We start from the raw sequence: 230686 nt of genomic DNA on the forward strand, positions 1-230686 counted from the left end.
TTCGCGAGAAGCCCCTCATACGAACCCGAGTGCACCACCATCCCGCCGTGCTCGCCCGCACCAGGGCCGATGTCGACGATCCAGTCGGCCGTCCTGATCGTGTCTTCGTCATGTTCGACGACGATCAGGGTATTACCGAGGTTCTTCAGCTTCACAAGTGTCTCAATAAGCCTGCGGTTATCGCGCTGGTGCAGGCCGATGCTCGGCTCATCCAGCACATAGAGCACGCCGGTCAGGCCGGAACCGATCTGGGTCGCGAGGCGGATGCGCTGTGCTTCGCCACCGCTCAGAGTGGCTGCGGCGCGCATCAGGTTGAGATAGCTAAGACCCACTTCGATGAGGAACTCGAGCCTCAGTCGGATCTCACGAAGCACCTGCGCTGCGATCTTCGCATCCCGTGCAGACAACTGCAGGTTCTTCATAAACTCGTATGCATTCAGCAGGCTGAGCTCGCAGATGTCCGAGATACTCACGCCATCGACGGTCACGGCCAGCACTTCGGGTTTCAGTCGCTTGCCATCGCAGACCGGGCAAGGGATCTCTCGAAGGTAGTCAGCCACCCGCTGGCGCTGGCTGTCGGTCTCAGCCTCGATGTACTTGCGCTCCATGTACGGGATGACGCCCTCAAAGCCCGTCGAGTACTTCATCTCGCGACCAAAGCGGTTCTTCCACCTCACCGTCACCTCGAAGTTGTTGCCACGGAGGATCGCCTCGCGGGTCTCCTCAGGCAACTGGCCCCACGGGGTATTCAGGGAGAAGTCGAGATCCTGCGAGAGACCCACGAGCAGCTTCTCGAAATAGTTGAAGAGCCCCTTGCCGGCGCTGGTCCAGGGCAGGATGGCGCCCTCCGCCAGGCTCACGCTGTCACCGGCGATCAGCAGGTCGGCGTCGACGGACATACGAGTGCCGAGCCCCGAACACTCAGGGCAGGCGCCGAACGGGGCGTTGAACGAAAACGTCCGAGGCTCGATCTCGGTGAGTTGCAGCGCGTGGTTGTTCGGGCATGACAACTTCTCGGAGAATGTGCGCCACGCGGCGTCGCCTTCGAGATCGACGTAGTTGATCATGACGAGACCGTCGGTGAGTCGAAGGGCGGTTTCGAGCGAGTCGGTGAGCCTCGTGAGGATGTCGTCTGCCGCGACCAGCCGGTCGACCACGACGGAGATATCGTGCTTGTACTGCTTCTTGAGCTTCGGTGGATCGCTGAGCTGGATCTGCTCGCCATCGACGAGAGCACGTGAGTATCCGGTCGAGGCGAGCTCGGTGAACAGGTCGACGAACTCCCCCTTTTTCTGGGAGATGATCGGGCTCACGATCTGGTAACGCGTGCCGGTCTCCAGCGTCATCAACTGGTCGGCAATCTGCTGGACGCTCTGTCGCGAGATCAGCTCCCCACACTCGGGGCAGTGGGGAACGCCTATCCTGGCCCACAGCAGCCGCATGTAGTCGTAGATCTCGGTGATGGTCCCGACCGTCGACCGAGGGTTTCGGTTCGTGGATTTCTGGTCGATGGATACCGCGGGGCTGAGGCCCTCGATGAAGTCGACATCCGGGCGATCGACCTGGCCGAGAAACTGCCGCGCGTATGCAGACAGGGATTCCACGTAGCGGCGCTGACCCTCGGCGAAGATCGTGTCGAAGGCGAGGCTCGACTTGCCAGAACCCGACAGGCCCGTGAAGACGACGAGGGAATCCCGCGGGATCTCGAGGTCGACGTTCTTCAGGTTGTGGACGCGGGCTCCACGGACGCTCAGTTTGCCGTTGGTCGCGCCTTTTGTCTCGATTGCATCGAGCATCGCGCTCTCATCAAGCTCTTCGATTTCAGTAATTGACACTCTTTATATCCTACCGATGCCACCGACATTGGACCCGGACGGCGAAAGGGATTGACGTCCCGGGGTTGACGGTTGTCGAATTGTGCGCACTAGGTGAGATGACCCGCCTGCTCCATTTGGCGCAATTCTTTCTTCAGGTCCTGGATCTCGTCACGTAACCGACCTGCCAACTCGAACTTCAGTTCACCGGCTGCCTGGAGCATCTGCTCGTTGAGTTCGAAGATGATCTTCTCGAGGTCGTTGCCACCGGCAGCGGCCCGACCCTCACGTTTGAGGTTCGGAGTGGGTGCGCGCTTGCGGCTCGAGTCGGATTTGCCGGCCAGGATTGCAGCGGTATCGCTGGCTTCGCGCATGATCTGATCGGTGATATCAGCGATCTTCTTACGCAAAGGCTGAGGGTCGATGCCCCGCTCGAGGTTGTACGCGATCTGCTTGTCGCGCCGGCGGGTGGTTTCGTCGATGGCCTTCGCCATCGAATCGGTGATGCGATCCGCATACATGTGCACCTCGCCAGACACGTTTCGAGCCGCCCGACCGATCGTCTGGATGAGGGAGGTTCCCGACCGCAGGAATCCTTCCTTGTCGGCATCGAGGATGGCGACAAGGGACACCTCGGGCAGGTCGAGACCCTCTCGCAGCAGGTTGATACCGACGAGCACGTCGTAGACGCCCTGCCTGAGCTCGGTGAGCAACTCGACTCGTCGGAGAGTGTCGACGTCGGAGTGCAGGTATCTTACCCGAACACCATGTTCCCCGAGGAACTCGGTGAGCTCTTCGGCCATCTTCTTCGTGAGAGTGGTGACGAGGACGCGTTCGTTCCTGTCGACCCTCAGTCGGATCTGCTCAAGCAGGTCGTCGATCTGCCCCTTCGAGGGCTTGACGAGAATCTGGGGGTCGACAAGCCCGGTCGGGCGGATGACTTGTTCGACCACCGAATCCGTGATGCCGAGCTCGTACTTACCCGGCGTCGCGGAGAGGTAGACCTTCTGGCCCACGCGGTTCAGGAATTCTTCCCACTTGAGCGGGCGGTTGTCCATCGCACTCGGAAGCCTGAAACCGTGCTCTACGAGGGTGCGCTTGCGCGAAGCATCCCCCTCGTACATGGCTCCGATCTGTGGCACCGTCACGTGCGATTCGTCGATGACAACGAGGAAGTCTTCGGCGAAATAGTCGAGAAGGCAGTGCGGCGCTTCGCCGGGCTGCCGGCCATCCATATGCCTCGAATAGTTCTCGATGCCGTTGCAGAAACCGATCTGCTCCATCATTTCGATGTCGAAAGTGGTTCTCATGCGCAGCCGCTGGGCCTCGAGCAGCTTGCCCTGGCGTTCGAACTCCTGCAGTCGCTCGGCAAGCTCGTCCTGGATAGTGACAATGGCACGCTGGATCGTGGCAGGGCTGGCCGCGTAGTGGGTGCCGGGAAAGACCGATACGGCATCCATCGTCCTGACGACATCGCCGGTCAAGGGATGCAACGCGTAGATCGCCTCGATTTCGTTGCCGAACATCTCGATGCGGATCGCGAGCTCTTCGTAGACCGGGATGATCTCGATGGTGTCGCCGCGCACCCTGAAGGTACCCCGGGAGAAGTCGTAGTCGTTGCGCTGGTACTGCATCGAGACGAACCGCCGGATCAGCGTCTCCCTGTCGATCTTCTGGCCCACCTGCAACGCGACCATAGCCTCGAGATAAGACTCCGCAGCACCCAGTCCGTAGATGCAGGAGACCGTGGACACCACGATGACGTCACGACGGCTGAGCAGGGAGTTCGTCGTCGAGTGCCGCAGCCTCTCGACTTCCGCATTGATCGACGAGTCCTTCTCGATGAAGGTGTCTGTCTGCGGGATGTACGCCTCGGGCTGGTAGTAGTCGTAGTACGACACGAAGTACTCGACGGCATTGTTGGGCATCAGGTCCCGGAACTCGTTGGCGAGCTGGGCCGCAAGGGTCTTGTTGTGCGAGAGCACGAGCGTAGGACGCTGTACCTGCTCGATCAGCCATGCCGTCGTCGCGGACTTGCCTGTGCCGGTGGCACCGAGCAGGACGACATCGGTCTCACCCGCGTTGATTCTCTGCGCGAGTTCTGCGATCGCCTGGGGCTGGTCGCCGCTGGGGATGTACTCGCTGATGACCTCGAACGGTCGCACCGAGCGTGTGGGTTCCATAATTCAAGCTTAGGCACCCGCACCGACATCGCTACCGATGTTTGCTCTCGGCGGAAGCGGTCACGGTAGCCCACAACTTATCTGCCTGGGCCATCGTCTCTTCGAGCGTTCCATCGCTGTCGATGACGACATCGGCGATGGCGAGCCGGTCGGCGTCCGACGCTTGCGAACCAATGCGCCTGAGTGCGTCGTCGCGGGAGTATCCACGCAGTTCGACCATCCGTTGGACGCGGGTATCGGTGCTCGCGTGAACCACCACGACGAGATCGAACTCATCGGCCCGCGTGCCTTCGGCGAGCAGCGGGACGTCGTAGACGACAACCGCGGCGGGGTCTGCAGTGCCGGCAGCAGCGAACTGTTTCTGCGATGCGGCATATACCGCCGGGTGGGTGATGCCGTTGAGCACCGCTCGCTTCGCGGGATTGCTGAAGATGAGCGCACCCAATGCCGCGCGATCGAGTGACCCGTCGGCAAGGATCACATCGTCACCGAACTCGGCGGCGATGGCAGCCAGGGCCGGCGTGCCCGGCTCGACCACCTCGCGGGCGACCTGATCGGCATCCACGACAACCGCGCCGAGGTCACCCAGCCGACGGGCGACAACAGATTTGCCGGACGCGATTCCGCCTGTGAGCCCCATCAAATACACGCCTCCATGTTATCTGCGGCCGACTGATAACGTCTGACTGTGGAGGGGTGGTGTTGATGTTCGAGATCCTGACGGGAACCGGATTAGCCGTTGCGGCTGGGCTGAACGCCTACATCCCGCTGCTCATCCTCGGGCTGGCCGGGCGCTTCATCGAGGTCGTCCAACTGCCAGCAGCATGGTCCTGGCTCTCCAACGACTGGGTGCTCGCCATCCTCGGGGTCCTGCTGGTCATCGAGATCATCGCAGACAAGATTCCCGTCGTCGATTCGATCAACGACTGGATCCAGACCATCGTGCGTCCTGCGGCCGGCGGCATCGCCTTCGGCACCGGGTCGACGTCCCAAACATCCGTCGTCACAGACCCGGCGACATTCTTCAGCTCGAACGCATGGGTGCCCATCGCTATTGGGGTTCTGCTTGCTCTCGCGATACACGCGACGAAAACGATCGTCAGGCCGGCGATAAATATTGCGACGGCAGGGGCCGCTGCTCCCGTGGTGAGCGCTCTCGAAGACGTCAGCAGCGTCATCCTGAGCGTGCTCGCGCTGCTGCTGCCAGTGTTGGTTGTCGCCGCTCTCGGAGGACTAATCGTGGGCTTCGTTGCGCTGTTCAGGCGATCACGACGACGACGGGCCGAGTCCCGCGCTATTCACGTTTAGTCACAGAGTTCGATCGGTCCAGTGAACCGAGCCCCCATGCGTCCGAAAACACGAATGGCCGGCCTCCGAAGAGACCGGCCATTCATGCGCCCTCATGGGCTACTCGATTAGGAGTTGTTGCTCAGCTTCTCGCGGAGAGCAGCAAGCGCCTCGTCGTCGGCCAGCGTGCCGGAACCAGATGGCGTCTCGTCGCTTCCGAACGATGATGCACCGGCGGGAACGCCCGTGTTGGGCATGTCCTCCTGGAGGGCAGCAGCAGCAACCTGCTTCTTGTGCTGTTCCCAACGCTCCTGGGCTGCAGCATAATCCTGCTCCCACTTCTCGCGCTGGGTCTCGAAGCCCTCTTTCCACTCGTTGGTCTCCGGGTCGAAACCATCCGGGTACTTGTAGTTGCCCTGGTCGTCGTACTCGGTGAGCATTCCGTAGAGTGCCGGATCGAACTCAGTGCCTTCGGGGTCGACGCCATCGTTCGCCTGCTTCAGCGAGAGCGAGATGCGGCGGCGCTCGAGGTCGATATCGATGACCTTGACGAAGACCTCGTCGTTGACCGACACGACCTGCTCAGCGAGCTCGACGTGCTTGCCGGACAGCTCGGAGATGTGCACGAGGCCCTCGATGCCCTCTGCGACGCGAACGAATGCGCCGAAGGGGACGAGCTTCGTGACCTTTCCGGGTGCGACCTGGCCGATCGCGTGCGTGCGTGCGAATACCTGCCACGGGTCTTCCTGCGTTGCCTTGAGCGACAGCGACACGCGCTCGCGCTCGAGGTCGACCTCGAGGATCTCGACGGTGACCTCCTGGCCAACCTCGACGACCTCTGAGGCGTGCTCGATGTGCTTCCACGACAGCTCGGAAACGTGAACGAGTCCGTCCACGCCGCCGAGATCGACGAATGCACCGAAGTTGACGATCGAGGAGACGACGCCCTTGCGAACCTGGCCCTTGGCGAGGTTGTTGAGGAAGGTCGTGCGGCTCTCGCTCTGGGTCTGCTCGAGGAGAGCACGACGGGAAAGCACCACGTTGTTGCGGTTCTTGTCGAGCTCGAGGATCTTGGCTTCGATCTCCTGGCCGAGGTACGGCGTGAGGTCTCGGACGCGGCGCAGCTCAATGAGAGATGCCGGCAGGAATCCACGAAGACCGATGTCGACGATGAGTCCACCCTTAACGACCTCGATGACCGAACCGGTCACGACGCCATCGGCTTCCTTGATCTTCTCAACATCGCCCCATGCACGCTCGTACTGAGCGCGCTTCTTGGACAGGATGAGGCGACCCTCTTTATCCTCCTTCTGGAGAACGAGAGCCTCGACAGTGTCGCCGACCTGGACGACCTCGGTGGGGTCTACATCGTGCTTGATGGAGAGTTCGCGGGAGGGGATGACACCCTCGGTCTTGTAACCGACGTCGAGGAGAACCTCGTCACGGTCGATCTTGACGACGGTGCCCTCGATGAGGTCTCCGTCGTTGAAAAACTTCAGCGTCTTTTCGACCGCGGCGAGAAAGTCTTCAGCAGATCCGATGTCATTGATGGCGACCTGCTTGGGTGCCTTGTCGGTCGTTACGATTGTCATGTAGTAGTTGCTCCGGTATGGACATGTTGAGGCCATCGGCAGGACGGGCTGGTGTCTGCATGGTTGCAGGGACCGATGGCATACGAATGCAGCATCCAATGGATGCTGCGTCACGATTGCGACTCCTTAGTTTAGCTGTTGACTGGCTGGATAGCCACTGCAGCGCCGGACCGGCTCAAAAACCCCCGGCCAGGATTGCCCGAGGCGCCCGTTCAAGAGTCGGACGCACGAACATGCAGCCGGTGTCGAGAACATTCTGCGGCATGACCCATCGGCTCTTCAGCGCGAACTCGGCCAACGTCCTGATTGGTGCGGTGCCGCTGGCGCGATCGACCCTCGCGGGAGGAGTCGCGCCGAGGTAACGCCCGAGAGCCCGAGAGCCGGATACAGGTCGGCGACTTCGCCACCGAGCACCCGCTCCCACGGTGGGAGACCGCTCAATGCTCCCTAGCGGGCTTCTGCAGTGCCGCACGAAGCGTATCGAGCCCCACTCCTCCGATATCGAGGGCTTTGCGGTGGAATTCCTTGATATCGAAAGAGTCGCCCTCGGCGGCCCGGTACTGGTCCCGGATCTGCTCCCAGATGCGCTGGCCCACTTTGTAGGCGGGAGCCTGACCCGGCCATCCGAAGTAACGGTTGACCTCGAACCGCACAAACTGCTCGTTCATGTTCACGTTCCTGCTCATGAAATCGAGCGCATAGTCCCAGTCCCACACTCCGGTTCCGTCGAGTCTCGGCTTGCCGAGATGCACACCGATGTCGAGCACGACCCTGGCCGCACGCATCCGCTGGCCGTCGAGCATCCCGAGCCTGTCGCCGGGGTCGTCGAGATAACCGAGATCCTGCATGAGTCGTTCCGCATAGAGCGCCCAGCCTTCGGCGTGACCGGAGGTGCCGGCAAGCTGGCGGCGCCACGTGTTGAGCTTCGCTCGGTTATAGACGGCCTGGCCCAGCTGCAGATGATGGCCGGGAACGCCTTCGTGGTAGACGGTGGTCGTCTCTCGCCAGGTATCGAACTCCGTCACGCCCTCCGGAACCGACCACCACATCCGACCGGCGCGCGAGAAGTCGTCACTCGGGCTGGTGTAGTAGATGCCGCCCTCATGGGTGGGGGCGATCATGCACTCGAGTCGCTTGACAGGGTCAGGGATGTCGAAGTGGCTGCGTGACAGCTCCTCCACGGCCTTATCGCTGAGTTGCTGCATCCATCCCTGGAGCGCTTTCGCGCCGTGCAGCTTGCGAGAGGTGTCGGCGTCGAGAATCTCGATAGCTTCGAGAACTGAGGCGCCCGGCTTGATCTCGTGGGCGATGGATTCCTGCTCATCGACCATGCGGGCGAGTTCTTCGATGCCCCATTCATAGGTCTCATCGAGGTCGATTGTCGCGCCGAGAAAACGCCGGGACTGCAGCGCGTAGATCTCATGGCCAACTCCGTCGCGCTCTTGAGCAGCGGGCAGTAGTTCGTCGGTCAGGAAGTCAGCCAGCGCGTCGTAGGCGGCAGCGGAGACAACCGCTCCGCGCCCAAGATCGGCCGACAGGGAGTCTGGCAGTCGACCAGAGCCGCCGAGTGTCGCCCCCGCGGTGAAGCCATGGAAGAAGCCATCGGCGGCGGCATGCTTGCGAGCCTGATCGATGACCTCCCGCACCTGGCGCTTGGCCGGCGTAACGCCGCTCTCAATCCCGAGTCGGAGCGTCTCGATATAGCCTTCGATGGCCATCGGCAGGTTCGCGAGGCGACCCGCGATATCTGCCCAATTCTGCTCGGTGTCGGTGGGCATGAGGTCGAGGATGGTCCGGATGCTCTGGGCGGGGCTCTCGATGACGTTGACGTCGCGCATCCACAGCCCCGCCTCGCTCGACTCGATGTCGAGCCGGATCGAGCTACTGAGGTCGGTCCTGGTCACCCAGTCGACGTCATCAACCTCGGTCGCAGAATCCAACAGGGCGAGCAGCTTCTTCGCCTCGTCGATGTACATGCCATGTCCAGCTGGAGACAGGTCCTCGTACTCGTCGAGCTTGCCGGGTATACCGATCCACGTCGCAATCGACGGATCGAGTTCCGCCATCGTGACCACCCACTGCTCCGCGATTCGGTCGATCTCGGTCTGTGGGCGCGTATCGGGGGTGGTCGGACGTGAGTCTGCTGGAGAATCTGTCATGATTCGAGACTACTCACGACCAGCCCCGGCATTAGCTACTGCTTGTCGAGGTCGGTGTTCAGGAGCTCTGCAAGCGTGTCGAGTGCGGCCTCTGCCCCATCACCCTCTGCGGTGAGCGTGACCTCTTCGCCGTGGCCGATGCCGAGCGACAACACACCGAGGATGCTCGCGGCATTGACACTCTTGCCAGCGGCCGACGACAACTGCACCGAGACGCCCACCCTGGCTGCGGCCTGCGCGAAAAGCGATGCCGGGCGGGCGTGAAGTCCGACGCTCGACGCTACTGTGACTTTTTTCTCTGCCATGACTGCTCCTACGATTCGATGATTACTTTGATGGCTTCGCCTCTCGCCACGATATCGATCGCGTCAAGAAGCCTGTCAAGGGGGAAAAGCGTGGGTGAGGAGGTCGCTCGCAACGACATCGCCGGAAGCGATGAGTTGGCGTGCCTGCTTGTTTTGATCCGGGCTCGATCCGTTTACACCGACAACGGGTAATTCACGGTCGAGCACGAGATTCGAGCCGACTGTGATGGTGGGGTGATCCTTCGGGGGCCGCCGAACAGGCTCAGCCTCCCCATCTTGCGAGCATCCGGAGCCCCCTTCTGTCCCCGGAGAGGAGGATGAGGTCGAGCTCCACCCCTGCTGCGGCCCCAGCCAGTCGTGCCCCATTGATATCGACGAGGATGACACGACTGGCGTCGCGCGACCTGGCGAGTCGAACGTGTCGGCAGTCGCTCGAGCAGGTTCCTGGCCGCGGAGAATACAGGCCAGCGGCTCGCGGCGTCCTCAAGACGAGTATCACCGGAGGCGTAGAACCCCGCTACCTTCACGATGTTTTAGTCATCCATATTCTCGGACTCCAGGAGCACGTAGACCTGCTCGGTCGTTGTGGCAGCGCGGAGTGCTGCTGCTTTCTCCGGATGCATCAGCACCGTCGCCAACTTCGAGAGCAGGGCGATGTGGCCATTGCCCTTTGCGGCGATACCGAATGCCAGCCGGACATCGTTGCCATCCCAGTCCACGCCTTCGGGGAAGCGCACAAGGGACAGGGCATCGGACCTCACCGAATCCTTCGAAGCAAGAGTTCCGTGAGGAATCGCAACACCCTCGCCTACGAACGTCGAGACAGAGTTCTCGCGGTCGATCATCGCGTTCACATACGATTCATCGATCGCGCCTACTGCCAGGAGACCTGCCCCGGCCTGGCGGATCGCATCATCGCGACTGGTCGCGGAGGCGTCGAGGTTGATCGACGCTTCGGCTAGCAGTTCTGCCAGCGGAATGCTCTCGGCTGCCATCAGAGTTCCACCGTCTCGCCGTTTTCGATCGCCTTCACGAGCCTGGCAATCTTCGGGACCCCCGGGAAGAGCTGGACTGGCACGACCGGGATTCCAGGGAGGTCGCCACGAACCCGATCAGCCAGTCCGGTCTGGGTGGCAACCACATCGGCGTCGCGCGGAATAGTGGCCACCGGCGGGTGCTCGACAGCGATCCCACTCTTGGCGAGTTGCTTCCTGAGTGTGGAGTCGAGCATCACGCTGCTACCCATCCCCGCGTTACATGCAACGATCAGCTTCTTCACGCTTGACCCCTCGATTGTTGCCATCAGTTGCTCCCGATATCTGTTTGATTGGTCCGGTTCTGGCGTCTGTCTGTGCCGGCTTGTCCAGCTTGTTGCTCGCCCTCTGCGCCCTGGCTTCTTTCAGGACGAGTTCGACCTTCTCGTTTCGTCCGAAGCCCAGCAGAACCGAGCCGACGACCGCTGCAACAGCCGCCGACAACACGATGGCCAGTATGTCTAGCCACAGGTTGTCAGTGGGTGACACCAGGATCCACGCGAGATGCTTCCCCGCGACGCAGCGCCGACGAGCCTGAGATTGAAGATCACATCCCAGATTACGCCGGTCGCTTCGCCGAAGATCGCGGCGATAACCAGGACCGGCCTCATGAGCGCGTAAGCGGAAAAAGATCTCGTGGATTCCACCAGGGAAATGCACGACCATAACGGTCGAACTTCGTGTGATCGGCGAGCACGACTGCGCGGCGCGACGCGACGCGACGCGACGATGAGAGACTGGCCTCGATCGGGTCGGAAGTGGTGGGTCCATGCTCGACGCTGAGTCGCTTGGTGCCCATGACTGCAACATCGGCAAAGACGACCGCGGTCTATGCGCGGGCCCAGTCTCCCACCACCATGCAGGCCCCTGGCATTGCACGGCGCTCGGGCGCTGTGAGATCCGAACGCACGGTTTTTGTTGTGACCGCAAGGTTTCGAGCCAGCACGGCGATATCCGGCCGACCCCGGGCATGCGCGGTGCCCATGATCTGCCGGTGGCGTTCCAGTGCGTGAACCCTGGCCTAACTCAGACCCCATTGTGGATCACATTGTCGAAATATGCGGACCAACCACATGTGGCTTTGCGCTGACACAGGTCCGCTTGTGTCTCGACGTCGACTACGAGCTACGGCGGGTTGCCGGTGTGGAATTGTTCGGTCAGTGCGCGGCCGCATCCCAGTTGGGGCCTGTACCGATTTGCACATCCAGAGGCACCCGGAGGTCTGCTGCGCCCGCCATCCGGGAACTCACGATGTCGGTGACGGTATCGAGTTCGCCGGCAGCGACCTCGAAGACGAGCTCATCGTGCACCTGGAGCAGCATCCTCGATTGCAGGTTCTGTTGCGTCAGGTCGGCATCGATACGAATCATCGCCAGCTTGAGGATGTCGGCAGCCGTGCCCTGGATCGGAGAGTTGAGAGCCTGGCGTGCCGCATTCTCGCGCAGCACCCGATTCGACGACGACAAGTCACCGAAGGGCCGGCGACGACCATAGATCGTCGTGGTGTACCCGTCTGCCCGCGCCTGCACGACCACGTTTTGAAGGTATTCACGCACGGCACCGAACCTCGCGAAGTAGTCGGTCATGAGCTCCTTCGCCTCCGAGGTCTCGATGCGAAGCTGCTTGCTCAGCCCGAACGCACTGAGACCGTACGCCAGCCCGTACGACATCGCCTTCACCTTGGTGCGCATGACCGGGGTGACCTCGGCGGGATCGACACCGAAAATACGTGAGCCCACAAAACGATGGAGATCCTCGCCCTCGTTGAAGGAAAGTATCAGCCCCTCGTCACCGGAGAGATGAGCCATGATCCGCATCTCGATCTGCGAATAGTCGGCGGTGAGCAGGGTCTCGAATTCCGAGCCGGACTCGAACGCCGAACGGATGCGCCGACCCACCTCGGTCTTGACCGGCACGTTCTGAAGGTTCGGCTCGTTCGAGGCGATGCGACCGGTGCTTGAACCGGCCTGCTCGTAGGTCGTGTGCACACGACCTCCCGGATCCACCGCCTTATCGATACCGGTGATGATCTGCATGAGCTTCGTCGCATCGCGGTGCTGGAGCAGCAGGTCGAGGAAGGGATGCGGCGCCTGCTCCTGGAGGTCGGCGAGGCTCGCGGCATCAGTCGAGAACCCGGTCTTGTTGGACCGGGTCTTAGGCATACCCAACTGGTCGAACAGCACCTCCTGCAACTGCTTCGGGCTGCCGAGGTTGATCTCACGGCCGATCTCGGCATACGCCTTTGCGGCGGCATCGGCGGCTTTCGCTCCCAGCTCGGCAGTCAGTTCGCCGAGAATCCCGCGATTAATCGTGATGCCGGTGCGCTCCATCGTCGCCAGCACGGGCACGAGGGGGAGTTCGATGGTGTCCAGCACTGACTGCGACCCCGTCTCCAGCTTGCCGGCGAGGTACTCCGCCACCCTCAGCACGTACCAGGCCTCGGTTGCCGGGCTGGCCGCCTCCGTCTCGGGAACCAGCTGGTTGGGATCCGACTGCTGGAGCGTCTCGCCCAGGTGGTCGTACACCTGCAATTCCAGCGACTCCGGCTTGCTGCCCGGCTTGATCAACCAGGCAGCCAGCATCGTGTCGAAGGCGATCCCCTCGAGCTCGAGCCCTGAGTTTCTCAGGATCTTCAGCTGAGCCTTCGACCCGTGCATGTGCTTCGGAGCATCGCTGGCAAGCCACGACTCGAGTGCTGTGTAGTCAGGCCGACCTGGTGCCCAGGGCACGAACACCGTCTCGTTCCGCGAGGCGAGCCCGAAGCCCGTCACGGTGCCGCCCACACTCTCGACCTGGAAACCGAGCGGCAGGGTGCCCGCTTTCGACACGGTGGCGATCCACTTCCCCAGCTCCTCGTCGACCATGGTGTGGATGACCGGGATCGAGTTGGCCGGCGCGCTGGCCGTGAGCTCCTCCGCTGTCCCGTCGGCGTTGTCGGCGCCGGCGATCTTCAGGACGCGATCGAGCAGGGTTTTGAACTGGAGTTTGTCGAAGACCTCCCGCACCGCAGGTACGTTGATGGGCGCTCGAAGCAGTTGCTTCGGGCCGACCGGCAGGTCGACGTCGGTCAGCAGGTGGTTGAGCTTGCGGTTACGTACAGCCCTGTCTTTCTGCTCGCGCAACTTCTCGCCGACGACGCCCTTGATCTCATCGGCATGGGCGAGTACCCCTTCGAGGCTGCCGTACGCGGTGATCCATTTGACCGCCGTCTTCTCCCCCACCTTGTCGATGCCGATCAGGTTGTCTGAGGTCTCCCCCACGAGCGCAGCCACATCCGGGTACTGCTCGGGCTCGATTCCGTAGCGCTCGACCACGGCGTCGCGATCGTAGCGCTTCAACTCGGAGACCCCGCGGGCATTCGGATAGAGCAGCGTGACATTCGGCGTGACCATCTGGATCGCATCACGGTCGCCCGAGACCACGAGCACCCGATAACCCTCCGCGGCTCCCTGGCTCGCCAGGGTCGCCAGGATGTCGTCCGCCTCGAAGTCCTCCTTCGAGATCGTCACGATGCCCATGGCCTTGAGCGCCTCTTCCAGCAGTGGGATCTGTCCCACGAATTCCGATGGCGTCTCGCCCCTGGTTCCCTTGTATTCCGGATATTCGCGAGTGCGGAATGAGTAGCGGGAGATGTCGAACGCCACGGCCAGATGCGTGGGTTTTTCGTTCTGCAACAGCACGATCAGCATCGAGAGGAAGCCGTGGATCGCGTTCGTGTGCTGGCCCTCCCTGTTCTGGAAACTGTCGACTGGCAACGCGTAGAACGCCCTGAACGCGAGCGAATGACCGTCGATTATGAGGAGGGTAGGCTTTTCGATGTCCGACACGTGCCCAGCCTAGCCGCGGGATCCGACAGCTCGAATTGACTGGATGACCTACATGACCAAGCTCCCCGACGACATCGACCCGGTCTTGCTGGAGATCATCGAGCGCACCAACGGTGGCGAGTTGTCGGTGAAGATGGGCGTCGAGTTCCTCGAGCTGTCTGCGACCTCCTCCGTCGCCCGGATGCCCGTGGAAGGCAACACGCAGGTGCTCGGCCTGCTGCACGGTGGGGCCCATGTCGTGCTCGCCGAATCACTCGGGTCGATCTCATCCGCGATCCACGCGGGCCCCGGGCGCTACGCGGTGGGAATCGAGATCAATGCAACCCATAGTCGTTCCATCACCTCCGGTTGGGTGACCGGCACGTGCACGGCGATCTCGCTCGGGCGCAATCTCGCCACGCACGAGATCGTCATGACCGACGACGAGGGCAGGCGGCTGTCTACCGTGCGCATGACCAACTTCCTGAGGGATCGCTGACGCGTGTGACCATGGAGGTCGGCTGGGCTGGTATCCACAACGCAGGCGACCTCGGAGGATTACCGGGCCGCTTAGGTTCGACGCAATTCGGGCGGATACTCCGGATGCCGCGACCAGACACACTCACCGAGCGCGGCTGGGCGGAACTGGTGTGCTCCGGAGTGCGCACGCTCATCGATCTGCGCGATACCGATGAGATCGCTGAACTTCCCCTGCGACTGGCTTCAGTCAGCTCGATTCATCGGCCGATAGGGGATCAGAGCGATGTCGAGTTCATGGAGCTGATGGCTCCATTCCTAGACTGACGACGCCCGATGCTCCCCCGCCGATCTCGATAACGTCACCGCGAGACTGCTCGACTAATCCGACCGCGGATCTCGCCCGCGATCATGCACGGCAGACCGTTTCGTGTGCGGGGACCCCGAATCCGGGCGTAGCCGAATGCTCCGAGCCGCGCGCTATTTCTTCGCAGAGAGCTGCTCGATGATGGCCTGGGCCACATCGTGCATGGTGAGTCGGCGATCCATCGAGGCCTTCTGGATCCAGCGGAACGCCTCGGGCTCCGACAGCCCCATCTTCTCGTTGAGAAGCCCCTTGGCCCGGTCGACGAGTTTGCGCGTCTCGAAGCGTTCGACGAGGTCAGCTACCTCGGCCTCGAGAGTGAGGATCTGCGTGTAGCGGCTCAGGGCGATCTCGATCGCCGGCAGCAGGTCGCTGGGGGTGAACGGCTTGACCACGTAGGCGAGGGCACCAGCCTCTGATGCCCGCTCGACGAGCTCTTTTTGGCTGAATGCCGTCAGGAGTACGACGGGAGCGATGTGGTTCTTGCTCAGCCGCTCGGCAGCGGAGATCCCGTCGAGTTGCGGCATCTTGACGTCCATGATGACGAGATCGGGCCGCAACTCGGTGGCCAGGGCCACCGCGGTCTCGCCGTCGGCTGCCTCGCCGACCACTTCGAAACCGTTATCTCGGAGGATCTCGACGATGTCCATGCGGATGAGGGACTCGTCTTCAGCGACGACCACCCTCCTGGGAGTTGAGGTTACGGCGTCCTGGTCAGTCACGGATATCACCCTACGGTATTCTTTTGAGCGTTGTTGTGCGCCGGATTGGCGGAATGGCAGACGCGGAGCACTCAAAATGCTTTGTTCGTAAGGACGTGCGGGTTCAAGTCCCGCATCCGGCACAACGGAGATCGACCCACACGCTCGTCACGCCCGCTCGCCTCGCGGCCCAGGCTGGCGCTTCTGGCGGGCTAGCTCACCTCCGACACGCCCGCCGTACGGGCGGCCGTGGTCTGCGAATTCCTCGCGGAAGAAGCCCATCCGCCACGGTCCGAGTTCGATCCGCGCGCCGGTGCGCAGGATGCGTCCACGAGGAGCCAGTCCCCGGGTGTCACTCCCCAGCTGCCCCTGTGGTGGCGCCGTCAGAAGGTGGAAGACATAGTCGTCATTCTCGTCGTGTCGGATTTCGGCATGCCGAAGCTCAAGTCCGTCCAGCTGCAGGTCGGCCTCCGCGCCGGACCCGATCACGGTCGTACCATCGAGCAGCACAAATTCCCGAGGAGGCGTGCCGTCCCACACCTTTGACCCCACGACGAAGATGAGCCGAGGGCGCCCACTGCCGCGGAGGTAATGGGTGGTGGTCACACGTCGTCTCACGCGGCGACTGACCGTGGGCACAATCGGGAACATTGTTGACGGAGGCATGGATATCTGCGGCGATCCCGGTGATCGCCGCAGGGCGTTCAGCAGAGCGCGGATGCCGCCTAGGCGAACGTAAGTCGAGCCCGAGGCGAGCCTAGACAGCAGTGACGGGCGCACGGCACCTACCGACACCAAGACACCCTTCGGCCCCTCGACCGTCACTGTGAGTCCCTCATCGGCGAGACTGCCGACGAGACCGCTGGCGATGTCGGGGATGCCTCCCCTGAGGCTGGCGCGGCCAGCCAGGAACGCTGCGGGATTGTCGACGAATACCGTGACAGCACTGCCTGACGCCGAAACCGTTCCCGAGATCAACTCAGAATCGATGCTGACCGAGAAACTAAGGTCGATGTCCAGCGTGATTCTGGACGGCCGAGTGGATGTCATCGCCCGCTCGAGGGTGCAGCCCCGCCACCTTCGGCGTCATTGGTGGTCACACGCAGGGTGCCGTTGAACTTCCAGGTGGCCCGGGGAGCGTCCGGGCCGATGTCACGTGGAACCTCCACTGTCATGTCGACAAGCTCGTAGTTCACTGCCGCCCCACGACCGGTCAGGTACGACCACATCTCGCGGCCCAGATCCGTCCAGTCCTGGATAGAACGGCCTTCAGGCCCATTCGGATTAGACGTAGATGATGTCGATCCTGTTTCGGACACGATGGATTCCCTCCGGTTGTGAGAGACACGAACTGCAAAACGAAGAACGCTCTTCCCTCTTGACATCATTCTGTAGAGGAAAGAGCGCCTGCGCAAAGCTATTTGCACCGCCACGACGATGTCTTCAGGAAACTATCAGGCGTCGTCGTCGTTTTCCCACACCGGTGCTGCCGCATTGACGGCATCCCCGATGATGTGAACCCGGAGGTCGTTGGTCGAGCCGGAGATTCCGGGAGGGGAACCCGAGATGACGACGACCTTGTCACCGACCTCCGCAAGCCCTTCACCCAGAAGCACTTCGTCGACCTGTCTGTACATCGCATCCGTGTGGGTCACGCGTTCGACCACGAACGATTCGATGCCCCAGATCAGCGACATTCGGCGGCGGATGGCCGGGTCGGGCGTGAACGCCTTCATCGGAACGCGGAACCGCAGCCGAGACATCCGGCGCGCTGAATCACCTGACTCGGTGAACACGCAGACATACCTGGCATCGACGAAGTCGGCCACCTCGGCGGCAGCGAGAGTGATCGCGCCACCCTGTGTGCGTGGCTTCGTACCCAGCGCAGGGATGCGCTCGAGGCCGTGTTCCTCGGTGGACTCCACGATGCGCGCCATGGTCTGGACGGTGATGACCGGGTATTCCCCGACACTCGTCTCGCCAGACAACATGACAGCATCGGCGCCATCCAGGATGGCATTTGCGACGTCCGATGTCTCGGCGCGGGTCGGAACCGGTGAGGAGATCATCGACTCGAGCATCTGGGTAGCCACGATCACTGGCTTGGCCATGCGACGGGCGAGCTCGACCGTGCGCTTCTGCACGATCGGGACGGCCTCGAGGGGCAGCTCGACACCGAGGTCACCGCGGGCGACCATGATGGCATCGAACGCGTCGATGATGGCCTCGAGGTGGTCGACAGCCTGCGGCTTCTCGATCTTCGCGATGACGGGGACCTTGCGACCCTCCTCTGCCATGATCTCGTGCACGCGGATGATGTCGTCGGCATTGCGTACGAACGAGAGAGCGATGAGGTCTGCGCCGAGCTTGAGGCCCCAGCGGAGGTCATCTTCGTCTTTCTCAGACAGGGCAGGTACGTTGACGGCAACCCCGGGGAGGTTGATTCCCTTGTTGTTCGACACGAACCCACCGACAATCACCTCGGTCGTGACGACTGGTCCATTGACCTCTGTGACCCTGACCTTGACCTTACCGTCGTCGATCAGCAGGAAGTCACCCGGTGAGACGTCATTGGGCAGCCCCTTGAAGGTGGTGCCGGAGAGTTCCCTGGTTCCCACGACGTCGTCCGTCGTGATCTTGAAGATATCGCCCACCGCGAGGTCGTATGGGCCTGCCTCGAACTTGCCCAGCCGGATCTTGGGACCCTGCAGGTCTACCATCACGGCAACGGCGCGCCCGGAGTCTTCAGCGGCCTTCCGGACATTGGCGTAAACCTCTTCGTGCACGGCATAGGAGCCATGACTGAGGTTCATACGGGCTACATCGACACCTGCATCGATGATCGCCCTGATGTTCTCGTAGCTCGACGTGGCTGGGCCGAGCGTCGCGACGATTTTGGCGCGTCTCATATCTTCCTTCTGTGGGTACTGCAGTGGTGGTGGTGGTGGTGGTGGTCAGATTGCGAGTGCGTGATCGGTCGGTTTGACCGGGAACGGCAACAGTGTGTCACCTTCAAGATATTGATCGACAGCGGATGCCGCCGCGCGGCCCTCGGCGATCGCCCAGACGATGAGTGACTGGCCGCGGCCAGCGTCGCCTGCAACGAACACGCCTGCTTCGCTGGTCTCGTACATTCCGTCACGCTCGATGTTGCCCCTGGCGTCGAACGGCACGGGCAACTGGGCGTCGATGGAACCAGATTCCGGACCCGTGAAGCCGAGTGCCAGAAGCACGAGGTCTGCCGGGATCTCGCGTTCGGTGCCCGACTTGGGCACGCGTCGCCCGTCGATGTACTCGGTCTCGGCAATCCGGATCGCCCGCACTTCGCCGGCGTCGTTCGACAGGAACTCCACGGTCGAGGCGAGATAGACACGTTCGCCGCCCTCCTCGTGGGCGCTGGACACCTCGAACAGAGCCGGTGCCATCGGCCATGGCTGGTGTTCGGGCCGTTCCGCGGGAGGCTGGAGGCCGATGGCGAGGTTGGTCACGGAGAGTGCCTGCTGGCGGTGCGACGTTCCGATGCAGTCCGATCCGGTGTCTCCTCCTCCGAGCACCACGACATGCTTTCCCTCTGCCGTGATCTGTTCTGCGACGGTGTCACCGGCGCCGGCCCTATTCGCCTGCACGAGATATTCCATGGCGAAATGCACACCCATGAGGTCCCGTCCGGGGACCGGGAGATCACGCGGAACTGTTGCACCGGTCGCGACGATGACAGCGTCGTACCTGGACTTGAGGTCGCTCCAGCTGATGTCGACACCGATTTCGACGCCCGCGCGGAATCGGGTTCCCTCGGCCTGCATCTGGGAGATCCGAAGCTCGATGTGCTTCTTCTCCATCTTGAAATCAGGGATGCCATACCGCAGCAGTCCGCCGATGCGGTCGTCCCGCTCGTACACCGCGACGGTGTGACCGGCCCTGGTCAGCTGCTGCGCGGCAGCGAGACCGGCCGGACCGGAGCCGACGATAGCGACGGTCTTACCCGTGAGTCGTTCCGGTGGACGCGGGGTGACGAGACCGTTCGCGAACGCCTGGTCGATGATGGACGCCTCGACCTGTTTGATGGTGACCGCCGGCTGGTTGATACCCAGCACGCAGGAGCTTTCGCAGGGAGCGGGACACAATCTCCCCGTGAACTCCGGGAAATTGTTCGTGGCATGGAGGCGTTCGATCGCCTGCGCGCCCTCGCCCCGCCAGGTGAGGTCGTTCCATTCGGGGATCAGGTTGCCGAGCGGGCACCCCTGATGACAGAACGGGATGCCGCAATCCATGCAGCGCCCAGCCTGCCGCTTGAGCTCCGAGGCATCCTGCTGTTCATAGACCTCTTTCCAGTCCATGAGGCGCAGGGCCACTGGTCGACGTTTGGCGGTTTCCCGCTCCTGTACCTTGAGGAATCCCTTGGGATCAGCCACCGGTAACCTCCATGATTCGAGCCCAGGTCACGTCGCCGTCGGGGTCGAGCCCCTCGTCGATTGCGGCCTGGCGGGTCTGCAGCACCGCGGCGTAGTCGCGCGGCAGCACCTTGGTGAAACGCAGGACTGCCTCATCCATGTTCGCCAGCATTGCGGCAGCAACCACTGAGCCCGTCTCGTCGACGTGCCGCTGGAGCAGGTCACCCAGGATCTCGACATCGGCACTGCCGAGTGCCGCGAGGATCAGCTCACCGGTACGCAGCGAATCGGCATTCACACGCTCGGTCGCCAGGTCGTAGATGTACGCCGTTCCTCCGGACATTCCGGCACCGAGGTTGCGCCCGGTCTCGCCCAGGATGACGGCGAGTCCGCCGGTCATGTATTCCAGGGCGTGGTCACCCACACCCTCAACGACAGCGGTCGCGCCCGAGTTGCGGACCAGGAAGCGCTCGCCCACGATGCCACGCAGGAACATGCTGCCCTGGGTGGCGCCGTAGCCGATCACGTTGCCCGCGATGACATTCTGTTCTGCGGGGAAAGTGCTCGACGCGCTCGGTCGGATGACGATCTGCCCTCCGCACAGCCCCTTGCCCACGTAGTCGTTGCTGTCGCCCTCAAGCCGGAGCAGGATACCCGCGGGCATGAACGCCCCGAGAGACTGGCCAGCGGTGCCGGTGAGGCGCACCTCGATGGTGCCGTTGGGCAGGCCGTTCTCGCCATGGCGCACCGTCACCTCATGACCCAGCATCGTTCCCACGGCTCGCTCGGTGTTGCGGATGGGCAACTCGATGACCACGGGGGTGCCGTGATCGAGCGCATCGGCACTCAGTCTGATCAGTTGACGATCGAAGTGCTTCTCGAGCTCGTGATCCTGACTGACCCGGTTGATCCGCGGCTCGTCCTCGCCAAAGTCCGATCCGGCGAAGACCGGGCTCAGGTCGAGCCCGTCGGCCTTCCAGTGCTCGACGGCGCGAGCGGCATCCAGCAGTTCGCTACGGCCGATGGCCTCATCAAGACTGCGGAATCCCAGCATCGACAGGTACTCGCGTACCTCCTGCGCCAGGAATTCGAAGAAGTTGACAATGAACTCCGGCTTGCCCGTGAAGCGAGCGCGAAGTTCGGGATTCTGGCTGGCCACGCCGACGGGACACGTGTCGAGGTGACAGACGCGCATCAGGATGCAGCCCGACACCACGAGCGGCGCTGTGGCGAATCCATATTCCTCGGCACCGAGAAGCGCACCGATGATGACGTCGCGACCGGTCTTCATCTGGCCGTCGACCTGCACGACCACGCGGTCACGCATACCGTTGAGCATCAGCGTCTGCTGCGTCTCGGCAAGCCCGAGCTCCCACGGTGTTCCCGCATGCTTGAGGGAGTTGAGCGGGCTTGCGCCCGTGCCACCATCGTGACCCGATACCAGCACGACGTCAGCGAGAGCCTTGGTGACGCCGGCAGCTACCGCGCCGATACCGGACTGGCTCACGAGCTTGACGTGCACTCGAGCGGCGGGGTTGGCGCGCTTGAGGTCGAAGATTAGCTGCTTGAGGTCTTCGATCGAGTAGATGTCGTGGTGCGGGGGCGGCGAGATGAGGCCGACTCCGGCAGTGCCGTGGCGCGTACGCGCGATCCACGGGTACACCTTATTGGCAGGCAGTTGACCACCCTCACCCGGCTTTGCTCCCTGGGCCATCTTGATCTGGATGTCGGTCGCGTGCGTGAGGTACATGCTCGTGACGCCGAACCGACCAGAGGCAACCTGCTTGATCGCACTGCGACGTTTCGGGTCGAGCAGCCGCTCGACATCCTCGCCGCCCTCACCGGTGTTAGACCTGCCGCCGAGCTGGTTCATGGCGATCGCCATCGTCTCGTGCGCTTCCTGGCTGATCGATCCGTAGCTCATCGCCCCGGTGCTGAAGCGTTTGACGATCGACGCAACAGGCTCAACCTCATCGAGCGGCACCACCGGCCGGACACCCTCTTTGATCGAGAAGAGACCGCGCAGCGTCATCAGGTTCGCGGCCTGGTCGTCGACCAGCTTCGTGTATTCGCGGAAGATGTCGTACCGGCGGGACCGCGTAGCGTGCTGGAGCCGGAACACGGTCTCGGGGTTGAACAGATGCGGCGGCCCCTCGCGACGCCACTGGTACTCCCCGCCTGTGATGAGTCGCTCGTGTGGGCTGGTGACGCCGTCCTCGGGGTAGGCCGAAAGGTGTCGGGCTGCGCTCTCCGCAGCGATCACATCGATGCCCACGCCACCCAACAGCGTGGAGGTTCCGGTGAAGTACTGGTCGACGAACGACTGGCCGAGACCCACCGCTTCGAAAGCCTGTGCGCCGGCGTAGGAGCCGACGACGGAAATCCCCATCTTCGACATGATCTTCAGCACACCCTTGCCGAGACCCTTGATCAGGTTGCCGACCGCTTTCTCGCCGGTAAGCCCCTGGATCATGCCGCTGCGTACGAGTTCTTCGGCAGTCTCCATGGCCAGGTAGGGGTTGATCGCCGATGCTCCGTAGCCGATGAGGAGAGCGACATGGTGCACCTCACGCACATCGCCGGCCTCCGCGATAAGCCCCACCTTCATGCGGTTCTCTTCACGAATGAGGTGATGGTGCACTGCCGCAAGTGACAACAGCGATGGGATCGGCGCGAGGTCTTTGTTCGAGTCGCGGTCGGAGATCACGATGAACTGGGCTCCGCTGTGGATGGCCTCATCCACTTCGGAACACAGCTCGGCGAGCCGCTTCTCCATCGCCTTCTCGCCCCTGTCGACGCGGTACAGCGCGCGAAGTGTCACTGTCGGCCGCCGACCGCTCGAGGTCTCGAAGTGCTGGATCTTGGCCAACTCGTCGTTGTCGATCACCGGGAAGTCGAGCGAGATCTGCCTCGCGTGCTCCGGTGTTGCGGTTAGCAGGTTGAGCTCGGGACCCAGGCCCGACTTCATCGAGGTCACGACCTCTTCGCGAATCGAGTCGAGCGGCGGGTTCGTCACCTGAGCGAACTGCTGCGTGAAGTAGTCGAACAGCAACCGCGGTCGATTCGACAACACAGCGATCGGGGTGTCTGAGCCCATGGCGCCCAGCGGCTCGGCCGCGTTCTGCGCCATCGGGGTGATGAGCATGCGCAGTTCTTCTTCGGTGTATCCGAAGGTGCGCTGGCGCCGGATCACCGACGCCGGCGTGTGGACGATGTGCTCACGCTGTGGCAGATCCTTCAACGCGATCCGGCCCGCTTCGAGCCATTCGGCCCACGGCTCTGCGGCAGCGAGCTCGGCCTTGATCTCGTCGTCCTCGATGATGCGACCCTGCTCGGTGTCGACGACGAACATCTTGCCCGGTCGAAGACGACCCTTACGCACCACACGACTCGGCTCGATGTCGAGCACACCGATCTCACTCGCGAGCACCACGAGCCCCTCATCGGTGACGAGGTAGCGGCCGGGACGCAGGCCGTTGCGGTCGAGGGTGGCTCCCACGAGGGATCCGTCGGTGAAGACTAGGGCGGCAGGACCGTCCCACGGCTCCATGAGCATGGAGTGGTATTCGTAGAAGGCGCGACGATCCGGATCGACATCAGCCTGGTTCTCATATGCCTCAGGCACCATCATCATCATCGCGTGCGGAAGCGACCGGCCAGCAAGGTTCAGAAGCTCGACCACCTCGTCGAACGATGCAGAGTCGCTGGCACCATCCGTGTTGATCGGGAGGATCGAACGGATATCGCCGAGTACATCACTTTCGAGCTGCGACTGGCGCGCGCGCATCCAGTTGCGGTTGCCCTGCACGGTGTTGATCTCGCCGTTATGGGCGATCATCCTGAACGGCTGGGCGAGCGGCCATGACGGGAACGTGTTGGTCGAGTACCGCGAGTGCACCAGGGCAAGCTTCGACGTGAACCGCTCGTCGGAGAGGTCGGGGTAAAACGGCTCCAGCTGGAGCGTCGTCACCATCCCCTTATAAACAAGGGTGCGCGACGACAGCGAAGGGAAGTACGCGTGCAACTCGTGCTCGGCACGCTTGCGCAGCCGGAAGGCCTGGCGTTCAAGATCCATGCCGCCGACAGGCCCGGCATCGTCTGTGCGCGTTGACTGCAGGAATACCTGCTCGAACGACGGCATCGCGCCCCGAGCGAGGTTGCCCAGGTTGTCAGGCTCGACAGGAACGTCACGCCAGCCCAGAACGCGCAGGTTCTCTTCTTCTGCCAGTGCGCCGATACCGGATTTGATCGACTCTCGCTCGTCATCGTCGGTGGGCAGGAATGCCATGCCCACGATGTAGCGGCCGACCTCAGGAAGCTCGAATCCGGCCACGGCCCGAAGGAACTCGTCAGGAATCTGGGTGACGATTCCAGCGCCGTCGCCGGTACCTGCATCAGAACCCACGGCGCCTCGGTGCTCGAGGTTTCGAAGCGCGCTGAGAGCCGTGTCGATGATGTCGTGACCCGCGGTACCGCGCAGGGTCGCGACCATCGCGAGCCCGCAGGCATCGCGTTCACGCCGGGGGTCATAGAGACCCCTGGCGCGTGGTACTGAACTGAAACGCTCGAAAGCTGGCGTGAGCGCCATGGCAACCGTCCTCACGAGTGTGCCTGAGCACAACTTGAACTTGCGGTGGGGGACGTCGGCGGCCCGAAGATAAACGCCCTGGGATGTTAGGGGCGAGTTGTACCAGTGCCGCTTGTGGCGAGCGAACCGGACGCGACCGTCCCAGACTCTGCGAGGGCTTCATCGCCGGGTTCGTCAGTGTCTGAATAGGTCTCCGAAGAGTCTACAGCACCTGCTCCGCTGCCCTCGTGACCCGGCACGTATGGGCTCGGCTCGACGCCGGGATGACGACGCGACTGATACAGGAACAACGCGATTCCGAGGGCGACGGCGATGATCGCGCCCCACACATTTGTTCGGATACCGAAGAAGACTTCGCTGGGATCGACCCGGATCGACTCAAACCAGGCGCGACCGATGCCGTACCAGATCATGTAGAGCGCCCAGACCTTGCCCCACTGCAGTCGGGCGATGGGATCACCGACCGGAACGGGAAGCGTCAGGCCACCGACAGGCCTGGCCACGAGACTGAATCGGCGTTCCATCGTCAGCAGGAACACGATGCCGACGACGTTCCAGATCATCTCGTACAGGAAAGTGGGATGGAAGAGGGTGCCGTCAGCAAGTCCAACGGGGAATGCCGCGTTCGTCGACTCGACCTCGAGACCCCAGGGCAGGCCAGTGGGCTGGCCGAACAACTCGTGATTGAAATAATTGCCGAGGCGACCGAGAGCCTGCGCGAGCAACATCGCAGGGGCGAGGGCGTCGGCGAAAGTCCAGAGACGTATTCCGGCAAACCGGCATCCGATCCATGCTCCGACAGCACCACCGATCAGCGAGCCGAAGAGGGCGTTCCCGCCGTTCCAGATGCGAACTACTTCCCAGGGGTCGGCGCCGTCATAGAAATAATCGGCCGGATGGGTCAGCACGTGGTAGGCGCGCGCCCCGACGAGACCGAGGGGGACGGCCCAGATGATCACATCGAGAACGACTCCGGACTCGACGCCGCGCCTGGTGAGCCTGCTGTTGACCAGCAGGGTTGCGGCGATGATGCCGACGAGGATGCACAAGGCGTACGTGTGGATGGCGATGACCTGGTTCTCACCGATAGCCGGAATCAGGCCGTGCAGCCAACCGATCGGGATCTTGATCGGGATCTGCCACTCTTCTGGCGGGCTGGGAATACTGAGCGGCATAAGTGGCATACCGGTCGCCTTTCTGAGATGGGACTGACTGTGGAGCTGGAGCAAACGAGCGCTACTGGAGCCTTCCCGAGCTACGCAATCGTACCTGTTGCCAGCGCCGCAGCGGTTCGCGCGACCGCCGGCACTCCTCCGTCTGCGAGTGCCTTGACCAGCACTGACCCGACGATGGCGCCGTCGGCATATCCGAGCACTTCACGCACCTGGTCGGAAGATGATATTCCGACGCCAACACAAGCGTTCGTGGACCCCGCGTCGCGAAGGCGCGAGACGAGACTACGCGCGGCGCTGTCGACATCCGCCCTCGCACCAGTGATGCCCATGGTGGATACGGCATAGACGAATCCGCGACTTTTCTCCACCGCAAGCCTGAGCCTCGCGTCAGAGGACGAGGGCGCCGCAAGAAACACGTGATCGAGATCGGTGCGTTCCGCTGCCGTGAGCCATGACCGGGCATTGTCGGCCGTGAGGTCTGGCGTGATCAGCCCGGCGCCACCCGCCGCGACGAGATCATCGGCGAATCGTTCGATGCCGTACTGCAGCACGGGGTTGAAGTACGTCATGACCAGAACCGGCGCAGAGACCCGCGCCGTAATCGCCGACACGGCCTCAAAAGCGTGCTCCAGTTTGAAGCCGTTCTCGAGAGCCCGCTGCGTCGCCTCCTGGATGACCAGGCCATCCATCACCGGATCGGTATACGGGATACCGAGCTCGATGATGTCGACGCCGTTCTCGACGAGCGCGACCGCAGCGTCGATGCTCGACTGCAGGTTCGGAAAACCCGCGGGGAGGTAACCGATGAGGGCGCCGGATCCTGCGGCCTTGCGAGCAGCGATCGTCGATTCGACAGTGCTCACCGTTCGACCGCCGGAGATGCCGATTCGAGGGACTCCGCGTCTTCGGCGACGAGCGCTGCGGTGTCGAGGATGTCGAAGTACTTCGCCGCGGTTTCCATGTCTTTATCCCCTCGACCGCTGAGGTTCACGAGGATGACGGAGTCCGGTCCAAGCTGCTTGCCCAGTTCCAGGGTGCCCGCCAGGGCGTGCGCTGACTCGATCGCCGGGATGATGCCCTCGGTCCTGCTGAGGAGCCGCAGCGCCTGCATGGCCTCGTCGTCGGTCACCGGAAGGTAGGTAGCCCTGCCGATATCGTGTAGCCACGAGTGCTCCGGGCCGATGCCGGGGTAGTCGAGTCCGGCCGAGATTGAATGGGACTCCACGGTCTGGCCGTCCGCATCTTGCAGCATGTAGCTGTGCGCCCCGTGCAGCACGCCGGGTCGACCGCGAGAGATCGTCGCAGCGTGGCGCTCGGTGAGGTGGCCGTCGCCCGCCGCCTCATAACCGTAGAGCGCGACATCCGGGTCGTCGAGGAAAGCGTGGAAGATGCCCATCGCGTTACTGCCGCCGCCGACACAGGCCGTCACGGCGTCGGGAAGCCGTCCGGTCAGTTCGAGCACCTGGCGCCGCGCCTCTTCGCCGATGATCTTCTGGAAGTCCCTGACCATGGTGGGGAACGGATGCGGCCCGGCCACCGTGCCGAAGATGTAGTTGGTCGTCTCGACGCTCGTGACCCACTCGCGGTAGGCCTCGTTGATGGCGTCTTTCAGCGTGCGTGAGCCGCTGGTCACGGGGATGACCTCGGCGCCCAGTAACCGCATCCGGGCCACGTTGAGGGCCTGGCGCTCGGTGTCGACCTCGCCCATGTAGACCACGCACTCAAGCCCGAACAGGGCCGCAGCCGTGGCGGTCGCGACGCCGTGCTGGCCCGCACCGGTCTCGGCGATCACTCGCGTCTTGCCGATGCGCTTGGTGAGCAGGGCCTGGCCGAGCACATTGTTGATCTTGTGCGAACCAGTGTGGTTGAGATCTTCACGCTTCAGGATGATGCGAGCGCCGCCAGCATGCTCAGCGAACCTCGGCACCTCCGTGATGATCGACGGTCGACCGCTGTACGTCTTGTGCAGTTCGGTGAGCTCGGCCGCGAACGACGGATCCGATTTCGCGGCCGTGTATGCGGCATCTAGTTCATCGAGTGCCCCAATGAGTGATTCGGGAACGAATCGTCCGCCGAATTCTCCGAAATACGGGCCTAGTTCATCGCGCAGGTTCATGATGCCAAAAACTCCCTAAGGGTCTGGACGGGGTCACCGTGGGTGACGAGGGCTTCCCCGACGAGCACGACGTCGGCGCCAGCCCTGCGGTAGTGGGCGACATCCGCAGGATGCTTCACAGCCGATTCGGCGACCCGGATCACGCCGCTCGGGATCATGTCTGCGAGGGAACCGAAGAGGTTCTGGTCGAGCTCGAAAGTGCTCAGGTCGCGCGCATTCACGCCCACGATGTCTGCACCAAGATCGAGGGCTCGATCGACCTCGTCCGCAGAGTGGGCTTCCACGAGCGGCGTCATCCCCAGCTCGTTGATGAGCCGGATCAGGCTCGACAATGTCGGCTGGTCGAGCGCTGCCACGATCAACAGCACGAGGTCGGCTCCAGCGGCACGAGCCTCCAGCACCTGGTACGGCTCGGCGATGAAATCTTTGCGCAACACGGGAAGGGACGTGGCAGCACGAACCGCTTCGAGGTCTTCGAGTGATCCCCCGAACTTGCGGCCCTCGGTGAGAACGCTGATCGCGCTCGCTCCGCCGAGATGGTACGCCTCAGCCAGCGATGCCGGATCCGCAATCTCGGCAAGAGCACCGCGAGACGGGCTGGCACGCTTGATCTCGGCGATGATATGCACGGTGTCTCGGGGAGCAAGAGCCCCGAGTACGTCGAGCGCGGGTGCGCGGTTGGTAGCTTCGGCTTCCAGGTCGGCAAGGCTGCGTAACGAGCGGCGGACCGCAGCGTCGGCGAGAGCTCCTGCAACCAGATCGGCGAGCACTATGCGTGGGTGGTCGGAGTGAGTTTATCCCCGCCGACCCCATAGCCGAGTCGTGCAAGGACGACGCCGGTGAGCGCACCGACGATCAGAAGCCCGACTGACGCGAACACGAGCCATGAGATGTTGAGCCAGAAGGCGAGAGTTCCGATCGCGAAAGCTAGGAGCATTATCATGACGGCCGTCCAGGCCGCCGGGGAGTTTCCGTGGCCAGGCTCAGACTCGATGCTCATCATGCTCCATTTCCTTGGGGTACATCCCTAATTCTAGCCGGATGCCCGGGTCTTCGCGGTCGCGGACCCGGTCAGCGGGTCGTGGGATCCGAGCCGCCACTCAGGGTGTCCCAGGCACCGAGCGGGGTTGTCGTGTCGTCAGCCGCAACGACCTCGGCGGCCTCGTATTTGCGGGTCGGACCGGCCCAGCGCGGCGACAACACGACCACGGCGACCCCCACCACAACGATGAGCAGCCCTGCCAGTACTGCCAGCCAGGGCCATGCTGCAGTGGAGACCGTTGTAACGATCGCGGCGATCGATTCAGGGCCGCTGACGGCGGTTGCCGCGGTGATTGTGGGAGCAGATGCATCGACCGGCGCCGCGATCGCAGAGATAGCGGTGACCAGGACGACGACACCGATGAGTGATTCGACGGCGCCCAACACGATCCTGAGCACTTTGCCTGCAATCGCCAGCGCTCCGGCAAGTGCGAGACACGCCAGCCCGAGTGCCGACAGCCCTGGAGCAGCAGCCTGGCCCGGAACATCGAGCGGTTGCCCGCCCTCGAGAACGAGGGAGAACCAGGACTGCGTCCAGCTGAGCAGGAGCAGGCCCCCCAACGCCGCGCCGGCAACGACGAGCAGCAGTTTGGCTCGGGCGGAGGTCACGGGATGCGCCGCATGGCATTGGCCACGGCGACGGCCCGAAGCGGGGCGGCTGCTTTATTGTGCGCCTCCTGGTCTTCCGCGGCAGGGTCTGAGTCAGCAACCAGCCCTGCGCCAGCCTGGACGTGTGCGACACCTCCTACGAGAGTCGCGGTGCGGATGGCGATGGCGAGATCCGCATCTCCGGCGAAGTCGAAGTAGCCGACGACTCCCCCGTAGACCCCGCGCTGGGCGGGCTCCAGCTCGTCGATGATCTCGAGCGCCCTCGGCTTCGGCGCACCGGAGAGCGTTCCTGCCGGGAAGGTCGCCCGGAACACATCGATCGAATTCGCGTCACCGGTCAGGTCGCCTTCGACCGACGATACGAGATGCATGATGTGACTGAAACGCTCGACCTGCATGAACTCGGTGACCTCGACGGTGCCCGGGGTGCACACCTTCTGGAGGTCGTTCCTGGCCAGGTCGACGAGCATGAGATGTTCGGCCTGCTCCTTGCGGTCGGCGAGCAGCTCGTCGGCGAGTTCGCTGTCGCGCTCGGGGGTGTCTCCGCGCGGCCGGGATCCTGCAATCGGATGCATGTAGACCCGGTCGCCCGACACCTTGACGAGAGCTTCCGGACTCGCCCCCACGATCGAGTACGGTTCGCCGTCGGTTCCGACCAGGGTGAGCAGATACATGTACGGAGACGGGTTGAGCGTACGAAGGACCCGGTACACGTCGATGGGCTCAGCCGTCACCTCGAGATCGAACCGCTGCGAGATGACCACCTGGAAGACGTCGCCGTCCCTGATGAACGTCTTCGACCTTTCGATTGCCGCAAGGTAGTCAGCCGGATCGGTGCGCGGAGTCGGTTCCGGCACGATCGACAGGTCGACATCGGCAAGCCACGCGCTGGTCGGCTGCGAGATGGCATCCTGCATCGCGTCGAGTCGATGTTGCGCATCACCCCACAGCACGTCGCGCTCCACGGTGCCATCGTTGAGAGCGGCGGCGATGAGCATGACCGTGCCGAAGCGATGGTCGAGCACCACGAGTTCTGAGACGAAGCTCAGCGCCTGGCCCGGAACCGAGAACTCGGCCGGAGGGATGTTCGGCAGGTGTTCGAGCTGGCGCACGGCCTCCCAGCCGATGAATCCGACCAGTCCGCCGGTCAGCGGTGGGTGCCCGTCGACCTTCGGGGTGTTCCAGCGTTCATAGAGGTGCCCGAGCGCTGCGAGCGGCTCGGTGGGGTGCGCGGCGCCGAGCGCGCGCTCGACAGGCAGGCCGTAGTCGAGCCACGTCGCCGAATCGCCATCCTGAGTCAGCACGCCGAAACTCGAGACACCAACGAAGGAGAATCTCGACCAGATGCCTCCCTGCTCGGCGGATTCGAGCAGGAACGTACCGGGCTTGCCCTCGGCCAGCTTGCGATACACGCCCACCGGCGTCTCACCGTCGGCGAAGATCTCGCGGATGACGGGGACGACGCGGTGGCCCGCCTCCAGCCTCAGCGTGAAATCGTCAGCCGTCGTGGAGTTATGCATCGGGGGCTCCTACTGCAGGTTCGAGCGGGTCGACGTCGAAGCAGGCATGAGCGCCGGTGTGGCAGGCTGGGCCGTGCTGGTCGACGGTCACGAGAAGGCTGTCTGCGTCACAGTCGAGAGCGGCTCCTCGCACGTATTGTGCGTTACCGCTCGTGTCTCCCTTGCGCCAGAATTCGCTGCGGCTGCGGCTCCAAAACGTCACCCGGCCTTCGGTCAGTGTGCGACGCAGGGCCTCGACGTTCATGTAGCCGAGCATGAGCACCTCTTTACTGTCCCACTGCTGGATGATTGCGGGCAGCAGGCCGTCGCGATCGAACTTCGCACGCTCGATCACGGTGCCGACCGTCTCTGCCGTCAATTCGCTCATCGCACTATCATCCCGGACTCGTGAAGGGCGTGCTTGATCTCGCCCACTGTCAATTCTCCATTGTGGAACACGGATGCCGCGAGCACAGCGTCAGCCCCGGCAGCGATCGCGGGCGCGAAGTGGCCGAGTGCGCCAGCACCACCGCTCGCGATGACGGGGACGCTGCTGATCTCGCGCATCGCGGTGATCAATTCGAGGTCGAATCCGCGTTTAGTGCCGTCGGCGTCGATCGAGTTCACGAGCAGCTCACCCGCGCCGCGCTCGATTGCTTCGCGCGCCCACTCGAGAGCGTCGAGGTCGGTCTCGGTGCGACCGCCGTGGGTGGTGACGACGAACCGTCCACCACTGCGCTTCACGTCGAGGGAAAGCACGAGGGCCTGCGCGCCGAATCGGTCAGCGATCTCGCTCAACAGCTCGGGGCGGGCGATCGCGGCGCTGTTCACGCCGATCTTGTCTGCACCGTGGGCCTGCAGCCGGGCGACATCGTCGGCCGTGCGGACTCCCCCGCCGACCGTCAAGGGGATGAAAACCTGCTCGGCCGTGGCACGCACCACGTCGTACATGGTGGCGCGCTCGTCGACGGTAGCTGTCACATCGAGGAACGTGATCTCGTCTGCCCCCTGCTCGTAGTACTTGCGAGCGAGCTCGACGGGGTCACCGGCATCCCGCAGATCGAGGAAGTTGACACCCTTGACGACCCGCCCGGCAGAGACGTCGAGGCAGGCGATGACCCTTACGGCGATGGTCACGGCGCCACCACTGCGATCGTCATATGCGTGCGGCGTGGATCGAGCTCACGAGGATGGCGCGCGCTCCGACCTCGTAGAGCGCATCCATCACCTGGTTGGTGTCGACGCGGGGAACCATCGCTCGCACCGCCACCCACTCGGGATCCTGCATCGGCGAGATCGTCGGGCTCTCGAGCCCCGGAGTCACGGCGGTAGCCTGCTCCAGGTGCTCGAGCCTGACGTCATAGTCCATGAGAACGTACTGCCTCGCGACGAGCACACCCTGCAACCGGCGCTGCAGCGTCGTGATCCCGGGAAGCTGATCGTGTGCGCTGATGAGCACGGCCGTCGAATCGAGGATGACCGGCCCGAAGATCTCAAGGCCCTGGGCCCTCAGCGTCGAGCCGGTCGAGACCACATCGGCGACAGCATCCGCTACACCGAGCTTGACTGCGGATTCGACGGCACCATCCAGCGACACGATGGTGACCTGCACGCCCTGGCGAGCCAGGAAGTCACCGACAAGAGCCGGGTAGCTCGTCGCCACCCGCATGCCATCGAGACCCGCCAGCTCGGAGAAACGGCCGGGTGCCCCGGCGAACCTGAAGGTGGATGCGCCGAAGTCGAGCGTGGTGATCTCGCGCGCCGGGCTGCGGGAATCAAGCAGCAGGTCGCGGCCCGTGATTCCGACATCGAGCGCGCCAGAGCCGACGTAGGTTGCGATGTCGCGGGGCCGCAGGTAGAAAAACTCGACGTCATTGCGCTCGTCGCGCACACTCAGTGCCCTCGGGTCGCGGCGACCCGTGTATCCGGCTTCGGCGAGCATGTCGGCGGCGGTCTCACTAAGCGATCCCTTATTCGGGATAGCAATTCTCAGCATGGTGGTCTTTCGATCGATGTGGATGTGGGGGCGACTTCACCGATGCCGATAGGCATCAGTGGTTCACCGATGCCTTGCGCGCCAGTGATTTACCGATGCCGACAGGCGTCAGTTGTTCACCGATGCCGACAGGCGTCAGTTGTTCACAGATGTCGCCAGACATCCGCCGGGGTGATGCCCTTCGCGACCATCAGTACCTGCAGGTGATAGAGCAGTTGCGATATCTCTTCGGCCGTCTCGACGTCACTCTGGTACTCGGCAGCCATCCATACCTCGGCAGCCTCCTCGACGATCTTCTTGCCGATGGCGTGCACGCCAGCGTCGAGTTCGGCGACCGTGCCGGAGCCTTCGGGGCGCGACACGGCCTTCTCACTCAGCTCAGCGAACAGTTGATCGAAAGTCTTCACCGTTCAAGGGTACTAGCGGCGGGCGCTACACCCTGACGGCCACAGGTTCCAACCTCACGATGATCGCCTTCGAGACAGGCGTCATGCTCTCGTCAGCCGCACTCGCAAGGGGAACCAGCACATTGGCTTCGGGATAATATGCCGCCGCGCATCCTCTCGCCGTCGGGTAGGACACCACGCGATAGTTGAGCAACTCGCGATCGGGCTCCCCCGGCCACTCGCTGATGATGTCGACGCGCTGCCCGTCGCTGAGCCCGAGCTCAGTGAGGTCATCCGGATTCACGAAGATGACATCGCGACCGTTTTTCACCCCGCGATAGCGGTCGTTGAGACTGTAGATCGTGGTGTTGAACTGGTCGTGCGATCGCATGGACTGCAGGATCAGCCTGCCGGCGGGCCGCTCAAGGTGCTCCAGCTCGTTGACCGTGATTATGGCCTTGCCAGCAGCTGTGTCGAACCGTCGCTCGTCCCGGGGACCGTTCGGGAGTATAAAGCCGCCCTTGCGGCGAACATCCTCGTTGAACGACTCGAAACCGGGAACCACTCTCGAGATGTGATCGCGGATGAGATCGTAATCCCGTTCGAATCCCACCCAGTCGATGCCGTACCTGTCTCCGATCGTGGCCTGTGCAAGCCTGGCCACGATCGCGACCTCCGACAGGATGCCTGGAGCCACCGGAGCCACCCGACCGTGCGTCGCGTGCACCGCGCAGACGCTGTCTTCGACCGAGAGGAACTGCGGACCGGTCGCCTGCAGGTCGATCTCGGTGCGACCGAGAGTCGGCAGGATCAGCGCCTCGTCGCCGATCACGGCGTGGGAGCGGTTAAGCTTCGTCGACACCTGCACCGTCATCTCGGCGCCGCGCATGGCCGCCTCGGCCACCGTGGTATCAGAGATGGCGCTGACGAAATTGCCGCCAAGGGCGAAGAACACTTTGATGGCACCGTCGCGCAGCCCTTCGACTGTCGCCACCGAGTCGGCTCCGTGTTCGCGCGGGGGCTCGAACGAGAATTCTCGACCGAGGGCGTCGATGAACTCCTCGCTCATCTGCTCCCAGATGCCCATCGTGCGGTCACCCTGCACATTGCTGTGCCCGCGGATGGGGGATGCCCCGGCCCCGGGCTTGCCGATGTTGCCCCTCAACAGCAGCAGGTTGATGAGCTCCTTGAGCGTTTCCACAGATTTCTTCTGCTGTGTGAGACCCATCGCCCACGTGATGATGACGCGGTCGGCTGCGAGATAGCGGGTCGCGAACTCGTCCAGTTCGTCGGTGCTGAGCCCAGTGGCCGCCAGGACGGCAGCCTCGTCCAGATTCGCGATGTGCGCCCTGAATTCGTCGAGCCCCACGCTGTGGTCGGCCAAGAACGTGTGATCGAGCACAGTGCCAGGCGCCGCGGCCTCCGCATCGAGAACCCGCTTCGACGTCGCCTGCAACAGCGCCATGTCTCCGCCAGAGCGGATCTGCAGGTACTGGTCGGCCAGCGCGGTACCCTGCCCGATGATTCCGCGCACCTTCTGCGGATTCTTATATCGGATGAGCCCGGCCTCCGGCAGCGGATTCACCCCGATGATCGTGGCGCCGTTGCGCTTCGCCTGCTCCAGTGCCGTCAGCATCCTGGGATGATTCGTGCCCGGATTCTGCCCCATCACGATGATGAGGTCGCTTTTGCCGAAGTCTTCGTAGGCGATGGTCGATTTGCCGACGCCGATGACCTCGTTCAAGGCAAGACTCGTTGACTCGTGACACATGTTGGAGCAGTCGGGCAGGTTGTTGGTGCCGAACGCCCGCACGAAGAGCTGGTAGGCGAAGGCCGTCTCGTTGGCTGTGCGCCCGCTGGTGTAAAAGGTGGCTTCATCCGGCGACGCAAGGCTGTTTAGCTTGTCGGCGACGATCGAGATCGCGTCGGTCCAGCTGACGGGCACGTAGTGCGTGGCGCCCTTCGCCCGGTACATCGGCTCGGTCAGTCGGCCGAGCAGCCCAAGCTCGTATTCTGAGATGCCGAGCATGTCGTCGATGGAGTTTTGAGCGAAGAAGCTCCTGGGCACCGTGACCGGGGTCGCTTCCCAGGTGACGGCCTTCGCGCCGTTCTCGCAGAACTCGGCCGGGGTGCGATGATCTGGATCCGGCCAGGCGCAACTCATGCAGTCGAACCCGCCCTTCTGGTTCATGGATGTCATCAACTGGGCCGTGCGCAGTGGCCCCATGTCCCTGAGGGCTGGGCCCATGGAATTCAGGATGGCGGGGATGCCGACAGCCCAGGTCTCCCGATGGCCAATCTCCAGGTCTGGGTAGGCGCCGGTCTCGCCGGTTTCGCGAATGCTCATCGTGCTGCCACGTTCTCTCTGCTTGGTGCTTCACTGGATGCTGCTGCTGCAATTCGTTCCTCGCCCGAGTACACGACCATGGAGTCGCCCCGCAGGAAGCCGACCACGGTCATCCCGAGCTCTGAGGCGAGTTCAATGGCGAGCGACGATGGGGCAGACACGGCGGCCATCATCGGGATACCCGCCATCGACGCCTTCTGGGTCAGCTCGAAACTCGCCCGGCCCGAGACCATCAGCACCGTACTGCGCAGCGGCAGACGGTCTTCTTTCACGGCCCAGCCGATGACCTTATCGACCGCGTTGTGCCTGCCCACGTCTTCGCGCAAAACCAGCAGCTCACCGGTGACTCCGTCGAAGAGCGCAGCGGCGTGGAGCCCTCCGGTCTTCTCGAACACGTCCTGGCCAGCGCGGAGTCGCTCCGGCAGCGCGACAAGGAACTCGGGACTGATGGACAGATGGTCGTGGGCGACCGGATAGGCGGACAGTGTTCGAACGGCATCGATGCTCGCCTTGCCGCACAGCCCGCACGAACTCGTCATATAGAAGTTGCGCTCGAGACTGGGATCCGGTTTCGGAACGCCCGGCGAGAGGCTCACATCGAGGATGTTGTAGGTGTTCTGCCCGTCCACCGTCGCTCCTGCGCAGTAGCGGATGGCTCCGAGCTGGTCACCACGCGAGATCACCCCTTCCGACACCAGGAAGCCCGCTGCGAGGTCGAAGTCGTGCCCAGGTGTGCGCATCGTGATGCTGAGCGCGGTGCCCGCCACCCTGATCTCGAGCGGCTCCTCGACGGCAAGAACATCGTCGCGCATCACCGGCTCCCGGCCGACTGTGATCCTCGTTACCCTGCGGCGTGCGGTGATTCTACCCATGGTCTATGCCTAGCACTGTCCGCACCTGGTCGTGACCGAATCCCCGCATTCCGACCGCATCACCAGAAAACTCCTAGAGTGGAAGCATGCTTTTCGATGCCCTGATTCTCTCCGGCGGCAGGTCAAGCAGGCTGGGCGGGCATCCCAAATCCGAGCTCGTCTTCGAGGGCGCAACACTGCTGCAGCGCACCCTCGACGCGGTCCAGGATGCCCGGCAGATCGTGCTCGTGGGTGAACCCGGCGGGGCAGAACTCTCCCCCACCACCGTCGTCACGCGCGAGACCCCTGCCTTCGACGGCCCCGCTGCCGCAATTGCAGCCGGGCTGGAGGCGGCCACCGGGCGCCCCGCCGAGTGGATCGTGGTGCTCGCCTGCGACATGCCGTTCGCGGCCAGAGCGGTGCCGGTGTTGCTGGCCAACGCCGCCGGTGACGGCGTGCTCGCGGTGGATGATTCCGGACGGCGGCAGTACCTGCTCGCCTGTTACCGCCGGGGCGCGCTGCTCAAGGCGAGGGCTCGCTCGGTCGGGGGCATGTCGGTGCGAACACTCATCTCAGGACTCAGCACCAGCGACGTCCCGATTCCTACGGGATCGTCTATCGATATCGACACCTGGGCGGATGCCGCGTTACTCGACATCGCGTTCCCGCAGATCCCTCACGAACAGATCCGTCACGAAACCGGAGTGAACCATGACTGAGCATGACGAAGCAGAGACCCGCCGCGTTCTGGCCGAATGGGCCGACGAACTCGCGGGGCAACTCGGGGCCGCCGAAGCACCGATCGACATCGACGAGATCCTGGCGATCGCCGGCACAGCCGCACACACGGTGCTGCGCCCGGCCGCGCCACTCACGACCTACCTCCTCGGCTACGTCGCGGGTCGGGCCGGGAATGACTCCACGACCGCACTCGCGGATGCGGTCGAGACCGTGCGCCGCCTTGCGGCCGAGCGCGGCTCGAACCCGCGCGAATGAGCAGCGGAAAGGGCGGACCCGGCATCGAATGGCATGAGGCTCGGCGACTCGCTGCCGCAGCAGCATCCGGACCCGAGATAGCCGTCGTGAACCTCGCCGAATCCATCGGCCTCATGCTGGCGGGCGACGTCGTGGCACAACAGTCGATCCCGCATTTCGCGTCGTCGGCGATGGATGGTTGGGCTGTCGTCGGCGAGGAGCCGTGGATGCTCGGATCCCCCGACAGCCTCACACCGGGTTCAGCGTGGCCGGTCGTCACGGGCCAGCAGCTCCCCATCGGAATCCGAGGTGTGCTGAGAAGTGAGCACGGAGCTGTGGACGGCCGTGAACTGCGCCCCAACGAGCGCGCCACGAGCGACGAACCGCGCCCCGGCCAACATGTGCGCCTACCCGCAACCGAAGCGACCCGCGGCGAGATCGTGGTCACAGCGGGCTGCATCGTCAACCCGGCACACGTCGCGCTCGCGGCCGCCTGCGGTCTGGACGAGCTCACGGTGCATCCGCGACCCACTGTCGCGATCCTCACGACCGGGGATGAGGTGACCGCAGCGGGTCTGCCGTCAGCGGGGTCGGTACGGGATAGTTTCGGCCCGCAGCTGCCATCAGTGATCGCCATGCTGGGCGGCTCCGTCCACTCGACGACACGTGTCGGCGACGATGAGGATGCCACGGTCGCAGCCCTCACGACGGCCGCCGCCGTGGCGCGCCTCGTGGTCACCACCGGGGGCACCGGACATTCCAGCGCCGATCACCTCCGGTCGTCCCTCGCGCGATTGGGGGCCACCATCGTGATCCCAGCGCTGGCCATGCGACCAGGCGCTCCGACGATGCTCGCGCAACTGCCGGGTGGCCAGTTGGTGCTCTGCCTTCCGGGCAACCCCCTGGCAGCACTGATGGGGCTGTTCACTGCCGGAGGGCCGGTGCTTGCCGCGCTCTCGGGCAGGTCCGAGATATCCACGCACCGCATTCGGCTGGCGACCGACGTCGCAGGCAGCCCGACGGCAACCAGGCTTCTGCCGTACTCCCTGGGCGAAAAACTCGCGTCACCGACGCCATGGACCGGTTCGGCGATGATGCGAGGACTCGCCTCGGCCGACGGGGTGCTGGTTGTGCCGCCAGAGGGCGCTGCTGCCGGTAGCGAGCTCGACGCGCTGCCGCTTCCGTGGTTGCGTTAGCGAAGAAACGCGAGAGTCACTGGAGCAGGTGCCAGCGACTCTCGCGTTGACGATCGAACTACTTCACGCCGAGCAGGTCGATCACGAATGTGAGCGTGCGGCCCGAAAGCCGGTGTCCGCCGCCAGCCGGCCCGTAAGCAAGGTGCGGTGGCGCAATGAGCTGCCGGCGTCCGCCGACCTTCATGCCGGGGATACCCTCCTGCCAGCCCTTGATGAGTGAGGCGAGGGGGAAGTTGATCGACTGGCCGCGGCTCCAGCTGGAGTCGAACTCCTCGCCGCTCTCGAAGTCGACGCCCAGGTAGTGCACATCGACGGTCGATCCGGCCTGCGCCTCGGCGCCGGTGCCCTCCTCGATGTCGATGATCACAAGGTCGCTGGGCTCGGGGCCCTCATAGAACTCGACTTCTGGCTTGGTTCTCGGTGAATCTGTCATGTGACTAGCTAAGCAGATGCCGGATGCCGCCGCGCCCGTCCGCTAGTGGGAGTGCTGCGCCGCGAGCGAACGTAACAGGTCGATGCGGGCGGCCGGGTCATCCGACCTGAAGACCGCCGAACCCGCGACAAACGTGTCTGCGCCGGCGTGCGCTGCAATCGAGATGGTCTCTTCGTCGATCCCGCCGTCGACCTGCAGCCACACATCCAGCCCGGCCTTACCCACGGCGTCACGCAGGAGCCCGAGCTTCGGCATCACGGACTCCATGAAACTCTGGCCGCCGAATCCGGGTTCGACCGTCATGACGAGCACCTGGTCGAATTCGGGGAGCAGGTCGAGGTAAGGCTCGACCCGCGTGCCGGGCTTCAGCGCGATGCCAGCGCGGGCTCCGATGTGACGCAACTTCCTCGCGAGGGCGACGGCATCCTGTGCTGCCTCCGCGTGGAAGGTCACCGAGAACGCACCGGTCTCGGCATAGCCCGGCGCCCAGCGATCGGGATCGTCGATCATGAGGTGAACGTCGAGCGGGCGCGCCGAGACCTCCTGCAGCCGCCCAACCATCTGCAGCCCGAAGGTCAGGTTCGGCACGAAATGGTTGTCCATCACATCGACGTGAATCAGGTCGGCGTTGGAGATGCTCGCGACATCGCGCTCGAGGTTGGCGAAGTCTGCGGCGAGAATGCTGGGGTTGATGCGAACCATGGTGAGAGCCTAGCCAGTGACCCACTCGACCTGCGCCTTCGACAACAGCTGGATGAACATGCCGTCGGTACCGTGCCGGTGCGGCCACAACTGCACGTGGGTGGCGTCAGGCAGGTCGAGCGGCTCCTTGACGATCGACTGCAGCACCGCGGGCGTATCCATGCGCTCGATGTCGACCGCCCTGCGCAGCACCGAGGTCACGATCGCCTTCGTCTCGGCCGCATGCGGCGAACACGTCACGTAGGCGAGCAGTCCGCCTGGCTTCAGCGCGGCGATGGCCGACGCCAGCAGCTTCGCCTGCAGGTTGCCGAGCCCTGCGACATCGCTCGGCTGCTTGCGCCAGCGGGCTTCGGGGCGGCGACGGAGCGCCCCGAGACCTGTGCACGGGGCATCCACCAGGATGCGGTCGAACGATGCCGGGTACAGCGCGCCCACCTCGGTGCCGTCGAGCTCCCACACCTCAGGCGGAGATGGGAACACCGCGAGAGCCTTCCGCACCAGCTCAGCGCGGGCCGGCACGAGCTCGTTGGCTGTCAGGATGGCGCCACCGGCGCGAGCCTCGGCCGCGAGCAGCGCGGCTTTCCCGCCCGGCCCCGCACACAGGTCGAGCCACTGCTCGCCCGCGCGGATCGGCCGTGCCCTGCTGAGCGAGAGCGCGGCGAGCTGGGATCCTTCGTCCTGCACCCGCGCCCGCCCCTCGCGTATTGCCGCGAGGTTCAGCGGGTCACCGTGGTCGAGAATCACTCCCACCGGCGAGAAGGCCGCGGGATAGGCATCCAGCTCGTCCACCGTCGATTCGTGGGGCAGGGCAGCGATCGAGACCCGTGGCGCGACATTATCGGCCGCCAGGGCGCTCTCCAGCTCGGCCTCGCGACCCTCGGCGACCAGCACCTGCCTGAACGCACGCGTGACCCAGAGAGGATGCGAATACTCGAACGCGAGCGCTTCCTCACCCGATCCCGCCTCGGCCATCACCCTCTCGCGCCAGGTGTCGGTGTCGGTACGGGTGATGGTGCGCAGTACCCCGTTGACGAACCCGACCGCGGAGTTGGAGCCGACGGTCTTGGCAAGCTCGACCGACTCATCGACGGCGGCGTGCTGTGCCACCCGCATCGACAGCAACTGGTGGCAGGCGAGTCGCAACACATCGAGCACGGCGGGGTCTATCTTGTCCGTGCTCCGGTTGGCGGCCATCGCGATGACGCGGTCGTAGTAGCCCTGCATGCGCAGGGTGCCGTAGGTAAGTTCGGTGGCGAGCCCGGCATCCGCTTCAGACAGCTTCGCGCGGCCCAGCCGCACGGGAAGCAGCAGGTTGGCGTAGGCGTCAGAGTCACGCACAGCCATGATCACGTCGAGCGCGATGCGGCGGGCGGGCTGGGGCTGGCTCACGATGATGCCTCCGTTGATGTGAGGGCGAGAGCGGGCGCGCCGTCGCGACCTCTCCACCACGATGCGGCATCCATCGCCTTCCGGCCTGCGGGATGAACGGTCACGAGCTGGAGGGGATCTGTCGCTGTGCCGACGAGCACAATGGAACCGACCAGGTCGATCACGCCCGGTTCCTGTCGAGCCGCATCCCTCGCGATAGCAACGTCGAGCAGCTTGAGCCGCACCCCGTCGATCGTCGTGAAAGCACCGGGCTCGGGTGTGACACCCCTGATGACGGCATCCACGGCAGAAGCGGGCTGGGTCCAGTCGATGTCACCGTCAGCGAGAGCGAGCTTGGGGGCAAGGGTGACATCGCCACGCTGCACCTCGCCACGAGCCGAACCGTCGGCAAGGGCGTCTACGACCCCCAGCAACAGCTCAGCGCCAGTACCGGAGAGCGACTCGAGGAGGTGCCCGGCGGTCTGGTTCGCGCCGATGGTGGCGGTCATCCTGCCGTATATGTCGCCGGCATCGAGCTCGGGAACGAGCTGGAACACCGTGGCGCCCGTGACGTCGTCGCCAGCCATGATCGCGCGCTGCACGGGAGCCGCCCCCCGCCACCGCGGTAGCAGGGAGAAGTGCAGGTTGATCCAGCCGAGTCGTGGTGCTGACAGCAATGGCTCCCTGACGAGCCCGCCGTACGCGACGATGACACCGAGATCAGGCTGGAGCTGCTGCACCAGTTCTGTTGCCGAGCCCGCAAGACGGTTCGACCTGATGACGGGAATACCCAGCTTCTCGGCCTCGACCGCAACCGGAGTCGCGGTCAGCACACCGCGACGACCCTGCGGAGAATCTGCGCGGGTGACGACGGAGACGACGTGGTGGTGTGAGGCGGCCAGGAGCGACAGGCTCGGAACGGCCGCGGCCGGACTGCCGGCGAAGACAAGCCGCAGGGAGGGTGACGGGGAGTCTGACAGTGAAGATGACATCCCCGCAATTCTCTCGCGAATCGCGAGCGGGCGTCGCCACGGCTCAGGAGTCGAGGAACGGCTCAACGTCGTCCAGCCTGATGCGGAGGTTGGGCGTGGCGGGAGCGTAACCCTGGCGAGAGCCCGCGCGCTTGCGGCGGGAGGTCGCCGAACGGATCAACTCCGAACGCAGGGCGGCCGCGACATCCGTCCCATTCGCGTAGTCGAACCGGAGGATGGTACGCACAAGCGGGGGTTCGAGATCGACGGGGCCGAGCACGTCGATTCCCGAGACACCGGATGCCGCGACAGCCGCTTCCACAGCCTCCACGGAGCCCGTGACAGTGGCGACCCTGATCGCGGGCGGGAAGCGCAGGCTGCGCCGGTCGGCAAGCTCGGAGCGCGCGTAGTCGGCATGGCGCCACGTGACGAGAGTGGACGCCAGTGCGCCCCCCACCCCGACGAGCACCGATGGCGCTCCCCCGGCCGCCAGTGCCACCGCGTTCGACCACCAGCGCAGGCAGTCTTCGCCGACTCTCAGGCTCTCTCGTGCAACCATGCGCTCGCCGTCGAGCAGCAATACCGCGCGGTAGCCGCCCGCCGCGATCGGTTCGGCGCCGCGCGTCGCGATCACGAGCGCTGGGCCCGATCCCACTGCCTGCACCTGGTGTTCACCGTCGGCGACGATGATGCGGATTCCCGGAAAGGCCCGGCCGAGATCCTCCGCAGTGCGGATCGTGCCGACACCGACGAACCTGAGCTTCTCACCCTCGCAGTGCTGGCACTTCCAGGCCGCGGCCAGCGCCCCACACCACGCGCAGGCCGGCACGGATCGGGCAGTCTTCTGCAGTAACGGACCCTCGCAACGCATGCACCGGGCAGTCTGCTGGCAGTCTGCGCAGGTGAGCCGAGGCGCGTAGCCGGGTCGTGCGACCTGCACCAGCACAGGGCCGGTCTCCAGGGCTGTGCGTGCGATCTTCCACGCGGTCGACGGAATCCGAGCCTGGGCCGCCAGCCGGTCCTCCGAGGATTGCTGGGCCGTGGGGATGACCTTGGGCAGCTGCAGCGGCCGGGGCGAGACCGACCTCAGCCATCCGATCTCTACGAGCCTCTCGACCTCGGTGCTGCGAGAGTGACCGAAGAACATGAGCGCGCACGACTGCTGTTCCTGGCGCACCAGTGCGGCATCCCTGGCGTGGACGTAGGGGCTCAGCGGTTCGCTGTGAAGCGGATCGCCATCGTCCCAGAGCGCGATGAGCCCGAGCGTACGCGCCGGGGCGTAGACCACCGAGCGGTTTCCGATGATGACAATCGGCTCATCTCCGAGGCACCGCAGGAACGCGCGATACCGATCGGGGTTCGATTGCCGCGCGTCGAGTCTCACAACCTGCGAGCCCGGCAGCACATCGAGCAGTGCCGAATGCAATTGCTCCTGGTCGCGATAATCAGGGACCGCGAGGATGGCACTTCTCCGGCCGGCGATCGTTGCTGCGGCGGCCGCGGCCATCGTGACCGCCCAACCCCCAACCCAGGTGGATTCAGCATCGGCGGGATGCACCTCGCGCACCAGCGGGACGGCGTCGACCGCGAGCCGCTCGTTGCCCGCGATAGCCGACTCCAACACCCCGACCCCGTATGACTCGATGGGGGCGGGAGGGCTGGTGACTACTGCCGGAGCCTGCTCGGCCGCGAGCAAGGCTGCCTCCACGCGCACCTGCCGTTTCGGCACGGCGAGCCGGACGATGTCGGTGGCTGAGCCTGCCGCGCGATCGGCGGCCCTTCGGGCGAGCGCCCATACCTCCGGTGCGAGAACCCGGATCGGCGAGACCACCGAATCCAGTTCACTGAGCGTTCCCACGTACTCGCCGCGCGATGCGATCTCGACGATGATGCCGTCGGCGACCCGGCCTGCAGACCGCAACGGAACCCGCACCCGCACTCCCGGAACTGCCGCATCCACCCACTGGTCCGGAATGCCGTAGTCGAAGAGCCGGTCAAGCTGCGGCACGGATGAATCGATCAACACCTTCGCGACGGATCGCACCGGCCCGCTGGCTGGCGTGCTGCCTGGCGCCTCAATCACTGCAGCACAACCGCACTACAGTCTGATCGCACTGCAGTCTGGTCGCACTACAGTCCGCAGGCGGCGCGCAATGCGTCGACCCGATCCGTGCGCTCCCAGGTGAACTCGGGCAGCTCTCGACCGAAGTGGCCGTATGTCGCTGTCGCCGCGTAGATAGGGCGAAGCAGATCGAGATCCCGGATGATCGCACCGGGCCTGAGGTCGAAGACACTGTTGATCGCCTCGATGATCAGATCTTCGTCGACGTGCGCGGTGCCGAAGGTCTCGACGTACAGCCCAACCGGCGATGCCTTGCCGATAGCGTAGGCGACCTGCACCTCGAGGCGGTCGGCAAGACCCGCAGCGACAGCATTCTTGGCTACCCAACGCATGGCGTATGCGGCGGACCTGTCGACCTTCGACGGGTCTTTTCCGCTGAACGCCCCGCCACCGTGGCGAGCTGCTCCACCGTAGGTATCGACGATGATCTTGCGGCCGGTGAGCCCGGCGTCGCCCTGGGGTCCACCGATCTCGAACCGCCCCGTGGGGTTGATCAGCACGCGGAGGTTCGATGAATCCAGATTCGACGTGGCGAGCACCGGGCGTACGACGAGCTCTTCGATCTCGCGACGCAGCCGCTCCGTCGTGACATCGGGAGAATGCTGGGTAGACAGCACGACAGTGTCGACAGTTCGCGGCACCACCCCGTCGTAACCGACGGTGACCTGGGTCTTGCCGTCTGGCCGCAGATAGTCGACGGCGCTCTCGTGACGCACCGCCGCGAGCTTCTCAGCCATGCGGTGAGCGAGCCAGATCGGAATCGGCATCAACTCCGGCGTCTCGGTGGTCGCGTAGCCGAACATGAGCCCCTGGTCCCCGGCGCCCTGCACGTCGCCATCGTCTTCGCTCGACTGCTCGCGGCTCTCGATCGCGTTATCGACGCCCTGTGCGATATCGGGAGACTGCCCTCCGATCGACACTGACACGCCGCACGATCGGCCGTCGAACCACACGTCGGACGAGATGTAGCCGATATCCGAGATGCGCTTGCGCACGATGGATGGGATGTCGACGTATCCGACGGTGGTGACCTCACCGGCCACATGCACGAGACCAGTAGTGACGAGCGTCTCGACTGCGACGCGCGCATTCTTATCGACAGCGAGAAGGGCGTCGAGGATACTGTCGCTGATCTGGTCGCAGATCTTGTCAGGGTGACCCTCGGTCACGGACTCAGAGGTGAACAGGCGCAACGGTGAACTCATACTGTCAAACTCCAGAGGTGATTAGCGTGCTGATACGAGGTCAAGAATACGGTCGGCGACAGACAGTTTGGTGCCGGTAGCTTCGGCGGCGACCACACCTGACGAATCAACCACGGAAATCGTGTTGTGGGCCGTTGCGAATCCTTCGGTCCAGCCAACCCTGTTGATCACGAGCAGGTCTGAGCCCTTGCGCGCAATCTTCTCCCGGCCGAGCGAGAGCAGCTTCGCGTCATCAAGTTCGGTCTCAGCCGCGAATCCGACGATGAGCTGCCCTTGCACCCTGTGATCGGCCAGCGACCTGAGGATGTCGGGATTGCGGATAAGCCGAAGCTCCAGCACGTCGCCCTCGCGGTCTTTCTTGATCTTCGACTCTGCCACTCGCTCTGGTCGGTAGTCGGCAACGGCGGCCGCCATGATGACGACCCCGTGGGACGGTGCCTCTGCCGCCACAACTTCGGCGAGCTCTGCCGTCGTGCCGACCGTGATGACGCGGATTGATGCAGGATGCTCGACCTCGAGATTCGCGACGACCAGCGTGACCTCGGCTCCCCTGGCGGCAGCTGCGGTGGCCAACGCCACACCCTGCCGACCGCTCGAACGGTTACCGATAAAGCGCACGGGATCCAGCGGCTCCCTGGTGCCACCGGCGGTGATCAGGATGCGACGACCCGCCAGATCCTGCGGAGCGACGGCCGATAACCCCGCGGCAACGATCTCGTCGACCTCTGACATGCGGCCTGGGCCGGAATCCGTGCCAGTCAGTTGCCCGACCGCCGGGCCGACGATGGTGATTCCGCGATTCCGCAGCAGCTGGACGTTCGCTACGGTCGCCGGATTTTGCCACATCTCGGTATGCATGGCGGGGGCGATGATGACGGGCGCGGTGCTGGCCAGGATGGTGTTGCCCAGCAGGTCGTCGGCAAATCCTCCAGCGAGCTTGGCGATCGAGTTAGCGGTGGCGGGAGCCACCACGACCAGGTCTGCTGCCTGCCCGATGGCGACGTGCCTGACCTCAGCCACCCCCTCGTATAGATCCGAGTGGACGAGATTCCTGCTGATCGCTTCAAGCGTGGGCCTGCCGACGAACCGCAAAGCACCCTCTGTGGCGACGACATGAACGTCGTGGCCAGCGAGCACGAAGGCCCGAACAACTCCCACAGCCTTGTACGCAGCGATACCGCCTGTGATACCGACGACCACGTTAAGCCGACGTGCCATCACGTGAGCGGGCAGGGCGCCTACAGGCATGGTGCCAGCAGGCGTGGCGCCGACAGGCGTAGCTTCAACAGGCATCGACCCGGTCTCCGAAACCGACAACGGAAAAGCGGCGGTAGTTACTCTGAACTCAGGCGCTTGAGCTCGAGCCTGTCTTCGTTAATCTCGCGAAGCGCAACCGAGAGCGGCTTGTCTTCGATGGTCGAGTCGACGAGGGGTCCGACATTGTCAAAGAGGCTTCCCTCGTGCAGGTCGGCGTAGTAGTCGTTGATCTGGCGGGCGCGCTTTGACGCGAAGATGACCAGCTGGTACTTCGAGTCGACCTTCGAGAGCAGTTCGTCGATCGGCGGGTCGATGATGCCGGAGTGCTTGTCAACCATGGGGGCTCCTTGCCTGGTGGGGACTGGTTAGTGCTGCACGGCCATGTGCCACGCACGATGCTCTGTGCATGACGACAGCGAAAGTCAGCGGGAAATCGGGGCGCCGATGGGCGCATCCATCAATTCTACGACTTCCTGGGCTGCCTGGCTGACTTCCCGGTTCACGACCTTCGCGTCGAACTCATCCTGGGCCGCTAATTCCATCCTTGCCGTATCGAGTCGACGCTGTTGTTCCTCAGGTTTTTCGGTGCCCCGACCGATCAGTCTGCGCACCAGTTCTTCCCACGTCGGGGGGAGCAGGAACACGAGAAGTGCCTCGGGCATCACTGCCCTGACCTGTCGGGCACCCTGCAGATCGATCTCGAGCATGACCCGTTTTCCGGCGGCGAGAGCATCATCGATGGGAGGTCTCGGCGTGCCGTAGCGGTAGGAGTTGTGAACGACGGCCCACTCGAGCAACTCGTCGTCGGCGATCTTACGATCGAATTCCTCGTCACTCACGAAGTAGTAGTGCACACCGTCGATCTCGCCGGGACGCGGGGTGCGAGTGGTTGCCGACACACTGAGCATCACGTTCGGAAAGTTCTCACGGATGTGCGCAGAAACCGTCCCCTTGCCCACCGCCGTCGGCCCGGCGAGCACGATGAGCCGGCTGGGCTCGGCGCCCTGACGGGTCACGAGATAGTCACGAAGCCTGATGCGCTGGCGAATACCGAGGCCCCCGACCCGCTTCTTGTCTGAGATGCCCAGCTCGGCCATGACCCGTCCCACGCGAGCGGGGCCCAGGGTCGGAACACTCGTCAGGAGCTCGGTCACCCGAAGTGTTGCCCCGGCACTCGCGGGATCAGACCACGCGGACTGCGCCACAGCCAGCGCGGTCTTCTGCTTCGACGCGATTGACTGCTTGACGGCGGCTCGAGCCCGCCTCGCGGCGATTGCTGCCCGACCCGCCGCCGCCCGGTCCACCTCGGGTGGTGCCGGCCTCGGGCTCATCGTGCAACTCCCGAGGCGAGGATGGCGGCCTGACTGCTGAGCTCGGTGCGCGCGCCATCGGGGCCAGCGCGAAGCACACTGCGGCCGAGGTTGGCGATGACGTTGCCCGACACGAGGCCGAACAGGGCGGGAAGTTCGGTGATCAGCGCACCCTGTTCGCCGAATCCCGGGGCGAGCACCGGTGTCTTCGAGAGACTGGATGCGTCAATGCCGTAGTCGGCCGACCGCACTGTGGCCCCGATCACCACACCGATCGAGCCGAGGCCCGGCGTTGAAGAATTGAGAGACTGCACCTCCTCGACGATACTCGCGGCCACCGTTCGCCCGCGGTATTCACCCCGGCCGAGCACGGCGGTCTGCGTATCGACCGACTCGGGGTTCGACGTCGCCGCAAGCACGAACAAACCCTTACCGCCAGCGTTGGCAAGATCGATCACATCCGTGAGAGAACCCACGCCCTGGTACGCAGCGAGGGTCATCGCATCGGCTTCGAGCGCAGAACCCGGTGTGAGCCAGGCTGCGCCGTATGCCGCAACGGTCGAGCCAACATCGCCACGCTTCGCATCGGCGATCACGAGCAGCCCGGCTCCGCGAGCCGCAGCGAGTACGGCCTCCAGCGCCACAAAACCCTTGGAGCCGAAACGTTCGAAGAAGGCAACCTGCGGCTTGACGATTCCGACGACCCCGGCCGCGACATCCACGCACCGAAGGCCGAATTCACGAGCACCCGCGGCCGAATCCGGCAGGCTCCACTCGTCGAGCAGGAACGCATGGGGGTCGATGCCGAGGCACAGACGACCGCTCGTGGTGAAGACAGCGTCCAGTCGCTCGCCGAAACTAAGCATGTGCTACTTGCGACCGTGCCAATCGTTCCGCGCGGTCGATCGCATAATCCTGCAGCGAACGCACCTCGAATCCGTCACGGATCGCCTCAAATGACGCCACGGCCGCACCGAGCTGGGCGATCGTGGTGAAGAGTGGCTTATCGGCGGCGACCGTGGCCGTGCGGATCTCGTATCCATCTGCCCTGGCGCTTCGACCGCTCGGCGTGTTGATGACCACGTCGACCTCGCCCCGGTTGATGAGCTCGACAATCGAGGGCTCGCCCTCGACGACCTCCTGGCCCATGAAGTACTTGCGAACCACCCTGGCTTCGATGCCGTTGCGAGCCAACACCTCTGCTGTGCCCTCGGTTGCGAGAATTTTGAATCCGAGCTGGCTCAGCCGGAGCACTGGCAGCACGATGGCACGCTTATCACGGTCGGCGACAGACACGAAGACAGCTCCGCTCGACGGGAGGCCCCCATACGCGGCCTCCTGGCTCTTCGCGAACGCCTTGGGGAAATTCGAGTCGATGCCCATGACCTCGCCGGTCGAACGCATCTCCGGGCCGAGAACCGAGTCGACGACGTGGCCTTCGACGGTGCGGAAACGTTTGAACGGCAACACGGCCTCTTTGACCGAGACCGGTGCATCCATCGGGACAATGGAGCCGTCCTGTGCGGGCAGCATGCCATCGGCAACGAGCGAGCGGATGTCGCGGCCGACCATGACCAGCGCAGCTGCCTTCGCCAGCGGAATGCCCAGCGCCTTCGAGACGAAGGGGACGGTTCTGGATGCCCGGGGATTCGCCTCGAGCACGTAGAGGATTCCCTGGCCGATGGCGAACTGCACGTTGATGAGCCCACGCACGCCGATTCCGGCCGCGATCCCCCGTGTTGCTTCGCGCACGCGGTCGATGACGTCACGCCCGAGGGTGACGGGGGGCAGGGTGCAGGCGGAGTCGCCGGAGTGGATACCGGCCTCCTCGATGTGCTCCATGATGCCGCCGATGTACAGCTCGGTGCCGTCGTAGAGCGCATCGATATCGATCTCGACGGCGTCATCGAGGAACCTGTCGACCAGCAGTGGGGAGCCCGGCGCGATGATGGCCTGATCCTTGACCCGCTCGAAGTAGTCGGCCATCGACTCGGAGTCGTAGACGATCTCCATGCCGCGACCGCCGAGAACGTGCGACGGGCGCACGAGCACCGGGTACCCGATGTCTTCGGCGATCGTGATCGCCTCGTCGCGGTCGGTCGCGGTTCCGTTCTTCGGGGCGATGAGTCCGGCCTCCGCCAGGATCTTCGAGAACAGCCCACGCTCTTCTGCGAGGTCGATCGCCTCAGGGGTCGTGCCGAGGATCGGCACGCCCGCATCCTTCAGTCCCTGTGCGAGACCCAGCGCGGTCTGGCCGCCGAGCTGCACGACGACACCGACGAGCTCGCCGGACTGCGACTCGGCGTGGATGATCTCGAGCACGTCCTCGAGCGTCAGCGGCTCGAAGTAGAGCCTGTCGCTCGTGTCGTAGTCAGTTGACACGGTCTCGGGATTGCAGTTGATCATGATGGTCTCGAAACCCGCATCCGACAGGGCGAAAGACGCATGCACGCAGGAGTAGTCGAACTCGATTCCCTGGCCGATCCGGTTCGGACCGGAGCCGAGGATGATGACCTTGCGTCGATCGCTCGGCGTGACCTCGGTCTCGAGGTCGTAGCTCGAGTAGTGGTACGGCGTGAGCGCAGGGAATTCACCGGCGCAGGTGTCGACGGTCTTGAAGACGGGGCGCACGCCGAGCTGCCAGCGCAGCGCCCGCACCTCGGCCTCGGCGATTCCGCGAAGCTGTGCGATCTGTACGTCGCTGAAACCGTGGTCTTTGGAAAGCCTGAGGAGATTCGCGTCGAGGGCTCCTGCGGAGGCGATGTCGTCCGCAACCTCGTTGATCAGCGCGATCTGGTCGATAAACCACGGGTCGATCGCCGTGGCCTCGAAGACCTCGGCTGTCGTCGCACCGGCACGCATGGCCTGCTGGACAGTGACGATTCGACCGTCGGTGGGAATGGATGACACGGCCAGAAGCTCGGCCTTGTCGCCGGGTTCGCCCTCCCAGTGGAAGCTGCTGCCCCGCTTCTCGAGCGAGCGCAGCGCCTTCTGGAGAGCGGTCGAATAGTTGCGGCCGATCGCCATCGCCTCGCCGACCGACTTCATGGTCGTGGTCAGCCGCACATCGGCTGCGGGGAACTTCTCGAACGCGAAGCGCGGGACCTTGACCACGACATAGTCGAGGGTCGGCTCGAACGAGGCTGGTGTCACCTTCGTGATGTCGTTCGGAATCTCATCGAGCCGGTAGCCGATGGCCAGTTTCGCGGCAATCTTGGCGATCGGGAATCCGGTGGCCTTGGATGCGAGGGCACTCGATCGCGAGACACGGGGGTTCATCTCGATGACGATCACGCGACCGGTGGCCGGGTCGATGGCGAACTGGATGTTGCATCCACCCGTATCGACGCCCACGGCGCGGATGATCTCGATGCCGATGTCACGGAGGTTCTGGTATTCGCGGTCGGTGAGGGTCAGTGCAGGAGCGACCGTGATGGAGTCGCCCGTGTGCACGCCGACGGGGTCGACATTCTCGATGGAGCAGACGACCACGGTGTTGTCTGCCGTGTCGCGCATGAGTTCGAGCTCGTATTCCTTCCAGCCGAGGATCGACTCCTCCAGCAGCACCTCCGTGGTCGGGCTCTGGTGCAGTCCGTCGGTGACCATGCGAATGAGTTCTGCTCGGTCGTAAGCGAATCCCGAGCCCAGCCCGCCCATAGTGAAGCTCGGACGGATCACCAGTGGGAAGCCGAGATCCTCAGCGAACTCGACAGCCTCAGCGACAGTGTGCGCGATGTAGCTCTTCGCGACGTCAGCGCCGACATCCAGCACGAGCTGCTTGAAAATCTGTCGATCTTCGCCCTTGTTGATCGCCTCGAAGTTGGCGCCGATGAGCTCGACGTCGTACTTCTCGAGAATGCCGTGCTTGTGGAGGTCGATCGCAGCGTTCAGGGCGGTCTGGCCACCCAGGGTCGGCAGGATCGCGTCCGGCTTCTCTTTCGCGATGATCGTCTCGATGACCTCCCACGTGATCGGCTCGATATATGTCGCGTCTGCGAAATCAGGATCGGTCATGATCGTGGCCGGATTCGAGTTGACCAGGATGACCCGCACGCCCTCCTCGCGCAGCACACGGCAGGCCTGGGTGCCGGAGTAGTCGAACTCTGCAGCCTGGCCGATGACGATCGGGCCTGAGCCGATCACCAGGACGGAGTTGATGTCTGGGCGCTTAGGCATTGGTTTCTTTCCGGGCGCTCAGCACCATGTCGCGGAATCGGTCGAAGAGATAATTGGCATCGTGCGGCCCGGCGGCGGCCTCGGGGTGGTACTGCACCGAGAAGGCCGGGATGTCGAGGGCGTTGAGACCCTCCACCACGTTGTCGTTGAGGTTCACGTGGCTCACTACGACACGCCCGAAGCCTGCCGGGCTCTCCGAGATCGCCCCGATCGGGGCATCCACGGCAAAGCCATGATTATGGCTGGTGATCTCGGTGCGACCCGTGGCGACGTCGACGACGGGCTGGTTGATGCCGCGGTGCCCGAACGGCAGCTTGTACGTGCCGAAGCCGAGGGCGCGACCGAGCAACTGGTTGCCGAAGCAAATCCCGAAGAACGGCAAACCCTCTCTCAGCACGTCCTGCAGCAATTCGACATGGCCGTCGGATGCCGCGGGGTCGCCGGGCCCGTTCGAGTAGAACACCGCGACCGGGTCGATCGCGAGCAGCTCATCGATCGAGATCGACTGGGGAAGCACATGCACCTCAAAGCCGCGAGCGACGAGGTGGTTGATCGTCGAGGTCTTGACTCCGAGGTCGAGGACGGCGAGGCGACCGATGCTCCCGGCGTCAGGCGCGACGACATAGCCGACCTCCGTCGAGACCTCGGCAGACAGGTTCTGGCCAGACATCAGCCCGGCATCGCGCACGATGGATAGCTGGGCTTCAGGATCGAGAGCCGCATCCGCGCCGGAGAAGACACCGCCGCGCATCGACCCGGCATCCCGCAGCCGTCGGGTGACGGCCCGAGTGTCGATACCGCTGATGCCGACGACCCGCTCGGAGACCAACAGGTCACCAAGTGATCCGTTCGCCCTGTAGTTGGAGACGACACGACTGGGATCGCGGACGACGTATCCGGACACCCAGATCCGCGATGACTCCATGTCTTCATCGTTGACACCGGTGTTACCGACGTGCGGTGCGGTCATCACGACGATCTGGCCGGCATAGCTCGGGTCGGTCAGGGTCTCCTGATAGCCGGTCATGCCGGTGGCGAAGACCACCTCCCCCAGGGTGCGACCGATTGCGCCATAGGCGCGACCCGGATAGCGAGTGCCATCCTCGAGCACAAGTACTGCTGGTTCGAAACTCACGCCGCCTGCTTTCTCATGGGAGATCTTTTCTATCCGCGAGCACTGACCTGGCGGCCCGCTCGAATTCTGTGGGCTCTGCCATACGGAGATAACTGTCGACGACCCGGTCGCCGAGCATCCACTCGATGAGGTGCAGGCCGTCTTTTTCGACGACCCGGTCGATGGTCCAGGTGGCCCTGCGGATGTCGCGGAGGTCGCCCCGCGGGATGAACAGGTCCTTGCCCGGCAGCTGCAACAGGATGCCGGTCTCGGCGACCACCGCTGTCACATTGCTGCGGAACCCGAGCCCATGCACAGCAATGCGATCGAGTGGATCACCACTCCCTGTCGTCGCGACGTACTTACCGTTGAGCGTCGTGAGGACAGCGCCGAGGTCGACCGGAGCCGCCTGGAGCGGCACGATGTCGCGCTGGCGGCGGCGGCGGCCCATCCAGCCGAGCACCATGAGGAGCAGCAACACTGCCAGGAAGACCACGACGATGGCCTGCAGGATCGTCCTATCCATGAGCGCCACCATTGCCGGCAACGGCATCCTTCGCGACGGTATCGGCATCGACGAGTTCGCCGTCGCTTACCGTCAGGTAGCCGTTATGGATCGTCGTGATGACCCGACCGGGCAGCTGGCGCCCCAGGTACGGGGAGTTGACTCCCTTGCCGCGCAGGTCATTCACGGAGAATGTACGAGACGCCGCGGGATCGTACAGCGTGAGATTCGCCGGGCTCCCGATGGCAAATGCCGAGTCGTAGCCGGACAGCCGACCGATCTCGGCGGGCTTCGATGACAGAACCCTCGCGACGTCCGACCAATCGAGCATTCCGCTCTCCACGACGGCGGCATGCACGACGCTCAGCGCCGACTCCAGCCCGACCATGCCGTTGGCTGCTTCACCCCAGGCGCAGTCCTTGGCCTCGACAGGATGCGGAGCGTGATCGGTGGCGACGATGTCGATGGTGCCGTCAGCGAGAGCCTCCCTGAGGGCCAGCACGTCTTCGTCGCGCCTCAGCGGCGGGTTCACCTTGAATCGTGAATCGTAGCTGCGCGCCAGTTCTTCGGTCAGCAACAGGTGGTGCGGTGTGACCTCGGCCGTGACATCCACTCCCCTGGCTTTGGCCCATCGGATGACGTCGGCCGATCCCGCGGTCGAGACGTGGCAGACGTGCAGGCGCGCGCCGACGTGCTGGGCGAGCAGCACGTCGCGGGCGATGATCGACTCCTCGGCGACGGCGGGCCAGCCTGCCAGGCCCAGCTCGTTGGAGAGTGCGCCCTCGTTCATCTGGGCGCCGAGGGTCAGTCGCGGATCCTGGGCGTGCTGGGCGACGACTCCGCCGAAGGTGGTGACGTATTCGAGGGCGCGGCGCATGAGCAGCGCGTCGTGAACGCAGTGACCATCGTCGGAGAACACCCTGACGTGGGCTCGAGACTGTGCCATCGCACCGATCTCGGAGAGCTGCTGCCCCGCGAGCCCGGCCGTGACGGCTCCGATCGGGCGAACCGTCACATAGCCGTGCTGCTGGCCGAATGCCTGCACCTGCTCGACGACGCTTGCAGTGTCCTGCACCGGCAGGGTGTTGGCCATCGCGAAGACCGCGGTGAATCCACCAATCGCCGCCGCGCGGGAACCGGTGAGCACTGTTTCGCTCTGCTCGAACCCCGGCTCCCTGAGGTGGGTGTGCAGATCGACGAGCCCCGGCAGGGCGATGAGCCCGGCCGCGTCGATCGACTGCGACCCCGACGACTGCGACCCCGACAACTGGTCGACGAAGCGGCCGTTCTCGATGAACAGATCTCTTGAGGTTCCATCGGGCAACCGTGCTCCGATAATCCTGATGCTCATGCGCGGGCCTCCCCGGTTCCAGAAAGCAGGTGGTACAGCACAGCCATCCTTATCGATACCCCGTTGGCGACCTGCTCGAGCACGGTCGATCGCTCAGAGTCGGCGGCGCCCGAGGATATCTCGAGCCCGCGATTCATGGGCCCCGGATGCATCACCATGCTAGCCGCAGGAAGACGGGCGACCCGTTCGTCGTCGAGCCCCCACTGGCGGCTGTACTCCCTCGCGTTCGGAAAGAATGCCGCTGTCATGCGTTCGGCCTGGATGCGCAGCATCATCACCACGTCCGGTCCGGCATCGACGGCGGCATCGAGATCGAGGGTGACCGTGGCGGGCCAGCCCTCGGTGCTGACGGGCAGAAGGGTCGCCGGGCCGACAAGCTGCACGCTGGCGCCGAGCGTCGAGAGCAGCCAGAGATTGGATCGCGCGACCCGCGAGTGCAGGATGTCGCCCACGATGGCCACCGTCACCCCGTCGAGCGCCCGGCCGCGCGAGGCACTCCCGTGCAGTCGCTTACGGATCGTGAACGCATCGAGCAGCGCCTGCGTCGGATGCTCGTGGGTGCCGTCCCCCGCGTTGACGATGCCGGCATCGATCCAGCCGCTGTCTGCCAGGACCCTGGGAGCCCCGGATGCCCCGTGGCGGATGACCACGGCATCCGCCCCCATCGCGGCGAGCGTCTGTGCGGTGTCTTTCAGGCTCTCGCCCTTCGACACGCTCGACCCCTTCGCGCTGAAGTTGATCACATCCGCACTGAGGCGCTTGGCAGCGACCTCGAACGATACCCGCGTGCGCGTGGAGTCTTCGAAAAAGAGATTGACGACGGTTTTGCCACGGAGGGTCGGGAGTTTCTTCACCTCACGGTTCGCGACATCCGCCATGTCCTCTGCGATGTCGAGGATGGCGACGGCCTCGTCCCTGGACAGGTCTTTCGTTGAGAGCAGGTGCCTCATTCGATCGTCACCTCGTCTACGCCATCGATCTCCGCCAGCCGAACCATGATTCGTTCCGACGTGGAGGTGGGGAGGTTCTTACCGACGAAATCCGCCCTGATCGGCAGCTCTCGGTGGCCGCGGTCGACCAGCACCGCCAGCCTGACAGTGCGGGGTCTCCCGAGGTCGCTCAGCGCATCCAGGGCGGAGCGGATCGTGCGTCCTGAATAAAGCACATCGTCGACGAGCACCACGGTCTTGCCGTCGATACCACCGGCGGGAATGGTCGTCCGGCCCGGGGCACGGGTGGGGTTCTTCGCGAGGTCATCGCGGTACATCGTGACGTCGAGCGAGCCGACGCTGACGGTTCCCGGCTCGATTGCGTTCAGGATCACGCTCAATCGAGTCGCGAGGGTGACTCCGCGAGTGGGGATGCCGAGGATGACGAGCCCGGCCGCCCCCCGATTGGACTCGAGGATCTCGTGGGAGATGCGAGTTAGAGCGCGGGCGATATCAGCCTGCTGCAGCACATGGCGTGCAGTCATTCTGACTCCCTTCCCCGTCTCTCTGGACGGAACTTAAAGGATGTCTGTCGCTTTTATCGTAGCGCCCATTCCCCGGCTCATTCTTCGAGCGTCCGTCGGCCCGGAGGAGGTCGGTCACACAAACGTCGACCCTTGGCACGTGGCGGAGTGGGGTGACCATGGACCGATTGCCCGCGAAAGCAGGTACCCGTCATGAATTGGCCTGATTCGCCCGCAGGCAATACCGTGAGAGCGTGATTTTCTCCGCCGTCATCGCCGGCTTCTTCTCGGGCGCAGCGCTCATCATCGCCATCGGAGCCCAGAATGCTTTCGTGCTTCGGCAGGGAATACGGCGCGAACACGTGCTGCCCATAGTCGCGGTATGCGCGCTCTCGGATGCCATCCTCATCGCACTCGGCGTCGCCGGGATCGGCACCCTCGTGACGGCAGCGCCTCTCATCCTGGAGATCATCCGATGGGCTGGTGTGCTTTTCCTTGTCGGATATGCGATCGTCGCCGCACGCCGGGCGATCCGCCCGAATGCCCTCGTGGTCGGCGGTAGCGATGCGATCAGCCGCACGGCGGCGATCGCCACCGTGCTTGCCCTGACGTGGCTCAACCCACACGTTTACCTCGACACGGTGCTGCTGCTCGGTTCGCTTTCGACGGCTCACGGACCCGAGGGACGGTGGTGGTTCGCGGGCGGGGCCATCGTGGCCAGTCTCGTGTGGTTCACGTCGCTCGGATTCGGCGCACGGCTATTGCGTGGGCTCTTCGCAAAGCCCGCGGCCTGGCGCATCCTCGACCTCAGCATCGCCGCAGTCATGCTCATTCTCGCGGTGCGGCTCATACTGCCGTCCTAACTGGCCGCGGCCCAGCGCTTCAGGTCCAGCGCGTCAGGTCCAGCGCTTCAGCAGGTGCATCTCCAGGAGCCCGATGAGCGCATCCGTCGTCTTCCCGAGCACCGCCAGCAACACGATGGCCAGGAACGTGCGATCGAGTCGTCCGTTGTTGGCAGAATCGCTGAGCAGGAATCCGAGTCCCATGGATGCCGCGATCAGCTCGGCCGCGACGAGAAACAGCCATGACTGCGCGAGCGCGAGCCGGAGCCCGGACACGATGCTCGGAACGACGGCGGGAAGCTGCACCTGCCGCAGCAGCTGGAGCCGTCCCAGGCCGTAAGCCCGACCGAGCTCGACGAGATGCGGATCCACATGCCGGAGCGCTCCGGCTACCGTCGTGTAGACCGGGAACAGCGCACCGATCGCGATGAGAGTGACTTTTGAGTCTTCGTTGATGCCCAGGTACAGGATGAGCAACGGAACCCACGCGAGCGACGGCACCGCCCTGAACGCTCCGATGGTCGGCACGAGAAATGCGCTTGCCACCCTCGAGAGACCCACGAGTGATCCGATGACCAGCCCGATGCCGGCGCCGGCGACGAAGCCGATCAGCACCCGCTGCACGGAGATTCCCACGTACGGGCCCAGTTGCCCGCGCGCGGCCAGGTCGATGCCAGCCAGCCAGACGCTCGTCGGTGACGGAAGTCGGTACGCGGGTACGAGTCCCGTCGCCGAGATGAACTGCCAACCACCGAGCAGCAGCACCGGCACTACGAAGCCGAGAGCAATCACCCACCGCTTCGAATGAATGGCCCCTCGGCGTCGCTGGCTGAGCGCGGTGCCGGCGGCCGAATATCCGTAACCCGAGACGTATTGCACAAGACTCGCAGCCGACTCCGTGGTGGAGTCGGCTGCGAGGTCGTGCTTCTGGGCGTTCTCAGCCAATGACCGAGGGGTCCGACTTGTCGATGAACTCGGTGTTGAAGAGCGAGTCGAGGGCGGAGTCGATCAGGTCCTGGCTCGCGACGTCTCCGGATTCGACGAAGATCGGCCCGATGAAGGCCAGCACGTCGTGCTGCTTCTTGCCCGGCTTCGGGTCGACCTCGAGGTTGGTGCGGTCGGCAATCACCGAGGTCGCGATAGCGGGATCGATACCGGCAACCGTTGCAAGGATGCCTGCCGTCTCCTCCGGGTTGGCGATGGCATATTCGCGAGCCTTCTCGTAGGCGTCGACCACCAGCTGGGCGAGGTCAGGCGACTTCTCGAGGAAGCTCTCTGTGGCGTTCAGGAACCCGTAGCTGTTGAAGTCGATGTTGTCGTAGATGATCTTCGAACCGGCGGTCGCGACACTCGTCGAGAGCAGCGGATCCAGTCCCGACCATGCGTCGACAGCACCAGACTCCAGGGCAGCCTTCCCGTCGGCGTGCTGCAGGTTCTGCACTGTCACGTCGTTCAGTGTGAGTCCGGCTTCACCGAGCGACTGCAGCAGGAAGAAATAGGGATCCGTGCCCTTCGTCGCGGCGATCGACTTGCCCTTGAGCTCCGAAACCTTCGTGATCGTCGAGCCGGCGGGAACCAGGATCGCGGCCCAGTTGGGCTGCGAGTAGATGTCGATGGCCTGGATCGGCGATCCGTTGGATCGCGCGAGCAGCGCGGCAGATCCCGCGGTCGATCCGACGTCGATGGCCCCGGCGCGCAGCGCCTCGTTCGCCTTGTTCGACCCGGCAGACTGCACCCAGTTAATCGCGACCTTGCCTTCCGTGGCATCCTCGAGCCAGCCCTGGTCCTTGATGATCAGGCTGAGTGGGTTGTAGGTGGCGAAATCGATGTTCAGCACATCCGCACTCCACTCACCCGGAAGGGTGCTTGCAGGCTCCGGCTCGGCGACGGCGCCCGAACCCTCACCGGCGCAGCCCGACAGTGCGATGGCTACCGTTGCGGCAATGGCGATCAAGGGCAGAAACTTTTTCTTCACGGTGCTCCTCAAAATGTGTGTACAGGGTGGTGGGTTGACACGCCGAGCCCCTCCAGGAGCTCGGCACGCAGGTGCGCCAGGGAGGAGTCGCCGCGATCGCGCGGACGGGTTCCCGGGACGGTGATAACGGAGCGGATGACGGCTCCGGAGTTGCTCGCATAACCGGACTCGACGCCGAGCAGCACGACGCGGTCAGCGAGGTACAGCGCCTCTTCGACGTCGTGGGTGACGAACAGGATGGTGGCGGGTTCTGCTGCGTGGATGTCGAGCAGCAGATCCTGCATGGTGAGCCGGGTCAGTGCATCGAGCGCTCCGAACGGCTCGTCGAGCAACAGCACTCCCGGTCCGCGGGCGAGGGCACGGGCGAGGGATGCCCGCTGGGCCATGCCACCAGAGACCTGGCGCGGACGAAGGCTTGCGGCATCCGTCAACTGCACGAGCTCGAGCAGTTCCGCGACCCGGTCACGTCGTTCACCGCGAGGCGTGCCCTTGGGCAATCCGAGGTCGACGTTGGCCTCGATGGAACGCCACGGAAGCAACCGCGGCTCCTGGAAGGCGATGGCCGAGCGCTGGTCGATGCCGGTGAGGGCCGAGCCGTCGATGCGCACAGATCCTCTGTCGGGAACGTCGAGTCCGCCCACCTGGCGCAGCAGGGTGGACTTGCCGCTGCCGGAGGCTCCGATGAGCGCGACGATCTCGCCCGGTGTGATCTCAAGCGACACATCCCGCAGTACCCGGCGCGGTGGATCCTTCGAGGTCGCGCCGGCGAAGGAGCGCTCGACATCGACGAGAGACACCGACAGTGCTGGTGCACTGCGCCCGGGAATGGCTGTCGCTGAGGTCATCCCTGCACGTTACGGGCTAGAGCTAATCATTCGGCAGCCGGGACGTAACCCTGCGTCATGCTTACCGCAGGCGACGTCGGGGCTTGCCGCAGGCGGTGTCGGGGCTTGCCGCAGGCAACGTCGGGACCGATCAGCTGCGGCTGGCTGCGATCCGTCCCAACAGGCCATTCACGAAGCCTGCCGAGTCGTCAGTGCTGTGCAGTGTCGCCGACTCGACGGCTTCTGAAATCGCGACGCTGTCAGGTACCTCGGTGTTGTAGAGGATCTCCCAGACGCCGATGCGCAGCAGCGCCCGGTCGACCGCGGGCATGCGCGCGAGAGTCCAGTCCTGCGCATAGGTCTCGATGAGTTCATCGATCTCATCACCGTGTTCGGTGATGCCGATCACGATGTCGCGCGCGTATCCCCATGATGACGCGCGCTTGGTGTCCCCCTCAGCACGGGCCTGCTCGGCGGCGAGCACGGTGTTGATCGACTCTTCGCGAACGTCGGCTCCGTACAGCACATCAAGGGCGCGCTTGCGTGATTTGGTACGAGCGCCCATCAGGCTGCGGCCTCCGGTGTCGTCATGGTCTTAGTCATTGACGCGGCCGAGGTATGAGCCATCACGAGTGTCGACCTTGACCCTGGTGCCCTGTTCGAGGAACAGCGGGACCTGGATCTGGTAGCCGGTCTCGACGGTTGCGGGCTTCGTGCCGCCGGTCGAACGATCGCCCTGCAGGCCGGGCTCCGTGTAGGTGATCTCGAGAGTGACGGATGCCGGCAGCTCGACATAGAGCGGGTCGCCGTTGTGCAGCGCGATGGTCACGTTCTGGTTCTCGAGCATGAAGTTTGCGGCGTCACCGACGTTGGCGGGCGACAGTGTGATCTGGTCGTATGTGCCCACGTCCATGAAGACGTAGTTCTCGCCGTCTTTGTAGAGGTACTGGAAGTCCGCACGGTCGACGACTTCGGTTTCGATCTTCGCTCCGGCGTTGAACGTGCGGTCCACGACCTTGCCGCTCATGACGTTCTTGACCTTCGTGCGCACGAATGCGCCACCCTTGCCTGGCTTGACGTGCTGGAAGTCGATGACGGTCCACAGCTGGCCGTCCATGTTGAGAACGACGCCGTTCCTGATGTCAGCGGTTGAGGCCATGGGAGTGTTCCGTTCGTTGGTGACAGCGTTGGTCGAGACCGACCATCGATTCTACGTGTTGGGCGGGTCGCTAGCGAACGAGCCTCGAGCGAACGAGGCTCAACGCGAGGCTGTATGAGTCGAAACCGAATCCTGCGATCACACCGGTAGCCACAGCCGAGATCACGCTCGTGTGCCTGAACTGCTCGCGAGCGTGGGGGTTGCTCAGGTGCACTTCGACGAGGATCAAGCCGGCCGAGGTCACCAGTTTTGCTGCATCGCTGAGGGCGTACGAGTAATGCGTGAAGGCTGCGGGATTCAGGATCACGGGGCTCGAGGTATCCACGGCCTCGTGCAGCCACCCGATCAGCGTCGCTTCGTCGTCGGTCTGGCGCAGGTCGATGGTGAGGCCGGATGCCTCGGCCTCGAGCCGCACCCGAAGATCGTCGAGGGTGCCACTGCCGTACACGTCGGGCTCGCGAGTGCCGAGCCTGCCGAGGTTCGGGCCATTGAGAACGAGGACTGTGGTCACGGGTTCGAGTGTATCGAGACACCACCGGGATAACGCGCCGCCCTGATCGACCTCCGACTGCGCAGGCTTACAGCACGTTCTTCGGCAGGCGATGGATCGTCACTGCACCCACGGCGGCAAACGGGTGCAGGGGGTCCGGTTCGCCGGAACCGGTCGGACCCCCGAGGCGGGTGTGCCCAACCGCGCTCATGACGGAATACGCGTCCCCAAGATCCCAGCCGTGCTGCCCCGTGAGAAACGCGAACATATCCTCGTAGCCACGCGTGATACTTTCCTGGACCGGATCGCCGAGACCGACGAATATCCATTCATCCGCGGTCTCGACGCGCGGCGCGCGCAGCGGCATATTCTTGACCAGGTCAATACTGACCACCGCAGTGCCCTCGGCTTCGATGGCGACGAACGAGGACTCGCCCTCCGCCATCAGCGCGTGGATGTCGCCGATTGACAAATAGGCTCCGGGCACCATGACGGGAAGGTAGACCCTGGATCCGGGTCGGCACTCGGTGAGGTCCATATTGCCGCCCTGCGGATAGCTGGGCATGATCGTTGAATTCACACGCTCTGCCGGTGCGGTTCCGATGCACCCGATCATCGGTCTGGCGTCAAAGACGTGCCGCTCCGTGACGTGCACTCCGTCTGCATCAATGGGTATCTGGCGAGTGAACACCGTGTCACCCATGACGCGTCTCAACGCTCCAGTACCGGGGATGCTGACCGACCAGCCGTGCTCTTTCAACCGGATCTCGTGGATCGTCACCACGAGCGCATCCCCGGGCTCAGCACCCTCCACGTACACCGGACCCGTCACTGGGTTGATGCCCACGGTGAGCTTTTCCATGTCGTGATGCTGGTGCAGTTGTTCGTACACCGCATCGCTGGTTTCGAAGCCGATCGTCTCGCCCGTACCCGGCGCAATGCGTAGGGCCGGCGGGGTATCGGCTCCGAAACCAAACTTGCCGTGCGACTTGTCGAGAAAGTGGTCGATCGTCCCGGTCCGATGAGAATCGGTCATGAGAGCGACTCGCCCGGCCCCACGGCGGGCACCTTCGTCACGTCGAGATCATCTGCGCCCTTCTCGGCGTCCTCGCCAGAGAATTCGGTCTTTCTGCCGCTGATTCGGTAGTAGAAGAAGACTCCCGCTCCGAGAACCAGCCAGATTACGCCGCCGATCTTGGCCTGCGGTGCTGCGTTCAGCAGTACATATCCAATGATCAGGAACCCGAGAATCGGCACGACGAGATGAAGAAGGTAGTTGTGCGACTTCTTGCGCACCACGTAATACACGATGACGGCGAGGTGCAGCATCATGAACCCAAACAGGGCGCCGAAGTTCACGAGGGCTGCGATCAGGTCGATCTGCCCGACAAAGAACAGCACCAGAACGGCGGAGATTGCCGAGACGACGAGAACTGCATTTCGCGGGATCTGTCGACGGTCGATGCGTGACAGAAATGCGGGCAGCTGCCGGTCTCGGCTCATGGAGTAGAGCAACCTGGACGTAGCGGCCTGGGCTGCCATCGCGTTGGCGATTCCGACGGCCATCACGTTGACCACGAAGAACGCCGTCATCCACCCGCTGTTCGAGGCCGCCTGCACCAGGATAAAGAACGCGTTGCCAACCTCGTCGTCGCCGAACGATTCCCGTCCCCCGGCGAGGGCACTGGCCAGCCAGGTCTGCAGGATGAACAGGAAGGCGACCACGAAAAGCGCCATGATCATGGCGCGGCCGGCAGCATTGCGACCGCCGGTCGCTTCCTCCGACATGGTCGAAATGCCGTCGAAGCCCAGGAAGCTGAGCACCGCGATCGACAGGGCCGACGCGATGAGCGGCCCCGTCACCTTGCTTGCGTCCCATAGTGGGTCGATGGTGAAGGCAGCGTCGGGAATCGTGTTGCCGCTTAACGCATTGACAGCTATGACGACAAAGATCACCACGAAGGCGAGCTCGATGGCCAGGAAGATGCGGTTGATCCGTTTGATGGAACTGATTCCCAGCAGGTTGATCACCGTGTTGATGACCACGAAGATCACCGCCCACATCCAGCGGGGAGAGTCCGGGAAGATGCCGACCATCGACTCTGCGGCGAAGACGTACAGCAGTGTTGGCACCAGCAGATAGTCCAGCAGGATTGCCCAGCCCGCGAAGAACCCGGCGGTCGGGTGGATCCCGCGCCCCACATACGAGAAGACCGAGCCGGCCAGCGGGATCGACTTGGCCATCTGCTGGTAAGCGAGCGCCGTGAAAATCATGGCGATCAGGCCGATCAGGTAGACCAGCGGAACCATTCCACCCGCCGCGTTGTAGACCACGCCGAAGATTGCCCACGGTGCAATCGGCACCATGAACACGAGTCCGTAGATCAGCAGGTCCAGGGTGGAGACGGAACGCTTGAGTTCCTGTTTATAACCGTAGGACTCGAGCTGCTGCTGCGGCGTGAGATCCGGCGAATCTATTCTCGACATCTTTGTCTTTCTGTTGAAGTGGGGGAACTGCATTATGAGAGCTGACCGTGCTGCGCTGCGGTGGTGCTGGTGGAAAAGAAGAGGGCTGAGGCGCTATCCCTGACGGTCAGACCGCGCGAGGAATGAAGCGATCACAGCGCGGAAGGCTTCGGGCTGCTCAAGGTGAGAGCAATGACTGGCGCCGGGGAAGACGTGGCTCGATACCGACGGAATATGCTCGACGAATGGCGCCCAGGTGGCTGGTGTTGCTTCATCGAACTCCCCGGCGACGACCAGCGTCGGCGCGATGATCTGATCGAGCCTGTCGATAATGGTCCAGTAGCGAAGTGTCCCGACGATGCGGAACTCGTTGGGGCCGTTCATCGTGTGATACACCGTGGGGTCCGCCTCCATTTGACCCTCGCTCTCCGCGAAGCCGCGGGGGGCCGGCACTACTCGGCAAACGTGGCGGTCGTAGAAATCTCTCGTCGCTGCCAGGTACTCAGGATCGTGAATCGTGCCGTTTGTCTCGTGGCGCGTCAGGGCATCCTGCGTCTCTTGTGGAAGATGGGCGCGAAGCTCATTGGCACCCTCCACCCACAACTGCATGGATGCCGGTGAGTTGCAGATGCTGAGGCTGGCCAGGCCAGCGGGGCGTTCAACGGCGATCTCCGCTCCCAGCATTCCGCCCCATGACTGCCCGAGCAGGTGATATTCGGTGATTCCGAAGTGCTCTAGCAGATTGTGGAATTCTTCGACGAAAAGGCGTGGACTCCAGAATTCGGCTGGAGCGTCCGGTAGGTGTGTGCTGTTGCCGCAACCAAGCTGGTCGTAAAAGATGACGGTGCGCCCCGTGCTGGTGAGATCAGCCAGGTTGTTCAGGTAGTTGTGGGCCATACCCGGTCCCCCGTGCAAAACGACGAGCGGCAGCGCACCCGGCAAGGGGTTCGTTGGGGTGACGACTTTGGCCCAGGTCTCCCACTCGTGAAACGGCACTCTCGCCGTCGTCGCGTTCGTTGTTTCAGCCACCGTTGCTCCTGTTGTTCATTCCCGAGGATCATCATGTCCTACGAATGGTCTAATAACCAACCTTTCTTTTTGCTGAGATGGCGCTCGTCCTGGTTCGCGGTGATTCGGGGTTCGAAGTTGAGTCTGGCGAGTATGCGTTAATGGTGGTTATGACGCACCTCGAGACCCCCGTTCTGCCGAGCAGTCTCGACGCGCCACTCAACGGCGCATCCCGGGTCGACGAGATTTACGATCGGCTGGTCACCGCTATCGCCATCGGTGAGTACCTGCCCGGGGCGCGACTTCCTGCGGAACGCGAACTGGCAGCCAATTTGCGAGTCGCGAGAATGACCGTGCGCGAAGCTCTCTCGCGGTTGGTCGAACAGGGAATGCTCGTGAAGGCCCGCGGGCGCGGCGGCGGCTCCTTTGTACGCGAGCAGTGGACCGCGATATCCAGCGCTTCCGTACATCGCACCCTCTCGGCGCGATGGGAAGCGCTGCGAGACACCTGCGAAGCGATGATGCACCTGTCTGGCGCCGTGGCCCTCGCTGCGGCAGAGAAGCGCACCGATGACGACGTGATGGTCCTCCGTGCTCGGTTGGAGGATTATCGCCTCGCAGAGTCTGGTAGTGCCGCTCAGAAAGCAGATGAGCGTCTGCACATCGCTATAGCTGATGCTGCCCACAATGTGACGCTCAAACGGATGCTCGCTGAGCTCGAAAGCCAGGTGAGCATCGCCGCTCCGTCGCATGTGTGGGGATTCCCAGAGGGGCAGCGAGAGATGGAACAGCGTGCTCTCGTGGATCATCAGAATCTGGTGGAAGCCATCTGCGAAAAGCGCTGCCCGGATGCGGGGGCCATCGGGCTCGCGCACGCGCGCATCGACATGGAACTTCTGGAGGCGGCCCTTCACAGGGCGGGAGCACCCTGAGCACTACGGTCGCGACTCGGGGACGCGCACTGCTCCGACGGCGATCAGTATCCCGCCGGTGATCCTGTTGATAGCGCGCACGACCGGGGCGATGTGAGCCAGCGGCGGGCAACCTCGGTGGCGAAAATCACCGCGGCGAAGCCCATCAGTGCGATGGAGAACACACCGACCGTGGGGTTCAGCAGGTTCGTCAGGGCTCTGCGCCGATACGCGGCCCAGAGCGAGCGGAGTTCGTGCCCGGTGCCCTGCCCTGAGTCAGGGCCGCACACAACACACGCGCCGAGCGCGCTTCGGGAAGAACGGTCAGCATGGCGGCGACGAGCGCGAATCCCAGAGGGACCCGGTAATGCTCACACGCCGACTTCCTGGTAGGCCGCATATAGCATCGCCTCGTCGGGGCCGGCGAGCACCGAGGGCTTTCCGACATCGTCCAGCACGATGAACCGGATCATCCCGGCCCTGGCCTTCTTATCACGCTGCATCGTCGCGAGAAGGGTGTTCCAGCGGCCGAGCGAGTAGTCAATCGGCAGGGTGAGTGACTCGAGGATCGAACGGTGGCGGTCGACGACGGCATCAGAGAGTGAGCCGGCCAGCCTTCCCAGCTCCGCGGCAAAGACCATGCCCACGCTGATAGCCGCACCGTGGCGCCAGCGGTAGCGCTCGGCGTGCTCGATCGCGTGACCCAGCGTGTGTCCGTAGTTCAGGATCTCCCTCGGGCCAGACTCCTTGAAATCCTCACCGACCACCCGTGCCTTCAGCCCGATTGACAGTTCGACCACGCGGCGGAATTCGGCGCTGTGCGGATCCGTCACGAGATCGACATCGGCTTCGATGATGTCGAGGATCTCGGGTTCACCGATGAACCCGCACTTCACGATCTCAGCGAAACCGGCCAGAATCTCGTTGCGCGGCAGGTCGTCGAGCACGTCCAGGTCGGCGATCACCGCGGCCGGTGCGTAGAACGAGCCGACCAGGTTCTTGCCCTCGGCCGTGTTGATGCCGGTCTTGCCACCCACGGCCGCATCCACCATTCCGGCGACACTCGTCGGGCACTGGATGAGTCGCACACCGCGAAGCCAGGTCGCCGCGACGAAACCGGCGAGGTCTGTCGTCGAGCCTCCCCCGAAACCGATGACCGCATCGGTGCGCGTGAAGTCGGTCTGGCCCATGATGCCCCAGCAGAACGCGGCGACCTCGACGCGCTTTGCGTCCTCGGCATCCGGAACCTCTGCCAGCAGCACCTCATAGCGATCGGAGAGCGAGTCACGCAGGGCGTTGGCGCGAGCGCCGAGAGTGGATGGATGCACGATCAGCACCTTGGAAACGCGTGTGCCGAGGTGTTCTGCCACTGTCGAGAGTGTGCCGTTACCGATGATCACGTCATAGGGATCTGTGCCCTTGACGGGGATGACGGTGGAGGTCATGACTGCTGCCTTTCGAGCCAGTGGGCGATCTGTTGGGCCACCCTGTCCAGCGGCTGGCTGGACGTGTCGATGGCGAAGCTGGAGAGCCGGTCGTAGATCGGCTGCCTGGCGTCGACGAGCGCCTGCCAGGCACCGATCCCATCGGCCAGCAGTGGCCGTTTCCCACTGGAGATTCGAGCCTCGACGGCCTCAGCCGAAACCGTCAGCTGCACGACCGGATACTGGGCGAGGTCGGCCTGGGTCCTCGGATCGAGCACAGCCCCTCCGCCCAGGGTCACCACGGCCCGCTCCACCAGCGCCTCCGCCACGACATCGCGCTCGATCGAGCGGAAGTGCGACTCGCCATGCTCGGCGAAGATCTCGGCGATCGTGCCATGGCGTTCGACGATCCGTTTATCGGTGTCGATGAACGGCACGTGCAGCAAACGGGCGAGCCGCTTGCCGGTGCGCGTCTTACCGGCACCGGGTGCCCCGATCAGCACGACGGCGGCGCCGTCAGCGGGCTCGTTCACGCCCGGTTCACTCACGCCCGGCTCGCTCACGCCCGGCTCGTTCACGCCCGCTCACCCATGCCCGCTCATTCAGGTTGCGACGATCTCGACGTGACGAGCTCTGCCGGGATGGATGCGAGGTAGGCGTCGAGGTTGCGCTTGGTCTCTCCGACGGAATCCCCGCCGAACTTCTCGAGCACGGAGTTCGCGAGCACGAGGGCGACCATGGCCTCCGCGACGACACCCGAGGCGGGTACCGCGCAGACGTCGGAGCGCTGATGGTGTGCCTCGGCCGCGGCGCCGGTTGCGACATCCACCGTCCTGAGGGCATGCGGAACTGTCGAGATCGGTTTCATCGCGGCCCTGACGCGCAGCAGCGTACCCGTGCTCATGCCGCCCTCTGTGCCGCCAGCGCGGTCGCTCAGCCTCGTGATGCCGTCCGGCCCGATGATGAGCTCGTCGTGGGCTTCGGATCCTCGGCGGCGGGCCGTCTCGAAACCGTCTCCGATCTCCACGCCTTTGATGGCCTGGATGCCCATGATCGCGGCGGCAAGCTGGGAGTCAAGCCGGCGATCCCAGTGCGTGTACGAACCGAGCCCCGGTGGAAGACCGTAGACGAGAACCTCGACAACCCCGCCGAGGGTGTCGCCGTCGTTGTGGGCCATGTCGACCTCCGCGACCATGGCGGTGGACGTCTCGGGGTCGAAGCAGCGCAGCGGGTCAGCGTCGAGCGTGGCGACGTCCCCGGCCCCCGGCAGCGGTGAACCGTCAGGAACACGCACCGTTCCGATGGCGAGCGTGTGGCTGAGGATCCGGATGCCGAGCTCGGACAGGAAGGATCGGGCTATAGCGCCGAGGGCGACCCGCGCGGCGGTCTCCCTCGCACTCGCGCGCTCCAGCACATTTCGGGCCTCGGGGAAGTCGTACTTCTGCATGCCGACAAGGTCGGCATGGCCCGGTCGCGGGCGGGTCAGGGCCGCTCCTCGGCCTTTCGGCAGCGCATCCAGGTCGACCGGCACCGCACTCATGACGTCGACCCAGCGCGGCCACTCGGTGTTGCCGATGCGCAGCGCGATCGGGCTGCCCATGCTCGCACCGAAGCGAATGCCTCCGCTGATCGAGAGCTCATCCTGCTCGAATTTCATCCGAGCCCCGCGGCCGTAGCCCAGCGAGCGACGATGCATGTCTGACTGGATCGCCTCGGGTGTTACGGGAACGCCAGCGGGAAGTCCCTCGAGTATGGCGACGAGTTCGGGACCGTGCGACTCACCAGCCGTCAACCAACGCAGCATGCCCCAATCCTCCCATAGCGCGCGGCGCTCACCGCACTCGGTGGTCGGACTGCGTCAGGGGGTGAGGGCTTCGCGCATCGCGCCGATGACCGCCGCCTCATCGGGGAGCTCGATCGTGGGGTCGGCGTTGACGAAGATACGGATCTGCCCGACGGCCTGGTTCACCAGCAGGTCGAGGCCGGAGATCACTGCTCCGCCGGCGTCAGTTCCGCCAGCCCCAGACCCGCCCGCGTCAGACCCGCCCGCGTCAGACCATGACCGCGCGAGGTCGCTCGGCCAGGGATCGTATGCGACGTCGAACAACGTTGCGGAGCATCGGATTTCGCGGGAGAACTCGGGCAGGCTCTCCCCTCCAGGAACCGTGCTGATCACGGCGTCGGGTCGGCCCGTGAGCGACCCTGCCCAGGGAATCACCGTGACCGTCACACCGAGCACTCGCCCCAGCACAACGAGGTCCGCCGCCTTCGCGGGTGTCCGGGCGAGCACCTGCGCTTCTGTCACGCCGAGCCGTGCGACTCCGGCGATGACGGAGGCGGCTGTCGCCCCCGCCCCGAGGACGTGCACGAGAGTCAGGGCATCCACTCCCGCGTCCCGGAACGATCGCTCGACGCCGTACACGTCGGTATTGAATCCGCGCAGGGAGCCGTCGGCGTCCCACAGCACGGTGTTGGCAGCCCCCACCAGGTCGACCAGTTCGTCCCGGGAATCCAACAGCGGCAGGATGTCACGCTTCAGTGGCATCGTGAGCGAGAGGCCGCGCCAACTGGAGTCACGCGTGCCTACGTAGCGCGCGAGCGACTCCCCCGTGACATCCGCGGAACCATAGCTCCAGTCAAGGCCGAGTACCCGGTATGCGGCCCTGTGAATCGAGGGCGACAGCGAATGCGAGATCGGCGAACCCAGAACCGCGAGCCGGCGACGAGCTGCCTCACTCACAGTATGTGGCGTTCTCGGCGCTCTCGTCGCACCACGCGAACAGCCTGTCGACCGCGGCCTGGTGCTCGTCTGCCGTCGTCGAGAACACGGTTTCACCGGTCGCAAGGTTGATCGGGACAAAGAACAGCCAGGGGCCGTCTACCGGATTCAACGCGGCATCGATCGCGAGGTCACCCGGCAGGCCGATAGGGCCCGCCGGCAGGCCGGGGTTGGCGTAGGTGTTGTAGACGTTCGACGGATCCGCCCTCTCCTCCGGCTCGGTCCAGACCGAGTCGAACCGACCGGTGCCGTAAGCGACGGTCGCATCGGACTGCAGGTTGATGTCCTGCTCGATGCGGTTCTGGAACACCCGCGAGATCTTATAGAAATCGTCGGGGTTGGCGCCGGCTTCACGCTGGATGATCGAGGCCATGATGAGCGTGTTGTAGCGGTTCTCCGGTGCGACGCCCGCGGCGTCCAGCCTGCCGATCGTCGTATCCACGAGCAGCTGCAGGATCTGCTGCGCAGTCTCCCCGCCCTGAAGTTCGTAGGTGGCCGGGAAGAGATAACCCTCGAGCGTCGGTGCCTGCTCCGGAAGCCCGTACGCCTGCGGATCCTCGGCGGCGGCTGTCACCTCCTCAAGAGGAAGTCCTGTCGTCTCGGCGATCACCTCCAGTGAGGTCTGCAGCGAGATCCCCTCACGGAGCAGGAGTTTGTCCGTCACCTTATTGGCGCTGTCCTGAAGGGCGGTCACCGCCGTCTCGGCGCTCATCATCTTCTGCAGTCGCCAGTTTCCCGGCAGGAATCCGACATCAGGGTTGGTCACAAGGTAGTCGTACACGGCGTCGTAGGTCATGGTGACGCCAGCCTCGTGGAGTTCCCGCGCGACATCCGAACCGATGTCCCCGGATTGGACCGTCACGATGGCTTCCTCACCATTGCCCGATCCCTCGTAGTCAGTGGGCAACTGGATTCCCAGAAGCTCGCGCACCTGGGTGTTGTAGGTGGTCCAGCCATACGCCGCCACCGCCCCGCCAGCGCTGAGCACGAGCACGATCGGAAGCAGGATCTTCAGCCAGCGCTGGTTCCGCTTCTTCGGGCGATCGCCGCCGCCGCCGCCCCTGCGGGAGCGGCCCCCTGATCCCGGACCGTCGCCACCTGCCGACCACTGTTCGCGTTCTCGAGCCGCCCGGCGACTGCCCGGCGCAGCAGGGTCCGTCGCCCGGCGACCCTGTGCAGCCGCCGCCGCCGCAACGGCAGTTGCGGCTGTCCCAGCTGGAGCTTCCTGGGACGGCCGCGCACCGAACAGTTGGGCGAAGGAATCGAGCTCCGTGGGCTCGTGTGCCGACTCCTTCGGTGGTGTCACAAGGGGCGCCGCCGTCGGCCGCTGTGCGAAGATCTCATCCCAGCTCGGCTCGTTTGCCATGATCCTATGATCCTTCGGGGGTGTCGACGATGAGACCAGGAGGTGTACCAGCCGCGCGCTCGAGGTCGAGGGCATGTTGCAGAATTATAACGGCGGCAACCTGATCCACCACTGAGCGTGAATTTTTCGCGTTCCTGCCAGACGCCCGAAGCGCCGAATTGGCTGACACAGTAGACAGCCTCTCGTCGACCATGCGAACGGGAATCCCCAGATCGCGAGCGATCTGCGCGGCAAACCCTCTCGCGTCATCCGTCGATGGGGTGTCGCGGCCCGACAGCGCTATCGGCAGCCCGACCACGATCTCGACGGCGTCGATCTCTGCAGCGAGTTGTGCAATGCGAACCAGGTCGCCCCGCCCCCGCTGCACGGTCTCGACCGGCGTGGCCAGCATTCCGTGAAGATCGCTGCGGGCCACCCCGATGCGCACTTTTCCCACATCGACACCGAGTCGCACGCCGGTTCGCACTATCGCGACACTGCCGCGGTGATCGCTTCGAGCGCAGCTCCGATGGCGGTGACGTCAGAGCCACCGCCCTGTGCGAGGTCGTCTTTTCCGCCGCCTCCACCGCCGAGCACACCGGCAGCAGCCTTTGCCATCGCGCCGGCTTTGAGACCGAGCGCCCGAGAGGCCTCATTGGTCGCCACAATCACGGCGGGCTTACCGGCAACATCTGCCGCCAGAGCCACAACCGAGGCACCGGATCCGAGCCGCTCACGCACACCCATGACCAGCGACCGCAGGTCGTCGCTCGAGGCGATGGCACCAATGTTCTCTGCCACGAGATCGATGTCGCCTCGCCTGCTCGAGTTCGCCACAATGGCCGGAATCCGCTGCGACAACTGACCGGCTTCGAATTCGGCGATCTTCTTCTCGGCGGCCTTCAGCTCAGCCACGAGGGCGCTGATGCGCTGGGGCAACTGCTCCCGGGGTGTCTTGAGTGACGACGTCAGTTCAGAAACGATGGCACGTTCGGCGGCCAGGTCACGGAAGGCGTCGAGACCGACGAGCGATTCGATGCGCCGGTTCGATGATCCGACCGATGATTCACCGATGAGATTGATCAGGCCGACCTCAGCCGACCGCGATACGTGCGTTCCCGCACACAGTTCCAGCGACCAAGGGCCGCCGATCTCCACCACCCGCACAGTGTCCCCGTACTTCTCGCTGAACAGTGCCATCGCGCCAAGAGCCTTCGCCTCCTCGATGGGGAGGATGCGCGTGGTCACCTCGAGGTTGTCGCGCACGGCGTTGTTGGCGACCTCTTCGATCTCGCTCTTGGTCGCTGCGGACAGCGCCGAGTTCCAGGAGAAGTCCAGTCGCATATATCCGGATTTATTGTACGAACCGGACTGGTGCGCCTGTGGCCCGAGGATCTGCCGAAGAGCGGCATGGATGAGGTGCGTCGCCGAATGCGCCTGGGTCGCACCGCGGCGCCACTCGGGGTCGACGACGCTGGTCGCGGCATCCCCCACTCCGACTTCGCCCGAGGTGACCTGCACCTTGTGGCTGACGAGTCCCTTGACGGGGCGCTGCACATCGAGCACCTCGAGTTCGAACCCAGTGCCGACGATGGTGCCGGAGTCGGCTTCCTGGCCTCCCGATTCCGGATACAGCGAGGTCTCGGCAAGTATCACTTCGGCGATCTGCCCCGAGGTCGCCCTGCTGACCGAGGCTCCGTCGACGATCAGCCCGAGCACGCTCGACTCGGTGTCGAGGTGGTCGTAGCCCGTGAAGGTCGTCTCACCTTTTGCACGGAAAGCGCTGTAGACCGAGAGATCAGCGAGGTGCTGTTTCTTCGACTTCGCGTCGGCCTTGGCCAGGGTGCGCTGGTGGTTCATGAGCGCGTCGAATCCCGCACGGTCGATCGAGAGCCCGGCTTCGTCCGCGATCTCGAGGGTCAGGTCGATCGGGAATCCGTACGTGTCATGCAGGAGAAACGCGGTGTCGGTCGGCAGCTGCACGGCTCCGGCCTGCTGCGTGCGTGCGACGGCGACATCCAGGATCGTCGTGCCGCTGGCGAGCGTGCGGAGGAAGGTCTCCTCCTCGGCCACTGCCAGTCGTGAGATCCTGTCGAAATCGCTGGCGACCTCGGGATACTGGGCCTTCATCGCGTCCCTTGATGCCGGGAACAGTTCAGCGAACGTCGGATCTTCGACGCCGAGCAGTCGCATCGAGCGCACTGTGCGCCTGAGCAGCCGGCGCAGGATGTAGCCGCGCCCCTCATTCGCCGGCGTGACGCCATCCGACATCAGCATCAGGCTCGAGCGCACGTGATCGGCTATGACGCGCATCCTGACGTCATCCTCCAGGCTCGCACCGTATCGTCGCCCCGACAGCTCAGCTGCCCGGTCGAGCACGGGGCGAACCTGGTCGATCTCGTACATGTTCTCGACGCCCTGCTTGATGAACGCGACGCGCTCCATGCCCATGCCGGTGTCGATGTTCTGGCTGGGAAGCTCGCCCAGGATCTCGAAGTTCTTCCCGCTGCCCTCGCCGCGGAGGTACTGCATGAAGACGAGGTTCCAGATCTCCACGTAGCGGTCGTCGTCTGTCGCCGGCCCACCATCCCGACCGTAGGACGGCCCGCGGTCGAAGAAGATCTCCGAGCATGGCCCCGCTGGTCCCGGCTGCCCGGTCGACCAGTAGTTGGTGTCCATGTCGAGTCGCTGGATGCGCTCGTCTGGCAGCCCTGCCGTCTTCTTCCAGAAATTGACGGCGTCGTCGTCGTCCTTGTAGACGGTGACCCACAGGTCTTTCTCGTCGAATCCGAATCCGCCTGCGGACTCGCTGTTCGTGAGCAGCTCCCAGGCGTATTCGATCGCCTGCTCCTTGAAGTAGTCACCGAACGAGAAGTTTCCGTTCATCTGGAAGAACGTGCCGTGCCGTGGAGTCTTACCCACCTCTTCGATGTCGAGGGTCCTGATGCACTTCTGCACACTCGTCGCGCGCGGGTACGGCGCGGGCACCAGCCCGGTCAGGTACGGCACGAACGGCACCATCCCGGCAACCGTGAAAAGTAGGGTCGGGTCATCGCTGACAAGCGATGCCGAGGGAACGATGGTGTGCCCACGGTCCCCGAAGAAGTTCAGCCAGCGGCTCTGGATGTCAGCGGTGTACATAGGAGGTCCCGGTTAGTAGTTGTGCGGCGGGGACCAGTGACCGGGCCCGCAGCAGCTCAGCGGCTTCGTTGGAGATCTGGGCTCAGGCTTCGTCCACGGCGGCGCGCAACTCGGCCTCGCGAGACGTGTACCCGTCGACCACGGCACTGCCGAACTCACGGGCGCGGGAGTTGACGTCGTCGAAGAAACGCTTGCCCTGCGGGGTCATCGACACCGTGTGCGCGACGAGGAATCCGATCGCGACACCGACGAATACGAGGACGAGATTCTTCATTGTGCTCCTGTGGCAAGACGGGTCGAGCAGTGCAGTGGCTTCACAGTTTAGTTCTTCGACGCCGAACGGCCGGTGCCCGACCGTGAGCCGCTGAGCGCAGCACGAACACCCGCGGAGAAACTCGCGATCCTGATCAGCGGGCCGCCCACGCTCGCAGCAAACAGCGCGACGAGCGAAGACAGGTTCTTCGTGGCCTCCTCGACGCTGCCGGTGATCGAGTCGACGCGAGCGATCTGCTTGTTCGTCTCGCTGATCGTCGTCGTCGCCTCTTCAAGGATCGGCGTGATGTTCTCACTCGCGCTGCGGATCGCGGCGCTCGCCTCGTCGAACACCCGGCCCAGCTTGATGAGTGGAATCGCGGAGATGCCCACCAGGATCGCAAACACTCCTGCGGCGATGAGTCCGGCTACGTCTGCACCAGTCATGACATGTTCCCTCGTTAACGTGAGAAGCGGGCCATCCTGCGATGACCCGCTTCCCACAGTAACTGCTCAGAGTTACCGGATGACCCAGCGTTAGCGAGCCGCGTAGTACTCCACGACGAGCTGGACTTCACAGGTCACGGGGACCTCGGCGCGCTTCGGACGACGCACGAGGCGTGTCTGCAGCTTGTCGATCTCGACCTCGAGGTACCCAGGGGTCTTAGGGAGCACGTCGACGTGTCCACCGGCGGCGGCGACCTGGAAGATCTCCATGCCCTCGCTCTTGGCCTTCACGTGAACAAGCTGTCCCGGCTTGACGCGGAACGACGGACGGTCGACGAGCTGCCCGTCGACCAGGATGTGACGGTGAACGATCATCTGGCGTGACTGGGCCGTGGTGCGGGCGATAGCTGAGCGAACGAGGATGGCGTCAAGACGCATCTCGAGCTGCTCGACGAGGTTTTCACCGGTCAGGCCGGCGGCCTTGCGGGCCTCCTCGAACTGGATCTTGAGCTGCGCTTCGCGGATGCCGTACTGGGCACGCAGGCGCTGCTTCTCGCGCAGGCGGACGGCGTAGTCGCTGTCCTGCTTGCGCTTGGTGCGACCGTGCTCACCCGGAGCGTACGGACGCTTCTCGAGGTATTTGGCAGCCTTCGGGGTCAGGGCGATGCCCAGGGCCCTCGAGAGACGGGTCTTGCTGCGGGTACGTGACTTAGTAGACACGGGTTCCTTACTGTCGGTGAATAGTGGAAACGGCTGCTCGCGCGCACGCATGCGCACGCAAAACATGTGCTTGAAAGCACGCCGTGAAAGTAGAGGGGCTGCCATGCGGAACCCGGTCGGCTACAGACCGTCTTTCCCTAACCAGCGATTTCGTTGCAGCCGCGCGCGGAAATCAGGCCTTAGGCAGCGCTAAGAGTATCACGCGCGCGCTGGTCACTCACCACGAATGATGCCCCTGAGCTTCTCCAGTCGGGCCGCCACGTCACGTTCGTTGCCGTTGTTGGTCGGCCTGTAATAGTCGGTGCCCTTGAGTTCGTCCGGCAGGTACTGCTGCTGCACCACACCGAAGTCGGAGTCGTGCGAGTACTTATAGCCCTTGCCATGCCCCAGCCGCTTTGCGCCGGGGTAATGGGCGTCGCGCAGCGGCTTGGGCACGCGGCCGATCTTGCCAGCGCGCACGTCGGCGATCGCGGCATCCAGTGCCATGTATGCGGCATTCGACTTCGGCGCAGTCGCTAGATAGACGACCGCCTCGGCCAGCGGGATGCGCCCTTCGGGCATGCCGATCAGCTGCACTGCGTCGGCCGCCGCCATCGCGATCAGCAGCGCCTGCGGGTCGGCCATGCCGATATCTTCTGCAGCGGAGATGATGACCCTGCGCGCGATGAACCTCGGATCTTCGCCAGCCTCGATCATGCGCGCCAGGTAGTGCAGCGCTGCGTCGACATCCGAGCCACGCACCGACTTGATGAAGGCGCTGATCACGTCGTAATGCTCGTCACCCTGCCGGTCGTAGCGCAGCAGTGCACGGTCGACGGCCATCGCAACGATCTCGGTGGTGACCACAGGCTTTCCCTCACCGGCATACGAGGCAGTGGCGGCCAGCGCGGAGGCTTCGAGAGCCGTCAGTGCTCGTCGTGCGTCACCTGACGACAGCCGGATGATGCTCGCGCGAGCCTCTGCCGCAAGCTCCACTGCGTCGTGCAGGCCGCGGGGGTCTGTCACGGCGCGGTCGATGAGTATTCCGAGATCTGTTTCGTCGAGTTGCTCAAGAGTGAGCAGCAGTGATCGGGACAACAGCGGGGAGATCACAGAGAATGACGGGTTCTCGGTGGTTGCCGCGATCAGGATCACCCAGCCGTTCTCGACACCGGGAAGCAGGGCATCCTGTTGCGCTTTCGTGAAGCGGTGGATCTCGTCGAGGAACAGCACAGTGGTCAGTCCGTACAGGTCGCGGCTCGACAGCGCTTCTTCCATGACCTGCCTGACATCGCGCACCCCGGCAGTGACCGCTGAGAGCTCGACGAACTTGCGTCCGGAGCTGTGGGCGATGGCTTTGGCGAGGGTCGTCTTCCCCGTGCCGGGTGGGCCCCACAGGATGATGGACACCGAACCCTGCTCGCCAGACTTGTCTGAGGCGAGGCTCACCAGCGGCGACCCCGGAGTGAGCAGGTGACGCTGCCCGGCTACCTCATCAAGGTTCATCGGCCTCATGCGTACCGCGAGAGGCGTGGCGCCGCTGCGTAGACCGGGGCCGCTATCCATTGGTCAATGCTAACCGTGGCAACCGACAGACGTGGATATCGTAAAGTTCTCACTGCGGGCCCAGCGAGGCGACGCGTCATCATCAGGGTCTTGCCCGCAAAGGAGTCATTCGTGGCACAGAGTAAGAGCACCGATCGCGCGGCCCGCGATGCCCGTGAGCGCCTGCGGCTGTACAAGGCCCGGCAAACCGTTCACGAGCATGGCCGCAAGCGTCGCTCCCGCGACAACCTCATCGCGATCATCGGGGTGCTCGCCGTGATCGCTCTCGTGACCGGCGCGCAATTGTTCTACTTCAATGGCGGGCCGGGTACGGCAACACCAGTTCCGACCTCGACACCCACCGACACGGCAACCGCTGCTCCCGAAGGCCAAAACGTCGGCGACGTGCCGGACCCCGCGGTCGCCGAAGGCCGCACCTGGACAGGCAACCTCACTCTTAATGATGTCCAGCTCGGCATCTCGCTCGACGGTGCTCTCGCACCGCAGGCTGTCGCCTCGTTGGTCACTGACGCGGCCGCTGGTTACTACGTGGGCAAGACCTGCCACAGGCTCGTGTCGAGCCCGACGGCCGGCCTCCTCCAATGCGGTTCGGCTGACGGCACCGGAGCCACCGACTCCACCTACAGCTTCGGCCCGCTGGAAAACACGGCTCCGGGCGGCATCTACCCCGCCGGCAGCATCGCGATGGCCCGGGCTGGGGACAATGCCTACAGCAACGGTCGACAGTTCTTCATCGTCTATGCGGATGCCACGCTGCCCGACGACTCCGTGGGTGGCTACACCATCGTCGGATCCGTCACGAGTGGCCTCGACCAGTTCATGGCGTCGATAGCTGACGCCGGAGTCGTCGACGGTGCTGCCGACGGTGCACCGGTGGTGCCGACATCCATCACCGGCTTCACGATCCAATAACACCGATGCGGTCGATTCCCACGGTGCCATAGGCTTGAGCCGCTGGGCAGGACACGAATGTGTCCGGCCATTCAGAACGAACTGCAAGGGTGATTCACGTGGCAACAGACGATCAGGCTCCATGGGGCCGCGTCGACGAGACCGGTACCGTCTTCGTTCGCGAAGCAACGGGTGAGCGCGCGGTCGGGCAGTACCCCGACGGTTCCCCGGAAGAGGCTCTCGCGTACTTCCAGCGCAAGTTCAGCGAGCTTGCCGGGCAGGTGACGCTGCTCGAGCAGCGTGTGAAGCGCGGTGCACCTGCAAGTGATGTCTCGAAGGCCGTCAGGGCACTCGCTGCCAGCATCGCTACCGCGAACGCCGTGGGCAACCTCGCCGCACTCCAGTCGCGGATCGAGGCGCTCGGTGGCACCGTCACCGAGTTGACCGTGAAGCAGACAGAAGAGTCGAAGGCCGTCGTGTCGGCCGCGCTCGTCGAGAGGGAGAGCCTCGTGGTCGAGGCCGAGACTCTCGCCGCGCAGGATCCCGCGAAGGCGCAGTGGAAGCAGGTCACGGCGACTATCGACGAGATCTTCGCTCGCTGGCAGAAGCATCAGGCCGACGGCCCACGCCTGCCGAAGAACGAAGCGAACGAACTGTGGAAACGGTTCCGTGCCGCGAGGGCGACCATCGACACCCACCGCAAAGCGTTTTTTGCGGAGCTGGACAGTGTGCATAAAGACGCGAAGGCTGCGAAGCAGGCTCTCGTCGAGAAGGCCGAGGGCCTGGTCGGTAAAGGTGCAGAAGGCATCCCGATCTACCGCAACCTCCTCGACCAGTGGAAAGCCGCTGGTCGCGCGGGCAAGAAATTTGACGACGCCCTGTGGGCCCAGTTCAAAGAGGCCGGTGACGCCCTGTACTCCGCGAAGGGCGAGGTCGACGCGCAGGACTCCGTCGAATTCACCGCGAATCTCGAATTAAAGGAAACACTGCTGGTCGAGGCCGAGCCACTGCTCACCGAGACCGATCGCTCGAAGGCGAAAGACGCACTGCTGCGAATCCAGACCAACTGGGACAAGATCGGGAAGGTCCCCCGCGACAAGGTCAAGACGATCGAAGATCGGCTCCGCAAGGTCGAGAATGCCGTGCGAAAGCTCGACGAAGACCACTGGCAGAAGAACAACCCCGAGCGCAAACAGCGCGAGTCAGGATTCCTCGGCCAGCTCAACGACGCCATCGCCAAGCTCGAACGAGAACTGGACGACGCGAAGGCAAGCGGCGATAAGCGCGCTATTTCCACGGCTCAGGAAGCACTGGATGCTCGTAAGGCCTGGCTCGGCGCGATCGCCAAGTAGCCGCGCCCGGGTTTCCACAGGCGTGGTAAGTCCACAGATTCCTCAGACGGCTGCGGCGTGCCGCATTCACGAACCATGATGACGGCATGCCACCCCGCCTGCCGCCAGTGCTCTCCGGCGCCGACCTGCCCGCCGCTGAACTGTGGGCCGCGAAGCTCGATGGTGAACTTTTCCTGGTCGGTGACTGCTTCGCCCCGGTTGACGAGATCGTGCAGGCCACACACAGGGCTCGGGCTGTGCACTCCGTGGGAGCCCCAGCGACTGGCGTCGATAGTCGCCTGATCGCCGAACAGCGCTCAGCGGCGTGGATCTGGGGCGCGTTGGATGTCGCGCCGATCCACCAACAATTGTGCGTCGTGAGCAACTCCCGCGCCGGAAGAGACCTCCCCCGCACTGTCTCGGTGCGCGAAGTAGTCATCCGTGGCAGCGAGATCGCCATGGTCGGTGGTCTTCGGGTCACGACTCCCCTTCGCACCATCATTGATCTCGCGCGTTTCAGCGAGGCGTTCGAATTCGCAGACGTCCGTACGGTGTCCAGGTTGATGCGTCAATCCGGTATCAGTCTCGAGCAGTGCGAGGCTGACATCAACGGCCGCAGGAACCTCCCGGGGAAACGTCGCGCTCTGCAACGGCTCAGCCGTTGCTGACCCGATAGACGTCGTAGACCCCGTCGATCCTGCGCACGGCATTCAACACACGATCGAGATGCGTGGTGTCACCCATCTCGAAGACGAACCGACTGAGGGCAAGTCGCTCGCTCGAGGTCGACACCGTCGCAGACAGGATGTTTACATGGTTCTCGGTGAGCACACGCGTGACATCAGACAACAGTCCCGACCGGTCGAGAGCCTCGATCTGGATCTGCACGAGGAAGAGAGACTTCGAGCTCGGCGCCCATTCGACGTCGATCATGCGCTCGGGTTCCAGCATGAGAGAACTGACGTTCTTACAATCTGAGCGATGTACCGACACTCCCGCGCCTCGGGTCACAAAACCGACCACCGAATCTCTTGGCACCGGCGTGCAGCACTTGGCGAGCTTGACGAGTATGTCTGGAGCACCTCGCACCAGCACACCCGAGTCGCTGTTCTTCATCGAACGGCTGCGGCCTTTCGGCGCGAACTCGATCTCAGCGTCGTCAGTCTCAGACTCACTGTGCAGTGACGAAAGAACCTTCTCGATCACGGACTGGGTAGAGATGTGCCCTTCGCCCACTGCCGCGTAGAGCGCCGTCACATCGTCGTATCGCATCTGGGATGCAACCTCGGCGAACGAATCCTGGCTCATCAGCTTCTGCAGCGGAAGGTTCTGTTTGCGCATGGCGCGAGCAATGGCATCCTTGCCCTGCTCTATCGCCTCATCCCTGCGCTCCTTTGTGAACCAGGCACGGATCTTGTTTCGCGCCCGCGTACTCTTGACGAAACTGAGCCAGTCCTGGCTCGGAGCAGCATCCGGATTCTTGGAAGTGAAGACCTCCACAGAGTCGCCGCTGTTGAGTTCGCTCTCGAGCGGAACCAGCCTGCCGTTCACTTTGGCGCCCATGGTGCGGTGGCCGACCTCGGTATGCACCGCGTAGGCGAAATCGACGGGAGTCGCACCCGCCGGCAATCCAATCACCTTGCCCTGCGGCGTGAAGACGTAAACCTCTTTGGCACCGATCTCGAAACGGAGGGAATCGAGGAACTCCCCCGGATCCTCGGTCTCGGCCTGCCAGTCACTGATGTGGGCGAGCCACGCCATGTCCGCATCGTCGTGACCACCGGCGCCATCGCCCTTGCCGTTGACGCGTGCCTTGTATTTCCAGTGCGCCGCCACACCGAACTCGGCCCGCTGGTGCATTTCGGGCGTTCGGATCTGCAACTCGACGGGTTTACCCTGAGGGCCGATGACCGTCGTGTGAAGCGACTGGTACAGGTTGAATTTCGGGGTAGCGATGTAGTCCTTGAACCGCCCAGGGATCGGAGTCCACCTGGCGTGGATCGACCCGAGCACGGCATAGCAGTCGCGCACCGAGTTCACGAGGATCCGAATTCCGACGAGGTCGTAGATCTCGTCGAACTCGCGACCCCTCACGATCATCTTCTGGTAGATCGAGTAGTACTGCTTGGGACGACCGGCCACGGTGCCCTTGATTTTCAAGGTCTTGAGGTCATCCTTGACCGCGTTGATGACCTGCTGCACGAAACCTTCACGCTGCGGCGTGCGCTGGCGCACGAGGCTCTCGATCTCGACATAGAGTTTCGGGTACAGCACAGCGAACGAGAGGTCTTCGAGTTCGAGCTTGATCGCCTGGATTCCGAGCCTGTGCGCGAGGGGCGCGTAGATCTCGAGCGTCTCTTTGGCTTTGCGGGTGGCGGATGATTGTTCGACGAAGCCCCAGGTCCTCGCGTTGTGGAGCCGGTCGGCGAGCTTGATTACGAGCACGCGGATGTCTTTCGACATCGCGACGATCATCTTTCGCACCGTCTCGGCCTGGGCGCTGTCGCCGTACTTCAGCTTGTCGAGCTTGGTGACCCCGTCGACGAGCATGGCGATCTCGTCGCCGAAATCCTCACGGAGGTGCTCGAGGGTGTACTCGGTGTCTTCGACGGTGTCATGCAGCAGGGCGGCTGCAAGCGTCTTCGCTCCGATTCCGAGTTCAGCCAGGATCTGGGCGACGGCGACCGGGTGCGTGATGTACGGCTCACCGCTTTTGCGCTGCTGTCCCCGGTGCGCCTTCTCCGCGGCGACATACGCGCGCTCGAGCAACGGGATATCAGCCTTGGGATGATGCGCGCGGACCGTCTTGATGAGCCGGTCTACCGCGCCCGTAGGCTGTGCGCGCGAGAAGATGCGGGGCAGCAGGGTGCGCAGCGTGGCCGTGCTCTGCGTTGTCTCGGTCACACGACCACCTCCTGCTGCAACTCTAAGCCGCTGCGGTTCAGTCTTCGTCCGCGTTCGCTGTGTGCGAATCGACGACGACGGAGCCACCCGCTGCGGACCAGGCCGACATGCCACCCTCGACATTCACGGCATCCAGCCCCTCTGAACGCAGAAAATTCGTAGCCCGGAGGGATCGTCCGCCACTGTGACACACAATCAGCAGGCGGGAATCGCGGGGAAGCTCTGACACGCGCTCCTGCAGGGCTGAGAGAGGGAGGAATGTAGCGCCGGGTGCGTGGCCGGCGTCCCACTCATCCTGTTCGCGCACGTCCACCAGGATGACGCCCTCCGAGAGCTCCTTCATCGCTTTTTCGACGGAGACGCCGGGTAGCTCGACCGAATCCGAATTGCTCATGGCGCTACTTCCCGCTCGACAGGAGCCTGGACGCTTCGAGCTTCTTGCTGTGCGCAAGAATCGCGGGCTCGTTCTCGCGAAGTTGCGAATAGATCGGGGCCGCGATGAAGATCGTGGAGTACGTTCCGACGATGATTCCGATGAACAGCGACAGCGCGATATCCCGCAGGGTTCCAGCGCCGAGCACCACGGCACCGATGAAGAGAATCGCAGCCACGGGCAACGCCGCGACGACGCCCGTGTTGATCGACCGCACCAGCGTCTGGTTTACCGCGAGATTGACGGAACCAGCGAAGGTCCGCGGCGACGAGTTTGCATCCTCTGTCGTGTTCTCGCGGATCTTATCGAAGACCACGACTGTGTCGTAAAGCGAGAACCCGAGGATCGTCAAAAATCCGATCACGGCAGACGGCGTGATCTCGAAGCCGAGGGCGCCGTAGACGCCAGCGGTGATCACGATGTCATGCACGAGTGACGCAATGGCGGCGACAGACATCTTCCAGGTGCGGAAGTACAGGGCCATCAGTATCGCTGCTAACGCAAGGAACACGATGAGAGCGCGGATGGCCGAGCCGGTGATGTCTGCACCCCACGACGGGCCGATGAAGGAGGCGTTCACACTCGTGACGTCCACCTTGAACGCTGTTGCGAGAGCATCCCGTACCTGATTGGACTCCTCAGGCAGCAACTGCTCGGTCTGGACGCGCACCGAATCTCCGCCGACGATGGATACGCGAGGTGACGCTTGGGCATCGATACCAGTAACGGTGTCGGCGGCGAGGGTCTGGGCATCAGCCCGGGGACCGTCCTGGCCCAGGTCGGCAACCCCGGCAACCTGGAACTCCGACCCGCCCCGGAACTCGATGCCGAACACGAAGCCCCCGCGAGCGAGTGGCAACAGGACAGACAGCAGAATCATCACGCCGGCGATGGCGTACCAGAGTTTGCGGCGACCGACGAAGTTGATCGACCGCGCACCCGTGTAGAGGTCGTTGCCGAATTTCGCGAAGCTGGCCATCAGGAATCCTTCCCGTCGGTACTGGGTTTGGTGCCCGTGCGTGTATCGGCACCCGTGAGGGCAGCGGCCTTACGCTCGGCGATCGTCTGGCGCTTGGCGGCCTCACGCCCCGCTCCTGATTTCGCCGCGGAAAGCACAGGCGCCCTGAACTGGGCGCGACCGCGGTAGACAGCACCGAGGGCGTTCGGGTCGAGACCGCTGAGTGGATGTCCGCTCGCGAAGAACCTGGTCGAGGCGAGCAGTTGCAGGATCGGGTGGGTGAACAGGATGACGATGAGCACGTCGATCACGGTCGTGAGACCGAGAGTCAGCGCGAAGCCCCTGACGTTACCGACCGCGAGCACGAACAACACCACAGCGGAAAGCAGGTTCACGGCCTTCGCAGCGAAGATCGTGCGCAGGGCGCGCTTCCATCCTGCTTCGACGGAACCGGGCAGGCCGCGGCCGTCGCGCAGCTCATCTCGGATTCGCTCGAAGTAGACGATGAACGAGTCTGCCGTGAATCCGATGGCCACGATCAACCCTGCGACCCCCGCGAGCGACAGGCGGTAGCCCTGTCGCCAGGAGAGAATCGCGATCATCAGGTAGGTCAAGACGCCGGCAACGACGAGGGAGGCAACCGTCACCATGCCCAGCAGTCGGTACTGGAACAGCGAGTAGATGACGACGAGGATGAGCCCGATCAGGCCCGCGATGATGCCGCTATTGAGCTGCGACGCTCCGAGGGTCGCGGAGATCGTCTCGTTCGACTGCACCACGAAACTGATCGGCAGCGCGCCGAACTTCAGCTGGTCGGCGAGCGTCTTCGAGCTCTCCTGGGTGAACGAGCCGCTGATCTGCGGTTTGCCATCGGTGATGATCGCCTGTGTGGTGGGCGCCGAGATGACCTTGCCGTCGAGCACGATCGCGAACCGGTTACGGGAATCGCTGTTTGGGTCGAAGCCGCTCAGCCGCTCGGTCACCGTGGCGAACTCGCGAGTGCCCTTGTCGTTGAAGGTGATGAACACACCCCAGGTGCCGGTGCTCACGCCCTGGCTGTTGGAGATGAGACCGCTGGACGCATCGGAGATCGTGTCTCCGGAGACCTCGACAGGGCCGAGGATGTACTTATACGTGTATGTGCCGTCGACGGCCGCCTCGCACGTGATGAGCGGCTCGCCCTCTGGCGCGACATTGGTGTTGGCCGTATCGAGGGTTGCGCAATCGAAGTTGGTGTACTCGTCGAAGAGCGCCGGGCTCACCCAGTTCGGATCGCTGGCGTCGGTGGGCGCTGCGGTCGACGTCGTTGCCAGCGATGAGGTCGGAGTCGGCGTCGCCCCGGCTGTAGGCGCGGGCGTCGCTGTGGAGCCGACAGCACTCGTGGCAGCGACATCCGTGAAGATCACCGGTCGGAACTCGAGCTTTGCCGACGACTCGATGCGCCGCAGGGTCTCCTCATCCGGAGTTCCCGGGATCGACACGACGATGTTCGCTGCACCCTGGGTAGCGATCTCGGCTTCAGACACACCGCTGGCGTCGATGCGCTGGCGGATGATCGCCACGGCCTGGTCGAGCTGCTCACTGGAAGGAGAGGCCTCGCCTTCGCCGAGTTTCGGTGCAAGCGTGATCTGTGCCCCACCCTCGAGGTCGAGGGCGAGCTTCGGTGCCCACGACGCGTTGTCAAAGATGACCCCGTAGGCGAGGATGCCGGTGAGCCCCGCGGTGATGACGAGCAGCCACGCTAGTGAGCGCCACGCTTTCTTCACGGGAGTAGATCTTGCCACCAGGGGAACTCAGCTTTCTCTGTGGCCCGCAAACAGTGCAGGCACCCAAAAAGGTGCTGGCCGAACGTCCTGTGACGCCGGCCAGCACCAAGAGTAGTGCCTACTCTGAGGCCTTCTTTGCCGGCTCCGTGGATGACGTCACATCGCCGTCGACCCGCTCGCCGAACTCCGGCTTGCTCAGCTCGGAGGAACTGTCGTCGCGCGCGACACCGTCACTGGTGACGCCGTCGCGCTCAGCAGCCTCGCGGTTTGCGATGGCCATGGCCTCTTCGACCGAGCGGGGCTCGCCGGAGGTGCCGACTTCGTCGCCCACGACCTTGGCGATCGTCTGGCTGTGCACGCGCACGATGTTTCCCGGAGCGATCTCGAGTTCTGCGACCTTACTGGTCTCGTCGATGGAGATAAGCGTTCCGTACATGCCGAAGTTCGTCATCACCTCGGCCCCGGGGACGATCTGGGTGCGAAGCTCTTCCATCTGCGCTTTGCGCTTACGCGAGTTGCGGAACATAAAGAAGATGAGTACCGCCAGGATGGCGAGCATTCCGATAGTCAACGGATCCATGATTACCTTCCAAAAGGAGTCTGTAGGCCGGCGAGTCTAGACAGACTGCCTGAGAGGCCACCCCAAGATCATAGGTCATCCCCGAAGAGGGCAGGTTTGGGAGGCGGCTCCACCGCAGGGGTCAGGCCGAAGTGCTTCCAGGCGGCCCTGGTCGCGACCCTGCCTCGGGGGGTGCGTGTCAGGAGGCCGATCCGCACCAGGAACGGCTCCACAACCGACTCCACCGTCTCCGATTCCTCCCCGACAGAGACGGCGAGGGTGTTAAGTCCGACCGGCCCCCCATCGAACCTGGTGAGCACCGTCTGCATCACTGCACGATCGAGCCGGTCGAGCCCGAGCTCATCCACGTCGTACAGTTCGAGCGCAGCGTGAACGGCATCGATGCCGGCGCCCGAGCCCTTGACCAGGGCGTAGTCCCGCACACGACGCAGCAGCCGGTTGGCGATTCGCGGTGTTCCGCGGCAGCGACCAGCGATCTCCGCCAGGGCCACCCTGTCGATATCCAGCTCCAGCAGGGCCGCCGCGCGTTCCAGCACGAGCTCGAGCTCGGCCGTATCATAAAACTCGAGGTGCGCAGTAAATCCGAACCGGTCTCGAAGTGGATTCGGCAGCAACCCCGACCGTGTGGTCGCGCCGACCAGGGTGAATGGCGCGAGATCGAGGGGGATGGATGTCGCCCCAGCACCCTTGCCCACCATGATGTCGATGCGGAAATCCTCCATGGCGAGATACAGCATCTCTTCCGCCGAGCGGGCCATGCGGTGGATCTCGTCGATGAACAACACCTCGCCCGGCACCAGCGATGACAACACGGCTGCAAGGTCGCCCGCGTGCTGGATGGCCGGCCCACTCGACATGCGTAACGGCCGATTGCTCTCGTGCGCCACGATCATCGCGAGCGTCGTCTTGCCGAGCCCCGGCGGACCTGCCAGGAGGATGTGATCGGGGGTACGGTTCTGCATCCCGGCCGCCTGCAGCAACAACTGCAGCTGGCCGCGGACCTTCGACTGGCCGACGAATTCCGCGAGAGACTTGGGCCGGAGTGCTCCCTCAAAGGCGACCTCGGCTTCAGACTCCGGCGCAAGCCAGACGAGCGGATCGGTCATGTGGATGATCCTGCCAACTGGGGCCCGAGATTAGCCAGCGCAAGGCGCAGCAATGCTGGCACTGCTTCCCGCTCGGTCTCGTTCGCCTGGGCCAACGCATCCTCGGTCGCCTGCAGCGCGACGCGCTCCGGCCACCCCAGCCCAACCAGCGCGATTGTCACACTATCGCTGACCGTCGACGGTCGCGCGCGGGCGATTGTTCGCGTGGTCGCCATGGCATCGAGCTTTCCGGTGAGCGAGAGAACAATCAGTTTCGCTGTCTTCGGGCCGATGCCGGAGACCTTTCGGAACGCGGCGTCATCCTCGAGCGAGACGGCCTGTGCGATCTCGACAGGACTCATCGCCGCGAGCACCCCCATCGCGCTCTTCGGCCCGACCCCGGTCACGCCACGAAGCAGGTCGAAGGCTGCGAGTTCATCGGCTTCGGCGAAACCGAAGAGCGAGAGGTCGTCTTCTCGCACGATGAGGGCGGTGCGCACCGAGGCCTCGGCACCGACTCGAAGCGAGAGGGCGAACTGCGGCGTGACGTGCAGTGACAAGCCCACGCCGCCGACCTCGATCACCACCGTTGTACCGACCGCGGCCAGCACCGTTCCGCGCAGAGAAGAGATCATGAGTTCACCCTGCGAGCGGTTGTCGACTTCTCGGCTTCACGCCAGGCGCGCTGCGCCGGGGTGAGAGGGGCGCTGCCTGCCCCGACCGTCGGTCCCTTCCATGCGTGGCAGATGGCGATGGCCAGCGCGTCTGCCGCGTCCGCGGGCCTCGGCACTGCATCCAGTCCGAGCACCCTTGCCACCATGGCACCCACCTGCTTCTTGTCCGCGGAGCCATAGCCGGTGACCGCTGCTTTCACCTCGCTCGGGGTGTGCAGACCGACGGCAAGCCCTCTCGACGCCGCCACCTGGAGTGCGACGCCGCTCGCCTGGGCGGTGCCCATCACCGTTCTCAGGTTGTGCTGCGCGAACATCCGCTCCAGCCCGACCGCCTCCGGTTCGAATTCGTCGATGACCCCGGCAATGCCGGTTGCGATCGCCAGCAGCCGCCGTTCGAGCGCGAGGTCGTGAGCGGTCTCGATCACCCCGACGTACACGAGCCTGACGGTGCGAGTGGATGAGACATCCACCACTCCGACACCGCATCGGGTCAATCCGGGGTCGACGCCCAGCACTCTCATCCGGGCACCGAAGACGTCATGCTCCTAGTCTTCGTCCAATTCGGTCTGAACCTCTGGCGACACGTCGTAATTCGAATATATGTTCTGCACATCGTCTGAGTCTTCGAGTGCATCGATGAGCCTCATGACCCTGCGCGCGATGTCTGCGTCGACATCGACGGTGAGATTCGGCACGAACTCGGCCTCAGAGGAGTCGTAGTCGATTCCCGCGGCCTGCAGCGCTTCTCGAGCCGCGACGAGGTGGGCGGTGTCTGTGACAACCTCGAACCCCTCGCCCCGGTCATTGACCTCCTCGGCCCCCGCATCGAGCACAGCCACAAGGATGTCGTCTTCCGTGACACCGTCGACTTTCGTGATCGAGATGACGCCCTTGCGGGTGAAGTTGTATGCGACGCTTCCCGGGTCGGCGAGGTTGCCACCGTTACGGCTCATGAGGGTGCGAACGTCGGCAGCAGCGCGGTTCTTGTTGTCTGTGAGACATTCGACAAGCAGTGCGACGCCGCCTGGGCCGTATCCCTCGTAGATGATCGTCATGTAGTCGACCGCATCACCGAGCTGGCCCGAACCGCGTTTGACCGCTGAATCGATGTTGGAGTTCGGTACCGACGTTTTCTTCGCCTTCTGGATAGCGTCGACGAGGGTGGGGTTGCCCGAGAGATCGGCCCCGCCCATCTTTGCCGCGACTTCGATGTTCTTGATGAGTTTGGCGAACGACTTTGCACGGCGCGAATCCTTGATCGCTTTCTGGTGCTTGGTGGTTGCCCATTTGGAGTGGCCTGACATGAACAACATCCTAACCAAGCACCGGATGCACGGCTCCCCTACTGGTCGAGCCTGACCCCGGCAGACTTCAGTTCGAGCCGCGCGAGTGCCAGCATGACGGTCTCGTCTCCCCTGCGCCAGGCATCCATCGCATGGGGGCTGACGCTCGACAGCGCGGAGATCTCCTGGTTCGCAAGCGCACGGAGCGCCAGCAGGTCGATCCCGGCGCCGGAATCCCGCACCCTGCGAGCACGGGCCGCATTCCGAACGAAACGCATCCGCGGACGCAGCCAGATCATGAGGATCATGAGGATCGGAATCGCGGCGGTACCCACGCCCAGCCCGGTCGCCAGTTGCGACACCGCGACCTGCTGGCTCTGGCCCGCATCCTGCAGTGCCCGGCCCGCGTTGCTCGCACCATCGAAGGGCACCCTGATGCCGCTGCCGATCAGCGGGATGCCGCCGAGGGTCGTGCCAGCCTCGACCATCGTGTCCCTGAACCCCGAACCCGCGGTCTCCATCTGCACTCCGAAGGTCGACAGGTTCGCCAATAGCTGGAACACCGTTGCTCCCAGCCAGGCGCAGGCTGCTATGGCGAGAACAGCGACGACATCCCCGATGATCTGGCGGGAGCGTCGTGGAGCGAAATCCGAATAGAGGTTCATCCATCCATGATTGCGCAGTGCCACCGGTTCGACTCGGACGGAAGTCGGTTACGCGGCAGCGACCCTGTCGAGGAAGTACTGGTGAAACCTCGTATCGCCGGTGATCTCCGGATGGAATGACGTGCCCAGCAGATTGTCTTGCTTCACGGCCACGACTCGACCGTCATCCAGCGACGCTAGTACGGTGGCTCTCGGCCCGACCGACTCCACCACGGGGGCACGGATGAACATGGCGTGCATCGGCGGTTCGCCCAGTACTGGCACGTCGAGGTCGGTCTCGAAGGAGTCGAGCTGCGAACCGAAGGCGTTGCGTCGAACCACGAGGTCGAAACCGCCGAGAGTCTGCTGTCCGTTGATCGCGTCGAGCAGCGTGTCAGCCAACATGATCAGCCCGGCACACGTGCCGTACATCGGCATACCTGACGCCACGGCGGCTTTCAATGGTTCAGCGAGGCCGAACAGCCGGCTGAGCTTGTCCATCACGCTCGACTCCCCACCGGGGATCACGAGCCCGCTCACACGCGCCAGCTCCTCCGGTCGCTTGACCGGTATCGCGTCAGCGCCGAGAGAGCGCAGAACCCCGATGTGCTCACGGAAGTCTCCCTGGAGAGCGAGAACCCCGACCGTCGGCGTCGTGCTACCAGCCACGCTCAGACAGGCGATGGGGAGCAGGCAGGTCAGACACGTTGATGCCGACCATGGCCTCGCCCAATCCTCGTGACGCCTGGGCAATAACGTCTGCATCCTCGTAGAAGGTGGTCGCCTTCACGATCGCCGCCGCGCGCTCGACGGGGTTGCCCGACTTGAATACGCCGGATCCGACGAACACGCCGTCTGCGCCGAGCTGCATCATCATCGCGGCATCAGCGGGCGTGGCCACTCCCCCAGCGGTGAACAGCACCACGGGAAGCCTGCCGGATTCGGCGACCTCGCGCACGAGGTCGTACGGCGCCTGCAGCTCTTTCGCCGCGACGTAGAGCTCATCCCTCGACCTGCCCTTGAGCGCGTTTATCTCGCCCAGGATGGTACGGATGTGCCTGGTGGCTTCGGAAACGTCTCCTGTGCCAGCCTCGCCCTTCGAGCGGATCATCGCAGCACCTTCGGAGATGCGCCTGAGTGCCTCACCGAGGTTGGTGGCGCCGCACACGAACGGTACCGAGAAGTTCCACTTGTCGATGTGGTTGGCGTAGTCGGCTGGGCTCAGCACTTCCGACTCGTCGATGAAGTCGACTTTGAGAGACTGCAGGATCTGCGCTTCGACGAAGTGGCCAATGCGCGCCTTCGCCATAACCGGGATTGATACGGCCTCGATGATGCCGTCGATCAGGTCTGGGTCGCTCATGCGAGCCACTCCACCCTGCGACCGGATGTCTGCGGGGACGCGCTCGAGGGCCATGACCGCGACGGCCCCGGCGTCTTCGGCGATCTTCGCCTGGTCGGCGTTGACAACGTCCATAATGACGCCGCCCTTGAGCATTTCTGCGAGTCCACGATTGACCCGGCTCGTGCCGAGCTGGCTCTGTCCCAATTTGTCTGCTGTGCTGTTTGTCATGATGCCTAATTCTACGTCTGGTGTGGATGCCACGGCTGCGGCCAATGGACATGCTGTGGCTTGGTCGGCTGCGGCCGTCAGTCGCGCGGGGGCCAGGCGTTGGCGATCTCTGCACGCACCTCGCCGAGGAGTCTCGGGACTGCCTTCGTGCCCGCGATGATGGGGAAGAAGTTGGAGTCGAACGCCCATCTCGGCACGATGTGCTGATGGAGGTGTTCCGCGATGCCGGCACCGGCGATGCGACCCTGGTTCATGCCGATGTTGAAGCCATCGACATTCGCCGTCTCTCTTAACACCCGCATGGCTACCTGCGTGAGTTCCCCGATTTCGGCGAGTTCCTGCGGTGTCGCCTCGTCGTAGGTCGCAACATGCCGATACGGGCATACAAGGAGGTGTCCGGTGTTGTACGGGTACAGGTTGAGCAGCACATAAGCCAGCGTTCCCCGCGCGACAATCAGGGCCTTCTCGTCGTCGAGCCTGGGAGCCTCGCAGAAGGGGCAATCATGCTGTTGGGGCGCCTTCTCGGAATTGCTCGAGATGTAGGCCATCCGGTACGGCGTCCACAGTCGCTGGAATGAATCGGGGACCGCTGCGAATCCGCTCGCAGGTTCACCCTCCCCCAGCTCGGTACCGTCGTAGTCCTTCACGCTGTCGTCAGACCTGCGCGCGGGTGGCGATGGATTCGGTGATGCGTGCTATCGCATCCGCGATCGGCACACCGTTCTCCTGGCTGCCGTCGCGGAACCTGAAGCTCACCGATCCGTTCGCGGCGTCTTCCTCACCAGCGATCAGCTGGTACGGCACCTTGAGCTTGGTGTGCGTGCGGATTTTCTTCTGCATCCGCTCGCTCGATGCATCGAGCTCGGCTCGCACACCGGCCGCCTTCAGCTGCGCGATGACCTCGCCGAGGTATTCCTCGTACGCCTCCGCAACGGGAATACCGACCACCTGCACCGGTGACAGCCAGACCGGGAATGCACCGGCATAATGCTCGGTGAGCACGCCGAAGAAGCGCTCGATCGAACCGAACAGTGCGCGATGGATCATGACGGGGCGCTGGCGGGAACCATCGGCGGCCGTGTACTCGAGATCGAAACGCTCGGGAAGGTTGAAGTCGAGCTGCACCGTGGACATCTGCCAGGTGCGGCCGATGGCATCCCTCGCCTGCACGGAAATCTTCGGGCCATAGAACGCGGCTCCACCCGGATCGGGCACCAACTCGAGGCCGGATTCGGTGGCCACCTCCCGCAGGGTGTCCGTCGCTTCGTCCCAGATCGCGTCGCCGCCCACGTACTTCTCGGGATCCTTCGTCGACAGCTCCAGGTAGAAATCGGTGAGGCCGTAGTCACGAAGCAGCGACAGGACGAAGTTGAGGGTATTGGTGAGCTCCTCCTTCATCCTCTCCTTCGTGGTGAAGATGTGCGCATCGTCCATAGTGAGTCCGCGAACACGGGTCAGCCCATGGATGACGCCGGACTTCTCGTTTCGATACACGGTACCGAACTCGAAGAACCGCAGAGGCAGGTCGCGGTACGAGCGGGCGCTGGAGCGGTACACGAGTATATGGAACGGGCAGTTCATGGGCTTGAGGTAGTAGTCGGCGCCCTGGCGGGTGATCTCCCCCTCCTCGTTGCGGGCCTCGTCGAGGTGCATCGGAGGGAACATTCCATCGGCGTACCAGCCGAGGTGGCCGGAGGTCTCGAACAGCTGTGACTTGGTGATGTGAGGGGTGTAGACGAAGTCGTACCCCTCCTCCTCGTGGCGCTTACGGGAGTAGTCCTCCATCTCACGCCGGATAATTCCGCCCTTCGGGTGGAACACGGCCAGCCCCGAACCGATCTCCTCGGGAAACGAAAAGAGGTCGAGCTCGGCGCCGAGTTTGCGATGATCGCGTTTGAGCGCCTCCTCCTGGCGAGCCTGGTAGCTGCGCAGGTCGTCTTTGGACGCCCATGCAGTGCCGTAGACCCGCTGGAGCTGCTTGTTCTTCTCCGAACCGCGCCAGTATGCAGCAGCAGTGCGGGTCAGGGCCCAGCCGTTGCCGATCATGCGGGTATTCGGAAGGTGCGGGCCGCGGCAGAGGTCTTTCCAGTAGACCTCGCCAGTCTTGCCGTCGACGTTCTCGTACATGGTCAGCTCAGCACCGCCCACCTCGACAGATTCACCGTCCTGGCCGCCCTCGGCATCGCCACCCTTCAGGCCGATCAGTTCGAGCTTGTACGGCTCGTCGGCAAGCTCGGCGCGCGCTTCGGCCTCGGTGACCACACGGCGCTGGAAGCGCTGGCCCTGGCGGATGATCCGATCCATGGCCTTCGTGATGGCCTTCACGTCATCCGGGGTCAGCGGTTCGGCGACATCGAAGTCGTAGTAAAAACCGTCGGTGACAGGCGGACCGATTCCGAGCCTCGCCTCCGGGTTGATCGACTGCAGCGCCTGCGCGGCGACGTGCGCCGCAGAGTGACGCAGGATCGCGAGACCATCAGGCGAATCGATCGTGACAGGCTCGACCGTGTCTGTCTCGCTGGTCGACGCCGCGAGGTCTCGTAGTTCGCCGTTGACGCGCATGGCGACGACGGACCGGTCGGTGAAAAGTTCGAATCCTGTACTCACCCCACAACTTTAGCGGCGGTGCGCGAGGCTCGGCGTGCGCTTCTGGCCAGCACCGCGGGGGAACCAACACCCCGGGAAAAAGGAATGGCCCCGACGATGTCGGGGCCATTCGTCCGTGAGCGATACTGGGATCGAACCAGCGACCTCTTCCGTGTCAGGGAAGCGCGCTACCGCTGCGCCAATCGCTCAAGTGCATGAAACTTATTTTGTTGTTCCGGGCTGAAGTTCTGCTGCCTCGGGCTTTCGAGGTGACGACGGGATTTGAACCCGTGTACACGGCTTTGCAGGCCGTTGCCTCGCCTCTCGGCCACGCCACCGCATGCGGGAAGGTCAGAAACCACAAATTTCGTAGGTTCTGACGCTTCCCACTCGAGCGGATGACGAGATTCGAACTCGCGACCCTCACCTTGGCAAGGTGATGCGCTACCACTGCGCCACATCCGCACTGCCCGCATTGCTGCGTGCTAGATGACTGTATCTGAAGTCGGCGGCGAGAGCCAATCGTGTGACAGCCGTGTCGCGAACCTGTGGCAGGATACTGATTACAGAAAGACGTGGTCACGGGCGATTGGCGCAGTTGGTAGCGCGCTTCCTTCACACGGAAGAGGTCATCGGTTCGAGTCCGGTATCGCCCACAGAAAGCACTTGGAATCCCGCGGATCTGGATGCCACTTAGATAAGCGAGTTTGTGAGCTCGTCCAGCTCCGCACATAGATCCCCACGAAACTTCACGGACGCGCTGAATCCCCGAGGACCCCGATGCGGCTCCTGATTGACGGATATCTATCTGTATCCGTGGGGCTCGCCCGCAACACGATGGCCCAGCGCCGCTCACAAGCCCAGAACTGGGTACTCCCAAGTGGGGCGATTGGGCTGTCGGTAACGTCAGCAAGCAGGCAGTTGAACAGTGGATCGAAGAGATGCCCAAGGCAGGCACCATCGGGGAGACGATCCGCAAGTGTCATCAGCTTCTCGTCAGCGTGACACATCGGGCCGTCGATCAGCACCTGATCAACCGCAACCCCGTCACGGGGGTTCGGATGCCTCGCACCATGCGCGAAAGTTCCCGCTTGATGCTCGACTTACTCCTAAACCCTTCGCTGCAGGACCTTCTCATAACGAGCTGATATGACTGTAATACTCTTTGTTTTCATAGTTGACGAAAGATGATTCTCAGAATAGACATTAGGTAGCTGAACCGACCTGGCCCGCCTTTCTGCGGATCGGCATGCCTGATTATGAGCGGCCGCAAGTCATCCTGAATTAACAGTGAGAGAGCGTCGATACGATGTCTCCAAGCACGAAAGACGGAACGCACATGGCTATCAGCCTCACAGATCACGAACTCGCGACCCTCGACAGCTTCGTCGCCCCTGACGATGCCAATGACGACTGGGTCATCACGGACGGCGGTTCGGCAATCCGTTGCGATATAGAGGGTATGAGCGAGGAGCTTGCAAAAGCTCCCGTAGAACACCGATCAGCACAGACGTTGGAGGTCCTCCGGGCCTACCAGGCGGACGCAATTGCCGCCCGATCGAAATGACCCGAATTCTGCTTCGTATTCGCAGATCATCAACAGCTGCCTGCTACCAGCATCGGTGAGCGGTCCTGCCACGAGTTCGCTCAGTCGCTCCCGTTACAAACCATTCGCCGACCAATTCGATCTGGGGAAGATCACATGATGATTGATATTGCAAGCTCCGTATTCGGGGTTATTGGAATCGTTGTTTTCTCTGTCTGGTTTTTACTGACGATCGCATTTCAGAAAAATAATCGGCTAAGCCGGCTCACAACACGATTTGACCGGTTCACGCTCATCCCAAAATGGTCATTTTTTACGCCAGATCCCGGTGCGAGCAACTATCACCTTGTTTATCGCAGTCGTGACGATGAAACGACTGTCAGTCCGTGGCTGGAATTGAATTTATCCCCGAGAGGACTTCTCTTTCCCCTCTGGAACCCTCGAAAACGCTATCGAGAAGGCATGATCGAATTGTTTCACCTGCTGGCGCTTTCCAGCATCAACAGCTCTGCAGAGCGGCTTCAGTTCACAGCGCCGTACGTGATCCTGCTTGACGTTGCGCGCAAGCGACTCGGAGGTTCATTGTCGGCGCAGGCGTTCTACCAGTTTGCTGTGGTTGAAACACGTGGTCCAAGCGGAGCTTCTGCGCCACGCGTTCGTTTCTACTCGCTGACCCACCCGGTGTCATAAGCCATGTTGACAATCGAAACTGCCGCACGAATCACCGCCATTATCGTGGGCGTAGGCATTCTTCAGGGTTCTTTGCAATTGCTTTTGAGTTTGAAGGAATTCGGCTCTAGTGGGCTGTTTGACTGGAATAGCAGACAGGTCACCGCCAGGTCACACGGTGGGTCACGTGGATGGATGGTCGGGCGCACCGGCTTAGTGTCGCTGCGTATTGTTGTGGTTGCTCGAATCGTCTGTTCCATAGCGCTCATCATTCCGTTTCAAAGCAACCTGCTCTACGCCCTGTACGCAACGGTTATTTTGCTGTCAAGCCTTTTCCTGTCCTACCAAATTCGCTATGGCAAAGATGGCTCCAATCAAATATCGTTCATCATCCTTGCGGGCTTGGCATTCACCTTCCTGATCCCACCGTCGAGTCCTTTTCAAGCCGTGGGTTTGTATTTCATCGCGGCGCAAGCTGTGTTCTCGTATTTCGCTGCGGGAATATCGAAGATATCCAACGCTCAGTGGCGTCAAGGATCTGCGCTGCAAAGCATTCTCAATACCGCTACTTATGGACACCCCACGGCCGCGGCCGTACTCCTTCGACGACCTTGGCTTGGAGGCTTCGTCGGATGGTCAGTTATCGTCGTGGAGATCATTTTCCCTGTAGCGCTTGTGGCTCCTCCTGGCCTACTGGTTCCTCTGCTTTTTGCCGGGGTTATGCTCCATCTCGCAACGGCCGTGCTGATCGGCCTCGACACTTTCTTCTGGGCCTTCACGGCGACATTTCCGGCGATCATCTTCGTGAACGGGGTTCTCCTCGCCAGGTAGAACAGCAGTGAAGTGTTAGGACACTTCATCGCTCTTATCGGTGGGAACGTTGCGTTGTGCGAACCGCTCACCCCGTAAGAGTTTTCGATTAAGGCGTTTGTAGTGAAGATGATGTGCGACGCAGATCGTGGTTCCCGTGTTCTCCGCGTTGAGGTCAGCGGGCCGGCTGACATGGGGACGTTTTGCTGCACTGTGCACTCGACGCGGTCGCATCGACCGGTCTGGGGCCTTTGACATCGATCGGGACCGTGATGGTTGGCCACGACGGACACCGCGGCTGGCTGTACTACCTGGCCGTTGATGCGAACCGGCGTGGGACCGGCGTGCGAAGACAAATGACGTCAGCCGCGGAAAACTGGCTGCGCGAACATGGCGCCGTGAAAGTTCCGCCCATGGTCCGCACGACTAATGAGGCAGAACTCGGATTCTATGAGCACCTCGGCTATGACGACGCCACCGTTAGGGCTCGGTCAAAGCGACTAGTCCAGATGGCTCCGGCTGAGCCTATCCTTCGCAAGTCTGGCCTCGACCACATGACGAGAACCCCTCCGACGCCCACCGATGACGGCGCCCAACAGGACCTGATCTGATTGCTCCTGCCTGACGACGACCTTGTGTCGACATCGGATGGCGAGGATGCCCGCAAAGGGAATCCTGAACGGGGAGCTATCCCTGAGCAGGTGTTTTCCGCGCAGGGATCTGGATTGGGTAACCCGGCGCCTTCATCGGAGGCGCTCTGGGGCCCGGGAATCGGTGGCAAGCCGGAGAGGTCGCACTCCTGCGGCGCTGCCGTAGCTGCTCGTTCAGGCCACGTCGGCTGATCGACGGCTCGGACTCGCGCAATGTGAATTTCTCAGACAGCCAAAACCGTTCGCACGAGTTCGGAGAGTTGCTCGACCCGGATCCCGCGCCGCTATAGGAAAGCGTTCAACGTCTGGCCAGAAACGTTTCGCTATAGATGACGCTGCGCGCGGCTGGCGCTCATGGTCTCCCGCCTGAGTTCAGGCCAATGCGGCCAACTCTTCCCGTACCCATGAAGACAGCAGGTCAACTGCCACCTCACGCCCAGACCGAACAACGCCGACCGCTTCTTTATATACGACATCACGCACGGGAAGAGGTAACCCTCTTCCCACCTCCAGCATCGTCAACCCATTCCTGAAATCACGCTTGCTGCCCTTATAAATCACCCAGTGCGCACCAGGGATAGCGGCAATCAACACTTCACCGAGATACGCCTGCACGTCATCGATCAGTGCAAGCTGACTCGACGTGAACGGACCACTGCCGGGAACTCCACTCTCGGCTGTGGGTCTTGCCGGGTTCCACCAGGACGGCAGATCCACCGTTTCTGTGTCGTGCCGTTCCTTGATGAGTGTCAGAAACCATTCGTTCACCGCATCCAGGCTTTCGATACTGCCATCGAGTTGCGGATCACCGGGCCCGCTCAACCGAAGCCGAAGACGCGCCAGCGCCGGTTCCAACTCCCGCACATACGCCTCGTGCAGCTCCTTGCGCTTTTCGCGACTGGCGTTCATGGTGTCCCACATAATCTCAGGCTACCCACAGGCTGAAAGAGATACCGAGACGCTCAAGCCGCTCAAGCAGCCCGGCAGGTTGTTGCGGCGCAGTTCCCGCGAGATCGTCGACGCCCACCGACCCACCGCAACCCCGATCTGTCTCAACGGCTGCCCCATCGCGCGGCGCACCGCGATGTCTTCCCGTTCGGCGAAGGTCAAACATCGGCTCTTCAGATCCCGGCCGCGCCGCGGTCGAACGCCGCCAGCATTGGTCAGAATTCGTCGCCCGGTCCGCCTGCTCGTCTCGATCAACGCGACCGCTTCCGAGATGACATCCCCCGCCTGCATCCGCGCCAAAAATACCTGAGTCAGATCCGGTCGAATGAAGATCGAATACTTCGCCATGACAACACCCATCCAACAATTGGTGCAATCACCGCAAGAATCCAAGGAACCTTGAACGGGCAGTAATTCCTGAGAGCTTGTTCCCGGCCGAGGGATCTTGGTTGAGCCAACCCGGCATGTATCAGGGGCGTAGAGCCCGAGACCGGAGGTATGCCTGAGCCGTCGCGGTTTCGGAGCACAGCCGCTACTTGCTCGCGCAGCTAAGTTCCCTCAGCGAGCTAAAGCCGTCCGGACGAGTTCGGAGAGTTGCTTGACTGGGACCTCACGCCGATAGAGGAAAGCGCCCAAGGCTTCGCCGTACACAATGCCTTGCACGGCGAACGGCATCCCTTTCCCTGTCTGCAGCATCGTCTGGCCGTTCCTGAAATCGAGTTTGTGGCCTTTGTAGATCACCCATGTCGCGTCGGGACGTGCGTTCGTCATCACTTCACCGACATACGCCTGCATCTCTTCGATCAGTGCAAGCTGACCTGACGTGAATGGACCACTGCCCGGAACATCGCTCTCGGCTGTGGGGCTTGCCGGGTCCCACCAGGACGGCAGGTCCGCCGTCTCCGCCTCTCTTGGTTCGAGTATTCGTGTCAGGAACCATGCATTGACTGCGTCCAGACTTTCGACACTGCCATCGAGTTGCGGATCGCCGGGCCCGCTCAACCGCTTCCGAAGACGCGCCTGCGCCGGTTCCAACTCCCGCACATATGCCTCGTGCAGCTCCTCGCGCTTTTCGCGACTGGCGTTCATGGTGTCCCACATAATCTCAGGCTACCCACAGGCTGAAAGGGATACCGAGACGCTTAAGCCGCTTAAGCAGCTCGACGTCTGGCCCAAGGGTGTTATTGCGACTCGTGAAGAAATGCCATTCGACTGTATCGACAACACTTTTTTTGTCGAGTCTCATGGCGACGTCGCGGTCGGCCTGGATTGCTGCGCGCGGCTGGCGCGCATGGTGTCCCGCCTGAGTTCAGGCCAAGGCGGCCAACTCTTTCCGCACCCATGAGGACAGCGTGTCAACTGCCACCTCACGCCCAGACCGAACAACGCCAACCGCTTCTTTGTATACGACATCACGCACGGGAAGAGGTGACCCTCTCCCCACCTCCAGCATCGTCAACCCATTCCTGAAATCACGCTTGCTGCCCTTATAAATCACCCAGTGCGCACCAGGGATAGCGGCAATCAACACTTCACCGAGATACGCCTGCACGTCATTGATGAGCGCAAGCTGACTCGACGTGAACGGACCACTGCCGGGAACCCCACTCTCGGCTGTGGGTCTTGCCGGGTTCCACTAGGACGGCAGATCCACCGTTTCTGTGTCGTGCCGTTCCTTGATGAGTGACAGAAACCATTCGTTCACCGCATCCAGGCTTTCGATACTGCCATCGAGTTGCGGATCACCGGGCCCGCTCAACCGAATCCGAAGACGCGCCAGCGCCGGCTCCAACTCCCGCACATACGCCTCATGCAGTTCCTTGCGCTTTTCGCGACTGGCGCTCATGGTGTCCCACATAATCTCAGGCTACCCACAGGGTGAAGGGGATACCGAGGCGATCAAGCCGCTTGAGCAGAGCGACGTCATGAGGCGGGAGCCTGACCACAGGGGTCGAGAAAAATCCGGTCTTCATGGGGCGACCGTCTCCGCGTGATGTTGCCCAGCAAGTTCATTCTTTGAAGGACGTTCAACGCATCCGGCACAACTATCGGTGCGCGCGCGCTCTGAACATCCCCACGTTCGGGGAAATCGTCAGAGAGACCAGCTGCAACACCCCGCACAGACGGCCGCAAGGCGGAAGGCGGCCGGGACACGTGTGGTAGCGATCAACAACACTCGTTGCGGTCCGTAGGGGCGACCTGCGCATACAGCCGACCGAAGGAGACCAGAAATCGCGAGCCCTCTGCACTATTTCTTAGCGGCTTCCGCGGCGCTGTCAGTCTCGTCGTTGACCGTCAACGAGAGTATGAAGCCATAAAGATCGGCGGTGTCGTCGTCGAAGGCATTTTCGTATGATCCATGGTGGTTATTCGCGCCAGCGCCGTGACTAGTCTCGTTTTGCGCAAGCCAGCCCTGGCGCATCCATGAACCGGAGGTGTCTGCTACGGACTGCTGTTTGGCTTCCCCCGTCACGGGAACGAGACCTGCTGTCGTTTGAACCTGCCGACACCGGACGCTCATGAGCCCATCGACTTTCCCCTTCACGCGAAGCGATGGCTGATCTCCTGCCTCGCCGTACGTGTCAAACTGCCACTAAACCGCTGGGCGGTCAACAAACAAGCGGGACAGCCAATCGGTATTGGCCGGGTAGAGGGTGAAGTCCACGATGTCACCGACGGTGATAAGGAGGTGCTCTTCCGCGACCTGCCATTCCGTAAACCATACGAGCATGAGGCCAACGATCCCAGATCGTCAGTAGTGACGATTCGCGCAGCTGCAGCAGCCGGACGACCAACGCGGCTGTCTTCATCCAGCGCGATTCATCAAGAACTATTTCCTATCAGCGGTTGACGGTATTCGGCGGCCCGGGGCAGGGTTATCTCATTCCCATGACTGGAGTCCACCATCGCTGAACGCATCTCACCACGGCAGTTCTATGCCTCCGACGGAGTCGAGGACTGGCGGGTCGTCTTTGATGGCGTACAGACCTTTTTCGCCACCGGCTCATTCGCCAAGGGAGTGGAACTGGTCGAGGTCGTCGGGCTGCTTGCGGACGCGGCGGACCATCACCCGGACGTAGACCTTCGCTACGCTGGCGTGACCGTGAGGCTGTTCACCCACGAGGTCGGCGACATCAGCAACCGGGACGTGGCACTGGCGCAACAGATCTCGATCGCGGCTCGTGAACTAGGTATCGCCGCCGACCCATCCAAAGTGCAGACCGTGCAGGTTTCCATCGACGCCCTCGATACTGCCGGGGTGCTGCCGTTCTGGAGCGCGGTGCTCGGCTACGATCGGTTCGGCGACGAGGATGTGGTGGACCCGCTCAGCCGCGGCCCATGGCTCACGTTCCAGCAAATGGACGAGCCGCGACCGCAACGCAATCGCATCCACATCGATGTTTCGGTTCCACGCGACCAGGCCGAGGCGCGCATCGCCGCCGCACTGGCAGCCGGCGGCCGCATGGTGACCGACGCCCACGCGCCGTCGTGGTGGACGCTTGCTGACGCCGAAGGTAACGAGGTCGACGTCGTGCCTCGGCGGGAAGACAGCGACTAGAGCGCGTCCACAGACATCCGGGCTGTCGTGAACCGCGGCGCGGTTGTGCACAGTTAAGGTGATGGCATTGGCTTTACGACGGCATTTCTCCGCCGGTGTACTCCTAAAGCGAAGGGTCAGCCAGAACCTCCACCATCGCGGGCGCGTGCTGCGCCGACAACGGTTCCAACGAAAGTCGCGCAGAAATAATGGGTTCAGATTCAGGCCAATCCACTCCTTGAGGGAGGCAGACTCCTGAGGTCCAGTGCCCGCGTTCGGCGATAGAAAGTTGCTCGAGACAGTCCAAGATCGCGGGAGACCGTTGTCGCAGCCTCACCACCAATGAGTCGACGGGCATCGCCGATGTGGCTGTCGGTGATCAGCTGGGGCCGCCCACCGAGATCCTTACCGGCCTCGCGGCGCTCAGCGATGGTGTCGACAACACGCTCTCGCTTGATCTCGAGTTCCATATTTGATCCCGCATGGCAGCCCTGCCCCTCGCAAAGCCCTACATGCGCTGGTCAACGCAGACGGTGAGACCCATGACCGGGCTGATCATCAGTGAAAGCAGCGCAGCGCCGCTCTTTCATCAGCGGTGCCCACATTGCGCGGAATCGTGGGTAGCGCGAAACGGTACACACGATCGTTTTTTGCCTTCCTTCGAATCTTCTGCGGCACATTGCGCAACGCGCAAGCTCGATTCGACCAGCTAGAAGCGGTCCCGGGATGACGGGCACATCGGCCCCGTCATTGAGAAGTCTTCTGGAGCCTCGCAAGTCGACGCCAAGCTGTAGGGATTGGGTCTCGACCCAGCGACACCGCTCTTGACTCGATCTGCTCGACAGTCAAACCGGTCAGACCAGTCAGACCAGTCAGAACTGTCTACGACTAAATGCAAGACACACAACACCAATCAAGGTGTCAACAAAACCGACAGCAGACCCCTCAAACCAAGCGCCCACCCACGAACCACCAATGCCACGAGATCGGGAGTGATCACGAATGATCTCGCATCCGCCCCCACCCTTCGAATTACTGGGAACGAAGAGTTCTTCACCCTAGAATGAGCGTCCCCGTACTTCTTCACACGGAAGAGGTCATCGGTTCGACTCCGGTATCGCCCACCACCCACATCCATCCGGAAGTATCGACAGGGCCGTGCCATCCGGGCGGCGTCGCGAATCCCAGGAGTCTCGCGTGACTCGTTCAGCGCACACCTCCGGAAGCCTCCGCCAGTTCCTTTCTGGGGTGAGGATGCTCGGCGCGGGTTTCGGCGTCTGGCGGACGGCTCCGGCGCTGATGATGCTCGGCCTGCTCCCCGCCGTCATCGTCGCGATAGCGTTCGGATTCGGCGTGGTTGCGCTCGGCCTGAACCTGGAGTCCATCACGGTCGCCATCACTCCGTTCGCCTCGGAATGGGACGAACCCCTCCGTAGCGGAGCCCGCGTCCTGGCCGGCCTTGCGATGCTCGTCGTCGCCGTCCTGTTCATCATCAATGCCTTCACCGCGGTGACCCTCATCGTCGGCCAGCCGTTGTACGAGCGTATCTGGCAACACGTCGAGGGCCTCAGTGGGGGTGCCCCCGATGCGCCAGACGTCACTTTTCTTGCCGGTATGTCGCGAGGCGTGACGGACGGCATCCGGATGCTCATCCCGACCGTGCTTACGGGGGCTGCCCTGTTCGCACTCGGGTTCGTTCCCGTCGCCGGCACCATCCTGTCTGCCTGTCTCGGCGCGGTCGCCGGCGGCTGGTTTCTCGCCGTCGAACTCACGGGGCCGGCCTTCGAATCCCGAGGCAAGACCCTGGCCGAACGCCGACGCGTACTCAGGGCCCACCGGCCCATGGTGACGGGCTTCGGCCTCGCGAGCTACCTCGTGTTCCTCATCCCTCTCGGTGCCGTGGTGATGATGCCGGTCGCGGTAGCGGGTGCTGCAACCCTGAGCAGGGCGCTGCTGGCGCCTGAGACCGAGCCCGTCAGCGGGCTCGACCAAACCATGTCGTGACACCCTCGCTGTACAGCACCGAATCGGGAGGAGTGTTCGAGATGCCGGGGATTCCGGCGCGTTGGAGAAGCGTGTCGTCGAGAGACAGCAGTTCAGCGTCGACCAGCGGCCAGGGCTCGTGATGGTTGGGCAGGAAAATGGTCCGGCCGAACCGGCGAGTGAACAGGCCCCAGCGGGCGGTGAGGAAGTCAGCCGTGGGGTCACCCACTACAGGCGTGGATCCCGGCCGCATGATCATCCTGAATTCACCGTCACCGACCATTCGCCTCGAGGTGTATTCGATTGTGCCGTCGCCCTCGATGAGCACGGTCTTCGCCCAGAAGTACGGGATCGAGAAGGCCGCTCGCGCCGCGAGCACCGAGGTGAGCCTCGATGCCTCGAGCGAGCAGAAGATCACCCCTCGCCGACCCTGCTCATCCACACCGTAGAGCCGCACGTTGACCTCGGCGAATGAGCCGAGATAGGGAATGGGCGGGCTGCCGAACAGGGTCGCGCGATCGAGATAGAACGCGATCAGGCCCACCCAGCTCGATCCGTCGTGTTCATCCGGTCGCACGCCCTCGGGCATGAGTCCCGCCAGCGCGGCCGAAGGAACTCGCCAGTGCAGGAAGGCCAGTTTCGACCAACGCTGGCTCGCCACCGCCCGTCCGCTCAGTTCCGGCGCGACCTGGCGAATCGGTTCGATCATGTTAGCGACGCTACTCTCCTGCGCCTCACCATGCTGGCAAACGACCTGAGCGCCAGCCAGAGCACGACTGACACCACGGTCGAATATGCGGCGACGACGATAGTGCCGACGATCTGAGCCTGGATCAACGCCACCGAGCCCGTGAAGGCGAATCCCATGTTGGTCGCGAGCAGCCCGAGAAGCACGACACCGACCGCTCCGGCTACCAGGTGAGTGCCGACGACGTACCACTGCTGGCGCCTGCTCTTGCCGACCCTGCTCAGAGTGAAGACGCAGGCGGCTGCCCCCGCCAGCACGCCCGAGGCCGCGGCCGACACCGGCGTGAACAGCGGCGCCCCGGCCGTGACAGCTACAAGGCCAGAGACGAGCCCGGCCGCTACCGAGTTGAGAGTCACCGACCGATGCCGGATGCGCTGCACCACGAGCCATCCCACCATTCCACCCACCGCACCGACCACACCGTTGACCAGGATGCTCGGGCTCACGTCATCAACAGCGAACTCAGCGCCCGCGAGCCACACGATCCATCCAGAGCACAACCCGATCACGCCGAGCAGTCCCGTTGTGCGGGTGATCGTCGCTGTCTTCACCCGTGATCCGCCGCAGATCAGCACTCCGAGCGCGGCCGCTCCCGCTGCAACATTCACCGGAAGAGATCCCCCATGATCAATGGGCAGGATTCCCATGCTCCAGCTCGGGACGAACGACGAGAACGAGCGAATCGCCGTCGGCACGTACACCAGCAAGCTCCAGAGCAGACCAAAAACAAGGGTGACGACAACGCCACCACCGGCGGAACGTACGGCGATGGTCGCGAGGTAGGAGGCCACCCCGCCGAGCACAGCCACGGGCAGGAACAGTGGCTCGGTGACATCCGGCAGCAGCACGGAGGCGAGCATCAGCCACGAGACGATTCCCGTCCCGGCGCACGCCAGTGACAGCAGCACGGACCGCACCCAGGGAGCCACTGGCAACATCCGCGCATCGACAACCGTGAGCGAGACGAGGATGAGCACGATGGCCAGCATCGAGCCGACCGACACTTCCCAGTTCCCCACGGTGCTCCTTTGGACGACACAGAAAGGGTGCCACTCCGAAGAGAGGCACCCATTGCTGTGTGATTATTCAATTATGCCGTGATATTGCAGGTCAGGCCTTTGCATCGGTCAGCACGTAGCCCTCTTCACCGTGCACGACAGAGTCGATGCCCGCAATTTCATCTTCATTCCTGATGCGGAATCCGATCGTCTTCTCAATGGCGAATCCGATCGCGAAGGCGAGAACGAACGAGTAGGCCAGCACCGAGAAGGCCGCGATGGCCTGCACCACAAGCTGTGTGAGCGCACCGCTGTAGATAAGGCCGCTGCCGTTAGCGAAGAAACCCAGGTACAGGGTTCCGATGAGACCGCCGACGAGGTGGATGCCGACGACGTCGAGGGAGTCGTCGAAGCCGAGCTTGAACTTCAGGTCGATCGCGAGAGCACAGACCGAACCGGCGATGGCCCCGAGCAGGATTGCGAAGAACGGCGTGAGCGATCCACACGCCGGAGTGATGGCAACGAGGCCAGCGACAGCCCCCGATGCCGCACCGACGGAGGTGGGCTTGCCATCCCGGATCTTCTCCACGACGAGCCACGCCAACAGCGCAGCGGCCGGAGCGACGATGGTGTTGACGAAGGCGAGGGCTGCGGTGTTGTCTGCAGCGAGCTCGGAGCCGGCGTTAAACCCGAACCAGCCGAACCACAGCAGGCCAGCGCCGAGGAGCACGAACGGCGGGTTGTGGGGAACGCTGATCCCCTTGGCGAAGCCGACTCGCTTGCCGAGCACGAGCGCCAGGGCCAATGCGGCTGCACCGGCGTTGATGTGCACGGCGGTCCCACCGGCGAAGTCGATGGTGCCGACGCCGAAGACGTCCTGCAATCCGTGTGTCAGCCATCCGCCGTAGGCGAAGCTTCCATCCTCTGCGAGGCCGAAGTTGAAGACCCAGCTGGCAACGGGGAAGTAGACGACGGTCGCCCAGATGCCGGCGAAGATCATCCATGCACCGAACTTGGCGCGATCGGCGATGGCGCCGGAGACGAGCGCAACGGTGATGATGGCGAATGTCGCCTGGAATGCAACGAAGGCCAGCGGCGGGTAAGCAGCGCCCTCCGGAGTCTCCAGGACGTTTCCGAGACCGAGAGCACCGGTATCGATCGACCAGGGTGCAACCGTGCCCTCAGCCCCGGGGAAGGCGATGGCGTAGCCGTAAAGCGCCCAGAGGACACCGATGAGTCCGATGGCACCGAAGCTCATCATCATCATACTGATCACGCTCTTGGCCTTGACGAGGCCGCCGTAGAAGAACGCCAAGCCCGGCGTCATCAGCAGCACAAGCGCTGCTGCGATCAAAATAAAGGCTGTGTTGCCCTGATCCATTGTGAACCTCTCTCTGAGCTGGGAAGGGTGCACCTTTGGGCCACTGCAGTAGGGATCTCACCTCGGGTACCCCCACAGTTTGTCGATTCGAGGTTTCGCCGGGTGTGTCTGCGTGTTTCAGTCCTGTTACGCGGCAATGGCCCACGTAAACATCGTGTTTCGCCGCCAGACGATCATTCAGTCGACACCGTTGGTCAGCGCGATGAGCCGGGAAACCGCGCGAAGGTACTTCTTGCGGTATCCCCCGGCGAGCATCTCATCGGGGAAGACGCCATCCAGCGGGGTGCCCTCAGCAACGATTCGCACCTGCGCGTCGTACAGCCGGTCGACGAATGCCACGAATCGAAGCGCGTCTGTCTGGTTTGCGAAAGGATGAACGCCGGTCAGCCCGATGACGGCCAGCCCTTCCACGATTTTGACGTATCGCGAGGGATGGACGCTTCCGAGATGGACGAGCATCTCGTCGAAAGAATCGAGGGTCGATTCTCCTGGGATGACCGAAATCCCCGCCGCGGCATCCGTCGACGTCACAGCATGCGCTTCGACATCGCGTCGTCGGTAGTCGAGACCGTCAACCCTGATAGTCGTAAACCGGGCGGCAAGGGAGTCGATCTCGCGCAGGAAGTCCTGAGCCGCAAAGCGCCCCTCGCCGAGGGCATTCGGCGGGGTATTGGATGTCGCGGCAATCCTGGTTCCGGATGAGGCGAGTTGGTTCAGCAGCCGCGACATCAACCTGGTGTCTCCCGGATCGTCGAGTTCGAATTCGTCGATGCAGATGAGCGAAGCGCCGGTGAACAGCTTTACCGCCGGAGCGTATCCCAGAGCGCCGACGAGAGCCGTGTATTCGATGAACGTGCCGAAATATATTCGACCGGGAGCTGCGTGCCAGAGCGCCGCGAGCAGGTGGGTTTTGCCCACACCGAATCCGCCATCGAGGTAGATTCCCGGCAGCCCGACCGGCGTTTTGCGGCGCGAGAAAAATCCGCCGCCACGACCGGAGTGCCAGCCGGCGACGAAGTTTCGAATCGCCGCCACCGAAGCGCCCTGTGACGGGTAGTCACGGTCGGGACGGTACGAGTCGAGGGTGGCTGTCGCGAACTGGCGCGGGGGCACGAGGTGTGCGATCATCTCGGCACCGTCGAGGGTGGGTATGCGGTCGACCAGTCGACCCGGCGAAGATACTGCTTCGGCACTCATTGGTTCAGCCTCGGTTTGTGTCGAAGTCTTACGACGACTCGATCAGCTAGCGCGTAGGTTTGTCGTCATGGGGAATGTCAGCCTAGCCGGATCGCCACACAGGCTCGATCGCACACTCGGCATCCAGGCCCCCGCCATCACAGCGCCACCGGAGGTAGCCCGTGCCCGTAGGAAATGATCCAGCAGCGCAGTTCGCGAACTTTGCGCACCCCGAAAAGCTTGTCTCCGGGGAGTGGCTCGAAGCACACCTCGGCGAGCCCGGGCTCATCGTTGTCGAATCAGACGAGGATGTGCTGCTCTATGAGACCGGCCATATCGAGGGTGCAGTGAAGATCGACTGGCACACGGACCTCAACGACCCTGTCGAGCGCGACTATATCGACGGCGAGCAGTTCGCCGCGCTGCTCGGCTCCAAGGGCATCTCCCGGGACACCACCATCGTGATCTACGGGGACAAGAGCAACTGGTGGGCCGCATACGCACTGTGGGTGTTCACATTGTTCGGTCACGAAGACGTGAGACTGCTCGACGGCGGCAGGGCCAAATGGGAGGCAGATGGGCGCGCATATACGACGGCCCCCGAGAGTGCGGTTGCCGTGGAATACCCCGTCGTGCAGCGTGATGATTCACGCATCCGGGCGTACAAGGATGATGTCCTGGCCCACCTCGGCAAACCACTGATCGACGTTCGTTCTCCCGAGGAATTCAGCGGGCAGCGCACGACGGCTCCCGCCTACCCTGACGAGGGCGCCCTTCGAGCCGGGCACATCCCGAGCGCACAGAACGTGCCGTGGGCCAAAGCTGCCGCCGATGACGGCACCTTCCGACCCACGATCGAGTTGGATGCCATCTATCGGGATGGCGCCGGACTCACCGAGGGTGACGACGTCGTGGCCTACTGCCGTATCGGCGAACGCTCGAGCCACACCTGGTTCGTCCTCACGCACTTGCTCGGCTTCGAGAACGTTCGCAACTACGACGGCTCGTGGACGGAATGGGGCTCCGCGGTGCGAGTACCCATCGTCCAGGGCGCAGAACCCGGCGCGGTGCCTGCTCGCTAGGCTGGGAGGATGGATGAACAGGCGCTCCCCGAACAGCTGGCCGACATCCGGGATGACTTTCTCGCTCTCGAGGTCAAGACGCGGCTTCAGCTGCTGCTCGAATTCTCCAACGAGCTCCCCGAACTGCCGACGCAGTATGCCGACCACCCGGACCTGCTCGAACGGGTCGTCGAGTGCCAGTCCCCCGTCTTCATATTCGTGGATGTGGACGATGATGGGCTCGTTCACATGTTCGCCACGGCACCCCGGGAAGCACCGACCACCCGCGGATTCGCTTCGATTCTCGTGCAGGGTCTCAGCGGACTGAGCGCCGACGATGTGCTGGCCGTCCCCGACGACTACCCGAACAGCATCGGACTGACGCAAGCCGTCAGCCCGCTGCGCATCAGGGGCATGACCGGGATGCTCGCTCGCGTCAAGCGGCAGATCCGAGTCAAAACTGCGTGAACCTCGGTCCAGGCCGATCAGGGGGCGAGCCTGTGAAGCCAGCGACTGATAGCTGAGTTCCAGCGATCGGGATCGTAGTTCCAGAGTCGCGTATGCCGCGCGGTGTCGAACTCTTCGAAGGTGACGATATCCGGCCGTGCCACAGCCAGCGCTCGAGACGCGGTGGGTGGGACGAATCCGTCGTCGTCGCTGTGCAGCAACAGGATAGGAATGTCGAGCTCATGCGCACGGGCAACCAGGTCGAGCCTCTTCAGGTCGATGGGGCTGGCAAGCCCGGTCAGAGCCCGAGACCATCGTCTCGACAGGAGATCCATGGCCGCCACCCGCACCGGTCGTGGAAGCCGGTGCGCGAGGCCCTGGTAGTGCAGGGCGGTGATCCAGTCGACGACGGGTGATTCGAGCACGAGACCCGCCACCAGGTGCGCGAGGGGTGACCTGGTCACCACCTGAAGCACGGTCGCGCCTCCCATCGACCAGCCCATCAGTATGATCTCTCGCGCCCCGTGCGCCGACGCGTACTGCACGGCGGCCTCGACGTCTTTCCATTCGGTGTCACCCAGCGAGTATCGATAGTCGGAACTGGATGGCGCATCACCGTCATTGCGATACGACACGAGCAGCGAGGTGAAGCCCGCCTGCCTGAACACGGGAACAGCTCTCAACGCCTCTTCGCGACGCACCGCCCGACCGTGCACCCCGATCACCCAGCGCGACGAAGGAGCCACCGCGGGGATCAGCCAGGCCGGCGCCGGCCCCAGCTCGGTGTCAACATCGATGTCGTCCCATTCCACGCCGAGATCGGATGGGTGCAGGTAGAACCACCCACCCACGCGGGCGCGTGTGACTCCATCGAGTGAACCGCGATCCACCCCCAGCAATTCTCGGGTCACGGCCGTCGGAGAGACGGTGATGATCTCACCGATCCGAGCGTGACCCGCATTCTGGGCGAACCACATGCTGTAAAGGCCCGGCATCATCGCATCGGTGGAGGCGGAGAGCGTAACGGTGGTGGCATCGTGGGCGAGGATCCTCAGGTCTTCATCGCGCTTCTTTGGCGGGGTGAGGATCGTCCGCGCGAACACGACGGAGAGCACCCCTCCCGTGATCGCTACCGCTGCCAGGGCGCTTCCCGTCGTGATTGCCGTCGCGACAATCATCCGGCCAGCCACCGAGTGCGGTCGCACGTTGCGTGTCATGCTGCTCCTGCTGTCGGTGGGCCATGGCTCATGTACCCCGGCGTGCCTAGACCGGGAATACCCCCACGAAGCCTAATCTTCACTCGTGCCCGACACGCCAGCAGAACCGCAGCTCCCCCGAGACTTCGCCGCCGCCATCGCCTCGATGAGGTCAGCGACCATGCGATCGGAACTATCGGTTTCGGAGATTCCCGCGCCTGGTTCGCTCGCGCCGTGGTCACTGGCTCTCGCGGCCGATGTGACCCCCGCTCGCCATGGAGGTGATTCAGAGCTCGGTACCGGGCGATTCGTGCTGCTGTATGACCCCGAATCACCCGACGCATGGGGTGGGCAATACAGGGTCATCTGCTTCGCCCAGGCACCCCTCGAGACCGAGATGGGCGTCGACCCTTTTCTTGCGGATGTCGCGTGGTCCTGGCTCGTGGACGCTCTTGACACGCGCGGTGCCAAGTACACCTCGGCCAGTGGAACCGCGACACGCATTCTCTCGACCGGATTCGGCGAACTGGAGTCGCAGGGCGATGGCGCGCAGATAGAACTTCGAGCGTCGTGGACCCCTGATGACAATGACATCGCCTCGCATGTGGAAGGCTGGGGTGAATTGTTGTGCATGCTCGCGGGCCTGCCACCGGCGATCGAGGGAGTAAGTCTGTTGTCTGCACGCCGAGCGGGTCGTGAGTAGCGCGAACGAGGGCGCCCCAGCCGAGACGGCTGCGGCGGATCAGGCTGCGCCCCAGCAGGCTACTCACATCGAAGTCCACGTCATCGAGACCCGGGACGAATACCTCCAGGCAGTAGAGGCTATTGCCGCCGGAACCGGACCAATCGCCATCGATGCCGAACGCGCATCCGGATACCGATATTCGCAACGCGCCTACCTCATCCAGATTTTTCGCCGCGGGGCTGGCACGTTTCTCTTCGATCCTCCGGCGATCGGCGCATTCAGCGAGCTCAACGACGTCATAGCCGGTGAAGAGTGGATCCTGCACGCGGCCAGCCAGGACCTGACCTGTCTCAGGGAGGTGGGCCTCGATCCGACCCGCCTGTTCGACACCGAACTCGCCGCGCGACTGGCCGGACTCCCCCGCGTCGGACTCGGTGCTGTCGTCGAGGACCTGCTGGGCATCCATCTCGCCAAGGAGCACTCCGCCGCCGACTGGTCGACCCGCCCACTGCCGCAAAGCTGGCTCGTGTATGCCGCTCTCGACGTCGAACTGCTCGTCGACCTGCGGGAAGAGCTGGCGAAGGTGCTCGAACGCGATGGTAAGACCGGCATCGCGGATGAAGAGTTCTCGTCGGTGCTCACTCGTGACTTCGTGATCGTCAGGCAAGAACCCTGGAGGCGGCTGAGCGGGGTCCACGCCATCCGCGGCGGGCGCAACCTGGCCATAGCGCGCGAACTGTGGCAGTCGAGAGACGCGTACGCACGCGAGATTGACACGGCCCCGGGTCGACTCGTTCCGGACTCAGCCCTTGTGGCAGCCGCACGCATGCCGCCGGAGTCGAAACGCGACCTGGCCGGGCTGAAGGAGTTCACCGGTCGAGCCAGCCGTTCCCAGATCGATCGCTGGTGGAACGCGATCCAGGCGGGGATGGCCAGCGATGACCTCCCGGTGCTGCGCGTGGCCAGCGATGTCCTGCCGCCTCCCCGGGTGTGGAGCGACAAGAACCCGGATGCCGATAAGCGGCTGAAGACCGCACGGGCTCGCATCACAGAGGTGGCGACGGAGATGTCGATTCCGGTCGAGAATATGCTGACCCCCGAGCTCCTCAGACGCGTCGCATGGAATCCGCCTGCCTCGGCCGATCAGGCCAGCATCGCGGGGGCGCTGACCGAACTGGGCGCCCGAGGCTGGCAAATTGACGCAACGTCACAGGTAATCGCCGATGCCTTTGTGGAAGCCAGCCAAACGCCTGAGCAGTCGCCCGAAGCCGAGTCGTAGGAACAGTCAAAGAATTCCGGGCCGAAAATCCGCAAGCCTAGGATCGTTATCGACCTAAGGAAAGTGGAGGCATCGTGGCCAAGCAAGCTGAAGTTGTATTCGTCGATGGAGTGAGAACTCCGTTCGGACGAGCAGGCGAAAAGGGCATGTACTGGAACACCAGGGCTGACGACCTGGTGGTGAAGGCGATGATCGGCCTGATCGACCGCAACCCCTCGATCCCGAAGGACCGCTTCGACGATGTCGCAATTGCGGCGACAACGCAGCAGGGCGACCAGGGTTTGACGATCGGGCGCACAGCCGCCCTGCTCGCTGGCCTGCCTAAATCTGTGCCCGGATTTGCCATCGACCGTATGTGTGCCGGCGCCATGACCTCGGTGACTGCGATCGCCGGCGGCATCGCTTTCGGCGCGTACGACATCGGCATCGCCGGTGGCGTGGAGCACATGGGTCGTCATCCGATGGGATTCGGCGCAGATCCGAACCCGAGGTTCCTCTCCGAGAAGCTCGTCAGCGGCGAGGCGCTCAACATGGGCAATACGGCAGAACGCATTCATGATCGCTTTCCCCACCTGACGAAGGAGCGTGCAGACCGCTTCGCTCTCGCGAGCCAGCAGAAGGCCTTCGCAGCATACGAGAACGGCAAGCTGCAGCCAGACCTGGTTCCGGTGGCGATCAGGAGCGAGACCGGATGGGGGCTTGCGACGCGCGATGAGGCGCTCCGCCCCGAAACCACGCTCGAGGGACTCGCGGCTCTGCGCACGCCGTTCCGCCCCCACGGACGGGTTACCGCAGGGAACTCGTCCGGCCTCAACGACGGCGCCACCGCGAGCATCATTGCGAGTGCCGACGCCGCGAGGGAATTCGGACTCAAGCCGAAGATGCGCATGGTGAGCTTCGCCTTCGCCGGAGTCGAACCGGAGATCATGGGCATTGGCCCCGTGCCCTCCACCGAGAAGGCGCTGCGCAAAGCAGGGCTCACGATCAACGACATCGGACTCTTCGAGCTCAATGAGGCTTTTGCTATCCAGGTGCTGTCGCTGCTCGACCATTTCGGTATCGACGATGACGACCCTCGAGTCAACCAGTGGGGCGGTGCCATCGCGATGGGTCACCCGCTTGCCTCATCCGGTGTTCGACTGATGATCCAGCTCGCTGCGCAGTTCGCCGAGCACCCCGAGGTGCGCTACGGCCTCACCGCGATGTGTGTCGGCCTCGGCCAGGGCGGATCAGTCATCTGGGAGAACCCGAACTACAAGGGGAAGAAATAATGACGGTGACCACAGAAACCACGACCTCCGAGTCATTCACGAAGATCGCGTCACTTGACCCCGACGAGGTCATGACGTATTCGTTCATACGTGATATCCCGATCTCGGGTGGCAAGACGCTGGCCCTGCTCACTCTCGACAACGGCAAGGACCACACCCGCCCGAATACCCTCGGACCCAAGACCCTGCTGGAGTTCGCGCGAGTGCTCGACGAGCAGAAGGCGCGGGCAGCGCGGGGCGAGATCCACGGCCTTGCTGTCACAGGGAAGCCTTTCATCTTCGCCGCCGGAGCAGACCTCTCGAAGGTCAGCGAACTTCCCGACCGGGAGACCGGAAAACAGATGGCGCAACTGGGCCATTGGGCGCTCGGCAAGCTCGGCGAGCTCGGTGTCCCCTCTTTCACCTTCATCAATGGCCTTGCGCTCGGCGGCGGCGTGGAGATCCCTCTGAACTCGGATTACCGCACCATCGACAGCTCAGTGCCGGCACTCGCTCTTCCCGAGGTCTTCCTCGGAATCATTCCCGGATGGGGTGGAGCGTGGCTGCTGCCCAACCTGATCGGAATCGAGAACGCGCTCGAGGTCGTGATCTCGAACCCGTTGAAGAGCAACAGGATGCTCAAGGGCCCACAGGCTTTCGAACTGGGCATCGCCGATGCGATGTTCGGTCCTGCCAATTTCATCGAGAACTCCATCGCATGGGCCGACGGCGTCATCAACGGCACCACGAAGGTCAAGCGCCCGAACGAGCCGGGCAAGATCGAGCGCGCCATCAAGTGGGACATCGCCATCGGCGTTGCCCAGAAGACGCTGGAAAGCAGGATCGGGAAGGTCGCACAGTCCCCGTATCGCGCCCTCGAGCTTCTCAAGGCCGCAAAGAACACCGACAAGAGAACCGGATTCGCCGCAGAAGACGAGGCTCTCGCCGATCTCATCTCCGGCGACCAGTTCCACGCGAGCATCTACGCCTTCAACCTCGTGCAGAAGCGCGCAAAGCGGCCAGCGGGCGCCCCCGACAAGGCTTTGGCCCGCAAGGTGACCAAGGTCGGCGTCATCGGCGCAGGGCTCATGGCCCGCCAGTTCGCGCTGCTGTTCGTGCGCAGGCTGCAGGTTCCCGTTGTTATTACAGATCTCGACCAGGGCGCGACGGATGCCGGCGTCGCCGCCATCCACAAAGAAATTCACGACCTCCTGGAGAAGGGCCGGATCTCCCCTGACGAGTCCAACAGGCTCACGGCCCTTGTCACCGGTACGACGAACAAGGCCGATTTCGCCGACTGCGATTGGGTTATCGAGGCGATCTACGAGGAGCTCGAGGCCAAGCAGAACGTGTTCGCCGAGGTGGAGAAGTTCATCTCCCCCGAGGCGGTGCTGGCCACGAACACGTCGTCGCTCTCTGTGGAACAGATCGGTGCGAAGCTCGAACATCCGGAGCGGGTCGTGGGCTTCCACTTTTTCAACCCGGTGGCCGTGATGCCACTGATCGAGGTCGTGAAGACCCCTCACACCAACGACGAGACGCTCTCCACCGCCATGGTGACCGCCGCGAGTCTTCGCAAGAACGCTGTGATCACGAAGGACACCCCGGGCTTCGTGGTCAACCGCATCCTGGCCAAGGTGCTGGGTGAGGCCATGCATGCGGTCGACACCGGAACCCCGTTCGAGGTCGTCGAAGAGTCGACGCGGCCTTTCGGGTTGCCCATGACACCATTCGAGCTGCTGGAGCTCGTTGGCCTCAAGGTCGGAGCCCACGTGCTCGATACTCACCACAAGGCATTCCCCGACCGCTTCTTCGAGAGTACGAATCTGCACAGGCTCGCCGAACTCGGGCACATCTTCGAGCGCGACTCGAAAGGCAAGGCCAAGGGAATAGACAAGGCCGCGCTCAAGATAGTCAAGGGTGGAACCACGCCGATGACCGCCTCCGAGCTCCAGGTTCGCATCGAAGACGGCCTGGCCGACGAGATTCACCGCATGCTCGAAGACAACGTCGTTGCCGCCGCCGAAGACATCGACCTGTGCCTGATTCTCGGGGCGGGCTACCCATTCCAGATGGGCGGGGCCACACCGTACCTCGACAGGGTCGGAGCATCAGAGCGTGCCTTCGGCGGAACATTCCACACCCCGAAGATCGTGGGCGTGAACTAACAGGAAGCCGCGTCGCTACCTGTTCACCGGCGACATGTCTGCATAGCGATCACCCTCGGGCGCGTGGAGGTTTCCGAGGGTGGCCAGCTGTGTGTGCGAGAGTTGCACGCCACCGGCTGCAACGTTCTCTTCCAGGTAGCTGATGCGTTTGGTGCCAGGGATCGGCACGATGTCGTCGCCCTGGGCGAGCAGCCATGCCAGCGCGACCTGGCCGGGCGTGGCCTGCACGTCCCGGGCCACGGCATCCACCTGCTCGACGATTCGGATGTTCGCTTGCAGGTTGTCGCCTTCGAATCGCGGATTCCCCCGCCGGAAGTCGGTGTCGTCCAGTTGGTCGAGCGACCGGATCGTGCCCGTCAGGAATCCGCGCCCCAGCGGTGAATACGGGACGAAGGTGATCCCCAGTTCGCGGGTGGTCGGGAGGATCTCCGCCTCGGGGTCACGGCTCCACAGCGAGTACTCGGTCTGAATGGCCGTCACAGGATGCACGGCGTGGGCCCGTCGGATTGTCGACGGCGCCGCCTCCGAGAGGCCGTAGCCGCCGATCTTGCCCTCGGCGATCAACTCCGACAACGCACCGACTGTCTCCTCCACCGGTGTACCGGGATCCATCCTGTGCTGATACAACAGATCGATGTAGTCGGTACCGAGTCGCGAAAGCGAGCCCTCCACCGAGAGCCGCACATTCTCGGCGCTGCCGTCGAGACCCCTGCTGTTATCGCCCCTGTGCAGGATCGTGCCGAACTTGGTCGCTATGACGATCTCGTCACGCCTGCCGGCAATGGCCTTCGCGAGCAGTTCCTCGTTGATGTACGGCCCGTAGATCTCTGCCGTATCGAAGAAGGTTACCCCGAGCTCGATGGCACGATGGATCGTGCGGATCGATGAGTCGTCGTCGACTGCTGCACCGGTATAGAACGCACTCATGCCCTTCAGACCGAGCCCGATTCGACCGATCTCCTGACCTGTGGCGCCGAGTTTTACGTGCTTCATGGTGAGGCAGTTTTCTCTCTGTCGATCAATTTCCCGGTGTCGATGCCCGCGAGATTCCCACGAGGGTCCGGATGATCCCATCGCGATAGGCGTGCCCGTGCCCGACCTGCTGTCACGGGCATGGGGCCAGCGCGCCCGTCGTATCCGGGCGTGTGGCTGGACAGTCCTGTCGCTCCAGTTGTTTATGAGATGCTGCGACCGGGATCGGTAGTGGTCACGGCTTAAGGCCGGAACCTGGGGCACCCTCCAGGTCAACCGTGCGATCACTCACCGCGAACTGGGGACTCCAGGTCCGAATCTGCGGGAAGCGGCCGGGCGACCGGCAGTTTGCTCCCGAGTACCTGCTCTACGACGCCCCGGGCAATCGCCTGAGGGGTGAGCCCAACCAGCTCAAGGATGTAGTCCCGGCTGCCGTGTGGCAGGAACTGGTCGGGAAGCCCGAGCTCGGTCACTGCGGTGTCGACTCCCGCAGCCCTGAGGTCCTGACGAATTCGGGTGCCGATACCGCCGACGCGAACGCCGTCCTCGATGGTGATCACGAGCCGGTATTCCGCGGCGAGATCGATGACACCCTGGGCCACCGGCACAACCCAGCGCGGATCGATGACCGTAGCGCCGATACCCTGGGCTTCGAGCCGGTCTGCCACCTCGAGGCCGGTCTTCGCCATGGGGCCGACGGTGACAATCAGGACATCCTTATTGTCGGTCTCACGCAGCACATCGACACCGTCGTCGGTGCGGCGCACTGCCTCGAATTCGCTGCCCACGACGCCTTTGGAGAAGCGCAGAACGGTAGGCCGGTCATCAACCCGCACCGCCTCTCCTAACTCCTCACGCAGGCGCACGGCGTCCCTGGGGGCCGCAATCATGATGTTGGGCACCACCTGGAGGATGGCGAGGTCCCACATGCCGTGGTGGCTCGCGCCATCCGGGCCTGTCACCCCGGCCCGATCGAGCACGAAGGTCACACCGGCCTCGTGCAGCGCCACATCCATCAGCACCTGGTCGAAGGCCCGGTTCACGAACGTGGCGTACATGGCGATGACGGGATGCAACCCGCCGAACGCGAGGCCAGCAGCGGAGGTTACCGCGTGCTGCTCCGCAATGCCGACGTCAAGCACGCGCTGAGGGTACTTTTCGGCAAACTTGTGCAACCCGGTGGGCCTCAGCATCGCCGCGGTGATACCTACCAGTCGCGGGTTCCCATCAGCGAGTGTGACGATCTCGTCGGCGAACACCGACGTCCACGAGGGCTTGCTCGCGGTGTCGATGGGCTCACCGGTTTCAGGATCGATCTGCCCGACCGCGTGGAACTGGTCTGCCGTGTCGGCAAGAGCAGGCTGGTAACCGCGACCTTTTTCCGTGATTGCATGCACGATGACGGGAGCGCCGTAGTTCTTCGCCTGCTGCAATGTCTCGGTAAGGGCTTTTATGTCGTGACCATCGACCGGCCCGAGATACTTGATATCGAGGTTGGAGTACAGGGCCTCATTGTTCGTCAGTCGCGACAGAAACCCGTGGGTTCCGCCACGGATACCGCGGTAGAGGGCACGACCCGGTGCCCCGAACTTGTGAAACGCCGTCCGCGTGGTCGAGTACAGATTGCGGTAAGAGCGTCTGGTGCGAACGTCGTTGAGGAAGTGCGCCATGCCGCCGATGGTGGGAGCATACGAACGGCCGTTGTCGTTGACGATGATGACGAGGTTGCGACTGTTGTCGTCACTGATGTTGTTGAGAGCTTCCCAGGTCATGCCACCCGTGAGGGCGCCATCACCCACGACGGCAACGACGTGACGGTCTGCCTGACCCGTCATCGTGAACGCGCGGGAGATGCCATCGGCCCACGACAGCGAGCTCGACGCATGCGAACTCTCGACGATGTCGTGCTCGGATTCAGCACGCTGTGGATAGCCCGCGAGTCCACCCTGCTCACGCAGATGGCTGAAATCCTGCCGCCCGGTGAGGAGTTTATGCACGTAGCTCTGATGGCCGGTGTCGAACACCATCGCATCGTGAGGTGAGTTGAACACCGAATGCATCGCGATCGTGAGTTCCACGACACCGAGATTCGGCCCCAGGTGTCCACCCGTCTTCGAAACCTCGCGCACAAGGAACTCTCGGACCTCCGCCGCCAGCTCCACGAGCTGCGAAGGTGAGAGCTTGTCGAGGTCACGAGGGCCACGGATTTCCTCGAGAAGAGTCATGACGTCAGCCTAAACGAGACTCCTGAGCACGTACTGCAGGATGCCGCCGTTTCGGTAGTAGTCGGCCTCACCGGGGGTATCGATTCGAAGCACAGCATCGAATTCGACGACGGACTTGCCAGCACCGGAGTGCTCGCTCGGCGTCGCCGTGACGTGCAGTGTCTTCGGCGTCGTGCCCTCGTTGAGCTCCTCGACACCAGAGATCTCGACGATCTCTGTTCCATCAAGACCCAGAGACGCCCAGCTTTCACCGGCGGGAAACTGCAGTGGAAGCACTCCCATTCCGATCAGGTTCGACCGGTGGATACGCTCGAAGCTCTCCGTGATCACGGCTTTCACGCCCAGGAGTGACGTTCCCTTGGCCGCCCAATCACGGCTCGAGCCCGAACCGTACTCCTTGCCACCGAAGATGACGAGGGGTGTTGACTGTGCCGCGTAGTTCTGGGCTGCGTCATAAATGAACGACTGGGGAGCGTCGGCCTGCGTGAAGTCGCGCGTGTATCCACCCTCGACCCCATCCAGCAACTGGTTCCTGAGGCGGATGTTCGCGAAAGTCCCACGAATCATCACCTCGTGGTTTCCACGGCGTGAACCATAGGAATTGAAGTCGCCGCGACTGACGCCGTGCTCCTGGAGGTAGGCGCCAGCCGGGCTGTCTGCCTTGATGTTGCCGGCCGGGCTGATGTGATCGGTCGTGACCGAATCACCGAGTTTGGCGAGCACCCTGGCGCCGGTGATGCTGCTGACCGGCGTCGTCTCGAGTGTCATTCCATCGAAGTACGGCGGGCGGCGCACGTAGGTGGATGCATCGTCCCATTCGAACACTTCGCTGTCAGGCGTTGGCAGCGAACGCCAGCGCTCGTCACCGTCAAAGACCTCGCCATATTCCTTCAGGAACATCCCGGTGTCGATGGAGGTGTCGATCGTGCGCTGCACCTCGGCTGAGTCCGGCCAGATGTCTTTCAGGTAGACCTCGTTGCCGTCGCTTCCCGTGCCGAGCGAATCGGTTTCGAAGTCGAAGTTCATCGAACCCGCGAGAGCGTAAGCGATGACCAGGGGCGGCGAGGCGAGGTAGTTCATTTTCACGTCGGGGCTGATCCGGCCCTCGAAGTTGCGGTTACCGGAGAGCACCGCGGTGACGGCCAGGTCATTGTCATTGATGGCCGCAGAGACCTCGTCGATGAGCGGACCGGTGTTTCCGATGCAGACGGTGCAGCCGTAGCCGACGGTGTAGAAACCGAGTGCTTCGAGGTCGTCGGTCAGGCCCGCTTTGGCGTAGTAGTCCGTAACGACTTTCGAACCGGGCGCAAGAGTGGTCTTGACCCATGGCTTCGACGTGAGGCCCTTCTTCACCGCGTTGCGGGCCAGGAGGCCGGCGGCGAGCATGACGCTGGGGTTCGATGTGTTCGTGCACGAGGTGATCGCCGCGACAGCGACAGCACCGTGGTCGAGGGTGTAGTCGAGTCCTGCTGAGGTCGTGACCTTGACGGGACGCGAGAGGTTTCCGGGTGCGTGACTCACGTGACTGTGCATCACGTCGTTGCCGGTGCCCTCGTCTTCCGGAGTGAACCCATTCGGATCGGACGCGGGGAAGCTGCCCTCACCGGCAGCATCGACGCGTGACACGTCCTGGGTCGTGTAGTCGCCGAGGTCGATGCCGAACTGCGATTTGGCGTTGCTGAGTTCGACACGATCCTGCGGGCGCTTCGGTCCGGCGATCGAGGGCACAACCGTGGCCAGGTCGAGCTCGAGGTACTCGCTGTAGTCGGGTTCAGATTCGGGGTCGTGCCACAGCTTCTGCAGCCTGGAGTAGGCCTCGACCAGAGCGACCTGCTCGTCGGTGCGACCGGTCAGCCGCAGGTAGTCGAGCGTCACGTCGTCGATGGGGAACATCGCAGATGTCGAACCGAACTCCGGGCTCATGTTGCCGATGGTGGCACGGTTCGCAAGGGGCACTTCGCTGACCCCGGCGCCGTAGAATTCCACGAACTTTCCGACGACCCCGTGCTTGCGCAGAATCTGGGTGATCGTCAGCACGACATCGGTGGCTGTGACTCCGGTGGGGATGGAACCGTTGAGCTTGAATCCGACGACCTTCGGGATCAGCATCGAGACGGGCTGGCCGAGCATGGCAGCCTCGGCTTCGATACCACCGACTCCCCAGCCCAGCACTCCGAGGCCGTTGACCATCGTGGTGTGCGAATCGGTGCCGACGCAGGTGTCCGGATACGCGCGCAGCGCACCGTCGACCGTGCGGGTGAAGGTCACTCGCGCCAGGTACTCGATGTTGACCTGATGCACGATGCCGGTCCCCGGGGGGACGACCTTGAAGTCGTCGAAGGCGGTCTGTCCCCAGCGCAGGAACTGGTAGCGCTCACCGTTGCGCTCGTACTCGATCTCGACGTTGCGTTCGAGAGCATTCTCACTGCCGAACAGGTCAGCGATGACCGAATGGTCGATGACGAGCTCAGCGGGCGCCAGCGGGTTGATCTTGTTGGGGTCACCACCGAGGGCTCCCACCGCCTCACGCATTGTGGCGAGGTCGACGATGCACGGCACACCGGTGAAGTCCTGCATGATCACGCGGGCCGGGGTGAACTGAATCTCGGTGTCAGGGTCCGCCGTAGGGACCCATGAACCCAGTGATTCGATCTGCGCCCTGGTGACGTTCTTGCCGTCTTCCGTGCGCAGCAGGTTCTCGAGCAGAACCTTCAGGCTGAACGGGAGTTTGTCGAAACCCGGGACCTTATCGACTCGAAACACTTCGTAGTCGGTTGAACCGACTGTGAGCGTGTCTTTCGATCCGAAGCTGTTCACTGCCGACACTGTCGTCTCCCTTGCTGAACCCGTGATCTCCGCGGGTGCCCTGCCATTTTCACTGCCCGTAGCATCGACTGCCACCAAGGCAAGCCTAAGACTGTTTGAGCATGAGGAATCATGCCGAGCCAATCAAAAGTATCTTGATATCGAGATAAATATAGCACCTGCGTGCGCGCGTTAGCGAGCCTCTTCGCTCGACTTGCGACGATGAACCGTACGCATGAGCAGCCAGGTGACCCAGAGGGCGACCGCATACAGAGGGACGCCGAGAATGAGTTTCAGCGTGGCCAGAGCGTCGACGTTGCCGGCAAAATACAGCGGCACCTCGATTCCGAGACGAAGGCCGAACACCCCGCACCACAGGAACGTGGCGATGAGCGCTACCCGGAATTTGGACTTGTCTGCCCGCCATCCTGCGCCTTCGCCGGTAATCAGCGAGGCGATCACACCGATCAGCGGCCGTCGCGCCGCGACGCTGACGATGAGAGCGACCAGCGAGACAGCATTGATGAAGAATCCGAGCAGGAAATTGTCTTCGGCGCGTCCGGTGATCAAAGCGAACCCTGCGGAGAGCGCGAGCCCGATCACGCCGGCTATCGCTGACGTGAATGGTGACCTCGTCACGATCCTCACCACGACAAACAGCACCGCGATCCCCAACGGAATCAGCACAGAGACGAGAAGATCACGCGTGATCGTATACACAACGAGAAACGCAAGCCCCGGCAGAATGGATTCCACCAGACCGCGCACTCCGCCCATGGCCGCGAGCAGCGCACCGCCGCTGGGCGCTTCGCCCGGCGTCACTGCTCCCAGACCTGAACGACGCGCGGCCGCCGCGAATGTGTCTGCTACGGAGGCGGCATCGCTGACTGGCTCACTCGGGCCATCGCCGAGATCGGAATCACCAGTCACTCCCGTGTTACCGGTCATGCCTGGGCAGCAGCCGGCCCGGTTGCCGGCATGCTCAAAGGAATCAGGTCGCGAGGCGGCATCGGCGTGTTGCCACGTACCACCACGATCGATCGGAAAAGATCCTCGATCTGGGCCGCGCCCTCCCCACCCGCTGCCCCTTCGCCGGCGATCACGCCGCGCAGAAACCAGCGGGGGCCGTCGACCCCGATAAAGCGGGCCACACGGCTCCCGCCAGCCTGGTCCGCGGCCACGGGGATCTCCGCCCGGACTTCCGGGCCGAAAGGGCCGTCGACGACATTGGTCGTCCCACCCTGCTTGTGGATCTGGTCGACGATCTGCTGGCGTATCTCGTGCCAAAGGCCGCTGGAGCGAGGGGCCGCAAACGGCTGCACCTGCAGGGTCGAACCCGCGTAGTCCAGGCCGACCGCCACGACTCGCTTGCTGCCCTCCTCCACTTCGAGTCGAAGGTGGAGATCAGGCCGCGGCAGGATCTTCACTCCGCCGAGATCGACGTACGGCCTGACGGCATTGGCCTCGCTCTCGTCGAGCGGGCCTGCGGTTCCGCGGTCATCCGGAGCTGACTTGGGCTGCTCCTCTACCGGGGCATCGCCCTGGTCTGCTGCGATATCACTCACGATGTAGCTCCTGGTCGTGTTGGGTCGATGTCGGATTCGTCGACGATGGTGATGAGTCCCACGCCGGTCGAGCCGAAGCCCGATCCACCGCGGTGACTCCCGGGCAGTGACGCCACTCGGATGAATTCCGCCCGCGCCACGGGCATGACGACGAGCTGGGCTATGCGATCCCCTACGTCGATGGAGAAGGGATGCTCGCTATCGGTGTTCAATATGGTGACTCGGATTTCGCCGCGGTAGCCTGCATCCACCGTTCCCGGGCTGTTCACGATGGTGATCCCGTGGCGGGCGGCAAGGCCCGAGCGTGGAACCACGAAAGCCGCGTATCCCTGAGGAAGTGCGATGCTGACACCGGTACCGACCGTCGCACGCGCTCCCGGCTGAATAACGTGCTGCTCAGTGGAATGCAGATCTGCGCCGGCGTCGCCGGGATGTGCATACACAGGAGTCTCGCCGCTAGCGATGAGCACTTCGATGTTCTCGGCCACGAGATGAGGCTAGTGCAGAACCCTGCGCGGCCTATGACCGAGAGCGGTGCCTGACCCACTCGGTGTCTAATATGAGGAGTGACGATCTATCGCGAGAAGCTGTGGCCCGCTCCCTGGCTGTTCATCAGCACGGCACTGGTGATCCCCGCCAGCCTGCTGGTGTTTCTTCCCATCAACGTCCTTGTTGGAATCGGATCAGCGATCGTGCTCTATCTAGGCTGCCTGGCGGCGCTGTTGGCTTCCGCGACGAAGATCGAGGTGACCGCGTCGGAACTGATCGCCGGAAAAGCCCGACTCCCCATCAGCATCATCGGATCGGTCGATGGATTCCGCGGAGCTGAAGCGACTCTCGAGAGGGGCCAGCGGCTCGACGCGCGATCATTCCTGCTGATCCGCGGCTGGGTGGATCCGGTCGTCCGGGTCGAACTCGTCGACCCGAACGATCCGGTCCCGTACTGGCTGGTCTCGACCAGAAACCCGGAAGCGGTTTCGAAAGCCATCGACCAGGCCAGGACGATCTCGACGACCTAAGCCGCGCACTCCAGGCAGATCGCGCCGAGCTTGGTCGTGTGATCGACCTGTGAACGGTGCTTGACGAGGAAGCACTCGACACAGGTGAACTCGTCGGCCTGTGCCGGGAGTACGACGACGTCGAGGTCGAGGTCTGAGAGGTCAGCCCCAGCAAGCTCGAAGCTGCCGGGATTGTCTGAGTCGTCCGAGTCGATAGAACCCGAGGTCTTGTCCGGAACGCGCTCCTTCAGGGCCTCGATCGACTCCGAATCGTCGTCGGTCTTTCGGGGTGCGTCGTAATCGGTTGCCATGCCCATCCACTTCTGTCAGCGTCTCGTTTTTGAAGTTCTTTAACGGAATCGCGGGGACAGTGTGCATCAAACCATCTGGAATAGCAAACCATCGGAGCCCCGTGAACTTCGTGCTTTGCGTGTAACTTGCGGCGCGCCCGTTCTATTCCCACGAATCACCCTGATGGCATGCGATTCTGATATCAAATATCCATGGCTGGAGGGCTTCAGCATGCAGGACCTGCGAGTAATCGGAGTAGAGAGCGGCGCATTGCTTGTCGTCGCTGACGACGGAACGAGATTCCGCATCCCCATCGACGAGGTGATGCAATCGAAACTGCGGCAGAGCGTGCCCGATCCGGGCACCGGGCCGAAATTGTCGCCGCGAGAAATCCAGGCTCACATCCGGTCGGGTATGTCAGCACAGGACGTGGCGTCTATCACCGGCGCGTCGTTCGAGTACATCCAGCGCTTCGAGGGGCCGGTCATTGCCGAACGTGAATTCGTCGTGCAATCGGCGCTCGGCGTCCCCGTGAAGGCGACGGCGGACACCGACCCGATGAGCCAGGGTCGCAACTTCGGCACGGTCATCCGGGAACGCCTGCACGAGCTCGGCGCCAATGACGAACGGTGGGCGAGCTGGAAAGATCCCGAAGCAGGCTGGATCGTGAAGCTCGCGTTCACGGCCAAGGAGATCGACCACGACGCCCGCTGGGGTTTCGATCCCAAGAAGCAGTCCCTGACACCCACCAATAGCGAGGCTGTGACCCTGTCCCAGCAGGGAGACGCCAGTGGCAGCATGATGCCGAGGCTCCGCGCTGTCAGTGAACCCATCCCGGACGCGTCCGACTCGGGCGCGTCCCGCTTCGACAGCGGAGCCTTCGCCCTCAGCGAGTCCCAACAACTGTCTCCGACCACGCAGTCTTCCCAGGATCCCGTTTCCATCGCCAGAGGTCGTACCGAGGAATCAGTGCAGGGCAACCAGACCTCTGACCTGCTCGAGGCGCTTCGTCGCCGCCGTGGCGAGCGAGAGAGCACGAATTTCGACGATACCCAATCCCGGGCATCACACCCGTCGACAGGTTCGATCAGGATCGTCGACGTGCAGATGGACCTGTTCGATGACGAGGCAGAAGACCCCATCCGCACCACGTCACCGCAGCCCGCCGTGCGCCGCAAGTCGCGCGCGTCGATGCCGAGCTGGGACGAGATCGTCTTCGGCGCTCGCCCGGACGACGATCCCGCCTAGAAGCGGAATCGCGCAGTCAGGCGAATGCGCCGAACCTGATGAGCGGCACCCGGGATTCTGCGGGTGACCATGAACCGTGTTGTGCGATCATTCCTCGCCCGGCAGGATTCACGATTCGACCGTCGTAGTACGCGATTGCTTTGCGTGCCGCCACGAGGACGTCTCCGATGCGGGGCAGGACTTCCTCACTGACGTCACCGAACCATCCAGCCTGCACTGCTTCTGCCCGGGTCGCTATCCAGGCTCGGCTGTCTTCTGCTTCGTGCCAGCGCGCTACGGTGGCCGCGCGCTGCGCTTCACTTGCGCCTGGTTCGAAGTACAGCTGCAGGCATCGAGGCTCCCCCGCCAGGAATCTCACGCCGTCGAGAAGCTCACCATCCACGAGCACATGCGCATGCTGCGGCACGTCGAGCAATCCGTGGTCTGCGGTGACGAGCACACCGTCTCTCTGGCCCAGGGAGAGCACCAGGTCGCGTACCGCCGCGTCGGCCGACTCGAGCGCCGACGTCCATTCCCTCGACTGCCACCCGTGCGCGTGGCCGGCCTGGTCGAGCTCGGGAATGTACACGTAGATGAGTTTTGGGGCGCCGGTCGTCGCGATCTCGGCAGAAGCCGCCGCCATCCGATCTGCCATCGAGGCTGCGGGCACGTATCGTGCACCGCGGAGCACGGCGGTAGTGAAACCGGAGTTCCGATACCTCGACGGGCCGATGACCACAGGGTCTCGTCCCTGCGCCCTCGCGGTTTCGAACAGGGTGGGGACCCGCTGCCAGGTCGCAGGATCGATCAGCGCATCCCAGCCGGACAACTGGTTGACCACACGGTCGTGCGCGGCATCGAGCACGCTATACCCGACCATGCCGTGCTGGCCGGGCTTCACTCCAGTGGCCAGTGTGGCGAGAGCGGATGCCGTCGTGGTCGGGAATCCGGATTCGATGACCGACTTCGAGGTCATCGCACCAGCAAGAGTTCGAGCGTGGCCCGAGCTGGCCTTGAGGATGTCAGCACCCAGCCCGTCGATGAGCACGACGATCGCATTATCGACGGCAGGCAGCGTGAGGCGATTCTCCTGGCCATTGATGGCATCGAGGCAACTTCGCAACACATCGGCAAGGCTCAATCCGTCTGGTTTGGGCGCCGGTAGCATGGGGGCAATCTTATGGCTACTCCCGAAAACCCCACCAACATCGCTGCCCCGGGCGAGCGCATCGAAGATGTCGATGTCACCACCGAGATGCAGGGTTCGTTCCTCGAGTACGCGTACTCGGTCATCTACTCTCGCGCGCTCCCCGATGCCCGCGATGGTCTCAAGCCCGTGCAGCGCAGGATCCTGTACCAGATGTCGGAGATGGGCCTTCGCCCTGATCGCGGCCACGTGAAGTCATCGCGCGTGGTCGGCGAGGTGATGGGAAAACTGCACCCGCACGGAGACGCATCGATCTATGACGCCATGGTGCGGTTGACACAGGACTTCGTGCTGCGCGTTCCGCTCATCGACGGTCACGGAAACTTCGGCACGCTCGACGACGGCCCGGCCGCTCCCCGATACACCGAGGCGAGACTCCATGCGACAGCACTGGCCCTGACCGAGAATCTCGACGAGGATGTCGTCGACTTCATTCCTAACTACGACAATCAGTTCACCCAGCCGGAAGTGCTTTCTGCCGCATTTCCGAACCTGCTCGTCAACGGTGCGAGCGGCATCGCGGTCGGTATGGCGACCAATATGGCACCGCACAACCTCATCGAGGTCGTGGCTGCGGCGCGTTACCTGCTGGAGAACCCGGCTGCATCGCTCGACGACCTGATGGCCTTCGTGCCCGGGCCCGATCTTCCGACCGGCGGCACGATCGTCGGGCTGGATGGCATCAAAGATGCCTACGCCACCGGGCGCGGAGCATTCAAGACCCGCGCAAGGGTGTCAGTGGAGCCGATCACTGCCCGCAAGATGGGGCTCGTCGTCACCGAGCTTCCGTTCCTCGTCGGTACTGAGCGTGTGATCGAGAAGATCAAAGATGGAGTGAACTCCAAAAAAATCAGTGGCATCTCGGATGTGACAGACCTTACCGATCGCAAACACGGTATGAGACTCGTCATCGGCATCAAGACGGGATTCAGCCCGGAAGCCGTGCTCGAGCAGCTCTACCGGCTGACCCCGCTCGAAGACAGCTTCAGCATCAACAATGTCGCGCTCGTGGACGGCGGCCCCCGCACGCTCGGCCTCAAGGAACTGCTGCAGGTCTACCTCGACCACAGGCTCAGCGTCATCCGTCGGCGCAGTCTCTTCAGGCTCGCGCGCCGCAAGGAGCGACTGCACCTCGTCGAGGGCCTCCTGGTCGCGATCGTCGATATCGACGAAGTGATCCAGGTCATCAGGCAAAGCGATGACAGTGAAAAGGCTCGCGCCAGGCTGATCGACGTCTTCGACCTGAGCCTAATCCAGGCCGAGCACATTCTCGAGCTCCGGCTGCGCAGGCTCACCAGGTTCAGCCTCATCGAACTCGAGAGCGAGGCAGGGAAGCTCAGAACCGAGATCGCCCACCTCGAGCAGTTGCTGGCAGATCCTGCGCGCATCGCGCGGCTGGCGTCTGATGAACTCGAGGAGGTCGCTCTACGCTTCGGAACGCCGCGACGCACACTACTCACCGAAGCGCGTGCCTCGATCGCCACCACCGCAGCATCGCGCCGGAACGCCGCCATCCTGGAAATAGCGGATGCTCCCTGCGAGGTGATCCTCTCGACCACGGGTCGCGCAATCCGGGTCGATATCGCACCGGATGGAGGCGACGAACCAATGGCCGGGAAGCCCGCGAGACGGCGATCCACACACGATGCGATCCGCTCTCGACTCATCACGACCAGCAGAACCGAGATCGGTGCTGTCACCAATCTCGGTCGGCTTATCCGGTTCACCGCGGTCGACCTTCCAAGCGTGCCGTCGAATTCGATCCAACTCGCCGCGGGCACGAAGATCACGGACTACCTGGCGATCAGCGGGAAGGAGACCGTGGTCGGTGTCGTTTCACTCGATTCGCAGACACCGATTGCGCTCGGAACGCGCCAGGGCATCGTGAAGCGAGTGATTCCCGGCTCGTGGCCGTTACGGCCCGATGTGGAGATCGTCGCCCTGAAACCCGGTGACCAGATAGTCGGTGTAGCCCACTCCGGAGACGAGGACGAACTGGTTTTCGTCACCACTGACGCACAGTTGCTGCGGTTCGGATCGGCGCTTGTGCGACCCCAGGGTGTGGCTGCCGGCGGAATGGCCGGTATCAATCTCTCTGCAGCCGCCTCGGTCATCTTCTTCGGTACCGTCAACCCAACGCTCGACGCGGTCGTTGCCACGGTATCGAGCTCGACAGCCACCATCGCCGGTGCAGATCCCGGACGCGCGAAGGTGTCGTCGATGGACGATTTCCCCGCGAAGGGCCGGGCGACCGCAGGAGTGCGCGCGCACAGCTTCCTGAAGGGCGAGGATTCGCTCATGATCGCGTGGGCCGGTTCCGCCCCTGCGCTCGCTGTGGGCACCGACGGTTCTGTACGGCACCTGCCGGACCCAGGGGCGAAGCGGGATGCATCCGGCAGCCCGCTCGACGGTGTGATCGGCTCGATCGGGTCATCCCTCTAGCCCGAGTCACCTGAGCCGTCAGCTTTGCGTCCTCAGTTCCGGCCGTCGGATACACCCTGGCGCCAATATCCATGAGTGCCACCATGGAGCGGTCGGCGCCCAGCTCGGCCACGAGAAGGTGCCTGGGCCGCCTTTCGCTAAACATGCGGCACAAAATCCTGCCACGCTGTGCGCCTGTCACCACGAGGATCCTCCTCGACCGCATCGATCGCGTCGATCAGCAGCGTCTTGCGTCGCCGCGACGTGTACTTCGGCCACCCTGTCAGTGTGCCGTTGCGGGCGAAACTCACCCAGTGGTCCTGCATGCGAACACCCGCCCGTTTGAACGCCCTTCGGCCACCCAGCGAGCCCAGGAGTCGACCGAATATGCCATCCATCCTGTCGAAAAGAGCGAACAGTTCCAGCCCGTGAGTCGCGTCGTAGCCTGCCCACCGCACCAGTCGTGGCGCGATATCGAAGCGATAGAAATGAACGTGGGCGAAGCGCGAGTGACGTTCTGCGACCTTGACCGAGGGGAACCAGAACGCGTAGTCCCCGCCAAAGTCTGCCGCTGCCCTGCGAGCTGGGAGCCCGGGGTACAGGGCCTTCAGTGCCTTTCGAGATCGCTTGCGCGTCCTGGCGAAGATCGCCCGGATGCGCGGCGGAGTCGTCGCGAGAATGTCGAGCCTTCCCGTGAAGAGCGAGCCCTCACGATCATTGGTGCCGATGATGAGTGAAACGGGATGCGCACGTCCGGCCTTGAAGGCATCGAGGGGCCGTTCCGGCAGGAACTCGCCATCGATGACCGGACTCAGTGCGATGGTGCCGGGGTGCCGATCCGGGGCCAGTAGCTGCATTCTCGTGGTTGCGGCGACGATGTCGTCGATGCTCGCAGTGGACAGGAGCCGGCCAGCTTCATCGGACGACGTGCTGTCGGTGCTCGAATCGTCTGCGACCTCGCTGAGCAGCTCGACGAACTCGCCTGCCCACTGTGCGGTCACGTCGCTGGGATAGACCGCGTTGGCCGGCGAACTCTGCGCGATCGCCCTGGCGAAAAGCCCTGCGGCCGCGGGAACGGTCATGAGAGTTGTCACCGCATTGGCGCCAGCCGACTCTCCAAAGAGAGTGACATTCGATGCGTCTCCCCCGAAATTGCCGATATTGTCCCGAACCCATTCGAGTGCCGCCACGACATCGCGGAGCCCGAGATTGCATTCCAGCGGCCGTTCGGGTGTTGAGAAGCTGCTGAGGTCGAGAAATCCGAGGGCGCCGAGGCGGTAGTTCATGTTCACGAAGACCACACCCCGTCGCACCAGCACCTCGCCCTGGTACCGGATCTCGCGTGACGAACCCACGCTGTACGCTCCGCCGTGTACCCAGACCATTACCGGCAGCCCGTCGCCTTCCGGTGGCGAGATGACGTTCAGTGTGAGGCAATCCTCAGAGATAGGGACGTTGGATGCCGGCCCGAGAAACTGTCCCTTCCGGTCCTGCGGGGCCACGGCACCGAAGTCCGTGGCGTCGAGCACCCCCTCCCACGGTCGAGCCGGCGCAGGCGCACGGAACCTGAGATCGCCGACCGGAGGTGCAGCGAACGGGATACCCCGCCACATCCTCAGTCCCCGTCGAAGCACTCCCTCGACGGCGCCACTGGTTGTCTCGACCCTCACTCGCGCATTCTACGTAGCCCGTGTGGACGGGCGAAGTCGATCAGACGCTAGACGTCGATCCGGTCCCTGTCGAGCCCGTTCCCGGCGATGATGAACTCTTTACGGGGTGCCACGTCATTGCCCATCAGCAGCTCGAAGACCGTCGCGGCCATCTCGGCATCCGGCGAATTGACGCGACGAAGGGTGCGATGCTGGCGATCCATCGTCGTCGTAGCCAGCTGGTCGGCGTCCATCTCGCCCAGCCCTTTATAGCGCTGGATCGGATCCTGGTATTTCTTTCCGGTCTTCTTCAACCCGGCGAGCACCGCGTTCAATTCGCTCTCGGAGTAGGTGTAGATCGTCTCATTCGGTTTCGAACCCGGATTGATCACGATGACCCGATGTAATGGAGGCACCGCCGCGTAAACCTTCCCGGCGGCGATCATCTCTGGCATGTACCGGAAGAACAGGGTGAGCAGCAGCGTACGGATATGTGCACCGTCGACATCGGCGTCGGCCATGATGATGACCTTGTCGTAGCGTCGCGCTTCCAGGTCGAAGCTTCGACCAGAGCCTGCGCCGATCACCTGGATGATCGAGGCACACTCGGCATTCGAGAGCATGTCGCTCACGGAGGCCTTCTGCACATTGAGGATCTTGCCGCGGATGGGCAGGAGGGCCTGGTACTCGCTGTCGCGACCCAGCTTCGCGGTACCGAGGGCCGAATCGCCCTCGACGATGAAAAGCTCACTGTTGGCGACATCATTCGACCGGCAGTCGACGAGCTTCGCCGGCAGGGAAGAGCTCTCGAGCGCGTTTTTTCGGCGCTGGGTCTCTTTGTGGGCGCGGGCGGAGATCCGAGATTTCATCTCAGCGACGATTTTGTCGAGCACGAGAGCGCACTGCGCCTTGTCGTCCCGCTTTGTCGACGTGAATCGCTCGGTCAGCGCCTTGCTCACCACCTGCGCGACGATGTTGCGCACTGCCGGGGTGCCGAGGATCTCTTTTGTCTGTCCCTCGAATTGAGGCTCAGGTACCCTCACTGTCAGCACCGCAGTAAGCCCTGCCAGTACGTCGTCTTTTTCGAGCTTGTCGTTACCCAGTTTCAGCCTGCGGGAATTCTTATCGGCCTCCGCGCGGAGGAACTTGAGCATCCCCTGCTCGAAGCCCGCCTGGTGGGTGCCACCCTTCGGTGTCGAGATGATGTTCACGAAGCTCTTGAACACTGTGTCGTAGCCTGTGCCCCACCGCAGCGCGACATCGACCTCGCAGGTGCGGGTCAGCTCCGTGGGCGTCATGTGCCCGTTGTCCTGCAGGACGGGGACGGTTTCGGTGAATGTACCTTCACCGCTCATTCGCCAGGTGTCCATAATCGGGGCATCGGTCGCGAGGTGCTCCACGAACTCACCGATGCCACCCTCGAAGTGATAGGTCTCGTGTGTCGGCTCGACCGGTCGCTCGTCCCTGATGTCGATCCTGAGCCCTGAAACGAGAAATGCGGTCTGCCTGACACGATCCAGCAGCTCGTCGGTCTGGAACGTCGCACCTTTAGCGAAGATCTGACGGTCTGCCCAATACCGGATGCGGGTACCCGTGACGCCCTTCGCAACCTTGCCCACAACGCGCAGTTCGCTGTTCGATACGAACGGGGTGAACGGCGCATCGAGGGTTGGCTCACCGCCACGATCGTCGAAGATGCCCGGTTCACCGCGGTGGAACGACATCGCCCACGTCTTGCCGTTGCGGTCGACTTCGACGTCGAGTCGCTCAGAAAGGGCGTTGACGACGGATGCACCGACTCCGTGAAGCCCACCGGATGCCGCATACGACCCTGAGCCGAACTTGCCGCCGGCGTGGAGCTTCGTGAACACGACCTCGACGCCAGACAGGCCCGTCTTCGGCTCGATATCGACGGGGATGCCGCGCGCCCTGTCACGCACCGTCACACTTTCGTCCTTATGGAGCACCACGCTGATCTCGGATCCGTGGCCACCGAGCGCCTCGTCTACCGAGTTGTCGATGACCTCCCACAGGCAGTGCATGAGTCCGCGGGAATCGGTGGTGCCGATGTACATGCCCGGCCTCTTGCGCACCGCCTCAAGGCCTTCGAGCACCGAGAGGTGACGGGCGGTGTAGTCAGCGCTCGACATGACTGCCTCCGGGTAAGTGCCAATGATCGGTATCCACCGTGTTCGATGGCGACCTCAACCATACGGTTCCTGTCCGTTGCGAACCTGCTTCGACACCCGTGAGCGTCGTAGTGACAGCCACACTGGATTGCCCGATACGCGTTCAGCGAAATACCCGGCAAATGACGCATCGCAGTAACACAGTCGTGTTTGTATTGAGGAAAGAAAGTTCACGCGTCGACCCGAATGGAGCGCTCATGTCTCAGATCACCACCGAGCTACCCCCGGAAACGGATTACACCCTCTCAGCGCTTGACCGCTGCGACAGCTGCGGCGCGCAGGCGTACATCCGGGTCACCCTGAACAGCGGCGACCTGCTCTTCTGCGCACACCACGGCAACCAGTTCAAAAGCAAGCTGTTTCCCACAGCCCTGAACTGGCACGATGAGTCGAGCCGTCTGCTGCAAGACCGCACGGTCTGAGCTCCAGCACACTAAGTTCGTGAGGGCCGGCGTTTACGCCGGCCCTCACTTCTTTGCCAGGAACACACGCAAGCAGGAGCATCGTGAATCGGATCAGGCACTATCTCTCACGGTTGAAAAGCCTCGATGTGCGCAACTTCTTCACAGTTTCCGCCGCGGTATCCGGGGAGAGCGCTCGACCTCAGCTGTTCATCCTGATGGACATGGCCTACTGCTCTGTCGTCTACCAGGCCGGCTATCTCGACTACCAGGAATTCGAATTCTGGTCGCTGACGCGTCGTGAAAGACGCACCTGGATCACCAGTGGCAATGCCAACTCGATCGTGATCAGGTACAACCAGCGTGCATTCCGCAACCGGTTCGCAGACAAGCTGACCTTCAACCCTCTTTTCGACCAGTATCTCGGCCGATCGTGGCTCAACGTTCGCGAGTCCACGGCGACAGAGTTGCAGCAATTCGTCATGACTTACGGCACGATCATGGCCAAACGTGTCGATGGAATGGGCGGTGCCGGAATGAGCAAGCATCACGCCGTCGACATCCATGACTTCGAGAAATTCCGGATGGAGCTGCTTGCACAGCACCAGTACCTCGTCGAGTCGTTCATCACCCAGCACCCGGCGATGGCCTCCCTTTCACCAGCCAGCGTGAACTCTCTGCGCATGATCACGTTCTTCGACGGCACGACCGTGCATGTGATGGAGGCAGTGTTGCGTATCGGCAACGGCGCAGAAGTAGACAACTACGCTCGTGGCGGGATGTACACGGTTCTCGACGAGAAGACCGGAATCGCAAGCTACGGCGCGTTCGACAAGTACGCCAACACGTTCGACCTTCATCCCCTGACCGGTACGTCGATCATCGGATTCCAGGTTCCGCTCTACGCGCAGGTGCTCGATCTTCTCGACACCATCGCCAGAGTCGTTCCTGAAATCCAGTACGTCGGTTGGGACGTTGCCATCGGCGAACACAACCCCATCATCATCGAGGGCAATTACAACACCGGGGTGTTTCAGATGAAGCCGAGCCTGACTGGCATTAAAACCGGCCTGCTCCCCCGCTTCCGCGAGGTCATCGACTTCTAACAGCCCCCTGATCCGAGAGTATTAGGCCCGTGATCCGAGAGGGTCAGGCTCGACGGATGACGCCCATCGGCGTCGATTGACGATCCTGGCCGAGCGGGTTGTCTTTCAACACCCTGACCATCAGGTCATCGACACTCCGGCCAGCAGTAGAACCCAGGACGTTGCCACCGAAGTCGTTGATATCGACGACGAGCACGTCTATTGACTTTCCGAGCGCTGCCTTGACATCAGCCGCGACACCATCGGGGCGGTCCGGACCGAGCACGACCTGCGAATCATAGGGCGGGATGGTGTTTTTGGTCGGCCCGTCGATCGCGCGCGCCTTCGAGCCCGCGATCCGGTAGAAGTCTCCACGGCGGCCGAACGCCTTGGTCACGGCCGCTACAGCAGCGGCGAACAGGATCCTGGGGGTGCCGCACTCACGCAGGGCCATCTCCATGGTCTCCGGGATGCCCAGACCGATACCATGCGAGGTTTTCGTCACATACTTCGAGAGTGTGATGGCGAGCTTGCGCGGGTGTATTTCGTCAAGCGGGAAAGCCCTGCCCTGCGTGATCCCGACGATCTTCTCCGTAACGAAGAAGACATCCCCATCACGCACCACATCACTCGCGTATCGCGTGATGACGTCGAGCAACACGTCGTCCCTCATCACCACGTGGGTTTTGATGGGAATACGGTGATATGCGACCCCGTCGATCGTCACCGTGAGGGGTTTGCCCTCGTTGGCCTGATCCGTCGAACTGGCGGTCACCGGTCTACTCGAGGTAGTCGCGCAGCGACTGCGATCGTGACGGGTGACGCAGCTTGGCCATCGTCTTCGACTCGATCTGACGGATGCGCTCGCGCGTCACGCCGAACGTGTCTCCGATCTGGTCGAGAGTCTTCGGCATTCCGTCACCCAGCCCGAAGCGCATGCGGATCACGCCGGCCTCGCGCTCCGACAGTGAATCCAGCAGGCTCTCGAGCTGCTTCTGCAGCATCGTGAAGCCGACGGCATCCGCAGGAACAACGGCTTCGGTGTCTTCGATCAGGTCACCGAACTCGCTGTCACCGTCCTCGCCGAGCGGCGTATGGAGGGAGATCGGCTCGCGACCGTACTTCTGTACCTCGATGACCTTTTCAGGAGTCATATCGAGTTCGCGTGACAGCTCTTCAGGCGTGGGTTCGCGACCGAGGTCCTGCAGCATCTGACGCTGGACGCGCGCAAGCTTGTTGATGACCTCGACCATGTGCACCGGGATGCGGATGGTGCGTGCCTGGTCTGCCATCGCCCGGGTGATGGCCTGGCGGATCCACCACGTGGCGTAAGTAGAGAATTTGAAGCCCTTGGTGTAGTCGAACTTCTCGACGGCCCGGATAAGGCCCAGGTTGCCCTCCTGGATGAGGTCGAGGAACTGCATCCCTCGACCCGTGTACCGCTTGGCCAGTGACACGACGAGCCGCAGGTTCGCCCCCAGCAGGTGGCTCTTGGCGCGCTGCCCGTCCTTGGCAACCCACTGGAGCTCGCGACCGACGGCGGAACGCAGTTCGGTGGGCGACATTCCGGAGAGCTTGTCTTCGGCAAACAGCCCCGCCTCGATGCGCATGGCCAGCTCGACCTCCTCGGCCGCGTTGAGCAGGGCGACCTTACCGATCTGCTTCAGGTAGTCCTTGACGGGGTCAGCTGTGGCTCCCGTGATCGCCGCCGAGTACACAGGGACGTCATCGTCATCGTCTACCAGCGAGAGGACCAGGGCGCCGCTGGGCAGGGCCTCATCCTTGCTCGATGGCTTCGAGTCGTCATCGTCATCGTCGCCCGAGTCATCCTTCGACTCGTCGGAGTCGACAGCGGGAACGACCCCATCGTCGATATCCTTGAGGTCTGTGGGCCCGTCGGATTCTGCATCGTCATCGCTCGACGCAGACGCTTTCGCCGCGCTGGCAGCCTTCGCCGCCGCAGCCTTGGTCGGGGTCTTTGCTGCTGCCGCCTTCACTGGGGCCTTCGCAGGCGCCTTGGTGGCGGTTGCTTTTGCAGCCGAAGCGCTCTTCACTGGAGTCTTCGTCTCAACGATCTCGTCGTCAACTGTGGTGGTTTTAGCTCGGGTTGCCATTCGAAACACCTCTCAGGAGTTTTTGGGCACTGTGTTCGCTGTTCCGGGAAGCGCATGCTGGCTTTTTTACAGCACATGCCTGTTTTTTTACAGCACTAAGACCCATGTCAAGTTCGGATCGAGGCATTACAGGAATGCCGCGAACCGTGGAACCAGACCGGGTCTCGCTTCCAGTATTGCACGAGTTGAGACCTGCTCTTGACACATGCGCGCGATTGCCCGTATACAGGCGTCTCCGCCCCGCACTCGACCTCCGGAGCGATTCAACCCCTGCCGTGCCTCCAGCTTCGCACTAGTGCAACCCACAACGGCGCCACTTCTATTCCCTCTTCGTCATGCATCCGACGTCGAGTCCGGTGGCGCGCGTGAAGCAGCATCCCCACTCCGATACCGACGACGACGTACTGCACGAGAAACGCGATCCGGAATGAATCGAACGAATAGAGCTCAGACGGACGACCGGAGCCTCCCCCACTCTTGTCTATGACGTCGAGCACGACTCCGATGAGAAACATCATGACAAAGGTCGCGAGAAATCCCCCGACGTTGACTATGCCGCTCGCTGAACCGTACGCACGCATGGGATTGAAGCTCCGGGCGAAGTCGAATCCAATCAGCGAACCGGGCCCGCCCACCGCGATGACAACAAGCAACGCCACCACCGCCCAGGTCGGTGGGATGCCTGGCCAGGCGAGAACGATCCCCCACGCGACGGCCATTGCCACCACGATGCCGATCACGATATTGCTCCTGCGGAACGGGTATCGGGCGGTGAGAATTCCGAGGATGGGTCCACTGACCAGCGCACTCGCCACAGTCACCGTGATCAGTACAGCGGCCCCCGACGGCCCGTAACCGAGGCCGACCGACAGGAAAGGGAATCCCCATAGGAGAGTGAATGTCGTCAGGGACGATTGGGTCACGAAGTGGGACCAGAACCCCAGTTGCGTTCCGGGTCTGGCCAGACTTTCGCGGAGGTGTTTCATAGACGCTGGCCATGATTGGCGCCGCGGAGCTTCGACGCGAGCACCGGGCGACATTGCAGGTCGATTGCTGACGACGGCAACCAGGGCCGCGACGACGATGACCGAGATTGATGCGGCCGACAAGTATGTCGGCGTCCATCCGAAGGCATTCAGCGCAATGGAGAGGGGAAACGCCGAGAGCAACTGGCCGAACTGACCCAGGGTTCCGAAAACCTGCGATACGAACGTGAGCCTTCGACCCGAGAACCAGGATGCGAGCAGTCGGATGACCGAGATGAATGTCATGGCATCACCGGCGCCGACCAGCACACGTCCGACGATAGCCACGCCGAGGTCGGGCGAGAGAGCGAGTGTCACCTGCCCCGCAGCCATGAGCGATGCGCCGGCTACGAGAAGTAATTTCGGGCCGACGCGGTCGAGCATCACCCCGACGGGAATTTGCAACACGGCGTACACCGCGAGCTGCACCACAGCAAGTGTGGACAGGGCGGTGGCTGCGACCTCGAATCGCTCGGTCGCCTCGACGGCGGCGATGCCGAGCGAACTCCGCTGCATGAAGGCGATGATGTAGGCGAAGGTCACGACCCCGTAGATCACCCATGCCCGACGCGAATTCATTACGCCAACTCTATGCGCACCCCAGATCGCGATCCCGGTGGATGCGGACCGTCGTGACGTCAGATCACAGGGTCAGGATCATCACCTTTGCGCCTGATCGCGAGGAAGTTCTGAAGTTCGGCAGCGATCTCGTCTGCTGTGGGCAGTTCCCCGTCGACGTCGGTCAGGGGTGAACGCAACGGGTTGTCCTGAATGTAGCTATCGTGACGTTCCTCAAGGGTGCCGACGAGCCTCGCCAACTCCTGGTTGCTCTCCACCTGGCCATCGATCTTCGCCAGGAAGTCCCTGCCGTCTTCGCGCAGCCGATCCGTGGGAAAAATGAGTCCTGTCGCAGCACTGACACTCTCGAGGGCTGAGACGGCGGCAAGCGGAAACTCGGTATCTGCCAGATAGTGAGGGATCAGAAGCACGAATCCTGCCACCGGGTGGTGCAGTTCACTCAGGCGGTACTCCACAAGATGGAGGGCATTTGCTGGAGCCTGGGTGCGGGGTCGCCAGATAGACATCGATTCGACGAGTTCGGTTCGATTTCCGCTGACCGTGGTGCCCACGGCCCTGGTATGAGGCACCGGCATGGGGATCGCGTGCACCCACGTCGTAGCCTTCACCTCGTAGCGTGAGATGAGCTGCAGCACTGCACTCGTGAACCGATCCCATTGAAAATCCGGCTCGTAACCGGTGAGGAGCAGGAATGGCTGCTCGAGCTCGTCTTTCATCAGGTAGAGGTTCAGAGCAAGAGGCGAGTAGTCAGCGATGTGGTCTTGGTCGAAATAGATGGTCGGGCGTCGAGCGCGGTAGTCGAGCAGGGCGTCGTTGTCGAATCGCGCGACAACCGAGTGGTTCATGGTGTCGAGCAGGTAGTCGCTGAGCTGGGTCACGGCAGAGCCCGCATCGGAGAACCCTGTCAGCGCTGCCACCAGATTGAGGCCCGCAGGTACAGTGACGTCGGGTGTGAGGTCGTAAAGACCGGCCGGATCTTGCATGTTTCAAGACTAATCGCGTCGATCTGCGCACTCAGGTCAAATGCCTTCGCAGCGATAGCGCCGAAAGCGAACAGGTGCGCCAGCCGGGCTGTGTCCCGGTCCGATTGCGCGCATGACCCTCGATACGCTGGACGGATGACCGTTGCTACGCTCGCCATCTCCGCCCAGCCTCTCCTGTCCATTGCCGCCGATGTTCTCGTGCTCGGGGTACTCAAGACCGGGGATGGTCCGAGACTCCAGACCGACGATCCCGCGCTCCAGTACCTGCAGTCGTCGCTGGCCGCCATAGGTGTGACCGGCGCCAAGGATGAGATCGTCAGGGTGCCGAGCGGCCATGACTCCATCGCCAGCGTGGCACTGGTGGGGCTTGGCTCATCCCCCATCTCAAACGACACGCTGCGCTACGCAGCCGGATCGGCGGCCAGGCAACTACGAGGTATCGAATCTGTCGTGTTCGGATTCCCCGTACTCGACGACGAAGCGGTATTTGCCGTGCTCGAGGGCGCCGGAATCGGCGCGTACGCCTACACGCAGTACCGCGTGAGCTCGCTGGCGAGCACGACACTTCCGGCCAAGTCCATCACGGTGGCCAGCGAGACCGGGAACCACGAGCTCGTCGAGCGGGCAACCGCCATCGCCGACGCTATCCACACCGTCAGGGACCTGGTGAACTCACCGCCCAATCACCTCTACCCGGAGACCTTCGCCGACGCGGCAACCTCGCTCTCCCAGCACGCTGACGTGACAGTTGAAGTCCTCGGCATCGCCGAACTCACCGAGGGTGGCTACGGCGGAATCCTCGGGGTCGGCCTCGGGTCTACTCGTGGTCCACGACTTGTGAAAGTCAGCTATCAGCCTTCCGGTGCCGCCAGGCATATCGCGCTCGTCGGCAAGGGGATCACCTTCGACTCGGGCGGCCTCTCACTCAAGCCACCGGCTTCGATGATCGGCATGAAATACGACATGACCGGTGCAGCGACGGTACTCGCGGTCACCCTCGCCATCGCGCGGCTCACACTGCCAGTACGTGTCACCGCGTGGCTGTGCCTGGCCGAGAACCTGCCATCCGGATCAGCTATGCGTCCGAACGATGTCATCACGGCTCGCGGTGGAAAGACCATCGAAGTATTGAACACCGACGCTGAGGGAAGGCTCGTTCTCGCTGACGGCATCGCCGCAGCCAGCGAAGAGCACCCGGACGCGATCATCGATGTCGCGACCCTGACCGGAGCGGCCATGGTCGCCCTCGGCACACGCTATGTCGGCACCATGGGCGACTCGGCGCTGGCTGGCCAGCTCGTCGCTGCGGGAAACCGGGTCGGCGAGACGCTCTGGCACATGCCCATCGCCGCCGAACTCCGGCCGCTGCTGGCGTCCGACCTTGCCGATATCGCCAATATCAAGCCTGGGAACACCGCAGGCGGCATGATGATCGCGGCAGCGTTCCTGCGTGAGTTCGTGGGAACAAACGGACAGGGTGACGAGGAGAAATCCATCCCCTGGGCGCACCTCGACATCGCTGGCCCGGCTAATAACGGCGGCGCAGGATGGGGATTCACGGGCAAGGGCCCCACGGGAGTTTCCGTGCGCGCCCTCATCGAGTTGGCCGAGGAAATTTCCCGATCGTAGTAGGGTTCTTGAGGCGGCTTTTTCGCCGCTCAGCCCGGTCACCCAGCACGTTAATCGGCGTGTCGGAGCACAGATGCTTACAGAGGAGTTGCTGGATTGTCAGAGCACACTTTTGACCTTGTTGTTCTCGGTGGCGGAAGTGGCGGCTATGCCGCCGCGCTCCGTGCAAGCGAACTGGGAATGACTGTCGGACTCATCGAGAAGAGCAAGGTCGGGGGCACCTGCCTGCATGTCGGTTGCATCCCGACGAAGGCGCTGCTCCATTCGGCTGAGGTCGCCGATGTCACCCGCGAATCTGCGAAGTACGGCATCACGTCGACTTTCGAGGGCGTCGATATCGCCGCGGTGACCGCATACCGCCAGGAGGTCGTCGCCAGCAAATACAAGGGCCTCCAGGGACTTCTCAAGGCGCGCGGCGTCACCACCATCGAGGGAGCGGGCACTCTCGTCTCCCCGACGACTGTGCAGGTCGGCGACGACACGGTCACGGGTAAGAACGTCATCCTCGCGACGGGTTCCTACTCGCGGTCCCTGCCCGGACTCGACATCGGCGGCCGCGTCATCACCTCCGAACAGGCTCTGGAGCTCGACTTCGTGCCCAAGAAGGTCATCGTGCTCGGCGGTGGCGTCATCGGTGTCGAGTTCGCCAGCGTCTGGAGGAGCTGGGGCACCGACGTGCAGATCATCGAAGCCCTTCCCCACCTCGTTCCCAACGAAGACCAGGCAATCAGCAAGCAGTTCGAGCGCGCCTTCCGCAAGCGCGGAATCAGCTACAACCTCGGCACCCGCTTCCAGAGCGTCACGCAGAACGATGACGGTGTCGTAGTGACGCTCGAAGACGGCAAGACCTTTGAGGCCGAGCTCATGCTGGTCGCCGTGGGACGAGGCCCCGCTACGGCGAACCTCGGCTTCGAGGAGGTCGGTGTCACCGTGGATCGCGGATTCGTGCTGACGAACGAACGTCTCGCCACGAACATCCCCGGCGTCTATGCCGTCGGTGACATCGTTCCTGGCCTGCAACTGGCGCATCGCGGATTCCAGCACGGCATCTTCGTCGCCGAGGAGATCGCGGGTCTCAACCCCGTCGTCATCGACGACCTGAACATCCCGAAGGTCACGTACAGCGACCCCGAGGTCGCGTCTGTTGGCCTGTCGGAAGCGAAGGCAGCGGAGAAGTACGGCGCGGAGAACGTATCGTCATACGACTACAACCTCGCCGGAAACGGCAAGAGCCACATCCTCGGGACGGCCGGCATCATCAAGGTCATCCGCGTCAATGAGGGGCCTGTCATCGGCGTGCACATGATCGGCGCCCGCGTCGGTGAACTCATCGGTGAAGCGCAGCTCGCCGTCAACTGGGAGGCATACCCGGAAGACATCGCACCGCTCCTGCACGCACACCCCACACAGAGCGAGGCTCTTGGCGAGGCATTCCTTGCCCTGGCTGGCAAACCACTCCACGCGATCTAGTCCACCGGCTCGATCGCCAAACTAAACTATTGCGAAGAAGCGTTACAAAGGAGCATCACTGATGAGCGAATCCGTCAGCCTTCCAGCACTCGGTGAGAGCGTTACCGAGGGTACGGTCACCCGCTGGCTGAAGCAGGTCGGCGACCGAGTCGAGGTGGATGAGCCGCTGCTCGAAGTCTCCACGGACAAGGTGGATACCGAGATCCCCTCCCCCGTCGCGGGAGTGATCGAAGCGATCCTGGTCGCCGAAGACGAGACTGTCGAAGTCGGAACAGTCCTGGTGACCATCGGCACCGGATCGGATGCACCCACTGAGGCCCCTGCCGCTGAGGCCCCTGTCACCGAGGCCCCTGCCGCTTCTGCAGAGCTCTCCGCTCCCGAAGCGGCCCCCATCGCGGAAGCACCTGTGACACCAACCGAGGTCGCTACTGCGCCAGCCGAGAGCGCACCCGCCGCTGAAGTCCCGTCGACCGACGCTCCGGCGCCTGCTGAAGTTGAGGCTGCTGCCGCTCCTGAGGCTGCTCCGGCTCCTGAGGCCGCTCCCGCCCCTGAGGCTGCTGCCGCCCCCGAGGCTGCTCCGGCTCCTGAGGCTGCTCCGGCTCCTGAAGCGGCTGCTGCTCCTGAAGCGGCTGCCGCTCCTGAGGCCGCTCCGGCTCCTGAGGCCACGCCGTCAGCGCAGGCCGCACCCACAGCCGCAGCTCCGACCGAGACTGTTCCGGCCCCGAGCACCGTTCCCGATGTCCATGCGGGCTATGTGACTCCGCTTGTACGCAAGCTCGCAAACGAGCACGGAGTCTCGCTTGACGGTCTTGTCGGCACCGGAGTAGGCGGCCGCATCCGCAAGCAGGATGTTCTTGAGGCAGCGAGTGCGGCTGCCGAAGCGGCAGTGCCAGTACCAGTGGCAGTGCCCACCGTGGCGCCAGAGGTCTCACCGCTCAGGGGCACGACTGTTCCGATGTCACGACTTCGCAAGGTCATCGCAGAGCGGGCCGTCATCTCCATGCAGTCGTCCGCACAGCTCACCTCGGTCGTAGAAGTCGACGTGACTCTCGTCGCGAACCTGCGCAACCGGGTCAAGGCCGATTTCCAGGCAAAGACCGGCCAGAAGTTGTCGTTCCTACCGTTCTTCGCGCTGGCAGCGGCTGAAGCCCTCCGGTCAAACCCGATCATCAACGCCACGATCGACGGCGATACGATCGTGTATCCGCCCCAGGAAAACATGGCTATCGCCGTCGACACCGAGCGCGGGCTTCTGACCCCCGTCATCCGAGATGCAGCGTCACTTGATCTCGCCGGATTCGCGGCGCAGATCGCTGACCTCGCCGCCCGCACCCGCGAAAACAAGCTCAAGCCAGACGAGCTGGCCGGCGGAACGTTCACGCTGACGAACACGGGTTCGAGAGGGGCGCTGTTCGACACACCCATTGTGTTCCTTCCGCAGTCCGCCATCCTCGGCACCGGCATCGTGGTTAAGAAGCCTGTCGTCGTCAGTGACACCGCGGGAGACGCCATCGCGATTCGCTCCATGGTGTTCCTGGCGTTGAGCTATGACCACCGGATCGTCGACGGCGCGGACGCCGCACGGTTCCTCGTCACGATCAAGGATCGCCTTGAGGCCGGAGCTTTCGAGGGAAACCTCGGAATCTGAGCACAACTGGCCAGCATGTCTTCCGTCACTCCATCAGGTAGTCCCTGATTAGCCATCCGGCCTCGCTCTTCATGAGAAGCAGCGAGGCCGGTTGGTCGTCTGCGGTGTCGCCGAGACTGACGATCGCTGAATCGCCGAGCCGTTCATCCAAAATCGGATCACCTGGCTCGATGCCCCAGGGCGAAGGAAGTTCCTGTCCTGCCTGAATGTCACGGATGAGGGCCCGGTCTGCCGTTGAGGCAGCCGAGTCGGGCTGGACGACGGCGTCGAGACACAGCACAGACATATCCCGAATGCACGATTCTCGCGCTGCGAGGAGGGGTGCGGTGGCGGCGGCTGGATCATCTTCGACGATCGGGCTGGAACCTGGAGTCTCAGCTGCTGATGTCGACGGGGACTGCAGAGGGGTCGAGACCGCATCGGACCTTCCTTGCGGAATGAGGAAGGCTGCTGCCAGCAGCGCGGCGACCGTTACACCACCTGCCACCCAGAAACGCGGTCTCACGCTCGACACGGAGCGACGCATCTGTGCAACCACATCGACTTCCAGCAGTTGGGGAGGAAGAAGTCGCGCAATCACCTCCGGTATCGCCAGGCCCGCGAAGACGATGGGTGAGCCCGGGCTCTCGATGGGCTCCGCCTTCAGCAGCCTTGACGGTAAGACTTTCGTGGGCGCTTGGGTGTCGAGCCGCAAGTCGACTGCCGTCGGCTCGCCGAGACCGAACAGTTGCTCGTCGAGAGCGTCAAGCCACCCGACACCAGCAGGGTCGGATCGGTGGAGCCAGTCCAGAACCGCGCGCGTGGGGTCGTCGCGCACCTGGCCGAGCACCACAATCGCGAGCTGCTTGAGGGCATCCAGGTCAGTCGAGAATGCGGGCTCGGCGTGGCGGACCGCAGACGACAGGTCACTAGGAAACAGTCGTGCGCGGCCAAAGCATCCCAGCATCGGAGTTCCGGCAGCGTCGAACAGCACGGCATCCGGCCGAATCCCGGCGTGGGCGACGCCCTGGTCGTGCAATCGCCGGAGCGCCAGGGTCACCGGCGCGAGGATCGTGATCACCTCCCCCGGTCGAAACTCTGTTCTCGTCCTGGCCAACCTGCCCACGCTACCGCTTGCGCACCGCATGAGGATCAACGCAGGCCTACCATCGGGGGCAGTTGTCAGATCAAGAAGCTCCAGGACGTGCGCGCCGCAGCTTCTGGACAGTGCCTCGATCTCGACCATGATCGATTGCTCGGTCACCTCTGGCCGAAAAATCTTCACAGCCGCCGGAATGGTGTCCGTTGCCGTGCGAAGGGGATGCGCCAGGAAAATCTCGGCTCGCGCACCATCGCTGACTTTTCGCACCAGCCTGTACCCGCCCAGAGATTCGATCGCCACGCCCCCAGTGTTATCGCGTGGGTGAGCTGCTGTGTCGCCCCGAGAGAAACCGTGGACGTCCTGCGACACAACCCGCTGTGCAGAACGGGTTTTCGCGACTACCGTGCCGCGTAGACTATTGGCGTGGTCGACTATGTCGTCGCGGGGCTAAGCGCCAACTCCGTGCCGTATCTGGAAGCTCTTGAGCTTCAACGCGCAACACACGATGACGTAGTGAATGGGCGTTCGCCCGACACCGTCATCTTCCTTGAGCACCCATCGGTATACACCGCGGGGAAACGCACCGAAGTGGTCGAGAGACCGCACGACGGCACCCCGGTCATCGACGTAGACCGTGGCGGGAAAATCACCTGGCACGGACCGGGGCAGCTGGTCGGCTACCCGATCCTGAAACTGTCCGAACCGATCGATGTGGTCGGTTACGTGCGCCGGCTCGAGGGAATCCTCATCGACGCGCTTGCCGCTCTCGGGCTCGAGTCGAATCGGGTCGATGGCCGGTCCGGAGTCTGGATCGGCGAGAACAGGAAGATCGCGGCAATCGGCATCCGGGTTTCCCGCGGGGTCACGATGCACGGCTTCGCCCTGAACTGCGACAACTCATTCGAAGCGTACGACCGGATCATCGCCTGCGGGATCGTGGGAGCCGGCGTCACATCGATCTCGCGAGAACTCGGGCGAGACGTGACGACCGAAGACGCGCTGCCCCTGGTTCGCAAAGCTTTCTCCAACAGTTTGGTGGTTACAACATGAGTATCGACGCATCCCCCCAGCAGCACGGCACACGCAAGCTGCTTCGACTCGAAATCCGCAACGCCGAGACACCCATCGAGCGCAAGCCCGAATGGATCAAGACCGTCGCCAGGATAGGGCCGGAGTACAAGCAGCTCCAGGAGCTGGTCAAGGGTGAGAACCTCCACACGGTGTGCCAGGAGGCAGGATGCCCCAACATCTTCGAATGCTGGGAAGATCGGGAGGCTACCTTCCTGATCGGCGGCAGCCAGTGCACGAGGCGCTGTGATTTCTGCCAGATCGACACTGGAAAGCCCGCTGACTATGATCGCGACGAGCCGCGACGAGTCGCCGAGTCTGTGACGAAGATGAACCTCAGGTATGCCACGGTCACCGGTGTGGCCCGGGACGACCTGCCCGACGAGGGCGCCTGGCTTCATGCCGAGACCGTACGGCAGATCCATGAGCAGAACCCCGGCACCGGTGTGGAGATTCTTGCCACCGACTTCTCGGGCAACCCCGACCTGCTGGCGGAGGTCTTCTCGTCACGACCAGAGGTATTTGCGCACAACGTCGAGACGGTTCCGCGGATTTTCAAGCGCATTCGCCCTGCGTTCACCTACGAGCGTTCGCTCGGCGTCATCAGCCAGGCACGCCAGGCCGGCCTCATCACCAAGTCGAATCTGATCCTCGGCATGGGCGAAGAGCCAGCCGAGGTGATCCAGGCCCTCCAGGACCTGCACGATGCCGGCACCGACATCATCACGATCACCCAGTACCTCCGACCGACGCCGCGTCACCTCCCTGTCGCGCGTTGGGTCAAACCACAGGAGTTCGTGGAATTCAGTGAAGCGGCCGAACAGATCGGCTTTCTCGGGGTACTTGCCGGGCCGCTGGTGAGATCCAGCTACCGCGCTGGGCGCCTGTGGGCCCGCTCGATGCGAGCAAAGGGCCGTGCACTGCCCGATTCCCTGAACCACCTCGCGGATCAAGATCTCGGGTTCGCCCAGGCCTCCACGACGAAGGCCGTATCCTTGGATCATGGCACGAACCACTAACTCCGCTCCCGCAGCTCCCAAGGAGCCCGGCAGACTGAAGCAGATGTACCAGGTCTTCCAGATGACCCGGCGCTACGACAACCTGGCCATCTGGTTTCTCTTGCTCGCCTTTCTCGGCCCGGTGCTCGTGGGGCTGTTGCTCGCGTTCCTGCTGTCGGGCGGCCAGATTCTTGGTTTTGTGCTCTACATCATCGCCGGGGTGCTCGGTGGCTTCCTGGTCTTCCTGATCGTGCTGGGTCGGCGGGCCGAACGCGCGGCCTACGGGCAGATCGCGGGCCAGCCCGGCGCAGTGGGTGCCGTGCTCAAGAGCTCGCTCCGACGCGGCTGGACAGCAAGTGAGATGCCGGTGGCCGTGAGCCCCAAGACGCAGGATGCCGTCTACCGCGCCGTCGGCCGCGGTGGGGTTGCGCTGATCGGCGAAGGCCCGAAGAGCCGGACGCAATCCATGCTCGAGGGTGAACGCAGGAACATCACGCGCATCCTTCCGAACGTACCGGTCACGTTCCTCTACGTCGGGCCGGACGCGGAATCGATCCCGCTGCACAAACTTCCCGTCAAGCTTCGATCCATCAAGTCCACTCTTCGCAAGCCGGAAATCCTTGCCGTCTCGAATCGCCTGAACTCGCTGGGTCGCAACGGCCTTCCGATCCCCAAGGGGATGGATCCGTCGAAGGTCCGGTCGCCGCGGCCTCGCTGAGCCGGGTGACGCTCAACCTGACTATCGTCGGACGAGAATAGCCCCGACGGCCCTGTCATGCATTCCGCGCTGGTCGAGGTCCCATATGACGGCGGGGATAACGAGGCACAGCAGCACGGTTCTGACCAGGGGACGCCAGATTCCGAGATATCCACCAGCCAGTGGCACCACTCGCATTCCGAGTGCAAGGTGCCCGATGCTTCCATTCGCCGTCAGCAGGAAGACTGATTGGAGCACAGCGAATATCGCGAGGGTGGCTAGCGGGTCATAATTGAAGAGGATGACCGAAATCAGCACCGCGCTGGCCCAGTCGATCGCAATCGCCACAAACCGCCTCCCGGGGCGCGCTATCGAGCGCGGTCCGGATTCCGGAAGGCCAAGCCTTTTGCCTGGCCATGTTGACGGTGTAAAGGCGGTGTTTGGCACCGTTCAAGCCTACCGATCAGAGCACGCGTAACATTCCCGAAACATTTGCGTGACCGCGGGGAAACCACTTACCCGTAACCTCGGGTTGGCTGCGTTTGCAGCCACCCAGCACCAATTTCATTGGAGTTCCACCTATGTTCAGTGATTCCTCCGAAGTGCTCAAGTTCATCAAGGACACTGACGTCAAGTTCCTTGATATCCGCTTCACCGACCTTCCCGGTGTTCAGCAGCATTTCAACATCCCCGCATCCACTGTCGACGAGGAGTTCTTCTCGGTCGGCCAGATGTTCGACGGATCGTCGATCCGCGGCTTCGCATCGATCCACGAATCAGACATGCAGCTGATTCCGGACGTGTCGACGGCATACGTGGACCCGTTCCGCACCGAGCGCACGCTCATCATGATCTTCGACATCTACAACCCCCGCAACGGTGAGATCTACGGCCGCGATCCCCGCCAGGTCGCCAAGAAGGCCGAGAAATACCTCGTGTCAACCGGTATCGCAGACACGGCCTTCTTCGCTCCCGAAGCAGAGTTCTACATCTTCGATGACGTTCGTTACGACGTGAAGCAAAACGGAAGCTTCTGGTCGGTCGACTCGGAGGAGGGCGCCTGGAACTCGGGCCGCTCCGAAGAGGGCGGCAACCTCGGAAACAAGACTCCCTTCAAGGGTGGCTACTTCCCCGTCAGCCCCGTCGACAAGCAGGCCGACCTCCGCGACGACATGAGCCTCAAGCTCATCGATGCAGGCCTCATCCTCGAGCGCGCGCACCACGAGGTGGGCTCGGGCGGCCAGGCCGAGATCAACTACCGCTTCGACACGATGGTGCACGCAGCGGATGACCTACTCAAGTTCAAGTACATCATCAAGAACACCGCGCTCGAGTGGGGCAAAACCGTCACCTTCATGCCGAAACCTCTCTTCGGAGACAACGGTTCCGGCATGCACACCCACCAGTCCCTATGGAATGACGGCGAGCCGCTCTTCTATGACGAGAAGGGCTACGGCGGACTGAGCGACATCGCCCGCTGGTACATCGGCGGACTGCTCAAGCACGCTCCCGCTGTGCTTGCGTTCACGAACCCGACCCTGAACTCGTACCGTCGATTGATTCCCGGATTCGAAGCACCCGTGAACCTGGTGTACTCGGCCGGTAACCGCTCAGCGTCGATCCGCATCCCCATCACGGGCACGAACCCGAAGGCCAAGCGCATCGAGTTCCGCGCGCCCGACGCCTCGGGCAACCCCTACCTCGCCTTCGCCGCGCAGATGATGGCGGGGCTGGACGGAATCAAGAACAAGATCGAACCGCACGAGCCGGTCGATAAGGACCTGTACGAGCTTCCTCCCGAAGAGGCAAAGCTCATCCCGCAGGTACCCGCGTCGCTCGAGGAAGCCCTGCGCGCGCTTGAGGCCGACCACGACTTCCTCACGGAAGGCAACGTGTTCACGCCGGACCTGATCGAGACCTGGATCGCGTACAAGCGCGAGAAGGAGATCATTCCGGCCGCGCAGCGACCGACACCGTTCGAGTACGAGCTGTATTACTCGGTGTAGCCGACGAATTACCCGTGCGGTCGCATCCTCTCCAGGATGCGACCGCATTTTGTTGAAGTCCCCTTCATTGGGGACGTATTTGTACCCCAAAGTCCTTGAAACTATGGCTGGTTATGCGTAGCTTTGTCATGGCAGCGCGTTTCCTCACCGGACTCCTGCTGGGTCCGGCGGGATTGGTTACCCTGTCGGACCACTTCCGCCCAAGATTATTCCGGCTTCCCGCCTGCTGCGTCCGTCAGTGCCTGCTGCGTCCGTCAGTGCCTGCTGCGTCCGTCAGTGCCTGCAGCGTCCGTCAGTGCCTGCAGCGTCCGACGACGCGCCCAGCCCGGTGAACGACCAGCCCGCCGCTCGCGAGGCCGTCGCATCCAGGCAATTGCGTGCATCGATGATCACACGACGTTCGACCATCGCACCGAGTGCGAGCGGATCGCTGGCCCTGAACTCATCGCATTCGGTCAGCACGAGCATCGCATCGGCTCCCACCTCAGCTTCTTCGAGAGAGTCTGCGTATGTGAGAGTCGGGAACAGACGCTACCCATGTGCATCACGGGATGTCCGATGATGATGATGGGGCGCAGTTACAGCAGGAATATGAACACAAGTGCCCCCGACACGGCGATGGTGATGGTGATGGTGATGGTGATGGTGACGATCCGCCACATTGAGGATGCACCTCGACACTGAAGTGCTTGATTATGTCCGGATGGATTTCGCGTATGCAAGACACGGTAAGCCCAACCTGCCTCGACTCATCCACCGAGATTCGACGTCGATAGGCGACCCGAATGGGCACTTCAGCTGACGCACGAGTAGGCCTCTGATGGCCCGCGCAGGCAGCGATCAATACTCTTTAACCCAACACATCGGAGGCCGACTATCGAGCTTGTCAGCGAGCACAAAAGTGCACGTCTGCTACCGGTTTCCCCGACTCAGATGCCGCCGAATGAGAGCAAACGAAACTGTCTGCTAACGAATTTTCAGGGAAACGACCAGCGATCGTCGGGGTGCCCCAGCTCAGAACGATATACAAAATGCTGCGGCTTCTTCCTGGGCGAAATCGCCCCGTGAGCACCATCTGCGCTAACACGTTTGTGACATCCGGAGGCCGCGGATCCGTCCTGGGCCCATCCCGGGGAGCGATCAAAGACATCCTTGTCGTCGGCGTGCTGAATCACATTCGACGGGCCACCCGGATGATCGGTTCCGAAACTTCGGTCGGGAGACGAAACCCTATCCTCGGAATGCCGCCATGACGGTGGCGGGGCCCCCTTCACGAAGTCCACCAAATACTCGCACAGTCACCGCCGCGGAAGCCGTCAGCCCGCTGAGCTCGCAGACCGGACCGCCCTCGAATCCGTGACAGTCCTCGACTCGCCATGCAGGCCACAAGCCACTATTCTCGAGCCATTCCCCGCCTGGAACGGCGGTGAGGAATACGTATGTCGGTTGCCCATCATTCGAGTCGTCGTAGAATTCTGCCCAACACCTCTGAGTCGATTGACGCGCACTCGCGGCAACACCCAGCGCGCTTTCAACGGTGCGATGCGCGTTTTCTCCATAGCTCCCGACGCCCTGCAGCGGCAATCCAAGCGACTCCGCGACGGCGCTCCAGTCGACGACGGTATCGCAGGGCCCAAGCGAACCTCGCGGCGAAGAGAATGGCTCCCGTGGAGCGCCGGCGATTTGGCGTGCCACCCGCGCTGCCAAAACTTGGCTGGCCGAGCCATCGCGTGGTGTTTGGATGACGGAATCGTATTCACCGGCAATCTGGTCGACCTCCGTGTCTGGAGCGCGGAGAAATGCGACGGAGATCCAGAGATCATCGACCGCAATACTCCAGGTGCATGAAGACGCGCCAGTGTCGCCAAAGCACAGCACCACGGCTTCATCTCCGACACCCGCAACCGAGGTGGGGGTGAAGTCCGGGCTGCCCAGGGCGAGCGAGGCAAGGTCGTCGACATTCACTCCTTCGCGTGAATTTGCGACGATTTCTATGGATGTTGCTACGTCATCCTGATATGGTCCATCACCCCAGCGGCAGTTGACTGCCCCATCCGCGATCAACGCCTCGGTCCACTGTTCTCCCCAGCGGTTGCTGGGGTTGAGCGCGAGGGGCTCGCCGTAAAGCCCTGAGATATCGGCATCGCTCAGGATTGTTGCGCAATCCAGCCCGAACCGGTTCTCCGGAACGGCGTAGGGATCGAAGGATGGCAAGGGAGACGGAGACGGAGACGAGGTCGGCGATGGTTCGGCGACGGGCGCCGCCGGAGTTGCACACCCGGCCAGGATGACAGTGATGACGACCCCGGCAAGACAGCTGATTATTCGTCGCGTCATAGCCACACGATAGCTTTCGCGAGACGACCCTGCGGGGTTTCGGTATAACGATGCGATCACTGGCACTCGCCGTCGGCGAGCAGTGGTCAGCCCTCGGTGGGCCTGCGCGACGGCGGCCCGTAGAACCGTTTCTCGAACACCTGCCGTGCGAGGCGCGTGACGCGGAGGTAATCCTCTTCCAACCGGCTGGCCGACCCGGGTGGATATTCCATCAGCCTCGCGATCGCATCGAGCTGCTGGCGATCGGTCGGCAGAACGTCCGCCGTCTTCGACGTCCACAGTGTCATCGCCGACCGGGCCCGCGATGCCAGAACCCAGGCATCCCTGAGTTTGCGGGCCTCGTCTGCCGGAATCAGCTTTTCGTGAACGGCTGCGAGGAGCGCGTCGAGAGTGGATGTCGTGCGAAGCCCGGCGACCGTGGCGCCGTGTTGGAGCTGCTGCAATTGCACTAACCACTCGACATCGCTGAGACTGCCCCGGCCGAGCTTGAGGTGGCGAGCGGGATCGGCCGCCTGGGGTAGTCGCTCGGCCTCGACGCGGGCCTTGATGCGCTTGACCTCCCGCACATCCTGCTCGGCGATCTGAGCCGGATAGCGCACCTCGTTCGCAAGGAGTTCGAATGCCTCGAGCACGTCCGGGTCTCCGACAACCCCCCGCGCCCGCAACAGGGCCTGGGCCTCCCACGTGAGCGACCAACGGGCATAGTAGGCGCGATAGGAGTCGAGAGACCTGACTATGGCGCCGTTCTTTCCCTCGGGCCGTAATCCGACATCGAGATCGAGGGGAATCCTGAGGTCTTCGGTGTGTTTGCTGAGCGCCCGCACGATCTGCTCGGCTCGTCGCTGGGCATCCTCGGCGGATGCGCCGGCCGGCCGGTATACGTACATGACATCGGCGTCCGACCCGAATCCCAGCTCGCCTCCCCCGTACCGCCCCATGGCGATGATGCCGAACTCGATTCCGTCGCCGTAGTGGTGCACGAGGGAGAGGGCGCCGGTCAGCACGGTCGTCGTGATGTCCGAGAGGGCACACCCGATCTCCTCGATGGAGGTCATGCCCAGGATCGCGCCGAGCGCAGTGCGGAGCACCTCGCGGCGTCGTGCCGTGCGCAGAGCGAGGGCCGCGGCATCCGCGTCCCCTTCGTGACGTGCGACGATCGCGCGGGCCTCCTCAAGGAGCGCGGCGAGCGGCCGGGGCTTGAGGTCTTCATCATTCTCGAGCCAGGCTGTGGCCTCCGGAATACGCTCGAAGATATCGCCGACGAACTTCGAGGCCGATAACACCTGGGTGAGCCGCTCGGCTGCGCCGGAGGAGTCGCGCAGCATGCGCAGGAACCAGTGGGTCTCCCCGAGGTCTTCGCTGAGCCTCCTGAAAGCCAGCAGGCCACGATCCGGATCGGCACCCTCCGCCAGCCATGCGAGCATCACCGGCAGCAGAGCCCGCTGGATGATCGCCCGCCGCGACACGCCAACGGTGAGGGCACCGATGTGCTTGAGCGCGCCTCGGGGATCCTTGAAGCCGATCGCGGCGAGCCGTGCTTCGGCCTGACCGGTCGACAGCGCGATGCCTCCGTCGGGGAGGGCGGCGACCGCAGACAGCAACGGACGGTAGAACAGACGCTCGTGAAGCCGCCGGACGGCCTGTTTCGTTCGCTGCCACTGCTCGATGAGCTTGTCTGCCGTCGGAGCGATGCCCGTTGATCGCGCAAGAATCCTCAGCGCGTCAGGATCGGTCGGCATGAGGTGCGTCCTGCGGAGCCGCGACAATTGCAGTCGATGCTCGAGAAGCCTCAGGAACCGGTAGTCGAGCGCGAACTCAGACGCTTCCACCCGACCGATGTAGCCCTGCTCCGCGAGGGCGACGAGCGCAGGAAGGGACGCGACCTGCCTGACGTCCTCGTCGGTTTGCCCGTGTACGAGCTGCAGCAACTGAACGGTGAACTCGACGTCGCGCAATCCGCCGGGCCCGAGTTTCAGTTGCACGTCGAGCTCACCGCTCGGGATGTTTGCTGTCACCCGTTCGCGCATGCGCTGCACCGATTCGACGAAATTCTCGCGAGACGCACTCGACCACACCATGGGAGCAAGGGCATCGACGTAGCGCTGGCCGAGTTCACGGTCACCCGCGAGTGGTCTGGCCTTGAGCAGCGCCTGGAATTCCCAGCTCTTCGCCCAGCGTTCGTAATAGGCGACGTGCGAGTCGAGGGTTCGCACGAGAGCGCCATCTTTTCCCTCGGGCCGGAGGTTCGCGTCCACCTCCCACAGGCCCGGTTCGGTGGCCAGATCGTTGATCCCTTTCATCGTCGCCATGGCGATGCGAGTCCCGATCTGTACCGCCCTGTCATCGGTCAGGTCGCCGTCGCTCTCGACCACGAAGATCACGTCGACGTCTGAAAGATAGTTGAGCTCCCTGGCTCCGGCCTTCCCCATCCCGATGATCGAGAACCTCGTGGCGGCCACATCGTCGGCAGGGAAAGCGACCTCGTTGCGCGCGACCAGGATCGCTGCGTCGAGAGCGGCGCCAGCGAGATCGGCGAGGGCAGCCGCGACCCGGTCGACCGCCGCGAGCGGATCCGGCTGGCAAAGATCCCAGGCGGCAAGTTGTGCGAGGTGGCGACGATATCGGACACGCATGGCCACCCACGCCGCCTCTCCCGTGAGCCCATCCACACTCTGCAGGAGGTCTGAGTCGTAGGAATCTGGTCCCGGCGGTGACGTGAGTACCGTGTGCAACACGTCGAGCTGCTCGGGCCTGCGCGCGAAAAAGTCGCCCAGCCCCGTGGACGCTCCCAGGATCTGGACCAGTCGACCCGCCGCATCCGTGTCGTCGAGCACAGACTGCACCTCAGGCGGGGCACTCTCGCGAAGAGAAAGCACGGCCCGCAATGCCTGATCCGGATCAGCCGCGACAGCGAAATGCGGAAGGAGACCCGGCATGTCCAGCTCCTCGAGACCCGCGCTCGCCGATTCGAGCTCGGCGAAGCCGAGTCGTGCAAGCTCCGTCAGGGTGGCCAGTGACCTCCGCATGTTGTCTCGACCCCGGACTACAGCATCTCGAGGTTGGACTCCAGCTCGTACGGCGTCACCTGTGCCCGGTATTCCTTCCACTCAAGCCTCTTGTTCAGCAGCACGTAGTTGAAGACCTGCTCACCCAGCGTTTCGGCGACGAGTTCGGAATCCTCCATGATCGACACGGCATGGTCGAGCGAGGCCGGGAGCTGGTTGTACCCGAGTGCCCGGCGCTCTGAATCCGACAGCTCCCAGACATTGTCTTCGGCCTCTGGAGGCAATTCGTAGCCCTCCTCGATGCCCTTCAACCCGGCAGCCAGCAACAGCGAGTAGGAAAGATAGGGATTAGCAGCGGAGTCGATCGCGCGGTATTCGACTCGAGCGCTCTGGCCCTTGTTCGGCTTGTAGAGCGGAACCCGCACGAGGGCCGAGCGGTTGTTATGACCCCACGTGACGAAGCTCGGAGCCTCATCGCCGCCCCACAGTCGCTTGTACGAGTTGACGAACTGGTTCGTGACAGCAGTGATCTCGGGGGCGTGCCTGAGCAACCCCGCGACGAACTGCTTGCCGATCCGGGAGAGCTGGTAGTGGCCGCTCGCGTCATAGAACGCGTTGGTGTCGCCTTCAAAAAGGGACATGTGGGTGTGCATGCCCGAACCCGGGTGGCCAGACATCGGCTTCGGCATGAAGGTGGCGTACACACCCTGCTCGATAGCCACTTCTTTGATGACAGTACGGAACGTCATGATGTTGTCTGCGGTGGTGAGCGCGTCGGCGTAACGGAGGTCGATCTCGTTCTGCCCGGGGCCAGCCTCATGGTGGCTGAATTCGACCGAGATGCCAAGGTCTTCCAGCATGCGCACGGACCGGCGCCGAAAATCGTGTGCTGTGCCACCGGGAACGTTGTCGAAGAAACCGGCAGAGTCGACGGGTTCGGGCTTGCCGCCCTTCAACTTCGACGACTTGAGGAGGTAGAACTCGATCTCAGGATGCGTGTAGAACGTGAACCCACGATCGGCCGCTTTCGCGAGCGATCGCTTGAGCACGTTCCTCGGGTCCGAACCCGCGGGCTGGCCATCGGGGGTGGTGATGTCGCAGAACATCCTCGCCGTCGGGTCGATCTCTCCGCGCCACGGCAGGATCTGGAACGTCGTCGGATCCGGATGCGCGAGCATGTCAGCTTCGTAGGCGCGCGTGAAACCCTCGATCGCAGACCCGTCGAACCCGAGGCCCTCAGCGAAGGCGCCCTCGACCTCTGCCGGGGCTATCGCAACGCTCTTGAGGGTGCCAACTACGTCGGTGAACCAGAGTCGGATGAACTTGATGCCCCGCTCCTCGATCGTGCGAAGAACGAAGTCGCGCTGCTTGTCCATCAAGCTCCTTTTCAATCCACTCGACTGCCTGAAGGCAGCGCTACCAGAGTACCGCTCTGGCTAGACTCCCAGATATGAATGACCCCGCAGCTGTCGCAGCACAGGCCAATCTCAAGCGCATCAGAACAAGACATTTCCAGAGCGCGAAAGAGAATGGAATCAAGATCACCGGGCTCACCAGCTACGACCAGCTGACTGCAGGGATCTTCGATGAAGCCGGCATCGACTTCCTGCTCGTGGGCGATTCTGCAGGGAACAACGTCTACGGCTACGAAACGACGCTCCCGGTGACCATCGACGACCTCATCCCACTCGCGCGCGCTGTCGCGGGCGCTGTGACCCGGGCATTCGTCGTCGCCGACATGCCGTTCGGGTCATATGAGTCCGGACCGGATGAGGCACTGCACACCGCATTCCGATTCATGAAGGAAACCGGCGCCCATGCGGTGAAACTGGAGGGTGGCACTCGCAGCGCGAAACAGATCAAACGCATTGTCAGCGCGGGCGTTCCCGTCATGGCTCACATCGGCTTCACCCCCCAGAGCGAGCATGGGCTCGGCGGGCACGTCATCCAGGGCAGAGGAGACGGGATAGAGCAGCTGCTCGCCGACGCGCACGCTGTAGAGAAGGCCGGAGCGTTCGCCGTCGTGCTCGAGATGGTTCCCGCCGAGGCCGCAGCGAGAGTGACCAGGGAGTTATCCATACCGACCATCGGTGTGGGAGCAGGCCCGCATGTCGACGGCCAATTGCTCGTCTGGACAGACTGGGCGGGTTTCACTAAAGGACGCATCCCGAAGTTCGTGAAGCAATACGCGAACCTGCGGAAGACCCTGTCGGATGCGGTGGCCGAGTACCGGGGCGATGTCGCCGAGGGCATCTACCCCGGCCCCGATCACTCGTACGAGGATTGAACGGTGGCAGCCGGCTCCTTCGCGCTCCTTCAGGGTACGCCTCCGCCAATCTCTGTCGCCCGCGCTGAAAAGGTCGCATTCGAGGGGTTCGGGCTCGTATCCTCGGCCCGGTCGCTCGGCAGCCACCAGGACAGAAATTTCCTGCTAACGACCGTCGACGGTCCGCTGTTGCTCAAATTCTCGAACCAGGCGACGAGCACAGACGAGTTGATCGCACAGAACGCCGCGATCGAGTACCTGGCGCAACGATCGACGGGGATCCGGATTCCCCGAGCCCTCCCCACCTGTGAGGGTCAGTTCGTGCACGTCACACATGTCGATGGCGTTGATGTCGTCGTCAGGCTCCTGGAGTTCATCGAGGGCGAGCCACTGTCGGGCGACCGCTATCTCAGCCCCGCGATCACGAGGTCGATCGGCGCGATGGCCGCCAGCCTCGATGTATCGCTCGCGGAACTCTCGGCTCCCGCTCTCGAGCGTCCACACCAGTGGGACCTGCAGCGCGCGCCCGAGGTGCTGGAGGCCCTGCTTCCTTTCGTGACAGACGATGGACTGCGGGAAAATCTCGCGGCGGCGGCCCGTGAAGCAATCTCGGTGCTGGATGCGACGGCCGCGGCGTTGCCGCAGCAGCTGATCCACGGCGACCTCACCGACGACAACGTCGTGGCGCTACCCGGAATCGACGGCGTTCCCGATGGTGTGATCGATTTCGGTGACCTGAATTACAGCTGGACCGTCAGTGAACTCGCCGTGACCGTCTCGTCGTTGCTGCATCACCCCGGCGGATCTGTCTGCTCGGTGATGGATGCCGTCACCGCCTACCACGCGATCCGGCCCCTGAGCCGCGCCGAAGCTGAAGCGCTGTGGCCGCTGGTCATCATCCGAGGTGCGGTGCTGGTCGCGAGCGGACACCACGTGGCATCCACCGACTCACTCAATGACTATGCGGCGGACAACCTGCAACACGAGCTCATCATTTTCAAACGGGCTACCGCTGTGCCGCTGGCTGTGGCGACCGCTGTCGTGCTGGACGCTCTTGAGATGAACCGCACGTCGGCGCAGCTTCCACCTCATGGCCCCCTGCTGCCGGAGCTGGCACCGGACACCGTCGTGAGCCTCGACTTCTCGGCGACCAGCCAGCTGCTGGATGGCGGTCGGTGGCTCACACCATCGGCCGAGAGTGACATCGCGGCCGAGCTGCTCCATGGCAAGGCTGCTGCGACGACGGTGTATCGGCAGGCGCGGTTGACTCGCTCCGACATCCATAACGTCGATGAACCCATCAACGTGATTCTCGGCATCGACGTGACGGTATCCGAACACCAGCAGGTCGTCGCCCCGTGGGACGGCAGGATCGAGGTGACGACTCAGGGGCTCGAACTGCACGGTCAGGGAGTCACCCTCGACCTACGCGGGATCACCTCGAATGTCGAATCCGGCTCTGAGGTGACCACAGGTGAGCTGTTGGGCCTCGTCGGTGGGCTGTTCGAAGTGAGCGTATCCGTCAGTGGTGCCGCGGTGCCGCGGGCTGTGACGCCGTCGCTGGCGAGAGCGTGGGATGTGGCATCCATCGACCCGACGGCCCTGATTCCTGGTGCTCGCCAGCTTCAGCGCCCGGATACCCGCCTCACCGAGCGGCGTGAGCAGTATGTTGCCGCCGCCCAGGAACACTACTTCGAGCACCCGCCCGTGATGGTCAGGGGTTGGCAGGAACACCTCATCGACGAGGACGGTCGGGTGTACCTCGACGGACTCAACAACGTGACCTCGATCGGGCATGCCCATCCAACCCTCGTCGCAGCCATCGCCCGGCAGTGGAGCCTCTTCAACAGCAACTCGCGATTCCAGTACTCGGCCATCGTCGATTTCGCCGAACGACTGGCGGGCCTGCTGCCGGACGGTCTCGACTCCGTCTTCTTCGTGAACAGCGGATCAGAGGCAGTCGACCTAGCCCTGCGCATCGCCCGGTCGTGGACGGGTCGCCGCGATGTGCTTGCTGTGCGTGAGGCGTACCACGGCTGGACAGACCTCTCTGATTCCGTGTCCACGTCTGTTGCCGACAACCCGGATGCCCTCGCCACACGACCGCCATGGGTTCACACGGTGGAGGCGCCCAACAGCTACCGTGGGCGCTACCGCGGAGCCGAGGCATCCGGCTATGCGGTCGATGCCGTCGCCACTATCGAGGCTCTCACCGCGGCGGGGACACCGGTCGGGGCGTTCATCGCCGAGGCCTACTACGGCAACGCCGGCGGCATTCCCCTGCCCGACGGCTACCTCCAGCGCGTCTATCCGGCGGTGCGGGCCAACGGCGGCCTGTGTGTGGCCGACGAGGTGCAGGTGGGCTACGGGCGGCTCGGCGAGTGGTTCTGGGGCTTTGAACAACAAGGCGTGGTTCCCGACATCGTCGCCGTTGCGAAGGGAATGGGCAACGGGCATCCGCTGGGCGCCGTCATCACCAGCGCCGAGATCGCCGAACACTACCGTTCGGAAGGATATTTCTTCTCCTCATCCGGCGGCAGCCCGGTCAGTTCAGTGGTCGGCATGACGGTGCTCGACGTGATTCAGGATGAAGCACTGCAGCTCAACGCCCTCGAGACCGGTGCTCATCTCCGGTCCCGGCTGGAGGAGCTCGCCGCCCGGCACCCGCTCATCGGAGCCGTCCACGGGACCGGGCTCTACCTCGGCGTCGAATTCGTGCGGGACCGCGAGACTCTCGAGCCCGCCACGGAGGAGACCCTCGCCATCTGCGACCGGCTCAGGCAGCGTGGCATCATCATGCAGCCGACCTCGGACCGGCAGTGCGTACTCAAGATCAAGCCGCCACTGTGCTTCTCGAGGGAGAGCGCCGACTTCTTCGTTGACGTACTCGACGAGGTGCTGTCGACCGGTTGGTGAGGCTAGTTGCCCTCAGCCTCGTCCGCGGCCCACCGACGCGCTCGCTCTGCCGCGATCTGCGGAGCGCGTTGCGCCTCTGCCTCGGTGGCGTATGGCCCGTCGCGGTCGGCACCCAGCGACTGCGGGCCCTCTTCAACGACACCGGTCTTGTTGTTGTACCACCACTCGGCCATGCCGACCTCCCGTTGTGCCCCACATATCGAAGCTAGGATCACCAGTATGCCTCGCGACTTACAGGGATTCCTCGTCGCAGGGCGCATCTCGCAGACCCGGACAGTACCGGCCTCCATAGCTCGACCCGAGTATGTCGGCCGATCCGCTCCGAAACCCTTCACGGGCTCTGACGTGTATGCGGCGTCGGACGTCGAACTGATCCGAGAATCCGGCACGATCGCGGCCCGCGCGGTAGAGGCCGTGGGCGCGGCGATCCGACCCGGCATCACCACCGACGAACTCGATGGCATCGCCCACGACTACATGATCGAGCACGGTGCATATCCGTCCACCCTCGGATACCGGGGATTCCCCAAGTCGAGCTGCACCAGCCTCAACGAGGTCATCTGTCACGGCATCCCGGACGACACGGCACTTGTCGACGGCGACATCATCAACATCGATATCACCGCCTTCAAGAACGGCGTGCATGGAGACCTCAACAAGACCTTCATCGTGGGCGACGCAGCTCCGGATGTCCGGGCGCTCGTCGACCACACTCGTGAAGCCCTTGCCCGCGGCATCAAGGCGGTCGCCCCCGGCCGCCAGATCAACGTCATAGGTCGAGCAATCGAATCGTATGCCAGGCGATTCGGGTATGGCGTAATCCGTGACTACACCGGACACGGCGTCGGAACCGCATTCCACTCGGGACTCATCATCCCCCACTACGACGCGGCCCCGGCCTTCGACGACGTCATCGAGGTCGGCATGGTGTTCACCATCGAACCCATGCTGACGCTCGGCACGGTCGAGAGTCCAGGATCGGTCGCCTGGGACCAGTGGGACGACGACTGGACCATCACTACACGGGACAAATCCCTCACCTCCCAGTTCGAGCACACGCTCGTTGTCACCGAGCGCGGCGCCGAGATCCTGACCCTCCCCTGACAACCACCAGAGAAAGCAGACACGCATGGCAAAGGCGCTTGGCATCGACATCGGCGGCACCGGCATTAAGGGAGCGCTCGTCGACACGGAGACCGGCCAGCTGATCACCGATCGTGTCAAGCTACCCACTCCCGCGGGCGGTGCGCCCGATGACATCGTCGATACCGTCGTCGCGTTGATCGAGAAGATCGGAGGGCTTGACGAGGGCGCTCCCGTCGGCCTCTGCTTCCCGGCGGTTGTGCGGAACGGCCGCACGATGTCTGCTGCGAACGTATCGAAGAAATGGATCGGGCTGGAGGCCGAAGCCCTGTTCGAGAAAGCCCTCGGTCACGACATCCACTTCGTCAACGATGCTGACGCCGCCGGCTATGCCGAAGTGCGATTCGGGGCGGCAAAGGATGTGCCTGGCCTGGTGCTGCTGACGACGCTCGGAACCGGCATCGGCAGTGCGTTGATCTACAACGGCCTGCTCGTGCCGAACTCGGAGCTGGGACACCTCGAGATCGACGGAAAAGACGCTGAGACCAGGGCGTCGTACGCCGCCAAGGAGCGGGAAGAGTTGGACTGGAAGCACTGGGCAAAGCGCCTACAGACGTACTACACCCACCTCGAGTTACTCTTCTCCCCCGATCTCTTTGTCGTCGGCGGCGGTGTCTCGAAGCACTACGAGCAGTTTCTGCCGCTGCTCAATCTGCAGACGAAGATCGTGCCGGCTGTGCACCGGAACAACGCCGGCATTCTCGGTGCGGCAGCGCTCGCAACAAAACCGGTGGCGACACTAGTGCCGCAGCCGACCGCCATGCAGTAACGAGATTGGTGGGCGTGCGCGCGCACCGTTAGGACTTTGCGCCAGCGCGTTAGGGAACCGTAAGGACCCCGCTCGACTCCGCACGGCAGCGGTTGACTCTTCCCGTGGCGAAAGCCGCGCCCGCAGGCCATCGTGTGCGGGCACAGCAAATGGAAAGAGTTCACCGTGCTCGACGTCGTGTTCATCGCCGGCATCCTCGCTCTCGTGGCGTTTGTCGCCCTCGTCGCGAAGGGGGTCGAGCGCCTGTGATCGTCATCGAACTCATTGCGGCTGCGCTCGCTCTCGCAGCGGTCGGTTACCTCGTGGTCGCCCTCGTGAAGCCGGAGAAATTCTGATGGGTGCCACTATCTGGTTCCTGATCGCGCAACTCGCGACCATCGCGCTCGTGCTGGTGCTGGTGCATCGCCCCCTCGGCGACTACATGGCGGCTGTCTACACGAGCAAGCGCGACCTGACGGTGGAGCGCGGCTTCTACAGGCTCATCGGCGTTGATTTCCACTCCGAACAGAGCTGGCCGGCCTACCTGCGCTCGGTCCTCGCATTCTCGGCCGTGGGAATCCTGATGCTCTACGCGCTGCAGCGCGTGCAGCAGGTGCTGCCGTACTCACTCGGACTGCCGCCGACCAGCGAGCACCTGGCCTTCAACACGGCGATCTCCTTCGTCACGAACACCAACTGGCAGTCCTATTCTCCCGACCTCACCCTCGGCTACACCGTGCAGCTGGTCGGGCTCGCCGTGCAGAACTTCGTCTCGGCTGGAGTCGGCATCGCGGTCGCAGTGGCGCTCATCCGGGGCCTCGCCTATCGGTCGAGCGGCACGATCGGCAACTTCTGGGTCGACCTTACCCGCGGCACCCTGCGCCTTCTGCTTCCACTGGCCTTCGTCTCCGCGATCGTGCTGATCGTCGGTGGAGTGATCCAGAACGTCAATGGATTCCAGGACATCACGACCATCACGGGCGGCTCTGCCATTGTCCCGGGCGGGCCCGTTGCCTCGCAGGAGGCCATCAAGATGCTCGGCACCAACGGCGGCGGCTTTTTCAATGTGAACTCGGCGCATCCTTTCGAGAATCCGACGGCCTGGACGAATCTGTTCGAGGTCCTGCTGATGCTGCTCATCCCGTTCTCGCTGCCTCGGACCTTCGGGCGCATGGTCGGCGATAAGCGGCAGGGCATCGCCATCGCCGCCACAATGGCAACGCTCTACCTCGTCTCCGTGTCCCTGATGACCTGGGCCGAGACCACGGGCTCCGGCACAGCACCGCACCTTGCTGGAGCGGCGATGGAGGGCAAAGAGGTGCGATTCGGGATCATCGGCTCGACGATCTTCGGAACGACATCGACGATCACCTCCACGGGAGCCGTCAACAGCATGCACGACAGCTTCACCTCCCTGGGCGGCGGAATGGCTCTCGTGAACATGATGCTGGGTGAGATAGCTCCGGGTGGAGTCGGTGCTGGCATGTACGGCATCCTGATCATCGCGATCATCGCGGTGTTCATCGCTGGCCTCATGGTCGGTCGCACGCCGGAATACCTCGGCAAGAAAATCGGCGCGCGTGAGATCAAGCTCGCGAGCCTGTACATCCTGACGACGCCGACACTCGTGCTCGTGGGTACCGCCCTGAGCTTTGCGATCCCCGGGATCCGCGAAGAAGTCGCGACGGTATCCATCTGGAACCCCGGGCTGCACGGCTTCAGTGAGGTGCTCTACGCCTTCACCTCCGCGGCAAACAACAACGGATCTGCCTTTGCCGGTCTCACGGCCAACACCCCGTGGATGAACGCTGCTCTCGGAGTCGCGATGCTTCTCGGCCGCTTCCTTCCGATCCTGTTCGTGCTCGCTCTCGCCGGCTCGTTCGCTGCGCAGGACAGGATCCCCGCCAGTGCGGGAACCCTGCCCACCCATCGCCCCCAGTTCGTCGGTCTGCTCCTGGCAACGATCGTCATCGTGTCCGCGCTCACGTATTTCCCCGTCCTCGCGCTGGGTCCCCTCGCGGAAGGACTGCGCTGACTTCCATGAAAGAAAAAATCATGACCATCACTGATACAGAATCCACGTCGGCACAGCCGGAGGCCCCGAGTCGCGCGAGCGCGTTCTCCTTCGGCCAGCTGGTCACGGCCTTCCCCGGCGCCCTGCGAAAGCTCGACCCGAGACTGATGTGGCGTAATCCCGTCATGTTCGTCGTCGAGGTGGGCGCGGCGCTGACCACGCTGACCGCCATCACCGAGCCGTTCACGGCGCCCACCTCGGGCACGCCGGCCTTCACCATCAGCATCGCAATCTGGCTCTGGATCACGGTCATCTTCGCCAACCTCGCGGAGTCCGTCGCCGAGGGCCGGGGCAAGGCGCAGGCCTCCGCGCTTCGCCAGACCCGCACCTCGACGATCGCTCACCGCGTCGGATCCGCCGACGACTGGGCGGGTGAGCATGCAGAAGACGTGTCCTCCGCAGATCTCACTCTCGGTGACTTCGTCGTGGTCTCGGCCGGGGAGATCATCCCCGGGGACGGCGACATCGTCTGGGGCATCGCCTCGGTCGATGAGTCGGCGATCACGGGCGAGTCTGCGCCGGTCATCCGGGAACATGGTGGAGACCGCAGCGCCGTCACCGGCGGAACCCGCGTGCTCAGCGACCGTATCGTCGTGAAGATCACCTCACGACCGGGCGAGACATTCGTCGACAGGATGATCCGGCTGGTCGAAGGGGCATCACGCCAGAAGACGCCCAACGAGATCGCCCTGAATATCCTCCTGGCGAGCCTCTCGATCGTCTTCCTGATCGTGGTCGTCACTCTCAACCCGATGGCAGCGTATTCGGGCGGTGCCGTCAGCATCACCGTGCTGGTGGCGTTACTGGTGTGCCTCATCCCCACCACCATCGGTGCACTCCTCAGCGCAATCGGCATCGCCGGAATGGACAGGCTCGTGCAGCGCAACGTTCTCGCTATGTCAGGTCGCGCCGTCGAGGCCGCCGGAGACGTGACCACCCTGCTCCTCGACAAGACCGGCACGATCACTTACGGCAACCGCCGGGCCAGCGAATTCATCCCGGTGGATGGCGTCGGTCTCGACGAACTCATCAGTGCCGCGCGCCTTGCCTCGCTCGCGGACCCGACCCCCGAAGGATCATCGGTCGTCGACCTCGCCAGGACACTCGGCCACGACGAAGCCATCATTGCTGACGCCGTCATCGTGCCGTTCACCGCCCAGACCCGCATGAGTGGACTCGACCTGCCGGATGGCACGCTCGTGCGAAAAGGCGCGGGATCGATGGTGGCGAACTGGGTGGGGAAGGTTCCGGTCGACCTCGACGCGATCGTCGTCGGCGTCTCACAATCGGGTGGCACACCGCTCGTGGTGGCCACGAGGTCACCCGACGGTGTCTCACGAGTGCTCGGAGTCATCCACCTGAAGGACGTCGTCAAGGAGGGCCTCAAGGAGCGCTTCGCCGAACTTCGCGCCATGGGCATCCGCACCGTCATGATCACGGGAGACAATCCCCTGACCGCGAGGGCGATCGCCGCCGAGGCAGGAGTCGACGATTACCTGGCCGAGGCGACCCCCGAAGACAAGATAGCGCTGATCAAAAAGGAGCAGGCGGGCGGCAACCTTGTCGCGATGACCGGCGATGGCACGAACGACGCACCCGCGCTCGCGCAGGCTGACGTCGGTGTTGCCATGAACACGGGAACATCTGCTGCAAAGGAGGCCGGAAACATGGTCGACCTCGATTCCGATCCTACAAAGCTCATCGATATCGTGCGCATTGGAAAGCAACTGCTCATCACGCGGGGAGCGCTGACCACCTTCTCGATCGCCAACGACGTGGCGAAGTACTTCGCGATCATCCCCGCGATGTTCGCCGGGGTGTTCCCCGGGCTTGCAGTGCTCAACATCATGGGGCTGCATTCGTCAGCGTCGGCAATCCTGAGCGCGATCATCTTCAACGCGCTCGTCATCGTCGCACTCATCCCGCTCGCGCTTCGTGGGGTCAGATACAGGCCAGTGTCTGCGAGCAGCCTGCTCGGGCGCAACATCCTGGTCTACGGGGTGGGTGGCCTCATCGCCCCCTTCATCGGTATCAAGCTCATCGACCTCGTCGTGAGCCTCATCCCCGGGTTCTGACGAACCCCCAACTGCCCACGCTAAGGAGCACCTCATGAAATTCCGCCAGACCTGGACAGCGATACGCGCGATGCTGATCCTCACCGCGGCACTCGGCATCGTCTATCCACTCGCGGTCACCGGGGTCGGCCAGCTCGCGCTGCCCGCCCAGGCGAACGGCTCGCTCATCCGGGTCGATGGCGAGATCGTCGGCTCGAGTCTCATCGGCCAGTCGTTCACCGACGCGGGCGGCAATGCCCGGCGAGAGTGGTTCCAGTCGCGACCGTCTGCCGCAGGTGCCGGTTACGACGGTGGCGCATCGAGTGGATCGAACTGGGGCCCGGAGAATCCCGACCTGATCGCTGCCATCCAGGAGCGTCAGGTCGCCATCGAGAGGGCGGACGGCACGACCGACATTCCCGCCGACGCTCTCACCGCATCCGGCTCGGGTCTCGACCCACACATCAGTCCGGCCTACGCACGACTCCAGGCTGCCGGCGTCGCCGAAGCCCGTGGACTATCCGCGGCGGACGTGTCGGATCTCGTCGAGTCGATGATCCAGCAGCGAGATCTCGGCTACCTCGGCGAGCCGACCGTCAACGTGCTGCAGCTCAACATCGCGCTCGCGATGTTGGGATAATGACGCTATGACGAAAGGACGGCTCCGGGTCATGCTCGGGGCCGCTCCGGGCGTCGGCAAGACGTTCGCGATGCTGGAAGAGGGTCGACGTCTTGCCGATACCGGCCTCGACGTGGTCGTTGCCGTCGTGGAGACTCACGGTCGCGCTGCCACGTTGGCGTTGGTGGAGGGGCTCGAGATCCTCCCGCGTCGTGCGGTCGACCACCGTGGTGTCACGCTCGACGAGATGGACCTCGAGGGCCTTCTCGCCCGCAAACCCGAGCTTGCCCTGGTGGACGAGCTCGCCCACACGAACGCGCCGGGCTCTGAGCACAGCAAACGCTGGCAGGAGGTACAGGCGATCCTGGATGCCGGCATCGACGTGATTTCGACCGTCAATATCCAGCACATCGAAAGCCTCAACGATGTCGTTCGCCAGATCACCGGCGTGGTGCAGCAGGAGACGATCCCGGATGCCGTGCTGCGAAGCGCAGACCAGGTCGAGTTGATCGACCTGGCACCCCAGGCCCTGCGGGACCGCCTCGGCGAGGGAAAGGTGTATCCCACCGCTCGGGTGGATGCCGCGCTCAGCAACTATTTCCGACTCGGAAACCTGACCGCCCTCCGCGAACTCGCCCTGCTGTGGCTCGCGGACGAGGTGGATTCGGCACTGAAGAAGTATCGCGCGGAGCAGGGAATCGCAAACTCCTGGAGTGCCCGTGAACGTGTCGTGGTGGCCCTCACCGGTGGTCACGAGGGCGAAACCCTGCTGCGCCGCGGTGCCCGGATCGCATCGCGGTCGGCAGGTGGTGAGCTTTTCGCTGTGCACGTGACGACCTCCGATGGCCTCGCCGAAACGAATCCAGGAACCCTCGAGGTGCAGCGCGCCCTTGTGGAGACGCTCGGCGGGACGTATCACCAGGTGGTCGGCGAGCAGATCCCGCGCACACTCGTCGAGTTCGCCCGAGGCGTCGATGCCACCCAGCTGGTGATCGGAGTCAGCCGACGCAGCAGGCTCAGCACACTGCTGACGGGCGCCGGAACCTCGGCCACGGTGATCCGCGAATCCGGAGATATCGACGTGCACATCGTGTCGCACGGGCAGGCTGGCCGCCGCAAACTCCCGACCCTCGGTGGCGCATTGTCCCTGCGGCGCAGGATTGTCGGCTTCCTGTTGGTCGCCGCAGGATTGCCGCTACTGACCTGGATTCTCGGTTCCTTCCGCAGCGACGAGTCGATGACGAGCGACGTGCTGACATTCCAGCTGTTCGTCGTCGTGGTCGCACTCGTCGGTGGCATCTGGCCCGCCCTGGTCGCCGCCATGGCCGCGGGCCTGCTCCTGGACTTCTTCTTCGTGGATCCGCTCTATCGGGTCACCATCACCGACCCGCTGCACCTGCTTGCCCTCGTGATCTTCGTGATCATCGCGGTATTGGTGAGTATCGTCGTCGATCAGGCGGCCCGGCGATCGCGAGTCGCATCCCGGGCGGTGGCCGAATCCGAGACCCTGGCCAACATCGCCAGCGGCGTGCTCAGTGGCCAGGATGCGCTCGATGCTCTGGTCGCGCGACTGCGTGAGTCGTTCGGCATGACCAGCGTGATCCTGCGGGCGAACGGCGTGGCCATCTACACGGCGTCGGATGCCGCGGCGGCAAGAGACACCGACATCGAGTCGAGCTTCCCGGTGGGCGATCGCGCCAGCCTGCATCTGCGCGGCCACGAGTTGCCGGCGTCAGACCGCAGGATTCTCGGTGCCTTCCTGTCACAGATCGGCACGGCCCTGGCGCAGCGGGAGTTGCGCACAGAAGCCGACCGGATGCGGCCGGTCGCCGAGGCGGACCGGCTCCGCACCGCCCTGCTCGCCGCGGTGGGGCACGATCTGAGGCGCCCGCTGGCTGCAGCGACTGCTGCCGTGACGGGGCTGCGCTCGACGGGCGTCGACCTCAGCGACACGGATCGTTCAGAACTGCTCGAGGCTGCCGAGGTCAGCCTCGATTCTCTCGCAGACCTCGTCACCAAATTGCTCGACGCCAGCCGACTGCAGGCCGGAGTTCTCGGATTTTCCCTGGCTCCTCTCGCACTCGATGAGGTGGTCATCGGCGCTCTCGACGAGCTCGGGCTTGCACCCGGCGAAGTGCAGCTCGAGCTGACTGCCGTGCCGCTGGTCGAAGCCGACGAGGTGCTTCTGCAGCGCGCGGTAGTCAACGTTCTGGCCAATGCACTGCGGTTCTCCCCGGCAAACACGCCCCCGGTCATGGCGACGAGCGAGTTCGGCGGCCGTGTGCAGCTCCGCATCATCGATGCAGGCCCGGGTATCCCCGTCGATCGGCGGGAGGATGTGTTTGTGGCGTTCCAGAGACTCGGCGACGTCGACAACACCACCGGTGTGGGGCTGGGCCTCGCGCTGTCCAAGGGTTTCGTCGAGGCGATGGGCGGATCCATCGAGGTTGAGGATACCCCCGGCGGTGGACTGACCATGGTGATCGATTTGGGAGCCGCACGATGAAACTACTGATCGCCGACGACGATCCGCAGATGCTGAGGGCGCTGCGCATCACCCTGACCGCCCGCGGTTATGACGTGGTGACAGCTCACGATGGCAAGGCAGCCCTCGATGCCGCGATCAATACTCACCCTGACATCATCGTCATCGACCTGGGGATGCCCGGGCTCACCGGCATCGAGGTGATCGAAGCCATTCGTGGTTGGAGCTCGGTACCCGTGCTGGTGGTTTCTGGCCGCAGCGACAGCTGGGACAAGGTGGAGGCGCTCGACGCTGGAGCGGACGACTACGTCACCAAGCCATTCTCGGCCGATGAGCTGCTCGCGCGGATCCGCGCACTGTCTCGCCGAACTCCGGCCGCTACCGATGATCCGGTGGTGAACTTCGGTGACGTGACTGTCGACCTGGCAGCGCGGGTGGTGACGCGCAGTGGAACGCCGGTACGACTGACACCCACGGAATGGCGACTTCTCGAGGTTCTGCTGCGCAACCATGATCGGCTGGTCACCCGAGAGACGCTGCTCACCGAGGTCTGGGGGCCGCAGTACACGACAGACACCGGCTATCTGCGCCTGTACCTCGCACAGCTCCGCAAAAAGCTCGAACCCGAACCCCATGCTCCCCGGTATCTGCTCACCGAAGCGGGGATGGGTTACCGGTTCAGTCCAGGGGAGGCGGGGACGCCGCCTCGATAGCTGCGAGCAGGTCGTCGACATCGGCCTCCGTGGTGGTGAATGCCGTCACGAATCTCACGCGGGTTGGGTCCCACCTGTCGCGGTAGAACGAGAAGCCGTCGACGAGCAGACTCGAGATCGTCGATTCGGCGAGGGTGACGAACAGCAGGTTCGCCCGCGGGGTACCGATCACACTGGTCCCAGGAATCGACGCAAGGCCGTGCGCGAGACGTGCGGCCATGCCGTTAGCGTGTGCGGCGTTCTGCAGCCAGAGGTCATCGGTGAGGTACGCGTCCAGCTGGGCTGCCTGGAATCGCATCTTCGACGCGAGTTGGCCCGCACGCTTCTGGCGGTATCGGAGCTCGATGGTTTTCGATCGATCGAAGACCACTACGGCCTCCGCATTCATGGTGCCGTTTTTGGTCGCACCGAAGGAGAGGATGTCGACCCCGGACCGCCAGGTCATATCGGCGGGGGTCGCCCCGATGCTGACCAGCGCGTTGGTGAATCGAGCACCGTCCATATGCGTGGCGAGCCCCGCGCCTCGTGCGATCCCGGTCAATTCGCCGAGCTCAGCGAGCGAATAGACGCTGCCCGTCTCGGTCGCCTGCGTGACGCTGACCACAGAGGGCTGCACCGACTGCACCTCACCACGCCCACGGTTCACGGCGGCGGCAAGGGTATCCGGGTGCAGCTTGCCGTCGTCTCCGGGAAGGGAGACCAGTTTGGCGCCATTGCTGAAGAACTCAGGAGCCCCGGCCTCATCGTTGTTGATGTGACTGTCCCCGTGGCACAACACTGCCCCCCACGGTGGGGTGAGGGCCGCCAGGGCGAGGCCGTTCGCGGCAGACCCCGTGCTCACGATGAGCACATCAAGCTCGCATTCGAAGACATCTCGAAGCCGCCCGGTCACCCTTTCGGTGACGTCATCTGCACCATATGGCACAGCTCGACCACCCGCCTGCTCGGCCAGGGCCGCGACGATCCCGGGTGACACTCCCGCGGTGTTGTCGCTGGAGAAGACGCGCTCGAACATATTCCGCCTCCTGGATCGCACCAGGGGCGATGCACTTCAAGAATAGGTCACGCGAGTGCTTCGCCGTCAGCTCCGCACACCGACGCCAGAGAACAACAGCGCGATGACTCCGCCAGTGGCACCCGGAATCCCGATGATCGCGAAGATTCGAAGCCGTCCCTGGACGACGACGTTCTCGATCTTCGCAGCGCTACCGAGCGCTATCAGATACCGCGCCACGCCGATCAGCGACGACGCGAAGAACGGATTGACGGCGAGGGAAGATCCGCCGACCAGGAACCCGAACAGGGCAGCGAGAATCCCGCGCGGGGTGACGAAACTGTACGCGACGGAGAATTCTGACGTGGCCGAACTGTATGCCCGCTGTCTGGACGCGTGCCAGATATCGTGCACAGTCCGAGGGAGGAATGGGCCGGCTGATACGCCGGGTTCTGTCTTCGCCCGAGGGCGATGGACGGCCATCTATCTACGACGTACGTTGCCGCACGCCTCTAGCGGTCTACCCGGAAGCTGGGCGAGCAGCCTTGAACGCTTCCTGTCTGACCTTGCTCCTGGCGAGGTTTACATAGCCGACCGGGTCACCCCGGCCGCTGGTGGTCTCTTACACCACCGTTTCACCCTTACCCCCGTGTGTAGAAACACACAGTGGCGGTCTGCTTTCTGTTGCACTATCTCGCGGGTTACCCCGGGTGGGTGTTACCCACCGCCATGCTCTGCGGAGCCCGGACGTTCCTCGGGAGGCATTGCTGCCCCACGCGGCCGTCTTGCCGACCCATTCGGTTGGTAAGCCTACAGTCCTGATTCGGCGGTGCGCACGAGGATGGCTTCGCTCGACGCACACATGATGATGTCGTCGGGGGCTGCGGCACGGATGGCCTGCATCTCGTTCTCGAGTAGCTTCACACCGGATGCGAGCGACACTCCCCCGCGGAGCATTGAGGCTCCTGTTCCGTACCGTGATCGCTGCTTTTCGTACAGCGCGAGGAGGTCGGAGGGAACCTTCGCGGCGACGGCGTCACGTCCTGAGGCTGCGACGGTGCGCTCAGCGGCGACGGTGCTGAGCGATGCCGCTTTTACCGCCTCGATCTCGGCCGTCCTGACAGCGAGAGCCTCGAGCTGGGCCGTGGTCTTATTGACCTCGGTTTGCTGCGTTTCGAGTCGCTCCATGACAGCCAGCTCGATCTCTTCGAGATCGCCGAGGCGCTTGCGCAGCGCGGTCAGCTCCTGTTCGAGCGCTGCGACATCCTTGACCGATGAGCTCGCCTGCACTCGCGAATCGTCACGTTTGATGCGCGCTTCGACCACCTCGACATCGGATTCGATGCGCTTCAACTCGATCCCGATGTCTTCCAGGCCACCCTTCTGCTCGGCGAACCTCTGGCGAATCACTGCCGTGTCCTTCTCGAAACCGGCGAGGGTCGCAAGCTCCGGAATGCTCTTCGCCCGGTGGTCGAGCTGCGCGAGTCTGGTGTCGAGCGCCTGCAGTTCGAGCAGCAGGGCCTGGTCATTCGGGCTGGCTTTCAACGCCATGTGTTCACTCTCTCGGTTGTGCTGTACTAACTCAGTCGTGCTGTAGAAAAATCGGCGATAGTCACTGCACGATGGCGAAGTCCCAGGGATCGGTGCGCAATTCACTCACCGTAATGGTGACGCCGGGCAGTTCGCGGCGCAACTCGGTCGCGGCATTCTCGAGCCACAGCCATTCGCTGGCCCAGTGTGACACGTCGATGAGCGCAGGCCCACCGCCGGCCCGGGCATTCTCCTTCGCCTCTGACGCTGGGTGATGACGTAGATCGCTGGTGATGTAGACATCGGCCGACGTCACCGCAGGATCCGAGAGGTATGCATCGCCCGCGCCGCCACACAGGGCCACGGTGGTGATGAGCCTGTCGAATTCACCGGCAACCCGGATTCCACTGGCCGTCGCCGGCAGGATGTCGCCGAGTGCGCGAGCGAGCGTACCGAGCGTGATCGGGTGCGCAAGAACGCCAACCCGCCCGATACCGCGAGCAGGATTCGTGCCGACAATGATCGGGCGCACGTCAAGGAGGCCCAACCTGGCGGCAAACACGGCGGAGGTGCCGGTCTCCACCACGTCGGCGTTCGTATGCGCCGCCAGAAGCGCGCAATTCGCGCGGATGAGCCGTGACAGTGTTGCGCCCTTGTAGCGGTCGGTAGACACCGATGTGACGCCGCGCAGCAGCAGGGGGTGATGCACGAGGAGCATGTCAACACCCGAGTCGACTGCCTCATCGGCGGTGTCGAGAACGGCATCCACGGCCAGGAGAATGGAATCGACCCCAGCGTCACGCTCACCGGAGATCAACCCGACGGCATCCCAACTCTCGGCACCGGCCGAGGGCCAGAGCCGTTCCACGGCGGCGGCAACATCGGCAACGGTCGTAGGCACGATTCCAGTCTACGGGCGGCGTGACGATGGCCCGGTGTCGCCTCGGTCAGGCTCGCAGCGACTCCTGGCGGCGAATTGCCGGCACTCCGGCCACCAGCGGCAGGATGATGCCGAGCGCGAGAGCGACGATCACACCGAGATCTGTGCTCGCCAGCTCACCCTCGAGTGGAACCCCGAGCACGGAGAACACGAAGCCCTGCCATGACAACCAGCTGACGGTCGCCGTCGTGAGCCCAAACCCGACGACGCTGATCAGGACCAGTCCTGCGAGGTTCACCCACCGCACGTCGGGGTAGACGCCCCCACGCCTGAGCAGAGATTCGCTGTCGAAACGACGATTGCGAATCATCATCTCCGACCCGAAGATTCCGATCCAGGCCGCTGTTGGCACCGCTATGGTGGTCGCGAAATCCCTGAATACGTCGCGGATGCCGGCCGTGGCCGTGACGACCATGAGCGTGGCAAGCCCTGCCAACACGATGCCGACGACGACAACGGACCATTGTCTCGGCAATTTCACTCCGGCACTCTGCAGGGCGAGACCGCCTGAGTACATGGTGATCACAACACCGGAGAGAAGTCCCAGCGCCGTGGCGGCGATAAGCGGGATCGGATACCAGTCCGGGAGCAGTCCGGCGAGAGTCTGCACGGGTTCCGTCGCCAGCCCTGCTGCTATGGCAGGGCTCGACGCTGCGAGGATCGCGCCGTAGGCGATGAGCACAAAGGCGGGAATAGCCGTGCCGAACGTGGCGAAGAGCATGGATGATGCTCCGCTGGACGACGGGCGTTGGTACCTGGCAAGATCCGCACCGCTGAAAGCCCAGACCAGCCCAACCACGCTGAACACCAGCACCGCACCACCCATCGCAAGCACCCACGAACCGTCTCCGACAGTCAGCGCCCGGGGAATGTCTATGTATTGTGCCGTCAACCCGATGAGGCCGAGGATCAGCACCACGGACACGACCGTCAAGACGAGCTGGATGCGCGCAAGCAGCGGGTATCCGACGAAGGCCACGAGCAAAGCAAGGACGAGCGTTATCGCCAACGTCGCAAGCGAGGTCGGCTGGAGGTCGGCTGCAACACCCTCGATGGAAGTCACTGCGGCCACCGATGTCGCCAGCAGCCACAGCAATACCGCACCCCAGAACACCCGGGAGATCACCGCGAGCACCGCCGGAACGACGTTTCCCAAGAGCCCGAATGTCGCCCTGGAGACGACCATCGTGGGCTGCCCGCTGAGCTTGCCGGCGAGGGTGGTCAGCGCCAGCGGGAAGAATGACAACGCCACACCGCCGAGGATGCTGACGATCGACTGCCGCAGGCTCATTCCAGTAGCGAACACCACGGCCCCGAGGGCAACGCTGATGACCGAGGAGTTTGCAGAGAACCACAACCAGAACAATCGGATGGCGCGGCCCGCGCGCACATCGACAGGGGTCGGCTCGAGCCCGGTGTGCTCGAGGCTGAGTACCCCCGGGTTCTTCGGCTCGTCGTCAAAGAGCACCTGCTCGTGTTCTGCGATGCGCACTGTCGAGTTCGGGCCGGGCGAAGGCACGACCGCGGAGACGGACGCAGCAGCTGCTGAACCTCCCGAAAGGATCGCCCCGAATGCCCTGTCGGTGTCGTCGACGTCGTCGTCGAGTTCTTCCTCATAGGCCTGATCGATCACGGTGATGGAACCGCTGGTCATCGGGACCGGTCCGCCGGGCACGGTCGGCAGGGGCACGATGAACAGGGAGTCGAACGCTGTTAGTTCCACGGGCATAGATGCCGGCGCCGCCAGCTCCACAGGCATGGACGCCGGCGCCACGGTGTCATCGTCGGTAAACCGTGACGGAGGCTCTTCGTCGGACGACCCGGCGTCGACTGGCGTCCCGGAACCCGCAGGTTCGTCAACCTCTTGCACCCTGTCGACCGGGAAGTACGCGGGAGGGGCAGAGGGAAGGCCAGACACCGGCGCCAGGTACTGCGGGGGCGACAGCGGCTCGATGAGCGCCGGCGGCGCAAACATCCGGGCCACCTCGTCGACTCTATTGACCGATTCGGGTTCGACTGACTCGGGCGCAGCCTGTTCGGGCTCGACTGACTCGGGCGCAGCCTCGTCGGGCTCGACGGGTTCGGGCGCAGCTGATGACGCGGACTCTGGTTCTGCCTCAGCGGTTACCGGCTCCTCGAATCGGAGGCCGGCGCTCGCGTCAGGGGCGGCCAGCTCGTCATCCAGGTAGGCGACCTTGCCGGTCGCTGTGATCGACCAATTGAAAGGGCCGCGCTCTACCGGCGGCACCAACGGCTGCGCGGCAGCAGCCGCGGCCGCAGCGACGATCCAGGGAAACGGTTCGGGCGCTGGTTCGGGGCTCGGTTCCTGGGGTGATTCATCGTCCAGTTCCGGGGCGACTTCTGCGGGAACGCCAGAAGCCGGATCGGTGCTGGTTTCCAGGTCGGTGCTGGCTTCCAGACCCTTATTGGCTTCCAGGCCCGCGCTGGCATCCGCGCCCGTACTGGCTTCCTGGTCGGGGCCGGGCCCGTCGCCGACCGCTTGCGCGTCGTCGGCATCCGGTCCTGCCGTGGGTGCAAAAGCAGCAGCAGCGGAAACAGGCGCGGCGGCCTCCCATTCCGAAGGAACCGCAGCACTCGGCGCCCATGCCGTCCAGGCATTGGGTGCTTCGCGTTGCGGCACGGGAGGCTCGGCGACCGGCGCAGCGCTGTCGATCGCATCGTCATCGGATGGCGCCGCATCAATTGGTCCGTCAGCGCCCGTTGCCGCATCGGCTGCCATCCCATAAACAGACTCGTCAGCGTCGGAGGCACTATCGATTGGTGCATCATCGACGGACTCGAACGGAGAATAGTCGGACTCGTCGTCGGATGCCGCTGCCGCTGCCGGAATGCTGTCGCCTGCTGGTGAGTCGATAGATTCGCCGGCCGGTTCCCCCTGGGGTTGCTCCCACGCCGGAATTGATGAGACGAGCCCGGGCGCCGGGTCCTGACCGAACGGACCCTGACTAAGGGTGTCCTGATGAGACGGTCCTGAATCGGACAGGCCTGAATCGGACGTCTGCACGTCGAATGGGGGCTGATCGACCGCGGGCTCATCGAATGCCGGGGACGGCCAGTCCCTGAATTCTGAGGGGGTGAAGAACTGTGGAGGCCCGTCGGGAAGATCCACGGCCTCCGACGGGTCGGGGGCTGGGAACAGGCTCCAGGGAGCCGCTACGGCATCGGGAACGCTGCCGGAAGAGGCCGGCGGATCAAAGGGCGAAACGAACGACGGGGTGGGGGGCGCATCACTGGACGACCCGGATTCAGCGGGAGTATCCAGTGGGGGCCCTTCAACCAGTGCATCCTGGTCCTCAGGCTGCTCGCCTGTGAAAGGCGCGCTCGTGAGAGGCGCGCTCGTGAAGGGCGGTTCGGCGAGCAATTCCAAGCTGTCCGCGAGGGCTGGTTCGGTTGCCGGCAGAGTTTCAGCTGCTGGCACGGTCCCAGTTGCTGGCACGGTCCCGGTTGCCGGCGCAGTTTCATCCACTGGAGTGGTGGTGGGAGCCGAAAGCTGAGTCTCCCCCGACGATACGGCGGATGATTCGTCGGTGCCAGCCGCTGCAACGGATGATGGTGCGATGCCAGTATCGTCAGCAGGCGTGACATCAGGTTCGGACTCGTCGAACATCCGCGACAGCCAGTCTTCGCCCGAGGCGCTTCCATTACTCGGCACCGGCTGGGTGACTATGGGTATAGCCGCTGTCGCCAGCCAGCTGTACTCGGCGGCGAGGGCATCTGCGAGAGCATCGTCATCGTGGATATCGGCGCGGTCACCGCTGTCGACGGGAGGAGTTGTCGATCCGGAGGTCTCGCCCCTGGCTGCTGCCGGGTCGATAGAGCCCGGATGAGGAGCCTCGTCGTCGTGTGCCATGCCGAAATCCTACGGCGACTCGAGGGCCGGTCGCTGCTGCCGAGCCGTTGCAAGTGCAAGAACCGAGACGAGCACCACCGCGAGACCGAGCCATCCGACAGTGAGAAGCCGCTCTCCCACAACCACGACTGCGAGCAGCGTGGCGACGAAGGGTTCGAGCAGGGTGATGGATGTCGCTGTACTGCTGTGCAGCGTTCGCATGGCGATCCCGAAGAAGATATATGCCGTGAACATCGGACCGAGGGCCAGGTATGCGGTGATTCCGACCGTTGTTGCGGACTGCAGCAACGGACCTCCAAGCGCCAGGAGTAACGGAGCGAGTGCCACTGCGCCAAAACCGAACATCCCTCCCATCGCTGCGCCGGAGGCAGCGCCCGCCCGGATCGCGCGGCTCGAACTGTAGGTGTACAGCGCGTAGGAAAATCCGGCGAGCAGGCCGAGGCCGATTCCCGCCATGGTGTCGCCGCTGGCTTGACCGCTCAGGGCGCCCTCGCTCCGGTCGCTCCCCCAGGCGAGCATCGCGATTCCCGTGAGAGCGGTTGCCGTGCATACCGCCCATACTCTCGATGGACGCCGACGTTCGAACGCCCACTCGAGAAGGGCGGCGAATACCGGGCCTGATCCGAGTGACACCACATTTCCGATCGCCACTCCGGCAAGACTCATCGAGCTGTAAAAAGCGAGCGGGTACACCACGACGCCAATGGCGCCCACCACAAGCCAGCGGCGGCTCGCAGCATTCTGAAGTGCAGCAATCGCTGTTCTTGCGGAAATGGCGAACAGCAGCATGCCGCCGAACATCATCGTTGCTGCCCCCACCGCCAGCGGGCTCACGTTGCCCGGCAGGAAACTCGCGGCCGTGCCAGTCGTGCCCCACAGCATGGATGCGATGACGAGCGGCCATGCCCCAGCCGTGCGCTTCCGACTGGTCACCCGCTGAGTCCGGGTGACACAAAATAGTAGTCCCCAACTAATATTACTAAAATATTAGCCAGCAACTGATATCCAGATCAAGCCGGCACCGGCCACGGCGATCGCCCAACTGACGAGGCTGCCGACAAGAAAGTACTCCGCTTTCGATCCCCCGGCTCCGTCGCTAGATATTTCGGGGAACCTCACGATTCCCTTGGCTGCGAGCAGCCCCGCAACAATCGGCAGCGCACCAGCAAGGGTCAGCGCGATGATGAGCACCCGCTCGACCGGTCCGATCAACCGCCCTCCACGAAGGTCTGCGACAGCGAGAGCTGGCGCGGCCGTGCGCTTCCACCACCTCGACCTCGACACCGGCACGATCACCGGGCGCGAAGCAGCAGTCGCGGGTCTGAGCGCGGCTCGGACCGTGAGATTTGCGCTCTCGATCGCAAAGAGCGTGACGCCGACAGCAACAGCTATCGCCGACAGCGGCAGCGAACTGATGACGGTCGAGATGACCCCGACGTGCCAGTCGACGATGAACCCACTCATTCCGAGAGAGGTGCGATCCCACACCAGAAAGGCGAGAAGAGAGAGCAGGACACCCACCGCCGGCAGGATGCCCGGAGACATCCTCCGATCGATCGAGGTAGTTGTGGTACCGAGCCACGCCGAGGCCATCAGGACCGGGATCGCGACCCACCAGCCAGCGATGCCGAGCCCCAAGGTGGCCAGCAGTACCACCGCGAGCCAAGCGACAGCCACGGCGAGCACTCGGCCGAGGGGCGCGGATATTCCCGCGCGCGCGAGGTCGGCACTGCCGATCAGGACCAGCAGGATTGCGCCGAGCATCACAGCCCTCCTGCTCTCAATTGTTCTATGGACGCGATAAGGCTCGCACCGCCAGAGCGACGCAGCGACTGCGACACGGCGGATTGCGTTATCCCTTCCGTCTCCGCCAGCTCCCCCTGGGATGAGCCGAGCATCGATCCGAATACCAGTCGACGGCTTCGCTCGGTCATGCTGCCTACGACGTGGTCACGAGCGAGCAGGTAGGCGTTGACGAGGCCTTCACGCACCACATCACCATCACCATCACTGAACCAGGCCCTGACGCTGGGGGTACGAGAATCTTCTCGAGCGTGGGCCTGGTTGATGGCGTCCCGTGCAAGCCACCACCCTGATCCATCCTGCACGGAGCCCGCTACGCCGTCGCCCACGTCGATGACCTGTCCCAACCCCAGTCCGAAGCGGCAGTCGATGCCAGCAGGCAGCGCGAGCCGCGCCAGCAGCGTGGCCTCGAGCGCTCGAGCGATCGTGGAATAGACCGCCTGGAACTCATCACCCACCGTCGCACGCATGGGTTGGTCGTGAGGGACGAGGGCATCCACTCGCTCGAACGCAGCCGCGATGGACGCCTGGGTCGACCTGCGATCGGAGATGTTCTTCGAATCGACGAGATCGGCGATAACAGCTACCCGGAAAAGATCCATCTAATAAGCTTACAACTTATAAGCACGTAATATAAGCCTTCAGCTTATTGGACCATTCAAGATCAAGTCTTTCGCTTGCGCGAGACCACGAGCCGCTGCAGCAGCACGAAGACGAGAAGTATGGCTCCGGTAATGATCGTCGTCGCCTCCGGGGGGATGCCGCCATCTCGGGTGATCAGCACATTCATCAGGCCGAGCACGAGAGCGCCGACCACCGAGCCCAGCACGAATCCGGCACCACCGGTGAGCAGCGTCCCGCCGATGATCACGGCCGCGATGGCATCCAACTCCCACCCGACGCCGGTGATGTTCTGGGCGATTCCGAGCTTGGACGTATAGACGACAGCCGCGAGACCGGCCAGCGTCCCGCTGATGACGTAGACAGCCAGTTTCGTGCGGACCACCGGAAGACCCATCAGCAGCGCCGAAGATTCAGAACCACCGATCGCGTACACCGTGCGCCCGAGTCGGGTGCGATGCAGGACGAGAAAGGCCACGAGTACCACAAGGGCGGCAATAACCACGTTCGGAGTTGTCACGAGGTCATTGATCTTGGGTCCGTCGATGACCTTCCACTCGGTCGAGAACAAGCGGATCGGCGAATCGTCCGCCAGCCGCTCGGGGGTCGTACTGAGCATCGAGGCAAGACCCCTGGCAAGGAACATCATGGCCAGTGTCGCTATGAAAGGTTGCACATTGAAGTACTGGATGAGCACCCCGGATGCTGTGCCGAACACGGATCCGATGAGAATCATCGCGATAATAACGGCAATGGGATTCCACCCCTGGTTCGCTAACATCACCCCGACGAGGCTGCTGATGGCGATGACCGCTCCCACGGAGAGATCGACTCCACCGGTGACAATAACGAAGGTGAGTCCCACCGCCAGGATGATCAGGTACGCATTATTGATGAGCAGGTTCGAGATCGTACTGAACTGGACGATGCGACCATAGGCGACTTCGCCGTACACGACCATGGCAACGAATATCACCACGGCGGCGAGGGTCGGAAGCGACTCGACGTTCGGCTTCAGCCTCGACACCAGCGAAGGCCGGGATCCCCCCTCGGAAACTGAGGTGGGTCGATCGATGAGAATGCTCATGCCGACACCGACTCCTTTCGTGGCTGGGCAGGACTCCTGGGCGGCGGTGTGAGCGAAGAAGGACCAGACCTGCGCCTGGCAAACAACGCGCGGATTCGCTGCGACTGCAGCAGGCAGATAATGACGATGACCGCGGCCTTGAACGCGGGTGTCGCCGATGATGGGATAGAGAGGAACACGATCGTCTTATCCAGCGTGGCAATCAAGAGCGCGCCGATCACACTCCCGGTCAGGGAGAACTTGCCACCGGCAAGTGACGTGCCGCCGATGACCACCGCGAGAATCGCATCCATCTCGGCTGCCATTCCGGTCTTCGCTACCTCGACCGTCATGACGCTCGCAGTGCTGAAGATTCCCGCGATTCCGGCGAGAACCCCACCCACCACGTACACCGCGATCAGGATCCCGACGGGGCGGATACCCGCCATGCGAGCCGCCCTCGGGTTGATTCCGATTGATTCGATCATCAGGCCGAGCGCAGTGCGCCTCACGAGCACAGCCACAATGGCGACGACAATGCCGGCGATCACAAAGACGACCGGAAATCCGAACACGGTCCCATTGGCGATCCAGCGGAAAGATTCGTTGCTGGCAGAAGTGTTCTGGCCAGCCGTGATGACCTTGGCGAGTCCGCGTCCGGCGAGCATCGTGATGAGGGTGGTGATGAAGGGCTGGAGTCCGACCACGGACACGAGCACACCGTTCACGGCTCCGAGCGCCGCACTGATCGCCAGCGCGAGTGCGGCCGCCGAGAGAGCCTCACCGACGGTGCCGCCGCCAGCGGTGCTCATGAACTCCATGGACACCGCGCCAGACACGGCCATCACCGAGCCCACAGACAGATCGATTCCGCGAGTCGCGATGACCAGAGTCATACCGACAGCGATCATCATGATGGGGGCACTGGCTCGGAGGATGTCGATCACGTTGCCGGAGAGGTTGCCCGTTGCAGCGTTGACCGAGATGCCGAGATATGCCGGATCCTTGCCCAGATTGATGACGAGCAGCAACAGCAGCGCAACGATGGCCCACACGTAGGGCCGGTGGATGACCCTGGTGACGATCGATTCGCTGGATGCTCGTGATGAGTCCCGACTCATGCGACGTTCCCTTCGGTTGCAATGAGATCGACGATGGTCTCAGCAGTCACGTCTGGACCGTTGACGATTTCACCGATTTTACGATGGTCTTTCATCACGACGATCCGTTCGCTGAGGCTAACGACCTCCTCCAGTTCGGACGAGATGAAAACCACCGACATTCCCTCTCCCGCCAGAGCAGCAATGGTCTCCTGGATCTCGGCCTTGGCCCCGATGTCGATACCGCGCGTCGGCTCGTCGAGCACTATCAGCTCAGGCCGTGTCGCGAGCCACCGCCCCAACAGGACCTTCTGTTGGTTTCCTCCGGAAAGATTCTTGATGAGGCGCTCGGGGTCGGCCGGGCGGACGTTGAGTTCGACGAGGTATTTTTCGCAGAGATCCCCTTGTTCACGCTTCGAGAGTGGACGCGCCCAGCCACGACGCGCCTGCACCGCAAGGACGAGATTCTCGCGCACGGTCAGGTCGCCGATGATGCCTTCATCGCGTCGATTCTCAGTAGAGAAGGCGATCTTCCTCGACAGCCCGGCGATGGGGCTATGTACCTCGGTGATCGCATCCGAAATGCGAACCTCGCCGGTATCGGGACGGTCTGCGCCGTAGATGAGCCGACCGAGTTCGGTGCGACCGGAGCCGAGCAAGCCGGCGAGGCCCACGACCTCGCCAGCGTGCACGTCGATATCGACAGGGTCTATGAAACCCTTCCTACCGAGGTTCTTCGCACTGTAGAAGGGCTTGCCTGTGGCGTGCACGGCACGGCCACGATTAGAGCCGAGCGCCGCCAGCGTGCTGAAATCCCTGCCGATCATCTTGGAGATGAGGTCTGATCGGCTGAGCTCCGGCGTCATGTATTCCCCGACGTACTCGCCGTTGCGCAGCACGGTGAGGCGATCGCTGATCGCATAGACCTGATCGAGGAAATGCGAGACGAACAGGATCGCCACGCCCTGGTCGCGAAGTCTCCGGATAACACCGAAGAGCCCCTCGACTTCATTGGCATCGAGACTGGACGTCGGTTCGTCGAGGATGAGGACCCTGGATCGCGAGACCATGGCCCGGCTGATTGCCACGAGCTGTTGCAGGGCCAGCGAAATGCTCGACAGGGGTCGCCTCGGATCGATATCGCCGAGCCCGAGCCCGACGAGTGCGTCGTGCGCCGCCTCGTTCGTCTTCTTCCAGTTGATGCCGAACCGGCCGCGGATCTCGTGACCGAGCATGACGTTCTCACCCACGCTCAGGTTGTCGCACAGGTTGACTTCCTGGTAGACCGTCGAGATACCAGCGCTCTGGGCATCCGCTGTGCCGGAGAAGGCACGAGGGGCCCCCAGCACGCTGATGGTGCCGGAGTCGATCTTGTAGACCCCGGTCAGCGCCTTGATAAGCGTCGATTTGCCAGCGCCGTTCTCCCCCATGAGGGTATGAACCTCGCCGGGAAAGAGTCTGAAGTTGACGTTCTGGAGGGCCTTCACTCCCGGGAACTCGATCGAGATGGCCTCCATCTCGACGATGGGCTCAGTGATTGCCATGGTATTTCCTGGGGTTGGGCCTGATACAGGGCGAGGTCATGGGTGAAGCTCCATGCGCCACCCATCCGGAATCGGCCTGCAAGGCGATCTCCGAATGGGCAGCACGGTCGGTCAGAACTTGCGAGTGGGCAGCGCTTCCGCAGCGGCTTCCGGCGAGTCGAAGGTGACACTGGGCACGACGATCTCCGATTCGACGCTGTTTCCCGCGAGGGCGTCCTTGACGATCTGGATGGCCGTGTCACCGAACAGCGGGTTGTACTCTGCGACGAAGCTCAGTCGACCAGCGGCGAGTGCCTCGAGGGCAGCCTTGGTTCCATCGATCGTGATGATCTTCACATCGGTTCCGGGCGTGAGCCCAGCCTCTTCGACGGCCAGCGCGACGCCGAGGCCCATCTCATCGTTCTGGGCGAAGACGAGCTGCACGTTGTTGTTGTTCGCCTTGAGGATGGTCTCGAAGACGCTCTTCGCTTCCTCAGTGGACCAGTTCGCAGACTGGCTCTCGAGCTTGGTGAAGTTCGCGTCGATCGTCTCATCCCAGCCCTTGTTGCGGTCATTCACCACCGAAAGACCGGGAGGGCCTTCAAGCACGACGTAATTGGCACCATCCGGGAACTGGCCGTTCGCCCACTCTGCTGCCGATGCGCTGATTCCCACGTTGTCGGGGGCGATTCGGCTCGTGTAGAGCTCGGTGTCGTTGGGTTCGATGCCTCGGTCGAGCAGAACGACCGGGATCTCGGCCTCCTTCGCCCGTTCGAGCACGCTCTCCCAGCCTGTCGCCTCGGTGGCGGAGAGCAGGATCACGTCCACTCCCTCGTCGATGAACGACGTGAACGCCGTGATCTGCGAATTCTGGTCGCCGTTGGTGGCTGGCGCGTACTTCAGCTCGAATCCGTTGTCCTTCGAGAAGGAGTCCTGGATGTTCTGTTCGTTGGCGGTGCGCCACCCGCCCTCTGGGCCTACGGCGACAAAACCGACGGTGACAAGTTCGCCACCGGCCACGGCGCCCGCATCCGTTGACTCGGACCCTCCGGCGCAGGCGGCGAGGCTGATCGCGACGGCTCCTGCGAGAGCCAGTCCCGCGATCGAGCGGAATTTCGTTGACTTTGACATTGGTCTCCTCCTTGAGATCCGCCTGAACCTTCATCGGTCCGACGGGTGAAACTGCTGTTACGGGGATTGTTTTCGGTGCGGATTGACTTTGTGATCGATCACAAGCCGCGAATCAGGACTCTTGCGATGGTCGCCCGGGTAATCTACAGCCACAGTCCGGGTGTAAATGTGAACGCTAACAAATGTCTTGCTGGGAACAATAATCCCGCCCGACGAGCCTGTCAAGCGTGACTCGAAACCGAATGTTGCCAATAAGAACCTCGGGCATCGTCAGCCCGTCGTCCCGACGGTAGACTCGTGATGTTGCGCGACAGGATTGTGAACCCTAACATCGCGTTATCCCGTGCATGATCGACGCAAGCGCGCAGTTGCCGTCGTCACGCGTGCTTCGGCTCGTTTCCCACCCAGGGCTTCGCCATGATCCGCCACTCGATGGAGAGCAGATGAACGAGAAATCACCCGTCGTTCAGCTCACTGATGTTTCAGTCGGGTTCCCGGGAGTAATGGCGCTTGATGGAGTGAACTTCCGTCTCTTCCCCGGTGAGGTCCATTCGTTGATGGGCGAGAACGGTGCGGGAAAAAGCACCCTCATCAAAGCGCTCACTGGCGTGCACCCTGTCGATTCCGGGTGCATTGAGCTGGACGGCCGCAGAGTCGCGTTTCACAACACCGCTGCAGCGCAGGATGCCGGGATCAGCACCGTCTACCAGGAAATCAACCTCCTCCCCAATATGAGCGTGACGGAGAACGTCATGCTCGGCCGGGAGCCGCGCCACCGCTTTGGTGGCATCGACTGGCGCTCTGCCCGTCGGCGGACAGCCGAACTTCTCGCAACACTGCGACTGGATATCGACCCGGCCTCGATGCTGGCCGATCACTCCCCCGCCGTCCAACAGCTGATCGCTATCGCGCGAGCCGTCTCCGTGCGTGCCAAAGTGCTCATCCTCGACGAGCCGACCTCGAGTCTCGACAGCGACGAGGTCACTGAGCTGTTTCGTATTATCGTCAGCCTCAAGGCGACTGGGGTCGCGATTCTCTTCGTCTCCCATTTCATCGATCAGGTCTACGAGATCTCCGATCGACTCACCGTGCTGCGCGACGGGAGAGTCGTCGGGGAGTACCTCACTCACGAACTGCTCCGCATCGACCTCGTGCAGAAGATGGTGGGCAAAGAGATCTCGATGCTGGACGGCATCCGGGATCGAACCGAGTCAAACGGTATCGAAGATGACCTCGATGCCGAAGAACCATTCATCACCGCAATCGGTTTGGGCCGCGATGGCGGTATCCAGCCGATCGATCTCACCATCTACGAGGGTGAGATCGTGGGAATCGCGGGCCTGCTGGGTTCTGGTCGCACCGAACTGGCCAGGCTCATCACGGGCGTCGACCGGCCCGACACCGGGCAGCTTCTGGTTGCCGGTAAAAAGGAGAACTTCCGGGGCCCTCGGAACGCTCTCAAACGGAGAATCGCCTACGCCTCCGAGAATCGCCGCGGTGAAGGGATCATGGGCGACCTCACCGTGCGGGACAACATAACCCTCGCCCTGCAAGCCGACCTCGGCTGGTTGCGGCGGCTACCACGGCAGCGACAGGACGAACTGGCGCGCAGCTACATCCAGGCCATGAATATCAAGCCACCCGATCCAGATGCCCTCATGCGAACTCTCTCGGGTGGCAATCAACAGAAAGTGCTTCTCGCTCGGTGGCTCGCGATAGCTCCCAGACTGCTCGTACTCGACGAGCCGACGCGAGGCATCGATATCGGCGCCAAGGCCGAGATCCAGAACCTGGTGACAAATCTCGCCGAGAACGGTCTCGCCGTGGTCTTCATCTCCGCAGAGCTCGAGGAAGTTGTGCGCATCAGCAACCGGATCGCTATCCTGCGCGATCGACGAAAAGTGGGCGACCTGGCAAATCACGACCTCACCGTCGACAGGCTGCTCGCCATCATCGCTGAATCAGACGATGATGCGGCGGGATAGGGCTCGGCGTGTTCAGGTCTCGCGCCGCCTGTCGGCTATTGTTCCCGTAGAGGCGGAGAGCGCGGGATCATGCCCCCCGAATCCGATCCGACAGAGCGGTCACCGCTCGCCTGCGACAGTGACCGAGTGAGGAGAGTTCGTGGCGACTGATTCTCCTCGCCAGGCGACCATCTTCGACGTGGCGCGACTTGCCGGGGTGTCCCATCAGACTGTGTCGCGGGTTCTCAACGACCTGCCGAACGTGCGCGCAGCAACTCGTGCTCGCGTCGAGGACGCCATAACTAAGCTCCGGTACGTACCATCGCCGGCAGCCCGTGCTCTCGTGACGCGGCGTTCACGGACCATAGGGCTCATCACAACCGGCGGTGCGGAGTTCGGCCCATCGTCAACCCTGCTGTATTTCAACGCCGCCGCCCGCGATGCGCGGTGGTCGGTATTCACCGCGAACATGGTCGACTGGGATCAGAATTCCGTGCGTGCAGCCATCGAGGCTTTCCTCCGTCAGAGCGTCGAAGGAATCGCCGTCATTTCCGGGTATGAGAGAGCCGCCGAGGCCGTTGCTGGCATGGAGTTGACGATTCCACTGGTCGTTCTGCAGGCGACCCCGCGACTCGGTCTCGACACCGTAGGCGCTGACCAGTACGGTGCCGCGCGCGCCGCCGTGAAGCATCTCCTCGACCTTGGCCACAGTGCTGTGGGTCATCTCGCCGGACCGCGGGACTCGGTTGACGCGCAGGAACGCGAGCGCGGATGGCGTGATGAGCTCGAGGCACACGGCCTCGCAACCCAGCTGATGGGTGTAGGTGACTGGACTCCCGCCGCAGGGCACCGTTTCGGGCTCGAGTTCGACCTCGGTGCGATGACGGCAGTGTTCGTCGCTAATGACCAGATGGCGGTGGGCCTGATCGCAGCCATCACCGAACGCGGGCGCACGGTACCAGGCGACGTCAGCGTCGTTGGTTTCGATGACATTCCCGAAGCCGCTTTTTTCGCTCCACCGTTGACCACATTCCGCCAGGACTTCCAGCGAATCGGCCAGGACATGCTCAGCACACTTCTCGCACGCATTAACAGCGAAACTGTCGAGGCGCTGCCACAGTCGATCCCGACACTGATCAAGCGTGCATCCACCCAGGCACCGCGCTGATAGGAGCGCGCCATGCAGGGTCATGTCGAGTGAGGACCTGGGTGGGGTTTATCTGTAGTGGGCCCTACCGTGCGCGAACCGATGACATCCACGGTCTAAAGGTCCGGTCGCACACAAATTCAGTGAAGATCCGCAAGAACACGGGCTTTCCAGAGACTGCGCATTTGCGGTAGCCTGCCCGAAAATCCGGGATTGTGGCGAATCCAGTTGCTGGAACACCAACGACTCAACAACTCAAAACACCCGACCGATGTGTTCTGCCTGTACGCATCACCAGCCGAGCAATACGAGCTCGGCGGCACCGAACACCGGCGGTGCCGCTGGTCGTGCTCCGGGGCTCCCGCGGACCTAGGGCGTCAGGCCCTCATGGGGCCACGGAATGCAAGAGTCCATAGGATCTCCCCCACGGGTTCTGGTCGCGCTCTCGGCCGTCCTGCTGTCCGTTGACCCACGCTTGCGATTAACAAGCATCCGGCAGAAATTCGGTGAGTTCCGAGTCACACTCGAACCCGCCGACAGCGTGACAGCCCGCGCCGGTTCAGGGCATCGAGCCGCACGCATGGCAGCGAGAACACATCGTTGACCGGAAGCCACGCTCGAGCAAAACGAAACGCCTGCATGATGCTCGTCGGATCATAGAGAATCACCCGCCATAGTCCCTGCCCGTCCAAAGCCAAGACCTCCAAAAGCGTCCCCATTGCGCCCGATGCACACGGCCCACGGCGAGGGGGGGTCGATTTCCGCGAGGCGCAGGTCATCGCCCGACAAAGAATTCGATTCCAAGGCAACCGCGGGAGGTAGGCCATGGCGACGCATGCGCACCGCGTCGCCCTGGCGGCCACACCCTGGCCGATTTGTACTTCCTTGCCAAAGTGTGTAGGCGCGGACTACGGTTCGAACATTCGAGTTCAAATTCCGCACCGAAGGAGTGTCATGGTCAAATCACCTGCCATTCGCGCTGGATTGACGCTGGCGTCCGTCGCAGCGTTGATCCTCGCCACAACATCCGTTGCATCGGCCCGACCCGGGGACGACGGCGCGCTATCGACCGCCGACGGCGCTCGCGACGCCCACCAGCACGGCGGAACGGCCGGTCATCTGCCGGCAACACAGTCCAACGTCAACGTAGTCTCCAAACTGAAGATGAAGAACGCGGTGCCCGAGAAGATCGCCGATGTGGGCGTCTTCAAGGACCATGCCTACCTTGCTGCGTGGGGCGTCGTGTCGTGCACCTACAACGGGGTGCACGTCGTGGATATCAAGGACCCCGCGAAACCAAAGGAGGTCGCGTTTATCCAGTCGAAGGAGGGCAGCTACCCGGGCGAGGGTGTCCAGGCACTTCAACTCGATACGCCAGCCTTTACCGGCGACGTGCTCGTCACCAATAACGAGAAGTGCAAGGACAAAGCAGGGTTCGGCGGCATGAATCTCTATGACGTGACGAATCCCGAGCACCCCACACCACTCGCCGTGGGCATTGGCGATTCAACAGCCGATGGTCAGGGTAAGAAGACCTCCAACCAGACCCACAGCGTCTTCGCCTGGGATGCCGGTGACAAGGCGTACGCAGTCATCGTTGACAACGAAGAGGGCACCGATGTCGACATCATGGACATCACCAACCCGAAGAAGCCGTTCCTCACTGCCGAATACGATCTGGACAAGACCTTCCCGCAGATCCTCCAGAACGCACCGTCGAACCTGACCGACGTGTTTCTCCACGACCTCGTCGTCAAGCAGATCGCCGGAAAACAGGTGATGCTGTTGTCCTACTGGGACGCCGGATACGTCACCGTCGACATGACCGACGTGCACAACCCGATCTATGTCGGCGATACGGACTTCACCAACCCCGACCCGCAGCTTCAGGAGTCGGCAGGCCTGATCGAGAAGCCCGAAGGCAACGGCCACCAGGGCGAGTTCACCCTCGACAACAGGTTCGTAATCGGTGCCGACGAGGACTTCGCGCCCAACAGCGCGGAGGGCACCACGGATGACTCCGCGACGCCGTTTCAGATCTCGCAGGGCAGCGACACACCGCAGCTGCAAGGCGGGGAGTCGCTGACCGGTGATGCCGTCTACGCGGGACGGGCATGTTCCGGTGATCCGGTTGTGCTACCGGCGCCGGTCACCGCAAGCGGCAGCCAGATCGCGATCGTCACCCGTGGTCTCTGCGCGTTCACCGAGAAGGTGGCGAACGTTGAAGCGGCTGGCGGCTATGACGGAATCGTCATCATCAACCGCGAGGGTACCGACGGATGCGGCGCGTTCGGGATAAGCGTTGCCGGCAACATCCCGACCTCTTCGGTCGACCGTCAAACCGGATTCGGTTTCTTCGACCTCGAGGCTTTCTACGATAACGCGGCCTGCCTCGGCGGTGCTGCCAGCCTGATTCCCGGCCTGAGTCTGGGCGCCGTCGGAGATCTCGTTTCCGTGCGCGCGTTCTTCGACGGTTGGGGTTATGTGCACCTCTTCGACAACTCGACGGGAAAGATGTCCGAGCTGGACACCTATGCAATTCCCGAAGCCATGGACCCGGCCTACGCTGTGGGCTTCGGCGACCTCTCGGTTCACGAGGTGGCCACGTCCAAGCAGCGGGCCGACCTGGCGTACTTCTCGTATTACGCGGGAGGTTTTCGAGTGACCAAAATCATCGACGACAAACTCGTCGAGACCGGTCGCTTCATTGACGAGGGCGGCAACAACTTCTGGGGTGTGGACGTGTTCGAGAACAATGGCGTCGAATACGTTGCGGCCAGCGACCGTGATTTCGGGCTCTATATTTTCCGATACACGGGTAACTGAGTCGAGAGCCTGATCTGAATTACCCACACGAAATCGCTCCTGAGAACCCGTCAGGAGCGATTTCGTGCGCCCCGGTGGCGCCGCAGGACGCGCCGGGTCATCACCGCGCCGGGTCAGCGGGGCAGCACCAAGGCGCCGTCCATGTGACGGGGAATCGTGTCGTGGTGCTGAGCCCATGACAACCGAAAACCCGTCGGGAAGCCGTTGAATACCAGACGATCCACGGTCGGTGCGAGCGTGTCGCTGATCCGACGCACGAGATCGGGCTCGTTGCTGCTGTGGTGCACGGTGGCGATCAGGGAGGTGCGGCCGTCCCGCAAAACGCGGATCATCGCCAATGGCCACAACATGAACGCCAGGTCGGACCTCGACAAGCCGCGCGTCGCGGAGACTGCCTATTACGCAGAGCATGATGGATAGTCCGCGTACGACAAATGACAACGCTCAAGGCAGAGCTCTTGAAGATTAGGGCGTTGGTTTCAACCCCACTGGCAAGGGCGACCTGGTCGTCATTAAAGTCGATGAGAACCCCGCTTACCCGAACGGAGAGTGGGCCTCGATCTCAAAAACGGCGGCGAGCGTCAGTACACCCACCGGACGGGAACGAGCAGCGACCGGGACGGAATCGACCAGCTGCGAGCCGCCACGAGGAGGGCAACCGCCGTCTGGATTACGAAGTCCGAAATGGAGTCATGCGAGACCGCGTGGCTCCTTCTATGTTTGTCCGTGCTGCTCGCCTACGAAATCAGCGCAGTGGACAATATCCGCAATTCCCGCTCACCAACGCCTCACCAACTGACAGGTTGATTTGCGAGCCGACTCTGCGAGGCGATACCCCAGGTAATTCCTCTGATCGGGCATTTTACTTGTGGGCCCTACCGGGCTCGAACCGATGACATCCACGGTGTAAACGTGGCGCTCTACCAACTGAGCTAAAGGCCCGCGGCGATTGTCCGCAGGGTTGCAAGGGTAGCGGTAAGTGACGATTGCGAAAAATCGTGGCCAATCCTCGCAACGCGACTACCCGCGTCGCGAACAACTGGGCGCATCGCGGTCAACTGACGGGCATACACTCCGGCCATGGCACCCCATCGCACCGAGCACAGGCTGCCCGTGCTGCTGATCACGCTCGGGGCGCTGGTGATCTATCTTTTCCTTCCCAATGAGGTGACCTTCCTCCCGTCGTGGGTGATCCCCGCCATCGGTGCCATCGTGCTCATCCCCCTCGTGCTGTCGAACCCCAGACGGCTCAACCGCGAGACGGCGCTCACCCGCTGGCTCGGGATCGGATTCGCCTCAGGTCTCGCCGCGGTGAACCAGGTGTACATAGTGCTGATCATCGGCGAGTTGGTCAACGGAGTCGCGAAGGGACCAACGATCCTGCTCACCACTTTCGGCGTGTGGGGCACCAACGTCGTGGCGTTCTCGCTGGTCTACTGGGAGCTCGATAAGGGTGGCCCGATCGCCAGGCGAGTAAAGGGTGTGAATGACCACGCGAGGCAGGATTTCCGGTTCCCGCAGCAGGAGGCTGATTCGACCCAGCTGTGGACCCCCGAGTTCTTTGACTACGCGTACTTCTCACTCTCGAACATGATGGCGTTTAGTCCCACCGATGTAATGCCCCTCAGTCGACCCGCGAAGGCCCTCATGGCGTACCAGGCACTCACGGGCTTTGTGCTGCTCGCGCTCGTGATCTCCCGTGCTGTCAACATACTGACCTGACGGTGTGCGCTCCTACACTCGGAAAGTGAGTTCTTCTGAGAGATCCGGTCGCGCCGAGCACCGCTGGCCCGCGGCTATAGCGCTGGTGGTAGCGCTGGCCCTGTACGGGCTGCTGCCCAGTTCGTTCTTTCCTCCTTTGCGCTTCGGCGTGGTCGCTCTCGGGTTGTTACTGCTCATCGCCGTCATCGCCGTCAACCCACTGCGAATGCATCGCCAAACCCGATGGTCACGTGGCCTCTCGGTAGGCCAGACCCTGCTGTTGCTCATCGCAAACCAGGTCGCGCTCATCCACATCATCTTCCAGCTGGTGACACCGTCAAAGGATGAAGGACCGACTCTGCTGCTCGCTGCCCTCCAGGTGTGGGTGACGAACGTCATCGTCTTTGCACTGCTCTACTGGGAAGTGGACCGGGGAGGGGCGGTCGCCCGATCGAAGCGTGAGAGGAAAGATCTACCTCCGGCCGATTTCAGGTTTCCCCAGGATGAAGACCACGATGCTGTCGAGGAGGTGGCTGTGCGATCATCCAGAAGCCTCAACTGGACGGCCAGTTTCGTCGACTACCTGTACTTCTCGCTGTCCAACTCGATGGCCTTCAGCCCGACAGATGCGATGCCGCTCTCGCACCGTGCGAAGGTGCTGATGGGCCTGCAGTCGTTCGCGGGGTTCGTTATCCTCGCGCTGGTTATCGCGAGGGCGGTATCGCTGCTCGGTTAGGGCGCGAACAACTCGACCATGAGCGCCACAAACACGGCGATGAAGATGGCTGGTGTGACGAAGCGTACGACGTTCAGGAGCGGTGCGAGCTCGACGATCTGACGGCCGGTGATCGAGGCTGACGGCACGGCGATCAGGTCGCGAGCGATGGCCATGCCCTCTGTGGCAGCCGAATACTGCGCGAGAGCGCCGAGAATTCCCGAGGCGAGCAGAATGCCCGCGGCCGAGATCCTGAGCGCAAGGGACGTGCCGCCGAGGTCGAGGATGCCCAGCCAGACGGTGAAACCGAGCAATCCGGTGGGCGCCAGCTGCGACACGATGATGTGCCAGCGGGCCTTCGACCACAGCTCGATGAAGTCGCGTTCGCTCATGACTCAGACCCGTGCCGCGTGCAGCCCTGCCAGCGCGGCGGTGTACTCGCTCATCGAACGTGCCTGGCCGGGGGCTGTGACGAATGTTGCGCGGATCACGCCATCGATATCGATGAGGAAAGTCGCCCTGGTCGCGAAACCCTTCTCCTCCAGGAACACGCCGTATTCCTTGGCAACGCTGCCGTGCGGCCAGAAGTCGGCAAGCAGCGTGAAATCGTATCCTTCGGCGTCGGCAAAGGCCCGGAGGGTTGCCTTCGAATCGACGGAGATACCGATCAGCTCGACTTGCTCGTTCTTGAAAAGCGCGAGATTGTCGCGGAGGTCGCACAGCTCGGTTGTGCAGGTGCTCGAGAAAGCGAGCGGGAAGAACACGAGGGCGACGGGCTTCCTGCCACGGAAGTCGTGGAGCCTCACGTGCTCACCGAATTGGTTCGGCAGCTCGAAGTCGGGCGCCGTTGTGTCGTTTGCGAGAGTCATTGAAACAGTTCCTTTCGCGCCGTGACCCGATTTCGGACCGGCACGATGGGCAATACTACGCCCGTGCGAGCGTACACAGCGGTGGTGGCTAGAATCTACTGGCGCAACAGAACATTTGTCGCGGCTCATCCAGAACGACAGGTCATGGCAGTCGCAACCCGGCAGTCAGGACCTTAGTTCTCACAACCCCCACTTCTCATAAGAAAGAGGTCAACGGTGACGGTGAACGACCAGGACCCATATTCGGTGAACAACATCGACAGAGATCCGGAGGAAACAGCCGAATGGCAGGAGTCGCTCGACGGTCTCGTTGCAACTCACGGTCATGAACGTGGTCGTGAGATCATGCTCAGCCTGCTGAAGCGATCGAAGGACCTCCACCTCGGCGTGCCGATGGTTCCCACCACCGACTACCTCAACACGATCGCTGTCGAGGATGAGCCTGCCTTCCCCGGCAACGAAGACCTGGAGCGCCGGTATCGCGCCTGGATCCGGTGGAACGCGGCCATCACCGTGCACCGCGCACAACGCCCCGGCGTCGGCGTCGGAGGCCACATCTCGACGTACGCGTCGTCTGCTGCCCTCTACGAGGTCGGTCACAACCACTTCTTCCGGGGCGCCGATCACCCCGGTGGCGGCGACCAGATCTTCTACCAGGGCCATGCCTCCCCCGGGATGTATGCCAGGGCCTACCTCGAGGGGCGACTGACCGAAGACCAGCTCACCGGGTTCCGCCAGGAGAAGTCGCACCCGTCCGGCGGGCTGTCGAGCTACCCTCACCCCCGCTTGATGCCGGAGTTCTGGCAGTTCCCCACCGTCTCGATGGGTCTCGGCCCGATCAATGCGATCTACCAGGCCCAGTCGAACCGGTACCTCACCAACCGCGGCATCAAAGACGCGTCCGACCAGCAGGTGTGGGCGTTCCTCGGTGACGGGGAGATGGATGAGGTCGAGAGCCGTGGCGCCCTGCAGTGGGCAGCCAACGATGGTCTCGACAACCTGAACTTCGTCATCAACTGCAACCTGCAGCGCCTCGACGGCCCTGTGCGCGGCAACGGGAAGATCATCCAGGAGCTCGAGAGCTTCTTCCGCGGCGCTGGCTGGAACGTCATCAAAGTGGTCTGGGGTCGCGAGTGGGATTCCCTGCTCGCCGGTGACACTGAGGGGGCGCTACGCGACCTCATGAACCGCACCCCCGATGGCGATTACCAGACGTATAAGGCCGAGAGCGGCGCGTACGTCAGGGAGAACTTCTTCGGTCGCGATCCCCGCACCCTCGAGATGGTCAAGGACTACACCGACGACCAGATCTGGAACCTCAAGCGCGGCGGTCACGACTACCGCAAGGTTTACGCCGCGTTCAAGGCTGCCCAGGAGCACAAGGGTCAGCCGACGGTCATCCTCGCGAAGACCGTCAAGGGCTACGGGCTGGGTCCGTCATTCGAGGGACGCAACGCGACCCACCAGATGAAGAAGCTCACGCTCGACAACCTCAAGCAGTTCCGCGACGAGATGCGCGTGCCGATCACGGACGCTGCGCTCGAGGCTGACCCGTACCTGCCCCCGTTCTACCACCCCGGTGAGAACGATGAGGCGATTCAGTACCTGCACGAGCGTCGACGCGAGCTCGGTGGTTACGTACCCGAGCGCCGATCGAGGTACACGCAATTCGATCTGCCCGCAGAGTCGGTGTGGGAGGTCGCGAAGAAGGGCTCAGGCAAGCAGGAGATCGCCACCACCATGGCGTTCGCGCGCTTGCTCAAGGACCTGCTGCGCGACAAGGGCATCGGTAATCGCATAGTTCCGATCATCCCCGACGAGGCTCGAACCTTCGGAATGGATGCCTACTTCCCCACCGCGAAGATCTACAACCCCAACGGGCAGCATTACACCTCCGTCGACCGCGAGCTGCTGCTCGCGTACAAGGAGAGCCCGCAGGGCCAGATCGTGCACGTAGGAATCAACGAGGCCGGGGCATTCGCCGCGTTCACCGCCGCCGGTACGTCATACGCGACCCAGGGCGAACCGCTGATTCCGGTCTATGTGTTCTACTCAATGTTCGGGTTCCAGCGCACTGGCGACGCGATGTGGGCCGCGGGCGACCAGATGGCCCGCGGGTTCATCATGGGCGCTACTGCGGGCCGCACCACTCTCACAGGTGAGGGCCTGCAGCATGCGGACGGGCACTCCATCCTGCTGGCATCGGCCAACCCGGCCGTCGTCAGCTATGACGCTGCATACGGATACGAGCTCGCGCACATCGTGCGGGCCGGGCTCGAGCGCATGTACGGAGGGGTGCATCCCGACCCCAACGTCATGTACTACCTGACGCTGTACAACGAGCCCATCCAGCAGCCGGCCGAACCCGAGAACCTTGACGTCGACGGTGTCCTGCATGGCATCTACCACCTCAAGACCTCGCCGGTCGAGGGACCCCGTGCGCAGCTCCTTGCGTCCGGTGTGGCCGTGCCGTGGGCGCTCGAGGCCCAGCAGCTGCTGGCCGACGACTGGGGCGTGTCTGCCGACGTCTGGTCTGTCACATCGTGGACCGAGCTTCGCCGAGAGGGACTTGACGCCGAGGCTCATAACTTCCTCAACCCGAACGCCGAGGAACGTGTGCCGTACGTCACCCGGAAGTTGTCGGGCTCCAACGGGCCGTTCGTGGCAGTGACCGACTTCATGCACGCTGTGCCCGACCAGATCAGGCAGTTCGTGCCCGGAGACTTCGCCACCCTGGGTGCCGATGACTTCGGATTCTCGGATACCCGTGCCGCCGCCCGTCGTTTCTTCAAGATCGACGGCCCGTCAGTGGTCGTGCGCACTCTCCAGTCGCTGGCAAAGCGTGGACTGGTCGATCGGTCCGTGCCCGCGCAGGCCATCGAGAAGTACCGCCTGCTCGACGTTACGGCCGGCACGACCGGCTCTGTCGGCGGAGAGAGCTAGGTACGCGCATTCCCCCCGTCCAGAAGACCAAAGAGCAGACGCTTGCCTGGTTGCGCACCATCACGGGTGAGCTGTCGACGGCGACTCTGAAGCGACTCGAAGAAACGCTGCCCTGGTATGGCGACATGCCGCCAGGGCGGCGCTCTGCGGTCGGGTTGGTCGCACAGGCGGGCATCACGAGTTTCATCAGCTGGTTCGACGATCCGAAGTCGACCCCATGGATCGCTGCTGACGTGTTCGGTGCCGCGCCACGGGAGTTGCTGCGGTCGGTATCCCTGACCCAGACCCTCCAGCTCATCAGGCTGACTGTGGAAGTGGTCGAGCATCGCATCAAGAACGACGACGATGTGCTGCGCGAGGGGATCCTGTTGTATTCGCGAGAGATCGCGTTCGCTGCGGCCGACGTCTATGCTCGCGCCGCCGAAGCCCGCGGGTTGTGGGACGCCAGGCTTGAGGCGCTCGTCGTCGACTCCATCCTGAGTGGTGAGTACGACAACGAACTGCCGTCGCGCATTGCGGCCCTCGGGTGGAACGGTCACGGCGAGGTCTGCGTCCTGGTCGGAACCGCACCGAAGATGCTCGACGTCGACCAGTTGCGCCGCACTGCACGCCACCTGAGCGCAGACGTGCTGATCGGCGTGCAGGGCAGCAGGCTCGTGCTCGTGATCGGTCGAGCCAGCCCGAGAACCGATGATCCCGATGCCGCTGAACCGATGGCGTTCCTCGAGATCGCCAAGCAGCTCGAGCCGGGGTTCGGCACCGGGCATCTCGTGCTCGGTCACGAGGTGCCGACGCTCGTGGATGCGTCGAAAAGCGCGAAGGCTGCTCTCGCGGGATTCGCAGTAGCGAGGTCGTGGCGTAACGCCCCACGACCGACCCTGGCGGACGATCTGCTGCCGGAGCGTGCATTCGCCGGTGATCCTCTCGCCAGGTCCACCCTCATCAACCGCATCTACAAGCCGCTGCAGGCGCACTCGACCGACCTCCTCGCAACACTCTGGTGCTACCTCGACAACGGCCGTTCACTCGAAGCGACAGCTCGCGAACTGTTCGTGCACCCCAACACCGTGCGATACCGGCTGAAGAGGGTCAGCGACGTGATCGGATGGGATGCCACCGGTGCGCGAGAGGCGCTCATCCTGCAGGCGGCGCTCATCGTCGGCTCGATCGCTGATCCGGATTCCTCGAAGCGACGGTGAGGTCGGCCGCGCCCTCTCGAGGCGTTCTCGGGCTGCGTTTGAACGTGATCGACAAGGTTGCGCCTGTTTCTTCGGAGGTTCAGCACCTCACGAGCAGCTGAATCTTGGCAGACTAGAGCAGTGATCGTCATCGTCGCGCCTGGACAGGGCTCCCAAACTCCCGGATTTCTCGAACCCTGGTTGGCTGAGCAGCGCTTCCGCGACCAGCTCGCATCTATGTCTGACTCCGTCGGCATCGATCTCGTGGCTCACGGCACCACGAGCGACGCAGACACCATCCGGGACACCAGGGTCGCCCAGCCGCTGATCGTCGCCGCGGGACTGCTCACCGCCTCGGCGCTCCTGGCCGACGGCCGTCGGGACAGGATCGGCGGGGTGGCCGGCCACTCCGTCGGTGAGGTTACTGCCGCTGCGGTCTCCGGCATCCTGAGTGAACACGATGCCATCGCCTTCGTACGCGAACGCGGCCAGGCGATGGCGGATGCCGCTGCGCTCGAGCCCACGGGCATGTCCGCTGTTCTCGGCGGCGATGAGATGGCATTGCTGGAACGACTCGCGGAGCTCGACATCCAGCCCGCCAACTTCAACGGCGGCGGCCAGATCGTTGTCGCCGGCGCGTTGCCGGCCCTGGCTGAGTTCGCCGAGAACCCGATTGCCGGCACCAGGGTTATCCCGCTCCAGGTGGCCGGAGCGTTCCACACCCGCTACATGCAGCCCGCCGTCCGACGCCTCGAACTCGTCGCAGCCGGCCTCGAGAAGCACGACCCGACGATCCCCATCTGGACGAACCGCGACGGTTCGCGCATTGAGAACGGCAACCACTTCGTCGAGTTGATGGTCGGCCAGGTCTCGTCGCCGGTACGGTGGGACATGGCCATGGCGTCACTTGCCGCGGCCGGGGTGACCGGAATCATCGAACTCGCACCAGCGGGCGCGTTGGTCGGCCTTGCCAGACGCGGGCTGAAGGGCATACCTTCGGTTGCGGTGAAAACCCCTGACGACCTGCCTGCAGCATTCGCCATGATCGACGGGATCTGAGAACTATGACCACAGCAAGCCTCACGCAGTCGACGGGCGTCGAGTTCACCCGTATCTACAGCTACGGCGCTGCCCGCGGCGACCTCGTCGTTCCCAACAGCGAACTCATCGGCCCGATCGATTCGAGTGATGAATGGATCCAGCAGCGCACGGGCATCATCACGAGAACCCGCGCATCAGCCGGTATCCTCGCGGTCGACCTGGCGACGGACGCGGCCACAGAGGCCATCGAGAAATCCGGAGTTCCAGCGCACAAAATCGACCTCGTCATCGTCGCGACCATTGGCAACGTGCAGCAGACTCCGTCCCTTGCCGCGGTGTTAGCCGACAGAGTCGGCTGCACTCCCGCAGCCGCCTACGACGCCAACGCGGCCTGCGCCGGCTTCAGCTACGGGGTCACCCAGGCCGATGCTCTCATCAGGTCCGGCGCAGCACACTACGCGCTTGTGGTCGGTGCGGAGAAGCTCTCAGACATGGTCTCGCCCACCGACAGGTCGATCTCGTTTTTGCTCGGCGATGGCGCGGGTGCCGTCGTCATCGGCCCTAGCGACTTCCCCGGCATTGCGGCTCCGGTCTGGGGTTCTGACGGATCCAAGGCCGAGGCTGTGGGCATGGACAGCACGCTCGTGGACTTCCGCGACGGGACAGCCGCGTGGCCGACGCTCCGCCAGGATGGGCAGGTCGTGTTCCGCTGGGCTGTCTGGGAAATGGCCAAGGTCGCCAAGCAGGCCCTTGAGGTGGCGGGCATCACAGCGGCCGATCTCGCGGCCTTCGTGCCCCACCAGGCCAATATGCGCATCATCGACGAACTCGCCAAGCAGCTCGGGCTTCCGGAGACCGTGACCATCGGTCGCGATATCGCAACGACCGGGAACACCTCGGCCGCGTCGATCCCGCTTGCGACGCACAGGTTACTGGCCGAGCATCCTGAACTGAGCGGCGGCCTGTGCCTCCAGATCGGTTTCGGCGCCGGCCTCGTGTTCGGCGCGCAGGTCGTCGTACTCCCGTAAACTGTCCAACGGTCAAATCACATCCCTCAAGGAGAAAACAATGGCACTGTCCACCGAAGAAGTCCTCGCCGGCCTGGCTGAACTGATCAACGACGAAACCGGCATCGCGACCGACACCGTCGAGATGGACAAGTCGTTCACTGACGACCTTGACATCGATTCCATCTCGATGATGACGATCGTCGTCAACGCAGAAGAGAAGTTCGATGTGAAGATCCCGGACGAAGAGGTCAAGAACCTCAAGACAGTCGGCGACGCCGTCAGCTTCATCACCAGCGCACAGGGCTAACAGTCCCTCAACGGAATGGCGAGCCGGTTAGCGGGTCGCCATTCCGCAGGCAGTGCCCCGCTCCAGAGGAATGACATGACCAAGAAGATCGTTGTAACCGGAATCGGCGCGACCTCCCCGATCGGTGGAACCGCCCAAGAATCATGGGAAGCTCTGCTCGCCGGAGAATCCGGCACGCGGAGCATGGAACACGACTGGGTAGAGCAGTACGGACTGCCCGTCACGTTCGCCGCAGAAGCCAAGGTTCGGCCCGAAGAGGTACTCGAGCGCGTCGAATACAAGCGACTCGACCCCTCGAGCCAGTTCGCCCTGATCTCGGCGAGGGAAGCCTGGGCCGATGCCGGATCCCCGGACGTCGATCCGATCCGCGTCGGAGTCGACTACTCCACCGGTATCGGTGGCCTGTGGACACTGCTCGATGCGTGGGACACGCTGAAAGAGAAGGGCCCGCGAAGGGTGCTTCCCATGACGATCCCCATGCTCATGCCTAACGCCGCCGCGGCCGCGATCAGCATGTCCATTCCGTCACGGGCATATGCCCGAACCGACGTTTCGGCGTGCGCGTCGAGCACCGAGGCTCTGACCAACGCCTACGAACATCTCCAGAAGGGGCTCGCCGATGTCGTCATCGCCGGCGGCACCGAGGCCGTCGTGCATCCTCTGCCGATCGCGGCGTTCGCCTCGATGCAGGCGCTGTCGAAGCGCAACGACGACCCCTCTACCGCGTCGCGCCCGTATGACATCAGCCGCGATGGATTCGTACTCGGTGAAGGCGCGGCAACACTCGTACTCGAAACAGAAGAGCACGCGCTGGCGCGTGGCGCCCGTATCTATGCGGAGCTCGCCGGAGGCGCTGTCACGAGCGACTCCTTCCACATCACGGCACCGGACCCCGAGGGTTCGGCCGCTGCACGCGCCATGCTCGGTGCGCTGGAGCAGGCTGGCGCATCCATCGAGGACGTTCGGCACATCAACGCCCATGCGACGAGCACGCCGGTCGGCGACATTGCCGAGTACAAGGCACTGCTGCGGGTGTTCGGAGACCTCCTGCCGGGCATCCCGGTGTCTGCGACAAAGGCAGCAACCGGTCATCTCCTGGGCGGCACTGGTGCACTCGAGGCCATTTTCACCGTGCTGGCGCTTTATCACCGCACCGCACCGCCGACGATCAACCTCACCGAACAGGATCCATTGATCCCGCTCGACGTCGTCACAACTCCGCGCGCCCTCGGTGACGGTCCACTACTGGCGATCAGTAACTCATTCGGATTCGGCGGCCACAATGCCGTCGTCGCGTTCAGGAGTTACGAGTCCCACTGATCCGACTCGCTGCTGGGCAGCGTCGCAGTTATGCCGCGATCTGCCGGCAGCCGTCGTGAATCGTGCACTCGCCGTCGAAGGCGAGCATGTCGTCTTCCGTGACGAGTCGCTCGAGCTGCTCGAGGTCGATGAACGTCGGAGCGACCTCGCCGATGAGATCTTCCAACTCACGGTGCAGGATATCCATGATGCCTCCAAATGTTGGGTTGTACTACGTCACAGTGCAATGAGTCACGGTGCAGTGAGTCACAGTGCAGTGACTCGCAGCGCAGTGATAGAGATTCTCAACCGACCTTGTGCAGCCAGACGACGGCCGAATCCTGGCTGGCATGACGGAACACCTCGAGCTCGTCGTCCCAGGCCTGCCCGAGGGCGAGCCTCAACTCGCGGTGAAGTTCGACGGCGTTGGCTCCCGCGATGTCCATGGCGTAGCGCACGCGATCCTCGGGGATGACCACGTTGCCGGCTGTGTCGGTCTGGGCGTAGAAGATTCCAAGGTCAGGCGTATGCATCCAGCGACCACCGTCGGTGCCGAGCCCCGCGTCTTCGGTCACCTCATAGCGCAGGTGCTCCCATCCGCGCAGGGCAGACGCGAGCCGCGCACCGGTGCCGCGGGGGCCTTCCCAGTAGAACTCGGCTCGTTGGGAGCCCTTGAGCACGGGCTGCTGGTCCCAATCGAAGTTGACCGCGCGATCGAGCGCGCGACCTGCAGCCCACTCAATGTGAGGGCACAGGGCGCGTGGCGAAGAGTGCACGAATAGCACTCCGCGAGCGTGTGATGCAGTCACGATGACTCCGTTCCGGTTGGGTGCGACTTCCCCATCGACCCATGGAACACGGTGTTACCAAAAATTCGTGTGACTGATTATTCGTATGACTAACTATTCAGTTGGGCAGGGCTGCTCCCGCAGGCCCACTTTGGTCATTATGACCCATTGGGCCGGGTAATCACAAGCATGTAGTTCCGCAGGGCGCGAAATACCGCCCAGCCGGATGATGTCAGCCGCGAACAGGTCGGCCGCGACGCGGTGGCTCGGCCTCGAGCCCGAACGGTTCGGAACCCCTCACCAGCGCTTCTGCTCGCTGCAACCATCCCAGTTCGGCTTCCGCCGCCGCGAGTTGCGCCTGTATGACGAGCTGACGGGACAACTGGATCGCGGGCTTCTCCCGACGGAGGGCATCAACGGCCGCCGCGGTCGACTCCCGATGGCGGCTCACCACCGCCGCGGCATCCACACCCGGCAGCGACTGTGCCAGGGCTACCTTCTGTGCAAGCTCATCGAGACCAATCGACGGCACGGCAGTCTCGAACCAACTGCGCACACAGATCCGACCCTCGTCGGTGATGGCGTAGTAGACATGCCCCGTGGAGTTGGCACCGAGCTTGGACACGAGGCCGTCTCGTTCCAGCCTGTCGAGGGTGGCATAGACCTGGCCCACATTGAGCGATCGATAATGCCCTGTCCGGCGTTCGAATTCGACGCGGAGCTGGTATCCGTAGCAATCCCCTTCATCGAGGATGGCGAGAAGGCTCTGACGGATCGACATGCATACACGGTATATGGCAACAGGCTATTTGGCCTGCCCATAGTTGTCGACGATGGCTATGGTGACCGGGAATTGCGCGGGGAGCTGGCCGAACAGCAGCCTGCCCGCATCGACCGCAGCATCGGAGATCACCCCGGCAACCTGAACGGCCAGGTCGGCTGGCGCGTGGACCACGACCTCGTCGTGAAGGAAAAAGACCAGATGCGGGCCGTCGACCAACGCACCAGCGTCGTTCAACTCGTGAAGCCGTCGGCGGATGCTCCCCATCCAGCACAACGCCCACTCGGCCGCCGTACCCTGCACGATGAAGTTACGAGTGAATCTCCCCCAGGCGCGCCCGCGGTCTCGGGCCCGCGCGGCCTCTGCCGACGACACCGTCTCGTTCCACGTACCGCTGTCGTGCCCGGGAGGGGAGCTGCGCCCCAGCCTGGTCGTTACGACCTCCCCGCGCTCGCCCGCCCTCGCGGCGTTCTCCACCATCCCGATCGCACGCGGATAGGCGCGGGTAAGGGCTGGCATGAGACGCCCTCCCTCCCCCGTCGTTGCGCCGTACATCGCGCCGAGCATGGCGACTTTGGCCTGGTCACGGGTCTCCAGGGCGCCGCTGGCCACGATGCCGGCATACAGGTCCCCCGCTGAACCCGCCTCGATCATTCCCCGGTCGACAGCCATGGCGGCGAGGATGCGCGGCTCGAGTTGTGACGCATCTGCGACCACGAGCTTCCAGCCCTCATCCGCTACGACAGCGCCGCGGATGTTCTTCGGCAACTGCAGCGCTCCCCCACCGCTGGTCGCCCAGCGCCCGGTCGCCGCACCACCCGGAACGTAGTCCGGGCGGAATCGCCCGCCTGCAACCCAGTTATCGAGCCAGGCCCAGCCGTTGGACGACAGCAGCCGCGACAGCTTCTTGTACTCGAGCAGCGGGGGAATCGCGGGATGTTTCAGTGTGGCGAGTTCCCATGAGCGGGTGGAAGTGACCATGAGCCCGGCGAGCCCGAGCGCGCGCAGAAGGTCAGCCGGGGAATCCGGATTCAATTCCGGCGATTCGAGCCGCTGTCGCACGATGTCGAGCACGGCCTGCAGCTTCGCCGGTCGGGCGCCGTCCACGGCCGGCCGAGGACCGAGGGATGCGGAGAGGATGGCATCGTGCCTGCCCGCACTCCACGGGAGGCCCGCGAACCGCATCTCGGCCGCAATCAGGGCACCGACCGACTCTGCAGCCAGCAACCGTCCGAGGCGCGAGGGCTCAGGGCACCCCGCGACGGCAGACCGTTGGAGTTCGAACTCGGCAACCGGGTCGGATTCGACCGACGGTGCGGGAGCAGCAACCTGATCCCACTCGAACAGTGCCGAGTGGGAGGGCGCCGCAGCGACCGGTCCGGCTGCGGGCGCTGGCGCATCCCACAGGCCGCGTCGTGACCGCGCGAGCCGGGAATCCGAGGTCAGTGATGACGATCGGAGGATCGCGTGACACAGCCGAAGGTCGAAGCATCGATCGACCCGAACTCCGGCAGCCAGCAGGGGTGCGTACCAGCGGGAGGTGTCGTCCCAGACCCAGCGTGGATGCCCCGTCTCACGCGCGACAACGAACGCCGCCAGGTCGTCCACCTGCTCGACACCGATCACCGCACCCGAATCGCCGAACGAGGTCGCCCGCACAACTCCCTGGACGCGAGCGAGGACTATGTGCACGCCCCCAGTCTGCCCTCCGCCACCGTCGCCGGGCTCAGGCGAAGGGTTCTGCGGTCTCCATCAGCCGGGATCGGATCAAGAAGCGCAGGCCCTCCGGGCCCTCGAGCGAGAATCCACTTCCCCTGCCCTTGACCACGTCGACGGTCAGGAAGGTGTGACTCCAATAGGTGAACTGCTCTTTCGACATCCAGAAATCGATGTTTCGAGCTTCTGAACCGCGTTGGGCAATATCGAAGACGCCCAGCAGGATGTCGTTGTCCGAGGTCCAGAACTCGCCGGCCGCGAAGCACATCGGGGAGCTGCCATCGCAGCAGCCACCCGACTGGTGGAACATCAGCGGGCCGTGCTGGTCCCACAGTTTTCGCAACAGATCGACGCTCTCGGAGGTGAGCGCGACCCTGGGTAGGGTCTCGCCCGAAATAACGACGGTGGATTCGATCATGCCCTTGCTCCTTTGCCTGGTGATCTTCACAACAGCAGGTACCTCCGGCGGTCATCCAACCCAGGGATGACCGCCGGAGGCTGCCGTGCCGTGCCGGTTTAGAAGAAGCCCAGCTTGTCTTCCGAGTACGACACGAGCAGGTTCTTCGTCTGCTGGTAGTGATCGAGGGCGAGCACGTTGTTCTCGCGGCCCATCCCCGAGCTCTTGTAGCCACCGAACGCCGCACCGGCGGGGTAGGCGTGGTAGTTGTTTATCCAGACACGACCGGCCTGGATGTCGCGCCCAGCGCGATACGCGACGTTGCCGTTGCGCGACCACACTCCGGCTCCGAGCCCGTACAGCGTGTCGTTGGCGATCGAGATACCGTCGTCGTAGTCGTCGAAGCTCGTGACCGAGACCACTGGCCCGAAGATCTCCTCCTGGAAGATGCGCATCTTGTTGTCGCCTTCGAAAATGGTCGGCTGCACGTAGTAACCGCCGGTCAGGTCGCCGCCGAGGTCGACCCGCTCGCCGCCGAGCAGCAGCTTCGCGCCCTCCTGCTTGCCGATGTCGACGTAGCTCAGGATCTTCTCAAGCTGGTCGTTCGACGATTGCGCGCCGACCTGCGTGTCGGTGTCGAGCGGGTTGCCCTGCACGGCTGCCCTCGTGCGCTCCACCGCGGCGCCCAGGAAGGAGTCGTAGATCGGCTTCTGGATGAGGGCGCGCGACGGGGATGTGCACACCTCGCCCTGGTTGAACGCGAAGAGCACAAAGCCTTCCTGCGCCTTGTCGTAGAAAGCGTCGTCCTGGTCAGCGACGTCGGCGAAGAAGAGGTTCGGGCTCTTGCCGCCGAGTTCCAGCGTCGCGGGGATGATATTCGCACTCGCATATTGCAGGATCAGTCGGCCGGTCGTGGTTTCACCGGTAAAGGCGATCTTACGGATGCGGGGGCTCGAGGCGAGGGGTTTACCGGCTTCTGCTCCGAAACCGTTCACGATGTTCACGACCCCGGGAGGGAGGATGTCCCCGATCAGCTCGATGAGAACGAGGATCGACACCGGCGTCTGCTCGGCCGGCTTGAGCACGATCGCGTTACCAGCGGCGAGGGCCGGTGCGAGCTTCCAGACGGCCATGAGAATGGGGAAGTTCCACGGGATGATCTGCCCGACAACGCCGAGCGGCTCCTTGTAGTGGTACGCCGTCATGGAGCCGTCCATCTCGGCAAATTTGCCCTCCTGGGCCCGGATCACGGCCGCGAAGTAGCGGAAGTGATCGGCTGCCAGCGGCAGGTCGGCGTTGAGCGGCTCTCGGATCGGCTTGCCGTTGTCCCAGGTCTCGGCCACAGCGAGCAGCTCGAGATTGGCGTCGATCACGTCGGCGATGCGGTTGAGCACCGCCGCGCGCTCGGTGGTGGAAGTCTTGCCCCACGCCGGGGCAGCCTTGTGGGCGGCGTCGAGAGCCGCGTCGATGTCTTCGGCTGTGCCACGGGCCACCTCGGCAAACGGCTTACCGTTGACCGGCGAGATGTCTTCGAAGTACTGGCCCTTCACAGGAGCAACCCACTCACCCCCGATCCAATGTTCGTATCGGGGCTTGAATGAGACTTTTGCGTCGGGTGTTCCCGGTGCGGCATAAACCGTCATGCACTGACTCCTGTCGACATCGTTGTCTGGTGATTTCTCGACGATATTCGCGACGGGGTTGCGAAGAGGTTGCAGGATGTTGCGAGCGTGCTGCACTCAGCGCAGTTCGGCCTCGATGTGCTCGATGCGCGCCACCACGGCGGCTCGCTTGGGGGACTTTGCCGGCAGCATCCTGAGGCAGGCGCGCCAGACCTCGATGTCGAAGGCGGCCTCATCGGTGCGGGCATAGGTAAGCAGCGTGTCGACTGCCGCATCCGTCATCAACGCGTCTCGCAACCGATGGCTGACCTCGGCCCGGAGTTGTTCCACCCCCGGTGCCCTCGAACCTGGCAGCACCGGCCCCGAGTATCCGGCGAGCGCCACCCGATGCGCGCCCCGGTCCAGGAAAGCAAGCACCCTGTGTGCATCGAGCTCAAGTCGCCTTGGCAGCCTATACGGTCGCGACAACGGTACGAGACTCTGATCGAACGCCTCAAGATGCTTGCGCAGCCGCACCATCTCGGGCCGAAGGGTCTCGATGGAGCAGTCCAGCTGACCCGCAAGCGCCTCAGCGGACATACCGGAGGGATACCACGCCAGCAGTGTCAGGATCTCGGCGTGACGCGAGCTCAGGTCGATCTTGCGCCCACCCGATTCGAGGCGCCCACCGTCACTGCCCAGCACCGACAGCGCGGGGGAAGAGTTCGGGCGCGCCACCGCGTGGTGCACGGTCCGACGCGGACGCGACACCTGTTCGTCAAGCCGGCGGATGCGCAGCTCCGATTCCACAGCGGCGACCGCGGCCTCGAGCAGCGGGAGGGTGGCCGGTGCAACAGCATCCTCGCCCCCGGTGATGTCTATGACACCGATCAGCGTGCCGGAGATCGGATCGTGCACCGGGACGGCCGTGCAGCTCCATGGGTGGGCGATGCGATTGAAGTGTTCGGCGCCATGGATCTGGATGCCACGATCCAGCGCCAGCGCGGTGCCCGGGGCACTCGTGCCCACGACGCGCTCGCTCCAGTCAGCACCTTCGACGAACAGCATGCCCTCGGCTTTGCGGCGCAGGTTCCTGTCGCCATCGATCCACAGGAGCCTGCCGTCCTGGTCGCCGATAGCCACAATCAGTCCCGCATCAAAGGTGTGACGGATGAGCAGCCTGTGAATCGTCGGAAGCGCGAGCGCAAGCGGATGCGCGTCCCGATAGTCCCGCAGGTCGGAGTCGTCGAAGCGGAGGCCGTCAAGCGGCTGGTCGGGGTCGAGCAGGAGTTGCAGGGACCGTTCCCACGACTCCTGTACGAGCTTGCGGACGCCAGCCACGGCCATCCGCTGGTCGATGACTGATTCGTGAGCTTGTTCGAGTTGGGCGCGCGCGACAACGCCCGGCGGGACGCTCCACGGGCTGGACACTGTCACTCCGATCAACGATGGTCGAGTGCTCTCATGCTACGCGTGCCAGCCCGTGAAACCCACTACGCGGCCACGACCTCCGCGTTCTCCACCAGGTACCGGCTGTAGGCGGTGAGCGTGAGGAAGGTCGGGAAGTCTTCCTCGAGCGTGACGGCCCTGAAGACCTCGGCCGCATCAGCGAATCGTCCTCCCGCCGACGCAGATTCGAGCACGGCTGCGAGCTCTCGCTCGACGACCGACCTCGTGATTAGGGTGCCCTCGGCGGTGACCACCCGCTGGTGCATCCACTGCCACAACTGGCTGCGGCTGATCTCGGCCGTCGCGGCATCTTCCATCAGGTTATCGATCGCGGCTGCTCCTACCCCGCGCAGCCAGCTCTCGATGTACCTGACGGCTATCGACACGTTAGAGGCGACGCCGGCATCCGTCACCTGCCCCTCGATGCGCAGGTCGAGCAGGTCCTCCGCCGAGACGTGCACGTCGGGCCTGAGACGATCAACCTGGTTCGGCCGGTCTCCGAGCACTGCGTCGAATTCGGCCTGGGCCGTCGAGACGAGGTCGGGATGCGCGACCCATGTGCCATCGAACCCATCCGTCGCCTCCCGCCGTTTGTCTGCCGTCACAGCGGCAAGCGCGCGGGCCGTGACCTCGGGATCCCGACGGTTCGGGATGAACGCACTCATGCCCCCGATGGCATGAGCCCCGCGTTTATGGCACGTGGCGACCAGGAGCTCGGTGTACGCCCTCATGAACGGAACCGTCATCGTGATATCCGACCTGTCCGGCAGTACGAAGCTGGCGCCACGACCGCGGAAGTTCTTGATGATCGAGAAGATGTAGTCCCATCGACCGGCGTTCAGCCCGGCACAGTGCTCTCGAAGTTCGTACAGGATCTCCTCCATCTCGAACGCAGCGGGAATCGTCTCGATCAGCACGGTGGCCCTGATCGTCCCGTGCTCGATGCCGAGAGCATTCTCGGTGAAGGTGAACACGTCATCCCACAACCGCGCCTCGAGATGATTCTCGATCTTGGCGATGTAGAAGTATGGCCCGCTGCCGCTGTCGATGAGCTGCTTCGCGTTGTGGAACGCGTACAGCCCGAAGTCGACGAGCGAGCCGGATGCGGGTGAGCGCTGGCCTGCACGGTCGGTGTACCTGACGTGCTTCTCGACGAGGTGCCAACCGCGCGGTCGCATGACGATCGTCGGCGTCGACTCCCCCAGCCTGTATTCCTTGCCCTCGGGGCTCGTGAAGTCGATCTGGCGCCGGATAGCGTCGTGCAGGCTCAATTGGCCTCCGATCACGTTCTCCCAGGTGGGGCTCGTGGCGTCCTCCTGATCTGCCAGCCACACCTTCGCGCCGGAATTCATCGCGTTGATCGTCATCTTGCGATCGGTCGGCCCGGTGATCTCCACTCTTCGGTCTTCCAGGCCCGGGCCTGGGCCGGCGACCCGCCAGGTCGGTTCTTCGCGAATCGCCGCCGTCTCCGGCAGGAAGGCGAGATTGCGGCCGTTGTTGATGCGTTTGCGCGACTCCATCCGCGCGGCCAGCCGGTCGTGCCTGCGGCCAGCGAACTGGTCGTGCAACCTCGTGAGAAACTGCAGCGCCTGTGGTGTCAGTATCTCGTCGAATCGGTCGCCGTCAGCGCCGATGATGTCCATGCGGTTCATGATGTCCTCGAAAAAGTCGTTAGTCGGTATTGCGCGGTTTAGTGAAACTGGGCAGTCTCGGTGCTGCCGACCAGGGCCAGCGTTTCGCTTGTGGGGTTGAGTGCGGTCGCGATGCGATCGAAGTACCCCGTTCCGACCTCACGCTGGTGGCGTGTCGCCGTGTAGCCGTCCTGTTCGGACGCGAATTCTGCTTCCTGCAGCTCCACGTACGCGCTCATGTGGCGCTGCGAGTAGTCGCGAGCCAGCGTGTACATCGAGTGATTGAGGGAGTGGAAACCGGCGAGGGTGATGAACTGGAACGCGTATCCCATGGCCGCCAGCTCCCGCTGGAAGGTGGCGATCTGCGCGTCGTCGAGGTGGCTCTTCCAGTTGAACGACGGGGAGCAGTTGTACGCGAGCTTCTTGCCGGGGAATTCCTTGTGGATGCTCTCCGCAAAGGTGCGCGCAAGCGCGAGATCCGGCTCCGCGCTCTCCACCCACAGCAGGTCGGCATACGGAGCGTACGCGTGACCCCGAGACAGCACGGTCGCAATGCCGGGCGTCGTGCGGAAGAAGCCTTCCGTCGTGCGCTCCCCTGTCAGGAACTCCCGGTCGCGCTCATCGATGTCACTCGTGATCAGGTCGGCGGCGAGAGAGTCTGTCCGCGCGATCACAAGCGTCGAGACCCCGGCGACGTCGGCCGCGAGTCGTGCCGCGTTGAGGGTGCGCACATGCTGGGCGGTGGGGATGAGCACTTTGCCGCCCATGTGACCGCACTTCTTCTCCGAGGCGAGCTGGTCTTCCCAGTGCACGCCGGCCGCCCCGGCCTCGATCATCGACGACATGAGTTCGTAGGCGTTCAGCGGGCCACCGAAACCGGCCTCGGCATCCGCGACGATCGGTGCGAGCCAGTCTGTTCGGGGGCTGCCATGCTCGGCGACCTCGATCTGGTCGGCGCGTAGCAGGGCATTGTTGATGCGACGCACCACCGCGGGAACGCTGTTGGCGGGATAGAGACTCTGGTCGGGGTAGGTCTGCCCTGACAGGTTCGCATCCGCTGCCACCTGCCATCCGCTCAGGTAGATCGCCTTCAATCCCGCCCTGACCTGCTGGACTGCCTGGTTGCCGGTGAGAGCACCGAGCGCCGGAACCCACTCCTGCCCACCGTTCTCGGCTCCGTGGATGAGGTTCCACAGGTTCTCGGCCCCACGACGGGCCAGGGTGCGGTCCTCCCTGACGCTGCCGCGCAGCGCGATGACGTCCTCGGCTGTGTAGTTGCGCTCGATACCGTTCCAGCGGGAATCGGTCTTCCACTCGGTCTCGAGCTGCGCTGCGGTCTGCGTCTGGTCGCCCGAGCGGATGATGGTGGCGTCATTCGTCATGTGAAACTCCCTGGTCGTTGCTGTCCTGTTTCGACTCTGGGGCTTCAGCGGTGGTTCTTCTCACACAATAGGGGCAGAATAAACGTGATTCTTCTGGTTCTCGGAAGAACACCACGCTGGAGGGTCCTCCGATGAACGCGAACGACACGAACGCCGAGCACGATGAAAACATGCTCGATTCCCTCACCGTCGGTCGTCGCATCCGGCAGCTTCGAACGGATCGCGGTCTGACTCTCGACGACCTCGGCGCCGAACTGGGCCGGGCAGCATCACAGGTGTCCGTCATCGAGAACGGTAAGCGCGAACTCAAGCTGGGCGAACTGCAGAAGCTCGCGCGGATCCTCGGGGTGACGGTGGACCAGCTGCTCAGCCCGGAGGCGCCGTCTCGTCGAGCCGCGCTGGAGATCGCGCTGGAGCGCGCCCAGCGCGGGCCGCTCTACTCGAGCCTGACGCTGCCGAGCCTCCCCGTGCGCAAGTCTCTCAGCGACGAGGCGATCGAGACGATCCTCGGGCTGCATGACGAACTGAAGCGGCTCCATCGGGAGCGTGCCGCCACTCCGGAGGAAGCGCGCAGGGCCAACACCGAACTGAGAAAATCCATGCGAAAGCGCAACAACTATTTCGGTGAACTGGAGTCGACGGCGAAGCAACTGCTCGATGCCGTCGGCCATGCCGGAGGGCCGCTCTCCCAGCGTGTCGCCTCCGACCTCGCGACACATCTCGGGTTCTCCCTGCACTTCGTACCCGACCTGCCGGGCTCGACTCGGAGCGTGACCGACCTCCGCAACGGCAGGATCTACCTCCCCGTCGGGCAGGCCGATGGCTCCGACCCCCGATCGACGCTGCTGCAGGCACTGGCCGGCCATGTGCTCGGGGTCGGCGAACCCAAGGACTACGCAGACTTCCTCCAGCAACGGGTGGACACCAACTACCTGGCTGCCGCCTTAATGGTGCCTGAGCACACTGCAGTCGGGTTTCTGCTTGCAGCCAAGTCGAAGCGCGAGCTATCGGTCGAAGACCTGCGCGACACGTTCGCCGTCAGCTACGAGACGGCCGCGCATCGGTTCACGAATCTGGCCACCCAGCACCTCGGGGTGCCGGTGCACTTCCTGAAGGTGCATGAGGGCGGCTCGATCTCAAAGGCCTATGAAAATGACAGTGCTGCCTTCCCGACGGATGCCCTCGGCGCCGTCGAAGGGCAGCTCGTGTGCCGCTACTGGAGTGCGCGCCGCGTGTTTGACATCTCGGATCGTTTCAGCCCGTACCACCAGTACACCGACAAGCCGGGCGGGACATATTGGTGCACGTCGCGCATCCAGTCCAGCAGCCGCGGGTATTTCTCAGTGAGTGTGGGCACCCCGTTCGCCACCGCGAAATGGTTCCGCGGCCGGGACACCACCAACCGCGCGACCTCCACCTGCCCTGACGAATCCTGCTGCCGCCGAGCTCCTGAATCACTGGCCGACCGCTGGGAGAAATTCTCTCTCCCCAGTGCCAGGCTCAACAGCTCGCTGCTCGCCGCGATGCCCACCGGCATGTACCCGGGGGTCGACTCGACCGAGGTATTCGAGTTCCTGGAGCACCACGACGGATAGCGCGACGCGAGTATCACACCTCGTGCAGCAGCGATCCGTCCTTCTTCAGCACATTCTTCTCCCCCGCCTCGATAGCCACGCGGAAACGATTCTGTTTCGGCGGCATCGGGCAGTTGAAGTTGTAGCTAAAGGCGCACGGCGGCAGCACGGCGAGATTGAAGTCGAGCGTGATGGTGCCGTCGGGATTCGGGGCGATGAACAGGAAGCGGCCGACGCTATAGGTGTCGACTCCATTGGTGGCGTCGGCGTAGACGAGCTGGAGCGCGCGACCCGACTTGAACGCGACGAGGTTGTAGTCCACGCCATCCTTGACGAACGAGATGTCGCCCGGGATCACCTGTTCTTTCGTTTTACCGTTGTCTTTCAGGTGCTCGAAGCCCATCGTGGTGCCAGCCGGGTTTTCGGTGAAAGTCGCGGTAATCACCCAGTCCGGGTTGTAGGCGTAGCCGTCGATGCCGCCGAACTCCTGAATGCCCTCCGAAGCAGAATCCCAGACGCGGAGGGCATATTTGCCCTCGTCGCCTGCGATGACGAAGCCGCTGACCGTGTCACTGAAGATGATCTCGCTCGGCTCGGCATTGTCTTTTCCGCGCACGATTGTCTCGCCATCGACGAGTAGTCCATCGACGACGATGTTGTCGGATGCGGCCGCAGTGACCCGCAGCCCACCTTCCGCCGGGGCCCAGGTTCCGGGCACCCCCCAGATGGTCTGCCCAGAGTCGATCCACTGCGTATTGACCAGCGCCAGGCTGCCCTTCGGCTGCACCACCGATGCCTCGCGGCGTGAGCGGAAGGTCGCTAGTCGGGTCTCAGCTGAAGGGGCAGTCTGGTCGGTCGGGTCAGTCATGCTCCCCATTATGCTGGCCCCATGGATCCCGTAACCATCACCTTTGGCGGCCTCGTCGGCTTCGTCATCTTCATTATCACTCTCGTCTCCATCGTGAAAAACCCCAACCACGGCGCACTCGGCAAGTTCATGTGGATTCTCGTGGCGTTCTTCCTGTCGGTGCTCGGATCGATCCTCTGGCTGCTCTTCGGCCGGGGTCGAGTCTCACGCTAGAGAACACGACAGCCCCGGGATAATTCCCGTGAGCAGCGCCCAGTCAGGTGCGCCAGTATGCGATCCTCGACCGGGATTGGCGAAACGTGAGACCGACTGGTGCGGGTCCCATTCCGGCTCCAGATAGCCCCCACGGGAACGCTATCAAGACCTGAAACAGGTGCCCGACACCGCTCAGGTCGGGATTGACGACGACCATCATTCGAACGTATGTTCTATTTATGACGCATCACTGGAGGCCGAGCGACCATCTCGAACGGGCTCTCGGGCGCAACGAGTGGTTGCTGATCCACCGCGGTAATCAACTCGGGCGTATCGAATACGGCCGGGTTGCCCACCGGCCCGCGTTCCGCTCGGTCACTCGACCAGACCTTCACACCGGCGTCGAGGCGACAGTGGGCTACGCCTGGGCCCTCGAGACGGCGTGTGACCGGCTCTGGGACTGGTCAGTCCGGGTAAGAGCAGCGACCACGGCCAATCCGCCACCGCCGAAGGAGAAGCTCAGCATGGCTGCATGGCCCTGGCCCCCGATACGCATCAGCGATACGGAATGGGTCGTCATGCGCAACAGCGCCAGCCACCCGAAAGCCGTAATCCGACGCATGGAGGCCGACCCGGGACATCCACCCTTCTTCAGGGCCGTGAGTTGGGCACAGGTGTCGTCCGATCGCCGCCTCATCGGCTATTTCCCGTCACTGGAGTCGGCCGATCTCGCAATTCTGGAGGATGCGCCACAACTGATTACGCACGGGCCCACCGGGCCATCTCGGCCCTAACCCACGGGCCTAACCCATCGGCCCTAACCCACGGGCGCTGGCGCCAGACGGCATCCGGCGTGAACATCCTCAGAGGTCACAGCAGCCTTGAAAGTCACAGCCGCCTAGATGCCATCGAGCGAACTCGACATCACATCGGAACTCGACTTCACATCGTCTGGGGCGCTCGGCTGCACGCCCGGAGGGGTATCGAGCCTGCTGCGACGTTCTTCGAGCAGCGCAAGACAATCGCCTTCGTCGATCTTTCCGTTGAACTCAGACCCGGCATCCTCGACCATGAGCTGGCTCGCTGGCCCGATCACAATTTCGGCGGTGCCGACTTCCCCATGTGCGACGATCGGAATGACCACCGCCTCAGCGGTTCCGGCTCGCGCAAGTGAGGCCGCGTACAGCGCGATGGAATGAGCAATTCCGTCTCCGGTGAGAACCGAGCCGCCAGAATAGAGGATTCGTTTCATGCCTCCACTCTTCTGGCGAACCTCCCCGGAAGCAATCCCCCGCCCATGGTTGGCGAATCTGCACAACAGCAGCTAGCCTTCGTGGTGCCAATTCAGCCGCCCCAACCCAGCGATCTGAATATGCGAGATTCATTTGACTCTCGGGGTATCCTGAAGGCCTCTTACCGCTGATCGTCTGGGAGTCTCCGTGGGAACCATGTACTACGCCGACGCCACGCGCGTCGCCATTCCCCTACCTGACCGCGACCTCGCTCACATAAAGTTCGTCATCGTCAACAAGTTGCGCCGCAATGAGGCTTTCACGTTCTCGTGGGATAAGGCGGAAAGCGACGGCGGCGGCCGATCCAGCGTCTGGATCTCGGCGCAGATCCCTCTCGAATTCGAATTCGACGACGCGACTCCCCCCGAGATGAACCGCGAGTGGCTCGAGCAGCTCTCGCAGGCAGCCTCGACCGTCAACGGCCTGACCCCGATCCCGGAACCGGAAAAGGCGTAGCCCGGTCGACGCCTGTAGTGTCGAGGCCCCTGGCGTCGAGGCCGAAAGCGTCGGGGCATGCAGTGCAGACGCCAAGCCAGCCGGCGCACAATGGGTGGCATGGCCCGAACTCCAGAACTCACTGATCCGACCCCATCCGACGGACTTTCACGCACGAGCCGAATCGGCCGCCGCGTGGGACGCATCGTACTGGGCGCGTCACTCGTGTCTGCCGGTATCGGGCACCTGAGCTTCGCGCGCATGGACTTCCAGGCGCAGGTACCCCGCTGGCAGCCCCTCGATCCTGATGTCGTGGTGGTGGCATCCGGTCTCGTCGAGATCGCGCTCGGCAGCGCCCTGATCCTCAGCAGACAGCACCGCACGACGGTCGGTTGGGTCGCCGCAGCGTTCTTCGCGGCCGTGTACCCCGGAAACATCTCCCAGGTCGTCAACCGCATCGACTCGCTCGGCCTCGACAGCGACCTCAAACGGTGGATCAGGATGCCCCTCCAGCCGGCGCTGATCGCGTGGGCGCTCTGGTCGACCGGCGCGTGGCAGGCCGCGCGGCGCACTGGCAGCTGAAGGCCGACAGCATCCGGCACGCATCCAACAAAGTAGGGCGGATGGGACGTGAACCCATAACCGACGGATCGAGGTCAGCTATTTACAAACCGACCGAAGCCACTCCGAACTCTGCTTCCTCCGCGCTAAAACCTTCGAACAACAACTGATCAATAAGACCATCTCGCGAGAATGCCGAGTAGTCCAGGTAGCTTTTGGCTTTCCCCGCCGCCTGCTGGCCCCAGTCCGCTCCAACAGTGTCAGTCCCGTATGTCGCGTCTTCTGCCGAGAAGCCCTCGAAAATCAACTGGTCAATGAGTCCAGTGCGTGAGAACGACGAATAGTTGAGGTAGCTTTGGGCCTTTCTCGTGGCGTTGGACTGACTCACTGTCTCAACCGGTTTTGGCGGGGCCGGTGCCACTGTCGGGGCGGGGGTTGCTGTCGGCGTGAGCTCCGGCGCCGGCTTAGTCGTCGGGGTGGGTTTAGCCGTGACTCTTGGTGCAGGCGTCGCCGTGCTTGTGGCGGCCGGAGCAACAGCGGTGGTTGATTCACTCACATTGGCAACACCACTAATCAGCGCGATTGTCGTGATGAGGGAAGTCAGTGCCGCAATGCAACCAAGGATGAGGCCGGCGAACGCGAATACTTTCCGTTGCTTTTTAACTAGGGCGATCGACGCTAGCGCTATAGCGCCAGCGCCAGCGACCACACCCCAGAATGGCACCCAGCCGCTTACGAATGCGACAATACCGACGGCAAGAGCAGCTATCGCCAGCGGCGACGGTGGCTTCCCGGTATCTTCGAGCGGTGCGGACTGATAGGCAGAAGGATGCGGTTCGTTAGTTATGCTCACCTAAGCATCTTGGCGCAAACTTAGACACGATTCTCTCCCCCAAACGAGGGTGCAATTGTCGTGCACAAGAGGCAAACGCCGCTCATAATGATTCAGAGCGGCGTTGTGTGAGTTCGGTTTGCCGCATCCATCGGAAAGGCGTCTGCCTCGTCTGTTCCGAGTTGATCTTCCTCTTCTTCGGGCAAATGCCCACCTGACCGGAGCGCGGTCCCGAGTTGTCGCGCCAAGCCCAGCTCGGGCCAAGCATGCGCGCCTTTTCTGCAACAGCTCCATGCGTGGCTAGTGTTCTCGGATACACAGGGCGCGCCATCAGGTCTCGATTGGGAGTCCCTTTGGGGCGTTATTGCGTTTGGACGCTTCAGCCCAGAGCCCAACTCCTGCTGCTTCATCAGGAAGGCAGAGTCGAGATCGCGCTCGGCAGCGCCCTGATCCTCAGCAGACAGCACCGCACGACGGTCGGTTGGGTCGCCGCAGCGTTCTTCGCGGCCGTGTACCCCGGAAACATCTCCCAGGTCGTCAACCGCATCGACTCGCTCGGCCTCGACAGCGACCTCAAACGGTGGATCAGGATGCCCCTCCAGCCGGCGCTGATCGCGTGGGCGCTCTGGTCGACCGGCGCGTGGCAGGCCGCGCGGCGCACTGGCAGCTGAAGGCCGACAGCATCCGGCACGCATCCAACAAAGTAGGGCGGATGGGACTTGAACCCATGACCGACGGATTATGAGTCCGCTGCTCTAACCAGCTGAGCTACCGCCCCAAGCCCGACGAGCGCGAGCGAGTTCCTACGATACAGGGCCACGACACGGGTGGCAGTCACCCCGCCGCCAGCCGAACCGCGCTCGGGCTCGGGCTCTGCGGTAGTGTTCGGGCATGATAATTTCCTGCTGCGTGCTGTTCTGGGCCCATCCTGGACTCGAAGCGGATCTCTCCCGTTACATCGACACGGTCGTCGATCTCGAGATCGAACACGGCGCGACCGTGAGGTATCGCGGGCTCACCGATGCAACGGACGACCAGCCGCTGGAGGTGCACATCCTCGAGTTCCCCAACGAAGACATGCTGAGTAACTTCATGGGTGACGAGCGGCGCGTGACGATGGACCCGGAGCGCCAGCGCGTGATCGCGAAGATCGAGATCATGCAGTTGACCCGCCAGCCGGTTCCTGCGCCCCGGGCGCCTGAACTGCCTGAACCCGAGCTGCCCGAGTCGGAGCTCACCCGCTAGCTGCCCCGGTACCGATGGCGCGCGGCCAGCCTTTCGCGGGCGGCGGCGAAAATTATCAGTTCATTGTCCTCGGGCTGCCGGGCTGTTTGCTGCCCAACAACGTCATCACGAGAACCAGCACACCGATGGTCATACCCAGGTGTGGAGCTGCGCGTCCCAAAACGCCTGCGAGCAGATCATCAGCCACATCCACCAGCAGTTGCAGGAGAGTTTGGCTCTCGTCGCCCACACCCACAAGCGACGCGGCGGCACGATCGATGATTGCCATGGCGCGCGACGCGGCAGCAGATCGCAGGTCTGTCAGCTGCGGCATACCAGGGAGGGGACGAAGCACGCGCGCTTGCTCGGCCTACATACGAGCTGTCCGCTCGACGAATCAGAAAACGGCGAGATCGGCCACGGCAGCTCGATCGACGATGGCGACGACATCCGGTGTCGAAAGAGCTGGAGAGCCGACGAGGATCTCGGCGAACGCTCTCAGCCCGTACCTGGCCCTGGCCCTGCTGCATTCGATCCGCACGTCGGGATGACGCGGATCGAACAAAGAATGCGGGCGTTCCGTACCCTGCGCTACCAGGCGGCCACCGACATTCGAGAGACGTCACGGACCGGCGGGGCCGTAAGAAACGCTGGTCATGCCCTGAGTTGAGGCGACGATCAAGCCCCTTGCTGGACCATGCCATCCGCGTCGACAGGCTCACCGCGGTACAGCGACTCGAAGGTATCGAGGGTGCGCTGGATGTCGTGAGCGGCGACGATTTTCAAGCTCTCCTGCTTGAACTTCAGGATCTCGTCGTGCGGCATGCTGAGTAGTGTGGTCAGCCTGTCGGCAAGCTGTGCAACATTGCCTGGTTCGAACAGGAAACCGTTCTCGCCGTCATGGACGAGGTGTGGAAGTGCCATCGCATCGGCAGCCACGATCGGCAGTCCCGAGGCCATCGCCTCCATGGTCGAAATGCTCTGCAGCTCGGCGATGGACGGCATCGCGAAGACCGAGGCCCTGGTGAGCGCGTTACGGAGGTAGGCCTCATCCACGTACCCGGCGAACGTCACGCGCTCGGTCACGCCGAGCTGCGCGGCCAGCAACTTGAGCCTCGCCTCCTGGTCACCGCCTCCGACGATCTCGAGGCGGGCATCCAGTGACGAATCAAGCGTTGCGAAAGCTTTGATCAACTTGTCGATCTGCTTCTCTTCGACCACCCGGCCCAGGAAGACAATCAGATTGTCGGTTTTGGGCTGCATGTCGGGCGTGTAGTTGTGGGCGTCGATGCCGCACGAAATCGCGACGACATTCTTCACTGACGTCTGGGCCTCGAGGTATTCGGCCGCCTTGCGTGTCGGCGTGGTCACCCGTTCGGCGCGGCCGAACGTGCGGTTCGCGGCTTTCCATGCCGCCTCGATGGCCCGTTTCGTGAGAAACGGAGGGATGACCAATGTGTATTCGAGAAGATTCTCGGGCATGAAATGGTTGGTACCGATGATGCGGATGCCGCGCTTGCTGCCCTCGATCGTCATTCCCCGCCCGATCACGACGTGCGACTGGAAATGGATGACATCGGGTTTCACCTGTTCGATGATGCTCGCGCTGTTGTGCCTGATACGCCACGGCAGGGAGAACCTCAGCCAGGGATGCGGGTACCAGCGCCAGGAGTAGATGCGATGCACCGTGAACTTCTGGCCCTCGTGCTCTTCGACCTGCGCGCCGAGCTTCTTGTTCGAGTATGACGGTGCCGCGACATGCACGTCATGCCCGCGCTCGGCCAGCCCCGCCGACAACCGCGCGATGAAGCTCGCAGCGCCGTTGATCTCGGGCCAGAAGGTGTCTGCTCCCATGAGGATTCGGAGTCGAGGCTTGCCGTCGTGGGGAGAAATTCGAGGGGCGTCAGGCACGCTGTACACCGTACCCCAATGGTTCTAGGCGCCATCTCCAGCCACGTCGGCGAGTGAGGTATTGGCCAGCGCAAGGGGGTGATGCCTCGAGAGCGATGTCACGCCCCACACCGCACAGCCCCCGGCCGCGATGAACGCGAAGACAGCCCAGAGCGGTGCGCCCGCGGCCTCACCGAGCACGATGATGCCGATCGCCACTGCGACGATCGGGTCGATCACCGTCAATCCGGCAACGACGAGGTCTGGCGGATTCGACGAGTAGGCGGTCTGCACGAAATAGGTTCCGAGCAACGCGGCGAGGATCAGTCCGACCACGCACAGCACCGTGAGGATGTCTGCGGAGCTGAATTCGAACTCCTTCTGCAGGATGGTCTGCACCCGCCCGATCACGACGTTGGCGAGCGTCACGACGAAGCCGAACAGCACACCGGCGGCAACGACATAGAAGATCGGCTTCGGTGCCCGCCTGCGGATGACTACGAAAAGGGTGATGAACACGGCAAGCACCACCGACAGGATGATCAACACGATCGAGAGCTGCGTTGCGGTGATCGGGTGCTTCTTGGTGACCACGGCAGCAATCGTCACGAAGACAGCGACACCACCGATGCAGACGACGATCGAACGAATGGATATCCGGTCGAGCGGAACGCCGGAAATGCGCGAATTGACGATCGCTGTGATGACGAGCGCGATAGCGCCGAGCGGCTGAACGACGGTGATCGGGGCGAGCGTGAGACTCGTGAGCTGGAGCACGACGGCGAGCCCGAGCAACAGCGTCCCGATGACCCACGACGGTCGCGCCAGTAGTGCTGTGAGCTGCCTGATGCTGAGTCCGGTCTTACCTTCGTGACGGGATCTCTCGTTCACGAGAGCGACTCCACCGTGCTGGAACTGGGTGCCCAGCGCCAGCAATACCGCGGCGATGACGGCAAGGGCGATTCCGAGGGGCGCGTTGCCACTCAGGTTGTCTGCGAGGTCTGTCAGGTCCAGCTGCACCCGATGAATCTACCCGTTCAGCCTCCGTTATTCTGGAGGCATGGCCGTGCTCCCCATCCGAATCACCGGTGAACCGGTACTCCACACGATCGCAGGGCCCGTGGTCGACTTCGACGCGCAGCTTCGAACGCTTGTCGACGACATGTTCGAGACCATGGAGGCGGCGCCAGGGGTCGGGCTCGCTGCTCCGCAGGTCGGGGTCGGACTGCGCCTGTTCGTCTACAACTGGGTCGACGACGATGAGGTGTTGTGGCGCGGCGTCGCGATCAATCCCGAATTATGGCTCGCACCCATCCCCGCCGGCGAAGCGGACGAAGACGAAGAGTCGGAGGGATGCCTGTCGATCCCAAGTGAGCGGTGGGCCCTGCGGCGCGCTCCGAAAGTCATGCTGCGCGCGACCGATATCGACAAGAAGGTCTTCGAGATCGAAGCCGGTGGCTGGCTCGCCAGGATCTTCCAGCACGAGTATGACCACCTCGACGGCACCCTGTATTCCGATCGCCTCGACCACGCGCAGTCGAAAGCTGTCGCCAAGGTGATCAGGAAGAGCGGCTGGGGCGTGCCCGGCCAGAGCTGGATGCCCGGCGAAGACGACCTCGAAGGCTGACCCGCGCTCGCGCTAGGTCAATGCCCTGATCAGCGCAGCCGTTGCCGCCGCGGCAACGATCACCAGGATGAACGGCACCCTGAGTGCGAAAAGCCCGGCGGCGACCACCAGCGCGGGCACCCTCGCATCGAGCGTGACGCCCTGGCCCGACCCGATGGTCTGCGTCACGATGAGTGCTGAGAGCAGTGCAACCGTCAGCAACCCCGCGATGCGGGCGGGCACCGGCTTCTCGATGAGCGAGGGTGGCACGAGATAGCCCAGGAGTTTCAGCACCAGAACTGCAATCGAGGCGAGGATGACCACCTGCCAGACGGTCACGATTTCGCTCCCCACCAGTTGGTGAGGCCCACCACGACCGCCACGACGGCGGCAAGGAGCACGGGGACCCCGGGCGGGAGCCACGGAGTGAGTACCGCGGCGACCACGGCGGCTCCGACGGCGACCACGATCGGCTGCAGTTGCCTGAGCCGGGGCCACAGGAGCCCGAGAAAAGCGGCGGCGGCGGCGGCATCCAGCCCATATTGGCTCACGTCACCGAGCAGGTCACCGATCAGGGCACCAACGAGGGTGGTGAGATTCCAGCCGACGTAGATGATCGCTCCGGTGAACCAGAAGCCCGTGCGCTGGCTTTCAAGCGTGGGTTGTGCCGAGCCGACGGCGGTGCTCTCATCGATGGTCCAGTGGGCGGCAAGGAGCTTCTTCGGCCACCCGCCACCGACGATCGGCGCCATCCGAAGGGCGTACAGTCCATTTCGGGTACCGAGAAGGGCAGCGCTGGCGATTGCGGCACCTCCTGCTGCCGTACCGCCGGAGGCGAGCACACCGATAAGCGCGAATTGCGAGCCGCCGGAGAACATCAACACGCTGAGCACGCACGTCTGCCAGATGTCGAGCCCGGATGCCACGGACAGCGCCCCGAACGACACACCGTACGCAGACACCGCCGCTCCGACACCGAGGCTCGCGCGAATGGCGGCCGCGCGTTCGGTGATGCCCCGCGCCGGGGCGCTACCTGCGTCATCGATCAACGACGAATCTCCCTCCGGGGGAGGTATCGGCCGTGCCGATCCTGCTCCGAAGTCAGACTCTATCCGGTGCTGGTATCGATGCAGGCAGCGACCGAGACGAACGCGACGACCGGGCCGGGAATGCGCCGGACCAGCAGCAGGGCGAGCGGGCCGATGATGGCGAGTGCGATCGTGAGCACAGAGGCGAGCTCGCGCAACTGGGTTAGCCACCACAGGTTGGGAGGAATCTGGACGACCAACGACAGGATGACCGGAATGACCAGCCTGGCTCTCGAGGAGAGGTGCAATGGTGGCGGCGAAGGCGGCCCCACGCGGTCCCCGTCCCCGGACCACTGATCCTGCATCCACTGCTTGCGCAGAGCGTGCTGTTGCCACCGCTCGCGTCTGCTCTCGGCACGCACAGAATCGGGCAACGGCATGTGACGATCGTAGTTGCGGCCACCCCTGCCGTCATCGGCCCGGCGGCGTCGCCCGGCTACTCCCCCGGGCGTACCCGATCCGTGGGCTCTCGACGCCCGGACAAAGAAAAGGCCCGGATCGTGGAGGACCCGGGCCTTAGCTCCTCGACTTGGACTCGAACCAAGAACCTGCCGATTAACAGTCGGCTGCTCTGCCAATTGAGCTATCGAGGATTGGCATTTAGCTTGCTTACTTTACCAAAGGTTGCGAGTTCGCCAAATCGAGGTACAAAACTGCTGCCCCATCAGTAGCCTGCAACCGGATCGACAATGCCGACGAAGGCGCCATCACCCAGGAGCGCAGCGACATTGGCCCTGATACGCTCCGCAAGCAGTGGCTCCGTCATCTCCGGAGTGTCCGCGGAGTGTGACGTGATCACGACGCGCGGCGCGGTCCACAACGGATGACCGTCCGGAAGCGGTTCAGGGGTGGTCACGTCGAGGCCAGCCCCGGCAAGGTGCCCCGCCGCCAGGGCTTCGGCGAGGGCATCCTGGTCGATGAGGTGCCCGCGGGCGATGTTGACGAGTGCGGCCGACGGTTTCATCGCGGCGAGTTGCTCCCGACCGATGAGGTGTGCGGTCTTGTCGGTCGCCGCCGCGGCGAGGATGACGACATCCGCTTGCGGCAGCACGTCCATGAGCGCGGATGCCACGACAGTGCGCCTTGCACCGGGAACGTCGCCCGCTGTGCGTCGCACGATCGTGATCGAGACCTCGAAGGGTGCGAGAAGCCGCATGATCTCGAGGGCGATACCGCCCGCCCCGACAATCACAATATTGCGGCCGAAGAGCGAGATACCGGTTTTCGAATCCGCCCAGCTCGTGGAGCGGCTCTTGTCCGGCAGGCCGCGCAGCACGGCAAGAGCGAGAGCCACAGCATGCTCGGCCACGGGCTCTGCGAAAGAGCCTTTGGCGCTGGTCCACAGGGGAAGCTCGGCAGCGCCCTGGGCCATGAACAGCGGTGCAAAGCGTTCGACACCGGCCATGGGAACCTGCACCCATTCGACCCCGGGATGTGCCGCCAGCACGTCGCCGAGCGCGTCGTGGTCGAGGTTTAGCCAGACGACGCCACGCGTCGAGTTGTCGAGCGGGCCGACTTCACCGCCACCGTCACGCACGGCCGCCGCGAACCCCTCATGGTCGAAGGGCAGGATCGCGACCCGCCCCGCCGTGGGGCGCGCTCCGCTGATCGGTCGTGCGAGCGCAGCAACCGGGTCACGATGCTGGCCGGGCGCGCGGGTCTGAGTAGCGTCGCTCACGATGCCGACCACCTGCCGCCGTCCTGCGACCGGGCGAGGCCTTTCACGTATGGGTGCTCGGCCGTCGCAAGCACCTCGTCGAGCTGGCCACTGGCGACGATCACACCGCGATGCATGATCGCGACCCGGGTGCTCACCCGGCGCACCTCGGCAAGGTCGGCAGTCACGATCAGGGTCGAGAAGCCGCGCTCCCGCTGCAACGAGACGATGATGTCGAGGATGGCGCGTCGAGCCGTCACGTCGATGCCGGCGGTCGGATCATCCGCCACCAGCAATTTCGGCTCGAGGATCATCGCCCTCGCAATCGCCACCCGCTGTCGCTGCCCCTTGCTCAGCTCATGCGGATACCTGTTCATCACCGTCAGTGGCAGGCGCACGGCGTCGATGACCGTGGCCACGGCCTCGCCGGCATCATTCTGGTTGAACCGGCGATCGCGCGCGTAGATCGGTTCTGCTACGTTCTCGCCCACGGTCAGTCGTGGCTGGAGACGGTCACCGGCCTCCTGTGGAACATAGCCGACGTAGAGTCCCACACGGCTTCGACGCCGCGGGGAGATGCCGCGCACTCGTGCGCCCAGCACGTTGAGCTCACCACCGCTGATGCGCGGTGACGAATCATCCAGTCGGTCGACGTCGAGTGCCACCACGCGGGCGAGAGTGCTCTTGCCCGATCCCGACTCCCCCACGACGGCGAGCACCTCGCCGGGCGAGAGGTCGAAATTAACACCGTCGAGCGCGACTGCCCTGGTTTCGGGGCTGCTGGAGCTGTAGCGCACAGAGAGATCCCGAGCGCTCACTGTCGCCCCGGTCGCAGACGTCGTCATGGATGAGTGCGGCACGGCTCAATCAGCCGCCTTCAGGGCAGCGAGAGCCGACCTGCGCTTACCCTGCTCGATCGGGTCCGGTACGGGAAGTGACGCGAGCAGTCGCTGGGTGTACGGGTGCTTCGGAGCGCCGAGCACCTCGTCGCCCGTGCCCTCCTCCACCAGCTTTCCCTTGTAGAGCACCGCTATGCGGTCGGAGAGCATGTCGACGACCGCGAGGTCATGACTGATGAACAGCGCGGCAAAGCCGAGTTCTTTCTGGAGCTCAGCGAAAAGCTCGAGCACTCGCGCCTGCACCGACACGTCGAGAGCACTCGTGGGTTCGTCGGCGATCAGGAGGGTGGGGTTCAGCGCAAGGGAGCGAGCGAGACTGGCGCGCTGGCGCTGTCCACCGCTGAGCTCGTGCGGGAATCGGTCAGCGAACGCCCGGGGCAACTGCACGGCCTCCAGCAGATCGTTCACACGGGACCTCGCCTCGACCGCATCCCGCGCCCTGCCGTGCACGATGAGCGGCTCGGCGACGCACTGTGCGATGGTCAACAGCGGGTTGAAGCTCGAGGCCGGATCCTGGAAGACAAATCCGATGTCCCTGCGAACCGGCCTGAAGGTGCGCTCACGGATGCCCAACATCTCGTGGCCGAGCACCTCGAGCGATCCGCCGGTGATCTTCGTGAGACCACCGATCGCGCGACCGATGGTGGTCTTACCCGATCCACTCTCGCCTACGAGGCCCAGGACTTCACCGGGTGAGATCGTGAAGCTCACGCCGTCAACAGCGCGGAAGTTGTTGCGTCCGAATCTGCCGCCGTACTCGATCACGAGGTCGCGGGCTACCACCACGGGAGCGGCCATGTTGACGGTTCCCGCCGCGACCCGCTCAGCAGTCCGTGCCGACGCCATGGCGCCACCCTTGCCGATGCGGGGAACCGCTGCGAGCAGTCGCTGGGTGTAAGGATGCTGCGGTGCCGAGAATAACTGCTCGACCCCGGCCTCCTCCACGACGTCCCCCTGGTACATCACGGCGACGCGATCTGCCAGGTCGGCAACGATTCCCATGTTGTGGGTGATCAGGATGATCGCGGTGCCGAACTCATCACGGCACCGGCGCAGCAGGTCGAGGATCTCCGCCTGTACCGTCACGTCGAGCGCGGTCGTCGGCTCATCGGCAACGATCAGCTCGGGATCCAACACGAGCGCCATCGCGATGACGATGCGCTGCTTCTGCCCCCCGGAGAACTGATGGGGGTAGTAGTCGATGCGGTTCTCGGCGTCGGGGATGCCCACCTTGCCGAGCATGTCGATGGCCCTCGCACGCGCCTGCTTCGCGTCGAAACCCTTGTGCGCACGAAGGCCCTCGATGATCTGCCAGCCGACGGTGTAGACCGGGTTGAGGGCGAGAGACGGCTCCTGGAACACCATCGCGACATCTGTTCCGCGAATCTCCCGCAGCTGGGAACCCGTCATCCCTACGATGTCCCGACTGTTCAACACGATCGCACCGCGCGTAACGGCGGTGTCCGGCAGCAGGCCGAGGATCGTCTTCGCCGTGACGGTCTTTCCGCTGCCGCTCTCACCGACGATCGCGAGTACCTCGCCGGCGCCGACCGACAGCGTGACGTTGTTGACCGCGACGACATCACCGCCGTCAGTGGCGAAGGTGACCTCGAGGTTGGTGATATCCACCACCTTCTTTATGGGCGCATTGATCATGCCGGTGCTCCCGTCGAATCCGTTGCCGACGTGGCAGCCATGTCGGGTGCCGCGATGGGGGTCGCCGTAGGAGAATCCGCCTTGCGCCTCGTCCTGAGGCGCGGGTCGGCGAGATCGTTCAGGCTCTCACCCACGAGGGTGATGCCGAGCACCACGAGAACGATCGCGAGGCCTGGGAACAGTGATGTCCACCAGATACCGCTCGTGACATCCGAGATCGAACGGTTCAGGTCATAACCCCACTCGGCCGCAGAGGTCGGCTCGATCCCGAATCCGAGAAAACCCAGGCCAGCGAGGGTCAGGATGGCCTCGGAACTGTTGAGCGTGAAGATCAGCGGCAGGGTGCGGGTGGCGTTGCGCAGCACGTGGCGGAACATGATGCGGGAGGTGCTCGAGCCGATCACCTTGGCCGATTCCACATAGGCCTCCGTCTTGATGCGCACGGTTTCTGCCCTGATCACCCTGAAGTACTGCGGGATGTAGACCACCGTGATCGAGATCGCGGCTGCGAGCACACCGCCGAGCAGCTTCGACTGGCCGCCGCTGATCACAATGGCTGCGACGATCGCCAACAACAGCGTGGGAAACGCGAAGACGGCATCGGCGATGACCACGAGCACACGGTCGAGCCATCCGCCGAGGTATCCGGAAACCAGGCCGAGCAGAACGCCCGCGAAGATCGACAGCACCACGGCGACCACGATCACCGCCAGTGCGGTCTGGGTGCCCCAGATGACCCGGGACAGCACGTCATAACCACCGACCGTTGTGCCGAGGATGTGCGCGCCTCCGGGAGGCTGCTGCGCGCCGAAGTTACCGTTCTCATCCTGCAGCTCGGCAAAACCATACGGGGCGAGCAATGGAGCGAAGATCGCCGTGAGGATGAAGATCCCGGTGATGACAAGTCCCACCACGAGCATGCCGCGTTGCAGGCCGACGCTCTGGCGCAGCTGGTGCACCACGGGGAGGTGATGCCAGCGGGGTGCCCGGGCAGCGAACGATGCCGGGTCGGCACTGGTCGCATCGGTGTTGGTCACCTCAGTACCTCACCCTCGGGTCGATGATCGCTGCGAGTATGTCGACGATGAAGTTGCTGAGCGCAACGATCACCGCCAGCAACGCTACGATCCCCTGCACGGCGACGAAGTCGCGGGCGCTGAGGTATTCGGCGAGTTTGAATCCGAGACCCTTCCACTCGAAGGTGGTCTCGGTCAGGACCGCGCCGCCGAGCAGCATCGCGATCTGCAGGCCGATGACGGTGATGATCGGGATGAGTGCCGGCTTGTAGGCGTGACGACGCACCAGTCGGTATTCGCTGACGCCGCGGGAGCGTGCGGCGTCGACGTAATCCATCGACAGGGTACCGATGACATTCGTGCGCACCAGCCTCAGGAACACGCCTGCGGTGAGCAGGCCAAGCGCAAGGCCCGGGAGCACGGCGTGCTGCAGAACATCGGCGACGGC

At 63.4% G+C, this 230686-nt stretch carries 214 protein-coding genes, 8 tRNA genes, 1 other RNA gene and 1 pseudogene (2 of these 224 only partly in view); 66 read left to right on the top strand and 158 right to left on the bottom strand.

What is annotated here, in order from left to right:
* The 3 genes from uvrA to coaE form a co-directional block, all read right to left on the bottom strand.
* Positions 1-1796 carry the 5' portion of an excinuclease ABC subunit UvrA gene (gene uvrA / locus IEW81_RS00545; RefSeq protein WP_097061992.1) on the bottom strand. The gene continues 1087 nt to the left of window position 1, outside the view, so 1796 of the gene's 2883 nt are visible here — the first part of the coding sequence; it begins with the start codon at positions 1794-1796; the stop codon falls past the left edge of the window.
* Positions 1797-1924: 128 nt separating this feature from the next.
* Complete coding sequence (uvrB, locus tag IEW81_RS00550; protein ID WP_097061880.1) at positions 1925-3997, bottom strand: excinuclease ABC subunit UvrB; 2073 nt, start codon at positions 3995-3997, stop codon at positions 1925-1927.
* A gap of 31 nt (positions 3998-4028) precedes the next feature.
* Positions 4029-4646 (bottom strand): dephospho-CoA kinase, encoded by a 618-nt coding sequence (gene coaE, locus IEW81_RS00555; RefSeq protein WP_097061879.1) that lies wholly within the window; start codon positions 4644-4646, stop codon positions 4029-4031.
* A 56-nt stretch (positions 4647-4702) separates the two neighbouring features.
* Here coaE and IEW81_RS00560 point away from each other — a divergent pair, with 56 nt between their 5' ends.
* Positions 4703-5305 (top strand): DUF4126 domain-containing protein, encoded by a 603-nt coding sequence (locus IEW81_RS00560; RefSeq protein ID WP_097061878.1) that lies wholly within the window; start codon positions 4703-4705, stop codon positions 5303-5305.
* 107 nt (positions 5306-5412) lie between these two features.
* On the opposite strand, the gene rpsA is transcribed toward IEW81_RS00560, so the two are convergent.
* The 7 genes from rpsA to polA all read right to left on the bottom strand — a co-directional run bounded on the left by rpsA (position 5413) and on the right by polA (position 14201).
* Complete coding sequence (gene rpsA / locus IEW81_RS00565; protein ID WP_097061877.1) at positions 5413-6876, bottom strand: 30S ribosomal protein S1; 1464 nt, start codon at positions 6874-6876, stop codon at positions 5413-5415.
* A gap of 437 nt (positions 6877-7313) precedes the next feature.
* The gene (locus IEW81_RS00570) at positions 7314-9035 is read right to left on the bottom strand and encodes a DUF885 domain-containing protein (RefSeq protein WP_097061876.1); all 1722 of its coding nucleotides are present in this window, start codon (positions 9033-9035) and stop codon (positions 7314-7316) included.
* Between the two features lie 35 nt (positions 9036-9070).
* Positions 9071-9340, bottom strand: coding sequence for an HPr family phosphocarrier protein (locus IEW81_RS00575; protein WP_097061875.1), 270 nt, complete (start codon positions 9338-9340; stop codon positions 9071-9073).
* A 533-nt stretch (positions 9341-9873) separates the two neighbouring features.
* Positions 9874-10335 carry a PTS mannitol transporter subunit IIA gene (locus IEW81_RS00580; RefSeq protein WP_097061874.1) on the bottom strand — a complete coding sequence of 154 codons (462 nt, stop codon included), beginning with the start codon at positions 10333-10335 and terminating at the stop codon, positions 9874-9876.
* Entirely contained in the window at positions 10335-10619 is a 285-nt protein-coding gene (locus IEW81_RS00585; protein ID WP_218840060.1) for a hypothetical protein, read from the bottom strand. The genes IEW81_RS00580 and IEW81_RS00585 overlap by 1 nt, the downstream gene beginning before the upstream one ends.
* A complete protein-coding gene (locus tag IEW81_RS00590; RefSeq protein ID WP_143544741.1) occupies positions 10594-10863 on the bottom strand; it encodes a hypothetical protein in 270 nt (89 codons plus the stop codon). Before IEW81_RS00590 ends, IEW81_RS00585 begins: the two co-directional genes overlap by 26 nt.
* A gap of 668 nt (positions 10864-11531) precedes the next feature.
* Positions 11532-14201 (bottom strand): DNA polymerase I, encoded by a 2670-nt coding sequence (gene polA / locus IEW81_RS00600; protein WP_097061871.1) that lies wholly within the window; start codon positions 14199-14201, stop codon positions 11532-11534.
* 43 nt (positions 14202-14244) lie between these two features.
* Here polA and IEW81_RS00605 point away from each other — a divergent pair, with 43 nt between their 5' ends.
* Together IEW81_RS00605 and IEW81_RS00610 are read left to right on the top strand one after the other, a co-directional pair.
* Complete coding sequence (locus IEW81_RS00605; protein ID WP_097061870.1) at positions 14245-14679, top strand: PaaI family thioesterase; 435 nt, start codon at positions 14245-14247, stop codon at positions 14677-14679.
* An 11-nt stretch (positions 14680-14690) separates the two neighbouring features.
* Entirely contained in the window at positions 14691-14984 is a 294-nt protein-coding gene (locus IEW81_RS00610; protein WP_097061869.1) for a tyrosine-protein phosphatase, read from the top strand.
* A 153-nt stretch (positions 14985-15137) separates the two neighbouring features.
* On the opposite strand, the gene IEW81_RS00615 is transcribed toward IEW81_RS00610, so the two are convergent.
* On the bottom strand, positions 15138-15743 hold the full coding sequence (locus tag IEW81_RS00615) for an ANTAR domain-containing response regulator (RefSeq protein WP_143544739.1): 606 nt from the start codon (positions 15741-15743) through the stop codon (positions 15138-15140).
* A gap of 39 nt (positions 15744-15782) precedes the next feature.
* Here IEW81_RS00615 and IEW81_RS00620 point away from each other — a divergent pair.
* A tRNA-Leu gene (locus IEW81_RS00620) sits at positions 15783-15865 on the top strand.
* A gap of 25 nt (positions 15866-15890) precedes the next feature.
* On the opposite strand, the gene IEW81_RS00625 is transcribed toward IEW81_RS00620, so the two are convergent.
* The 18 genes from IEW81_RS00625 to fdhD all read right to left on the bottom strand — a co-directional run bounded on the left by IEW81_RS00625 (position 15891) and on the right by fdhD (position 36742).
* Positions 15891-16772: an FHA domain-containing protein gene (locus IEW81_RS00625; protein WP_097061867.1), complete on the bottom strand. Its 882-nt coding sequence runs from the start codon at positions 16770-16772 to the stop codon at positions 15891-15893.
* Complete coding sequence (locus IEW81_RS00630) at positions 16769-17041, bottom strand: hypothetical protein (RefSeq protein WP_097061866.1); 273 nt, start codon at positions 17039-17041, stop codon at positions 16769-16771. The genes IEW81_RS00625 and IEW81_RS00630 overlap by 4 nt, the downstream gene beginning before the upstream one ends.
* A 135-nt stretch (positions 17042-17176) precedes the next feature.
* Positions 17177-18631, bottom strand: a complete 1455-nt coding sequence (gene pyk / locus IEW81_RS00635; protein WP_097061865.1) for a pyruvate kinase — start codon at positions 18629-18631, stop codon at positions 17177-17179.
* Between the two features lie 45 nt (positions 18632-18676).
* The gene (locus IEW81_RS00640) at positions 18677-20134 is read right to left on the bottom strand and encodes a glutamate synthase subunit beta (protein ID WP_097061864.1); all 1458 of its coding nucleotides are present in this window, start codon (positions 20132-20134) and stop codon (positions 18677-18679) included.
* On the bottom strand, positions 20127-24701 hold the full coding sequence (gltB, locus tag IEW81_RS00645) for a glutamate synthase large subunit (RefSeq protein WP_097061863.1): 4575 nt from the start codon (positions 24699-24701) through the stop codon (positions 20127-20129). The genes IEW81_RS00640 and gltB overlap by 8 nt, the downstream gene beginning before the upstream one ends.
* Positions 24702-24787: 86 nt before the next feature.
* Positions 24788-25885: a prolipoprotein diacylglyceryl transferase gene (gene lgt, locus IEW81_RS00650; protein WP_229671179.1), complete on the bottom strand. Its 1098-nt coding sequence runs from the start codon at positions 25883-25885 to the stop codon at positions 24788-24790.
* A gap of 71 nt (positions 25886-25956) precedes the next feature.
* Entirely contained in the window at positions 25957-26739 is a 783-nt protein-coding gene (trpA, locus tag IEW81_RS00655; RefSeq protein WP_097061861.1) for a tryptophan synthase subunit alpha, read from the bottom strand.
* Positions 26736-27992 (bottom strand): tryptophan synthase subunit beta, encoded by a 1257-nt coding sequence (trpB, locus tag IEW81_RS00660; RefSeq protein WP_097061860.1) that lies wholly within the window; start codon positions 27990-27992, stop codon positions 26736-26738. Before trpB ends, trpA begins: the two co-directional genes overlap by 4 nt.
* Positions 27989-28762, bottom strand: coding sequence for an indole-3-glycerol phosphate synthase TrpC (trpC, locus tag IEW81_RS00665; RefSeq protein WP_097061859.1), 774 nt, complete (start codon positions 28760-28762; stop codon positions 27989-27991). The genes trpB and trpC overlap by 4 nt, the downstream gene beginning before the upstream one ends.
* Positions 28762-28992 carry a DUF6704 family protein gene (locus IEW81_RS00670; RefSeq protein ID WP_097061991.1) on the bottom strand — a complete coding sequence of 77 codons (231 nt, stop codon included), beginning with the start codon at positions 28990-28992 and terminating at the stop codon, positions 28762-28764. Before IEW81_RS00670 ends, trpC begins: the two co-directional genes overlap by 1 nt.
* 71 nt (positions 28993-29063) lie before the next feature.
* On the bottom strand, positions 29064-29642 hold the full coding sequence (locus IEW81_RS00675; RefSeq protein WP_097061858.1) for a Trp biosynthesis-associated membrane protein: 579 nt from the start codon (positions 29640-29642) through the stop codon (positions 29064-29066).
* A complete protein-coding gene (locus tag IEW81_RS00680; protein ID WP_097061857.1) occupies positions 29639-31162 on the bottom strand; it encodes an anthranilate synthase component I in 1524 nt (507 codons plus the stop codon). The genes IEW81_RS00675 and IEW81_RS00680 overlap by 4 nt, the downstream gene beginning before the upstream one ends.
* Positions 31155-31529 carry a phosphoribosyl-AMP cyclohydrolase gene (gene hisI, locus IEW81_RS00685; protein WP_097061856.1) on the bottom strand — a complete coding sequence of 125 codons (375 nt, stop codon included), beginning with the start codon at positions 31527-31529 and terminating at the stop codon, positions 31155-31157. Before hisI ends, IEW81_RS00680 begins: the two co-directional genes overlap by 8 nt.
* Entirely contained in the window at positions 31526-32278 is a 753-nt protein-coding gene (gene hisF, locus IEW81_RS00690; protein WP_097061855.1) for an imidazole glycerol phosphate synthase subunit HisF, read from the bottom strand. Before hisF ends, hisI begins: the two co-directional genes overlap by 4 nt.
* Positions 32279-32297: 19 nt before the next feature.
* On the bottom strand, positions 32298-33137 hold the full coding sequence (gene hisG / locus IEW81_RS00695; RefSeq protein ID WP_097061854.1) for an ATP phosphoribosyltransferase: 840 nt from the start codon (positions 33135-33137) through the stop codon (positions 32298-32300).
* Positions 33138-33280: 143 nt separating this feature from the next.
* Positions 33281-33544, bottom strand: coding sequence for a phosphoribosyl-ATP diphosphatase (locus IEW81_RS00700; RefSeq protein WP_097061853.1), 264 nt, complete (start codon positions 33542-33544; stop codon positions 33281-33283).
* 25 nt (positions 33545-33569) lie between these two features.
* Positions 33570-35870, bottom strand: a complete 2301-nt coding sequence (locus tag IEW81_RS00705) for an FdhF/YdeP family oxidoreductase (RefSeq protein WP_097061852.1) — start codon at positions 35868-35870, stop codon at positions 33570-33572.
* Positions 35867-36742, bottom strand: a complete 876-nt coding sequence (gene fdhD / locus IEW81_RS00710; protein WP_097061851.1) for a formate dehydrogenase accessory sulfurtransferase FdhD — start codon at positions 36740-36742, stop codon at positions 35867-35869. Before fdhD ends, IEW81_RS00705 begins: the two co-directional genes overlap by 4 nt.
* 86 nt (positions 36743-36828) lie before the next feature.
* Here fdhD and mobA point away from each other — a divergent pair, with 86 nt between their 5' ends.
* Genes mobA through IEW81_RS00725 form a run of 3 tightly spaced genes read left to right on the top strand, consistent with a single transcriptional unit; the run spans position 36829 to position 38892 of the window.
* On the top strand, positions 36829-37440 hold the full coding sequence (mobA, locus tag IEW81_RS00715; RefSeq protein ID WP_097061850.1) for a molybdenum cofactor guanylyltransferase: 612 nt from the start codon (positions 36829-36831) through the stop codon (positions 37438-37440).
* The gene (locus IEW81_RS00720) at positions 37433-37717 is read left to right on the top strand and encodes a DUF6457 domain-containing protein (RefSeq protein ID WP_097061849.1); all 285 of its coding nucleotides are present in this window, start codon (positions 37433-37435) and stop codon (positions 37715-37717) included. The genes mobA and IEW81_RS00720 overlap by 8 nt, the downstream gene beginning before the upstream one ends.
* Positions 37714-38892, top strand: a complete 1179-nt coding sequence (locus IEW81_RS00725) for a molybdopterin molybdotransferase MoeA (protein WP_097061848.1) — start codon at positions 37714-37716, stop codon at positions 38890-38892. Before IEW81_RS00720 ends, IEW81_RS00725 begins: the two co-directional genes overlap by 4 nt.
* Positions 38893-38950: 58 nt before the next feature.
* On the opposite strand, the gene IEW81_RS00730 is transcribed toward IEW81_RS00725, so the two are convergent.
* The 16 genes from IEW81_RS00730 to pyrR all read right to left on the bottom strand — a co-directional run bounded on the left by IEW81_RS00730 (position 38951) and on the right by pyrR (position 56880).
* A complete protein-coding gene (locus IEW81_RS00730) occupies positions 38951-39325 on the bottom strand; it encodes an FKBP-type peptidyl-prolyl cis-trans isomerase (protein WP_097061847.1) in 375 nt (124 codons plus the stop codon).
* 42 nt (positions 39326-39367) lie between these two features.
* Positions 39368-40027, bottom strand: a complete 660-nt coding sequence (gene rpe / locus IEW81_RS00735) for a ribulose-phosphate 3-epimerase (RefSeq protein WP_097061846.1) — start codon at positions 40025-40027, stop codon at positions 39368-39370.
* A 9-nt stretch (positions 40028-40036) separates the two neighbouring features.
* Positions 40037-41416: an RsmB/NOP family class I SAM-dependent RNA methyltransferase gene (locus IEW81_RS00740; protein ID WP_097061990.1), complete on the bottom strand. Its 1380-nt coding sequence runs from the start codon at positions 41414-41416 to the stop codon at positions 40037-40039.
* The gene (fmt, locus tag IEW81_RS00745; protein WP_097061989.1) at positions 41413-42351 is read right to left on the bottom strand and encodes a methionyl-tRNA formyltransferase; all 939 of its coding nucleotides are present in this window, start codon (positions 42349-42351) and stop codon (positions 41413-41415) included. The genes IEW81_RS00740 and fmt overlap by 4 nt, the downstream gene beginning before the upstream one ends.
* A 79-nt stretch (positions 42352-42430) precedes the next feature.
* On the bottom strand, positions 42431-44449 hold the full coding sequence (locus IEW81_RS00750; protein WP_229671180.1) for a primosomal protein N' family DNA-binding protein: 2019 nt from the start codon (positions 44447-44449) through the stop codon (positions 42431-42433).
* 47 nt (positions 44450-44496) lie between these two features.
* Positions 44497-45693, bottom strand: a complete 1197-nt coding sequence (metK, locus tag IEW81_RS00755; protein ID WP_097061844.1) for a methionine adenosyltransferase — start codon at positions 45691-45693, stop codon at positions 44497-44499.
* A 21-nt stretch (positions 45694-45714) separates the two neighbouring features.
* Positions 45715-46911: a bifunctional phosphopantothenoylcysteine decarboxylase/phosphopantothenate--cysteine ligase CoaBC gene (gene coaBC / locus IEW81_RS00760; protein ID WP_097061843.1), complete on the bottom strand. Its 1197-nt coding sequence runs from the start codon at positions 46909-46911 to the stop codon at positions 45715-45717.
* A gap of 116 nt (positions 46912-47027) precedes the next feature.
* Complete coding sequence (gene rpoZ, locus IEW81_RS00765) at positions 47028-47288, bottom strand: DNA-directed RNA polymerase subunit omega (RefSeq protein WP_097061842.1); 261 nt, start codon at positions 47286-47288, stop codon at positions 47028-47030.
* Positions 47289-47372: 84 nt separating this feature from the next.
* A complete protein-coding gene (gene gmk / locus IEW81_RS00770) occupies positions 47373-48281 on the bottom strand; it encodes a guanylate kinase (protein WP_097061841.1) in 909 nt (302 codons plus the stop codon).
* Positions 48278-49126 carry an orotidine-5'-phosphate decarboxylase gene (pyrF, locus tag IEW81_RS00775; protein ID WP_097061840.1) on the bottom strand — a complete coding sequence of 283 codons (849 nt, stop codon included), beginning with the start codon at positions 49124-49126 and terminating at the stop codon, positions 48278-48280. The genes gmk and pyrF overlap by 4 nt, the downstream gene beginning before the upstream one ends.
* Entirely contained in the window at positions 49119-52436 is a 3318-nt protein-coding gene (gene carB / locus IEW81_RS00780) for a carbamoyl-phosphate synthase large subunit (protein WP_097061839.1), read from the bottom strand. The genes pyrF and carB overlap by 8 nt, the downstream gene beginning before the upstream one ends.
* Positions 52429-53571 (bottom strand): glutamine-hydrolyzing carbamoyl-phosphate synthase small subunit, encoded by a 1143-nt coding sequence (carA, locus tag IEW81_RS00785; protein ID WP_097061838.1) that lies wholly within the window; start codon positions 53569-53571, stop codon positions 52429-52431. Before carA ends, carB begins: the two co-directional genes overlap by 8 nt.
* Before the next feature lie 13 nt (positions 53572-53584).
* Complete coding sequence (locus tag IEW81_RS00790) at positions 53585-54076, bottom strand: PH-like domain-containing protein (protein WP_143544738.1); 492 nt, start codon at positions 54074-54076, stop codon at positions 53585-53587.
* Positions 54069-55406 (bottom strand): dihydroorotase, encoded by a 1338-nt coding sequence (locus tag IEW81_RS00795; RefSeq protein ID WP_097061836.1) that lies wholly within the window; start codon positions 55404-55406, stop codon positions 54069-54071. Before IEW81_RS00795 ends, IEW81_RS00790 begins: the two co-directional genes overlap by 8 nt.
* A complete protein-coding gene (locus tag IEW81_RS00800) occupies positions 55403-56356 on the bottom strand; it encodes an aspartate carbamoyltransferase catalytic subunit (protein ID WP_097061835.1) in 954 nt (317 codons plus the stop codon). Before IEW81_RS00800 ends, IEW81_RS00795 begins: the two co-directional genes overlap by 4 nt.
* Complete coding sequence (pyrR, locus tag IEW81_RS00805; protein ID WP_097061834.1) at positions 56353-56880, bottom strand: bifunctional pyr operon transcriptional regulator/uracil phosphoribosyltransferase PyrR; 528 nt, start codon at positions 56878-56880, stop codon at positions 56353-56355. Before pyrR ends, IEW81_RS00800 begins: the two co-directional genes overlap by 4 nt.
* Before the next feature lie 236 nt (positions 56881-57116).
* Between pyrR and IEW81_RS00810 the strand changes: the two genes are divergently transcribed.
* On the top strand, positions 57117-57722 hold the full coding sequence (locus tag IEW81_RS00810; RefSeq protein ID WP_097061988.1) for a LysE/ArgO family amino acid transporter: 606 nt from the start codon (positions 57117-57119) through the stop codon (positions 57720-57722).
* A 33-nt stretch (positions 57723-57755) separates the two neighbouring features.
* Here the strand turns inward: IEW81_RS00810 and IEW81_RS00815 are convergent, their stop codons facing one another.
* The 9 genes from IEW81_RS00815 to IEW81_RS00855 all read right to left on the bottom strand — a co-directional run bounded on the left by IEW81_RS00815 (position 57756) and on the right by IEW81_RS00855 (position 65644).
* The gene (locus tag IEW81_RS00815) at positions 57756-58511 is read right to left on the bottom strand and encodes an ABC transporter permease (protein WP_229671265.1); all 756 of its coding nucleotides are present in this window, start codon (positions 58509-58511) and stop codon (positions 57756-57758) included.
* A 127-nt stretch (positions 58512-58638) separates the two neighbouring features.
* Positions 58639-59676 (bottom strand): aliphatic sulfonate ABC transporter substrate-binding protein, encoded by a 1038-nt coding sequence (locus IEW81_RS00820; RefSeq protein WP_229671181.1) that lies wholly within the window; start codon positions 59674-59676, stop codon positions 58639-58641.
* An 8-nt stretch (positions 59677-59684) separates the two neighbouring features.
* Positions 59685-60521, bottom strand: coding sequence for an ABC transporter ATP-binding protein (locus IEW81_RS00825; protein WP_097061832.1), 837 nt, complete (start codon positions 60519-60521; stop codon positions 59685-59687).
* Between the two features lie 130 nt (positions 60522-60651).
* Positions 60652-61065, bottom strand: coding sequence for a transcription antitermination factor NusB (gene nusB, locus IEW81_RS00830; RefSeq protein WP_097061831.1), 414 nt, complete (start codon positions 61063-61065; stop codon positions 60652-60654).
* Positions 61066-61095: 30 nt separating this feature from the next.
* The gene (gene efp / locus IEW81_RS00835; protein WP_097061830.1) at positions 61096-61659 is read right to left on the bottom strand and encodes an elongation factor P; all 564 of its coding nucleotides are present in this window, start codon (positions 61657-61659) and stop codon (positions 61096-61098) included.
* Positions 61660-61729: 70 nt separating this feature from the next.
* Positions 61730-62170 (bottom strand): type II 3-dehydroquinate dehydratase, encoded by a 441-nt coding sequence (locus tag IEW81_RS00840; protein WP_097061829.1) that lies wholly within the window; start codon positions 62168-62170, stop codon positions 61730-61732.
* Positions 62171-62237: 67 nt separating this feature from the next.
* A complete protein-coding gene (locus tag IEW81_RS00845) occupies positions 62238-63185 on the bottom strand; it encodes an acetamidase/formamidase family protein (protein WP_097061828.1) in 948 nt (315 codons plus the stop codon).
* The gene (locus tag IEW81_RS00850; RefSeq protein ID WP_097061827.1) at positions 63182-64636 is read right to left on the bottom strand and encodes an APC family permease; all 1455 of its coding nucleotides are present in this window, start codon (positions 64634-64636) and stop codon (positions 63182-63184) included. Before IEW81_RS00850 ends, IEW81_RS00845 begins: the two co-directional genes overlap by 4 nt.
* A 93-nt stretch (positions 64637-64729) precedes the next feature.
* Positions 64730-65644 (bottom strand): proline iminopeptidase-family hydrolase, encoded by a 915-nt coding sequence (locus IEW81_RS00855; RefSeq protein ID WP_097061826.1) that lies wholly within the window; start codon positions 65642-65644, stop codon positions 64730-64732.
* Positions 65645-65793: 149 nt separating this feature from the next.
* Between IEW81_RS00855 and IEW81_RS00860 the strand changes: the two genes are divergently transcribed.
* Entirely contained in the window at positions 65794-66555 is a 762-nt protein-coding gene (locus IEW81_RS00860) for a FadR/GntR family transcriptional regulator (protein ID WP_097061986.1), read from the top strand.
* A 350-nt stretch (positions 66556-66905) separates the two neighbouring features.
* Here the strand turns inward: IEW81_RS00860 and aroB are convergent, their stop codons facing one another.
* The 11 genes from aroB to IEW81_RS00915 form a co-directional block, all read right to left on the bottom strand.
* Positions 66906-67979, bottom strand: a complete 1074-nt coding sequence (gene aroB, locus IEW81_RS00865; protein WP_097061824.1) for a 3-dehydroquinate synthase — start codon at positions 67977-67979, stop codon at positions 66906-66908.
* The gene (locus tag IEW81_RS00870; RefSeq protein WP_229671182.1) at positions 67976-68521 is read right to left on the bottom strand and encodes a shikimate kinase; all 546 of its coding nucleotides are present in this window, start codon (positions 68519-68521) and stop codon (positions 67976-67978) included. The genes aroB and IEW81_RS00870 overlap by 4 nt, the downstream gene beginning before the upstream one ends.
* A 35-nt stretch (positions 68522-68556) precedes the next feature.
* A complete protein-coding gene (gene aroC, locus IEW81_RS00875) occupies positions 68557-69762 on the bottom strand; it encodes a chorismate synthase (protein WP_097061823.1) in 1206 nt (401 codons plus the stop codon).
* 54 nt (positions 69763-69816) lie between these two features.
* The gene (locus IEW81_RS00880) at positions 69817-70698 is read right to left on the bottom strand and encodes a shikimate dehydrogenase family protein (protein ID WP_097061822.1); all 882 of its coding nucleotides are present in this window, start codon (positions 70696-70698) and stop codon (positions 69817-69819) included.
* Positions 70691-72103 carry an endolytic transglycosylase MltG gene (mltG, locus tag IEW81_RS00885; RefSeq protein WP_097061821.1) on the bottom strand — a complete coding sequence of 471 codons (1413 nt, stop codon included), beginning with the start codon at positions 72101-72103 and terminating at the stop codon, positions 70691-70693. The genes IEW81_RS00880 and mltG overlap by 8 nt, the downstream gene beginning before the upstream one ends.
* Positions 72104-72107: 4 nt before the next feature.
* Positions 72108-72569, bottom strand: a complete 462-nt coding sequence (gene ruvX / locus IEW81_RS00890) for a Holliday junction resolvase RuvX (RefSeq protein ID WP_097061820.1) — start codon at positions 72567-72569, stop codon at positions 72108-72110.
* Positions 72569-75223 carry an alanine--tRNA ligase gene (alaS, locus tag IEW81_RS00895; RefSeq protein ID WP_097061819.1) on the bottom strand — a complete coding sequence of 885 codons (2655 nt, stop codon included), beginning with the start codon at positions 75221-75223 and terminating at the stop codon, positions 72569-72571. Before alaS ends, ruvX begins: the two co-directional genes overlap by 1 nt.
* A gap of 82 nt (positions 75224-75305) precedes the next feature.
* A complete protein-coding gene (locus IEW81_RS00900) occupies positions 75306-75497 on the bottom strand; it encodes a hypothetical protein (protein WP_097061818.1) in 192 nt (63 codons plus the stop codon).
* Positions 75498-75544: 47 nt separating this feature from the next.
* The gene (locus IEW81_RS00905; protein ID WP_097061817.1) at positions 75545-75922 is read right to left on the bottom strand and encodes a DUF948 domain-containing protein; all 378 of its coding nucleotides are present in this window, start codon (positions 75920-75922) and stop codon (positions 75545-75547) included.
* Positions 75923-76012: 90 nt separating this feature from the next.
* Positions 76013-76642 (bottom strand): 30S ribosomal protein S4, encoded by a 630-nt coding sequence (rpsD, locus tag IEW81_RS00910; RefSeq protein WP_097061816.1) that lies wholly within the window; start codon positions 76640-76642, stop codon positions 76013-76015.
* Positions 76643-76855: 213 nt separating this feature from the next.
* Positions 76856-78187 (bottom strand): replication-associated recombination protein A, encoded by a 1332-nt coding sequence (locus IEW81_RS00915; RefSeq protein WP_097061815.1) that lies wholly within the window; start codon positions 78185-78187, stop codon positions 76856-76858.
* Positions 78188-78298: 111 nt separating this feature from the next.
* On the opposite strand from IEW81_RS00915, the gene IEW81_RS00920 reads away from it, so the two are divergent.
* The 3 genes from IEW81_RS00920 (at position 78299) to IEW81_RS00930 (ending at position 81077) form a co-directional block, all read left to right on the top strand.
* The gene (locus IEW81_RS00920) at positions 78299-79099 is read left to right on the top strand and encodes a peptidylprolyl isomerase (RefSeq protein ID WP_229671183.1); all 801 of its coding nucleotides are present in this window, start codon (positions 78299-78301) and stop codon (positions 79097-79099) included.
* Positions 79100-79197: 98 nt separating this feature from the next.
* The gene (locus IEW81_RS00925) at positions 79198-80430 is read left to right on the top strand and encodes a DUF349 domain-containing protein (RefSeq protein ID WP_097061984.1); all 1233 of its coding nucleotides are present in this window, start codon (positions 79198-79200) and stop codon (positions 80428-80430) included.
* An 86-nt stretch (positions 80431-80516) separates the two neighbouring features.
* Positions 80517-81077: a type IV toxin-antitoxin system AbiEi family antitoxin gene (locus tag IEW81_RS00930; protein ID WP_097061813.1), complete on the top strand. Its 561-nt coding sequence runs from the start codon at positions 80517-80519 to the stop codon at positions 81075-81077.
* Here the strand turns inward: IEW81_RS00930 and IEW81_RS00935 are convergent.
* The 17 genes from IEW81_RS00935 to IEW81_RS01015 all read right to left on the bottom strand — a co-directional run bounded on the left by IEW81_RS00935 (position 81064) and on the right by IEW81_RS01015 (position 95360).
* Positions 81064-83313, bottom strand: coding sequence for a RelA/SpoT family protein (locus tag IEW81_RS00935; protein WP_282432139.1), 2250 nt, complete (start codon positions 83311-83313; stop codon positions 81064-81066). The two genes, IEW81_RS00930 and IEW81_RS00935, sit on opposite strands and share 14 nt — an antisense overlap.
* Before the next feature lie 37 nt (positions 83314-83350).
* Positions 83351-83707, bottom strand: a complete 357-nt coding sequence (locus tag IEW81_RS00940) for a rhodanese-like domain-containing protein (protein ID WP_097061811.1) — start codon at positions 83705-83707, stop codon at positions 83351-83353.
* A 4-nt stretch (positions 83708-83711) separates the two neighbouring features.
* Positions 83712-84725 (bottom strand): protein translocase subunit SecF, encoded by a 1014-nt coding sequence (secF, locus tag IEW81_RS00945; RefSeq protein ID WP_097061810.1) that lies wholly within the window; start codon positions 84723-84725, stop codon positions 83712-83714.
* On the bottom strand, positions 84725-86488 hold the full coding sequence (secD, locus tag IEW81_RS00950) for a protein translocase subunit SecD (RefSeq protein ID WP_097061809.1): 1764 nt from the start codon (positions 86486-86488) through the stop codon (positions 84725-84727). The genes secF and secD overlap by 1 nt, the downstream gene beginning before the upstream one ends.
* Before the next feature lie 100 nt (positions 86489-86588).
* On the bottom strand, positions 86589-87050 hold the full coding sequence (locus IEW81_RS00955) for a preprotein translocase subunit YajC (protein ID WP_097061808.1): 462 nt from the start codon (positions 87048-87050) through the stop codon (positions 86589-86591).
* 68 nt (positions 87051-87118) lie between these two features.
* On the bottom strand, positions 87119-88156 hold the full coding sequence (gene ruvB / locus IEW81_RS00960) for a Holliday junction branch migration DNA helicase RuvB (RefSeq protein WP_097061807.1): 1038 nt from the start codon (positions 88154-88156) through the stop codon (positions 87119-87121).
* Complete coding sequence (gene ruvA / locus IEW81_RS00965) at positions 88153-88770, bottom strand: Holliday junction branch migration protein RuvA (RefSeq protein WP_097061806.1); 618 nt, start codon at positions 88768-88770, stop codon at positions 88153-88155. The genes ruvB and ruvA overlap by 4 nt, the downstream gene beginning before the upstream one ends.
* Positions 88767-89330: a crossover junction endodeoxyribonuclease RuvC gene (ruvC, locus tag IEW81_RS00970; RefSeq protein WP_097061805.1), complete on the bottom strand. Its 564-nt coding sequence runs from the start codon at positions 89328-89330 to the stop codon at positions 88767-88769. Before ruvC ends, ruvA begins: the two co-directional genes overlap by 4 nt.
* 24 nt (positions 89331-89354) lie before the next feature.
* Positions 89355-90113, bottom strand: a complete 759-nt coding sequence (locus IEW81_RS00975) for a YebC/PmpR family DNA-binding transcriptional regulator (RefSeq protein ID WP_097061804.1) — start codon at positions 90111-90113, stop codon at positions 89355-89357.
* 38 nt (positions 90114-90151) lie between these two features.
* A complete protein-coding gene (locus IEW81_RS00980) occupies positions 90152-90757 on the bottom strand; it encodes a hypothetical protein (protein ID WP_097061803.1) in 606 nt (201 codons plus the stop codon).
* Between the two features lie 48 nt (positions 90758-90805).
* A complete protein-coding gene (pdxT, locus tag IEW81_RS00985) occupies positions 90806-91405 on the bottom strand; it encodes a pyridoxal 5'-phosphate synthase glutaminase subunit PdxT (RefSeq protein WP_229671184.1) in 600 nt (199 codons plus the stop codon).
* Entirely contained in the window at positions 91395-92309 is a 915-nt protein-coding gene (pdxS, locus tag IEW81_RS00990) for a pyridoxal 5'-phosphate synthase lyase subunit PdxS (protein ID WP_097061801.1), read from the bottom strand. Before pdxS ends, pdxT begins: the two co-directional genes overlap by 11 nt.
* 77 nt (positions 92310-92386) lie before the next feature.
* On the bottom strand, positions 92387-92956 hold the full coding sequence (locus IEW81_RS00995; RefSeq protein WP_097061800.1) for an HIT family protein: 570 nt from the start codon (positions 92954-92956) through the stop codon (positions 92387-92389).
* Positions 92957-92963: 7 nt separating this feature from the next.
* Positions 92964-94871, bottom strand: coding sequence for a threonine--tRNA ligase (thrS, locus tag IEW81_RS01000; RefSeq protein WP_218840067.1), 1908 nt, complete (start codon positions 94869-94871; stop codon positions 92964-92966).
* A gap of 161 nt (positions 94872-95032) precedes the next feature.
* A tRNA-Val gene (locus tag IEW81_RS01005) sits at positions 95033-95104 on the bottom strand.
* 58 nt (positions 95105-95162) lie between these two features.
* Positions 95163-95233, bottom strand: a tRNA-Cys gene (locus tag IEW81_RS01010).
* Between the two features lie 55 nt (positions 95234-95288).
* Positions 95289-95360, bottom strand: a tRNA-Gly gene (locus tag IEW81_RS01015).
* A 118-nt stretch (positions 95361-95478) separates the two neighbouring features.
* Here IEW81_RS01015 and IEW81_RS01020 point away from each other — a divergent pair.
* The 5 genes from IEW81_RS01020 to IEW81_RS14615 all read left to right on the top strand — a co-directional run bounded on the left by IEW81_RS01020 (position 95479) and on the right by IEW81_RS14615 (position 98531).
* A tRNA-Val gene (locus IEW81_RS01020) sits at positions 95479-95551 on the top strand.
* A gap of 683 nt (positions 95552-96234) precedes the next feature.
* Positions 96235-96462: a hypothetical protein gene (locus tag IEW81_RS01025; RefSeq protein ID WP_097061797.1), complete on the top strand. Its 228-nt coding sequence runs from the start codon at positions 96235-96237 to the stop codon at positions 96460-96462.
* 138 nt (positions 96463-96600) lie between these two features.
* Positions 96601-97131, top strand: a complete 531-nt coding sequence (locus tag IEW81_RS01030) for a hypothetical protein (protein WP_179691918.1) — start codon at positions 96601-96603, stop codon at positions 97129-97131.
* A gap of 3 nt (positions 97132-97134) precedes the next feature.
* A complete protein-coding gene (locus tag IEW81_RS01035; RefSeq protein WP_143544736.1) occupies positions 97135-97941 on the top strand; it encodes an HTTM domain-containing protein in 807 nt (268 codons plus the stop codon).
* Between the two features lie 251 nt (positions 97942-98192).
* Positions 98193-98531, top strand: coding sequence for a GNAT family N-acetyltransferase (locus tag IEW81_RS14615; RefSeq protein WP_097061983.1), 339 nt, complete (start codon positions 98193-98195; stop codon positions 98529-98531).
* A gap of 411 nt (positions 98532-98942) precedes the next feature.
* Here IEW81_RS14615 and IEW81_RS01045 read toward each other — a convergent pair whose 3' ends face one another.
* The 6 genes and pseudogenes from IEW81_RS01045 to IEW81_RS01070 all read right to left on the bottom strand — a co-directional run bounded on the left by IEW81_RS01045 (position 98943) and on the right by IEW81_RS01070 (position 102249).
* Complete coding sequence (locus IEW81_RS01045; protein ID WP_188732653.1) at positions 98943-99491, bottom strand: hypothetical protein; 549 nt, start codon at positions 99489-99491, stop codon at positions 98943-98945.
* A gap of 57 nt (positions 99492-99548) precedes the next feature.
* Positions 99549-99878 (bottom strand): annotated as a pseudogene (locus IEW81_RS01050) (helix-turn-helix domain-containing protein); the annotation flags it as partial.
* Between the two features lie 198 nt (positions 99879-100076).
* Positions 100077-100619 (bottom strand): hypothetical protein, encoded by a 543-nt coding sequence (locus IEW81_RS01055; protein WP_143544676.1) that lies wholly within the window; start codon positions 100617-100619, stop codon positions 100077-100079.
* Positions 100620-101154: 535 nt separating this feature from the next.
* Complete coding sequence (locus IEW81_RS01060; protein ID WP_097060901.1) at positions 101155-101376, bottom strand: hypothetical protein; 222 nt, start codon at positions 101374-101376, stop codon at positions 101155-101157.
* Between the two features lie 390 nt (positions 101377-101766).
* Positions 101767-101991 carry a hypothetical protein gene (locus IEW81_RS01065; protein ID WP_143544675.1) on the bottom strand — a complete coding sequence of 75 codons (225 nt, stop codon included), beginning with the start codon at positions 101989-101991 and terminating at the stop codon, positions 101767-101769.
* A gap of 120 nt (positions 101992-102111) precedes the next feature.
* The gene (locus IEW81_RS01070; protein WP_179691847.1) at positions 102112-102249 is read right to left on the bottom strand and encodes a hypothetical protein; all 138 of its coding nucleotides are present in this window, start codon (positions 102247-102249) and stop codon (positions 102112-102114) included.
* Positions 102250-102435: 186 nt separating this feature from the next.
* On the opposite strand from IEW81_RS01070, the gene IEW81_RS01075 reads away from it, so the two are divergent.
* Positions 102436-103077, top strand: a complete 642-nt coding sequence (locus tag IEW81_RS01075) for a 4a-hydroxytetrahydrobiopterin dehydratase (RefSeq protein WP_229671267.1) — start codon at positions 102436-102438, stop codon at positions 103075-103077.
* A gap of 200 nt (positions 103078-103277) precedes the next feature.
* Here IEW81_RS01075 and IEW81_RS01080 read toward each other — a convergent pair whose 3' ends face one another.
* Positions 103278-103526 (bottom strand): helix-turn-helix domain-containing protein, encoded by a 249-nt coding sequence (locus IEW81_RS01080; RefSeq protein ID WP_097060898.1) that lies wholly within the window; start codon positions 103524-103526, stop codon positions 103278-103280.
* A gap of 727 nt (positions 103527-104253) precedes the next feature.
* Here IEW81_RS01080 and IEW81_RS01085 point away from each other — a divergent pair.
* Entirely contained in the window at positions 104254-105060 is an 807-nt protein-coding gene (locus IEW81_RS01085; RefSeq protein ID WP_143544674.1) for an EI24 domain-containing protein, read from the top strand.
* Here the strand turns inward: IEW81_RS01085 and IEW81_RS01090 are convergent.
* From IEW81_RS01090 to zapE, 4 genes are all read right to left on the bottom strand, one after another.
* Entirely contained in the window at positions 105032-105748 is a 717-nt protein-coding gene (locus IEW81_RS01090) for a YqjF family protein (protein WP_097060896.1), read from the bottom strand. The two genes, IEW81_RS01085 and IEW81_RS01090, sit on opposite strands and share 29 nt — an antisense overlap.
* Positions 105745-106806: an ammonium transporter gene (locus IEW81_RS01095; protein WP_143544673.1), complete on the bottom strand. Its 1062-nt coding sequence runs from the start codon at positions 106804-106806 to the stop codon at positions 105745-105747. The genes IEW81_RS01090 and IEW81_RS01095 overlap by 4 nt, the downstream gene beginning before the upstream one ends.
* Positions 106807-106897: 91 nt before the next feature.
* Positions 106898-108166 carry an ammonium transporter gene (locus IEW81_RS01100; RefSeq protein WP_097060894.1) on the bottom strand — a complete coding sequence of 423 codons (1269 nt, stop codon included), beginning with the start codon at positions 108164-108166 and terminating at the stop codon, positions 106898-106900.
* 177 nt (positions 108167-108343) lie between these two features.
* Positions 108344-109363, bottom strand: coding sequence for a cell division protein ZapE (gene zapE, locus IEW81_RS01105; protein WP_097060893.1), 1020 nt, complete (start codon positions 109361-109363; stop codon positions 108344-108346).
* A gap of 161 nt (positions 109364-109524) precedes the next feature.
* Between zapE and IEW81_RS01110 the strand changes: the two genes are divergently transcribed.
* Complete coding sequence (locus tag IEW81_RS01110) at positions 109525-110424, top strand: sulfurtransferase (RefSeq protein ID WP_097060892.1); 900 nt, start codon at positions 109525-109527, stop codon at positions 110422-110424.
* 9 nt (positions 110425-110433) lie between these two features.
* Positions 110434-110871: a SufE family protein gene (locus tag IEW81_RS01115; protein WP_097060891.1), complete on the top strand. Its 438-nt coding sequence runs from the start codon at positions 110434-110436 to the stop codon at positions 110869-110871.
* A gap of 17 nt (positions 110872-110888) precedes the next feature.
* On the opposite strand, the gene IEW81_RS01120 is transcribed toward IEW81_RS01115, so the two are convergent.
* Positions 110889-112067, bottom strand: a complete 1179-nt coding sequence (locus tag IEW81_RS01120; protein ID WP_097060890.1) for an alpha/beta hydrolase family protein — start codon at positions 112065-112067, stop codon at positions 110889-110891.
* Between the two features lie 85 nt (positions 112068-112152).
* Between IEW81_RS01120 and IEW81_RS01125 the strand changes: the two genes are divergently transcribed.
* The 4 genes from IEW81_RS01125 to IEW81_RS01140 all read left to right on the top strand — a co-directional run bounded on the left by IEW81_RS01125 (position 112153) and on the right by IEW81_RS01140 (position 117428).
* Complete coding sequence (locus tag IEW81_RS01125; protein ID WP_097060889.1) at positions 112153-112749, top strand: DUF3000 domain-containing protein; 597 nt, start codon at positions 112153-112155, stop codon at positions 112747-112749.
* A gap of 67 nt (positions 112750-112816) precedes the next feature.
* A complete protein-coding gene (locus IEW81_RS01130; protein WP_097060968.1) occupies positions 112817-114010 on the top strand; it encodes an HRDC domain-containing protein in 1194 nt (397 codons plus the stop codon).
* A 74-nt stretch (positions 114011-114084) separates the two neighbouring features.
* Positions 114085-115281, top strand: coding sequence for a thiolase family protein (locus IEW81_RS01135; RefSeq protein ID WP_097060888.1), 1197 nt, complete (start codon positions 114085-114087; stop codon positions 115279-115281).
* Entirely contained in the window at positions 115281-117428 is a 2148-nt protein-coding gene (locus IEW81_RS01140; RefSeq protein ID WP_097060887.1) for a 3-hydroxyacyl-CoA dehydrogenase NAD-binding domain-containing protein, read from the top strand. The genes IEW81_RS01135 and IEW81_RS01140 overlap by 1 nt, the downstream gene beginning before the upstream one ends.
* A gap of 15 nt (positions 117429-117443) precedes the next feature.
* Here IEW81_RS01140 and IEW81_RS01145 read toward each other — a convergent pair whose 3' ends face one another.
* The 6 genes from IEW81_RS01145 to dut form a co-directional block, all read right to left on the bottom strand.
* Positions 117444-118421, bottom strand: a complete 978-nt coding sequence (locus IEW81_RS01145; protein ID WP_097060886.1) for an aldo/keto reductase — start codon at positions 118419-118421, stop codon at positions 117444-117446.
* 263 nt (positions 118422-118684) lie between these two features.
* Positions 118685-120625 carry a 1-deoxy-D-xylulose-5-phosphate synthase gene (gene dxs, locus IEW81_RS01150; RefSeq protein ID WP_097060885.1) on the bottom strand — a complete coding sequence of 647 codons (1941 nt, stop codon included), beginning with the start codon at positions 120623-120625 and terminating at the stop codon, positions 118685-118687.
* Positions 120626-120634: 9 nt separating this feature from the next.
* On the bottom strand, positions 120635-123451 hold the full coding sequence (locus tag IEW81_RS01155; protein ID WP_097060967.1) for an aconitate hydratase: 2817 nt from the start codon (positions 123449-123451) through the stop codon (positions 120635-120637).
* A gap of 171 nt (positions 123452-123622) precedes the next feature.
* The gene (locus IEW81_RS01160) at positions 123623-124378 is read right to left on the bottom strand and encodes a DUF3159 domain-containing protein (protein WP_097060884.1); all 756 of its coding nucleotides are present in this window, start codon (positions 124376-124378) and stop codon (positions 123623-123625) included.
* Positions 124375-124995, bottom strand: a complete 621-nt coding sequence (locus IEW81_RS01165) for a DUF3710 domain-containing protein (protein ID WP_097060883.1) — start codon at positions 124993-124995, stop codon at positions 124375-124377. The genes IEW81_RS01160 and IEW81_RS01165 overlap by 4 nt, the downstream gene beginning before the upstream one ends.
* Positions 124992-125483, bottom strand: a complete 492-nt coding sequence (dut, locus tag IEW81_RS01170) for a dUTP diphosphatase (RefSeq protein ID WP_097060882.1) — start codon at positions 125481-125483, stop codon at positions 124992-124994. Before dut ends, IEW81_RS01165 begins: the two co-directional genes overlap by 4 nt.
* Positions 125484-125561: 78 nt before the next feature.
* Between dut and IEW81_RS01175 the strand changes: the two genes are divergently transcribed.
* Entirely contained in the window at positions 125562-126014 is a 453-nt protein-coding gene (locus IEW81_RS01175; protein ID WP_097060881.1) for a DUF3093 domain-containing protein, read from the top strand.
* Here the strand turns inward: IEW81_RS01175 and IEW81_RS01180 are convergent.
* Positions 126011-126304, bottom strand: a complete 294-nt coding sequence (locus IEW81_RS01180) for a DUF4193 domain-containing protein (protein ID WP_097060880.1) — start codon at positions 126302-126304, stop codon at positions 126011-126013. The genes IEW81_RS01175 and IEW81_RS01180 overlap by 4 nt on opposite strands.
* Positions 126305-126467: 163 nt before the next feature.
* Here IEW81_RS01180 and sepH point away from each other — a divergent pair, with 163 nt between their 5' ends.
* Positions 126468-127532, top strand: coding sequence for a septation protein SepH (gene sepH / locus IEW81_RS01185; protein WP_308421861.1), 1065 nt, complete (start codon positions 126468-126470; stop codon positions 127530-127532).
* Positions 127533-127548: 16 nt separating this feature from the next.
* Here the strand turns inward: sepH and IEW81_RS01190 are convergent, their stop codons facing one another.
* Entirely contained in the window at positions 127549-128679 is a 1131-nt protein-coding gene (locus tag IEW81_RS01190; RefSeq protein ID WP_097060879.1) for an alkaline phosphatase family protein, read from the bottom strand.
* Between the two features lie 12 nt (positions 128680-128691).
* On the opposite strand from IEW81_RS01190, the gene IEW81_RS01195 reads away from it, so the two are divergent.
* On the top strand, positions 128692-131160 hold the full coding sequence (locus tag IEW81_RS01195) for a DNA gyrase/topoisomerase IV subunit A (RefSeq protein ID WP_102017061.1): 2469 nt from the start codon (positions 128692-128694) through the stop codon (positions 131158-131160).
* 137 nt (positions 131161-131297) lie between these two features.
* On the opposite strand, the gene IEW81_RS01200 is transcribed toward IEW81_RS01195, so the two are convergent.
* Together IEW81_RS01200 and IEW81_RS01205 are read right to left on the bottom strand one after the other, a co-directional pair.
* Positions 131298-132809, bottom strand: coding sequence for a carboxylesterase/lipase family protein (locus IEW81_RS01200; protein WP_097060878.1), 1512 nt, complete (start codon positions 132807-132809; stop codon positions 131298-131300).
* 47 nt (positions 132810-132856) lie between these two features.
* Positions 132857-134938 (bottom strand): DNA gyrase/topoisomerase IV subunit B, encoded by a 2082-nt coding sequence (locus IEW81_RS01205; protein WP_097060877.1) that lies wholly within the window; start codon positions 134936-134938, stop codon positions 132857-132859.
* 236 nt (positions 134939-135174) lie between these two features.
* Here IEW81_RS01205 and IEW81_RS01210 point away from each other — a divergent pair, with 236 nt between their 5' ends.
* Both IEW81_RS01210 and IEW81_RS01215 read left to right on the top strand, forming a co-directional pair.
* Positions 135175-135399: a DUF7455 domain-containing protein gene (locus IEW81_RS01210; protein ID WP_097060876.1), complete on the top strand. Its 225-nt coding sequence runs from the start codon at positions 135175-135177 to the stop codon at positions 135397-135399.
* Positions 135400-135482: 83 nt separating this feature from the next.
* A complete protein-coding gene (locus IEW81_RS01215; protein ID WP_097060875.1) occupies positions 135483-136484 on the top strand; it encodes a sugar-transfer associated ATP-grasp domain-containing protein in 1002 nt (333 codons plus the stop codon).
* Positions 136485-136527: 43 nt separating this feature from the next.
* Here IEW81_RS01215 and IEW81_RS01220 read toward each other — a convergent pair whose 3' ends face one another.
* From IEW81_RS01220 to IEW81_RS01235, 4 genes are all read right to left on the bottom strand, one after another.
* Positions 136528-137238 (bottom strand): coenzyme F420-0:L-glutamate ligase, encoded by a 711-nt coding sequence (locus IEW81_RS01220; RefSeq protein ID WP_229671186.1) that lies wholly within the window; start codon positions 137236-137238, stop codon positions 136528-136530.
* Positions 137239-137242: 4 nt separating this feature from the next.
* Positions 137243-138577, bottom strand: a complete 1335-nt coding sequence (locus IEW81_RS01225) for an RNA polymerase sigma factor (RefSeq protein WP_097060874.1) — start codon at positions 138575-138577, stop codon at positions 137243-137245.
* 263 nt (positions 138578-138840) lie between these two features.
* Positions 138841-140181 carry an MFS transporter gene (locus tag IEW81_RS01230; RefSeq protein ID WP_097060873.1) on the bottom strand — a complete coding sequence of 447 codons (1341 nt, stop codon included), beginning with the start codon at positions 140179-140181 and terminating at the stop codon, positions 138841-138843.
* 59 nt (positions 140182-140240) lie between these two features.
* Complete coding sequence (locus IEW81_RS01235) at positions 140241-141164, bottom strand: proteasome assembly chaperone family protein (RefSeq protein ID WP_097060872.1); 924 nt, start codon at positions 141162-141164, stop codon at positions 140241-140243.
* Between the two features lie 135 nt (positions 141165-141299).
* Between IEW81_RS01235 and IEW81_RS01240 the strand changes: the two genes are divergently transcribed.
* The 3 genes from IEW81_RS01240 (at position 141300) to IEW81_RS01250 (ending at position 145911) form a co-directional block, all read left to right on the top strand.
* Positions 141300-142793, top strand: coding sequence for a leucyl aminopeptidase (locus IEW81_RS01240; RefSeq protein WP_097060871.1), 1494 nt, complete (start codon positions 141300-141302; stop codon positions 142791-142793).
* 96 nt (positions 142794-142889) lie between these two features.
* Positions 142890-144263 carry a dihydrolipoyl dehydrogenase gene (gene lpdA / locus IEW81_RS01245; protein WP_097060870.1) on the top strand — a complete coding sequence of 458 codons (1374 nt, stop codon included), beginning with the start codon at positions 142890-142892 and terminating at the stop codon, positions 144261-144263.
* A gap of 61 nt (positions 144264-144324) precedes the next feature.
* Entirely contained in the window at positions 144325-145911 is a 1587-nt protein-coding gene (locus tag IEW81_RS01250; protein ID WP_097060869.1) for a 2-oxo acid dehydrogenase subunit E2, read from the top strand.
* A 25-nt stretch (positions 145912-145936) separates the two neighbouring features.
* Here IEW81_RS01250 and IEW81_RS01255 read toward each other — a convergent pair whose 3' ends face one another.
* On the bottom strand, positions 145937-147292 hold the full coding sequence (locus IEW81_RS01255) for a protein kinase domain-containing protein (protein WP_179691846.1): 1356 nt from the start codon (positions 147290-147292) through the stop codon (positions 145937-145939).
* Between the two features lie 123 nt (positions 147293-147415).
* Here IEW81_RS01255 and lipB point away from each other — a divergent pair, with 123 nt between their 5' ends.
* The 3 genes from lipB to IEW81_RS01270 are packed head-to-tail and all read left to right on the top strand — an operon-like array spanning position 147416 to position 149776.
* Complete coding sequence (gene lipB / locus IEW81_RS01260; protein ID WP_097060867.1) at positions 147416-148042, top strand: lipoyl(octanoyl) transferase LipB; 627 nt, start codon at positions 147416-147418, stop codon at positions 148040-148042.
* Entirely contained in the window at positions 148039-149079 is a 1041-nt protein-coding gene (gene lipA, locus IEW81_RS01265) for a lipoyl synthase (RefSeq protein WP_373285356.1), read from the top strand. The genes lipB and lipA overlap by 4 nt, the downstream gene beginning before the upstream one ends.
* Entirely contained in the window at positions 149063-149776 is a 714-nt protein-coding gene (locus tag IEW81_RS01270) for a DUF4191 domain-containing protein (protein ID WP_097060866.1), read from the top strand. Before lipA ends, IEW81_RS01270 begins: the two co-directional genes overlap by 17 nt.
* Positions 149777-149797: 21 nt before the next feature.
* Here IEW81_RS01270 and IEW81_RS01275 read toward each other — a convergent pair whose 3' ends face one another.
* Complete coding sequence (locus tag IEW81_RS01275; RefSeq protein WP_097060865.1) at positions 149798-150202, bottom strand: RDD family protein; 405 nt, start codon at positions 150200-150202, stop codon at positions 149798-149800.
* Between the two features lie 134 nt (positions 150203-150336).
* On the opposite strand from IEW81_RS01275, the gene glnA reads away from it, so the two are divergent.
* The gene (glnA, locus tag IEW81_RS01280) at positions 150337-151761 is read left to right on the top strand and encodes a type I glutamate--ammonia ligase (RefSeq protein ID WP_097060864.1); all 1425 of its coding nucleotides are present in this window, start codon (positions 150337-150339) and stop codon (positions 151759-151761) included.
* A gap of 273 nt (positions 151762-152034) precedes the next feature.
* On the opposite strand, the gene IEW81_RS01285 is transcribed toward glnA, so the two are convergent.
* The 4 genes from IEW81_RS01285 to IEW81_RS01300 all read right to left on the bottom strand — a co-directional run bounded on the left by IEW81_RS01285 (position 152035) and on the right by IEW81_RS01300 (position 158479).
* Positions 152035-152289, bottom strand: a complete 255-nt coding sequence (locus IEW81_RS01285; RefSeq protein ID WP_097060863.1) for a UDP binding domain-containing protein — start codon at positions 152287-152289, stop codon at positions 152035-152037.
* Positions 152290-152991: 702 nt separating this feature from the next.
* Entirely contained in the window at positions 152992-154098 is a 1107-nt protein-coding gene (locus IEW81_RS01290) for a hypothetical protein (RefSeq protein ID WP_143544672.1), read from the bottom strand.
* Positions 154099-154184: 86 nt separating this feature from the next.
* A complete protein-coding gene (locus IEW81_RS01295) occupies positions 154185-157124 on the bottom strand; it encodes a bifunctional [glutamine synthetase] adenylyltransferase/[glutamine synthetase]-adenylyl-L-tyrosine phosphorylase (protein ID WP_097060861.1) in 2940 nt (979 codons plus the stop codon).
* Between the two features lie 17 nt (positions 157125-157141).
* Positions 157142-158479: a glutamine synthetase family protein gene (locus IEW81_RS01300; RefSeq protein ID WP_097060860.1), complete on the bottom strand. Its 1338-nt coding sequence runs from the start codon at positions 158477-158479 to the stop codon at positions 157142-157144.
* Positions 158480-158553: 74 nt separating this feature from the next.
* Here IEW81_RS01300 and panB point away from each other — a divergent pair, with 74 nt between their 5' ends.
* Positions 158554-159390 (top strand): 3-methyl-2-oxobutanoate hydroxymethyltransferase, encoded by an 837-nt coding sequence (gene panB / locus IEW81_RS01305; RefSeq protein ID WP_097060859.1) that lies wholly within the window; start codon positions 158554-158556, stop codon positions 159388-159390.
* A gap of 3 nt (positions 159391-159393) precedes the next feature.
* The gene (locus tag IEW81_RS01310) at positions 159394-162285 is read left to right on the top strand and encodes an aminotransferase (protein WP_097060858.1); all 2892 of its coding nucleotides are present in this window, start codon (positions 159394-159396) and stop codon (positions 162283-162285) included.
* A 2-nt stretch (positions 162286-162287) separates the two neighbouring features.
* Here IEW81_RS01310 and IEW81_RS01315 read toward each other — a convergent pair whose 3' ends face one another.
* Positions 162288-162458: a methionine aminopeptidase gene (locus IEW81_RS01315; protein ID WP_097060857.1), complete on the bottom strand. Its 171-nt coding sequence runs from the start codon at positions 162456-162458 to the stop codon at positions 162288-162290.
* Positions 162459-162504: 46 nt separating this feature from the next.
* On the opposite strand from IEW81_RS01315, the gene map reads away from it, so the two are divergent.
* The 8 genes from map (at position 162505) to IEW81_RS01355 (ending at position 172121) form a co-directional block, all read left to right on the top strand.
* On the top strand, positions 162505-163389 hold the full coding sequence (map, locus tag IEW81_RS01320; protein ID WP_097060856.1) for a type I methionyl aminopeptidase: 885 nt from the start codon (positions 162505-162507) through the stop codon (positions 163387-163389).
* A 25-nt stretch (positions 163390-163414) separates the two neighbouring features.
* A complete protein-coding gene (ppgK, locus tag IEW81_RS01325; protein ID WP_097060855.1) occupies positions 163415-164197 on the top strand; it encodes a polyphosphate--glucose phosphotransferase in 783 nt (260 codons plus the stop codon).
* Between the two features lie 245 nt (positions 164198-164442).
* A complete protein-coding gene (locus tag IEW81_RS01330) occupies positions 164443-164532 on the top strand; it encodes a potassium-transporting ATPase subunit F (protein WP_102017060.1) in 90 nt (29 codons plus the stop codon).
* Positions 164532-166211 carry a potassium-transporting ATPase subunit KdpA gene (gene kdpA / locus IEW81_RS01335; protein WP_097060853.1) on the top strand — a complete coding sequence of 560 codons (1680 nt, stop codon included), beginning with the start codon at positions 164532-164534 and terminating at the stop codon, positions 166209-166211. The genes IEW81_RS01330 and kdpA overlap by 1 nt, the downstream gene beginning before the upstream one ends.
* Positions 166212-166231: 20 nt before the next feature.
* Positions 166232-168325 carry a potassium-transporting ATPase subunit KdpB gene (gene kdpB, locus IEW81_RS01340; RefSeq protein WP_097060852.1) on the top strand — a complete coding sequence of 698 codons (2094 nt, stop codon included), beginning with the start codon at positions 166232-166234 and terminating at the stop codon, positions 168323-168325.
* Between the two features lie 34 nt (positions 168326-168359).
* Entirely contained in the window at positions 168360-168944 is a 585-nt protein-coding gene (gene kdpC / locus IEW81_RS01345; protein ID WP_097060851.1) for a potassium-transporting ATPase subunit KdpC, read from the top strand.
* A gap of 7 nt (positions 168945-168951) precedes the next feature.
* Complete coding sequence (locus tag IEW81_RS01350; protein WP_097060850.1) at positions 168952-171429, top strand: DUF4118 domain-containing protein; 2478 nt, start codon at positions 168952-168954, stop codon at positions 171427-171429.
* Positions 171426-172121: a response regulator gene (locus IEW81_RS01355; protein WP_097060849.1), complete on the top strand. Its 696-nt coding sequence runs from the start codon at positions 171426-171428 to the stop codon at positions 172119-172121. The genes IEW81_RS01350 and IEW81_RS01355 overlap by 4 nt, the downstream gene beginning before the upstream one ends.
* On the opposite strand, the gene IEW81_RS01360 is transcribed toward IEW81_RS01355, so the two are convergent.
* The 13 genes from IEW81_RS01360 to IEW81_RS01420 form a co-directional block, all read right to left on the bottom strand.
* Complete coding sequence (locus IEW81_RS01360; RefSeq protein ID WP_097060848.1) at positions 172087-173136, bottom strand: threonine aldolase family protein; 1050 nt, start codon at positions 173134-173136, stop codon at positions 172087-172089. The two genes, IEW81_RS01355 and IEW81_RS01360, sit on opposite strands and share 35 nt — an antisense overlap.
* Before the next feature lie 66 nt (positions 173137-173202).
* A complete protein-coding gene (locus IEW81_RS01365; protein ID WP_143544671.1) occupies positions 173203-173529 on the bottom strand; it encodes a hypothetical protein in 327 nt (108 codons plus the stop codon).
* An 11-nt stretch (positions 173530-173540) separates the two neighbouring features.
* Positions 173541-173911, bottom strand: an RNA gene (gene rnpB / locus IEW81_RS01370) — RNase P RNA component class A.
* A gap of 14 nt (positions 173912-173925) precedes the next feature.
* On the bottom strand, positions 173926-174666 hold the full coding sequence (locus IEW81_RS01375) for a zinc ribbon domain-containing protein (RefSeq protein ID WP_179691845.1): 741 nt from the start codon (positions 174664-174666) through the stop codon (positions 173926-173928).
* Positions 174667-174727: 61 nt separating this feature from the next.
* On the bottom strand, positions 174728-175546 hold the full coding sequence (locus tag IEW81_RS01380; RefSeq protein ID WP_097060847.1) for a Nif3-like dinuclear metal center hexameric protein: 819 nt from the start codon (positions 175544-175546) through the stop codon (positions 174728-174730).
* 46 nt (positions 175547-175592) lie between these two features.
* On the bottom strand, positions 175593-179456 hold the full coding sequence (locus IEW81_RS01385; protein ID WP_097060846.1) for a cytosine permease: 3864 nt from the start codon (positions 179454-179456) through the stop codon (positions 175593-175595).
* Between the two features lie 9 nt (positions 179457-179465).
* Entirely contained in the window at positions 179466-180389 is a 924-nt protein-coding gene (locus tag IEW81_RS01390; RefSeq protein WP_097060845.1) for a DMT family transporter, read from the bottom strand.
* Positions 180390-180443: 54 nt separating this feature from the next.
* Positions 180444-181220, bottom strand: coding sequence for a hypothetical protein (locus tag IEW81_RS01395; RefSeq protein WP_097060844.1), 777 nt, complete (start codon positions 181218-181220; stop codon positions 180444-180446).
* The gene (locus tag IEW81_RS01400) at positions 181220-181861 is read right to left on the bottom strand and encodes a SatD family protein (protein ID WP_097060843.1); all 642 of its coding nucleotides are present in this window, start codon (positions 181859-181861) and stop codon (positions 181220-181222) included. The genes IEW81_RS01395 and IEW81_RS01400 overlap by 1 nt, the downstream gene beginning before the upstream one ends.
* Positions 181862-181923: 62 nt before the next feature.
* Positions 181924-182967 (bottom strand): ABC transporter permease subunit, encoded by a 1044-nt coding sequence (locus IEW81_RS01405; protein ID WP_097060842.1) that lies wholly within the window; start codon positions 182965-182967, stop codon positions 181924-181926.
* Positions 182964-184067, bottom strand: a complete 1104-nt coding sequence (locus IEW81_RS01410) for an ABC transporter permease (protein ID WP_097060841.1) — start codon at positions 184065-184067, stop codon at positions 182964-182966. Before IEW81_RS01410 ends, IEW81_RS01405 begins: the two co-directional genes overlap by 4 nt.
* On the bottom strand, positions 184064-185590 hold the full coding sequence (locus IEW81_RS01415; RefSeq protein ID WP_097060840.1) for a sugar ABC transporter ATP-binding protein: 1527 nt from the start codon (positions 185588-185590) through the stop codon (positions 184064-184066). Before IEW81_RS01415 ends, IEW81_RS01410 begins: the two co-directional genes overlap by 4 nt.
* A gap of 111 nt (positions 185591-185701) precedes the next feature.
* The gene (locus IEW81_RS01420) at positions 185702-186700 is read right to left on the bottom strand and encodes an ABC transporter substrate-binding protein (RefSeq protein WP_097060839.1); all 999 of its coding nucleotides are present in this window, start codon (positions 186698-186700) and stop codon (positions 185702-185704) included.
* Between the two features lie 443 nt (positions 186701-187143).
* Here IEW81_RS01420 and IEW81_RS01425 point away from each other — a divergent pair, with 443 nt between their 5' ends.
* The 3 genes from IEW81_RS01425 to IEW81_RS01435 all read left to right on the top strand — a co-directional run bounded on the left by IEW81_RS01425 (position 187144) and on the right by IEW81_RS01435 (position 192637).
* Positions 187144-188685 (top strand): sugar ABC transporter ATP-binding protein, encoded by a 1542-nt coding sequence (locus IEW81_RS01425; protein WP_097060961.1) that lies wholly within the window; start codon positions 187144-187146, stop codon positions 188683-188685.
* A 139-nt stretch (positions 188686-188824) separates the two neighbouring features.
* A complete protein-coding gene (locus IEW81_RS01430; protein WP_229671188.1) occupies positions 188825-189832 on the top strand; it encodes a LacI family DNA-binding transcriptional regulator in 1008 nt (335 codons plus the stop codon).
* A gap of 933 nt (positions 189833-190765) precedes the next feature.
* Positions 190766-192637 (top strand): PA domain-containing protein, encoded by a 1872-nt coding sequence (locus IEW81_RS01435; protein ID WP_097060838.1) that lies wholly within the window; start codon positions 190766-190768, stop codon positions 192635-192637.
* Positions 192638-192750: 113 nt separating this feature from the next.
* Here the strand turns inward: IEW81_RS01435 and IEW81_RS01440 are convergent, their stop codons facing one another.
* Together IEW81_RS01440 and IEW81_RS01445 are read right to left on the bottom strand one after the other, a co-directional pair.
* Positions 192751-192975: a hypothetical protein gene (locus IEW81_RS01440; protein WP_143544669.1), complete on the bottom strand. Its 225-nt coding sequence runs from the start codon at positions 192973-192975 to the stop codon at positions 192751-192753.
* A gap of 531 nt (positions 192976-193506) precedes the next feature.
* Positions 193507-193579, bottom strand: a tRNA-Val gene (locus tag IEW81_RS01445).
* Positions 193580-193717: 138 nt separating this feature from the next.
* Between IEW81_RS01445 and IEW81_RS01450 the strand changes: the two genes are divergently transcribed.
* Both IEW81_RS01450 and IEW81_RS01455 read left to right on the top strand, forming a co-directional pair.
* The gene (locus IEW81_RS01450) at positions 193718-194359 is read left to right on the top strand and encodes a DUF1345 domain-containing protein (protein WP_097060835.1); all 642 of its coding nucleotides are present in this window, start codon (positions 193718-193720) and stop codon (positions 194357-194359) included.
* Positions 194360-194384: 25 nt separating this feature from the next.
* Complete coding sequence (locus tag IEW81_RS01455) at positions 194385-195074, top strand: DUF1345 domain-containing protein (protein ID WP_179691844.1); 690 nt, start codon at positions 194385-194387, stop codon at positions 195072-195074.
* Here the strand turns inward: IEW81_RS01455 and IEW81_RS01460 are convergent.
* A complete protein-coding gene (locus tag IEW81_RS01460) occupies positions 195071-195445 on the bottom strand; it encodes a hypothetical protein (protein WP_097060833.1) in 375 nt (124 codons plus the stop codon). The two genes, IEW81_RS01455 and IEW81_RS01460, sit on opposite strands and share 4 nt — an antisense overlap.
* Positions 195446-195448: 3 nt before the next feature.
* Positions 195449-195922, bottom strand: coding sequence for a peroxiredoxin (locus IEW81_RS01465; protein ID WP_097060832.1), 474 nt, complete (start codon positions 195920-195922; stop codon positions 195449-195451).
* A gap of 216 nt (positions 195923-196138) precedes the next feature.
* Here IEW81_RS01465 and aceE point away from each other — a divergent pair, with 216 nt between their 5' ends.
* The 6 genes from aceE (at position 196139) to IEW81_RS01495 (ending at position 203721) form a co-directional block, all read left to right on the top strand.
* Positions 196139-198865 (top strand): pyruvate dehydrogenase (acetyl-transferring), homodimeric type, encoded by a 2727-nt coding sequence (gene aceE / locus IEW81_RS01470; RefSeq protein ID WP_097060831.1) that lies wholly within the window; start codon positions 196139-196141, stop codon positions 198863-198865.
* A 50-nt stretch (positions 198866-198915) separates the two neighbouring features.
* Complete coding sequence (locus tag IEW81_RS01475; protein WP_218840015.1) at positions 198916-200064, top strand: PucR family transcriptional regulator; 1149 nt, start codon at positions 198916-198918, stop codon at positions 200062-200064.
* Positions 200065-200184: 120 nt separating this feature from the next.
* Positions 200185-201102 carry an ACP S-malonyltransferase gene (locus IEW81_RS01480; RefSeq protein ID WP_097060829.1) on the top strand — a complete coding sequence of 306 codons (918 nt, stop codon included), beginning with the start codon at positions 200185-200187 and terminating at the stop codon, positions 201100-201102.
* 5 nt (positions 201103-201107) lie between these two features.
* A complete protein-coding gene (locus tag IEW81_RS01485) occupies positions 201108-202112 on the top strand; it encodes a beta-ketoacyl-ACP synthase 3 (protein WP_097060828.1) in 1005 nt (334 codons plus the stop codon).
* A gap of 40 nt (positions 202113-202152) precedes the next feature.
* Complete coding sequence (locus IEW81_RS01490) at positions 202153-202401, top strand: acyl carrier protein (protein ID WP_097060827.1); 249 nt, start codon at positions 202153-202155, stop codon at positions 202399-202401.
* Between the two features lie 75 nt (positions 202402-202476).
* Positions 202477-203721 carry a beta-ketoacyl-[acyl-carrier-protein] synthase family protein gene (locus tag IEW81_RS01495; protein ID WP_097060826.1) on the top strand — a complete coding sequence of 415 codons (1245 nt, stop codon included), beginning with the start codon at positions 202477-202479 and terminating at the stop codon, positions 203719-203721.
* Positions 203722-203749: 28 nt separating this feature from the next.
* Here the strand turns inward: IEW81_RS01495 and IEW81_RS01500 are convergent, their stop codons facing one another.
* The 9 genes from IEW81_RS01500 to aceA form a co-directional block, all read right to left on the bottom strand.
* A complete protein-coding gene (locus tag IEW81_RS01500; protein ID WP_179691843.1) occupies positions 203750-203908 on the bottom strand; it encodes a hypothetical protein in 159 nt (52 codons plus the stop codon).
* Between the two features lie 97 nt (positions 203909-204005).
* Positions 204006-204509, bottom strand: a complete 504-nt coding sequence (locus IEW81_RS01505; RefSeq protein ID WP_097060825.1) for a DUF3145 domain-containing protein — start codon at positions 204507-204509, stop codon at positions 204006-204008.
* A gap of 211 nt (positions 204510-204720) precedes the next feature.
* Positions 204721-205269 carry a PadR family transcriptional regulator gene (locus IEW81_RS01510; RefSeq protein ID WP_097060824.1) on the bottom strand — a complete coding sequence of 183 codons (549 nt, stop codon included), beginning with the start codon at positions 205267-205269 and terminating at the stop codon, positions 204721-204723.
* Between the two features lie 24 nt (positions 205270-205293).
* Positions 205294-206961 (bottom strand): bifunctional 3'-5' exonuclease/DNA polymerase, encoded by a 1668-nt coding sequence (locus IEW81_RS01515; RefSeq protein ID WP_097060823.1) that lies wholly within the window; start codon positions 206959-206961, stop codon positions 205294-205296.
* Between the two features lie 34 nt (positions 206962-206995).
* Complete coding sequence (locus IEW81_RS01520) at positions 206996-207403, bottom strand: DUF779 domain-containing protein (protein ID WP_097060822.1); 408 nt, start codon at positions 207401-207403, stop codon at positions 206996-206998.
* A gap of 98 nt (positions 207404-207501) precedes the next feature.
* Positions 207502-209025, bottom strand: coding sequence for an acetaldehyde dehydrogenase ExaC (gene exaC / locus IEW81_RS01525; protein WP_097060959.1), 1524 nt, complete (start codon positions 209023-209025; stop codon positions 207502-207504).
* Positions 209026-209121: 96 nt separating this feature from the next.
* Positions 209122-210414 carry a GAF domain-containing protein gene (locus IEW81_RS01530; protein WP_229671189.1) on the bottom strand — a complete coding sequence of 431 codons (1293 nt, stop codon included), beginning with the start codon at positions 210412-210414 and terminating at the stop codon, positions 209122-209124.
* 62 nt (positions 210415-210476) lie between these two features.
* A complete protein-coding gene (gene aceB, locus IEW81_RS01535; protein WP_218840014.1) occupies positions 210477-212084 on the bottom strand; it encodes a malate synthase A in 1608 nt (535 codons plus the stop codon).
* A gap of 38 nt (positions 212085-212122) precedes the next feature.
* A complete protein-coding gene (gene aceA, locus IEW81_RS01540) occupies positions 212123-213445 on the bottom strand; it encodes an isocitrate lyase (RefSeq protein ID WP_097060820.1) in 1323 nt (440 codons plus the stop codon).
* A 131-nt stretch (positions 213446-213576) separates the two neighbouring features.
* On the opposite strand from aceA, the gene IEW81_RS01545 reads away from it, so the two are divergent.
* Positions 213577-215040, top strand: a complete 1464-nt coding sequence (locus IEW81_RS01545) for an XRE family transcriptional regulator (protein WP_097060819.1) — start codon at positions 213577-213579, stop codon at positions 215038-215040.
* Positions 215041-215053: 13 nt separating this feature from the next.
* Here IEW81_RS01545 and IEW81_RS01550 read toward each other — a convergent pair whose 3' ends face one another.
* Entirely contained in the window at positions 215054-215887 is an 834-nt protein-coding gene (locus tag IEW81_RS01550) for a DUF1684 domain-containing protein (RefSeq protein ID WP_097060818.1), read from the bottom strand.
* 21 nt (positions 215888-215908) lie between these two features.
* On the opposite strand from IEW81_RS01550, the gene IEW81_RS01555 reads away from it, so the two are divergent.
* Positions 215909-216100, top strand: a complete 192-nt coding sequence (locus IEW81_RS01555; RefSeq protein ID WP_097060817.1) for a PLDc N-terminal domain-containing protein — start codon at positions 215909-215911, stop codon at positions 216098-216100.
* Between the two features lie 221 nt (positions 216101-216321).
* Positions 216322-216876: a hypothetical protein gene (locus IEW81_RS01560; protein WP_097060816.1), complete on the top strand. Its 555-nt coding sequence runs from the start codon at positions 216322-216324 to the stop codon at positions 216874-216876.
* A 104-nt stretch (positions 216877-216980) separates the two neighbouring features.
* On the opposite strand, the gene IEW81_RS01565 is transcribed toward IEW81_RS01560, so the two are convergent.
* On the bottom strand, positions 216981-217334 hold the full coding sequence (locus IEW81_RS01565) for a hypothetical protein (RefSeq protein WP_097060815.1): 354 nt from the start codon (positions 217332-217334) through the stop codon (positions 216981-216983).
* 196 nt (positions 217335-217530) lie between these two features.
* Between IEW81_RS01565 and IEW81_RS01570 the strand changes: the two genes are divergently transcribed.
* Positions 217531-217830, top strand: a complete 300-nt coding sequence (locus IEW81_RS01570) for a DUF7882 family protein (protein WP_097060957.1) — start codon at positions 217531-217533, stop codon at positions 217828-217830.
* A 99-nt stretch (positions 217831-217929) separates the two neighbouring features.
* Positions 217930-218391, top strand: coding sequence for a DoxX family protein (locus IEW81_RS01575; protein WP_218840013.1), 462 nt, complete (start codon positions 217930-217932; stop codon positions 218389-218391).
* A gap of 82 nt (positions 218392-218473) precedes the next feature.
* On the opposite strand, the gene IEW81_RS01580 is transcribed toward IEW81_RS01575, so the two are convergent.
* On the bottom strand, positions 218474-219223 hold the full coding sequence (locus IEW81_RS01580; protein ID WP_218840012.1) for an Ltp family lipoprotein: 750 nt from the start codon (positions 219221-219223) through the stop codon (positions 218474-218476).
* A 275-nt stretch (positions 219224-219498) separates the two neighbouring features.
* On the opposite strand from IEW81_RS01580, the gene IEW81_RS01585 reads away from it, so the two are divergent.
* The gene (locus IEW81_RS01585; protein ID WP_218840011.1) at positions 219499-219873 is read left to right on the top strand and encodes a DoxX-related protein; all 375 of its coding nucleotides are present in this window, start codon (positions 219499-219501) and stop codon (positions 219871-219873) included.
* A gap of 33 nt (positions 219874-219906) precedes the next feature.
* On the opposite strand, the gene IEW81_RS01590 is transcribed toward IEW81_RS01585, so the two are convergent.
* Positions 219907-219980: transfer RNA gene (locus IEW81_RS01590), tRNA-Ile, on the bottom strand.
* 113 nt (positions 219981-220093) lie between these two features.
* On the opposite strand from IEW81_RS01590, the gene IEW81_RS01595 reads away from it, so the two are divergent.
* Positions 220094-220447 (top strand): hypothetical protein, encoded by a 354-nt coding sequence (locus tag IEW81_RS01595; RefSeq protein ID WP_143544668.1) that lies wholly within the window; start codon positions 220094-220096, stop codon positions 220445-220447.
* Between the two features lie 55 nt (positions 220448-220502).
* On the opposite strand, the gene IEW81_RS01600 is transcribed toward IEW81_RS01595, so the two are convergent.
* The 4 genes from IEW81_RS01600 to IEW81_RS01615 all read right to left on the bottom strand — a co-directional run bounded on the left by IEW81_RS01600 (position 220503) and on the right by IEW81_RS01615 (position 223336).
* Positions 220503-220715, bottom strand: a complete 213-nt coding sequence (locus IEW81_RS01600; protein ID WP_179691842.1) for a hypothetical protein — start codon at positions 220713-220715, stop codon at positions 220503-220505.
* Between the two features lie 108 nt (positions 220716-220823).
* On the bottom strand, positions 220824-220967 hold the full coding sequence (locus IEW81_RS01605; RefSeq protein ID WP_179691841.1) for a hypothetical protein: 144 nt from the start codon (positions 220965-220967) through the stop codon (positions 220824-220826).
* 137 nt (positions 220968-221104) lie between these two features.
* The gene (locus IEW81_RS01610) at positions 221105-222280 is read right to left on the bottom strand and encodes a glycosyltransferase (protein WP_097060811.1); all 1176 of its coding nucleotides are present in this window, start codon (positions 222278-222280) and stop codon (positions 221105-221107) included.
* A gap of 81 nt (positions 222281-222361) precedes the next feature.
* Complete coding sequence (locus IEW81_RS01615) at positions 222362-223336, bottom strand: DMT family protein (RefSeq protein ID WP_097060810.1); 975 nt, start codon at positions 223334-223336, stop codon at positions 222362-222364.
* Positions 223337-223376: 40 nt separating this feature from the next.
* Between IEW81_RS01615 and def the strand changes: the two genes are divergently transcribed.
* Complete coding sequence (gene def / locus IEW81_RS01620) at positions 223377-223943, top strand: peptide deformylase (protein WP_097060809.1); 567 nt, start codon at positions 223377-223379, stop codon at positions 223941-223943.
* 12 nt (positions 223944-223955) lie between these two features.
* Here the strand turns inward: def and IEW81_RS01625 are convergent, their stop codons facing one another.
* From IEW81_RS01625 to IEW81_RS01665, 9 genes are all read right to left on the bottom strand, one after another.
* Positions 223956-224261 carry an AzlD domain-containing protein gene (locus IEW81_RS01625; RefSeq protein ID WP_097060808.1) on the bottom strand — a complete coding sequence of 102 codons (306 nt, stop codon included), beginning with the start codon at positions 224259-224261 and terminating at the stop codon, positions 223956-223958.
* Positions 224258-224971, bottom strand: coding sequence for an AzlC family ABC transporter permease (locus tag IEW81_RS01630; protein WP_373285360.1), 714 nt, complete (start codon positions 224969-224971; stop codon positions 224258-224260). The genes IEW81_RS01625 and IEW81_RS01630 overlap by 4 nt, the downstream gene beginning before the upstream one ends.
* Positions 224972-225030: 59 nt before the next feature.
* Positions 225031-225390, bottom strand: a complete 360-nt coding sequence (locus IEW81_RS01635) for a hypothetical protein (RefSeq protein ID WP_097060807.1) — start codon at positions 225388-225390, stop codon at positions 225031-225033.
* Between the two features lie 140 nt (positions 225391-225530).
* A tRNA-Asn gene (locus tag IEW81_RS01640) sits at positions 225531-225603 on the bottom strand.
* 71 nt (positions 225604-225674) lie between these two features.
* Positions 225675-226688, bottom strand: a complete 1014-nt coding sequence (locus tag IEW81_RS01645; protein ID WP_308421866.1) for an NAD(P)-dependent oxidoreductase — start codon at positions 226686-226688, stop codon at positions 225675-225677.
* Positions 226685-227512, bottom strand: a complete 828-nt coding sequence (locus tag IEW81_RS01650; protein WP_143544667.1) for an ATP-binding cassette domain-containing protein — start codon at positions 227510-227512, stop codon at positions 226685-226687. The genes IEW81_RS01645 and IEW81_RS01650 overlap by 4 nt, the downstream gene beginning before the upstream one ends.
* 18 nt (positions 227513-227530) lie before the next feature.
* On the bottom strand, positions 227531-229222 hold the full coding sequence (locus IEW81_RS01655; RefSeq protein WP_229671190.1) for an ABC transporter ATP-binding protein: 1692 nt from the start codon (positions 229220-229222) through the stop codon (positions 227531-227533).
* A complete protein-coding gene (locus IEW81_RS01660; protein ID WP_373285361.1) occupies positions 229219-230259 on the bottom strand; it encodes an ABC transporter permease in 1041 nt (346 codons plus the stop codon). The genes IEW81_RS01655 and IEW81_RS01660 overlap by 4 nt, the downstream gene beginning before the upstream one ends.
* A gap of 1 nt (position 230260) precedes the next feature.
* On the bottom strand, positions 230261-230686 hold the final stretch of the coding sequence (locus IEW81_RS01665; RefSeq protein ID WP_097060806.1) for an ABC transporter permease. The gene runs 669 nt beyond the window's last position; only the last 426 of its 1095 coding nucleotides appear in the window; the start codon falls outside the window, past its right edge; the stop codon is at positions 230261-230263.

It is taken from the genome of Salinibacterium xinjiangense, from assembly GCF_014645015.1.
Taxonomy (GTDB): Bacteria; Actinomycetota; Actinomycetes; order Actinomycetales; family Microbacteriaceae; genus Rhodoglobus; species Rhodoglobus xinjiangensis.

Coding starts and splice junctions, on each gene's coding strand:
- uvrB (WP_097061880.1), bottom strand. CDS start 3,997: ATGGAACCCACACGCTCGGTGCGACCGTTCGAGGTCATCAGCGAGTAC.
- IEW81_RS00560 (WP_097061878.1), top strand. CDS start 4,703: ATGTTCGAGATCCTGACGGGAACCGGATTAGCCGTTGCGGCTGGGCTG.
- rpsA (WP_097061877.1), bottom strand. CDS start 6,876: ATGACAATCGTAACGACCGACAAGGCACCCAAGCAGGTCGCCATCAAT.
- IEW81_RS00570 (WP_097061876.1), bottom strand. CDS start 9,035: ATGACAGATTCTCCAGCAGACTCACGTCCGACCACCCCCGATACGCGC.
- IEW81_RS00575 (WP_097061875.1), bottom strand. CDS start 9,340: ATGGCAGAGAAAAAAGTCACAGTAGCGTCGAGCGTCGGACTTCACGCC.
- IEW81_RS00580 (WP_097061874.1), bottom strand. CDS start 10,335: ATGGCAGCCGAGAGCATTCCGCTGGCAGAACTGCTAGCCGAAGCGTCG.
- IEW81_RS00605 (WP_097061870.1), top strand. CDS start 14,245: ATGACCTACATGACCAAGCTCCCCGACGACATCGACCCGGTCTTGCTG.
- IEW81_RS00610 (WP_097061869.1), top strand. CDS start 14,691: ATGGAGGTCGGCTGGGCTGGTATCCACAACGCAGGCGACCTCGGAGGA.
- IEW81_RS00625 (WP_097061867.1), bottom strand. CDS start 16,772: ATGACATCCACTCGGCCGTCCAGAATCACGCTGGACATCGACCTTAGT.
- pyk (WP_097061865.1), bottom strand. CDS start 18,631: ATGAGACGCGCCAAAATCGTCGCGACGCTCGGCCCAGCCACGTCGAGC.
- gltB (WP_097061863.1), bottom strand. CDS start 24,701: ATGGCGCTCACGCCAGCTTTCGAGCGTTTCAGTTCAGTACCACGCGCC.
- lgt (WP_229671179.1), bottom strand. CDS start 25,885: ATGCCACTTATGCCGCTCAGTATTCCCAGCCCGCCAGAAGAGTGGCAG.
- trpB (WP_097061860.1), bottom strand. CDS start 27,992: ATGAACCTGCGCGATGAACTAGGCCCGTATTTCGGAGAATTCGGCGGA.
- IEW81_RS00670 (WP_097061991.1), bottom strand. CDS start 28,992: ATGAGCATCGAGTCTGAGCCTGGCCACGGAAACTCCCCGGCGGCCTGG.
- IEW81_RS00680 (WP_097061857.1), bottom strand. CDS start 31,162: ATGCATAACTCCACGACGGCTGACGATTTCACGCTGAGGCTGGAGGCG.
- hisI (WP_097061856.1), bottom strand. CDS start 31,529: ATGAGCGAATTGACGGCAGAGACGGTCGGCACCGTGATCGAGCGTGCG.
- hisG (WP_097061854.1), bottom strand. CDS start 33,137: ATGCTGAGAATTGCTATCCCGAATAAGGGATCGCTTAGTGAGACCGCC.
- IEW81_RS00705 (WP_097061852.1), bottom strand. CDS start 35,870: ATGAGCATTCGCGAAACCGGCGAGACCGGCGCCTACCCAGACCTGGAG.
- fdhD (WP_097061851.1), bottom strand. CDS start 36,742: ATGGGTAGAATCACCGCACGCCGCAGGGTAACGAGGATCACAGTCGGC.
- mobA (WP_097061850.1), top strand. CDS start 36,829: ATGCTTTTCGATGCCCTGATTCTCTCCGGCGGCAGGTCAAGCAGGCTG.
- IEW81_RS00720 (WP_097061849.1), top strand. CDS start 37,433: ATGACTGAGCATGACGAAGCAGAGACCCGCCGCGTTCTGGCCGAATGG.
- IEW81_RS00725 (WP_097061848.1), top strand. CDS start 37,714: ATGAGCAGCGGAAAGGGCGGACCCGGCATCGAATGGCATGAGGCTCGG.
- IEW81_RS00730 (WP_097061847.1), bottom strand. CDS start 39,325: ATGACAGATTCACCGAGAACCAAGCCAGAAGTCGAGTTCTATGAGGGC.
- rpe (WP_097061846.1), bottom strand. CDS start 40,027: ATGGTTCGCATCAACCCCAGCATTCTCGCCGCAGACTTCGCCAACCTC.
- metK (WP_097061844.1), bottom strand. CDS start 45,693: ATGAGTTCACCGTTGCGCCTGTTCACCTCTGAGTCCGTGACCGAGGGT.
- coaBC (WP_097061843.1), bottom strand. CDS start 46,911: ATGGCACGTCGGCTTAACGTGGTCGTCGGTATCACAGGCGGTATCGCT.
- rpoZ (WP_097061842.1), bottom strand. CDS start 47,288: ATGGTTGACAAGCACTCCGGCATCATCGACCCGCCGATCGACGAACTG.
- gmk (WP_097061841.1), bottom strand. CDS start 48,281: ATGAGCCCGAGGCCGGCACCACCCGAGGTGGACCGGGCGGCGGCGGGT.
- pyrF (WP_097061840.1), bottom strand. CDS start 49,126: ATGCTTAGTTTCGGCGAGCGACTGGACGCTGTCTTCACCACGAGCGGT.
- carB (WP_097061839.1), bottom strand. CDS start 52,436: ATGCCTAAGCGCCCAGACATCAACTCCGTCCTGGTGATCGGCTCAGGC.
- IEW81_RS00790 (WP_143544738.1), bottom strand. CDS start 54,076: ATGGATAGGACGATCCTGCAGGCCATCGTCGTGGTCTTCCTGGCAGTG.
- IEW81_RS00795 (WP_097061836.1), bottom strand. CDS start 55,406: ATGAGCATCAGGATTATCGGAGCACGGTTGCCCGATGGAACCTCAAGA.
- IEW81_RS00800 (WP_097061835.1), bottom strand. CDS start 56,356: ATGAGGCACCTGCTCTCAACGAAAGACCTGTCCAGGGACGAGGCCGTC.
- pyrR (WP_097061834.1), bottom strand. CDS start 56,880: ATGACTGCACGCCATGTGCTGCAGCAGGCTGATATCGCCCGCGCTCTA.
- IEW81_RS00825 (WP_097061832.1), bottom strand. CDS start 60,521: ATGACCTCAGCGACAGCCATTCCCGGGCGCAGTGCACCAGCACTGTCG.
- nusB (WP_097061831.1), bottom strand. CDS start 61,065: ATGGGCGCTCGTACCAAATCACGCAAGCGCGCCCTTGATGTGCTGTAC.
- efp (WP_097061830.1), bottom strand. CDS start 61,659: ATGGCCTCAACCGCTGACATCAGGAACGGCGTCGTTCTCAACATGGAC.
- IEW81_RS00845 (WP_097061828.1), bottom strand. CDS start 63,185: ATGACCGATTCTCATCGGACCGGGACGATCGACCACTTTCTCGACAAG.
- IEW81_RS00850 (WP_097061827.1), bottom strand. CDS start 64,636: ATGTCGAGAATAGATTCGCCGGATCTCACGCCGCAGCAGCAGCTCGAG.
- IEW81_RS00860 (WP_097061986.1), top strand. CDS start 65,794: ATGACGCACCTCGAGACCCCCGTTCTGCCGAGCAGTCTCGACGCGCCA.
- aroB (WP_097061824.1), bottom strand. CDS start 67,979: ATGACCTCCACCGTCATCCCCGTCAAGGGCACAGATCCCTATGACGTG.
- aroC (WP_097061823.1), bottom strand. CDS start 69,762: ATGCTGCGTTGGTTGACGGCTGGTGAGTCGCACGGTCCCGAACTCGTC.
- mltG (WP_097061821.1), bottom strand. CDS start 72,103: ATGGCAAACGAGCCGAGCTGGGATGAGATCTTCGCACAGCGGCCGACG.
- alaS (WP_097061819.1), bottom strand. CDS start 75,223: ATGTACACCGCTGACATCCAGAGCCGCTGGCTGAACTTCTTCGGGGAC.
- IEW81_RS00900 (WP_097061818.1), bottom strand. CDS start 75,497: ATGAAGAATCTCGTCCTCGTATTCGTCGGTGTCGCGATCGGATTCCTC.
- IEW81_RS00905 (WP_097061817.1), bottom strand. CDS start 75,922: ATGACTGGTGCAGACGTAGCCGGACTCATCGCCGCAGGAGTGTTTGCG.
- IEW81_RS00915 (WP_097061815.1), bottom strand. CDS start 78,187: ATGGATAGCGGCCCCGGTCTACGCAGCGGCGCCACGCCTCTCGCGGTA.
- IEW81_RS00930 (WP_097061813.1), top strand. CDS start 80,517: ATGCCACCCCGCCTGCCGCCAGTGCTCTCCGGCGCCGACCTGCCCGCC.
- IEW81_RS00940 (WP_097061811.1), bottom strand. CDS start 83,707: ATGAGCAATTCGGATTCGGTCGAGCTACCCGGCGTCTCCGTCGAAAAA.
- secF (WP_097061810.1), bottom strand. CDS start 84,725: ATGGCCAGCTTCGCGAAATTCGGCAACGACCTCTACACGGGTGCGCGG.
- IEW81_RS00955 (WP_097061808.1), bottom strand. CDS start 87,050: ATGGATCCGTTGACTATCGGAATGCTCGCCATCCTGGCGGTACTCATC.
- ruvB (WP_097061807.1), bottom strand. CDS start 88,156: ATGACCGATCCGCTCGTCTGGCTTGCGCCGGAGTCTGAAGCCGAGGTC.
- ruvA (WP_097061806.1), bottom strand. CDS start 88,770: ATGATCTCTTCTCTGCGCGGAACGGTGCTGGCCGCGGTCGGTACAACG.
- ruvC (WP_097061805.1), bottom strand. CDS start 89,330: ATGAGAGTGCTGGGCGTCGACCCCGGATTGACCCGATGCGGTGTCGGA.
- IEW81_RS00975 (WP_097061804.1), bottom strand. CDS start 90,113: ATGTCAGGCCACTCCAAATGGGCAACCACCAAGCACCAGAAAGCGATC.
- IEW81_RS00980 (WP_097061803.1), bottom strand. CDS start 90,757: ATGAACCTCTATTCGGATTTCGCTCCACGACGCTCCCGCCAGATCATC.
- pdxS (WP_097061801.1), bottom strand. CDS start 92,309: ATGACAAACAGCACAGCAGACAAATTGGGACAGAGCCAGCTCGGCACG.
- thrS (WP_218840067.1), bottom strand. CDS start 94,871: ATGCGCGTCAACGGCGAACTACGAGACCTCGCGGCGTCGACCAGCGAG.
- IEW81_RS01025 (WP_097061797.1), top strand. CDS start 96,235: ATGGCTATCAGCCTCACAGATCACGAACTCGCGACCCTCGACAGCTTC.
- IEW81_RS01030 (WP_179691918.1), top strand. CDS start 96,601: ATGATTGATATTGCAAGCTCCGTATTCGGGGTTATTGGAATCGTTGTT.
- IEW81_RS01035 (WP_143544736.1), top strand. CDS start 97,135: ATGTTGACAATCGAAACTGCCGCACGAATCACCGCCATTATCGTGGGC.
- IEW81_RS14615 (WP_097061983.1), top strand. CDS start 98,193: ATGGTTGGCCACGACGGACACCGCGGCTGGCTGTACTACCTGGCCGTT.
- IEW81_RS01045 (WP_188732653.1), bottom strand. CDS start 99,491: ATGTGGGACACCATGAACGCCAGTCGCGAAAAGCGCAAGGAGCTGCAC.
- IEW81_RS01055 (WP_143544676.1), bottom strand. CDS start 100,619: ATGTGGGACACCATGAACGCCAGTCGCGAAAAGCGCGAGGAGCTGCAC.
- IEW81_RS01060 (WP_097060901.1), bottom strand. CDS start 101,376: ATGTGGGACACCATGAGCGCCAGTCGCGAAAAGCGCAAGGAACTGCAT.
- IEW81_RS01070 (WP_179691847.1), bottom strand. CDS start 102,249: ATGCTCGTATGGTTTACGGAATGGCAGGTCGCGGAAGAGCACCTCCTT.
- IEW81_RS01080 (WP_097060898.1), bottom strand. CDS start 103,526: ATGGAACTCGAGATCAAGCGAGAGCGTGTTGTCGACACCATCGCTGAG.
- IEW81_RS01090 (WP_097060896.1), bottom strand. CDS start 105,748: ATGATCGAACCGATTCGCCAGGTCGCGCCGGAACTGAGCGGACGGGCG.
- IEW81_RS01100 (WP_097060894.1), bottom strand. CDS start 108,166: ATGGATCAGGGCAACACAGCCTTTATTTTGATCGCAGCAGCGCTTGTG.
- zapE (WP_097060893.1), bottom strand. CDS start 109,363: ATGAGTGCCGAAGCAGTATCTTCGCCGGGTCGACTGGTCGACCGCATA.
- IEW81_RS01115 (WP_097060891.1), top strand. CDS start 110,434: ATGGATGAACAGGCGCTCCCCGAACAGCTGGCCGACATCCGGGATGAC.
- IEW81_RS01120 (WP_097060890.1), bottom strand. CDS start 112,067: ATGACACGCAACGTGCGACCGCACTCGGTGGCTGGCCGGATGATTGTC.
- IEW81_RS01140 (WP_097060887.1), top strand. CDS start 115,281: ATGACGGTGACCACAGAAACCACGACCTCCGAGTCATTCACGAAGATC.
- IEW81_RS01145 (WP_097060886.1), bottom strand. CDS start 118,421: ATGAAGCACGTAAAACTCGGCGCCACAGGTCAGGAGATCGGTCGAATC.
- dxs (WP_097060885.1), bottom strand. CDS start 120,625: ATGACTCTTCTCGAGGAAATCCGTGGCCCTCGTGACCTCGACAAGCTC.
- IEW81_RS01160 (WP_097060884.1), bottom strand. CDS start 124,378: ATGACCGGTAACACGGGAGTGACTGGTGATTCCGATCTCGGCGATGGC.
- IEW81_RS01180 (WP_097060880.1), bottom strand. CDS start 126,304: ATGGCAACCGATTACGACGCACCCCGAAAGACCGACGACGATTCGGAG.
- sepH (WP_308421861.1), top strand. CDS start 126,468: ATGGCATGCGATTCTGATATCAAATATCCATGGCTGGAGGGCTTCAGC.
- IEW81_RS01190 (WP_097060879.1), bottom strand. CDS start 128,679: ATGCTACCGGCGCCCAAACCAGACGGATTGAGCCTTGCCGATGTGTTG.
- IEW81_RS01195 (WP_102017061.1), top strand. CDS start 128,692: ATGGCTACTCCCGAAAACCCCACCAACATCGCTGCCCCGGGCGAGCGC.
- IEW81_RS01205 (WP_097060877.1), bottom strand. CDS start 134,938: ATGTCGAGCGCTGACTACACCGCCCGTCACCTCTCGGTGCTCGAAGGC.
- IEW81_RS01210 (WP_097060876.1), top strand. CDS start 135,175: ATGTCTCAGATCACCACCGAGCTACCCCCGGAAACGGATTACACCCTC.
- IEW81_RS01225 (WP_097060874.1), bottom strand. CDS start 138,577: ATGGCAACCCGAGCTAAAACCACCACAGTTGACGACGAGATCGTTGAG.
- IEW81_RS01230 (WP_097060873.1), bottom strand. CDS start 140,181: ATGAATTCGCGTCGGGCATGGGTGATCTACGGGGTCGTGACCTTCGCC.
- IEW81_RS01235 (WP_097060872.1), bottom strand. CDS start 141,164: ATGCAAGATCCGGCCGGTCTTTACGACCTCACACCCGACGTCACTGTA.
- IEW81_RS01240 (WP_097060871.1), top strand. CDS start 141,300: ATGACCGTTGCTACGCTCGCCATCTCCGCCCAGCCTCTCCTGTCCATT.
- IEW81_RS01250 (WP_097060869.1), top strand. CDS start 144,325: ATGAGCGAATCCGTCAGCCTTCCAGCACTCGGTGAGAGCGTTACCGAG.
- lipA (WP_373285356.1), top strand. CDS start 148,039: ATGAGTATCGACGCATCCCCCCAGCAGCACGGCACACGCAAGCTGCTT.
- IEW81_RS01270 (WP_097060866.1), top strand. CDS start 149,063: ATGGCACGAACCACTAACTCCGCTCCCGCAGCTCCCAAGGAGCCCGGC.
- glnA (WP_097060864.1), top strand. CDS start 150,337: ATGTTCAGTGATTCCTCCGAAGTGCTCAAGTTCATCAAGGACACTGAC.
- IEW81_RS01290 (WP_143544672.1), bottom strand. CDS start 154,098: ATGACGCGACGAATAATCAGCTGTCTTGCCGGGGTCGTCATCACTGTC.
- IEW81_RS01295 (WP_097060861.1), bottom strand. CDS start 157,124: ATGCGGAGGTCACTGGCCACCCTGACGGAGCTTGCACGACTCGGCTTC.
- IEW81_RS01300 (WP_097060860.1), bottom strand. CDS start 158,479: ATGGACAAGCAGCGCGACTTCGTTCTTCGCACGATCGAGGAGCGGGGC.
- panB (WP_097060859.1), top strand. CDS start 158,554: ATGAATGACCCCGCAGCTGTCGCAGCACAGGCCAATCTCAAGCGCATC.
- IEW81_RS01315 (WP_097060857.1), bottom strand. CDS start 162,458: ATGGCCGAGTGGTGGTACAACAACAAGACCGGTGTCGTTGAAGAGGGC.
- map (WP_097060856.1), top strand. CDS start 162,505: ATGCCTCGCGACTTACAGGGATTCCTCGTCGCAGGGCGCATCTCGCAG.
- ppgK (WP_097060855.1), top strand. CDS start 163,415: ATGGCAAAGGCGCTTGGCATCGACATCGGCGGCACCGGCATTAAGGGA.
- kdpA (WP_097060853.1), top strand. CDS start 164,532: ATGGGTGCCACTATCTGGTTCCTGATCGCGCAACTCGCGACCATCGCG.
- kdpB (WP_097060852.1), top strand. CDS start 166,232: ATGACCATCACTGATACAGAATCCACGTCGGCACAGCCGGAGGCCCCG.
- kdpC (WP_097060851.1), top strand. CDS start 168,360: ATGAAATTCCGCCAGACCTGGACAGCGATACGCGCGATGCTGATCCTC.
- IEW81_RS01350 (WP_097060850.1), top strand. CDS start 168,952: ATGACGAAAGGACGGCTCCGGGTCATGCTCGGGGCCGCTCCGGGCGTC.
- IEW81_RS01355 (WP_097060849.1), top strand. CDS start 171,426: ATGAAACTACTGATCGCCGACGACGATCCGCAGATGCTGAGGGCGCTG.
- IEW81_RS01360 (WP_097060848.1), bottom strand. CDS start 173,136: ATGTTCGAGCGCGTCTTCTCCAGCGACAACACCGCGGGAGTGTCACCC.
- IEW81_RS01375 (WP_179691845.1), bottom strand. CDS start 174,666: ATGGCGTTGAAAGCCAGCCCGAATGACCAGGCCCTGCTGCTCGAACTG.
- IEW81_RS01385 (WP_097060846.1), bottom strand. CDS start 179,456: ATGGCACACGACGACGAGGCTCCTCATCCGGGCTCTATCGACCCGGCA.
- IEW81_RS01395 (WP_097060844.1), bottom strand. CDS start 181,220: ATGCTCGGCGCAATCCTGCTGGTCCTGATCGGCAGTGCCGACCTCGCG.
- IEW81_RS01400 (WP_097060843.1), bottom strand. CDS start 181,861: ATGGATCTTTTCCGGGTAGCTGTTATCGCCGATCTCGTCGATTCGAAG.
- IEW81_RS01405 (WP_097060842.1), bottom strand. CDS start 182,967: ATGAGCATTCTCATCGATCGACCCACCTCAGTTTCCGAGGGGGGATCC.
- IEW81_RS01410 (WP_097060841.1), bottom strand. CDS start 184,067: ATGAGTCGGGACTCATCACGAGCATCCAGCGAATCGATCGTCACCAGG.
- IEW81_RS01415 (WP_097060840.1), bottom strand. CDS start 185,590: ATGGCAATCACTGAGCCCATCGTCGAGATGGAGGCCATCTCGATCGAG.
- IEW81_RS01420 (WP_097060839.1), bottom strand. CDS start 186,700: ATGTCAAAGTCAACGAAATTCCGCTCGATCGCGGGACTGGCTCTCGCA.
- IEW81_RS01425 (WP_097060961.1), top strand. CDS start 187,144: ATGAACGAGAAATCACCCGTCGTTCAGCTCACTGATGTTTCAGTCGGG.
- IEW81_RS01435 (WP_097060838.1), top strand. CDS start 190,766: ATGGTCAAATCACCTGCCATTCGCGCTGGATTGACGCTGGCGTCCGTC.
- IEW81_RS01450 (WP_097060835.1), top strand. CDS start 193,718: ATGGCACCCCATCGCACCGAGCACAGGCTGCCCGTGCTGCTGATCACG.
- IEW81_RS01460 (WP_097060833.1), bottom strand. CDS start 195,445: ATGAGCGAACGCGACTTCATCGAGCTGTGGTCGAAGGCCCGCTGGCAC.
- IEW81_RS01465 (WP_097060832.1), bottom strand. CDS start 195,922: ATGACTCTCGCAAACGACACAACGGCGCCCGACTTCGAGCTGCCGAAC.
- IEW81_RS01485 (WP_097060828.1), top strand. CDS start 201,108: ATGACCACAGCAAGCCTCACGCAGTCGACGGGCGTCGAGTTCACCCGT.
- IEW81_RS01490 (WP_097060827.1), top strand. CDS start 202,153: ATGGCACTGTCCACCGAAGAAGTCCTCGCCGGCCTGGCTGAACTGATC.
- IEW81_RS01495 (WP_097060826.1), top strand. CDS start 202,477: ATGACCAAGAAGATCGTTGTAACCGGAATCGGCGCGACCTCCCCGATC.
- IEW81_RS01500 (WP_179691843.1), bottom strand. CDS start 203,908: ATGGATATCCTGCACCGTGAGTTGGAAGATCTCATCGGCGAGGTCGCT.
- IEW81_RS01510 (WP_097060824.1), bottom strand. CDS start 205,269: ATGTCGATCCGTCAGAGCCTTCTCGCCATCCTCGATGAAGGGGATTGC.
- IEW81_RS01520 (WP_097060822.1), bottom strand. CDS start 207,403: ATGATCGAATCCACCGTCGTTATTTCGGGCGAGACCCTACCCAGGGTC.
- exaC (WP_097060959.1), bottom strand. CDS start 209,025: ATGACGGTTTATGCCGCACCGGGAACACCCGACGCAAAAGTCTCATTC.
- aceB (WP_218840014.1), bottom strand. CDS start 212,084: ATGAACCGCATGGACATCATCGGCGCTGACGGCGACCGATTCGACGAG.
- aceA (WP_097060820.1), bottom strand. CDS start 213,445: ATGACGAATGACGCCACCATCATCCGCTCGGGCGACCAGACGCAGACC.
- IEW81_RS01545 (WP_097060819.1), top strand. CDS start 213,577: ATGAACGCGAACGACACGAACGCCGAGCACGATGAAAACATGCTCGAT.
- IEW81_RS01550 (WP_097060818.1), bottom strand. CDS start 215,887: ATGACTGACCCGACCGACCAGACTGCCCCTTCAGCTGAGACCCGACTA.
- IEW81_RS01555 (WP_097060817.1), top strand. CDS start 215,909: ATGGATCCCGTAACCATCACCTTTGGCGGCCTCGTCGGCTTCGTCATC.
- IEW81_RS01560 (WP_097060816.1), top strand. CDS start 216,322: ATGACGCATCACTGGAGGCCGAGCGACCATCTCGAACGGGCTCTCGGG.
- IEW81_RS01565 (WP_097060815.1), bottom strand. CDS start 217,334: ATGAAACGAATCCTCTATTCTGGCGGCTCGGTTCTCACCGGAGACGGA.
- IEW81_RS01570 (WP_097060957.1), top strand. CDS start 217,531: ATGTACTACGCCGACGCCACGCGCGTCGCCATTCCCCTACCTGACCGC.
- IEW81_RS01575 (WP_218840013.1), top strand. CDS start 217,930: ATGGCCCGAACTCCAGAACTCACTGATCCGACCCCATCCGACGGACTT.
- IEW81_RS01595 (WP_143544668.1), top strand. CDS start 220,094: ATGATAATTTCCTGCTGCGTGCTGTTCTGGGCCCATCCTGGACTCGAA.
- IEW81_RS01600 (WP_179691842.1), bottom strand. CDS start 220,715: ATGGCAATCATCGATCGTGCCGCCGCGTCGCTTGTGGGTGTGGGCGAC.
- IEW81_RS01610 (WP_097060811.1), bottom strand. CDS start 222,280: ATGGGAGCAGACACCTTCTGGCCCGAGATCAACGGCGCTGCGAGCTTC.
- def (WP_097060809.1), top strand. CDS start 223,377: ATGGCCGTGCTCCCCATCCGAATCACCGGTGAACCGGTACTCCACACG.
- IEW81_RS01635 (WP_097060807.1), bottom strand. CDS start 225,390: ATGCCGTTGCCCGATTCTGTGCGTGCCGAGAGCAGACGCGAGCGGTGG.
- IEW81_RS01650 (WP_143544667.1), bottom strand. CDS start 227,512: ATGACGACGTCTGCGACCGGGGCGACAGTGAGCGCTCGGGATCTCTCT.
- IEW81_RS01655 (WP_229671190.1), bottom strand. CDS start 229,222: ATGATCAATGCGCCCATAAAGAAGGTGGTGGATATCACCAACCTCGAG.